At 37.6% G+C, this 230,686-nt stretch carries 191 protein-coding genes, 1 other RNA gene and 1 riboswitch (1 of these 193 cut by a window edge); of the genes, 89 read left to right on the top strand and 103 right to left on the bottom strand.

Features of this window, described 5'->3' with window-relative positions; translation table 11 throughout:
• The first annotated feature begins 836 nt into the window (after positions 1-836).
• Both J1905_RS11775 and J1905_RS11780 read left to right on the top strand, forming a co-directional pair.
• The gene (locus J1905_RS11775; protein ID WP_250318082.1) at positions 837-2,471 is read left to right on the top strand and encodes a L,D-transpeptidase family protein; all 1,635 of its coding nucleotides are present in this window, start codon (positions 837-839) and stop codon (positions 2,469-2,471) included.
• Positions 2,472-2,624: 153 nt separating this feature from the next.
• Positions 2,625-3,347 (top strand): DUF4397 domain-containing protein, encoded by a 723-nt coding sequence (locus J1905_RS11780; protein ID WP_214227445.1) that lies wholly within the window; start codon positions 2,625-2,627, stop codon positions 3,345-3,347.
• 4 nt (positions 3,348-3,351) lie between these two features.
• Here J1905_RS11780 and rpiB read toward each other — a convergent pair whose 3' ends face one another.
• Genes rpiB through J1905_RS11795 form a run of 3 tightly spaced genes read right to left on the bottom strand, consistent with a single transcriptional unit; the run spans position 3,352 to position 7,609 of the window.
• Entirely contained in the window at positions 3,352-3,801 is a 450-nt protein-coding gene (rpiB, locus tag J1905_RS11785; protein ID WP_214227446.1) for a ribose 5-phosphate isomerase B, read from the bottom strand.
• A gap of 28 nt (positions 3,802-3,829) precedes the next feature.
• Positions 3,830-6,124, bottom strand: coding sequence for a DUF7133 domain-containing protein (locus J1905_RS11790; RefSeq protein ID WP_214227447.1), 2,295 nt, complete (start codon positions 6,122-6,124; stop codon positions 3,830-3,832).
• A gap of 24 nt (positions 6,125-6,148) precedes the next feature.
• Positions 6,149-7,609 (bottom strand): aminoacyl-histidine dipeptidase, encoded by a 1,461-nt coding sequence (locus J1905_RS11795; RefSeq protein ID WP_214227448.1) that lies wholly within the window; start codon positions 7,607-7,609, stop codon positions 6,149-6,151.
• A 132-nt stretch (positions 7,610-7,741) separates the two neighbouring features.
• Here J1905_RS11795 and J1905_RS11800 point away from each other — a divergent pair, with 132 nt between their 5' ends.
• Positions 7,742-8,224 carry a TlpA family protein disulfide reductase gene (locus tag J1905_RS11800; protein ID WP_214227449.1) on the top strand — a complete coding sequence of 161 codons (483 nt, stop codon included), beginning with the start codon at positions 7,742-7,744 and terminating at the stop codon, positions 8,222-8,224.
• On the opposite strand, the gene J1905_RS11805 is transcribed toward J1905_RS11800, so the two are convergent.
• The 5 genes from J1905_RS11805 to J1905_RS11825 all read right to left on the bottom strand — a co-directional run bounded on the left by J1905_RS11805 (position 8,195) and on the right by J1905_RS11825 (position 14,797).
• Positions 8,195-8,995, bottom strand: coding sequence for a DUF3050 domain-containing protein (locus J1905_RS11805; protein ID WP_214227450.1), 801 nt, complete (start codon positions 8,993-8,995; stop codon positions 8,195-8,197). The genes J1905_RS11800 and J1905_RS11805 overlap by 30 nt on opposite strands.
• A gap of 32 nt (positions 8,996-9,027) precedes the next feature.
• Entirely contained in the window at positions 9,028-9,717 is a 690-nt protein-coding gene (locus tag J1905_RS11810) for an SIP domain-containing protein (protein ID WP_214227451.1), read from the bottom strand.
• 78 nt (positions 9,718-9,795) lie between these two features.
• On the bottom strand, positions 9,796-10,644 hold the full coding sequence (locus J1905_RS23805) for a helix-turn-helix domain-containing protein (RefSeq protein ID WP_214227452.1): 849 nt from the start codon (positions 10,642-10,644) through the stop codon (positions 9,796-9,798).
• Between the two features lie 18 nt (positions 10,645-10,662).
• A complete protein-coding gene (locus tag J1905_RS11820; protein ID WP_214227453.1) occupies positions 10,663-11,829 on the bottom strand; it encodes an MFS transporter in 1,167 nt (388 codons plus the stop codon).
• Positions 11,830-11,920: 91 nt separating this feature from the next.
• A complete protein-coding gene (locus tag J1905_RS11825) occupies positions 11,921-14,797 on the bottom strand; it encodes a tetratricopeptide repeat protein (protein WP_214227454.1) in 2,877 nt (958 codons plus the stop codon).
• A 148-nt stretch (positions 14,798-14,945) separates the two neighbouring features.
• Here J1905_RS11825 and J1905_RS11830 point away from each other — a divergent pair, with 148 nt between their 5' ends.
• Entirely contained in the window at positions 14,946-15,350 is a 405-nt protein-coding gene (locus J1905_RS11830; protein WP_214227455.1) for a YtxH domain-containing protein, read from the top strand.
• 4 nt (positions 15,351-15,354) lie between these two features.
• On the opposite strand, the gene J1905_RS11835 is transcribed toward J1905_RS11830, so the two are convergent.
• Positions 15,355-16,506 (bottom strand): MFS transporter, encoded by a 1,152-nt coding sequence (locus J1905_RS11835; protein ID WP_214227456.1) that lies wholly within the window; start codon positions 16,504-16,506, stop codon positions 15,355-15,357.
• A gap of 261 nt (positions 16,507-16,767) precedes the next feature.
• A riboswitch (TPP riboswitch) is annotated at positions 16,768-16,855 on the top strand.
• Positions 16,856-16,914: 59 nt separating this feature from the next.
• Here J1905_RS11835 and thiS point away from each other — a divergent pair.
• The 10 genes from thiS to J1905_RS11885 all read left to right on the top strand — a co-directional run bounded on the left by thiS (position 16,915) and on the right by J1905_RS11885 (position 25,299).
• Positions 16,915-17,115 carry a sulfur carrier protein ThiS gene (thiS, locus tag J1905_RS11840; protein WP_214227457.1) on the top strand — a complete coding sequence of 67 codons (201 nt, stop codon included), beginning with the start codon at positions 16,915-16,917 and terminating at the stop codon, positions 17,113-17,115.
• A gap of 49 nt (positions 17,116-17,164) precedes the next feature.
• Positions 17,165-19,048, top strand: a complete 1,884-nt coding sequence (gene thiC / locus J1905_RS11845; RefSeq protein WP_214227458.1) for a phosphomethylpyrimidine synthase ThiC — start codon at positions 17,165-17,167, stop codon at positions 19,046-19,048.
• A complete protein-coding gene (locus tag J1905_RS11850; protein WP_214227459.1) occupies positions 19,049-19,639 on the top strand; it encodes a thiamine phosphate synthase in 591 nt (196 codons plus the stop codon).
• Positions 19,633-20,379: a hydroxymethylpyrimidine/phosphomethylpyrimidine kinase gene (locus J1905_RS11855; RefSeq protein WP_214227460.1), complete on the top strand. Its 747-nt coding sequence runs from the start codon at positions 19,633-19,635 to the stop codon at positions 20,377-20,379. The genes J1905_RS11850 and J1905_RS11855 overlap by 7 nt, the downstream gene beginning before the upstream one ends.
• Complete coding sequence (locus J1905_RS11860) at positions 20,376-21,020, top strand: thiamine phosphate synthase (RefSeq protein ID WP_214227461.1); 645 nt, start codon at positions 20,376-20,378, stop codon at positions 21,018-21,020. Before J1905_RS11855 ends, J1905_RS11860 begins: the two co-directional genes overlap by 4 nt.
• Before the next feature lie 6 nt (positions 21,021-21,026).
• Positions 21,027-21,791 carry a thiazole synthase gene (locus J1905_RS11865; protein WP_214227462.1) on the top strand — a complete coding sequence of 255 codons (765 nt, stop codon included), beginning with the start codon at positions 21,027-21,029 and terminating at the stop codon, positions 21,789-21,791.
• Positions 21,784-22,902, top strand: coding sequence for a 2-iminoacetate synthase ThiH (gene thiH / locus J1905_RS11870; protein ID WP_214227463.1), 1,119 nt, complete (start codon positions 21,784-21,786; stop codon positions 22,900-22,902). Before J1905_RS11865 ends, thiH begins: the two co-directional genes overlap by 8 nt.
• 7 nt (positions 22,903-22,909) lie before the next feature.
• Positions 22,910-23,947: a HesA/MoeB/ThiF family protein gene (locus J1905_RS11875; RefSeq protein WP_214227464.1), complete on the top strand. Its 1,038-nt coding sequence runs from the start codon at positions 22,910-22,912 to the stop codon at positions 23,945-23,947.
• Between the two features lie 106 nt (positions 23,948-24,053).
• Positions 24,054-24,383, top strand: coding sequence for a hypothetical protein (locus J1905_RS11880; RefSeq protein ID WP_214227465.1), 330 nt, complete (start codon positions 24,054-24,056; stop codon positions 24,381-24,383).
• A 70-nt stretch (positions 24,384-24,453) separates the two neighbouring features.
• A complete protein-coding gene (locus J1905_RS11885; protein WP_214227466.1) occupies positions 24,454-25,299 on the top strand; it encodes a CvfB family protein in 846 nt (281 codons plus the stop codon).
• Between the two features lie 57 nt (positions 25,300-25,356).
• Here the strand turns inward: J1905_RS11885 and J1905_RS11890 are convergent, their stop codons facing one another.
• The 7 genes from J1905_RS11890 to J1905_RS11920 form a co-directional block, all read right to left on the bottom strand.
• Entirely contained in the window at positions 25,357-27,945 is a 2,589-nt protein-coding gene (locus J1905_RS11890; RefSeq protein WP_214227467.1) for a BamA/TamA family outer membrane protein, read from the bottom strand.
• Between the two features lies 1 nt (position 27,946).
• Positions 27,947-30,310: a GAF domain-containing protein gene (locus tag J1905_RS11895; RefSeq protein ID WP_214227468.1), complete on the bottom strand. Its 2,364-nt coding sequence runs from the start codon at positions 30,308-30,310 to the stop codon at positions 27,947-27,949.
• A gap of 141 nt (positions 30,311-30,451) precedes the next feature.
• Entirely contained in the window at positions 30,452-31,330 is an 879-nt protein-coding gene (locus J1905_RS11900; RefSeq protein WP_214227469.1) for an SdiA-regulated domain-containing protein, read from the bottom strand.
• Between the two features lie 13 nt (positions 31,331-31,343).
• Positions 31,344-33,311 carry a polyphosphate kinase 1 gene (gene ppk1, locus J1905_RS11905; RefSeq protein ID WP_214227470.1) on the bottom strand — a complete coding sequence of 656 codons (1,968 nt, stop codon included), beginning with the start codon at positions 33,309-33,311 and terminating at the stop codon, positions 31,344-31,346.
• A gap of 7 nt (positions 33,312-33,318) precedes the next feature.
• Complete coding sequence (locus J1905_RS11910) at positions 33,319-34,530, bottom strand: Pycsar system effector family protein (protein WP_214227471.1); 1,212 nt, start codon at positions 34,528-34,530, stop codon at positions 33,319-33,321.
• A 53-nt stretch (positions 34,531-34,583) separates the two neighbouring features.
• Complete coding sequence (locus tag J1905_RS11915) at positions 34,584-35,684, bottom strand: glycoside hydrolase family 183 protein (RefSeq protein WP_214227472.1); 1,101 nt, start codon at positions 35,682-35,684, stop codon at positions 34,584-34,586.
• A gap of 7 nt (positions 35,685-35,691) precedes the next feature.
• Entirely contained in the window at positions 35,692-38,622 is a 2,931-nt protein-coding gene (locus tag J1905_RS11920) for a DEAD/DEAH box helicase (protein WP_214227473.1), read from the bottom strand.
• Between the two features lie 114 nt (positions 38,623-38,736).
• Between J1905_RS11920 and J1905_RS11925 the strand changes: the two genes are divergently transcribed.
• Positions 38,737-39,735 carry an alpha/beta hydrolase gene (locus J1905_RS11925; RefSeq protein ID WP_214227474.1) on the top strand — a complete coding sequence of 333 codons (999 nt, stop codon included), beginning with the start codon at positions 38,737-38,739 and terminating at the stop codon, positions 39,733-39,735.
• Here J1905_RS11925 and J1905_RS11930 read toward each other — a convergent pair.
• The 3 genes from J1905_RS11930 to J1905_RS11940 form a co-directional block, all read right to left on the bottom strand.
• On the bottom strand, positions 39,732-40,595 hold the full coding sequence (locus J1905_RS11930) for an NAD(P)-dependent oxidoreductase (protein WP_214227475.1): 864 nt from the start codon (positions 40,593-40,595) through the stop codon (positions 39,732-39,734). The genes J1905_RS11925 and J1905_RS11930 overlap by 4 nt on opposite strands.
• Before the next feature lie 14 nt (positions 40,596-40,609).
• Entirely contained in the window at positions 40,610-41,248 is a 639-nt protein-coding gene (locus J1905_RS11935) for a 3-keto-disaccharide hydrolase (RefSeq protein ID WP_214227476.1), read from the bottom strand.
• A 108-nt stretch (positions 41,249-41,356) separates the two neighbouring features.
• Positions 41,357-42,778, bottom strand: coding sequence for a Gfo/Idh/MocA family protein (locus tag J1905_RS11940; protein ID WP_214227477.1), 1,422 nt, complete (start codon positions 42,776-42,778; stop codon positions 41,357-41,359).
• A 243-nt stretch (positions 42,779-43,021) separates the two neighbouring features.
• Here J1905_RS11940 and J1905_RS11945 point away from each other — a divergent pair, with 243 nt between their 5' ends.
• The 3 genes from J1905_RS11945 (at position 43,022) to J1905_RS11955 (ending at position 45,609) form a co-directional block, all read left to right on the top strand.
• Positions 43,022-44,002 carry a helix-turn-helix transcriptional regulator gene (locus tag J1905_RS11945; protein ID WP_214227478.1) on the top strand — a complete coding sequence of 327 codons (981 nt, stop codon included), beginning with the start codon at positions 43,022-43,024 and terminating at the stop codon, positions 44,000-44,002.
• A gap of 2 nt (positions 44,003-44,004) precedes the next feature.
• A complete protein-coding gene (locus J1905_RS11950) occupies positions 44,005-45,009 on the top strand; it encodes a helix-turn-helix transcriptional regulator (RefSeq protein ID WP_214227479.1) in 1,005 nt (334 codons plus the stop codon).
• A gap of 123 nt (positions 45,010-45,132) precedes the next feature.
• Positions 45,133-45,609, top strand: a complete 477-nt coding sequence (locus J1905_RS11955; protein ID WP_214227480.1) for a hypothetical protein — start codon at positions 45,133-45,135, stop codon at positions 45,607-45,609.
• Between the two features lie 89 nt (positions 45,610-45,698).
• On the opposite strand, the gene J1905_RS11960 is transcribed toward J1905_RS11955, so the two are convergent.
• From J1905_RS11960 to J1905_RS23605, 7 genes are all read right to left on the bottom strand, one after another.
• Positions 45,699-45,893 carry a hypothetical protein gene (locus J1905_RS11960; RefSeq protein WP_214227481.1) on the bottom strand — a complete coding sequence of 65 codons (195 nt, stop codon included), beginning with the start codon at positions 45,891-45,893 and terminating at the stop codon, positions 45,699-45,701.
• A 122-nt stretch (positions 45,894-46,015) separates the two neighbouring features.
• Positions 46,016-46,654 carry an SCO family protein gene (locus J1905_RS11965; RefSeq protein WP_214227482.1) on the bottom strand — a complete coding sequence of 213 codons (639 nt, stop codon included), beginning with the start codon at positions 46,652-46,654 and terminating at the stop codon, positions 46,016-46,018.
• Positions 46,654-47,100, bottom strand: coding sequence for a hypothetical protein (locus J1905_RS11970; RefSeq protein ID WP_214227483.1), 447 nt, complete (start codon positions 47,098-47,100; stop codon positions 46,654-46,656). Before J1905_RS11970 ends, J1905_RS11965 begins: the two co-directional genes overlap by 1 nt.
• Positions 47,101-47,295: 195 nt before the next feature.
• Positions 47,296-47,667 (bottom strand): hypothetical protein, encoded by a 372-nt coding sequence (locus J1905_RS11975; protein ID WP_214227484.1) that lies wholly within the window; start codon positions 47,665-47,667, stop codon positions 47,296-47,298.
• Between the two features lie 41 nt (positions 47,668-47,708).
• A complete protein-coding gene (locus J1905_RS11980; RefSeq protein ID WP_173094267.1) occupies positions 47,709-48,095 on the bottom strand; it encodes an acyl-CoA thioesterase in 387 nt (128 codons plus the stop codon).
• Positions 48,095-49,108 (bottom strand): beta-ketoacyl-ACP synthase III, encoded by a 1,014-nt coding sequence (locus J1905_RS11985; RefSeq protein WP_214227485.1) that lies wholly within the window; start codon positions 49,106-49,108, stop codon positions 48,095-48,097. The genes J1905_RS11980 and J1905_RS11985 overlap by 1 nt, the downstream gene beginning before the upstream one ends.
• A 175-nt stretch (positions 49,109-49,283) precedes the next feature.
• Entirely contained in the window at positions 49,284-49,436 is a 153-nt protein-coding gene (locus J1905_RS23605) for a hypothetical protein (protein ID WP_250318083.1), read from the bottom strand.
• Between the two features lie 229 nt (positions 49,437-49,665).
• Between J1905_RS23605 and J1905_RS11995 the strand changes: the two genes are divergently transcribed.
• Positions 49,666-50,319 (top strand): SCO family protein, encoded by a 654-nt coding sequence (locus tag J1905_RS11995; protein WP_214227486.1) that lies wholly within the window; start codon positions 49,666-49,668, stop codon positions 50,317-50,319.
• A 2-nt stretch (positions 50,320-50,321) separates the two neighbouring features.
• Entirely contained in the window at positions 50,322-50,744 is a 423-nt protein-coding gene (locus tag J1905_RS12000; protein WP_214227487.1) for a c-type cytochrome, read from the top strand.
• A gap of 73 nt (positions 50,745-50,817) precedes the next feature.
• On the opposite strand, the gene J1905_RS12005 is transcribed toward J1905_RS12000, so the two are convergent.
• From J1905_RS12005 to J1905_RS12015, 3 genes are all read right to left on the bottom strand, one after another.
• Positions 50,818-52,467, bottom strand: a complete 1,650-nt coding sequence (locus J1905_RS12005) for a glycoside hydrolase family 32 protein (RefSeq protein ID WP_214227488.1) — start codon at positions 52,465-52,467, stop codon at positions 50,818-50,820.
• A 76-nt stretch (positions 52,468-52,543) separates the two neighbouring features.
• Positions 52,544-53,461 (bottom strand): carbohydrate kinase family protein, encoded by a 918-nt coding sequence (locus tag J1905_RS12010; RefSeq protein WP_214227489.1) that lies wholly within the window; start codon positions 53,459-53,461, stop codon positions 52,544-52,546.
• 10 nt (positions 53,462-53,471) lie between these two features.
• The gene (locus tag J1905_RS12015) at positions 53,472-54,839 is read right to left on the bottom strand and encodes a sugar porter family MFS transporter (RefSeq protein WP_284445105.1); all 1,368 of its coding nucleotides are present in this window, start codon (positions 54,837-54,839) and stop codon (positions 53,472-53,474) included.
• 251 nt (positions 54,840-55,090) lie between these two features.
• Here J1905_RS12015 and J1905_RS12020 point away from each other — a divergent pair, with 251 nt between their 5' ends.
• A complete protein-coding gene (locus J1905_RS12020; protein ID WP_214227491.1) occupies positions 55,091-57,883 on the top strand; it encodes a substrate-binding domain-containing protein in 2,793 nt (930 codons plus the stop codon).
• 4 nt (positions 57,884-57,887) lie between these two features.
• Here J1905_RS12020 and J1905_RS12025 read toward each other — a convergent pair whose 3' ends face one another.
• Positions 57,888-59,234 carry a hypothetical protein gene (locus tag J1905_RS12025; RefSeq protein WP_214227492.1) on the bottom strand — a complete coding sequence of 449 codons (1,347 nt, stop codon included), beginning with the start codon at positions 59,232-59,234 and terminating at the stop codon, positions 57,888-57,890.
• A gap of 444 nt (positions 59,235-59,678) precedes the next feature.
• Positions 59,679-60,131 (bottom strand): hypothetical protein, encoded by a 453-nt coding sequence (locus J1905_RS12030; RefSeq protein ID WP_214227493.1) that lies wholly within the window; start codon positions 60,129-60,131, stop codon positions 59,679-59,681.
• A 96-nt stretch (positions 60,132-60,227) separates the two neighbouring features.
• Here J1905_RS12030 and J1905_RS12035 point away from each other — a divergent pair, with 96 nt between their 5' ends.
• Positions 60,228-61,529 carry a thioredoxin family protein gene (locus tag J1905_RS12035; RefSeq protein WP_214227494.1) on the top strand — a complete coding sequence of 434 codons (1,302 nt, stop codon included), beginning with the start codon at positions 60,228-60,230 and terminating at the stop codon, positions 61,527-61,529.
• Positions 61,530-61,543: 14 nt separating this feature from the next.
• On the opposite strand, the gene J1905_RS12040 is transcribed toward J1905_RS12035, so the two are convergent.
• A complete protein-coding gene (locus J1905_RS12040) occupies positions 61,544-63,712 on the bottom strand; it encodes a hypothetical protein (protein WP_214227495.1) in 2,169 nt (722 codons plus the stop codon).
• Positions 63,713-63,835: 123 nt separating this feature from the next.
• Between J1905_RS12040 and cls the strand changes: the two genes are divergently transcribed.
• A complete protein-coding gene (cls, locus tag J1905_RS12045) occupies positions 63,836-65,287 on the top strand; it encodes a cardiolipin synthase (protein ID WP_214227496.1) in 1,452 nt (483 codons plus the stop codon).
• Positions 65,288-65,296: 9 nt separating this feature from the next.
• On the opposite strand, the gene J1905_RS12050 is transcribed toward cls, so the two are convergent.
• The 5 genes from J1905_RS12050 to J1905_RS12070 form a co-directional block, all read right to left on the bottom strand.
• Positions 65,297-66,142: an endonuclease/exonuclease/phosphatase family protein gene (locus J1905_RS12050; protein WP_214227497.1), complete on the bottom strand. Its 846-nt coding sequence runs from the start codon at positions 66,140-66,142 to the stop codon at positions 65,297-65,299.
• Between the two features lie 30 nt (positions 66,143-66,172).
• Positions 66,173-67,969 carry a RagB/SusD family nutrient uptake outer membrane protein gene (locus J1905_RS12055; RefSeq protein WP_250318084.1) on the bottom strand — a complete coding sequence of 599 codons (1,797 nt, stop codon included), beginning with the start codon at positions 67,967-67,969 and terminating at the stop codon, positions 66,173-66,175.
• A gap of 27 nt (positions 67,970-67,996) precedes the next feature.
• Positions 67,997-71,521, bottom strand: a complete 3,525-nt coding sequence (locus tag J1905_RS12060) for a SusC/RagA family TonB-linked outer membrane protein (RefSeq protein WP_214227498.1) — start codon at positions 71,519-71,521, stop codon at positions 67,997-67,999.
• A gap of 117 nt (positions 71,522-71,638) precedes the next feature.
• A complete protein-coding gene (locus tag J1905_RS12065; protein ID WP_214227499.1) occupies positions 71,639-72,634 on the bottom strand; it encodes a FecR family protein in 996 nt (331 codons plus the stop codon).
• 68 nt (positions 72,635-72,702) lie between these two features.
• The gene (locus J1905_RS12070; RefSeq protein ID WP_214227500.1) at positions 72,703-73,269 is read right to left on the bottom strand and encodes an RNA polymerase sigma factor; all 567 of its coding nucleotides are present in this window, start codon (positions 73,267-73,269) and stop codon (positions 72,703-72,705) included.
• 142 nt (positions 73,270-73,411) lie between these two features.
• Here J1905_RS12070 and J1905_RS12075 point away from each other — a divergent pair, with 142 nt between their 5' ends.
• Complete coding sequence (locus J1905_RS12075) at positions 73,412-74,803, top strand: glycoside hydrolase family 140 protein (RefSeq protein ID WP_214227501.1); 1,392 nt, start codon at positions 73,412-73,414, stop codon at positions 74,801-74,803.
• Positions 74,804-74,816: 13 nt separating this feature from the next.
• Here J1905_RS12075 and J1905_RS12080 read toward each other — a convergent pair whose 3' ends face one another.
• Entirely contained in the window at positions 74,817-75,509 is a 693-nt protein-coding gene (locus J1905_RS12080) for a Crp/Fnr family transcriptional regulator (protein WP_214227502.1), read from the bottom strand.
• 242 nt (positions 75,510-75,751) lie between these two features.
• Between J1905_RS12080 and J1905_RS12085 the strand changes: the two genes are divergently transcribed.
• Positions 75,752-77,632, top strand: coding sequence for a chloride channel protein (locus J1905_RS12085; RefSeq protein WP_214227503.1), 1,881 nt, complete (start codon positions 75,752-75,754; stop codon positions 77,630-77,632).
• Here the strand turns inward: J1905_RS12085 and cobA are convergent.
• On the bottom strand, positions 77,629-78,399 hold the full coding sequence (gene cobA / locus J1905_RS12090) for a uroporphyrinogen-III C-methyltransferase (protein ID WP_214227504.1): 771 nt from the start codon (positions 78,397-78,399) through the stop codon (positions 77,629-77,631). The genes J1905_RS12085 and cobA overlap by 4 nt on opposite strands.
• 272 nt (positions 78,400-78,671) lie before the next feature.
• Between cobA and nirB the strand changes: the two genes are divergently transcribed.
• From nirB to J1905_RS12155, 13 genes are all read left to right on the top strand, one after another.
• The gene (gene nirB / locus J1905_RS12095) at positions 78,672-81,185 is read left to right on the top strand and encodes a nitrite reductase large subunit NirB (protein WP_214227505.1); all 2,514 of its coding nucleotides are present in this window, start codon (positions 78,672-78,674) and stop codon (positions 81,183-81,185) included.
• A 45-nt stretch (positions 81,186-81,230) separates the two neighbouring features.
• Positions 81,231-81,575, top strand: coding sequence for a nitrite reductase small subunit NirD (gene nirD, locus J1905_RS12100; protein WP_173093568.1), 345 nt, complete (start codon positions 81,231-81,233; stop codon positions 81,573-81,575).
• Between the two features lie 7 nt (positions 81,576-81,582).
• On the top strand, positions 81,583-82,491 hold the full coding sequence (gene moaCB, locus J1905_RS12105) for a bifunctional molybdenum cofactor biosynthesis protein MoaC/MoaB (protein WP_214227506.1): 909 nt from the start codon (positions 81,583-81,585) through the stop codon (positions 82,489-82,491).
• Between the two features lie 3 nt (positions 82,492-82,494).
• Complete coding sequence (locus J1905_RS12110; RefSeq protein ID WP_214227507.1) at positions 82,495-83,691, top strand: molybdopterin molybdotransferase MoeA; 1,197 nt, start codon at positions 82,495-82,497, stop codon at positions 83,689-83,691.
• Between the two features lie 92 nt (positions 83,692-83,783).
• A complete protein-coding gene (locus tag J1905_RS12115; protein ID WP_214227508.1) occupies positions 83,784-85,118 on the top strand; it encodes a NarK family nitrate/nitrite MFS transporter in 1,335 nt (444 codons plus the stop codon).
• Between the two features lie 22 nt (positions 85,119-85,140).
• Entirely contained in the window at positions 85,141-88,656 is a 3,516-nt protein-coding gene (locus tag J1905_RS12120) for a nitrate reductase (protein WP_214227509.1), read from the top strand.
• A gap of 1 nt (position 88,657) precedes the next feature.
• The gene (locus J1905_RS12125) at positions 88,658-90,142 is read left to right on the top strand and encodes a rubredoxin domain-containing protein (protein ID WP_214227510.1); all 1,485 of its coding nucleotides are present in this window, start codon (positions 88,658-88,660) and stop codon (positions 90,140-90,142) included.
• A gap of 3 nt (positions 90,143-90,145) precedes the next feature.
• Positions 90,146-90,877 carry a sulfite exporter TauE/SafE family protein gene (locus J1905_RS12130; protein ID WP_214227511.1) on the top strand — a complete coding sequence of 244 codons (732 nt, stop codon included), beginning with the start codon at positions 90,146-90,148 and terminating at the stop codon, positions 90,875-90,877.
• Entirely contained in the window at positions 90,877-91,839 is a 963-nt protein-coding gene (locus tag J1905_RS12135; RefSeq protein WP_214227512.1) for a GTP 3',8-cyclase MoaA, read from the top strand. The genes J1905_RS12130 and J1905_RS12135 overlap by 1 nt, the downstream gene beginning before the upstream one ends.
• Before the next feature lie 4 nt (positions 91,840-91,843).
• The gene (locus J1905_RS12140) at positions 91,844-92,077 is read left to right on the top strand and encodes a MoaD/ThiS family protein (RefSeq protein ID WP_214227513.1); all 234 of its coding nucleotides are present in this window, start codon (positions 91,844-91,846) and stop codon (positions 92,075-92,077) included.
• Position 92,078: 1 nt separating this feature from the next.
• Positions 92,079-92,549, top strand: coding sequence for a molybdenum cofactor biosynthesis protein MoaE (locus J1905_RS12145; protein ID WP_214227514.1), 471 nt, complete (start codon positions 92,079-92,081; stop codon positions 92,547-92,549).
• On the top strand, positions 92,546-93,127 hold the full coding sequence (mobA, locus tag J1905_RS12150; protein WP_214227515.1) for a molybdenum cofactor guanylyltransferase: 582 nt from the start codon (positions 92,546-92,548) through the stop codon (positions 93,125-93,127). Before J1905_RS12145 ends, mobA begins: the two co-directional genes overlap by 4 nt.
• Before the next feature lie 25 nt (positions 93,128-93,152).
• Positions 93,153-93,557, top strand: a complete 405-nt coding sequence (locus J1905_RS12155; protein WP_250318085.1) for a hypothetical protein — start codon at positions 93,153-93,155, stop codon at positions 93,555-93,557.
• Positions 93,558-93,566: 9 nt separating this feature from the next.
• Here J1905_RS12155 and J1905_RS12160 read toward each other — a convergent pair whose 3' ends face one another.
• Both J1905_RS12160 and J1905_RS12165 read right to left on the bottom strand, forming a co-directional pair.
• The gene (locus J1905_RS12160) at positions 93,567-94,256 is read right to left on the bottom strand and encodes a Crp/Fnr family transcriptional regulator (RefSeq protein ID WP_214227516.1); all 690 of its coding nucleotides are present in this window, start codon (positions 94,254-94,256) and stop codon (positions 93,567-93,569) included.
• A gap of 434 nt (positions 94,257-94,690) precedes the next feature.
• Positions 94,691-94,864 carry a hypothetical protein gene (locus J1905_RS12165; RefSeq protein WP_214227517.1) on the bottom strand — a complete coding sequence of 58 codons (174 nt, stop codon included), beginning with the start codon at positions 94,862-94,864 and terminating at the stop codon, positions 94,691-94,693.
• Between the two features lie 42 nt (positions 94,865-94,906).
• On the opposite strand from J1905_RS12165, the gene J1905_RS12170 reads away from it, so the two are divergent.
• Positions 94,907-95,314, top strand: coding sequence for a GreA/GreB family elongation factor (locus J1905_RS12170; protein WP_214227518.1), 408 nt, complete (start codon positions 94,907-94,909; stop codon positions 95,312-95,314).
• 146 nt (positions 95,315-95,460) lie between these two features.
• A complete protein-coding gene (locus J1905_RS12175; RefSeq protein WP_214227519.1) occupies positions 95,461-96,105 on the top strand; it encodes an RNA polymerase sigma factor in 645 nt (214 codons plus the stop codon).
• A gap of 4 nt (positions 96,106-96,109) precedes the next feature.
• On the opposite strand, the gene J1905_RS12180 is transcribed toward J1905_RS12175, so the two are convergent.
• Complete coding sequence (locus J1905_RS12180) at positions 96,110-96,790, bottom strand: DUF4377 domain-containing protein (protein WP_214227520.1); 681 nt, start codon at positions 96,788-96,790, stop codon at positions 96,110-96,112.
• A gap of 128 nt (positions 96,791-96,918) precedes the next feature.
• Between J1905_RS12180 and J1905_RS12185 the strand changes: the two genes are divergently transcribed.
• From J1905_RS12185 to J1905_RS12195, 3 genes are all read left to right on the top strand, one after another.
• Positions 96,919-97,557: a hypothetical protein gene (locus J1905_RS12185; RefSeq protein ID WP_214227521.1), complete on the top strand. Its 639-nt coding sequence runs from the start codon at positions 96,919-96,921 to the stop codon at positions 97,555-97,557.
• Between the two features lie 66 nt (positions 97,558-97,623).
• Positions 97,624-98,001, top strand: an RNA gene (gene rnpB, locus J1905_RS12190) — RNase P RNA component class A.
• Between the two features lie 102 nt (positions 98,002-98,103).
• The gene (locus J1905_RS12195) at positions 98,104-99,513 is read left to right on the top strand and encodes a sigma-54-dependent transcriptional regulator (protein ID WP_214227522.1); all 1,410 of its coding nucleotides are present in this window, start codon (positions 98,104-98,106) and stop codon (positions 99,511-99,513) included.
• A 33-nt stretch (positions 99,514-99,546) separates the two neighbouring features.
• Here the strand turns inward: J1905_RS12195 and J1905_RS12200 are convergent, their stop codons facing one another.
• The 5 genes from J1905_RS12200 to gatB form a co-directional block, all read right to left on the bottom strand.
• Positions 99,547-101,331, bottom strand: a complete 1,785-nt coding sequence (locus J1905_RS12200) for a chloride channel protein (RefSeq protein WP_214227523.1) — start codon at positions 101,329-101,331, stop codon at positions 99,547-99,549.
• Positions 101,332-101,341: 10 nt separating this feature from the next.
• Positions 101,342-102,064 (bottom strand): RluA family pseudouridine synthase, encoded by a 723-nt coding sequence (locus J1905_RS12205; protein ID WP_214227524.1) that lies wholly within the window; start codon positions 102,062-102,064, stop codon positions 101,342-101,344.
• 111 nt (positions 102,065-102,175) lie between these two features.
• Complete coding sequence (locus tag J1905_RS12210) at positions 102,176-102,865, bottom strand: response regulator transcription factor (protein WP_108205784.1); 690 nt, start codon at positions 102,863-102,865, stop codon at positions 102,176-102,178.
• Positions 102,866-102,970: 105 nt separating this feature from the next.
• A complete protein-coding gene (locus tag J1905_RS12215; RefSeq protein WP_214227525.1) occupies positions 102,971-104,080 on the bottom strand; it encodes a TlpA disulfide reductase family protein in 1,110 nt (369 codons plus the stop codon).
• An 8-nt stretch (positions 104,081-104,088) separates the two neighbouring features.
• On the bottom strand, positions 104,089-105,552 hold the full coding sequence (gene gatB, locus J1905_RS12220; RefSeq protein WP_214227526.1) for an Asp-tRNA(Asn)/Glu-tRNA(Gln) amidotransferase subunit GatB: 1,464 nt from the start codon (positions 105,550-105,552) through the stop codon (positions 104,089-104,091).
• Positions 105,553-105,700: 148 nt separating this feature from the next.
• Between gatB and J1905_RS12225 the strand changes: the two genes are divergently transcribed.
• Complete coding sequence (locus J1905_RS12225) at positions 105,701-106,228, top strand: hypothetical protein (RefSeq protein WP_214227527.1); 528 nt, start codon at positions 105,701-105,703, stop codon at positions 106,226-106,228.
• 78 nt (positions 106,229-106,306) lie between these two features.
• Here the strand turns inward: J1905_RS12225 and J1905_RS12230 are convergent, their stop codons facing one another.
• From J1905_RS12230 to J1905_RS12290, 13 genes are all read right to left on the bottom strand, one after another.
• Complete coding sequence (locus J1905_RS12230) at positions 106,307-106,633, bottom strand: DUF6686 family protein (protein ID WP_250318086.1); 327 nt, start codon at positions 106,631-106,633, stop codon at positions 106,307-106,309.
• Between the two features lie 31 nt (positions 106,634-106,664).
• Positions 106,665-107,861, bottom strand: coding sequence for a S41 family peptidase (locus tag J1905_RS12235; protein ID WP_214227528.1), 1,197 nt, complete (start codon positions 107,859-107,861; stop codon positions 106,665-106,667).
• Positions 107,862-107,883: 22 nt separating this feature from the next.
• On the bottom strand, positions 107,884-108,732 hold the full coding sequence (locus tag J1905_RS12240) for a hypothetical protein (protein ID WP_214227529.1): 849 nt from the start codon (positions 108,730-108,732) through the stop codon (positions 107,884-107,886).
• A 173-nt stretch (positions 108,733-108,905) separates the two neighbouring features.
• Complete coding sequence (locus J1905_RS12245; RefSeq protein ID WP_214227530.1) at positions 108,906-109,634, bottom strand: HmuY family protein; 729 nt, start codon at positions 109,632-109,634, stop codon at positions 108,906-108,908.
• Positions 109,635-109,646: 12 nt separating this feature from the next.
• A complete protein-coding gene (locus tag J1905_RS12250; RefSeq protein ID WP_214227531.1) occupies positions 109,647-110,477 on the bottom strand; it encodes a hypothetical protein in 831 nt (276 codons plus the stop codon).
• Between the two features lie 2 nt (positions 110,478-110,479).
• Positions 110,480-111,292, bottom strand: a complete 813-nt coding sequence (locus J1905_RS12255) for an HmuY family protein (RefSeq protein WP_214227532.1) — start codon at positions 111,290-111,292, stop codon at positions 110,480-110,482.
• A 134-nt stretch (positions 111,293-111,426) separates the two neighbouring features.
• Positions 111,427-112,083 carry an HmuY family protein gene (locus J1905_RS12260; RefSeq protein ID WP_214227533.1) on the bottom strand — a complete coding sequence of 219 codons (657 nt, stop codon included), beginning with the start codon at positions 112,081-112,083 and terminating at the stop codon, positions 111,427-111,429.
• A 31-nt stretch (positions 112,084-112,114) separates the two neighbouring features.
• On the bottom strand, positions 112,115-113,137 hold the full coding sequence (locus tag J1905_RS12265) for a helix-turn-helix transcriptional regulator (RefSeq protein WP_214227534.1): 1,023 nt from the start codon (positions 113,135-113,137) through the stop codon (positions 112,115-112,117).
• Positions 113,138-113,186: 49 nt separating this feature from the next.
• Positions 113,187-113,750, bottom strand: a complete 564-nt coding sequence (locus J1905_RS12270) for a biliverdin-producing heme oxygenase (protein ID WP_214227535.1) — start codon at positions 113,748-113,750, stop codon at positions 113,187-113,189.
• Between the two features lie 29 nt (positions 113,751-113,779).
• The gene (locus J1905_RS12275) at positions 113,780-114,733 is read right to left on the bottom strand and encodes an SGBP N-terminal domain-containing protein (protein WP_214227536.1); all 954 of its coding nucleotides are present in this window, start codon (positions 114,731-114,733) and stop codon (positions 113,780-113,782) included.
• Positions 114,734-114,735: 2 nt separating this feature from the next.
• Entirely contained in the window at positions 114,736-115,701 is a 966-nt protein-coding gene (locus tag J1905_RS12280; protein ID WP_214227537.1) for an SGBP N-terminal domain-containing protein, read from the bottom strand.
• A gap of 14 nt (positions 115,702-115,715) precedes the next feature.
• Positions 115,716-116,492, bottom strand: a complete 777-nt coding sequence (locus tag J1905_RS12285; RefSeq protein ID WP_214227538.1) for an HmuY family protein — start codon at positions 116,490-116,492, stop codon at positions 115,716-115,718.
• Between the two features lie 21 nt (positions 116,493-116,513).
• Entirely contained in the window at positions 116,514-118,811 is a 2,298-nt protein-coding gene (locus tag J1905_RS12290; RefSeq protein ID WP_214227539.1) for a TonB-dependent receptor, read from the bottom strand.
• Positions 118,812-119,234: 423 nt separating this feature from the next.
• Between J1905_RS12290 and J1905_RS12295 the strand changes: the two genes are divergently transcribed.
• From J1905_RS12295 to J1905_RS12310, 4 genes are all read left to right on the top strand, one after another.
• On the top strand, positions 119,235-120,065 hold the full coding sequence (locus tag J1905_RS12295; protein ID WP_214227540.1) for a heme/hemin ABC transporter substrate-binding protein: 831 nt from the start codon (positions 119,235-119,237) through the stop codon (positions 120,063-120,065).
• 3 nt (positions 120,066-120,068) lie between these two features.
• The gene (locus tag J1905_RS12300) at positions 120,069-121,112 is read left to right on the top strand and encodes a FecCD family ABC transporter permease (RefSeq protein WP_214227541.1); all 1,044 of its coding nucleotides are present in this window, start codon (positions 120,069-120,071) and stop codon (positions 121,110-121,112) included.
• A 4-nt stretch (positions 121,113-121,116) separates the two neighbouring features.
• Positions 121,117-121,902, top strand: a complete 786-nt coding sequence (locus tag J1905_RS12305) for a heme ABC transporter ATP-binding protein (RefSeq protein ID WP_502928730.1) — start codon at positions 121,117-121,119, stop codon at positions 121,900-121,902.
• A 98-nt stretch (positions 121,903-122,000) separates the two neighbouring features.
• Entirely contained in the window at positions 122,001-122,132 is a 132-nt protein-coding gene (locus J1905_RS12310) for an alanyl-tRNA synthetase (protein ID WP_108205890.1), read from the top strand.
• A gap of 34 nt (positions 122,133-122,166) precedes the next feature.
• Here the strand turns inward: J1905_RS12310 and J1905_RS12315 are convergent, their stop codons facing one another.
• The 4 genes from J1905_RS12315 to J1905_RS12330 are packed head-to-tail and all read right to left on the bottom strand — an operon-like array spanning position 122,167 to position 126,164.
• Entirely contained in the window at positions 122,167-123,237 is a 1,071-nt protein-coding gene (locus tag J1905_RS12315) for a dipeptidase (protein ID WP_214227543.1), read from the bottom strand.
• A gap of 3 nt (positions 123,238-123,240) precedes the next feature.
• Positions 123,241-124,353 (bottom strand): D-TA family PLP-dependent enzyme, encoded by a 1,113-nt coding sequence (locus J1905_RS12320; RefSeq protein WP_214227544.1) that lies wholly within the window; start codon positions 124,351-124,353, stop codon positions 123,241-123,243.
• Between the two features lie 11 nt (positions 124,354-124,364).
• A complete protein-coding gene (locus tag J1905_RS12325) occupies positions 124,365-124,838 on the bottom strand; it encodes a RidA family protein (RefSeq protein WP_214227545.1) in 474 nt (157 codons plus the stop codon).
• Between the two features lie 12 nt (positions 124,839-124,850).
• Positions 124,851-126,164 carry a gluconate:H+ symporter gene (locus J1905_RS12330; RefSeq protein ID WP_214227546.1) on the bottom strand — a complete coding sequence of 438 codons (1,314 nt, stop codon included), beginning with the start codon at positions 126,162-126,164 and terminating at the stop codon, positions 124,851-124,853.
• A 78-nt stretch (positions 126,165-126,242) separates the two neighbouring features.
• On the opposite strand from J1905_RS12330, the gene J1905_RS12335 reads away from it, so the two are divergent.
• Entirely contained in the window at positions 126,243-126,941 is a 699-nt protein-coding gene (locus tag J1905_RS12335) for a 3-keto-disaccharide hydrolase (protein ID WP_214227547.1), read from the top strand.
• A gap of 265 nt (positions 126,942-127,206) precedes the next feature.
• On the opposite strand, the gene alaS is transcribed toward J1905_RS12335, so the two are convergent.
• On the bottom strand, positions 127,207-129,906 hold the full coding sequence (alaS, locus tag J1905_RS12340; RefSeq protein ID WP_214227548.1) for an alanine--tRNA ligase: 2,700 nt from the start codon (positions 129,904-129,906) through the stop codon (positions 127,207-127,209).
• Between the two features lie 148 nt (positions 129,907-130,054).
• Here alaS and J1905_RS12345 point away from each other — a divergent pair, with 148 nt between their 5' ends.
• From J1905_RS12345 to J1905_RS12355, 3 genes are all read left to right on the top strand, one after another.
• Complete coding sequence (locus tag J1905_RS12345; RefSeq protein WP_108205773.1) at positions 130,055-130,390, top strand: MerR family transcriptional regulator; 336 nt, start codon at positions 130,055-130,057, stop codon at positions 130,388-130,390.
• A 303-nt stretch (positions 130,391-130,693) separates the two neighbouring features.
• On the top strand, positions 130,694-132,706 hold the full coding sequence (locus J1905_RS12350; protein ID WP_214227549.1) for a helix-hairpin-helix domain-containing protein: 2,013 nt from the start codon (positions 130,694-130,696) through the stop codon (positions 132,704-132,706).
• Positions 132,707-132,711: 5 nt separating this feature from the next.
• Entirely contained in the window at positions 132,712-134,658 is a 1,947-nt protein-coding gene (locus tag J1905_RS12355) for a ComEC/Rec2 family competence protein (protein WP_214227550.1), read from the top strand.
• A 38-nt stretch (positions 134,659-134,696) separates the two neighbouring features.
• Here the strand turns inward: J1905_RS12355 and J1905_RS12360 are convergent, their stop codons facing one another.
• Genes J1905_RS12360 through J1905_RS12370 form a run of 3 tightly spaced genes read right to left on the bottom strand, consistent with a single transcriptional unit; the run spans position 134,697 to position 139,246 of the window.
• Positions 134,697-136,385 (bottom strand): sodium/sugar symporter, encoded by a 1,689-nt coding sequence (locus J1905_RS12360; protein ID WP_214227551.1) that lies wholly within the window; start codon positions 136,383-136,385, stop codon positions 134,697-134,699.
• A 22-nt stretch (positions 136,386-136,407) separates the two neighbouring features.
• On the bottom strand, positions 136,408-137,736 hold the full coding sequence (gene xylA / locus J1905_RS12365; protein WP_214227552.1) for a xylose isomerase: 1,329 nt from the start codon (positions 137,734-137,736) through the stop codon (positions 136,408-136,410).
• Positions 137,737-137,764: 28 nt separating this feature from the next.
• Positions 137,765-139,246, bottom strand: a complete 1,482-nt coding sequence (locus J1905_RS12370; protein ID WP_214227553.1) for a xylulokinase — start codon at positions 139,244-139,246, stop codon at positions 137,765-137,767.
• Between the two features lie 367 nt (positions 139,247-139,613).
• Here J1905_RS12370 and J1905_RS12375 point away from each other — a divergent pair, with 367 nt between their 5' ends.
• Entirely contained in the window at positions 139,614-140,666 is a 1,053-nt protein-coding gene (locus J1905_RS12375; RefSeq protein WP_214227554.1) for a LacI family DNA-binding transcriptional regulator, read from the top strand.
• 25 nt (positions 140,667-140,691) lie between these two features.
• Here the strand turns inward: J1905_RS12375 and J1905_RS12380 are convergent, their stop codons facing one another.
• Positions 140,692-143,265 carry a Kelch repeat-containing protein gene (locus J1905_RS12380; RefSeq protein ID WP_214227555.1) on the bottom strand — a complete coding sequence of 858 codons (2,574 nt, stop codon included), beginning with the start codon at positions 143,263-143,265 and terminating at the stop codon, positions 140,692-140,694.
• A 328-nt stretch (positions 143,266-143,593) separates the two neighbouring features.
• Between J1905_RS12380 and J1905_RS12385 the strand changes: the two genes are divergently transcribed.
• The 9 genes from J1905_RS12385 to J1905_RS12425 all read left to right on the top strand — a co-directional run bounded on the left by J1905_RS12385 (position 143,594) and on the right by J1905_RS12425 (position 157,705).
• A complete protein-coding gene (locus J1905_RS12385) occupies positions 143,594-144,868 on the top strand; it encodes a glycoside hydrolase family 99 protein (protein ID WP_214227556.1) in 1,275 nt (424 codons plus the stop codon).
• Between the two features lie 194 nt (positions 144,869-145,062).
• Positions 145,063-148,221, top strand: coding sequence for a SusC/RagA family TonB-linked outer membrane protein (locus J1905_RS12390; RefSeq protein WP_214227557.1), 3,159 nt, complete (start codon positions 145,063-145,065; stop codon positions 148,219-148,221).
• Positions 148,222-148,233: 12 nt separating this feature from the next.
• A complete protein-coding gene (locus J1905_RS12395) occupies positions 148,234-150,051 on the top strand; it encodes a RagB/SusD family nutrient uptake outer membrane protein (RefSeq protein ID WP_214227559.1) in 1,818 nt (605 codons plus the stop codon).
• A 20-nt stretch (positions 150,052-150,071) separates the two neighbouring features.
• Positions 150,072-150,788 carry a DUF3823 domain-containing protein gene (locus J1905_RS12400; protein ID WP_214227560.1) on the top strand — a complete coding sequence of 239 codons (717 nt, stop codon included), beginning with the start codon at positions 150,072-150,074 and terminating at the stop codon, positions 150,786-150,788.
• Between the two features lie 22 nt (positions 150,789-150,810).
• The gene (locus tag J1905_RS12405; protein WP_214227562.1) at positions 150,811-152,139 is read left to right on the top strand and encodes a glycoside hydrolase family 99 protein; all 1,329 of its coding nucleotides are present in this window, start codon (positions 150,811-150,813) and stop codon (positions 152,137-152,139) included.
• Between the two features lie 36 nt (positions 152,140-152,175).
• The gene (locus J1905_RS12410) at positions 152,176-153,309 is read left to right on the top strand and encodes a hypothetical protein (protein WP_214227563.1); all 1,134 of its coding nucleotides are present in this window, start codon (positions 152,176-152,178) and stop codon (positions 153,307-153,309) included.
• Between the two features lie 2 nt (positions 153,310-153,311).
• Positions 153,312-154,580, top strand: a complete 1,269-nt coding sequence (locus J1905_RS12415; RefSeq protein ID WP_214227564.1) for a glycoside hydrolase family 99 protein — start codon at positions 153,312-153,314, stop codon at positions 154,578-154,580.
• Positions 154,581-154,684: 104 nt separating this feature from the next.
• Positions 154,685-155,446: a ThuA domain-containing protein gene (locus J1905_RS12420; RefSeq protein WP_214227565.1), complete on the top strand. Its 762-nt coding sequence runs from the start codon at positions 154,685-154,687 to the stop codon at positions 155,444-155,446.
• A gap of 39 nt (positions 155,447-155,485) precedes the next feature.
• A complete protein-coding gene (locus J1905_RS12425; protein ID WP_214227566.1) occupies positions 155,486-157,705 on the top strand; it encodes a DUF7133 domain-containing protein in 2,220 nt (739 codons plus the stop codon).
• Between the two features lie 115 nt (positions 157,706-157,820).
• Here the strand turns inward: J1905_RS12425 and J1905_RS12430 are convergent, their stop codons facing one another.
• The 3 genes from J1905_RS12430 to J1905_RS12440 form a co-directional block, all read right to left on the bottom strand.
• Positions 157,821-159,068, bottom strand: coding sequence for an MFS transporter (locus J1905_RS12430; protein WP_214227567.1), 1,248 nt, complete (start codon positions 159,066-159,068; stop codon positions 157,821-157,823).
• Between the two features lie 116 nt (positions 159,069-159,184).
• Entirely contained in the window at positions 159,185-159,826 is a 642-nt protein-coding gene (locus J1905_RS12435; RefSeq protein ID WP_214227569.1) for a GDSL-type esterase/lipase family protein, read from the bottom strand.
• Between the two features lie 8 nt (positions 159,827-159,834).
• Positions 159,835-162,309, bottom strand: a complete 2,475-nt coding sequence (locus J1905_RS12440) for a glycoside hydrolase family 95 protein (protein ID WP_214227570.1) — start codon at positions 162,307-162,309, stop codon at positions 159,835-159,837.
• A 256-nt stretch (positions 162,310-162,565) separates the two neighbouring features.
• Between J1905_RS12440 and J1905_RS12445 the strand changes: the two genes are divergently transcribed.
• The 7 genes from J1905_RS12445 to J1905_RS12475 all read left to right on the top strand — a co-directional run bounded on the left by J1905_RS12445 (position 162,566) and on the right by J1905_RS12475 (position 170,970).
• On the top strand, positions 162,566-163,345 hold the full coding sequence (locus J1905_RS12445) for an enoyl-CoA hydratase/isomerase family protein (RefSeq protein WP_214227571.1): 780 nt from the start codon (positions 162,566-162,568) through the stop codon (positions 163,343-163,345).
• Positions 163,346-163,411: 66 nt separating this feature from the next.
• Entirely contained in the window at positions 163,412-164,089 is a 678-nt protein-coding gene (locus J1905_RS12450) for a hypothetical protein (protein ID WP_214227572.1), read from the top strand.
• A gap of 176 nt (positions 164,090-164,265) precedes the next feature.
• Positions 164,266-165,963: an LTA synthase family protein gene (locus tag J1905_RS12455; protein WP_250318087.1), complete on the top strand. Its 1,698-nt coding sequence runs from the start codon at positions 164,266-164,268 to the stop codon at positions 165,961-165,963.
• A 2-nt stretch (positions 165,964-165,965) separates the two neighbouring features.
• Positions 165,966-168,128, top strand: a complete 2,163-nt coding sequence (locus J1905_RS12460; RefSeq protein ID WP_214227574.1) for a S9 family peptidase — start codon at positions 165,966-165,968, stop codon at positions 168,126-168,128.
• A gap of 277 nt (positions 168,129-168,405) precedes the next feature.
• Entirely contained in the window at positions 168,406-169,191 is a 786-nt protein-coding gene (locus tag J1905_RS12465; RefSeq protein ID WP_214227575.1) for an MlaE family ABC transporter permease, read from the top strand.
• 10 nt (positions 169,192-169,201) lie between these two features.
• Positions 169,202-169,972 (top strand): ABC transporter ATP-binding protein, encoded by a 771-nt coding sequence (locus tag J1905_RS12470; RefSeq protein ID WP_214227576.1) that lies wholly within the window; start codon positions 169,202-169,204, stop codon positions 169,970-169,972.
• A 5-nt stretch (positions 169,973-169,977) separates the two neighbouring features.
• Positions 169,978-170,970: an MlaD family protein gene (locus J1905_RS12475; RefSeq protein ID WP_214227578.1), complete on the top strand. Its 993-nt coding sequence runs from the start codon at positions 169,978-169,980 to the stop codon at positions 170,968-170,970.
• A 17-nt stretch (positions 170,971-170,987) separates the two neighbouring features.
• On the opposite strand, the gene J1905_RS12480 is transcribed toward J1905_RS12475, so the two are convergent.
• Positions 170,988-173,345, bottom strand: coding sequence for a PAS domain S-box protein (locus J1905_RS12480; RefSeq protein WP_214227579.1), 2,358 nt, complete (start codon positions 173,343-173,345; stop codon positions 170,988-170,990).
• A 159-nt stretch (positions 173,346-173,504) separates the two neighbouring features.
• Here J1905_RS12480 and J1905_RS12485 point away from each other — a divergent pair, with 159 nt between their 5' ends.
• Positions 173,505-174,371: an aldose 1-epimerase family protein gene (locus tag J1905_RS12485; RefSeq protein ID WP_214227581.1), complete on the top strand. Its 867-nt coding sequence runs from the start codon at positions 173,505-173,507 to the stop codon at positions 174,369-174,371.
• On the opposite strand, the gene J1905_RS12490 is transcribed toward J1905_RS12485, so the two are convergent.
• The 4 genes from J1905_RS12490 to J1905_RS12505 all read right to left on the bottom strand — a co-directional run bounded on the left by J1905_RS12490 (position 174,368) and on the right by J1905_RS12505 (position 181,332).
• The gene (locus J1905_RS12490; protein WP_214227582.1) at positions 174,368-175,561 is read right to left on the bottom strand and encodes a GAF domain-containing sensor histidine kinase; all 1,194 of its coding nucleotides are present in this window, start codon (positions 175,559-175,561) and stop codon (positions 174,368-174,370) included. The two genes, J1905_RS12485 and J1905_RS12490, sit on opposite strands and share 4 nt — an antisense overlap.
• 76 nt (positions 175,562-175,637) lie before the next feature.
• The gene (locus J1905_RS12495; protein ID WP_214227584.1) at positions 175,638-176,432 is read right to left on the bottom strand and encodes a DUF4249 domain-containing protein; all 795 of its coding nucleotides are present in this window, start codon (positions 176,430-176,432) and stop codon (positions 175,638-175,640) included.
• 4 nt (positions 176,433-176,436) lie between these two features.
• Entirely contained in the window at positions 176,437-178,767 is a 2,331-nt protein-coding gene (locus J1905_RS12500) for a TonB-dependent receptor (protein ID WP_214227586.1), read from the bottom strand.
• 60 nt (positions 178,768-178,827) lie between these two features.
• The gene (locus J1905_RS12505; RefSeq protein ID WP_214227587.1) at positions 178,828-181,332 is read right to left on the bottom strand and encodes a ThuA domain-containing protein; all 2,505 of its coding nucleotides are present in this window, start codon (positions 181,330-181,332) and stop codon (positions 178,828-178,830) included.
• Positions 181,333-181,621: 289 nt separating this feature from the next.
• Here J1905_RS12505 and J1905_RS12510 point away from each other — a divergent pair, with 289 nt between their 5' ends.
• Together J1905_RS12510 and pdeM are read left to right on the top strand one after the other, a co-directional pair.
• Positions 181,622-184,153 carry a ligase-associated DNA damage response DEXH box helicase gene (locus tag J1905_RS12510; RefSeq protein WP_214227588.1) on the top strand — a complete coding sequence of 844 codons (2,532 nt, stop codon included), beginning with the start codon at positions 181,622-181,624 and terminating at the stop codon, positions 184,151-184,153.
• On the top strand, positions 184,143-184,784 hold the full coding sequence (gene pdeM, locus J1905_RS12515; RefSeq protein ID WP_214227589.1) for a ligase-associated DNA damage response endonuclease PdeM: 642 nt from the start codon (positions 184,143-184,145) through the stop codon (positions 184,782-184,784). The genes J1905_RS12510 and pdeM overlap by 11 nt, the downstream gene beginning before the upstream one ends.
• Here pdeM and J1905_RS12520 read toward each other — a convergent pair.
• The 4 genes from J1905_RS12520 to J1905_RS12535 are packed head-to-tail and all read right to left on the bottom strand — an operon-like array spanning position 184,781 to position 188,025.
• Positions 184,781-185,392 carry a hypothetical protein gene (locus tag J1905_RS12520; RefSeq protein WP_214227591.1) on the bottom strand — a complete coding sequence of 204 codons (612 nt, stop codon included), beginning with the start codon at positions 185,390-185,392 and terminating at the stop codon, positions 184,781-184,783. The two genes, pdeM and J1905_RS12520, sit on opposite strands and share 4 nt — an antisense overlap.
• A gap of 7 nt (positions 185,393-185,399) precedes the next feature.
• Complete coding sequence (bioA, locus tag J1905_RS12525; RefSeq protein WP_214227592.1) at positions 185,400-186,668, bottom strand: adenosylmethionine--8-amino-7-oxononanoate transaminase; 1,269 nt, start codon at positions 186,666-186,668, stop codon at positions 185,400-185,402.
• Positions 186,665-187,105, bottom strand: a complete 441-nt coding sequence (locus J1905_RS12530; protein ID WP_214227594.1) for an NUDIX domain-containing protein — start codon at positions 187,103-187,105, stop codon at positions 186,665-186,667. Before J1905_RS12530 ends, bioA begins: the two co-directional genes overlap by 4 nt.
• A complete protein-coding gene (locus J1905_RS12535) occupies positions 187,102-188,025 on the bottom strand; it encodes a cation diffusion facilitator family transporter (protein ID WP_250318088.1) in 924 nt (307 codons plus the stop codon). The genes J1905_RS12530 and J1905_RS12535 overlap by 4 nt, the downstream gene beginning before the upstream one ends.
• Before the next feature lie 189 nt (positions 188,026-188,214).
• On the opposite strand from J1905_RS12535, the gene J1905_RS12540 reads away from it, so the two are divergent.
• Entirely contained in the window at positions 188,215-189,408 is a 1,194-nt protein-coding gene (locus tag J1905_RS12540; protein WP_214227596.1) for a pyridoxal phosphate-dependent aminotransferase, read from the top strand.
• Between the two features lie 279 nt (positions 189,409-189,687).
• Here the strand turns inward: J1905_RS12540 and J1905_RS12545 are convergent, their stop codons facing one another.
• Positions 189,688-190,929, bottom strand: coding sequence for an ABC transporter permease (locus J1905_RS12545; protein WP_173092227.1), 1,242 nt, complete (start codon positions 190,927-190,929; stop codon positions 189,688-189,690).
• A gap of 174 nt (positions 190,930-191,103) precedes the next feature.
• Between J1905_RS12545 and queA the strand changes: the two genes are divergently transcribed.
• Both queA and J1905_RS12555 read left to right on the top strand, forming a co-directional pair.
• Positions 191,104-192,153, top strand: a complete 1,050-nt coding sequence (queA, locus tag J1905_RS12550) for a tRNA preQ1(34) S-adenosylmethionine ribosyltransferase-isomerase QueA (protein ID WP_214227597.1) — start codon at positions 191,104-191,106, stop codon at positions 192,151-192,153.
• 137 nt (positions 192,154-192,290) lie between these two features.
• Positions 192,291-192,974 (top strand): 2-C-methyl-D-erythritol 4-phosphate cytidylyltransferase, encoded by a 684-nt coding sequence (locus J1905_RS12555; protein WP_214227599.1) that lies wholly within the window; start codon positions 192,291-192,293, stop codon positions 192,972-192,974.
• Between the two features lie 88 nt (positions 192,975-193,062).
• On the opposite strand, the gene J1905_RS12560 is transcribed toward J1905_RS12555, so the two are convergent.
• The 6 genes from J1905_RS12560 to J1905_RS12585 all read right to left on the bottom strand — a co-directional run bounded on the left by J1905_RS12560 (position 193,063) and on the right by J1905_RS12585 (position 195,932).
• Complete coding sequence (locus J1905_RS12560; protein ID WP_108205730.1) at positions 193,063-193,224, bottom strand: lmo0937 family membrane protein; 162 nt, start codon at positions 193,222-193,224, stop codon at positions 193,063-193,065.
• Between the two features lie 134 nt (positions 193,225-193,358).
• Positions 193,359-193,580 carry a DUF2795 domain-containing protein gene (locus J1905_RS12565; RefSeq protein ID WP_008240955.1) on the bottom strand — a complete coding sequence of 74 codons (222 nt, stop codon included), beginning with the start codon at positions 193,578-193,580 and terminating at the stop codon, positions 193,359-193,361.
• Positions 193,581-193,666: 86 nt separating this feature from the next.
• On the bottom strand, positions 193,667-194,215 hold the full coding sequence (locus J1905_RS12570) for a cob(I)yrinic acid a,c-diamide adenosyltransferase (RefSeq protein WP_214227601.1): 549 nt from the start codon (positions 194,213-194,215) through the stop codon (positions 193,667-193,669).
• Positions 194,216-194,224: 9 nt separating this feature from the next.
• Positions 194,225-194,983 (bottom strand): ABC transporter ATP-binding protein, encoded by a 759-nt coding sequence (locus J1905_RS12575; RefSeq protein WP_214227603.1) that lies wholly within the window; start codon positions 194,981-194,983, stop codon positions 194,225-194,227.
• 50 nt (positions 194,984-195,033) lie between these two features.
• The gene (gatC, locus tag J1905_RS12580; protein ID WP_214227605.1) at positions 195,034-195,324 is read right to left on the bottom strand and encodes an Asp-tRNA(Asn)/Glu-tRNA(Gln) amidotransferase subunit GatC; all 291 of its coding nucleotides are present in this window, start codon (positions 195,322-195,324) and stop codon (positions 195,034-195,036) included.
• Positions 195,321-195,932, bottom strand: a complete 612-nt coding sequence (locus tag J1905_RS12585; RefSeq protein WP_250318089.1) for a lysophospholipid acyltransferase family protein — start codon at positions 195,930-195,932, stop codon at positions 195,321-195,323. The genes gatC and J1905_RS12585 overlap by 4 nt, the downstream gene beginning before the upstream one ends.
• Before the next feature lie 259 nt (positions 195,933-196,191).
• On the opposite strand from J1905_RS12585, the gene trpS reads away from it, so the two are divergent.
• The 10 genes from trpS to J1905_RS12635 all read left to right on the top strand — a co-directional run bounded on the left by trpS (position 196,192) and on the right by J1905_RS12635 (position 210,990).
• Entirely contained in the window at positions 196,192-197,190 is a 999-nt protein-coding gene (gene trpS, locus J1905_RS12590; RefSeq protein WP_214227609.1) for a tryptophan--tRNA ligase, read from the top strand.
• Positions 197,191-197,235: 45 nt separating this feature from the next.
• Positions 197,236-197,850: a deoxynucleoside kinase gene (locus J1905_RS12595; protein ID WP_108205724.1), complete on the top strand. Its 615-nt coding sequence runs from the start codon at positions 197,236-197,238 to the stop codon at positions 197,848-197,850.
• Positions 197,851-198,585, top strand: a complete 735-nt coding sequence (gene kdsB, locus J1905_RS12600; RefSeq protein WP_214227611.1) for a 3-deoxy-manno-octulosonate cytidylyltransferase — start codon at positions 197,851-197,853, stop codon at positions 198,583-198,585.
• Positions 198,582-199,115: a hypothetical protein gene (locus J1905_RS12605; RefSeq protein ID WP_214227613.1), complete on the top strand. Its 534-nt coding sequence runs from the start codon at positions 198,582-198,584 to the stop codon at positions 199,113-199,115. The genes kdsB and J1905_RS12605 overlap by 4 nt, the downstream gene beginning before the upstream one ends.
• 321 nt (positions 199,116-199,436) lie before the next feature.
• The gene (locus tag J1905_RS12610) at positions 199,437-202,205 is read left to right on the top strand and encodes an outer membrane beta-barrel protein (RefSeq protein ID WP_214227614.1); all 2,769 of its coding nucleotides are present in this window, start codon (positions 199,437-199,439) and stop codon (positions 202,203-202,205) included.
• A gap of 7 nt (positions 202,206-202,212) precedes the next feature.
• On the top strand, positions 202,213-202,971 hold the full coding sequence (locus J1905_RS12615; protein WP_214227615.1) for a GLPGLI family protein: 759 nt from the start codon (positions 202,213-202,215) through the stop codon (positions 202,969-202,971).
• 194 nt (positions 202,972-203,165) lie between these two features.
• Positions 203,166-204,782, top strand: a complete 1,617-nt coding sequence (gene pyrG / locus J1905_RS12620) for a CTP synthase (protein WP_214227616.1) — start codon at positions 203,166-203,168, stop codon at positions 204,780-204,782.
• 20 nt (positions 204,783-204,802) lie between these two features.
• Complete coding sequence (yidC, locus tag J1905_RS12625; protein WP_214227618.1) at positions 204,803-206,608, top strand: membrane protein insertase YidC; 1,806 nt, start codon at positions 204,803-204,805, stop codon at positions 206,606-206,608.
• Between the two features lie 213 nt (positions 206,609-206,821).
• Complete coding sequence (locus J1905_RS12630; RefSeq protein ID WP_214227619.1) at positions 206,822-209,662, top strand: alpha/beta hydrolase family protein; 2,841 nt, start codon at positions 206,822-206,824, stop codon at positions 209,660-209,662.
• A gap of 56 nt (positions 209,663-209,718) precedes the next feature.
• Complete coding sequence (locus J1905_RS12635; protein ID WP_214227620.1) at positions 209,719-210,990, top strand: spore maturation protein; 1,272 nt, start codon at positions 209,719-209,721, stop codon at positions 210,988-210,990.
• A gap of 3 nt (positions 210,991-210,993) precedes the next feature.
• Here the strand turns inward: J1905_RS12635 and J1905_RS12640 are convergent, their stop codons facing one another.
• Entirely contained in the window at positions 210,994-211,230 is a 237-nt protein-coding gene (locus J1905_RS12640; RefSeq protein WP_214227621.1) for a hypothetical protein, read from the bottom strand.
• Between the two features lie 155 nt (positions 211,231-211,385).
• Between J1905_RS12640 and J1905_RS12645 the strand changes: the two genes are divergently transcribed.
• The gene (locus J1905_RS12645; protein ID WP_214227622.1) at positions 211,386-211,787 is read left to right on the top strand and encodes an OsmC family protein; all 402 of its coding nucleotides are present in this window, start codon (positions 211,386-211,388) and stop codon (positions 211,785-211,787) included.
• 67 nt (positions 211,788-211,854) lie between these two features.
• On the opposite strand, the gene J1905_RS12650 is transcribed toward J1905_RS12645, so the two are convergent.
• Positions 211,855-212,220, bottom strand: a complete 366-nt coding sequence (locus J1905_RS12650; RefSeq protein WP_173092187.1) for a response regulator transcription factor — start codon at positions 212,218-212,220, stop codon at positions 211,855-211,857.
• A 201-nt stretch (positions 212,221-212,421) separates the two neighbouring features.
• On the opposite strand from J1905_RS12650, the gene J1905_RS12655 reads away from it, so the two are divergent.
• Positions 212,422-213,792 (top strand): exonuclease domain-containing protein, encoded by a 1,371-nt coding sequence (locus J1905_RS12655; RefSeq protein WP_214227623.1) that lies wholly within the window; start codon positions 212,422-212,424, stop codon positions 213,790-213,792.
• A 1-nt stretch (position 213,793) separates the two neighbouring features.
• Here the strand turns inward: J1905_RS12655 and J1905_RS12660 are convergent, their stop codons facing one another.
• The 4 genes from J1905_RS12660 to J1905_RS12675 all read right to left on the bottom strand — a co-directional run bounded on the left by J1905_RS12660 (position 213,794) and on the right by J1905_RS12675 (position 218,586).
• Positions 213,794-214,264 (bottom strand): YciI family protein, encoded by a 471-nt coding sequence (locus J1905_RS12660; protein WP_214227624.1) that lies wholly within the window; start codon positions 214,262-214,264, stop codon positions 213,794-213,796.
• A 61-nt stretch (positions 214,265-214,325) separates the two neighbouring features.
• A complete protein-coding gene (locus J1905_RS12665) occupies positions 214,326-214,775 on the bottom strand; it encodes an META domain-containing protein (RefSeq protein ID WP_214227625.1) in 450 nt (149 codons plus the stop codon).
• A gap of 182 nt (positions 214,776-214,957) precedes the next feature.
• Positions 214,958-217,366, bottom strand: coding sequence for a TonB-dependent receptor (locus J1905_RS12670; protein ID WP_214227626.1), 2,409 nt, complete (start codon positions 217,364-217,366; stop codon positions 214,958-214,960).
• Positions 217,367-217,422: 56 nt separating this feature from the next.
• Complete coding sequence (locus J1905_RS12675; protein ID WP_214227628.1) at positions 217,423-218,586, bottom strand: oxygenase MpaB family protein; 1,164 nt, start codon at positions 218,584-218,586, stop codon at positions 217,423-217,425.
• Between the two features lie 192 nt (positions 218,587-218,778).
• Between J1905_RS12675 and J1905_RS12680 the strand changes: the two genes are divergently transcribed.
• Both J1905_RS12680 and J1905_RS12685 read left to right on the top strand, forming a co-directional pair.
• Positions 218,779-219,279, top strand: coding sequence for a BON domain-containing protein (locus J1905_RS12680; protein WP_214227630.1), 501 nt, complete (start codon positions 218,779-218,781; stop codon positions 219,277-219,279).
• Positions 219,280-219,297: 18 nt separating this feature from the next.
• Positions 219,298-219,717, top strand: a complete 420-nt coding sequence (locus J1905_RS12685) for an SH3 domain-containing protein (RefSeq protein ID WP_214227631.1) — start codon at positions 219,298-219,300, stop codon at positions 219,715-219,717.
• 50 nt (positions 219,718-219,767) lie between these two features.
• Here the strand turns inward: J1905_RS12685 and J1905_RS12690 are convergent, their stop codons facing one another.
• From J1905_RS12690 to J1905_RS12730, 9 genes are all read right to left on the bottom strand, one after another.
• Positions 219,768-220,883 carry a hypothetical protein gene (locus J1905_RS12690; protein ID WP_214227632.1) on the bottom strand — a complete coding sequence of 372 codons (1,116 nt, stop codon included), beginning with the start codon at positions 220,881-220,883 and terminating at the stop codon, positions 219,768-219,770.
• 228 nt (positions 220,884-221,111) lie between these two features.
• A complete protein-coding gene (gene dapB, locus J1905_RS12695; RefSeq protein WP_214227633.1) occupies positions 221,112-221,867 on the bottom strand; it encodes a 4-hydroxy-tetrahydrodipicolinate reductase in 756 nt (251 codons plus the stop codon).
• 14 nt (positions 221,868-221,881) lie between these two features.
• A complete protein-coding gene (locus J1905_RS12700; RefSeq protein WP_214227634.1) occupies positions 221,882-222,250 on the bottom strand; it encodes an RNA recognition motif domain-containing protein in 369 nt (122 codons plus the stop codon).
• Positions 222,251-222,351: 101 nt separating this feature from the next.
• On the bottom strand, positions 222,352-223,224 hold the full coding sequence (locus J1905_RS12705) for a pirin family protein (RefSeq protein ID WP_214227635.1): 873 nt from the start codon (positions 223,222-223,224) through the stop codon (positions 222,352-222,354).
• A 151-nt stretch (positions 223,225-223,375) separates the two neighbouring features.
• A complete protein-coding gene (locus J1905_RS12710) occupies positions 223,376-224,500 on the bottom strand; it encodes a PQQ-dependent sugar dehydrogenase (RefSeq protein ID WP_214227636.1) in 1,125 nt (374 codons plus the stop codon).
• Positions 224,501-224,593: 93 nt separating this feature from the next.
• Positions 224,594-227,020 carry a TonB-dependent receptor gene (locus J1905_RS12715; protein WP_214227638.1) on the bottom strand — a complete coding sequence of 809 codons (2,427 nt, stop codon included), beginning with the start codon at positions 227,018-227,020 and terminating at the stop codon, positions 224,594-224,596.
• A gap of 132 nt (positions 227,021-227,152) precedes the next feature.
• Entirely contained in the window at positions 227,153-227,941 is a 789-nt protein-coding gene (locus J1905_RS12720; RefSeq protein ID WP_214227640.1) for a hypothetical protein, read from the bottom strand.
• A gap of 141 nt (positions 227,942-228,082) precedes the next feature.
• Positions 228,083-229,591: a RagB/SusD family nutrient uptake outer membrane protein gene (locus J1905_RS12725; protein WP_214227642.1), complete on the bottom strand. Its 1,509-nt coding sequence runs from the start codon at positions 229,589-229,591 to the stop codon at positions 228,083-228,085.
• 11 nt (positions 229,592-229,602) lie between these two features.
• Positions 229,603-230,686 carry the end of a SusC/RagA family TonB-linked outer membrane protein gene (locus tag J1905_RS12730; protein WP_214227643.1) on the bottom strand. 1,985 nt of this gene lie beyond the right edge of the window, so the window shows 1,084 of its 3,069 coding nt (coding positions 1,986-3,069); the start codon falls outside the window, past its right edge — the gene reads right to left on this strand; its stop codon occupies positions 229,603-229,605.

The raw sequence follows: 230,686 nt of genomic DNA on the forward strand, positions 1-230,686 counted from the left end.
GGGCGGTCGAAGAAGCGAAGGAGTTGAAGAACCCAAAAAAAGTGGTAATGAAAATTATCATTACCACTTTCTATGTTTTTTCAAGACTAGGCTATCAGAACAAGACAACCCATATAGATGTATATACTTATATAGTATATATACATACTACCCAACGAAGAGCGAAATGTATATAAACAAGAAAACGGAGACTCGCTTCTTTCGATTTGAGTTCTCCGTTTCCACCTTTTTACCGCCATAGCTATAAAAAGGCACCAATTCTTCTTTTACTTTACCATTTCGTAGTATTCTTAGTTTTCACAAACTTCGAACCCCGTCTAAGTTATCTCTTTGTGAATCATCCCGTAGGCTTCTTCAGCTGAAATACGTCTGTCTTGATGCAGTCCACATACCTTTGCGCTGGGCTCCGGTAATCTTAAATCTCGTGTTCTCTGTCTCCTTTGAACTTCGAGTTTTTATTTACTGATCTTCGAAATTTCCAGAATCTTTTTGCCCTTAAGCTAAGTTTTCTTTTTGGAATTTCTTCAGACTGTCAAAGTACTTCGTAATTGATAGATCTAATTTACATACTTAAATCATTGAAAACAAGTAAAATGTGATATTTTTTATTAACAACCAGCCAACACCCTATCAACAACTTATTAACAGCAAAAACACGTCTTATCAACATGTTTTTAACATAATTACCAACAAACACCAAAACAAAACACATCTGTAATTCAGTATTTTACAAAAAAGAAAAACAATCAATGTGAACATCATCATTTTAAGTTACCATCTGCTTTTCAAATCAATTTGGAATCATGATATTTATTAAATAAAATTAAAGCATGAACATGTTACGCCCCCTCCCTATTGTATCTTTTTTGCTTTTGGGCTTACTATACTTAAGTAGTTGCAACCAATCAGAAAAAAAGGCTCCCAAAATCACAAAAGACTCATTAAAAAGACGTTCCATAAAAGAGTGGAACAAGACAATCCCCGGAAACTTCAATTCCGAACAGGAACTTTTCTTTGATACACTCCAAATAGAATCATTCATTACAGCGCATCCGCAACTGGAAGAATACGCTCCCTCCATCCGTAAATTTTACAATAGCAGGCATTTTGCCTTTGCATGGTACAACAAAAATGGATTAATAGAACAAGCTGGTAACCTCACCGATAGGGTTAAAAACCTAAAAGATGAAGGGATAAATAAAGATGTACCATATCGTGCTTCACTGGATTCGATGATTTATGCCAAACAAACTAAAAAACCAGACATTAATCTGGAACTGATGCTTACTGCCCAGTATTTTGTTTTCGCTAAATTGGCATGGGAAGGCATGGATGCTTCTATTAGTAAATCTGCCGAATGGTTTCTTCCACGTAAAAAAATTGCATACGATGTGTACTTAGATAGCATGATTAAAGCTCCTGCTAAATTCGCAGGCACAACGGTTGCTCCTGTTTACAGGCAGTATGATCTCCTGAAAAACTTCCTGATTAAATACAGAGACCTCGAACAAAAGGATAGCTGGCAACCTATTGTGGCTGATAAAAAATCATATAAACCGGGTGATTCTTCTGAGGTATTTGCAAAAATCAAAACACGACTGTTTAAACTGGAGGATTTTAAAGGAGACACCACCAATACGCACTATGATGACGAGCTTCTGGCAGCTGTGAAACAATTTCAAGAAAGAAATGGAATGAGCTCAGATGGTTCTATTGGACCAGGCACATTAACAGAACTAAATGCCTCATTAAAAAAACGAATCAGGCAGATCTTGGTAAACATGGAGCGTAGCAGATGGTTGCCTGTAAAAGTAGATTCAAGCTATCTTGCGGTAAATATCCCAGAATTTAAACTACATGTTTACCATTCAGACAGTTTGTTGTGGAGTGGAAATGTTGTGGTTGGTCAATCTCTGCATAAAACGGTTATCTTTTCGGGAAACATGAAATATGTGGTATTTAGCCCATATTGGAATGTCCCAACCAGCATAGTTCGCAATGAAATTTTACCTGCCATGCGACGCAATAAAAACTACATTAGCACACATCAAATGGAAATAACTGGCTATAGCGGTGGTTTGCCGGTAGTACGACAAAAACCAGGTCCTAAAAACTCTTTAGGACTTATAAAGTTCTTATTCCCTAATAGTTACGACATTTACCTCCATGACACTCCTGCTAAATCACTATTTGGAGAATCCTCAAGAGCATTTAGCCACGGATGTATAAGGGTAGAAAACCCCGCAAAACTCGCAGAATTTCTGCTTAAGGATAGTAAAGGTTGGGATGCTACTAAAATAAAAAAGGCTATGAACTCGGGCAAAGAGCAATATGTTACGCTTAAAAAGAAAGTTCCTGTTTATATAGCTTATTTTACGGCCTTCACAGACCGTAATAACCGCCTAAATTTCCGAAAAGATATTTATAGCAGAGATGAGCCATTGGCCAATATGCTGCTTAAAGAAGAATAATTATAATTTTTCTTAATCCTGCTGTAGCGATTTCCCAACTAGCCTCGTTTAGGTATTGAGAGCGTTAATTTAGATTCGGGGTCGGCTCATGTGAGCCGGCCTTGTTTTTTACTGAATTACGAACTCTCAATTACTAACCCTAAACCAAAACTTATGGCGACTAAATCCTTTACTAAAAGCTCTTACTCAAACTCCTTTGTAATTTGCATTATTGCTATTGTTATACTGCTTTTAACTTTACTGATGCAGTCCTGCAAAAATAATGACCCAGCTCCAGAGTCTCGTCTAACTCTACTGAGCGTTACTAACGCCTCACCAACATTAGCTACTTATAATTTCTACTTGAATAGTACTAAAGTACATAATGGAGCCCTTCCTTTTGGAGGCGGAATACCTTATATACGCTTAAATCCAGGAATATTTGCAGCTAAACTTACTACCGAAAGCAGCACTGAAAGCTTACTTTCAGAAAGTTTAACGCTTGAAAATGGCAATGCCTACTCCTTGTTCGTTATTGGAAAAGGTACGGCACTTGATTACCTTCTTATCACTGATGAGATTAAAACACCAGGAGATGATAAAGCACGTGTAAGGTTTATTAATTTATCACCAGATGCCCCTGCACTTAATATAGCAACCAAAGATGGTGTTGCTATAGCTACCGACAAAGCTTTTAAAGCTGTAAGTGAATTTGTTGAAATTCCTGCCAAGGTTTATACTTTCGAAATTAAAGATAAAGCTACAGGTGCTCTTAAAACAGAAATTAAAGATTTCGACATTAAGAAAGGTAAAATTTATACCATTATCTCAAGGGGTATGCTTACTCCAACCGGAACAGAACATCCTTTTAGCGGACAAATTACCGTAGTACAATAACACCCTACATCTCCTCCCTCTCAATGGCGGCTATTTTTTCTAATCGTTTAACATGTCGTTCCTCGTTAGAAAAAATAGCCTTGAGAAACGCCCTCACAATATCTTTGGCTAATTCGATGCCTATAACGCGCTCACCAATGCATAAAACATTAACATCATCATGCTCTACAGATTGATGCGCTGAATAGGTATCATGACAAACACCTGCCCTAATACCCTTAAATTTATTTGCAGCAATACTAACTCCTACTGAGCTACCACACACCAAAATCCCCCTATCACCTTCATTATTAAGTAATGCACGAGCTACATGTGTGGCGTGATCAGGATAGTCGCTTGGTGCATGAGTATGCGTACCCTTATCAATTACCTCATATCCCTCATCAAGCAACATTTTTACCAATATGGTTTTGTAAGTAAAACCCGCATGATCTGATCCGATTACTACTTTCATAACTTAATGTGTTTTATAAATTCAGGTTTTATTTCTTTGATTCTAATTCTTCTACGGTAAATGCTTTTTGTCTGCTTTTAAATTTCTGGCGAACACTTACTACATCTTTAACATCTACTTTCCCTGCATTGTTTTGCCACGAGCTTCTAATAAAGCTTAATAATTGCGCAATATCTTCGTCAGAAATCTCTTCGCTATGGCCTATTCCAGGCATATCACCTGCAATTTCCGGTGCCTGATAAACATGACCATTAACATTTACTGGCCCAGTTAATCCAAACAAAACAATTGACAGCAAGGTGTTTTTGTCGCCATTTACCCATTGCGACTTATTTAAAGGAGGAGCTAAAGATGCTACCCCATTTCCATCGGCTGAGTGGCAGGTCTGACAGGTTGATAAGAATAGCGCCGACCCCTTAGGATATTGCTTAGCAAGCACCTTTGGGTCACGATTCTTTTGAGCGTTATTATAGGCCGTAATTACACTTTGCAATTGCTTGTTTATTCTCAAGTTTGTATCTGGCTCAAACTTAGCTATCGTTTCTTTAAAGCTTTCCTCGCGATAGGCTAAATTGCTAATCACAGCGTCAGACACAAAGTTACTATTAGGATATTTTTCAACCAGATTTACCAATAGCTCATCAGCCGACTTTTCATTAAATGGCTTAATATACCTGGCCAGAAATGCTACATAAGGAGCTGCAAGCTCATCGTTATTTGCAACAATTTCATTTAGTGCTTTTATGTAATACCTGTAAGAACTCTGATTAATTACAGATGGAAGCACTGCTAATGTTTGCATACGTATTGGCCAATCGGTGTTTTTCAACAGCACCAATACTTCGTTAGTTTCTAAAGCATTAAGTCCTTCCAACGTCCATAAAGCATGAATTACCTGCAAAGGATTGCTTGTTTGCTTTAAAACCGATTTTAAAAGAGGAATTGCCTGTTTGTATTTTCCGTCTATCAGCGTTTGCTGAGCCATATCTCTTATAAAGCCATTTGAATTCCCCAAAAGCTCTACCAGCTTAGTAGGATCATTAGGAATATTTGTAAAAACTGTTGTTTTTCCTTTAGGAACTACCTTATAAATTCTACCACAGTTTAAAGGCTGTGTTAAGTTTCTGGTTTTAATTTGCCCCGACAGATAAGGTGTTACATAAGTTTTATGCTGTATTATACCTCGGTACATATCAATAACATATAAAGCGCCATCGGGGCCGTTATATAAACTAACCGGTCTGAACCTTTCGTCGACACTAGCCAAAAACTCCTTGCCCTTATATGCTTGCTCTCCTTTTACAACGTATCCGTTTTCGGTTAAAACATCTCTTTTAATTAAATTTGCTGATGGTTCAGCTACAAATGCATTAAAATCAAAAGCACTACCAAACAAATCTCCGCGGTATATTAGAGGGCTACATGCTGCTGTAAAGTTCACTAATTTTAAACTATCGTCTAAAATACCAGCCGAATAACCTCTGTTTACACCAGGAGTAGGCCTAATTGGGTACACTCTATTATTTGGCACTGTTCTTTCCGAAAAGCCATCTACTCCCCTTTGGTTCTTATTGGCAGAGCCGAAACCAGGAGTAAAATAATCACTTATTACATTTGATGAATTATCATTGTAGTATAACCGTCCGTAATTATCCTGACTAACACCCCATTGTCCTCTAAAATGCGTGTTTTCAATTAACCACTTATCACCTTTCTTTCTGTATCTCTTGCTTGATTTTGCGTTATAAATCCAATTATCCAATGCTCTTAACAACCCATTTGGCTGATGCTCTACATTACCTTCACCTGCATATTTATCATCTACAAGTGTTCTTTTTACTGGCTTATCGTTTTTAAGCTCATAGTACCATAAGTTTGGTGGTTCTGCAACCAGAATACCATCTTCAATTAAACAAATGGCTCTAGGCAATACCAACGAATCAATCACCAGTTTACGTTCATCAGCAACACCATCCTTATTTTTGTCTTCCAGAATAATGATTTTTCCGGTAGGCTTATCCTCACCGGTACCAAGCGTATCTGGCATATATCCATTCATTTCTACTACCCACATGCGGCCTTTATTATCAAATGACATCGCAACCGGTGTTGTTACCATTGGTTCTGCCGCTATCAATTCCACTTCAAAACCATCTTCGACCACCATTTTACTGATGGCCTCATCGGCAGGAACCACAGGCGCCAGATTAAAATCTATAGGCTTATTTGAGGTAGATGTATTGGTAGTAGCTTTCTTGTAACTCTGACATTGATATAAAGAAAAAACAATAAGTGCTAAGAATATGTATATGTAAACTTTCATAATAAGGATAAAACGCGCTGATAGTTAACTGTTTTTAGAAGGAATCTGTTGAAGTACTTTTAGTAAATAGCCCCAAAATTTCTGTACTGAAGAAATCTGTACTTTTTCATCTGGAGAATGTGCACCGTGGATTGTCGGCCCAAAAGAAATCATATCCATACCTGGAAGATGAGCGCCTAAAATACCACACTCTAAACCTGCATGGCAGGCATTAACATTAGGTTCCGAATTAAAACTTGTTCTGTACAAATCTGCCATTAGCTCTAATATTGCCGAGTCAGCATTAGGTTTCCAACCAGGATAGTCTCCACTGCGCGAAACATCACAGCCAATAATTTCAAGTGAAGCTCCAACCGCAAGCGCAACATCTCTTTTGGTGCTTTCTACACTGCTACGTTGTAGCGATTGAGTAACAAATTCTCCATTTCCAATAATAACCCTTGCCAAATTAGAAGAGGCTTCAACAAGATCTGCAATATCAGGGCTCATTCTAAAAACCCCATTAGGTAGTGCGTAAATTGCGTTAACAATCTTGGTAAAGTCAGCCTCCTCCATTACAAAGCCTGGCAGCTCTGTTTCTGTTGCAGAAATAATTAATGAAGGTTCAATGGCATGGTATTCTGCATCAATAATTGAGGCAAAGCTTTTTATAAATGAGCTAAACTTTTCTTTCTGAGTATTTTCTATAACTATTACAGCTTTTGATTCTCTCGGAATTGCATTTCTTAAACTTCCGCCATCTACAGAACTCAATTGAACACCTATTTCTTTATTAGCTTCATAAAGCAATCTGTTCATTAATTTATTCGCATTGGCTCTTCCTTTATGAATATCCATTCCGGAGTGTCCGCCAAGTAAACCCTTTATAGATATTTGGTATGCTATTTTATTGCCTGATAGCTGCTTTTGTTTATAGCTATAGATTGTATTTGTATCTATACCTCCGGCACAGCCGATAGTTAGTTCATCATCTTCTTCAGTATCCAGATTAAGTAAAATAGTGCCAGATAGGTTAGTTGGATCAAGCTCCTTTGCTCCTGTCATCCCCGTTTCTTCATCAATTGTAAACAAAGCTTCTATTGCCGGGTGAGCAATATCTGAAGAAGCAAGAACACTCATAATAGTAGCTACGCCAATGCCATTATCGGCGCCTAAAGTAGTCCCTTTTGCTTGTACCCAATCACCATCTACATACATTTCTATGCCTTGGGTATCGAAATTAAAAACGGTATCACCATTCTTTTGGTGAACCATATCAAGATGCGACTGAAGTATTATGGTTTGCTTATTTTCCATACCCGCTGTTGCCGGCTTTTTAATAACCACATTACCGATATGATCTTCTACAGTTTCCAATCCAAGGCCTTTACCGAAATCGACCATAAACTGTATTACCCTTTGTTCTTTTTTCGAAGCACGAGGTATCGCATTTAAACTGATAAAATTATTCCAAAGCGCTGCAGGCTCTAAATTTTCAACTTTCATTCCCATCTCATTTGTATGTAAACAAACTTAGAGAAAAGTTTTTACATACAAATAGCGCTAATCTTTTATCATCTTATTGTTGCACAACACCTGTATTAGTATGATATTAGCGCTTTCTATTAAGAACGCCATATGAAAAAAATACTATTCTCGTTAATACTTTGTGCATTTTCTACGATTGCTTTTTCGCAAACACTTACGCCTGGCAGCGCATTACCTGCAGCTGTTTTCTATAAAACTGATGGAAATTCCTATTCAACAAATCAGATTCCTAAAGGGAAAAAAGCTTTACTGATGTTCTTTGATGCAACTTGTGAGCACTGCCAAAGAACAGCTGCAAATATGTCGAAAAGAACCAAAGAACTAACAGGAGTTAATATTTATATGATTACTCAGGATGAGCAACGTTCTATAGATTATTTCTTTACCAAGTTCGGCAAACCATTACAGGCTTTAAAGAATGTTACAATTTTACAAGATAAAGATCGCGTATTCATTCCGTTGTTTCACCCAAAACAATACCCGTCACTATATCTTTACGACACAACTAAGAAACTTACATTTTACTCTAGCAATGAAAAGGACTTACAAAAGTTCTTCGACCTGATGAAGTAACATTATTTTATTGTAGGCACCATCCCATAGCTCAATACGTTTATTAAGCGACTCAATGGTTGCCTGCTCTGCTGCTTTCCAGTACGCTTCGCTATTGCCGCAAAGTTCTGAGGTCATTTCAAGCGCAAGGTGACTGTGATGATCTCCATCAACTTCAATATGTCTGTCTAGGTAATATTTAAATAAAGAGATCTGATCTGGGAATTTCTTATTTAGGTCGTTTACTATGGTTAAGAACATATTTGGAATCAAATCTTCCCTACCAAATGTAAACGTACTTGCCTGTAAATGCGCCTGGTTACTATTGATGATTTTAAAAGTAAAATCTACAAAGCTTTTAGCCTCCGCTGGTGTTTCAGATAATTCATAAGCCTTATTCAGGTCGCCTGTTGCTTTCAAAGCATTTACAAACTGATCAATCTGAGCAGTATCGGCTCCGCATTGATTCATTGCTTCAAGGTACATTTCAAAATGACTTTTCCTCTCGCCTTTGCTATCAACATCAGACTCTTCGCCGGCTACAATCTCATTAATCAAATACCTGTTATTTGCTGCTCCAACAGGAAACCAAGGAATAGTTGTACAAGTAAGGTTAATCTGAAGCGATTTTAACAGCGACATAAAATCCCAAACAGCATACACATGATACTGCATGAAGATTCTTAAATCTTCAAGATCATTGATAACTGAATAAACTTTATGATTGATTATCTGTTGCCTTAATGGCTCTATTTCGCTTTGGATTCTTTCCAGGGGTGTATTACTCATCATTCCTTTTTCTTACAGGCCGCAAAGGTAAAAATTTACCACCAAAAACCCTGCACTTTAACACGTCCATTAAAACCTGGCAGTGCTTTAATTATTTTTCTTAGTTCAACAACCATTGGAACATTCCCTGCTAAATAAATGGCCCCACTATCAAGGCTTTGTTCGCGTAACCATTCTTGTAGGTTATCGATATTGTTATGCATCTTTTGAGGGATTGCCTCTAGGGTCGAATCAAAGTAAGACATAAATGCTTTTCGGTGTTCTTCTTCCTTAATTACCACAGCTCCCGAGACATTTCCCTTGCCCGCCAATTGCTCTAACGCCAAAAAGTGCCCTATTGCAGAACTATCCCCAAGACAGGTTAATGAAGCAGAAGCAATCGGTTTTGTAAAAGTGCTTGAGATTCCAAGGTAAGTAATGTCATCTTTCGGCTTTAAGGTGGCTGCCCATTTGCTACCGTCTCCATCGTGTGCAGCATCAACATAAAGCGTACAGGTCTGCGTTTCTGCATCCCAATGGGCAGGTGTATAGTCTCTGTAAACGCCATTAGCAACTTTACATTTCATGTGTTGTACACTTTGCCATTTGCTCATATCAACCCCCGGCAGGTGAAGATCTATTTCGTAAAAAGTTGAAGGATTCCATGCACGTACATCAAGAACATGCCCGGTCTTACCAAATTGCTTTTCGAATATTACAAGGGCCTTCTTTTTTAGAATATTCATAATTTTCAGTTTTTATGTATTGCAAAGCAACACTAAAAACAGACAGCAAGAAATGAAGAATATAGGGTAATTATTGGACTATGCACGGTATATAGCTCTAAAGGCACCTGCAGATTTTCCGACAAACTTAGTAAACAATCTCGAGAAGTAAGTATGATCTGAGAAACCCAATTCAAAGGAGATTTCTTTTACCGTTAAATCGGTATAATACAGCAACCTCTTTGCTTCAAGAATAATCTCATTATGAATCCAGTAGCTAACCGGAAAGCCCGTAAGTCCTTTAACTACCTCATTCAAATAAGTAAGCGATATATTTAATTTCTCGGCATACTCGGCAGGACTTTTAATTGTTTTAAAACTTTCCATCAGCAAACTCCTAAACTGACTATTAATTTGAATGGGTCTGGTATTTTGCTTTTGCGCAAATTGAGTTTGTGAAAGATAAAGTTCGGCAATCATCCCTATATAAGATTGAGCAAGAGAATGTGCTATTGTCCTGCTTAACGGTTCCTCAATACGCAGAAACCTATCATATACCAATTGCACACATTGCTTAAATTTTGATGCGTTAGCTTCATCCAATGATAACGGCTCATTAATTATGATATACTGCTCAAAAACAGTTCTGTACTCTTCATTAACCAACAAAGTATCAATGGCCAGAAACCAGCCCGAAGCATTCTTATTGCCTACATTATGATGCACCTGACCAGGTGATACATACAATATTGCACAGCCATCTATGTAAAGGGTTTTAAAATCAAGCATAAAACTGCTTTCCCCCTTTTCCTGAAATATAAAAATGTAATGATCATCTCTGTGTGCACCTAAAAGCGATGCACGTTCTTTGACGTTTTCAAAGTAAATCATCTCCATGCCCGTCGAAGAACGTGCATGGAGTTTATGCACCGGAATAATTTTTTTCACGGCACTAATTTAGAATTTTTATGCGTAGTTCAGTTTAGTAACTCTTTTGGTTCTGGCAATCAGCATCCATGCAAACGCTGCACCTGTTAAAGCCATTATTGAACCCACAGAAACCGGAGAAGTATAATCAAAACCTGCTGCCAGTGGCAAACCACCTAAAAATGCGCCAAGTGCGTTACCAATGTTAAAGCTCGCCTGACTAACAGAAGCCGCAAGCATTTCTGAGCCTTTAGCAGTATTGATCATCAACATTTGAATTGGTGATGCAGCTGCAAAAGCAATTGCTCCGGTTACAAACGTCATGATGATAGCCATGACCTGATTTCCTGACACATAATGCACTATTAAAAGACTAATAGACATTGCTATCAATAACGTAAGCGTTGCCTTTGCGGGCGATATTTTATCTGCCAGTTTACCTCCGATAAAGTTACCTACTAACATCCCTAATCCGGCTACAACCAAGATATATGTGATTGAATTTGCCGCGAATCCGGAAACCTCCGTAAGTAATGGAGCAATATAGCTATACCATGAAAACAACCCACCTGTACCAATTGCAATCATTAATATGATTAACCATGATTCTGGAAGTTTAAAGAAGTTAAGCTCTTTACCTAAATCGCGATTCTTAGTAGCAGGAAGTGCAGGCATCCATGATTTTAAGCTTAATAAGGTAACTATACCTACAATAACAATGATTACGAAAGTATATCTCCAAGAGTAATTGTGGCCAATATAAGTCCCTAACGGCACTCCTATTACGTTTGCTATGGTTAATCCTGCAAACATCAGTGAAACAGATTGAGCTTCTTTACCCTTTTCTGCTATACGACTTGCAACTACAGAACCTACCCCAAAGAAAGCTCCGTGTGGTAAGCCTGCCAGTAAACGAGCAGCAAACATGGTATTATAATCTGGCGCAAATGCAGAGAAGGCATTAAAGCCTGTAAACATTAACATCAAAACCATTAGAATCTTTTTGGGAGGATAACTACCCGCAATTACAACTAATAATGGCGCACCAATTACAACTCCTAAAGCATAAGCAGAAATAAGATGCCCGGCCTGAGGTATGGTAATATTTAAATCTTTGGCGATATCTGGCAAAAGGCCCATCATCACAAATTCTGTGATCCCGATCCCAAGGCCTCCAAGGGTTAAAGCAAGCAAACTTTTCTTCATAATCTAAAGGTACTTAGTGTAAAAAGTACACAATACAAAAGTAGATAATAAAATGACTTAATTAGTCTATTTTTAGTAAAAAAGTTTTGGCTTATTTTAAGTTGTTATTTTGCATTTTTAACTCCAACTCATTGATCCTCTTGGTTTGCTTTTTCTCTTTTGCATAACCAATTAACTCCTGATATGCTGCAAAGTGATAGGAGTTTACCTCAATAGCCCTTTCGTATAATATCACACTTTCTGCTTTTTTCTGATTAATCTGTAGCAGTTTTGCTAAAGTGTACAGATAATCGGAAGTATAAATATTGTCGCCTGTAGTATTTACCCTCTTTAGTAACTCTGATGCTCTGGTTCTATATCCGGTTTCGGCCAGTAGCCTAATGTACCGCAATTGATTAAGTCCTTTAACATACAACTTGCCAACTAAAAATGGTTCCAAATATGTTTTAACGCTATCTCTATCCTTCAGTTCATTATAAAATTCAGCAATTCTCAGGCTGTAATCAGGCCTATCATTACCGGATGCCTTTAAAATTCTTTGAGCCTCTTTTATGGTAGCTATAGCCTCGCTGTACTTTTTGTTTTCGGCAAGCGCATCCGCATACATTGTTCTAAGTTCAAAGTTTTGAGGCTTTTGATCGATCAGCTTCTTTAAAATGGAAACCTGCAGTGTATCTCCAAGGGCAGCCTTTAATGATGCAGAAAAAGCAATAGCCTCATCTTTTCTGTCTCTTAAATAGGTAGATACCGTAGCTCCTGTTTCAACATATTGATCTGCAGCTTCAATGGCTTCTTTTAGTCGGGCATTTCGTCTATACATTTCACGAAGTAGCAAATTGTTCTTTGCCAACTCCTGAAAATCATCTTCTAGTTTAATAGATTGTTGCAGATAAGCCGCTTGTTGCTTAATAGATTCTTCCTGACCAATCTGTCGTGCAGTAGATTTAGCGGCCACCAAATCAGCATACACAACATAAATTGGAGCATAACCGGCATCAATGCGCTGTGCTTTTGTTAACCACTGCTCTGCGCCATTGAAATCCTTATTGTATATTTTCAGATTGGCAATGCTCAAAAAAGCAGGTAGGTACTTAGCATCGTAAGTTAAAGCCGTATCCAGATATGCTACCGCTATTTTTGAATTACCTGAACGACTAGCCAAATTAACATAAACATCCGCCCAATTGCTAGCCATGGCCTTCTTATCACCCGCTAAATAGGCTTTTTCTTTAGCAATCAATTTATCCAGAAAACTATACATATCAGGATCTTTATATTTTAGATCTGAGGTGGTATTCATAGATTTAAAATCTAGCGGATGAACCTTTACAGGTTCAAAATACGCAGGGTATGTTTGTGCAAAATACTCGCTTTCATTGTTTTGAGAATAATAATCTAGCGTACGCTTTTCTTTCATAGCATTATAGTACAATGCCCTGATCTTTCTATTTTCGGCATCCGTTAATACTGCGCCATGAAACAAGTGAACGTACTCGTGCAATACCACATTTCGCTCCATAAATGCTCCACGCTCAACATATTCTATTCCGGCAGCGCCACTCCCAACACCTCTGATATCCATCCATTGCCTGTTATCAAAGGTAGTCATGTACCTAAAAGCCGGAGCATTCATTGCTATTGCCAAATCCTGATGCAATGGTGGTATTTTAAAAGTACTACCCTGCTTAGATAGAAAAGGAAAATACGCGACAGAAGAATATAATTGATTCCAAACCATCGCCTTAGCCGTTTCTCCAGGGTAGTAACTGACATCAGGAAACACTTTAGTAAAATTCTTAATATCTGTAATTCTAGTATTAGCTAATGTTTTATTAATTGAATCATAAGCATCCAGATAAGAAATCCGTTTAGATTTAATAACGGCCGACAAGCCATTATGCGCTGGCCCGTAATGCTTTTTTCTAAGTAAAACAGCTCTAAAAATACGCTCTGCTGAATCGAGACGCATTTCCCTATTAAGATCAAATGCACTATAATAAATGGAGGCCCTATGCATCAAAGGTAAAACAGAGCCACTGTACTGTCTCTCTACAGCTCTCGTAACGGCTATTGCTCCCTCCACATCATTTTTCCTAATCAGATCGTCAGCTTTTAAAAGTGCTTTTCTAACCATGTCATCATTAGGCTCAACATAATCCACATAGGTTAAATTGGTATGGCCATTGCCCCAATGCCAGTGGGTTTGGTAATGAAGCGGATTAAGCGCCAATGCCAGCTCCCACTGAGCTGCCATAGCATTAAGCTGGGTTGCATCTACCCTTCTCCATATTGCATAACCATAGCTAAATCTTGCATCTGCATTGAAAGGATCTAGTTCAAGTGATCTAATTAATGGCTTTTCGGCCTGCTCAGGATGCTGGTCCCAAAAGTAAACATCAGCTTCAAGCAGATATGCTTTAGCACTTTTTGGATTTTTTTGCTGTATCTCTTTGGCAATTTGCAATGCACTTTTATACTCCTTTTGAAGCAACTTAACCCTACCCAACAAAAGAGATGCTTCTTCACTTTCATGATTGTTTTGAAGTACTTGCTTCGCAGTATTTTCAGCTTTTAGTATACGCCATGCCTGTATCTCTAAAAAGCCTTTTAACAGCAATGCCCTTTCGTTTTTACGTTCTTGCTTTAGTACTTGAGTTACTATAGCTTCTGCTTCTCTATACTTATTATTTAAGATTAGGTAATCAACTTTAAGTAAATGATAATCTAATGTATTATGATTAAAAGCTTCAATCAAACTATCAGCTTCCTTCCATGCACCCAACTTTAACATACTACCAATTACAGACACAGAATCAGGCATGTCCCCATACACTACAGGAAGCAGTCTCTTCACCACTGCTAACTCTGCAAAGACCTGTTGTGTACTATCAGGATTAATAGACTGAGACCTAGTTGTTGCACCGTTAAGAATAAGAAACAAAACCAAAAAAAAGCAGCATCTTTTCATATTTACACTAAATATAATAGTTTTCTCTCTACTCTTTTTTTATCTATTACACGATTTTTAAGCGCCTGCTACACAAAATGATAAAATTTCAATTTATTAAAACACTCTGGTACGGAATGTGTTACTATCTAAGTAAAAAACATCTATTATGAATTATAAAAAATTAATATCTAACCGTTTGTCCAATTTCCCGAGTGTCCCAACTGACAAAACAGGAGCAGTAATAGGACTATTAGCTGGATTAGCGGTAGGTGCTGTTATAGGGATTTTATTTGCCCCTAACAGTGGAAAAAAAACAAGAGAGAAAATATCTGACAAAGCTTTAGACCTTGCAGATAATGTAAAAGATGGTTTTCATTCCATTAAGGATAATTTCAATAACGGAAAACAAAGCCTTAGTGGATTAAAAAATCAGGTTGTAGACAATGTTAAAACCAAAGTAAACACCGTTTCGCAAGAATTTAAAGACTTTAGAGATACAGAACTAGAAAAAGCAAAATCAGCAATTAAAAACACTGCCGATGATGCTAACGATGCAATACAAAACGTCTAGTTTTTTATTTAATATCGAGAGCTATCCTTTGGTGTTTAAAAAACATTTTGGTTATCGGCACAAGCATTAAGCCACATAAACCAAAAATAACAAAGGATACTCTTAAATTAAATGCATGCGCAAGGTATCCTATTAAAGGAGGCCCTAAAAGCATGCCTGTTATCGAATAAGTAGCTATAATTGATATAGCCATACCCGGCGAATACTTTTTTGAAGCTCCTGCCAATGCATACGACATTGGTATGATTGAGGCTGTCCCAAATCCTACAAGTGAAAAGCCTACCATTGCGGTCCAGAAAGTTGGAAATATGATTGCCAATGAAATTCCCGACACAATAAATGCAGCGCTCATAATGTATGTTTTTGGCATACCAATTCTTACGATAATGAAATCGGACAGAAACCTTGAAGCAGCCATAAATGTCATAAAGATCAAGTATCCGTAAGTAAATATGGAGGCATTTAATACTTCCTGAAAGTAAATTCCGCTCCAATCGAACATCCCTCCTTCACATATTGCGCATAAAAACACAACTATACCAAGGTAAAATATATAAGGGTCTGGTTTACTTAATATCAGCTTATTACCAGTTTCTGACTTATCTCCTTTTAATAAAAACTGATATGAATATAAAGTTACAAGCAACATCAGCCCTGCAACAATAGAGAAATGTATGGCTAAGGTTACATCAAAGGTTAGCAACAGTGTAGACAACGCAATTCCAGCTATCCCACCTATGCTCCAGAACCCATGAAACGAGCCTATTATTTTTTTTTCGAACCTCTTTTGTAGTGTCAAAGTTTGTGTATTTACCGAAATATTGAATATTCTGGTCGTAAAAGCGAACACACATATAGCAAAAACAAGACTAAAAGTATTGTGTGCAATTCCTATTAAAGCAAGCGAAAGTGCATTTAAAGCATATCCTACAGCCAATGGCACGCGACTATTATATTTAGATACTAACCATCCAGAAATTGGTAAGCCGATTAAAGAACCAACCGGCATAGCCAACAGAATAGTCCCCAATTCCGCCTCATTAAACCCAAATGCGGTTTTAATCGTTGGAATTCTTGATGCCCAGGTAGCAAAGCTGAACCCTGAGATAAAGAAGAAAAGGCTTAAGAAAAACCTATGTTTACTGTTTGAAATCATTAATAAGAGATGAAAAAATAAAATTAATCACTCTAAAGTGCAGCTAGTCGTAATTAATAGGATACAAATGTAAACATTCCTTTTGGAGCTGAAAAAACTATTTAGCAAGTTAATTAGATTATTTTTTCATAGAACTTGATAAAATTGTTTATTGGATTCTGGCAGTGATTAACCAGCTTGTGGAATGCAGGGACTAAAACTTGATAACATTTGTTTTTAAACTCGACCTATTTGTTTTTCCAAAAAATAACATAGCTTTACAAAAAACTTTAGGGGTGCCTTGCGCTGAGATATACCCTTTGAACCTGATGCAGTTAGTACTGCCGAAGGGAAAAGTAGAAGCAAATCTATTGCTATCTTTTCGTCCCGCTATGGGCAATCTCTATAGTTTTTCCAATTTATTTAAAGATGGAAATAACTGTAAATCAACAAAATTACGAGTTTAACAACCCTTGTTCTGTAGAACAAATGCTGTCTGTTATTAACGTTCAAGCTAAAGGAATCGCTGTAGCCATTAATCAAACCATCATTTCTAAATCTACCTGGGCCGAGCATGAGTTAAAACATGGCGATCAGGTTATTCTCATTAAAGCCACTCAGGGCGGTTAATGACCCAATCTAGTATTAAATCAATCCTTCATTATAAATTAAAGCATTTATGAAAAGTGAAAAAACGCCAACCGAAGAAGTAATCAGTCGCAGCCCCTTCCCTGCCTCACGCAAGATTTTTGTAAAAGGACAATTGCACGATATTGAAGTTGCAATGCGCGAGATTACTTTGAGCGACACCAAGATTCACAATGGCTTCGGCTTAACAGAACCAAACCCTCCGGTAACAATTTATGATACCAGTGGCCCTTATACCGACCCAAACGCACATATTGATGTAAGGGAAGGTTTACCAAGACTAAGAGAAAAATGGATAACCGGCAGACTGGATGTAGATCAATTGGATCATATTTCTTCTGATTATGGTCAGCAACGTTTGGCCGATAGCAAATTGGATTCATTGCGTTTTGCCTATATCAATAAGCCCTACAAGGCAAAAAAAGGCGCTAATGTTTCGCAGATGCATTATGCGAAGAAAGGCATCATTACTGCCGAAATGGAATACATTGCCATTAGAGAGAACCAAAGAATAGACCTTTTAAATGAGCAATTAGGCGCTCAATACGATGTAATGAGCCACCAACACAAAGGCCATAGCTTTGGAGCAAACACACCTAAAGGCTACATTACACCCGAGTTTGTACGCGCTGAAGTAGCTTCGGGTAGAGCTGTAATTCCTTGCAACATTAACCACCCTGAGTTAGAGCCAATGATTATTGGCCGTAATTTCCTGGTTAAAATCAATGCCAACATTGGTAATTCGGCCGTAACCTCTTCTATTGAAGAAGAAGTTGAAAAAGCGGTATGGGCTTGCAGGTGGGGTGCGGATACGATAATGGACTTATCGACCGGAAAAAACATTCACGAAACCCGCGAATGGATTATTCGTAATTCACCAGTTCCTATTGGAACAGTTCCAATCTATCAGGCATTAGAAAAAGTGAATGGAAAAGCCGAAGATTTGACTTGGGAGATCTTCAGAGATACTTTAATTGAACAAGCAGAACAAGGTGTAGATTACTTCACTATACATGCAGGTGTGTTGTTGCGCTACATCCCGCTTACTGCAAAAAGAGTAACCGGTATTGTATCCAGAGGTGGATCAATTATGGCGAAATGGTGCCTTGCACATCACAAGGAAAGCTTCTTGTATACTCATTTTGAGGAGATCTGCGAGATCATGAAAGCTTATGATGTTGCCTTCTCTCTGGGTGATGGCTTAAGACCGGGTTGTATTGCCGACGCTAATGATGAAGCTCAGTTTGCTGAATTGGAAACGCTTGGTGAATTAACCAAAATTGCATGGAAGCATGATATACAGACCATCATTGAGGGGCCTGGTCACGTGCCAATGCACCTGATTAAAGAAAACATGGAGAAACAGCTGGAACATTGTTCTGAAGCTCCTTTCTACACTTTAGGTCCATTGACTACTGATATTGCTCCGGGTTATGATCACATTACTTCGGCCATTGGCGCTGCAATGATAGGTTGGTTTGGAACTGCAATGTTGTGCTATGTTACGCCAAAAGAACACCTTGGCTTACCTAACAAAAAGGATGTTAAGGATGGTGTAATTACCTATAAAATTGCTGCTCATGCTGCCGATTTAGCAAAAGGTCACCCAGGTGCACAATACAGAGACAATGCATTAAGTAAGGCCAGATTTGAGTTTAGATGGGAAGATCAGTTTAATCTTTCGCTTGATCCAGATACAGCAAAGGAATTTCATGATGAAACCTTACCTGCAGATGGTGCTAAGATCGCTCACTTTTGCTCTATGTGTGGACCAAACTTCTGCTCGATGAAAATTACACAGGATGTTAGGGAATATGCAGCAAAACAAGGCGTTGATGAGCAAGATGCATTAACCAAAGGAATGGAAGAAAAATCTAAAGAATTTGCTGAAAAAGGCAGCGAAATCTATTTGTAGATGAATGTAATTGTAATTTCTACCCCTTCTACCCTTAGTAATGAAGCTAAGATAATTAATACATTGTTTGAAAATGGATTAGATGTATTTCATTTAAGAAAAAATTCAGGTACTAGATCGTATTGCAAGCAGTTGATTTCCGAAATTGATGAAGTATATCACAACAGGATCGCCTTGCATCAGTTTCATGGCCTTACAGCCGATTTTGGGATTAACCGATTGCATTACAAGGAGCAGCAGAGAAAGCAATTACAGCAAGCTAAAACAGGGCTTAATTTTAAAGACACGGTATTAAGCACTTCCATCCATCAACTTGAAGACATCAAAGATTTGAAAGGATTTGATTATACTTTTTTTGGACCGGTATTTAACAGCATATCCAAACCGGGGTATGCTGGTGTACTTGGTGCCAATTTTAGGTTACACCTGCGCTTAAGCAACACAAAGTTGATAGCGCTCGGCGGAATTAATACATCAAACTTTGATGAAGTTAGTTTAATGGGATTTGACGGTCTTGCACTATTGGGTTTTATTTGGAATGATCCTTCGAAAGCCTTAAGCAATTTTAAAAGTATAAAGGAAAGATGTTAGCAAACAGACCATACGCAATTAGTATTGCTGGCTTTGACCCAAGTGCCGGTGCCGGTGTTTTGGCAGATGTAAAGTGCTTTGAGCAGCATCAGGTTTATGGTTTCGGTATCTGCAGTGCGTTAACCGTACAAACAGATAGTGAACTTTTACAGAACGACTGGTTAGATTCATTTCAAATCATTGCACAACTTGAGCCTTTAATGACTAAGTTTAAAGTGGTAGCTTGTAAAATAGGGCTAATCAAAGATGTTTCTGTTTTGCATGAAGTGGTTGGTTTTATCAAATCAAAAGCACCTGATATAAAAATCATTATTGACCCTGTATTAAAGTCAAGCTCCGGGTACGAGTTTCACGATTGGGCAAATGGAATACAGGCATTAGCACCTGTGCTTAAACAAATAGACCTGATTACTCCGAACTACAATGAAATGATGAGTTTAGGCGGGCAAATAGAGTCGATAAGCCTTTGGGCTGAGTACTGTCCTGTTTTATTAAAAGGAGGTCATAACCCAGCTTTGAGAGGCACTGATTATTTGTATGAGGGCGGCAACATCCATGAATTTAGTCCAAGAATTGCTGATGTTCATCAAAAACATGGCTCTGGATGTGTTTTATCCGCAGCCATTGCTGCAAATGTAGCATTGGGTTATCCCTTAAAACAAGCTTGCAGCGCCGCTAAATTATACATCGAAAAATTCTTAAACAGTAATAGCACCCTACTTGGGTACCACTCATTATGATTGATAAACTACATTATATATCGCAGGAAACTGACAATATCAGTCACCTTGAAGCTATTGATAAAACGCTTATTTCAGGTGCGAAATGGATACAATTGAGGGTTAAAAACAAGCCTGAAGAGGTTATTCTTGAATTGGCTATTAAAGCTAATGCGCTTTGTAGAGCTTATGGAGCGAGGTTAATTGTAAATGATCATCCACTAATTGCGCTAAAAGCTGAAGCTTATGGGCTGCATTTAGGTTTAACTGATATGCCAATTGCTGAGGCAAGAACCATTGTTGGTGAGCAAATGGTTATTGGCGGTACGGCTAACACCTTTGATCATGTTAAACAAAGGGTGGCTGAAGGTGCTGATTATATTGGATTAGGCCCATATCGCTTTACCAATACCAAACAGAATTTAAGCCCAATAATCGGTTTAGAGGGGTACGAGGTAATTATGGAACAGGTTTCTATATCGGGCATCACCACTCCTATTATTGCCATTGGAGGTATTGAATTGGCAGATATTCCTTTGATTATGACCACCGGGGCGCATGGCGTAGCACTATCTGGAGCATTAACAAACGCTATAGATCCTGCGGCTGAGCTTGCTCAAATATATGGTGCTTTGAAGATTTTAAACCCGGTTAACAACTAAATCATTATGTTAAAAATAGCAGATAAGATATTTAAATCCCGCCTGTTTACTGGAACCGGCAAGTTCAGCTCGGCTACTGAAATGGAAAGAGCATTACTTGCTTCGGAATCGGAACTGGTAACTGTTGCGCTAAAAAGGGTCGATTTGAAAGACAATGATGATGATATTTTAATTCACTTAAATCATCCTCATATTAACCTTTTACCGAATACTTCTGGTGTTCGCAATGCGAAAGAGGCAGTTTTTGCAGCTCAAATGGCCAGAGAATCATTAGAAACCAACTGGATTAAGTTGGAGATTCATCCAGACCCAAAATACCTAATGCCCGACCCAATTGAAACACTAAAGGCTACAGAAGAGCTGGCAAAATTAGGTTTCATTGTACTTCCCTACATACATGCAGATCCGGTTTTGTGCAAACGATTGGAAGATGCAGGTACATCGGCAGTAATGCCATTGGGCTCTCCTATTGGCAGCAATAAAGGTTTAAAAACAATAGACTTTTTAGAAATTATTATCAGTCAAAGTAATGTACCCGTAATTATTGATGCCGGAATTGGCGCTCCTTCTGATGCAGCTAAAGCTATGGAAATCGGCGCTGATGCGGTTTTAGTAAACACAGCCATCGCAGTATCTCAAAATCCTGAGCTAATGGCCAGAGCTTTTAAAATAGCCATTGAGGCAGGTAGAATGGCTTTTGAAGCCAAGCTTGGCTCTGTTAATTTACATGCTGTAGCAAGCAGCCCACTAACCTCATTCTTAGATGACTAACTTCACCGAACTCTTCAAATCCTGTAGCTGGGAAGAAACCAGCAAAAGCATTTACGCCAAAACCAGCGCGGATGTGGAGCGTGCCTTAAATTCTTCTCAAAGAACATTAGAGGATTTTAAAGCGCTCATTTCTCCGGCAGCAGCTCCTTACCTGGAGCAAATGGCGCAGCTTAGTCAGCAGCTAACCCTTAAGCGCTTCGGCAAGGCCATCCAGATGTACGTACCGCTATATCTTTCTAACGAATGCAATAACATTTGCACTTATTGCGGGTTTAGTTACGACAATAAGGTTAGGAGGAAAACGCTTACTCCAATGGAGATTATGCAGGAAGTAGCTGTTATCAAAGATATGGGCTACGACCATGTTTTATTGGTTACCGGTGAGGCAAATCAAACTGTCCATACCGAATACTTTAAAAAGGTATTGGAGCTTATCAAGCCTCATTTCTCTCATATATCAATGGAAGTTCAGCCATTGGATACTGAAGATTATGAAGAACTTACGCCTTATGGACTAAATACGGTTCTTGTTTATCAGGAAACTTACCATCAGGAAGACTATAAAAAGCACCACCCAAAGGGGAAAAAGTCTAATTTTCAATATAGATTGGAAACGCCCGACAGATTGGGTGAGGCTGGAATCCATAAAATGGGACTAGGTGTGCTGATAGGTTTGGAGGATTGGAGAACTGATTCTTTTTTTACCGCAATGCATTTAAATTACCTCGAAAAAAGGTACTGGCAGACAAAATACAGCATCTCATTTCCTCGCTTACGCCCATTTAGTGGAGGTTTGGAACCTAAAGTTGTGATGAATGACAAAGAGCTTGTTCAACTGATCTGCGCATACCGATTGTTTAATGAAGAGGTGGAATTATCAATTTCTACACGTGAATCCATCGTTTTTAGAAATAATATAGTGAAATTAGGGATCACATCTATAAGTGCAGGTTCTAAAACTAACCCTGGTGGGTATGCTGTTGAACCTCAATCATTAGAACAGTTTGAGATTTCTGATGAACGCAACGCGAAAGAGATAGCTCAAATGATCAGCTCTCAAGGTTATGAACCGGTATGGAAAGACTGGGATGTTAGCTTAACTAAAAACTAAATTGGCTATGGATAGCGCTGAACTAAAGAGATATAACAGACAAATACTACTACCGGAACTGAGCGTAGAAGGTCAGCAAAAGCTAAAAGCGGCTAAAATATTGGTTATTGGGGCTGGTGGCTTAGGTTCTCCAGTCTTACTTTATCTTGCCGCAGCAGGAATAGGAAAAATTGGTGTTGTTGATCATGATACGGTTGATGAGAGTAACTTACACAGGCAAATTCTGTTCAACAGTACTGATGTAGGTAAAAGTAAAGCCGATACCTCGGTAAGCAAGCTGAAATTACTTAATCCGCATGTTAGTTTCCTTTCTTATCCTTTTAAAATTGACTCAGCTAATGCCAATTCATTAGTTCAGGAGTATGATTTAGTTGTAGATGGCTCCGACAATTTCCCTACCCGTTACCTGGTTAATGACACCTGTGTTGCTTTAAACAAGCCACTGGTATTTGGTTCTATATTTAAGTTTGAAGGTCAGGTATCTGTGTTTAATTACAATGGAGGTGGCGATTATAGGTCGTTGTTTCCTGAGCCTCCCCCTGCCGATGAGGTCCCAAACTGTGATGAAGGCGGCGTAATTGGCACTTTGCCTGGCATAATAGGCAGCTATATGGCTAATGAAACCATTAAATTAATTTGTGGGTTTGGCGAAGTGCTATCTGGTAAATTACTTATTATTAATGCGCTGGATAATTCTTCCCTAATTCTTAATATAAGTAAAAAGGAGAAATTGGTTAAACCAGAATCCCAATCTGTTTCGGATAAAAACGCCATAAATGACTATGAGGAAATAACTCCAGAAGCATTTGAAGAATTAAAAGAGTCTTTGTTTTTAATTGATGTGAGGGAGGATTTTGAGTATGAGGAATACAACATAGGTGGATCTAATTTCCCATTGTACGAACTCAACGACCACCTTCACACCATCCCTACGGATAAGAAAATTGTGCTTTGCTGTACAAGCGGTTTAAGAAGTAGGATTGCTTATAACCTGCTAAAAGAAAAAACAGATGCTCAGATGTATATCCTAAGCCTCAATAGATAAGCTAAAATTTCTTTCAATATTTTAACCACTATATATCCTTTTCTATATAGACTTGCAGTGTAGATCTACAATCTTAAATAACTCATAAAAAACCTCAAAAATTTAGATGAAAAAACAGATTGTAAACAAAAACGGTATAAGTAAAAAAACTGAAGGCAGTACTACAGGCAAAAAAAAGCCGGGGAAAAAGGTTATAGACAAGGGCGGGGAAAAGAAATTCAAAATTCAGGAACTAATGAATAACCTAACTCATAGTGGCTATAAGTCTATGAGAAGGGAATTACCTAAGCTAATTGGCAAGTGTATAAACACATTAGACAACTATAGCAACATACCAATTGACTCAAAAGAGGACATTCCTTATCATGCTGCGCTCACGATTGAAAAGTATTTTTGCATTGAGGCAGGCTCTCTTAGCAATTTACCCACTCAGTAATGTTACCTTTGCAATTCATAAAGAAATACAGTCATTTCTGGCTTATCAGAAATGACTCAACATAGTGACCATGATAGCAATAGGACAATACAACGATTTAAGAATAATAACTAAAACAGAAGCAGGACTTATTTTAACCGAAGGGGAGAAAGAAGTATTACTTCCTTATAATGATGTTCCAAAGAATGCCGAAATCGGGGATAACATAACCGTGTTCGTTTATGTCCACAAAGATGGCAGATTAATGGGTACTACAAAAAAACCTTTGGCATGTGTTGGCGACTTTGCTTATTTAACTGTTGTTGATGACAGTGAAGATGGGGCTTTTATGGATCTGGGCCTTGATAAGGATATTTATGTTCCTAAAAGAGAACAAAAACGTCCAATGTTTAAAGGAGATCGCCATGTAGTTTATGTTTTTCTTGACGAAAGTAATGACCGTATGGTTGCTTCTTCCAGATTAACCAACTTTGTTGAAGAGGAAGACATAGATTTAGAAGAGGGTGATGAAGTGAGTCTACTTATTGTAGATCGTTCTGATCTTGGGTACAATGCCATCGTTGACAACAAATATATTGGGCTATTATATACCAACGAGTTGTTTGATGTGCTTAATCCAGGTGAAGTTAGAAAGGGTTGGATTAAAAAAATCCGTGTTGGTGGTAAGATTGATTTAAGTCTGCAACCAATGGGTTATGGCCATATCCTTGATACAAAAGATAGCGTATTGGAAGATTTAAAAGAGAGCGGTGGGGTAATCCCTCTAGGTGATAAAAGCTCTCCTGAAGAAATATATGCAAGATTTAAGATTAGCAAGAACGCATTTAAGAAGGTAATTGGGGGATTATATAAAGATCGCCTGATTACCGTTTCTGATCACGAAATAAAGATTTTGGTTGATCACGAAGCAGAGTAAATAAGAAGGCCCTTTTCATCAATATGGTAAAGGGCCTTTCTATTTACAGTCAAACTTCTAAAAGTTAAATCCTATTGAAAAATACGGCATTGTTGCTTCCCTAGAGAATCCCACTGTCGCCTGTATCAAAATTACCTCACCCGGAATCACATACAATCCACCACCATAACCATGGTGCCATCTTGAAGATGATTCTCCTTTTTCCCATACCCTACCTACATCATTAAAACCGATCATCCCAACAGTTCCGGGAACCAGATAGGAAGTGAAATTAAACAGCTTCAACCTCATATCAAGGTTATGGTAAGCCATTGTAGTCCCGGTAAATCTTTTACTGTTAAAACCTCTTAAACTATTAACGCCGCCAATCTGCATGTGCTGAAAGAAAGCCGGAGCACCGATAACAGTACCTCCTCCTATCCTATTTGCGAATACCAATCCTGATTTTCCGGGGTTAATATAGAAACGAAATTCAGAAGTTACAGCGCCATACTTATCATTGGTTTTATCAACCCTTTGTTGTGCTGTTAAAGATGTTTTCCAGTATAAACCTTTTTTAGGGTTAGTTATATTATCACGACTATCATAGGTCCATCCTGCTACAAAACCGGCATAGTATTTATCCGAAAAGATCTCTTCTGATGGATTAGCGGCATTGTAGTCAGTAAAGAAGCGCTCTTCATTTCCTGATTCTGTACTGGTATAGAACGAGCCTAACACACCACCTTCTATTCTTAGGTGTTTATTCAACTTTCTGCTTAGCCTTACATCTACATTTAAGTAGTCATAACGATTTCTGTAATAAGAGATTCCATCTTCACGATCTGACTCGTCGTTATCATCATCATGCTCATGGAGATATTGTGTATTATTTCCAATTCCGAAGAAATTACTTAAGTTATTAGGCCCCAGTAAATTTGCATGTACAATTATGTCGTTTTTGCCTACTGCCTTTTTAAAATCACCCAGATAATCCAGGATAAACGATTTCCTTCCGGTTGAATAGTTAGCCCAAAATTCATGTTTTGATGCATATGGGTCTTTTCTAAAACCTTGTTTCTCTATAATGTAGCCCAAACCAATCTGTATTCCCTGATCTATATTATAATTCAGATTAAAAAGAACCCCAGATCTGTCATATAGAAAAGAATTCTTATCAAATTTGTTTACAAGGGTATCTTTTGCAAGACGCATCTTGGCCATAGCGTTATCCGGAAATTGGTTAGACTCATCGGAACGGTCGTAGATGTAAGGCTTATTTGAAACATCTTGTGCTATTTCAAACTTATCAGCATCACCACCTCCTATCATTCTGACTTTGATTTTAGAATTTTCTTTCCCTCTAACAGAAAAGACATCTTCTCCTGCCATAGCGAATAACCTAACCTCTTTAGTTACATTAGGATCGAAAGTTCTTTTATATACCAATCGTCCGTTTTTACCTTCCTTATTGATATTATATACAGTGACCTCTACGTTTCCGTTATCGGCATAATTGACATCAAAGAACTCCTTTTTATCAGAAGTAGGTACATCAACATTTATGGATAAGAACTTATAGTATTGTAAAGCAAGTGTATCCAACTTGTCTCTTCTTGATTTAAAGTGACCAATCAGTTGATTGCCGCTAAGTTTAAATACTGTATCAGGCATCTTTCTGAAGGCAGTATTGATTAGGTCATCAGTTAACCCCTGTTGAATAAACTTAACTGCATCCTTCCAGTCCTGCTCATTAAGCTCATTTAAAAAATACCTATCGAAATACCGCTCATTGAAGTTCCAATGGTTTACATCTCTAATGTTATCACTATAAGGCTGCAAATGAGATTTTAGCCATTGGTGGTTCAATATCCATGGGAATACTCCCGATGTTTTATAAAACACTTTATCTCTATCCCTGGGAACAGGAATATAAGTGGTTTCTCCCTTTTCTTTTTGAGCCAGCCAACGCCAGTTATCTTCGTGTCTGTCCCAATCTCCTAAAACAAAATCAAGGAGTCTGGCCCTTAGTGTTAGCTTCTGATCTGACCTATGGTCATTGTCTTCTTGTATCTTGCGTTGTACTTTGGCTGTATTGTCTGTTTCTTCCTCAAAAGGAGATCTTGGTTCTAACAGATAAGCAGCATTGGCGAATTTCTCTCTGTACTCTCCAAGCCCCTGATCATCTCCCACATAAACAATTTCTGGTTTGGAATGAGGGATTTCTAGTGCATCAGTTAAAGGAGGTACAATCAAAGCTGCAAAAGGATGATTCGTAGATACCTGATCCTGGGCAATATCCTTAGCAATGGTTGGTCTTAAGCTTTCAGGCAAGCCTTGTTCAGGATATTTCTGTATAGTCCTTAAAACATACTCTCTGCCAGTTGGATCTACTAACCGCAAGGAACGGGTTTGCATACCACCACCGAGTTTAACGATTTTTAATCCACCCTTTTCTTTCTGAAGGTCAATAATCCGAATTTTTACAGGCGTTGCCCATATCTGGCGATAGCTTTCGCCAAGCCAAAACCTATGAAAGCTGCTTACGCTATTGTACTCAGGTGCTATTGCAACTGTAATTGAATCTGCAGGTTTCTGCACCTGAGCTATCACGGGGATAGACAAGGTGACTAACACAGCACTTACGAGTTTCTTTAGAGGGCGCATATTAGTTGATGATTCTTTTTAAGGTTACTCCTACCCTCAGGGCCTTTAATCCCTCTACACCTTGTAATTCTTCTATTTCTAAATGCTCAACATCGTTATTCAATAAACCACGATTTTGAAGTTTTTTAATATATCCCAGGTATTCTCTTGACTCGGAGCTGTTAAAATACACTATAGCAATCTTACCTGGTTGTGTTAACCTTTCGGAGGTATCTTTAATATGAGCCTTGTCAATTCGTTTTTTAACCATCTGATAGCGAATATTATAACTACCCTCTACATCAAATCTTTGTTCATCTATTCTAAAGCTCACATCAATAGGCTTATCATAAACAAAAATAAGCTGTGTCGTTTCCAGTGGTAATGAGAAATATGGTCCTAAATTACTTGTCGTTTGAGCAATCTCCGCCAGTACACTCAACTGTTTTAATCTGAATGTATTCAGTAAATCTTCAGGCATTGGGATTTTAGGTGCTATAGATTGTCCTACATAAATATCGAACTCTACACCATCTGTTCTGAACTTTTCGAAATAGCTTGGATAAACATTCTGAATTTCTGCATTAAACTCATCAAGATGACGTGTTACTGCCACATTTATCATTTGCATACTTTTCTCGTAACGTTCTCTGTTTTCAAAAACCTTCCCGTTTATACCTGTGAGCGTAAAATATTTATCTATTATGCTTTTTATTTCAGGATAGTTATCCCGTAAATGATTTAGGGAAGCTGGTATTTGTCGCTGTAAATAATCTTCTGTCTTTAAGATTTCACGATCAGAAAGCTCATCCAGATCTTTGTATTTCCAAATTGCTGCCTCATAAGGTATTTCACTTTTCTTACAAGCTGAAACTGTATTTCTGATGGCTGTAAGCGTTTCTTCAAGGATTTCAAAATGAACATACAGATCTTTCCTTATTGCCGAATTACGCTGTATACTTGAGTTTCTAATATCTACAGCCCCATAAAAAGGAAATACATTTCTAAAGAAAATAGGCTCAATTGGTAAATTTCTATCTCTGGCACCTGATTGTACATAATTAAATGCTGCCTCATGGAAGCGCCATTGAACTGAAGGCTGTAGTGCGGTAAACTTATCCGTAATTACATCCTGAATCTCATTATTAAAATCTATAATGATGTTATGGAATAACTGCGCTAACAGAGGAAAAGAAGCTTCTATTTTAGTAAGTGTGTTTCCATTAAATTTACTTGAGTCCTTTGTATATAGCTCCAGTGCCCCTACAAGTTTTCCATTATAATATAACGGGAACAAAGCATACGATTTGATCCCTACCTCATCTAACAAAGAAAGCATAGGATAAACTTCATGCTCTTCGTCGGTTATATCTGGAAAAATAAGCGTACGCGGATTATCAAGATAATCTTGAATTAGATGCAAATACTCAACATCATCCTTTTCCCTTGCCAACTGTACTACTTTACTCTGAAAACCTGATTGTTCATTAATCAGCAGTTTCTTATTGAGTTTAAGGTATGGAACCATACCGAAATTTATCTCATCAGATCCAACAAGCGTTTTTAAAGCCGTTGCAATATCTCTGCTGTGTTGTCCATTTTGAGATTCATTATGCTCTATAACCAGATTTTTAACGGTTTCCAAAGCATATTCAGCGGTAACATCCGTTAAAGTCACAATAGATATACCCTCAATACTAAAAATATCGGGTGGTATTATCTTGGTCAATATCTTTAATGAGTTCCGTTCATCCTTAATATAGTCTTTAACGTCCTTTAAATTATATTCTGGTAGTTTAGTTTTTGCCTTGATATCCAAAAACCGAGTATCCACATTTAAGCGGTAATACTTGAGTAAATGAGTTTTAGGATCTATAATAGACTTTACCGTAAACTTGTTGTTGCTTATAGAGAAGTTGTAAAACTTCTCCAGAATAAGATTATAAAAGGTTGATAGCAGACTTTTGTCCATCTCCTTTTTGGAAGGTAAACTCAGATCTGATTTTAAACTGCACATGGATGGCTCCATAAATACACTATAAAATGCATCTGTACCATAATGAAAACACGGAGAAATAGGTGTACCTAGCGCCCAAAATTGTTGACCTTCATCATTAATAATAGGCGACAACGAGGTGTAAATTAATTCAAAAAGCGCAGAGTACTTCTTGGCATCCTCAGGAGCTATTGGATTTCTGAGCTCCGGATAATGATTAAATTGTTCCAGAATATATTTGTAGAAATTAATCTTGGCAGTTTTTTCCTCAATCGCTCTTCTTTGAACATATTCAATAAACGGGTTTAAGGACAATTTAATATCTGCACCTATCGGATGTCTTCCTGGTTCCTTTACTGTTTGATTTAGATTTAGCGTTACTGATTGCATTGATATATTTGTTACAGCGCCTTAATAACAACATTAAAACCCTGAAATAAATTCTTTAATAAAAATAAAAAACCTGTTCAAAGGTAGCACCTGTATTTACTAAATAAGTAAAACGAGGGTAATTATTTAACCGCCATTTTACTACTCATTGGTTGGTGTATACTTAAACTTGATAATATTGCCATCCGTTAGCTCGTCTCCTTCGTTAGATATATATAGATTCAGGTCCTTATCAAATGCAATCCCTTCAGGCTGATTAAAGATAGATGAACTTAAATGGTGTGCCTCTTTTACATTCCACTTATCATCGGTTATGACCAGCAGTTTGCTTACCGATGAGATTATATACCACTCATTAGTTTTAGGGTTTTTAGCCATTGCCGAAGCCCTCAGGTCATTCTTGAATTTAGGATAAACTGCTTTAAGTTGTTTTAAATCAATCTTAAAGCTATCCAAAGGGATTAAACTATCCAGAGCTGGTTTGTAATCGAGTACGTATCCAGATACTTTTTTCGTCTTTTTATCAATCGGACAGTTTTTACACAAGATATATAGTCTGCTGGTAGCAGCATCTGCATACAAGCTTTCATATTCCGCCTTGGGCACCAAATGCTTCGTCTCCTTTACAAGATCAGCTTTTTCCTTAACTGTTTCCGAAAAAGGAAAGGAATAAAGGGCACCGCTACTTTTAAGAATAAATACCCTATCATGAAATATACTAAGATCCTCATAATCTCCTCTGGGACCAAACTTGGTATTCTCTTGATCTTTTACGTCCCATTTTTGTCTAAACACCTTACCTTCTTCATCCTGAATGCTGTAAATAGTATCGCTATTACTATCATGAAAGGTAATACCTGATATTTCAAGCAAACTTGAAGGCATATTGAATTTATCGGGTTTGGTTAGATCGTAACCTTTAGGACTGGTGTATTTTCCCAGTGGATTTTTACAGGCATAAGCTCCAAAAAGAGCGAACAAAATAACAATACAGAAACATTTAGAGTAGATTCGCTTCATAAGCAATTTGATTTTATATTGTACTGGTATCTTTCAAAAATTTGTAAATAGATTCCTGAGCATTCTCTTGTAACTGTAAGTTAACTATTTTCATTATAATTTCCTTCAATTTCGCATCATACAATGGGAAACAGACTTCAATTCGACTATAAATATTACGGTTCATCCAATCTGCAGAGCCCATGAAGATTTCCTTGTTCCCACTATTCTCAAAAATGAATATTCTTCCGTGCTCAAGATAACGGTCGACAATCCGGGTAACGGTAATGTTTTCGCTTAATCCGGGTTGTCCGGGTATTAAACAACAGATTCCTCTTACAATAAGCTGTATTTTAACTCCTGCTTGAGATGCTTCATAAAGTTTAGCTATTAGGATCTTCTCTTCGAGGTTATTTAACTTTATAGTAATTCCACTGGCTATCCCCTCTTTGGCATTGTCAATTTCTCTTTGTATAAGGCAAAGAAATCTATGCTGCAAATTAAACTGGGCTACTAGTAAATGTATAAAATCAATCTGATCCTCTAATGAAGGTGCTTTCTTACTTTTACTCAAAAAACCAAATAAAGCTTCTAGTTCTTTAAGTATCGGCTGATGGGAGGTAAGCAGAATTTGATCTGTATAAAATCTTGCCGTTGATTCATTTAAATTTCCAGTTGCCATCAAGCCAATAAACTCTTCCTGCCCACTAATAACCCGCTTTGCAAGAGCAACTTTAGCATGTACCTTTAAATCAATACTACTGTACACAATCTTTACTCCTGCAGCTTTCATTTGCTTAGCCCACTTAATGTTATTAGCCTCATCAAATCTTGCTTTTAACTCAACCAAAGCTGTTACTTTCTTGCCATTTCTTGCTGCAGTCATTAGTGCACTTACAATCCTTGAATTGTTTGCAACCCGATAAAGTGTAGTATATATCTCTTCTACATATACATCGTTTGCAGCCTCATTAAAAAACCTAAGTATTGGGTCATAGCTTTGGTAGGGAACATTTATAAGTAAGTCTTGCTTTAAAATAAGATTAAACAACGTATTCTTTTCAGAAATCGGAATGGATGATAATGATGGCCATTTGGGGTAACTAAACTCTTTGCCAGTTAATGGAAAACTATTTAGGTCCTTTAGATTATGGTATCGTCCGCCTTCAACAACGGAAGCCTTACCCAGTTTCAGTGAATAGATCAGGCGATATAAATTCCTTAAAGGAATACCAGGTTCAATTAGGAAACGCGTTGCAAAACCAAAATCACGTGTCTCCAGTTGACGTTCCAAAACAGTTGTAATATCCTCTTCAGATCCATTGTCAATTTTCAATTCCGCATCGCGGGTTACTTTAAGATTGAATACCCCCGTTATACTATCATTTGGAAATAGATATGATAGATTGTGCTTTATAATGTCTTCCAGAAATACAACATACTTATTTCCATCATGACCCAATGAGTACAGACGCTGTAAACTCTCTGAAGGAATGTTGATTAATTCAAGCCTCTCAGCGCCAACTTTATCCTTCAGTATTACCAACTGATATAGTTTATTGTTTTCCGCAAAAAAATCAGTTAGGTCTTTATCGATACAAACAGAATAAATATAGGCTAGCACTTCGTTAAAGAACAGGTTTACAACCTGATCTGTTATTTGCGGAGGAATAGGTTTGTTATAGACCCAATGAATGTCCTGTTTAGCCAGCTGAGGTAGTATTTGGCTCGCAATGATTGCTCCAAATTGCTCTTGTTGTCTATTAATTTCTGCTTTAGCAAGGGCATAGTTACCTGGTACGTCAATATCTTGTATATGCTCATCAACAGCCATTAATACCGGCATCCTCACTCTATAAAACTCATCCAGATTAGAAGAATATATAGAGAGGAACTTAATTCTTTCCAGAATCGGGACGGTATCTTTTGATGCTTCCAGAAGCACTCTTTCATTAAACCCAAGCCAGCTTAGATCCCTGTTAAAAAAAACCGTTTCAGCCATAAGGTGATTACATTGTTACCAGTGCAGACGCAACAATAAAGGCCAATACAGCGGCTATAATACCAAACATAAAAACACTGTATGCAATTCTTAGCAACCTGTATTTTCGGCCTAAAACTACGCCTTGAGCGTATACGTCTTTTATCAAACTGCCATATAAGAAATCACGATCGTCCATCATTTTAATCATGCCACTTTCGTAATCCGGCAAGCTCATGCGATAGAAATTCCCAAAGAACAGCAGATTAACTCGTTTCTCCTTAATATCATCAGGCGTAAATATCCCAGTCGGGATTGAAGGTCTTGTTGCAAGAATAGAAAACACCATAGTAACCACGCAAATAATAAGCAGTAGTAAGGTTGGGATAATCAAATGAGGGTTGTCTTCGAGCTTACGCAAAAGCACACTCAAAATAACAGAAAGGATAATAGAATTTGTAGATATCATAATATGAGCCTTATTATCAGCCATATCACTTAAACGCTGGTGGTTGGTGGAGGTTATCCTAAACATAGTTTCAATACCACGACTCGGCTTATCACCCTTATTCTTCTTACTCTCTTTTGGCTCATTCTCTTTTGAAAGGTCAATTTTAGAAATTCCGGTTGTATCCACGTTTTGTTCTGTAATGAGTTTATGTTCCAGTTCTGCCAGATTCTGTGCCTTTTTTGAATTAAGCAATTGCTGACAAAACTCTGTATGATAATGATGTGCTTTAAATAATGCTATTGTTTTGATTCTCCAGTCTGCCTTATCAATTTTATGTTTTATAAATGCTTCAGCTTCTTTACGCATTAGTCGATTCCGCTCCTTAAAACTATCGCTTCCCAGATGAAAAAGATCAGCGTCACAAACAATCTCCTGTAATAACCCTACAGGCGATTGAGGCATTTTAGTGGCCATAATACAACCTTTTACTTGCTCTATTATATCGGGAGTAACACCTTTATCCGATAAAAAATCGTTGGCTAAACTCGTTCCTTTCATTTCATGCTGACTGCAATCAAACAAGTACCCCATATCATGAAACCAACTTGACGCAACAACAATAAAAAAATCCTGATCCGATAACTGGTAATGATTAGCAATCCTAACTACGTTTTCTACAACCTGTTCGGTATGGTGTAAATTATGATAAGTGAACCTTTCGTCTTCGTGAGACTGAAACAAGCTTGCAACATGCGCTCTAAGCAGATCTAATAATTCCCGGTATTGCATTTTTCAGTAGTTAGTAGGTACGGTATTTATTGTATAAATATGGGGGTTTAAATTTAATCTGCAAACTTTAATCTTGCCTTCATCAAAAATACATTATAAGGTTTCCACATCGACATCAGAAAATACAATTCATCGCTATTCTCACTTGCAGGATGCATAAATGCACCATATAAACCTGGATACTCAGTTGCTTTTGCCAATGTTTTCTCAGTACTCCATGGCCCATTAATGTTCTCTGTATCTCTTAATACAATCTCCGCTTTCTTTTCATTTAAATAGGTAATTACCCAACGCTTAAATTTTTTATTAAAAGCCAGAGAGAGCTCACCTAAGGGTGCATCTATTATTACATCAGCACTATTTTCTTCATTTTTAACCCAACCTCTAGTATTATTCCAATATTCATATTCTTGCTGTTTTAAAATATCGGCTTCTTTGAAACGTGCTAGATGAGCAGAGCCCCAGCGTCCGGGAACAGTGCCGATCATGTACACAAAACCATCCTTTTTAGCATAGGTAACTTGCGCAAAGTTACTTAGGGCGCCAAAACCCACCTCAGTACATTTAACCCAATTCTGCCCATTATCTGTTGATTTGTACAAACCCGAATAATTTGTCGTCCAACTCCCAATACCACCCCATTTCCTTACATCCATATAATGAACATAATCTGCACCAGCTGCATGTATTGCGGCAGTTGGAATAGTGGTATGGCTACCAGTTCCATCAATAATATGTGGACTTGGAACAATTTGATGTGATACCATCCCATCAAAGGTCAATCCGTCCTTTAAATTTTTATCCGTAGATAAGCCCAGTACGTTTGAACGCCAATCACCAGCATTACCTGGCCCACCTTCATTTACTACTTTAAAGTCGGTACCATAAGTATCTCCAAAAAAGAAGCCTACTTTTCCATTCCTCATTTTCCAGGCTATCCCTAAATCTGTCCCTCCAACATTATAAAGCTCATTAGTTCTATTTGGATTCGGCAAAGTTTCTCCCGAAATGCTTTTACCTGTTACTCTGGATATGCGTTCCAAATTAAATGGGACAATATCTCTTTTTGCTGCTATAAACGCATAAAATGATACCGACAGCAAGCTTCCTGCTGCAATCAATATCCCGCTTCTGATGTACTTATTTTTTAACATATATCTTTTAACCCAATAATCCTAACAAATCCTTTTTCGTTAGCGTCTTAAATATCGACTCTTCAGTTTTGATCAGCTCTGTAGCCAAATCCTTTTTAGTGTCCTGCATCTTCATAATCTTTTCTTCAATGGTATCAGGACAAATCAACCTTACTGCAACAACATTTTTTTGTTGTCCTATCCTGTAACTCCTATCTATTGCCTGATTTTCAACAGCCGGATTCCACCAGGGATCTATAATATAAACGTAATCGGCCTGAGTTAAATTCAACCCCGTCCCTCCAGCTTTTAAACTGATTAGAAAGACTCTGATATTTGGGTTATCCTGAAAAGATCCTACTACGGACTGTCTATTCCTGGTCTGACCAGTTAAATATTCAAACCCAATATTCCTATCAATAAGCTCTTGCTTTACTAGATCAAGCATGGTAACAAACTGAGAGAACACAAGGATCTTATGATTAGGAGATTTATTTTCGATCTGTTCAATCAATACTTCTAGTTTCGATGACGTATTTCCATGCTTGCCTTCTTTTAAAATAGCGGGCGAGTTACAGATCTGTCTTAATTTCGTAATCCCCTGTAAAACATGCATACTGCTCTTGGCCAGTTCATCATCAGATCTACCTAACAAGTAGTCACGAATTTCCTCCTTGTTAGCCTCGTAAATATCGCGTTGCTCTAACCCCATTTCACAGTAGATAACCATTTCTGTTTTATCAGGCAACTCTTTAGCCACTTGCTCTTTTGTTCTTCTTAAAATAAATGGATTGATCTTTTTCTTTAAATCAAGAGCACTTCTGGTATCCTTAAACTGATCTATAGGTACCGAATAGAGCCTTTTAAACTGCTGTTTCGTTCCTAATAAACCAGGGCAGGCAAAGGACAATTGCCCATATAAGTCAAATGTATTATTCTCTATTGGAGTACCGGTAAGAACAACTTTATTTCGAGATCTCAACAAACGAACAGCCTTATAACGCTGTGATTCCGGGTTTTTAATTGTTTGCGATTCATCCAGAAAAATATAATTAAACCTATATTCTTTAAGGAATCTTATATCGGCTAATAATGTTCCGTACGAAGTTAAAATAACTTCATAATTATCAAAATCATGGACTACTTTAGCCCTATCCGAGCCATACACCGTCCTGATCTTTATGGATGGGGCAAACTTTTCTACCTCCTGTTGCCAGTTGAAAATAAGTGAAGCGGGCACTACAATCAAATTGGTATTATGATGTCCTTTTTCTCTTTGTGAAAGAATAAATGCCAACACCTGGATTGTTTTACCTAAACCCATATCATCTGCCAGACAAGCGCCAAAGTTAAAACCATCCAAAAAGTTTAACCAATTTAAACCCTCTCTTTGGTATCCACGCAGTGTGGCGTTAAGTCCGGCAGGAACAGATACTTCTTTAATAGACTCAAAATTAGATAACTTAGAACGATAAAGCTTCATTTCATCTTTAACTACTTCATCTAGTTGCTCCAACTCATAAAGCTCATCAACCGAAGCGTAATTGATTTTTGAAGTCCTTATCGTTTCTTCCACAACCTCTCCTGCACTAAAATAACCTGTGAATTTCTCAATCCATTCATCAGGCAATATGCCAAGTGTTCCATCATCCAACTGAACAAATTTACTTTTGTTACGAATTGAGCGATGCAGGTGTTTTAGAGAAACCGCTTGTTTATCAAATTTAACTTTTACAGAGGTTTCAAACCAGTCTATTCCACTAATCACATTAATGGAAATATTGGCCTTATATGGATTCAAATTATTGTTTTTTAGCTCGTTAAAACCAAGAATGGTAATCCCTTTATTTCGCCAGGCTTCAAAAGCATCCAAAAACCAATTGTTCTCAATAAATCTCCTTTTATGTAGGTAAAAACAATCCGCATGCGCCTTTTCAGGTAACTCTTGCACTTGTTCCTCAAAGAATGGATGTTCTCTTGAAATATTGGATATGAATTGAAATTCTATATCCTCATCCCTATTTAATGTAAATATATTTCCTCTTTTATCCTTTGCCTTGATTTGCTTTCTGGAAAGAATTGGGATTTCCAGACTACCATATCTAATCACCGGAGTAACCAGTACAAAATCCTCTGATTCAGATAAATAAATGATCTGTTCATTATCAAGATCAAATCCCTTTTCTTCTATCTGCTTTTTAGTGGCAGGTTTTAAATAAGAGTAATTGATCTTAATTTTATCCTCTAGCTTGGAAAGTATGTTTTCCTGAAACAATTCAAATTCCAGTTTATGTACAACTATAATATCATTATGCTGTTTAAAAAAGGCCAATACACTCAAAAAATAAGGGTTATTGATCAGATAAAGTATATTGCCCAGCTGAATAAAATAATGATACCTCACTTTCAGCATATCCAAGGCAAAAGGCTTATTTTCTAGCATCAATCTTGCAGATATCTCAAAAAAGTCTCCCTTTTCATCAACAGTCAAAGTCAAATCAACCTTTAATACCTTTAGCTGTCCTGGCACTATAGAGGTTGCCGTTATATTAGTAGAAACCTTATCATCATGAAGATAGATATCTAACCCTAGTGGGTTTTTAGCCAATGCTTTGAGCCCTTCCAAATCAGATTCTGATTTACCTGCATCATAGTTGTTTCTAAACTTAGAAATACCTGTATAAAACTTCAGTTCCTCCTGACTTTCTGTTTTCCAGATCATGTCAGTAGGGTCGATAAAGGTTAATGGATTTTTAGGTTTACCACTTACTGTAACTTCAGCTTCAGCAAGTTCTATTACTAAATGCCTGTAAAAACGATGCTGACTAAAGATCAGTATCATCTTAGTATTTCCTTTTGATTCAGATACAGACAATTTAACACTCTGCGAAGCATTTAGAATCGGCTTCAGAGTCGAGAAGTCAAAATTTTCCGGGTTGTATCCTTCTTTTTCAGTCATTCAGTATGGTAATAGCAATGCGCTAAAGATAATAATATTAAGGGTGCTACCCCATTAAATGAATAGATTCTGTACCTAAAAAAATTTATCTTTATAACCAACAACGCTTTAAACATGAAGAAAATATTAATAAGAATTTGCTTTGGCCTAGTGGCAATAGCAGTCTTAGTCTTTCTGGCTTTTAAATTCACCCCTTGGCCATCTGCACTCTTAATACGATATACTTTTGAGAAAGAAGCTGTTGTGGTAAATGAAGCATTAAGTAAACATGTACCTCCAGGCATAAATTCATTAATTGACCAGCAATATGATGTAACTGATAAGGATGCAAAACTAGATGTGTACTATCCATCAGCTACTCAAAATTCTTCGAAGAAATTACCCGTAGTTGTATGGGTTCACGGTGGCGGATGGATTTCCGGCAATAAAGGACATATCCGTAATTACTGTAAAATATTAGCTTCAAAAGGATATGTTGCTGTTTCTATTGACTATTCTATTGCTCCAGAAAAGAAGTACCCAACACCTGTTATACAAACCAATGCATCACTTACCTATTTATTAAACAATGCGGAGAAACTGCATATAGACCCCAACCACTTCATACTTGCAGGCGACTCTGGTGGCGCCCATATTGTTTCGCAATTGGCAAATGTAATTACAGATTCCAATTATGCTCATTCAATGGAAATAACCCCTTCAATCGGTAAAGACCAACTTTCAGGGCTATTATTATATTGTGGACCATACGACGCACAAAGCATTAATCAAAATGGAAGTTTCGGAATGTTTATCAAAACGGTATTATGGTCTTACAGTGGCCAAAAGGATTTTCTTGCTTCTGAAAAATTCAAACTTGCCTCAGTTATAGATTATGTTACTTCGGGCTTTCCTCCCAGCTTTATTTCAGCGGGGAATGACGATCCTTTACTTCCACAATCTCAGGCTCTTGCGAGTAAACTTGAAAGCTTAAATGTAAAAGTCGACACGCTATTCTTTAAACCTAATTACAATCCTAAATTACCACACGAATATCAATTCAATTTAGATAACAATGCTGGCAAATTAGCACTTAAACGATCTGTAGAATTTCTACAAAGTGTTACCAATTAAACTTTCTCCAAATGTTTAATAACAGCCATAAGGTCCTGATCGCCCAGGCCACTCTCATTCATCGCCGCACTAAAAGTATTCAAAAGTGGTGCGGACAGCGGAGAAGAAAGACCTGCTTCTTTTGCAAGTTTCAGATCTTTAACAATGTACTTTAAAGCAAAAGCTACAGGGTAACTGTCGTTAATAACAGAAGGGGTTTTAAGTCTGATGATTCCGTTTCCACAGGCACCCTCATTAATAATGGCTAACATGTTTTCTTTACTAATACCATTCTGCTCAGCAAAAAGAACAGTTTCAGCCAAAGCCTGTATATTAATGCCCAATAGGTAATTGATAGCTAGCTTTGCAGAACTGCCTGCGCCTGCACCTCCTAAATACAAGGAAAGCTTTCCAAGCACATCAAAAAGAGACTTGGCCTTTTCATAGCTTTCCGTAGTTCCACCAACCAGTATAATCAATGTTCCATCCTGAGCCGGTTTTACACTTCCAGAAACAGGTGCCTCAATAAAATTCATCTTGTGCTTTTCACAAAGGGCAGATAAATATTTTGACGTTTCCGGAGCCACGGTACTCATGTCTATCAGCAACTTTCCAGGGTTCTCTCCAGAAAGCAAACCATTGGTTTCATTGTAAACTTCTTTCACCGCATTATCATCAGATAACATGGTAAATACGATATCACAGCTGTGAACCAACTCTGTAAGATCTTTTACTGATTGTGCACCTGCCTCAATCAGATCCTTTTCTTTATCCTTACTTCTATTAAAAACCCTTACGTCATAGCCAGCTTTGATCAAGTTTGCTGCCATAGCAGTCCCCATATTACCAAGCCCGGCCCAGCCTATCTTCAAATTACTCATATTTTTTTACTTCATTAATTAGGCAATGGCCTAACCATAATATCTTTATAATAGATTACACTACCTGGATCGTGACCTTGTAAAGCAAAGGTACCATCAGATATAGCCCTGCCACCAACATTCTCCTTACCTACATTTTCAGGCTCAGTATATTCAACCACTGTTTTACCATTTATTTTAATGGTAACGTTTTTATCTTTCACCATAATATACTCTTCATACCATTCATTGTCTTTCACGTAAGTTTCCTTAACATCCTGAACTGCATATAAGCTTCCCGTTCTACGCCAATCGCTGTGAGAATTATTTACCTGAACTTCATAACCTTTGCCTGGAAAGCCCTCCTGTTGAAATGCGGTATGGAAGTAAATCCCAGAGTTCGCTCCTGGTTTGGTCATTACCTTAGCTTTAAATTCAAAATTCTTAAATTTATGATCACTTACCACACCATCATAAAATAAATGTGAAACAGGGCCTGCAACTTTTATGGTCCCATTCTCTATACTAAAGGTTTCAGGATTTTGATTCTTCTTCCATCCGTTAAAAGTTTTACCATCAAACAAACTCACCCAACCGTCAGATTTTTGCTGCTTTACGCTAGAGCACGACAACAAAAAAAGAGGAATAGAACAGAGTACAAGGAATTTTTTCATTGTCTTATAATTTTAGATTTAATATAGATTTATTTTTAAAATAAGGTGTCCAAAAAAAGTACTATCGTCATCCTGAAATAAACCTTTTTTAGACACCCAATGTATTTATTAAATATTAGGTAATTCCCAACCTTCTCTGCGTGGCAATTTCACAAACTGATTTGCCTCGTCAAAATTGGTTATTTTCATTGCTTTAGCATCCCAAAGGAGTCTTTTCCTTCCTGCATTACCTTCTATATTCCAGCTTCTGATTGCAAGATTACCAATCAGAATGCTTTCAGTAAATGGACCTGCATATTCAAAGTTAGAGCTGGTTTTGCTTTTACCATACCCTTCTAAACAAGCATTTACCCATTGCTGATAATGTCCTTCAGGTACACGTGCAATTGTTTGCTTAGGCATAGTGGTCGTTTTCATCAATTTCGAAGGCAACAGACGAGGATTTGCACCATAGCAATCCACAATCATTTTACTTTTTGTACCGATGAAAAGTGCACCACCATCGCTAGCTCCAAAAGCCTCTCCCGGCAACAACTCATCCGGTAATTTTGGAAGTAAACCTCCATCATACCATGATACATCTATAGTTCCTTTGTTATCCTTACGAGGGTATTTTAAATGAATGATTGAAGCTGCAGGGAACCCTTCAGGGTATTTAGCCTCTTTACCATCAGGACTCCAGCTGGTTGGAATACTACATTCTACTTCTGTAGGGAAGTCAATTGGTAAAAGGCGGAATACCGGATCCATCATATGGCAGGCCATATCTCCTAGTGCACCCGTTCCAAAAGCATTAAATCCGCGCCAGTTCCAAGGCATATAAGCGGGGTTATAATCTCTGTATTTTGCAGGACCTAACCATAAATCCCAATCCACGTCCTTAGGAGTTTCAAATTTACCCGAAGGCGTTGGTAAGCCCTGTGGCCATATAGGTCTATTTGTCCAAACCTGCACCGTGTGAACATCACCTAATAATCCGGCATTATGTATTTCCATTGCCTGACGAACCCCATCACTCGAACCACCCTGATTTCCCATCTGAGTAATCACCTTAAACCTTTTAGCAGCAGTAGCTAATAAGCGAGCCTCATGAATATCATGAGTTAACGGTTTTTGAGTATATACATGTTTACCCAATTGCATAGCAGATATTGTAGCAATTGCATGGATATGATCGGGTGTAGAAATTGAACATGCATCAATATTGTTCTTTTCTTTATCCAGCATCTCTCTAAAATCTTTATAATATTTTGCCTTAGGGAAACGTTTACGCGAGGTAGCCGCCTGTCGATCATCTACATCGCATAGACCAACAATATTAACTTTAGGATTTTTTGCAAATTCGCTGAGGTCGCTTTCACCCTTACCACCAACGCCAATGCCGGCAATATTAAGTTTATCACTTGGAGCAATAAAGCCCTTGCCAAGCACATGGCGTGGCACAATCATGAAACTTCCTGCAACTATAGAAGCGCTTTTAATAAAGTTCCTTCTGGATGCATCATTTGTGTTTGATTTTTTTACTGTCATTATATTTGGTTTGGTTTATTGCAATCTATACAAAGCATTCTATCTATTTGATAAAAAGCACTTCAATTTGTGATCGATGTTAAAACAGTAGAAATATACAAAGATCAGCCTTAAAATAACATTATGTATTTGTTACGTTACATTAAAAAACTTGCGTAGTGCTTTAGTCTTCAAGTATCTCTACACGTAAATTAATAACTATTTCTTATAAAGTTATAATTAAGGTATATTTATCAATATTGGATGAAGGAAGTTACACATGAATATGGTATAGAATTGTTCTGGAAAAACAACCTGGCAGAACAACTAGATGGCTATGTGGATGGCAATTACCTCCGCATACCTCAGGAAATCCATAGTGGAACTCGTTATGTATTACCCATTAGCCCTTTCACCACTGTCTTAATAATAGACGTAACCTACAACCAACCTGTAACCTTTCATCAACGAAATACCAAAGATGATTTTATAGGTGTTTACTTTAATCTTACCGAAGGAGAAGCATTTCATGTACTTGATGAGGTTTCAAGACCAGTAGGCCGATGGAACTACAATCTTGCCATTATGGACAGCAGTCTTGATGCCGACTACATCATTCAAGAGGGTAGCAAAACCTACATGATCTCCATTTTCATAGCCAAAACAGCATTTAAAGCTTATCTTGGAAAGCTACCTCAGTTTAAAGAAATACTTGATGAAGTTTTCGATAGCAAAAAAAACACCTTCATAAGGTATGAAAGAATGACCAATGAAGCTTGGTGGCTAATTGAAGAATTGCGCAAGATAGATATGGATGATCCTTTATATGATGTATTTCTGAAAGGCACCGTATATGCATTAATGGCAAACTACATGGATCAGATTGCCAACCAGGAAATCCTGATTGAAAAAGTTGTAAAAGAAGACCTAACTGCAATCATCAGCTCACAATCTACCTTACTCAACCTTATTACAGAACCATTTCCCGGCATATCTTCACTTGCAAATACGGCATGCATGTCCGAAACCAGATATAAAACGTTGTTTAAGAAAATAACCGGACTCAGTCCGAATGCTTTCTTCCTGATTAATAAACTATCCTCTGCAAAACAAATACTCGAAAACGGTGAAGTAACCATAGGAGAAGTTTCAGCACAGTTTAATTTTGCAACCCCATCACATTTCGCTGAGCTTTTTAAAAATGCATACGGTATAGCACCAAAAGATCACCTTAGCTATTTCTAATTATGTCAGCTCCTGTTCTTCATATCAAGCATTATTACGCGTTAGCCCCTCATTGGCAGCAACCAATGGCAAATGATTTGGGTGCCGAACTTATTGAAGAGAAATTACTGGAACTACCTAAAAACATAGGCCAGGGCGGATCTTATTTTCTAGAAATAATGCCTGGACTTTCCTTGCTTTTAGCTGATGTAACCTTCCATACCCCCATTACGTTTACTCGACTAGCTACTACAGATCATTTCTATCTGGCATATTACGACCTTAGCGATGAAATTAGTAGTCATATTGTTGAAGGCACTGATCATAAAATTGGTTACCGCTCAAAACTTGGAATGGGTTTTATGGATAGTCAAACCGAAAGCACACTCATCCCTACCCTTAATGAAAGGTATTACAGTCTTAGGCTTTTTATGAGTAAAGAACTTTTAATCTCCTTGATGGGAAATAGTAAACCTCAGAATATAATAGAAGCACTATTTGACGAGACAAAAAACACATTATTCTTTTATAGTCATATAGACAGCAGCACCCGCCTCTTGTTAAAAGAGTTAAAAGAAAGATCCTTTAACGATCCTTCTTTTGAGTTGCATGCTAAAGGAACTGCCCTCAAAATTTTAACGCACCTGATACGACGAGCAAGAAACTTTGAACCCATCATTCAAAAGCTATCATCATCAGATACCACGGCAATATTAAATACCAGTCAGTATCTACTGGATAATTTACCATTAGATTTTCCGGGTGTAACCTTCCTTGCTGAAATGGCAGGAATGTCTGAATCTAAATATAAAAAGCTTTTTACCAAGATTGTAAAAAGAAGTCCTAAGAATTTCTTTTTAGAAGAAAAACTGTTGCTTGCACAGAATTTACTCCAAAGCGGCAACTTTGATTCCATACGTGAGGTAGCCTTAGAAGTTGGCTATAGCAAACCCGGATATTTCTCTGAAGCCTATAAAAAGGCATTTGGCACACTTCCCCAAGAAGTTTTTATTAAAACGACCAATTAACCTTTCTGTCTTAATCCGTTAGCATTAAACCTTTTTCTGGCAGCCTTGCCAGCAGGGCCACTGTACCTTTGTATCAACAAAAAAAATATAAACAGTAATCAATAAAACATTAATTAGAAAGTTATGAAAATGAATGCAAAAAAAATGTTAGCCATAGTTGCTTTAGCTCTTCCGGTATTATTTACAGCTTGTAAAAAAGATAAAGATGCTACTCCTCAACCTGAAAATGCTATAACCAATGTAAAATTTGCTTATAAAAGTGATGTCTTAAGTACAAAATCTGCTGACACCAACGGCGTTGATCTAAGCAAAGCGACCAGATTAAAAATAGTGTATGGAGTAAAAGAAGGTAATATTAATCTGCCTTACTATAAAGAAGCCGAATTAATCCTTTCGTCAACAACAGGAAAAGCTACTACTATAGACCAAAAAATCTTCACATTTAAAGCAGGTACAATTTTAACTATAAAATCAGCTACCCTAATAGATGCAACAGGAAAAACAATAGCTATTGCACCTGCAGATGAATTTAAAGTAAGCAGTCCAGAGGGAACAATAGTAATGGAGCGCGAATACACTGTAACCAAACTCGAAAGATAATAAGCATAGCAATTCTTAATACGTTAGCCTGTGCTTTAAAATTAAAGCACAGGCTTTCTAAGCGATGCACATTTCTCTATAACCTCAAGCTACTTATACTTCTCAAGAATCTGCTCTAACTCTTCCAATGATTCCCGAAGTAGATCCGCGGTTGTCAATACAGTTACAACTTTACTCACATGAAGTATATTGATCTCATGAACCATTCTTAAAAGTTCTTCCTGCTTAAATTCAAGCCGGGCTTTAAACTCAATTAATTCATTTTCAAGTTCAACATTTAGCATGAGAGTCTGGTTTTAATATAAAGATAAAGAATTCTCTAATAATCTTTACCTACAAGCAACTTTATTTCTCAAAATAGTAAAGGCCCACCTATTACTGCAGGCCTTTACCAAATGAAATACCCCTATCGTTTGTATTCACTTAAAAGGATATCCATATCTCCCATAAGCTTCTCTACATCAACATCATTAGTACCATCATAAACACCTCTAATGCGCTTCTCCTTATCAACAAGTGTTAGAAAGCCCCCATGAACAAAACCACCCGGAGCTTGCTTGTCTTCCTGAGCTGCAGCTAAATAATTACGTTCAGCAAGACCATAAATTTCATCTCTCGATCCCCATAAATACTCCCATTGCGTCCCTTTAATTCCAAGTTTATCAGCATATGCTTTCATTCTTGAAGGCGTATCATATTTTACATCAATGGTATGAGAAGCAAGTTTTACTTCAGGATTTCCTTCATATTTTTTGTAAATCTTAAGCAAATTGCGGTGCATAACAGGACAAATTGTAGGACAAGAAGTAAAAAAGAAATCTGCCACATAAATTATCCCATCAAAATTCTTCTCAGTTACTACAGCACTATCCTGATTTAATAGCTTAAACGGAGGAATAGTTTTATATGTAGTATCCGCAACTGTTTTCCCGTCAACTACCTTATCGGAGATTTCCATTTGTAAAAAAGGCAATCGCTTAGTTTCATTCTTACAACCTAAGGCAAACAACCCAAATCCCAAGGCTATCAAAAGTAAATTCCTCATTACTTCTTGAATTTATTTAAGTACTCATCAGACAACTTAATTTCCTGCTTATACAAGCTATCAATAACCTCAATCTTCTTCCGCTCATCCTTAAAATACTGTACAGCTACTTCGTTTGATTTACCAGTTACATCAGGCTCAAACTTGTGCATCCAGTCATTCATTTCGTCCTCTGCCTTACTTAAATCCTTAACCATAGCCAGAATAGCTTCTTTTTCTTTTACCGTATCAAGATCAGGGAACTTAGTTTTTAACCCACTAAGGTTCTTTAGTAAAGTATCCAATTTCATTTGATTGCCCACAAGCACACTGTGATCACCCATTACTACATCATGAAACTTCATTACTTCATCACGAACAGCTTTATAATCCGTTGTGTCCTTATTTTGCTGTGTACACGCAGCAGCTATTAATGCTATAAAAGCGATAACTAGTATTCTTTTCATTTTTTAAATATTAAAATCTACAACTCACCAAAACACCTATCAACAAGGTATCAAGGACTCCTAACCTAAACCTACGCTCAAAACTGGCGCCCAATCAGTCTGCACCCAATTGTCCCGTAAATTCACCTTCTCAGAAAAGGCCTAGGAATCATTGCGCTTCTTCAGCGCATTTATTCCAGACTTTGAAGAGAACGGTTAATTTAGCTGTGGCGGATGAAATATAGAATTTTTAATATTCTGCGGTATCCCTGTAGAAAAAGGTATATGGAATTTAACTTCCGCAAATGAATACTGCTTAAAAACCAGAGGCTTCACTATCAAAGCGTCCTGTATCTGTGTTTTCTGCGACTGCCGTTCCTGCTTTTGTTCTTTGTCCTGTGCCTGCTTTAACTTTTTCATTAAATAGCACTTACCATTACAATGCATTTCCGGTTTATCTCTGTTTTCGCAGAGTTCTGTGGCAATATATTTCTGATTTACTTCAAAACCCATAAACACAAATAGATTCGAGCAATTTGCACTAAGCAAACTAAACAAAAGTAATATGGTTATGGGTTTTAATAGCATTTCGCGACAAATGTAAGCATCGTAAACGACGATTCATTTATCTACTTTAATATAGATGTCGGTTTTTTATTTTCGTCTATTGCTACAAACGAAAACTCTCCCGTTACTGCCTTTTCCCTATGATCAGAATACATCTGCTCAATAAAAATCTCGACATTAACCTTAAGGCTAGTATTACCGATATGACTTACCCTACCAACAAGTTCCACAATTGTACCTGCCGGAATTGGTTTTTTAAAGTCTATCCTATCACTACTAACCGTTACCATGATTTGTCTGCTAAAACGGGTAGCAGTAATAAAAGCTACCTCATCCATCATGTGCATAGCAGTACCACCAAATAACGTATCGTAATGATTGGTTGTATTTGGAAATACGGCTTTGAAAATTCTAGTTTCCGAAGCCGTAATTTTATCTTCTAATGTCATTAATTCGATTGTTTGTTTCTTAGGTTACCCCATTTCAAATAAGTAGCTCCCCATGAAAAACCGGCACCAAATGCGGTTAACATTAATTTGTCGCCATATTTAAAATCATCTTTAAAGTCCCATAAACACAAGGGAATAGTTGCAGCGGTTGTGTTACCGTATCTATCGATATTAACCTTAACCTGATCTTCAGATAACCCAAGATAATCACCAACAGATTGGATGATTCTTAAATTAGCCTGATGTGGGATTAAGAAATTAATTTGTGAACTTTCAAGATCGTTAGACTTCAAAACCTTATTACAAGTATCTGTCATACCTTGAATTGCCGCCTTAAATACCACACGGCCATCCTGACGAACGTAATGTAATTTATCATCAAGGGTTTGTTGCGAAGCTGGATGTTTAGATCCTCCGGCAGTAACAATTAAATTCTCTTTACCAGTACCATCTGTCCTAAAATAGCTATCCATCAAACCAACAGGCTCTTCAGTTTGTTCCAATAAAACCGCTCCGGCACCGTCTCCAAAAAGGATACAGGTATTGCGATCAGTATAATTAATTATAGAACTATTTTTATCAGCGCCAATAACAACAACTTTTTTACAGCGACCGCTTTCAATCATACTTGAACCGAGAGTTAGTGCATATAAAAAACCGCTACAAGCAGCATTGGTATCAATACCCCATGCATTCTTTAGACCCGCTTTTTCACAAACCATACTCCCTGTGGATACCATTACGTAATCTGGAGTAGAGGTGGAAACAATAACACAATCAATTTCATCTGGATCTACATTTCCATCTTCCATCAATCTTTTCAAGGCATAAGTAGCCATGTCGGATGTAGCAATATTTGGATCATTTACTATTCTTCTCTCCTTTATCCCGGTTCTGGCAACAATCCACTCGCTATTGGTATCTACCATCTTTTCAAGGTCATGGTTACTTAAAATAGTGTCCGGAACATAACCCCCAACCGCGGTAATCACCGCATTTTTCCTTATTCTCATTTATGTTTATGTAATTCTGTAAAAAGGGGCAGGCGCAAAACCTGCCTCTTTTTTCTACAAAGTTACGGCTTCTTCTACATATTCCCGCAGTACTTTTGCAGCTGCGGCCATTTCTATTAAAGCTTTTTTTTGTTTCATCCCAATGTCTGGTCTTTAAACCGCAGTCTGGATTCACTCAAAGTTGGCCTGCCGGGGTAACAGATTTCGCTTTTCCAAGCAATAAAACCATCTCATCTTTGCTCGGAACACGTGGTGAATGAATATCATAAACCCCTGATCCTATTTCATTTGGAAACTTAAAAACAGCAAAAGCATCCAATAGTTCCATTTGCGACCTTGAACATTCTAAGGGTAAAAACCTTTTGTGTTATTTACAGTTGCGCGACAGTTTGTGATTTACACAAGATTCCCTATTAATCTACAATTAAGTAAAACCTTTCCGGTTGATGAAGAATTAAAGTAAAGAACTTATAAGCTGCAGACTTACATTTTATTACCCACACATTACATATTATTTTTTGAGTAGTGTACCTTTGCACTATTCTAAAAGCACTGTTATGAAATTAAACCGATCAATTCTTTCCGCATTTTTATTTGGTACTGTAATGTTTCTGGCCTCTTGCCAGGATCAAAAAAAGCTTCCTATTTTAGGTCCAAGAGAAGCCGCAACAATTAAAAATGCAGATGGCTCAACCACGGTTGACACGGTTTATAAAACCATCCCAGCTTTCAGCTTTTTAAATCAAGATAGCACCTTAATCAACAACGATACTTTTAAAGATAAAATCTACATCGCCGACTTCTTTTTCACGTCTTGCACAACAATATGCCCTACCATGCACCGTAGCATGAAAACCATATTTGATAAATATAAAGACAATCCCGATGTAATGTTCCTTTCGCATACCATTGATTTCAAATACGATCATCCTTCAGTTTTAAAGAAATATGCACAAAAATTAGGCGTGGATGGCCCGAAATGGCAGTTTGCTTACGGTTCCAAAGACAGCATCTATAAAATTGCTGAAAAGGATTATCTAGTTGCAGTAATTGAAGATAGCACAGCTAAAGAAGGATATGTACACCAGGGCTGGCTAATTTTAATTGACAAACAAAAACGCATCCGTGGAGCTTACGATGGCACCAACCCAGAGCAAGTTGCCCAATTAACCAAAGATATTCCTGTTTTACTTGCTGAAGATAAGAAGTAACCATGCGTAAACTAATATTAAGTACATTATTTTTGGTTACAATTGCAATGATGGTTTATTCTTGCCAAAGTTCAGATCAGCTAAAGCACGATATTTACTATGCAAACGGTCGTGATCTATATATTAAGCATTGCCAAAACTGTCATGGTTCAAAAGGAGAAGGATTAAATGAATTAGCACCTCCGCTTACGGATACTGTTTTCCTAAAGGAAAACAAGCAGAAGTTAGCTTGTTTTATAAAGAACGGAGCATCAGGACCGATTACGGTAAATGGCAAGAAATATGATGGCAAAATGCCTGATTTTGCTACGTTAGCTAATATAGATATTGCACAGATAGTGGTTTACATCACCAACACTTATGGCAATAAGCAAGGCATGTACAGCCCAGAGCAAATAGCAGAAGATTTAAAGAACTGCGAATAACATACTCAAAGCAAAAGGCCCTGCAGGTAAATAATTTACCCGCAGGGCCTTTTGCTTAATAAAAAACACTAATCTACTTCCAAATAGATTTAACCGAATACACCTCTAAGTTTTTAATATCAATATTGTTCCCCCAGAAATGAAAGCCTTCTTTATTATCCGAATTAGGTTTTCTTTCCATAGAATAAGAATAGGCACCACCATCAATAAACACCTCTATAGACGTCCTATCTACATAAATATCTGCTGTTAACTCCATACTAGTCATATCTGACGGCGAATAGAAAACACCATTAATCGTGTTATTATTCATGTCGTAATCAATAACCCGCTGACCAAATAAGTTAAACCCTGCACTGGTAGCATGCGACAACTTAAATGTGGTTTTAATACGAATCTTATCAGCGTTGTAAAACTCTTTAAGCTTCTGATTCGCATCATCAGATTTCAAACCAGTCCATTGATTTGTACGATCAAACAATTGAGAAGTCTCACTTACAGGCATATTATACAACCTAATTCCGTTTTTCGTAGCATGAAGCTTAAGCTCCGTAGGCAATAACATCATGTTGTTAAAAGCCATACCAGGTTGCGCTACTCTACCCCATCCTATCTGAATGCGTCGGCCGTCACTTTCCGGGATGTTCGAATAAGTCTGAGCCGCATAAATAGATCCCGTAGTATATAAAAGCTTCCCTGTTTCAGGAGTAAAAACTTTCCCATCAAATGAACCAAGCATATAAGTACCTGATGCACCATACATCACCCATTTGGTCTTATTTTTATCCCCATCAATAGGTAATTCAAAAAGATCAGGACATTCCCAAAATCCGGTAACATGACTTTCAAACTTCCAATCCTTTAAGTTATTTGAATTGTAAATAGAATGACCATCGCGCTCATTCAAAACCATTACCCAATGCTTACCTGGCTTATACCAAAAAACCTTAGGGTCACGCGTATCCTTACTGTTCCATTTCTCTTTAGAATCTATAACAGGATTCTTTTCATATTTAGTCCATGTACGACCTTTATCTAAGCTGTAGGCAACACATTGAATCTGTTTATCCGGATTATCAGCGGTATAAAAAGCAACCATTGCAGGCGTTTTTCCTTTATTGAAACCAGCTGTGTTGTCATAATCCATCACGGCCGATCCAGAAAACATAGTACCTAACTTATCAGGATGCAAAGCTACAGGAAGCTCATCCCAATGTGTAAGATCCTTACTCACAGCATGTCCCCACGACATATTTTCCCATTCTCTCTCATAAGGATTATGCTGATAAAACAAGTGATACTCACCCTCGTAATAAATCAATCCATTTGGATCATTAACCCACCCTCTTCTTGTTGTGAAATGGAATTGAGGGCGGTTTTTCTCATGATAAAGTGAATCCTGACCAGCAATCTTATCATCCTGATAAATTTTGCTAAGCCCTGCCGCATCACCGTCATAGCTTATTTTAATGGTCTTCCCTTTAAATGCAGATACGTCGCTAAAAACCCAGTATTCAGGTTCGCCAGGCGCTAATCTTATTTTAAATGAGCGTTCTTGTTTACCTCCTATTTCAAATGTCATTGTTCCTCTTTCCTGACGTTGAGATATAGGAAAGTTCAAGTATTTCTTGGTTATCTTAATCGAGATATCAGCTGCGAAAATAGAAATACTGCAGCAAAGCATTAGCCCTGTCGTAAATACGGCCTTTAACGTTGATTTCATTATTTGGTTCTTTAGGTTAATTTGTATGTTTCTGTAATTATAATATTTTAAATTCATTACACCCTTCAAAAAAGAGCTATTTAAGGTTAAATATTTGATCTCTAAACTGAATATACTCAGCAATATCATACGGGGGGCAGCCTCCCTTTTTGGTAGCAATAAAACCACCCATTGCTATCGCTTTCATTAATATATCTTTAGGCTGATCTTTCTGGTAATGACTAGCAATAAAAGCAGCCAGAAAAGAATCACCACTGCCAATCGTGTCGGTTACTTTTATCTCGTTGCCCCAAATGTGATGCTCCTCATCTTTTTTGTAATACGACGCACCAAACTCTCCTTTAGTAACCACGATTTCTGGAACATTAAACCGGTTTTGGATAAACTTAACCATCTGTGGTTCTCCCTCAAATGAACCGCGGAACATGGTCTGTACCATACTCAACTCAGCTTCATTAAACTTTACGATATCTGCTTTAGTTAATAGTTTCTCTAACAAAGAATGATTAATAAAAGGCGGACGAATATTGATATCAAATACCTTTATCGCATCAGTATCCAATAATTCAATCAAGGTATTTCTTGATACGTCATTTCTGGAAGCCAGACTACCATAAACAAAATACTTAGCCGATTTTAATTGCTCCTTTAATTTATTTGCTTCATCAATAAAATCCCAGGCAACCGGAAAAACAATCTCATAAGTCACCTCATTTCCATTGTTCATTCTAGCCAGTACTTCGCTGGTAGCGTGTCCTTTATCAGTTTGCAAAAAGCTCTTGTTAATACCCCAGTTATCCATCAATTCTTCCAGCTTATGCCCATTGTTGTCATCACCAATCCGACTAATCAAGCCAGATGCTATACCCAATTTATTGAGGTGATAAGCCACATTTAAAGGCGCGCCACCCGGCTGAGGGCCATCAGGTAAAACGTCCCAAAGTATTTCTCCATAGCACACTGCTTCTGCTGTTAAAGATGTTTCTTGTTTCATAGTTTAGAATTTAATGTAAAACAATATTTTCGCCAATACTCTCTAATGATTTTCCTTTCGTTTCCGGCATAAAGCGCCATACAAATAACAATTGTAAAACCATCATGGCGCCAAAAAAGCTAAAAGTTGCGGCACCACCAAAAGTTTCGGCAAAATAAGGAAAGTAAAAAGCAACCAGCGCAGCCATTACCCAGTGTGTAGAGCTACCAAGGGTTTGCCCTTTGGCCCTCACCTGATTTGGGAATATTTCTGAAATAAACACCCAAATAACAGCTCCCTGAGAAAATGCAAAAAAGGCAATAAATACCATCATATAAATGGGAATGGCCATGCCACTAAAGCGCTCGGTATGAAATGTAAAGGCGACTAAAAATAAGGAAACGATAAGGCCAAAAGACCCAATCAGCATTAATACACGGCGACCAACCTTATCTATAAAATTTAAAGCCAATAATGTAAAGGCGAAATTGATTAACCCGATGCCAACTGTAGATAACAGCGAAGAATGTGCGCCAAGTCCAGCCATTTCAAATATCCTCGGTGCGTAATAAATAATGGCATTAATACCCGACACCTGATTAAAAAACGCAAACAACACCGCAAATATCACTGGTTTTGAATATTGACCAGAGAACAAGCTTTCACTACTTTTTGATGATTCCCCTAATTTTGTTTCAGATCTTTTAATTGAAGCCAACTCTTCCTCGCAGTTCAGCGGATTAATAATTCTTAATATCTCCAGCGCCTTTTCAGTAGCTCCTTTTTTAAGGATTAGCCAACGAGGACTTTCCGGAATAAACTTAATTAATATCAAGAACACTAAAGATGGAGCAGCTTGTACGCCTAACATCCAACGCCAGGATGATTCTCCGCCCTGACTGATCAGATAGTTAGAAAGGTAAGAGATCAAAATTCCCAATACCACATTAAATTGAAACAGTCCTACTAAACGACCACGTCTATCAGCCGGCGAAATCTCCGATATATAAATTGGTGCCGTAACTGAAGATGTACCTACGCCCAGGCCACCCAAAAACCTGAATACCAGAAAAACATACCAATTATCAGCCATTGCAGTTCCTAAAGAGGAAAGCAGATAAACCACAGCAACAAAATACAAAGTGTTTTTACGACCAAACTTATCGGACGGTCGGGAACCGAGCAATGAGCCTATCACAGTTCCTATTAAAGCTATTGAAATGGTTAGCCCATGTTCAAATACTGAAAGGTTCCAATATTGTTGTATTGCTTTTTCGGCACCTGATATCACTGCGGTATCAAAGCCAAATAAAAACCCGCCTAATGCTACTACTATCGACCAGGCCAGTACTGAATTCTTTTTCATGAAGTTCGATTTACAAATGGTTAAGGATTGCAAATTAGAGGCAAATGACAGGTAGGTGTTATGAATTTTACATCAAATTCATTAAAAAACAGAACACCTTTAAAACAACTGAATACCAACAAGTTAAAAACAGCAAATAAACACTTTTATTTAGATGTTAAATTTTGTTACACAATTCTTTAACTCAGGTTACACCTTACAAAGCACCCCATACTGCCAAATTTTAAAATGAGGTATATAATTTATAGCTTTAATGGCTCCCACTAATTTTTATAGCCCTTATAATGATCAATCCCTTCAGTTTTAAATACCTTTTCAAATGCCAGATTACATTGCTGCTGGTATTTGCATTGGGAGTAATTTTAACCTTACAGGGCTGCTCAGATAAAAAGGAAACAAGGGAATATAAGATTGGCTTCTCGCAATGTGTTGGCTCCGATTTGTGGCGTAAAACGATGCTCGATGAAATGAAAACAGAGCTTTCTTTACACCCTGGCACAAAACTGAGCTATGCCGATGCCGATAACAGCAGCAGCAAGCAAATAGAGCAGGTAAAGGAAATGATTAGCGAAGGTGTAGATTTGCTAGTCATTTCGCCAAACGAAGCCCTACCACTCACTAAAATCGTTGAAGAGACCTACAATAAAGGGATTCCGGTAATCGTTATCGACCGTAAAACTTCATCGCCACTTTATACAGCTTATGTTGGTGCAGAGAATTATCAGGTAGGTAAAATAGCAGGAGAATATTTGGCCAATAGCCTAAAAGGATCAGGAAATGTTGTAGAGGTAATGGGCTTGCCTGGCTCCTCTCCGGCTATTGAGCGCGACAGAGGCTTTATGGATGCGCTTAAGGAGCATCCCGAAATTAAAGTAACCGCGCAGTTTTATGGCGACTGGCTAGGGCCAAACACAGAAACACAACTACTAAAAAACCAAGATAAGCTTAAAAATATTGACGCCATATTTGCGCATAATGATGTAATGGCTACGAGTGCAAGAAAGGTGCTTAAACAACTTAACCTGAGCAATAGCATAAAGGTAATTGGGGTTGATGCCTTGCCCGGAAATGGCGGTGGCCTAAATCTGGTGAGCAACAAAACACTAACTGCCAGTGTACTTTACCCTACCGGAGGTAAAGAAGCAATTAACATTGCCATGAGAATCCTGAACAAGGAATCCTTTTCAAAAGAAAACATCCTGCAAACTGTAGTAATTGACAGCAGCAATGTGCAATTAATGAAGCTTCAGTGGGATAGAATAAACAGTCAGCAAAGCGATATAGAGCGTCAGCAGACCTTACTTGCAGATCAATTTAAAGTTTACAACAGTCAAAGGCTGGTACTTAATTTCATTGTAATCACGCTAGTATTAGCCGTAGTATTTGGAGGACTCGCCTTTCACGCTTTACTTGAAAACAGGAAAATCAATAAGAGCCTAGAGCTAAAAAATGCAGAGATCTTAAATCAGCGAAACCAGCTAATAGAGATGTCGGAAAAGGCTCAGGCAGCAACCGAAGCCAAACTCAATTTCTTCACCAACATCTCTCACGAGTTCAGAACACCACTAACGCTAATCCTATCCCCTCTTGAAGACCTACTTAAAAACGAAAAAGTAAAAGCAACGGCGGGCAATAACCTTACGCTGATCTACAAAAACGTTTACAGGCTACTGAGGTTGGTAAACCAATTGATGGACTACCGAAAAATAGAGCACAAGCAGTTTAAACTACATGCAACGGCCAATAACCTAATAGATTTTGTAAAGGAAATTCTGGATAGCTTTAAACACAGCGCCGAGAAACGCAATATAGACCTGAGGCTAGTGGTTAAAGAAAGTCCGGGAGTAGTTTGGTTTGACGTAAACATCCTTGACAAGGTGATATTTAACCTGCTAAGCAATGCCTTAAAATTTACCAGCGATAATGGCAGAATCTACATTACCATAAGCAAAACCAACAACACAGTTAATATTGAGGTAGAAGACAACGGTGTGGGCATGACAAACACCGAACTTGAACATATTTTTGAGCAGTTCTATCAATCAGACCTCAATTACAGCAGGGGTTCTGGCTTAGGCTTATCTCTTTCTAAAGAATTGATTCTGTTACATCAAGGAAACATTGCAGTAAGCAGTAAAAAATGGCAGGGAACTACATTTACCATAACATTGCAATTGGGAGATAGCCACCTTACAGAGGAAGAGAAACTAGTACAAGAGCAACAAGGTGCTATGCTGTACGATCAGATAAAAATATACACTACCGAACATGATCATGCTGCAATCAAAGAAAAGGACCGCGCATTTGAGCACATTAAAGATCAATCGGTATTAATTATAGAGGACAATCAGGACCTGCTAAATTACTTAACCGAAAAATTTGAGGCAGATTACGAAGTATTTACCGCTTCTACAGGCACCAATGGACTAGCCGAAGCTTATGAAAAAATCCCAGATCTAATTATTACCGATGTTGTAGTACCTGGCATATCGGGCAAAAACCTAACCCAGCAACTCAAATCGGATATCCGAACCTCACACATTCCAATTATACTATTAACAGCCCAAGGCAGCATAGAACAGCAGGTAAACGGTATACAGAGCATGGCAGACGTGTACATTACCAAGCCTTTTAACTTCGAATACCTGCAAGCCAACGTAGAAAACCTGATTAAGAACAGAGTTATTTTAAAAGAGCACTACACCAGCGACATCTCCTCGTCAGGCGTTAAAAAATCGACCAACCTGATTGACAAGAAGTTCTTAAACGACTTTGCCGGAATTGTAGAGCACAACCTAAGCAATGAGCATTTCAGCGTAGATGACATCGGTAAGGCCATAGGCATATCCAGAGTTCAACTATACCGTAAAGTTAAGGCGCTATTAAACTGCAGTATAACAGATTACATTTTAAACCGACGACTTAAAAAGGCTAAGTACTTACTAAGTAACGAAGAATATTCTATTTCAGAAATCACTTATATGGTCGGCATATCATCCCCTACTTATTTCTCTACCATATTTAAAAACAAGTATGGGATGACACCAACTGAATACAAAAAGACCAAAAATCAATAAGCTGTTACTCAATTAAAATATTAATAGCAGCAGGGAAAAGTCTTTCCGGATCACCAAACAAAGCAAGGCTCTCTGCCATTGTACCTACGTTAGGCTTCAATTTTTTGTTACTGATAAGCTTATCATTGTAATAAACCAAAACAGGTTCGGCGAAATTAACTCTATCAATATATAGCTTAACATTACCTTTAACCCTGCCTTTAACATTCGAAGAACTTACCTGGTAAGTATTTCCCTTTTTCTCTACATAGAATTTCCTTTCGCCAGTTTTAGAAAGCCCATCTAATCTTAAATAACCAAACCCCTTTCTATAAGTAATTGGCACGTTAGGTTCGCCACCATAAATACTGTCCACTTGTGCATAATATACCATGCTTAAGGTATCTGGATAGGGTTTTCTGCTAAACTGCTTTAACCAAGGCGCAGTTCTAAAATAATCAATTCCATGTCCACGGCCAATTTGTATTTCTACTTCATGCTTAAATTGTCCCGGATTCTTTGCTGCTGCACTATCCAAAAGTTTCTTCCAGTCTCTTCCGTTCTGTACGCGTCCGTAAGCATAGTCTTTCTCGCCAACTTCAATATGAAAAGCTGTATTTCTTAAATTCTCGATAGGCTCCTGATCTGCCCATACCGGCCCAGCCATAGGTCCTGCCCCAGCAAAGTAATCTGCGAGAAAAATCCCCATTCTGAAACTGCCATACCCTCCTTCAGAAATCCCCATTATGTAAGTCTTATTGGCATTTACATCGCCAGAAAGCACTGCAAGCTGCCAGGTTCTAATCCATGCGGCTATAGCTGCGCTATGATACCATCGCCCTCTTCTATCATCTGGCATTCGAGGGATAAAATACATGCTCGGACTATCCTGATACTTTGCACCTAAAGATTTAGCAGCCTTCCATTCAGAATCATTTGATGGTGAAGTCCACGGCCCAGATTCATCTGGAAAACAACCTCCACCGTGTAAATTGATATAAAGCGGATAGCCACCATTTGGCTTATTGCCTTTCTTACTCATTGCGAAAAGCATTTTTTTTTGATCTGGTAATTGCCAGATTAAGGAATCTTTAGTAGAGTTGTCGCTTAGATTAGCCCATGTTTTGAGACGTTCAGCATTGGCCTTTTTCCACGAACTCCATAAGAGTGCTTGGTATTTAATGATCTCATTTGCTGGTATTGTCCTTTTATAGTACTCGCTTGGCGGATTGATGAGGCTATCTTTTTCTATTGTAGAAGAAAGGTACTTAGTAAGGTCATTTTCGTATCCGCTGGTTGTTTCTTTTTTAACTGATTTACAGGCGCCAAATAGGCAAATTAAGGCAAGAGCTGCTAATATTTTTTGATTCATTTAGTTGATTTTACTTTTTAGATCGGTTTTTATTGTCAGGTTGTTCAAAAACGTATAATCGCCATCATAGATACTAATCACCATCCTGTCCTACACACTTTTATACAACTAAATAAAAAAAGCATAAACAACCAAATTTCAGGAACAATATTTAATCTGGTTTGTTAAGTTGAATACATTAATCCAAATTACAATGGAAAAATTTAGAATTGAAGTAGCCGGTAGTCGGCACTTTGGACAGTTTTTTGAGATTAAGGCCCTCGATAATGAACGATTCCAAATCTTTAATGATCGACACGAAAGAATCGGGACAATTGAAATAGACAACGATGATCGAGATCATTACCGACAAAGCATGGATTGCAAAGTAGATCTTCCCTTACTTAATTCAATTAGAGACAGTATACTTCTTCATCAAGAACTGCTTACAAAATAATTATCGGCTTAATGATTTGATTTTATCGCATTTTGCAGATGCATAATCTCATCAAACTCCACTTTTGCAACAGGATAACCTTTCAAACTTTGCTGAACCTGATAAACTTTATTAGACTGTTCATTTAAAGCTGCCAACTTCCCATAATTTTTTAAGAAAATAATACAATTTTCTCTTAAAATTTCCAGCTCTTCAAATTTTTTCATATTGGTATAAAATGCAGGATCTTTAATTCCGGGCAATAGGGCTCTTTGTGCTAATATCCTCCAATACAGGATAGAAGAATTGACCTTGCCGACTACTTTTTCGGCTTGTTCCAGCTTTGTTAACGCACTATTATACTGACCTGCATGATAGCTCTTTTCGGCTTCCTTTATTCTGGTTTTAGCAGATATGGATTGCCCCATACTGGCGATTGTAAGACAAGTAAAAATCACTAGTAAGTTTAGAAACTGTTTCATTAAATTATTTTTCCAAATGTATAACCAGATTTTTCATTCTACCATAGAATAGAAAAATTTAATACCTTGCAAACATCCTAAATTATTTAACGCTCCATGAAAAAGATTATCCTATTATCATTTATATTTTTTAATGTACACTTATCTTTTTCTCAGATTAAGTTCCAAAAAAGCCTATCTGATGCTGTAAAACAGGCATCAAGTACCAAAAAGTCTATTTGTATTCACATCACAATTCCGGTATATGCTAAGGGCACTAAAAGTATTATGGATCAAGTCAGTGTATCCAGTTTCTACAATAAAAACTTTATCAATTATAAGGTTGAAATGATGGATAGTGTGGGTCGTGAATTGATTAACAAATATGGGGTAACCGTATTTCCGGCCAGTGTTTTTATTGATTATAAACAAAACCTGATTCTTAAAACATCAACAGGCAACAATGCAGAAAACGCCCTTAATAATGGAAAAACAGCACTTATACGTAAAAATTCAGGAATAATGCTTTCCACTCATGAGGAAAAGTATGCAAATGAGAAGCACAACGCCAAATTGATAAAGAACTATATTAACCTAAGAATGGAGGCCGGAATATTCGATAACGCAAAGCTAATTGACGAGTATGTGGACTATAAAACCATAGGTGAGCTTAATGACCCAAATGAAATCATACTCATTCTTAGGTCTGGTGCATACGCTTTCGGAAAGGCTTTTAACATCAATGGTTTAAACAAAACAAAAACTGATAGTGTATTCATGACGCTTCCTCTGCAAGAGCGAATAGACATTAATGACAGAATTATTAACAACACTCAAAACGAGGCTATCAGAACCAAAAACATTGCAATGGCGCCAGCAGCAATGAATTTCACCAGAAACACCTGGAGTCATAATTACAATGAAGGCAGCAAACAGTCTCAACTAAAGATCCTTAATTATTACAAGGCAGTAAAAGATACAGCTAATTACTACCCACAAACATCGTATTTTGTGGATCAATATTACATGAGGGTAAACGCAGATTCCATTAGATTTCAAGATCCATCAATATTGGGAAAAATGCAAAGTAAAGTACCCACATTTAATCAGCCATCTCCTTCAAATGCCAACATCCCAGATTTGCTTAATAATGCTGCATGGGATTTTTATGTATTAGGAACTCGCAATAAATTGTATTTAAGCAAAGCCTTTTTATGGGTAAAAAGGGCGATTGATTTAAAACAGAATTTTCAATATTATGATACTTTAGCGCAAATATTCTACCGCATGGAATTCTATGATGAAGCGCTTATCAATCAGAATAAAGCTATTGATATGGCAATAGAGGTTGGCACTTCCCTAAGCCTCATAGAATCTTTAAAATCTACAGGGCAAAAAATAAAAGAAAGAAAACTGTAGCTGATTTAATCATATTACCAGCTACAGTTTACTTTTATTCCATCCGGACTATTATCAAAACCAAGATAAAGTGTTTTTGAGCTTTCATCCCAGGATGAATTTACATTAGCTAATTCTTCTCCTGTATTGCTCGTAACACTACTCTTTAAAGGTTTAGCAGGCAACAAAATACGCATGCTGTTTTCTGTTTTAGCTGGGCTTTTACATACAAAAGAATAGGTTCTACCATTTCTTGTTTCATCATATACTCTTGATGCTGAAGCTAAAACCATCGGTTTGGATTTATCCTTTATGCGTTTTACATTATACAATAATGCCTGCTCTCCCGGATTAATAACTTTCTCAGAAAGTACCGGAAGTTTTGGATCGAACAGATCAATTACAGGCCCTCTAATTTTATATGGTTCTTTACTTACCGATTCATCCATTACAGAAACTATATCATATGCTCCTCTTTGTAAATAAAGATTGTTTTTAAATGATAGCGCGCCTGCTTTTGCGTCATGTTCATAAGCATGTTTAACCAACTCCAGATAGCTATTTGCTGAGTTTGCATTTAGCACAAATTCTTTAGGGTTTTGTTTAATTAAATAAACAGCTCCCTTACCTACCGACAGTTTTTTACCCTCTTGAGGCTGTATATTCATTAGGCTAAATAAATGATCTGAAGGAACTTTAAACTGATTACCTTTAGTATTCCACCACTCCATTACCGACTGATAAGGATCATCATCGCGTCCGCAATAAACCAGAACACCACCATTTTTGACCCATTCCCCAATGTATTTATGTACATCTGCAGAAACAGGTTTCATGTTAGCATAGCTCACCACCAACACCTTTATATCTTTAAGGGTTCCTTTAAACGACAGGTTTTCCATATGGACAGTTTGTACTGGAACGCCATTTTTTAACAAAGGCAATGTTTGACCGTAGAAATTAGAAAACTGCGGATCATCGTATCCTTTATGGTCTGGAAAGCGCTGAAACATTAGGCTATTACTCATCAACACACCAACACCATTTTTACCGGTAACCTGATTATCTGATAACGGCATATCATTTAAAGCATTAACCATCACCTGCATCTGAGTGGAATAATACTTAGGAATTAGCACAGCTTCGGTACTGTTGGCCAGTTTATAAGGTCTGGTGTAAATACGTTCTGGCCATGGCATTACTTCGTAATTATTTACCATCGGATACAATAATTTGGCTGTAAACGTAGCCTGATAGTTAAGCTTATAATCGCTCCAATCACGTGGCCAATCCTCAATAGGATCAGTTAAAAAGAACATTTTACGGCCTGTAGGCGCAGTCATAGATACCATTGAGCCATATTCTAGAAAGGCATTTTCGAATACGCGTTCCTTTTTTTGCCCATCAAAATATGTAGGCTCCCGGGAGGTTCCTGTCCAAACCTGAGCGATGTACCCATCAATTCCGGGTAATGATGCTAAACTTGCTTCAGGACTTACTATTTGCCACGACGAATAATTAACTAATGAGTGGGTAGCTATGTAAACTTTTATAGACAGCCCTTTAGTTTTTCCATATGATTTGGCGTATGAAGACACGTCTTTAATGGCCTCATAATACAAATGATATTTGAGCTTGCTTGACAAATAGGTATTCTCGGCCGATTCATGTTGAGGTCGCCAATCAAAACCATAATATTTTTTCCACTCTTGTTTAAATACTTCGCTATAACCTGCTCTTGCCCAAAACTCTGGCTCTTCCAGGTAAATTGAGGTTATACCGGCATCAATTACCTTTTTAATGATGGCCGTTTTCATATACTCCAGAAACGACTGAACGGGTACGATATAAGGAACACCTCCCCCATGCCAAATCACGTTTCCGTTTCTTTCCATCTGCCCAATATCCTGATGGTTTTTACCATCCCATTTACCTAAAAAATAGTCCTGATATTCGCCCCATGCTATTCCTGTCATAAAATGGGTTTGATAACCATGGTTCCTCCAAGAATCAACACGTTGTTGAAATGTCATGCCTGGTCTATCGTTTGCACCATAAACTATCGCTATATCAGATCGTACGTCTATTTCGGGCTTCCAGGCGCTTCCAGTTTGGAAAGCCGTTTTTTCTTTAGTTTTTAATTGAGCACTTACAGGTATAGTAATTGCGAAAGAAAATAACGCAAAAAGGGCTAGTCTTTTCATTAATTTGGTTCTTAGGTTTGGTTCTTGTGTGTTGTTACGGTAAATATAAATTATTCATCTGTTTATTGGTCAGGAATTATTAACTTACTGTATATCTATTTGTTTTAACTGCTTATCGCTATTATGGACTGGCTACTGATTTCGGAAATCGTTTACGTTGTTCTTTTAGTCTTTGTTTGTCTACGTATTATATACGACACCAGGAGCACAACTAAAACCCTCGCCTATTTGCTATTTGCCATATTTGTTCCATTTTTTGGGATGCTTTTCTATTTCTTTTTCGGCATTAATTACCTACACAGAAAAATGTACAGCAAGAAGCTTTATGAGAATGATGATCTGGCAAATAAATTCAGACACGAGATTCTTAAATATTCGGAACGCACGCTTAAAGAAAATGGCCATGCTGTTATTGGCAACAAAGAGCTGGCATTTATGATATTGAAGGATTCCATGAGTCCTTTAACTGCTAAAAACTCTTTAAAACTCTTGATAAATGGGGAGCAAAAGTTCCCTGAGGTATTAACAGCCATTAAAAATGCGAAACAACACATCCATATTGAATATTACATTTATGAGGATGATGAAATTGGACAGGCAATTGAACAGGCATTGATTGAAAAAGCCAAAGAAGGGATTACTGTCCGTTTTATTTACGATGATTTTGGCAGCCGCAGCATTCGTAAAAAACTAGTACCCAGATTAATAGAAAACGGCATAACAGCTGTGCCTTTTTTAAAGGTGCATTTTATGCTTTTAGCCAACCGACTTAACTATCGTAATCACCGCAAAATAATTGTAATTGATGGTGTTACAGCTTTTGTGGGTGGCATTAATGTGAGTGATAGATACATTAATCGTAAACCTAATCAGCTTTACTGGCGCGATACTCACCTGCGTATTGATGGCCCTGGTGCGCAGTATTTGCAATATCTGTTTTTGTGCGACTGGAATTTTTGCGCTGAAGAGTTATTGCAACCGAATAAGGAATTTTTCCCTCCAAATCCGCCGCAAGCGGGCGAAGACAATAAGATTGTTCAGATTGCTGCTAGTGGTCCGGATTCGGAATCACCAACTATTTTATTTTCTATTCTTCAGGCCATTAATCTGGCAACTGAAGAAATATTGATTACCAGTCCTTATTTTATTCCGGGCGAGAGTTTACTCGATGCATTAGTTATTGCTTCGTTGAGTGGGATTTCCGTTAGGCTTTTGGTGCCTGGCGTTTCGGATTCTATACTTGTAAACTCAGCAGCGAGATCGTATTACGATGATTTACTTAAAGCTGGTGTAGAGATTTATCAATATCAGAAGGGTTTTGTACATGCTAAAACAATGGTTACCGATAAGAAAATAGCAATAGTGGGTACTGCGAATATGGATTTCAGGAGCTTTGACCTCAATTTTGAGGTTAATGCAATTGTGTATGATAGCGCGATTGCAACTGAGCTAACTGATATTTTTTATGAGGACATTAAAGATGCACTAAGGATTGATCCGGTGTTATGGGATGAGAGGCCTATGTATAGGAAGTTACTTGAAAAAGCAGCGAGGTTACTATCCCCGCTGCTTTAAGTTGTTTTATTATTTTGTCAACGTTACATTTACCAAAATTGGGAAATGGTCTGAAACGAATTTACCGTGGTAAGTATCGGTTAGTATGCCCCATTTATCAGCTTTAAAGCCTTTGGTAACAAATACATGGTCGATAATTTCGTAACCATCTACACTTTTACCCCATGCATTAAATGATGAATTATTAGCATAAGGATATTTAACCTGAGTATAAGTATCAGTTAATAAGCCTGAATTTGCCAATGTTAAATACCATTCGCTTTTTTGGCCACCATTTAAATCCCCTGTGAAAATAGCCGGAGAATTACCTGCAATTTCGCTGATCTTTTTAACTATCAGTTTTCCGCTTTCTACACGTGCAATTTTACCCTGGTGATCAAAATGTGCATTAAAGAAGTAAAACTTTTTACCGCTCTTAATGTCTTGAAGATGTACCCAAGTACAGATGCGGTTACAGCAAGTAGCATCCCATCCTTTTCCCGGTTTATCAGGAGTTTCTGACAACCAGAAATCACCTTTAGCAAGTAACTTAAACTTGTCCTGACGATAGAAAATTGAAGAGTGCTCACCAGCGTCTTTACCATCATCACGACCTAAACCATAATGTGCGTATTCTGGTAATAGCTTACTCAAATCGTCTATCTGATTTTTTAATCCTTCCTGAATACCGAAAACATCGAAATCATGAAAACGTAATAGATTTGCAGCCACAGGAGCCCTTTGAGCCCATCTGTTTCCTTCATCTCCGGCGTTATCATAACGAACGTTAAAGGATCCAACAGTAAATTTTTGAGCAAATGCACTCATGCTTATAATGACAAGAAATGCGGATAATAGAAGATGTTTTGTTTTCATTATATAATTTTAAAATGATCAATATACGATTTATTTACCTACCCAATCCGGGTGTTGTTTGAGATTTGTATTAAACAACAAGTCGGCTTCCGGTGTAGGATAAACGTAATGACGCTGTTCAAATATTCGTTTTGTATTGATAAGCCAGGTTAATTCTCCTGAAGTGTCTTTCGATAAGCGTAATGGATTTACCTGTCCGTTAACGGTTTGTGCAACGTTAATATAATTCACTTTTGCAACGGGATTGGCTGGCATTACCTGATAAAAACATACATCAAGTACACCATCGCCATTCAAATCCATTGGTACGTTAAGTTCTGGAACATAAAAGCCATTCCAGGTTTTTGTCATCAGATCACCTTTCTTCCATCTAACAATATCATCAAAACGCAAACCTTCAAGCGAAAGCTCAATACTACGCTCTCTACGGATTTCTAATAACGAAGGATCACTGATTAGAGGAAAATAATTGTCTTTAAGATATGAATCGGCAACAGTCGGTTTAGCGGTTAAGCCACCTGTTATTCCTGCCCTTTGGCGTAATGCACCGATTGTTTTGATCCAATCTGCATCATTAAATGAGTTAAGTTCAGCTTTTGCTTCAGCATAGTTTAATAATACCTCTGCATAACGCATTAAGGAAATAGAATTGATATTCTGACCACCACCGTCATACTTAACATCATCAAGAACCCATTTAATTGGCTGATAACCTGTATATGTATATGAGAATATTGGAGGAGCAGCCTCAGGAGTACCACCGTTTATTCGTTTATAATCGCCCATACGGATGGTTTGTTGTAGTCTTTTATCTCTTCCTTGAACTTCATCTTTAAACACCATCGTTTGGTAATCGGCTTTATCTGTAAATGGCGTTCCATCAATGTTTAAGTAAGTGTTTACAAACATTCGTGTAAAGCTGATCCTTGAACCATAGGTAGCACTTGTCCACCACCAGTTTGCATCATTGTAAATTGCAAGGTTGGCATCTGTAACAGAGGCTAACATTACCTCTGTAGCTACCGGAGCAGTACTGATAAATAGGTTTCTGTAGGCTAAATCTACACCGCCAGCTGTATTTAATGCAAAGCCACCTTGTTTCATTACTTTGTCTGCCGCATCCACAGCTTGCTCAAGCCATTGGTTCGAAGTACTGGCCATACCTGCTTCGGTATGGTATTTTCTCCAGGTTCCTTCGTAAAGACAAATTCTTGATTTGAACCCTAATGCTACATACTTAGTAATTAATGAACGTGAATTATCACTTGTTCTGCTGATGTTTTCGCAAGCAAAGTTTAAATCTGCTAAAACTGAATCCATTACTAAACTACGGGTATCTTTTCCTTTGTAAAGATCAGGATCATCAATCTTAAAGGTTTTGTTAATCCATGGTACATCTCCAAACCTTCTTACTTTTGCATAGTAAAAATAAGCTCTAAAGAACCTGGCTAAAGCGGTGTATTGCAACCTTACAGAAGGAGACAATGCCGGGCCTTTATTGTTTTCAAGAAAATAGTTGATGTTTCTAAGGTCTTTCCAGTCCCATCCGTTACTTTGACGTGGTCCAAAAGCACCTTCAATTAAAAAATCAGGAGCCTGGCTACGCGCTGCATAATCCGACATGGCATCGCCTTTATGTGCATCTGATGCACTTGGCAACATTTTATAAAATGAATTTGCATAAAGCTCTAACCCTTTTTCATTGCTAAATACAGCTTCATTGGTTGCTGTATCTACAGGCGTCTGATCGAGTTTTTTACATCCCGCAAAAATGAATGCAGTGGAAGCAAACCATAAAAAGAATTTCTTCATATTGATATTTTTCATAATACTGTTGTATTGTTCTTATCCTGATTAAAAAGTTGCTGATAAACCTAAACTGAAACTTTTAAGTATCGGATAATTGTTCCCGTTACCGGAATTGCTATCGCCATTAAGTACTGAGTCAGATTTACCAATACTCTCTATATCAAGATCTTTAGTAATCTTATATAAAGGCGACCATGACCATAAGTTTTCTCCGGTCAGGAACACCCTTACATTACTTAATCCAGCTTTTTTTACAAATGTTTGAGGGATATTATAACCGATTTGAAGGTTTTTAAGTCTGATATAGGCAGCGTTTTGTAGGTACTTAGTTTGAACCTGAGCCAAAGTTGCTGAACCATTTTGAGCTATATATCCTCTGTATCTTGGGAAATAAGCATCCGGATTTTCTTCTGACCAGATGTTACCAATCTGTGATTTTGGAACCTTATTGTATGGACGGTTGTATTGTCCCCAGAAAGTACCGTTTTCGGTTCCCGGATACCAATCCATTTTACCTACACCCTGGAAGAATGAGCTAAAGAAGAACCCTTTCCAGTCGGCACCTAGTGAAATACCATAAGTATAGCGAGGAGTAGAGTTTCCAATCACCTTTCTATCACCTGGATTACCAACGGTTTTACCTCCGTCATTGATTTCATTATTGCCATCTAAATCTTTAAATTTAATATCACCAGGCAGGCTCTTTCCGGTATTTGATGATTTATACAATACCTGCTTTGGAGAATTAAGAATATCTTCGGCAGAAGTATAATAACCATCGGTTACAAAACCCCAGATTTCGCCAACAGTTTGTCCTGCGTAGTAATCAGATAATTTTTGTTCAGGGTTATTGAATTTAAGAATTTTAGCCGTGTAATCAGAAAGCGTTAAACGAACTGAATAGCTAAAAGGTTCAGCATCCAATTCAAATCTGTCATTCCAGGATACTGTTGCTTCCCATCCTTTTGTTTTCAAATCTGCATAGTTTCCTTTAGGAACATCTGTACCGTAAACTGCCGGTAAAGTCATACCTGTAGTAAACATATCTGTAGTTTTGCGGATATATGCATCACCACTAAAGTTTAAACGGTTGTTTAAGAATGCGATATCCAAACCAAAGTTTTGTGTGGTTGAAGTTTCCCAGGTTAAACCATCAGGTATTACTCCTGGTTGACCTGTATATTGTGGACGAACACCACTTAACACTCTGTCTAATTGCGAAATACCAAATTTCTCCATAAAGGCGTACGAAGCAATGTTACCATTACCCAATGAGCCATAAGAAGCTCTGAATTTCACATCTGTGATTGCTGCAGGGCTGATATTCCAGAATGGCTCTTTACTTAATCTCCATCCTGCTGAAACTGAAGGAAAGAATGCGTAACGCTGACTGGCAGGAAACTTTGATGATCCATCGTAACGACCATTAAATTCGAAAAGGTAACGATCTTTAAATGCATAGTTCACACGGTAAAAACCGCCTAAAACAGCCCACTGATCGTAACCACCACCAGTTGTAATAGACTGGCCTAAAGCAAGGTTAATATCTTTAGCATCTTCAAAGATTAACCCATTACGTACAGCTTCTAAACGTTTGTAGTTAGATTGTTCATAGTTGTAACCTGCAAGAACTTTCACATAATGATCTTTACTAAACTGAGGCTCGTACTCTCCATAAATATTGGTAGCCAGATATTCTGTAGTACGGTAAAGTTGTTGTAGATCGTTGTAGTTAGAGCCTACATATTCAATTACCCCCGGTTTTCTGCTATATGGTACCGGAACACGGATTCTGCTTTCGTTATTATTGGTATTCTGGAAAGTAAAATCACCTTTTACTCTAAACTTGTCGTTAAAGAATTTACTACTGAAACCTGTGGTGTTACGGAACACTTTTTTGTTCATATCAATTCCATTCTTTCCATAGTAGAAATCACCAACGGTATAGGCAGCCGATGGAGATAAAGTACCATCAGGATTAAACATTGGCGCTACGGTGTGGCCTTCATCAGCTATGTTTCTCCAAATACCGCCACCTTCACCAACGTTAACCGGATTGTGGTATTTTGAAGAAGAGTAATCTGCGTTATTGTACATTTTTAACCATGGGTACAGTTCGATAGATCCCTTAGCTCTGATGTTATACATCTGATAATCATCGGTATTGTACCGAAATAATCCACCTTGTTTGAATGATCTTCCAGACACATAAAAATCAGTTTTCCCACTACCGCCTGATAATGAGATATTTTGATCTGTAGCTGAGTTATGGCTTTTATACAATTCGCGATACCAATCTGTATTGTCGTAATAAACATATTCTCCGTTACCATTTACTTCGTATTTTGGTAAACTTGGATCTTCTGATCTGCGCTTAAGTTCTGCTAAATAATCCTGAGAAAACTTAACTGTTTTATTGATGTTTTGAGGAGTTTGCGAGTAATCATTCCAAGCAGACCATGCCTCATTAAACATACTTGCAAAAGTATAACCGTTGGTTACATAGTCTGGAACAGTAGTTGGTGTTTTAACAGACTGAGTAATACTGTAATTAATGGATGTTCTTTCTTTTGCAGGATTCTTAGTGGTAATTAACACTACACCAAAGGCACCTCTTGCACCATAAATTGAAGCAGAAGCAGCATCTTTTAGCACAGTAACACTGGCAACATCATTTGGGTTTATTCTCGAAGGATCACCTTCTACTCCATCAATTAGAACCAATGCATTACCACCCTGACCAATTGAAGTTGTACCCCTAACATTATAGGCCGGTGATTGAATTGGCTTACCATCAGCAATGTTAAGGTTTAAGTTAGGGATCATACCTTGTAAACCTTGTGCAAGATTAGGTACCGAACGGTTTTCTAATTGCTTAGAAGTGATTTGATCAACCGCACCTGTTGCGTTTTCTCTTTTTTGTGTACCATAACCTACAACTAATACTTCATTTAAAGTACCGATTTCTGCAGTTAATGAAATATTTAAATTGGTAGTTTCTCCTGCCTTTACTACTACTTTGGTCTGTGTAGAAGGACTATAAGAGATAAAACTAACGTTTAAGGTATAAACACCAGGAGCAACGCTAATACTATAAGTACCATCAGGATTGCTTTGTGTACCGGTGTTTAATTCAAGAACTTTGATGTTAGCCCCAGGAAGTGGTTCACCTTTTTCATCAACAATCTTCCCGCTAATTTTTCCTGGGTTCTCGTTTTTAATTAAGGTAATAGTTCCTTTAACTTCTTCTCTGAAAGTAAGACCGGTTTCATCAAAAATAGACTTTAAGATCTCTTCTATTTTTTCATTACTAAAATCTTTCTCGCGGGTTCTGAAACTTTTAAGTTTTAGGTACGCCGGATCGTAGGCAAAATCGACTCCACTTTTGATTTGCAGTTTTTCTATTGCACTGAGTAGGTTCTCATTTTTAAAGGCAATATTGACTCTTTTATTTAAGACCTGGCCAGTGGAATTGTTTGCAAATATTATTTGTGTACTGGCGATTACAAAGGTGTAAATGAGCAATGTATAACGCATAATTTTCTGCATTAGCAGTAAATGTTTTTTCATATATTTGATATATTATTGATAAATAAGACTCTACATGATCCAACAGACAGAGGGTCGCAAACTACTTCCTGTTGAATTTATCAATCCGGGTCTGCTTCAGATCCGGTTTTTTTATTTCTAGTATAACACTACTTCATTTCCTATCCTCCTATATCTATTTTGGTGTACTGAACAGATTATTTTCATTGTCTGATCCAGAGAACGAGTAGATCGTATTTGTAGATTATATTGATAATTTGCAGTGGCGCTTTTATTACCTCTTAGAACTACGCCATAGTGAACTCTCATCACTTTGGCTACCTCAGTAAATGAAGCATGGTTCAGGTCGGTAACCTGCACATACCAGGCATTATGTTCGCGTGTAGCAAAATCTGCTGTTTTCCACTTATTTGTTTTGGAATTATAGCTTAATCGTTTACCTGGGAGTAAACGACCGAATACCTTTTTACTATCGCTCACCTCTACCTTACCTTCACTTACACTAACCTCAGTGATGGCCTTTGGTTGAGTACTTACGGCAAACTTGGTTCCGAGTACACGTGTTATAATTTGTGTGGTATGAACTACAAATGGGTGCTTTGGATCCTTAGTCACTTCAAAAAAGGCCTCTCCCTGATCTAAGAAAACAGACCTATCTGAATAAATTGGTTCACCTGAAGCTTTTAATGCATATTCAGCTGGGATACGCAGTTTTGTATTCGGATTCATTTGAATTACCGACTGATCAGCCAAAACTACTTTCTTATATTCTCCTGCTTTTGTTTCTACAATATTAAAGCTTTCGCTTTCTACACCTTTCTTAAAATCATTCGATGGTCTAAAGAATTTCTTACCAATAAGTAGTGCCGGTAAAATTAATGCCAGTACTGCCGCATACTTATAGTACTGCTTAAACAATGAAATCTTTTTACCTTTTGTGTGGTCCCTGCTATTTAAAATGGCAGTTTCCATTTCGGCTCTGATCGTTTCCTCTTTTCTGGAATCAGAAAATTCCTGCATTGCAAGTTCATCATCGTATGAAGCATACCAATTCTCGACGATTTGTTTTTCGTCTTCATTTGCCACTCCATTGACATAACGCTCTAATATTTTTTTGAACTGCTCTGATTCCAAACTAGTGTCTCTTTCCTATAAGTAGTTTGAAACACCTCAATCTACTTTTAGAAATTGTTAAGTTTGTATTAACTAATCTGTCGCTCGGGGAATTTTTCGCTTAATCTCTTCCTGATCCTTCTCATAGCTTCACTAATATGATTTGAAACCGTTTGCTCAGCAAGGTTTAGCTTCTCCGCTATTTCTGATGTAGAATGATGTGCGTGCTTAAGCAGGTATGCATGGCGCATTTTTTCGGGAAGGCTTTTTACTTCTACCTCAATAAGCTTTTCTAAATCCAGATAATCGGATAGTTCATTAATAGAAAATGATGCCTCTTCGAACTTTTTTAGGGTATAGTCAAAAACACGTTCTTCTATTTTTTCTGACCGGAAGTACCCCAGTACCTGCAATTTAACCGCCCCCATTAAAAACTGTTCGAGGGTAGTATTAATTGTTATTGTTTCTTTTCGTTCCCAGATATTGATAAAAACATTCTGAACGATGTCTTTTGCAGCCTCTTCATCCTTAATACGATTTAGCACATGCACATAAAGCTTTTTCCAATATAGATCATACAACAGGTCATAAGCTGAAGTATCACCCAGCTTAAGTTGTCGAACTATTTCCTCATCTTTTCTTTCTACCTGAAGCATGCCCAAAATTAGAGTTCCAATATGAACAGTATGTTAACTCCTCCATTTCCTTAATGATTTAAGTATGCCAATCGCGAATGCTATTATAGTGGCTTATTTTAGTATCATTAATACTTATATTGTATCGACCAAATAGAACAATATGAAAAAAGTACACTGGTATCTTCTTTTATTATTCATTTCAACAAACTCTTCCGTAGCTTACAGCCAAAAAGCAAGTCCCGGGAATACAAAAATGCAGCGACTTCGTGTATCTGACAATCATCGATTCCTTGTGTATGCTGATGGAAAGCCTTTCTTTTATCTTGGAGATACTGCCTGGGAAATGCTACATAGACTAACGCTTAAAGATGCAGAAATCTATATGGACAACCGAAAATCCAAAGGCTTTACTGTACTTCAAACGGTGGTACTAGCCGAACTGGATGGTATTAATGAACCAAATGCAATGGGACACAAACCACTAAAAAACAATGACATTTCAGAGCTTAATGAAGATTACTTTAAAGACGTAGATGCATTTATTCAATTGGCTGCCACTAAAGGTCTGTACATAGGTTTGTTACCACTTTGGGGTGATAAAATATTTAAAAGTACCTGGGGAACGGGGCCTGAAATTTTTAATGTCCAAAATGCAAGGGAATACGGAAAATTTTTGGGTAATAGATATAAAAACCAACCCAATATTATATGGATATTGGGTGGCGATCGTAATCCACGCAACGATAAGGATATAGCTATTTGGCGCGCATTAGCCGAAGGTATTGCTGCCGGGGCAGGTGGTAATGATAAAACATTAATGACTTTTCACCCTCAGCCAAAAGAAAACGGTGGTTCATCAACTTGGTTTCATAATGATGAATGGTTGGATTTTAACATGTTGCAAACAGGGCATTGCAGGGATGGAAATAATTACGATAAAATCACTTATGATTATAATTTGAAACCTACAAAACCAGTAGTTGATGGAGAACCTCTTTATGAGGATCATCCGGTATGTTTTGATGCAAAAAAGAACGGCTTTTCAACAGCAGATGATATTCGGAAACTAGCCTATTGGCAAGTGTTTGCTGGTGCTCTTGGGCATACGTATGGATGTCATGATATATGGCAGTTTTATGCTCCTGGTCGCGAACCAATAAATTTAGCCAGACATTATTGGAAAGAAGCAATGGATTTACCCGGTGCACAGCAAATGGGATATGTGAAAAAGCTAATACAATCTCAATCGATGCTGGACCGTATCCCTGATCAAAGTCTAATTTCAGGTGATAACCCTAAAGACGGTACGCATTGCAGTGCTACCCGGGCAAATGACGGACATTACGCCTTCATTTACACTCCTACCGGACGCAAATTAACCGTAAACACGAGCAACTTGAAAGTAAAGCGTGCATTTAAAGCCAAATGGTTTAATCCGAGAACTGGAGTATTTAGCTCAGCTTTTAGAATCGATAGAAAGCCGGAACTTACCTTTACTCCTCCAACCAGTGGAGAAGCTTTAGATTGGGTGTTGGTATTAGAAAATGGTTAGTAGTACTTTACTCTTAGTCGGTAACGCCTACAATCTCCGAGAGTCGTTTTTCATTTAGTACACGGATGTTTCTGCCAGAAACCTCAATAATCTGATCTTTTACGAAATCGTTACTTACTTTAAATAGGGTTTCGTAGGTTGTTCCAGAATATGAAGCTATGTCCTGTCTGGCCAGCGCCAAAGCAATATAGCCGTTATCATCAACACCAAATTTATGTAACAACGCCAAAATAGATTGCGCTATCCTAGCTTTAACAGACATATGTGCCAAATCGCGCATTGCCCTATGCGAATCCTGAAGTTCATTTGCAAAAAACTGCATTAATTTATAGGTTAATTCGCCGTTTACCTTTAATGTTGTTTCAAAGAAATCTCTCTCCAGATAGCATACCACTGTATTTTCTAATGCTGTAGCTGAAACAGGGTATAAAGGCATTTTCCCTAGTCCCAAATGTCCGATGATATCTTCCGGGCCTGCAAAACGAATGATAAGCTCTTTTTCATTGTCCCATCTTTTATGAACCTTAACAGATCCATGGTACACAAAGTAAATTCCTTTTACCGGATCTCCTTCTTTAAAGAGCGCCTCTCCTTTTTTTACTTCGAAGTTCTTTTTTTGAATTTCAAGTGCAGGTAACCATTCTGGTAAACAGAGTTTACACAGGAAGCAACTTTTAAGATCACATAGATTATTACACTCCTTCATTTTTTAAACCAGTATTTGATGTGCAATAATACCATATAAATATCAAAAGTAAAGAATTAGCGTAATAAAACTGAATTATATTAATATTGCTAAAACAACATAAATATTAAATTATCATACATTATAAAAATAAAAACATTGCATAAACAATATAATTAACTTTTATAACCTATAAAATAACCATACCTTTGTGCCCGTAAATAAAATCATTTACAGTTTATTACTAAAAACTCGTCAGCTAAATGAAAAGACCGTTGCATAAAAACGGGATTCCAATATCCCCCTCCTTAGATTATTTAAACCAACCAACAAATGGTACAAAGAAGGGCTATCTCCAGAAAAAACGTTTACTACAAATCTCTTTACTCTCCATTGGTGTTGCCATTGCCATTAGTCTAATCGCGAAAGTTCTAATCTCTCTGATAGATCTTGTAACCAACATTGCTTTTAACGGAAGCTTTGATTTAAAGTTTAATAGTCCTGCAAACAATCATTTGGGGTTATGGGTGATTATTATTCCTGCAATTGGCGGGGTTCTAGTAGGACTTATGGCGTTATATGGCTCTAAAGCCATAAGAGGGCACGGTATTCCTGAGGCAATGGAGCAGATTTTGGTTAATCAAAGCAAGATTAAACCCTCTATTGCACTTTTAAAGCCCTTATCTTCTGCAATAGCAATTGGAACCGGAGGGCCTTTTGGTGCTGAAGGACCAATAATCGCGACAGGCGGAGCGTTAGGATCTACATTAGGGCAATTGTTTAAAATCACACCTAACGAGCGTAAAATTATACTTGCTGCAGGAGCAACTGCAGGTATGTCAGCCATATTTGGCACACCGATAGCGGCTATTTTCTTAGCGATCGAGCTGTTACTATTTGAATTTTCACCAAAAGCCATCCTACCTGTTGCATTAGCCTGCATAACAGGCGCCGCAGGCCATCAGTTTCTGTTTGAATCTGGCCCCGTATTTCACATGCCTGAACTTAGTTCTCCTTCCAATATGGCTTTGGGCATTTACAGCTTTATGGGCATAATAATTGGTTTTATTTCATTAGGCTTAACTAAAATTGTGTACCACATTGAGGATGCTTTTGAGAAACTACCTATCCACTGGATGTGGTGGCCTGCAATTGGCGGTTTAGCCGTAGGCGTAATTGGATATTTTGCGCCACACACTTTAGGTGTAGGCTACGACAATATCATTAGTGTTTTATCAGGAAAAATACCACTGGCATTATTACTAAGTCTTTGTTTCTTTAAATTTCTCTCCTGGGCAATTGCACTTGGAAGCGGAACATCCGGAGGTACGCTTGCGCCTTTATTAACTATAGGCGGTGCTGCCGGAGCCATACTTGGCTCAATCACACTACTGTTATTTCCAAACTCAGGCATCAGTATTCCTATGGCTGCTTTAGTTGGTATGTCGGCTATGTTTGCAGGGGCTTCAAGAGCTTACCTAACCAGCATAACCTTTGCACTTGAAGCTACCATGCAATCTCATGCGTTATTACCTCTGCTTGGGGCTTGTACAGCATCGTACCTCATTTCCTTCTTTTTTATGGAAAACACCATCATGACCGAGAAAATTGCCAGAAGAGGAATATATACTCCTGACTCTTACGAGCCTGATATCCTACGAAAAATGACTGTTGCCGATGTACTAAAAGCCAATAGTATGGTTGTAAGCACCAAAAACCGCATCAATGAAATAAGGGCGTTCTTTGACCTTAATCCTCCTTTAGAAAATCACTTTATGGTGATGGACGAGGAAGATAACTTTAAAGGAGTGATTACGCTTTCTAGCATATACAATAAAAACCATGATGCGGATGGCCCTATTTCGGAAATTATGGAACAAAGTATACCCGCAATAAAAAGCAACGACAATCTGGCTACGGCCGTAGAGTTAATGTCTAAATGCGATGAAGAGTTTTTGCCTGTTCTATCTACCAAAGAGAAAAACAGAGTAATTGGCTTACTTACATATAAAGATGTACTTACCGCATATAAAATACACCTAAAGGAAAATCAGGAGGCAGGAATTAACCTCTCTTTAAAGCGTCAGCGCATTAAAATACTAGTTAAAGGACGTCAGCTGATCCATAAAGTAAAAGAAAACTAAGCGTACTTATGTACTTCTTGAGCGGCAACGAATTCTGCGGCTTTTACAACATCTCCAATTATTATAATTGCGGGGTTGGTAAGTCCAGAGTTCATTGCAGCCTGAGATAGATCCTGAACCTCACAAATCACCTGTTTCTGATGAGGTAAGGAAGCATTTTGAATTATCGACGCAGGGACAGATCCTCTTCCAGACATTATATAAGCTGCAGAAATCTCCGTCAGCTTTTTCATTCCCATATATATAACTACAGTCGCCTTACTTTTAATTGCAAGTTGGAGGTCTGATGACAAAGAGCCATCCTTTTTTGTACCTGTTACAATCCAGATGCTTTCACTTATCCCACGATGGGTTAATGGTATATCATTTAAGCCGCTAGCCTGCATACTACTAATACCCGGCACATAATGAGATTCAATACCGTGCTCTCGAGCAAATAGTATCTCTTCAAAGCCTCTTCCGAAAATAAAAGGATCACCCCCCTTTAAACGAACAACGTTTCCTCTTGTAAATGCATAATGCTTTATAAGCTGATGAATTGTTTCCTGCGAAGTGCAAAGCCCATATGGTTTTTTACCTACATAAATCCTTTCGCAATCATCAGGCGCTATATCTAACAGCTCTTTGTTCGCTAAATTATCATAAAGTATCACTTTCGCTGATTCTAAAACCTTAAAACCTCTAATTGTCAGCAAATCTGGATCACCAGGGCCAGAACCAACTACATAAAACGTAGGATTGTCTATTTTTTTCTTAAAAACACTCATAAAAACAACAATTAACATTACAAAACCAATTAATAAAATAAATATAGCACATAAATAAATACATTAACACAAAATAACTCATTTAAACACAAAATAATCACAAATAAAACATCATAAAATATAATAAAACCAAAAATAATACAAAATAAACAACATTAATCATGATTTAAATCACATAATTATTATAATAATATAAATTATTGTATATATTTGACTTAAACAAACCACAATTATTAGTCAAACGGAATAAATAACCCAACAAAATCTAAATTATGAATCAAAAAACAGTAGTCGTAATAGGAAATGGAATGGTTGGACATAAATTTTGTGAAAAATTAGCCGCTAAATCAGATAAATTCAGAATTATTGTATTTGGAGAAGAACCACGGAGGGCATACGACAGAGTTCATCTAAGCGAATACTTCAATGGGAAAACCGCAGAAGATCTTTCCTTATCTCACGAGAACTGGTACAATGAACAAAATATCATTCTTCATCTTGGCGATCCGGTAAAAGAAATTGACAGAGAGAACAAAACCATACACTCAAGCAAAGGGCTTATTTTAAACTATGACTACCTGATTCTGGCGACAGGGTCGTCGGCTTTTGTTCCTGATATACCCGGTGTAGATAAAGATGGGGTTTTCGTTTATCGCACCATCGAAGATCTTGAGCTCATTAAAAACTATGCTTTAAACGCAAAAATAGGTTCCGTATTAGGAGGTGGCTTATTAGGCTTAGAAGCTGCAAAAGCATTAATAGACTTAAACCTTAAGGAAACACATGTAATTGAATTTGCACCAAGGCTAATGCCAAGGCAGATAGATAGTGCCGGAAGTCAAATGTTACAGACTAAACTTAGCACACTGGGCTTATCTATATATACAAACAAAGGAACCAGCAGCATAGAAGGTGAAAACCGCATCGAGTATCTAAAGTTTAATGACGGAAGCGAGTTAAAAACAGACATACTTGTAATTTCTGCCGGAATCCGTCCTAGAGATGAGTTAGCTAAACTCTGCGGAATTGAAGTAGGCACCAGAGGTGGAATTCTGGTGAATGAAGCTATGCAAACCAGCGACCCCTCTGTTTTTGCAATCGGAGAATGTGCTTTGTTTAATCATAATATTTATGGGTTAATTGCTCCTGGGTATGAAATGGCAGAAGTAGTTGCTGCTAATCTGTGTGAAGGCGACAAAACATTCAACGGATTTGACATGAGCACCAAGCTAAAGCTTATTGGTGTAGATGTAGCGAGTTTTGGAGATCCATTTATAACTGAACCAGATTCAAGAAGCATCCTATTTGAAGACACTCATAAAGGAATCTACAAACGCATAAACATAAGTAATGATGGAAAATATTTACTTGGAGGTATATTAATTGGTGAAGCAGAAGCCTACAATATGCTACTGCAAACTGTAAACAACAAAATAGCACTCCCTCCTAACCCTGAGGATTTAATATTAGGCTCGCGCGGTGGCAGCTCACAAACCGAAAATGCAGGATTAGCCGGACTTCCGGACGACGCATTGATTTGTAGCTGTGAGGGAGTATCTAAAGGTAGCATCTGCAATGCAGTCTCTTTAGAGGGATGCGAATCGGTAGACGCCATTAAGAAATGTACTAAAGCAGGAACAGGATGTGGAGGATGTATCCCTATGGTAAAAGACCTAATGGTACACACCATGAAAGAAAATGGTAAATACATCAGAAATGTGGTATGTGAGCATTTTCAACTGAGCAGACAAGAATTATATGATCTTATAAAAATACACAACCTTAAAAGTTACGAGCAAGTACTGGACAATGTAGGCAAAGGCGATGGCTGCGAAATATGTAAACCTTTGGTGTCATCACTTCTGGCAAGTATATGGAATGACATGATCCTAAAAAGAGGTAATGATACCGCCCAGGATAGTAACGACAGGTTTTTGGCAAATATCCAAAAAGGCGGCACCTACTCTGTAGTTCCGAGAATTCCGGGAGGAGAAATCAAGCCAGAAAAGCTAGTTATTATTGGAGAGGTTGCCGAAAAATACGGCCTGTATACAAAAATCACAGGTGGACAGCGCATAGATATGTTTGGCGCACACTTAAGTGACCTGCCTTTAATATGGGAAGAGCTGATTGCTGCAGGTTTTGAAAGTGGCCATGCTTACGGAAAAGCACTGCGTACAGTTAAAAGCTGTGTCGGCAGCACCTGGTGTCGCTTTGGTTTACATGATAGCGTAAGCTATGCAATCAGAATAGAAGAACGCTACAGAGGATTAAGGGCTCCGCACAAATTAAAGTCTGCCGTTAGTGGATGTATTCGTGAATGCGCAGAGGCTCAAAGTAAAGATTTTGGAATTATAGCAACAGAAAAAGGCTGGAACCTATACGTATGTGGCAATGGAGGCAGCAAACCTCAGCACGCACTACTTCTGGCTTCGGATGTAGATAGCGATACATGCATCAAATACATAGATCGTTTCTTAATGTTTTACATCCGCACTGCGGATCCACTAACGCGTACCGCTCCTTGGTTAAACAAAATGGAGGGAGGAATTGAATACCTGAGAAATGTAGTTGTAAATGACAGCCTGGGAATGGCAGCGCAATGGGAAATTGAAATGCAAAACATCGTAAACAGCTATCAATGTGAGTGGAAAACAGCAATTGAAGATCCGGAAATAAGAAAAAGGTTCAATCACTTTGTGAATGCTCCTGAAGAAAAGGATCCAAGTATAAAATTTGATGAAATGCGCGGTCAGAAAAAGGCGGCAAACTGGACAACAGCATAACCTAAAACAAACAAACCTATTTATACACTAACAAAACAGAAAATCATGGTAGAAACAACGACAAACTGGTTTGAAGCATGCCGCGTTGAAGACGCAGTACAAAACGGAGGAGTATGTGTTAAGTGCGGAGAGGAACAAATTGCATTATTTTATTTTACCCGCAGAAATGAATGGTATGCCACACAAAATTTATGCCCTCACCGCAGGCAAATGGCACTTAGCCGTGGCATGATCGGTTCGGTAGGCGAAGATCCTAAAATTGCCTGTCCTTTCCATAAAAAGACGTTTTCACTGTCTACAGGAGAATGTTTGAGTGGAGATGAATGTGCAATACAAACCTACCCTGTTAAGGTTGAAGATGGATTTGTATACATAGGCTTACAAAATTAAATTAAATATGCGCGACATAACCGGCAAACAAATCACATTAAGAACAGCCAAGGCAGTAGCTAACATCTTTTGTTCAACTGAAACAATTTCAAAGATCAAAGGCAATGAACTACCAAAAGGCAATCTTTTTGATGTGGCCAGAGCAGCTGGTTTTTTAGGAGCTAAATTAACTCCTCAACTACTACCCCATTGTCATCCGGTAAATATCGATAGCATGGACATTTCCTTCAGTTTCCTTCCTGAAGGCGGCATTCAGATATTAGGTGAAGCAAAATCAATTGGTCGTACAGGCATAGAGATGGAGATACTCACAGCAGTTTCAATTGCTGCCCTGGAGATTTACGACATGCTAAAACCGGTAGATACCGACCTTGAAATAGGCAACATCAAGCTGTTGCAAAAAACAGGTGGCAAAAGCGACCGGAAGAAATACTTCTCAACCTCTCCTACCTGTGCAGTTCTGGTATGTTCAGATTCAACCGCAGCAGGAAAACGTGAAGACAAAAGTGGACTAGCCATCAAAAGCATACTTGAACAAGCAAAAGCAAAGGTGGTAGCCTATGAAATAGTTGCAGACGATAAAGCGCAAATACAAAAGCAGTTATTACAATGGGTTTCAGAAGACATCCATTTCATCTTCACTACAGGTGGAACTGGTCTTGGTCCTCGCGACAATACAGTAAGCGCTGTAAGTGAAATATTGGAACGCGATGCTGATGGAATTACTGAAGCAATGCGAAACTTCGGCCAAATGCGGACTCCAATGGCCATGATGAGCAGAGCCGTTGCCGGATCCATCGCTCATTCATTAATAGTTACACTGCCCGGAAGTACAGACGGAGCAAGAGAATCACTGGAGGCCATAGTGCCCGGTGTTTTCCATGCCCGAAAAATGATGAAAGGAGGAGGGCATTAGCGTATGATAAGTTTTGAAGAAGCCATAACCACAATATCCACTCTTTCGCAACCCTTCGAAACGGAATACATCAACCTGGAGGATGCCGACAATAGAATATTAGCCGAAGACATTTATGCTGACCGCGACTACCCTCCCTTTAACAGAGCCGCCATGGATGGTTATGCAATTATGCTTAGCGATTGGGAAAGTGGCTTAAGAAAATACACAATAACCGAAATCATTTACGCAGGACAGGTTTCAAAACAAGTGCTAACTTCTGGAAATTGCTATAAGATTATGACTGGGGCAGCTACCCCAAAAACGGCAAACGTAATCATCCGAAAAGAGGATACTCATGAAATCAATAATGAAGTAACTATAGAAATTGAAACAGCTAAATACCTTCAAAACATAGCCACACAAGGACAAGACTTAAAATACCAGGCTTTAATATTAACTGCTCCTTGCAAATGCACACCACAAACTATCAGCCTGCTTGCTTCTGTCGGAAAAGCCACACTAAAAGTATACAAGCTACCTACAGTTGCAGTAATAACAACCGGAGATGAAGTTATAACACCCGGCAAACCAACAGCCAGCCATCAAATCCGCAACAGCAATCAATATCTGCTAAAAGCACTTTTAAAGAAATGGAATATTACTCCATCGCTGTGCGAACACGTTCAAGACAACAAAGAACTGCTCACCAAAGCATTTAAAGAGTCCATTAAAAACCAACTTACTATTATTAACGGAGGCGTATCTGCCGGAGATGCTGATTATGTGCCCGCTGTATTAAAGTCACTGGGAGTTGAAATGGTATTTCATAAAGTTAAAATACGCCCTGGAAAACCGTTATGGATAGGAAAAACTCCGCTCGGCGGGATCGTTTTTGCCCTTCCCGGAAACCCATTATCCTGCCTTACTACTTTCACAATATTCGTAGAAGATTATCTATACAAATGCTTTGGCTACGCAAATCGTCCAGTATACAGATTCCCGATACAAGAGAGTAGGATTAAAAAACATCCGTTAACAGAGTTTTTTCCGGTTCAAATAAGCCAGTCGCAACAAGGCTTAAACCTTATCTCTTTCAACGGATCCGGAGATATTACCGCAGGCCTCAATGCCAGTGGCTTAGCTCTACAACCAGATTTAACAGAAGAATTGAAAAAAGAAGATATAATTAGTTTTTATCCATTTAACAACAGCCTATAAGAACAACAACATCCATATAAAAAAACACCCCATCAGAAGGTCGGATTTCTGACAGGGTAAAATAGTTTCATCGTTTAAATAAAACTTATCAAATGTATCAAAAAGAATCTACTCTTCCCAAAGAAGGCCTTAAGCCACTAAAAAAACTTAACATTTTCTCTACGAAAGGCATTCAAATGAAAACCTTTCACATTACATGGATAACCTTCTTTTTCTGCTTTTTTGGATGGTTCGGTGTTGCACCACTCATGCCTTTAATACGAGAACAACTACATTTAAGTAAAGATCAAATTGGCAACATCATCATCGCCTCAGTCTCTGCAACAATTATTGCAAGGCTAATAGTTGGCAAACTATGCGACACCCTCGGCCCAAGACTATCCTACACCATTCTGCTCGCACTAGGCTCAATACCCGTTATGTGTATAGGACTAAGCAATAGTTATGAAAGCTTTCTCTTATTCCGCTTTGTAATTGGAATTATAGGTGCTTCGTTTGTGATCACCCAATTCCACACCTCAATGATGTTTGCTCCAAATGTAATAGGAACCGCAAATGCCGTTACAGGAGGCTGGGGAAATCTTGGCGGTGGAGTTACACAACTGATAATGCCACTTATTGCCGCAGGTTTTGCGGGTTTAGGTTTTGTTAGTCAGGCTAATTCATGGAGAGTTGCCATGATCGTACCGGGTGTAATGCTATTAATTATGGCCTTTATTTACTACAAGTACACAAAAGATACTCCAGCCGGAAACTTCAAAGATCTGGAAGTGGTTAAAGTTAAAGCAGCTCAAAAGGGCTCTTTTATGGCTGCACTAAAAGATTACAGAACCTGGGTGTTGGCATTGGCTTACGCTGCCTGTTTCGGAATAGAAATAACCGTCGACAATGTGGCTGCTACCTTTTTTACGGATCAATTTGGCGCATCAATGATTATGGCAGGTGCCATGGCGAGCATATTTGGCGGCATGAATATTTTTGCAAGAGCACTTGGTGGTTTTGTGAGCGATAAAGTCGGAAAATCTTACGGCCTTAGAGGCAAAGGAATTCTACTTGGAGGGCTGCTTGTTTTAGAAGGAATTGGCATCAGCTTATTCGCCCAATCACAAACACTCGGCCTTGCAATAGCGTCAATGCTTTTATTCGCACTGTTTCTAAAAATGGCTAATGGCGGCACTTACGGCATTGTTCCTTTCATCAATAAAGATGCAATTGGCTCTGTAAGCGGCATTGTAGGCGCAGGTGGAAATATAGGCGCCATGCTGGTAGGCTTTCTTTTTAAATCGGAGCACCTAACCTACGCTGATGCATTTCATTATATCGGTATTGGTGTGGCCGTTATTGGTCTGCTGGTATTCATTACAAAATTTCAATTAAAGAGATCCGAAAATACGGAAACAATAAAACAAGAGTTTCAACAGGCTTAATTCTAACAAAGAGGGAACATATATGTCTGGAGATAAGAACAAAATTTTTAAAAGTACCTGCTGCTACTGTGGCGTTGGCTGTGGCGTAAACGTTACTTTAGAAAAAAACAAGACCATTACAATACAAGGTGATAAAGATCATCCTGTAAACCATGGCATGCTTTGTAGCAAAGGTCTTAACCTCCAGTACACCGTAAACGACAAAAGCGATCGTCTGCTTTACCCTCAAATGAGGTATAATAAAAATATGCCACTGCAAAGAGTTAGCTGGGACGATGCCTTAAATCGAACAGCTGCCGTTTTCAAGACTTTTATTGATAAGTACGGTCCTGATTCCGTAGCTTTTTATGCCTCCGGCCAATGCCTTACTGAAGAGTACTATGTAATCAATAAACTAATAAAAGGTTTTATAGGCAGTAACAATATCGACACCAACTCTCGCCTGTGCATGAGTAGTGCGGTTACTGCTTATAAAATGGCCTTGGGCGAAGATAGTGTTCCGATATGCTATGACGACATTGAGCTTGCCGATTGCTTTTTTATTACCGGCGCTAATCCCGCGTGGTGCCATCCAATACTTTGGCGTAGAGTTGAAGCACATAAAGCCGCGAACCCAGACATAAAAATTATCGTTACAGACCCAAGAGTTACCGACTCCTGCTCACTTGCTGATCTTCACTTACAAATTAACCCGGGAACTGATGTAACCCTAAACCATGCTATTGGCCGCGCACTTATTGAAGCCGAAAATATAGACAGTGAATTTATAGCTAACCATACCGAAGGTTTTGATGCTTATCAGCAAAAGGTATTCGAAAGAACCTTAAAAGAATCAGCCCAAATCTGCGGAATTACGGTATCAGAAATAGAACTTGCAGCTACATACATTGGTGAGGCCAAAGGGTTTTTAAGCATGTGGACAATGGGGCTTAATCAAAGTTCTATTGGTGTAAACAAAAACCTGAGTCTAATTAACCTAAACCTCATTACTGGTCATATTGGAAAGCCAGGTTCAGGCCCCTTCTCTCTTACCGGGCAACCCAATGCAATGGGCGGGCGTGAAGTGGGTGGACTAGCAAATCTTCTTCCTGCACACCGTGATTTATCAAATGAGCAACATCGTTTGGAAGTACAAAAATTCTGGGGAGGAACAACCATTTCAGGGAAAACAGGACTTACAGCTACCGAAATGTTTGAGGCCCTACATGATGGTCGACTTAAAGCAATCTGGATATTATGTACAAATCCATTAACAAGTTTACCCAATGCCCGATTTGCTGAAGAAGCTTTAAAGAAAGCAAAATTTGTAGTGATACAAGAAATCACAGACAAGGCAGAAACCCTTGCTTACGCGGATGTGATTTTACCCGCTGCTGGATGGACTGAAAAAGAAGGTACCATGACCAATTCTGAAAGAAGAATAAGTCACCTGAACAAAATCATTGATGCACCGGGCGAAGCGCTTCCTGATGCCGAGATCATTTGTCGCTTTGCAAAAAAGATGGGCTACAAGGGGTTTGAGTACAATAGCATGGAGGACATTTATAAGGAACATGCAAAACTCACTTACAGAACCAGCATCAATATACACGGACTTGATTACAAACAAATTGACAAGAGCAATACCGTACAATGGCCTTTCAACAAAAGATCAGAAAGTGGCACAAAACGTCTGTTTACCAATCACTTATTCCATACAAGCTCAAAGAGAGCTATTATACATAGCCCTTCAGATCAGTTAAACAGCGAACTTCCCGATGAGGATTTCCCTTTTATCCTAACTACCGGCAGAGTTCGTGACCACTGGCACACCATGTCTAAAACAGGCAAAGTGAGCAAGCTTAAGCAGCACATTAAAGATGCCTTTATGGAAATTAATCCTGCAGATGCAGATTTCTTATCCATTGAGGACAATCAGGTTATAGTTGTGCGATCGAGACGAGGAGAAGTTCAGGTTAAAGCAAAAATATCTGCTGCTATAAAGCAAGGCGTAGTGTTTCTACCTATGCATTGGGGCAAAATACTGGGCAGTGATTTAAATAGAGCAAACAACATTACAAGTACCATCGTAGATCCGCTATCTAAAGAACCTGATTTTAAGTACTGCGCTGTAAGCGTTGAGAAGTTCAAAAAGGACTTCCAAAGGATTGTAATTATAGGTGCCGGCGCAGGTGCATATGGCTTTGTTAAATCTTACAGGGAAATCAATAAGGAAGATCAGATCACCATTTTTAGCAAAGAGAACTTCCCGTTTTATAACCGCGTAATGCTCCCTGATTACATAAGCGGAGAGCAAAAGTGGGAACAACTGGTAAAAATGAAGGACGAGGAAGAGCCTGAATATAACATTAAACTGCTAAGGGGTGTAAGCGTAGAAAAAGTAAACCGGGAACAGAAGTATGTAATAGATTCAACTGGTAAAAAAACTTCATACGACTTACTGATAATGGCCACCGGAAGTCGCTCTACCCTACCTAAAAACGCACCATCCTTACCGGGTATATTTACCATGCGCAGCCGAACTGATGCTGACAATTTCAAAAAGCACATCCCCAAAAACGCACATGTAGTAGTTGTTGGTGGCGGACTGCTTGGATTGGAAATGGCCGCATCATTACGCGAAATAGGCGTAAAAATTACGGTTATCCATAGGGTATCCAGATTTTTAAACAGACAGCTAGATCCACTCGGAAGCCAGTTGCTACATGAGGAAATGGTAGATCAGGGCTGCGACATTTACTACAATGATGAAGTGCAGCTTTACTATGGCCGATCTAAACTAACTGGTATAGAGCTAAAAAGTGGCCGCAGGATAAATTGCGATGCAATTATACTGGCCATTGGTACTACCCCAAACATTGAACTGGCAAGAGAATCGGGATTAGAATGTAAACGTGGTGTATTGGTTAATGAGCGCTTACAAACAAACGACCCTTCCATTTACGCAATTGGCGAAATTGCAGAATTTGAAGGCACATTATACGGAATAACTGCCGCTGCTGAACAACAAGCAGAAGTGGTTGCTAAGTTTCAGAATGGCGACATCAGTAGTTATTACAAAGGCAGCCTGTTCATGAACATTATAAAAATTCATGGATTTGACCTTTGCAGCATCGGGCTTTCCGAATGTCCGGACGACAAGAACTACGAGGAGATCGTTTTCATCGACAAAGCAAAACGCTACTATAAAAAATGTATCATCCATCAGGACAGGCTAGTTGGAACCATCTTAATTGGTGACAAAACTGAGTTTCTTGAGTTTAGAGAATTAATAGCCAACAAAATAGAGCTCAGCGACAAAAGACTGCAACTACTTAGAAGCGGTAAAAAAACTGAGCCTGTATCTGGGAAACTGGTATGTAGTTGCAATAATGTCGGAGCTGGAAATATCCTTAAAAAGATATCCTCAGGATGCGCTGACTTTAAAGAGCTATGTGAATCGACAGGAGCTGGAATGGGTTGCGGATCCTGCAAACCAGAGGTTAAACTTATCCTGGAGGGAGCATTAAAGAAAGAAGTCTTAGAAAAAGTAAACTGATATGGAAAACAAGGTCGTTAAAAAGCATCAGATTAAAGTGAACCTACCGGGGGGTATAGTATCTATTGGTGACCTTTTACAAATCCTTAATATTCTAGAGGAATCAGAAATAGAAAACGTAAGATTTGGCACAAGACAACAGCTTTATTTTTCTGTTGATGAAGATAAGCTTGAAGACATAGAGCATAGTTTCCTAATAGCTGACACAGAGTTTGAGATAGACACAGACAAGCAGCCAAACATCATTAGCTCTTATGTAACTGAAGATATTTTTAACAACTCTAACTGGTTACGCGAAGGAGTTTACAGGGATGTATTGGACGCTTTTAATTACACTCCAAGATTAAAAATCAATCTGGTAGACAACAGCCAAACCTTAATTCCCTTTTTTACCGGTAATTTAAACTTTATATCATCAGACATTGGCAATTATTGGTATTTGTACGTGCGTTTCCCAAGAACAAATATCATTTACTGCTTGTCGTCTTTAATTTACTCTGAAGACATTGGCACACTTAGTAAATTGGTTGAGGATGCAATATTAAGCAACAAAAACCTGTTTTATGATCAAATCAGCATTGATGGACAAGAGCTGGAGAACAGGGTAAAACTTGCTGGGAGCATCCTTCATCAACCCCACTCCGCTCCTTTAAAACTACCTGAATTTCAACTACCTTACTACGAGGGATTCAACAAATACAACGACAAATACTGGCTAGGGATCTATCGCAGAAACGAGTTGTTTCCAGTCTCCTTTCTTAAAGACCTTTGTGCTATTTGCGCAAAAACACGCATCGGCCAATTGTATACCACTCCCTGGAAATCGATTATTGTAAAAGGCGTAGAAACAGGTGACAAAAAACTATGGAATACGGTACTGGATAAAAATCGCATAAATGTACGTCACGCATCCAACGAACTGAACTGGCAAAGCGAAGACCTTTGCGAATATGGCCTTAGCTTAAAACGCGAACTCATAACCGAGTTTAACAAAGTAGACCTAAGAACTTTTAAGCTTTGTTTTGCTATTAAAACCAATCCAAAGAGCGGCTTGTTTGGCTCTGTAATTATTAGAAAGCAGGCCAGCAACCTGGATGAAGACTACAAGTTCGACATTCTTCATACCACTGATTTCAACCCCAATTCTAAAAATTTCACGCTTTATAAAGAGAACATTAGTAAAGCATCATTAGCAGAAGCATTAGTACAGCTTTGCGACAATTACTATCAGCTTCAAACACTATCAGAAAGCGCTTCTGAGCATAATTACTACGAACCAGAAGTTAGTAAAGAAAACGAACAAACACTTGTTCACCAGTGCAGTTACTGTTTAACCATTTACGATGAAACCTGGGGAGACGAAGCAAACGGAATACCATCCGGAACTAACTTCTCAGATTTAAAAGAGGATTACAGCTGTGCAATTTGCGGAGCTGCTAAATCTGATATCATTCCAATTCTTAAAGAATCAGTATTAACCGTTTAAATTATGGCATTAGACATTAGCATAGCATTATCCTTATTCCTTGTAGGCTTTTTATATTCTTCAGTTGGTCATGGCGGGGCAAGCGGCTACATAGCTGTACTTTCTTTATTCGCTATTCCAGTTGCTACTTATAAACCGTTGATACTTATCTTAAACATTATTGTAGCAGGAATGGCCTTTTATCAGTTTTGGAGATCGGGGTATTTTAGATGGAAACTATGCAGGACCTTTTTAATTACCTCTATCCCCTGTGCATTTATTGGGTCTAAATTTCCAATTCACGGAAACATTTACAACATTTTACTGGGCTTGGCATTAGTACTACCCATGATCAAATTACTTGGCGTTACACCAGAAGTAAAAGGAGAAAAAAAGGAAGTAGCCATAATGCCGGCACTCATTATTGGAGCAGTAATAGGTGCTCTTTCTGGAATGTTAAACATTGGAGGAGGCATATTTCTGAGTCCGGTTTTAATATTATTATCCTGGGCAAATGCCAAAGAAGCAGCCGCAACATCAGCGTTATTTATTGTTTTAAATTCCTTTGGTGGACTATTAGGTAGTTCCGCCAAAATCAACATAACTTCATCTTCAGCCCTATGGTTTTTAATGGCAGCAGCAGGTGGCTTTATGGGTTCGTACTGGGGTAGCTGGCGCTTTCCTCAAATCACCGTTCGCTACCTGCTCACCGCCGTTCTTGCAATAGCGTCCTGTAAACTAATATTTTTCATGTAATGGCAGCAATTAGAGATCATCTAGGAAGAACTTTCAAAACGCTTAGGATTAGCCTGATAAACACTTGCAATCTGGCTTGCACGTATTGCACTTACGGCAACGAAGAAAGTAAAGAAAACTACGCTGAACATAAAGCCAAGGCATTATCCGTTCAGGAATTGCTGAATCTAATTAAACGACTCCATAGCAGATTGGATTTAACTGCAATACGTTTCACCGGAGGTGAACCCTTGCTTTATAAAGAACTTACAACCCTGATAAAGGGAGCTAGTGATCTTGGCATTAACGACCTGAATTTAACCACTAACGGTCTTTTACTACAAAGAATGGCGCCTGCATTAAAAGCTGCAGGTTTACACTCCATTAATATATCTCTGGATGCTATAGATCATTTAACCTTCTTTAAAATGAGCAGAAGGCATGGCCTTGACCAAACACTTAGCGGAATTGAAGCTGCAATAAGTGCAGGTATCGAGGTAAAACTAAATACGGTGATTATGAAAGGAATGAACGACAATCAGGTAATTCCTCTCTTAAAATATGCCTTTAGCAGAAACATTAAGATACGCTTTCTGGAAATCATGGCTATGGGTCATCTGCATGGAAAAACAGATGAGTACTTTTTCTCACAAAAGGACTTACTTGCACTGATCGGCAGGCACTATAACTTTAGCTCTGTAAACAGATCAAACAGTGCCACAGCCAATTATTGGCAAACAGAGGAAGGTCATCATTTTGGGATAATAGCCAATGAGAGCCAGCCCTTTTGCACCGACTGCAATCGCTTAAGGCTAGATGCTTATGGAAACATCTATGGTTGCCTGAGCAGCAATAACCCGGTTTCGCTAATTGAAACAACAGATGCCGCCAGTCTCGACTTCAAATTAGAAGCAGCGCTGGCACAAAAACAATCACTAAAATTTACTGGAAGCAAATTAAGCATGCTTCATATAGGAGGATAGACATATGAAAATCGAAGTTTTTGCAATTCTAAAGGAGTATTTCGACAAAGAGTTTGAAATAAAAGATCCACTAAAAACCGTTGAAGAGCTTAGAGCACACCTGGCATTACTAAATCCGGCATCTTCTAATGTCCTTAAAATATGTCGTTTTGCAGTGCACGATGAATTTGTAGCAGATCATTATCAATTAACAGGAAATGACAGCGTGGTTGTTATCCCACCAAGCAGCGGAGGTTAATATGGAGTATATAACAAGTAAAGATCTGGATCTTGTTGCGCTGTTACAGCAATCGCACCACCCTTCCGCTGGTGCTGTAGTATTATTTAGTGGAGATGTAAGGAACAACAACGTTGGCAAAATGGTCGACTATCTGGAGTATGAAGCCCATACTTCTATGGCTTCAAAAATGATCGAGAGCATTCTAAGTGATGCGAGAAAGCGTTGGAGCCTCAATATTGCTATCGCTCAGCACAGAACAGGAAAAGTGAGAATCACCGAATCAGCGGTTGTTGTAATCACAGCCTCGGCCCACAGAGCCGAAGCCTATGCCGCGAACCGTTACATTATTGATAGAATTAAGCACGAAGCTCCTATATGGAAATGTGAATTCTTTACAGACGGAACCAAAGAATGGGGCGGCAATTGTAATTGCCACAAGGATACAGGCAATATTAACAAACACATTTACGAATTTGAGGAAATATTATGATAGGTGTAGTTTTATGCGGAGGAGAAAGTAAACGAATGGGATCAGATAAAGGTCTTTTAACTGTTGGCTCCATTACATGGGCGCAACATGCAGAGGCAAAGCTTGCAGAGCTGGATATTCCAGTTGTAATATCAATTAATCAAACCCAATTACCAAGTTACAATCATCTTTACAGTACTGAAAAACTGATAACAGATACTGTAGATGTAAAAGGCCCACTAAAGGGTTTATTAAGTGTACATCAATATTTTCCTGATGATGACTTAATGCTACTGGCCTGCGATATGACCGATATGGACGTTGATACACTACAACAATTAAAGCAGCATTACCATACAAATCCTGCTTTCGATTACTATTTATATGAATGTGATGGCTTTATGGAACCTCTTTGCGCTGTTTACCCCGCCGACACTCTAAAATCACTCCTAAAAATTGTTGATTCTTCTGAACTGACACGTTTTTCAATGCACAGAATAATTAAAGAATCGAACTATAAAACTATCGAAATAAAAGACAGGGAGAAATTTTCTAATTATAATACCGCCAACTATTTACGAGCAAAAACAAACAGTTAAGGTTTAACAATTAAATTATCATTTCATGAAGACACCATTACAACTTGCCATTTATGGCGGACTGGCACTTTGCATGCTAAATTTTAAAGCAAAATCGCAAACAAATCACGTCAAGGCAACTCTCTTTGAAGGAGCTGTTGTTTTAAGTTACATTGACCACGGAGCAGCAGTAAACTGCACGGGCCCAGGGCTTAAATACACATGCAAACCATTCAGTTTACTGGTGGGCTTACTACCCAGTTTAAAAATCAAAGAAGATAAGTCTCCTGGAAATGCGCCTAAAAACGCCACGATCATACCTTCTTTAGGATGTGGCGTAACGGCTATTTATAAGCATATCGTTTTGCAGATGCCTATGCTTTATACGGCAAAAACCAGTAGCAAAGATGGAAAATGGAATGTTGGAGTAGGTTTGGGATATAAATTTTAAGCTGAATTATTAGGCAATAAGTGTTAATGCCCTTAAACCGATGGGGTCTTTAACGCTTATTGCTTTTCCAGTTGCAGAAATCAAATCTTCTTTAATAAGTTCGTTCATCATCCGAAAAACAGTTTCGTATGTAGTACCAGTAAATGCAGCAAGATCTTGCCTGCTTAACTCTATATTAATATGCCCCTTATCATTTGTACCAAATTGATCTTTAAGCTGAATAATTGACAAGGCCAAACGGCCTTTAACTGACATATGTGCAAGGTTTCGCATTTTACGTTCCGACTCCTGGAGCTCATCAGCATAAAACATCATCAATTCAAGTGTAAGGTCAGAATTTACTCTGAGGGTCGACATAAAAAAATCTAGATCAATAAAACATACTGATGTGGATTCAAGTGCAGTAGCAGATATTGGAAAAATTGCACTTTTAGTGCTCAAGCCACGATGCCCAATAATTGCTCCATTACCTGCAAAACGAATAATCAGTTCCTTATCGCCCCATGTTTTATGGACTTTAACTTTCCCTTTATTAACAAAATAAATACCATTAACAGGATCACCTTCCTTAATAATCACCGCTCCCTTTTTTACAAGAAAGTTTTTACGATGACTTTCAATTGGTAATTTCCATTCCTTTAAAACCAACCGGCACATTAAGCAGCTTTGCAAATCACAAGCCTTCGTATTTTTCTTCATAAGGATATTGATGCTAAAAGGATTTCGTGTTATCTAACAAAGAAACAATAAATCAATTAAATTAAGATATCATAATTTCAAAACGACAATTATATATGGCATAATTATGTAATAATCACAATTCCGCCCCCGGTATAATTTTTATATCAAAGCATTTGGGCTATCTTTGAATCAATGTATCTCTTTAAGCAATTTTATAAAACATTGAACAATCAGCTTGCAACATTATTGCGAACTGCTATTGCCATGTTTTTAAGATTTCTTTCCTTACAATACGGTTTGGGAGATTCTTATCTTAAAAGCAGCAAAGACTTTATTAAATAAACCCCTCCCTTTTCTTAGGGTCAGGGGTCTCCACATTTAATTCTTTCCTTTCACCTTCTTGCTTTTCAAATAATGAAATTATTTAGCGCTAAATACTTTTTTAGAGCCATTTATATATTACTACTTATATCAGCACTGGTAGCTTTGCTATTGGCTATTTTACTGCTTAAACCCTTGCTGGTTTTAGTTTCTGCAGGCGTATTTCTCTTTTTAACAAATTGGTATAACAACAAGGACTTCGATGGCTCTGCCTCAGTCAAATAATACTGACTGAGGCTATTCATACAACTCAAATATTAAGTCATTTACTCAATACATAAAAAATTATGAATACTGCATCAATAAAAATAAACGATACCCCAATAGTACTATCAACCGGAATTTACGATCTTCTTAAAGATCATTTAAGAAGAAGAAAGCTTAGCAAATACAATGAGGCTAAATTAGAACTTGAATTAAAACATGCAAAACAGGTTTTAAGAAATGATTTACCCGCAGATGTGGTAACTGTTGATACCAATGTGAAGGTTAAAGAACTGGAATCGGGAGAAGAGTTTACTTACAAACTTGTTGCCCCGGCAAAGGCGAGAAGAAAGAACAATACCCTTTCTATTCTTTCTCCAATTGGTGTAGCAATCCTTGGCTACACTCAGGGAGCTGTAGTACAATGGGAAATGCCAGAAGGCATAAAGCAGTATCAAATAGAAGAGGTTATTAAATTATCATCTAATTAATTTATTCCCATCTTTATATTGGCTTGTTTTCTAACTAGAAACAGCCGAAAACAAAAGGGTTACAAAATAATATCTTCCATTTTTTGTAACCCTTTTGTTTCTCAATACTCTTTAATATAGCAATCAGTTAAATAAGCGGATATCCGATGAATTCAGCAAGCCATACCAGCACACCTACATTAAGCGACGAAGAAATTATAAAACGTGTAACACAGGGAGAAAAACACTTGTACGAGAACCTGATACGTAAGTATAATTTACGCCTCTATAGGATAGGCATGTCTATTATTAATGACGATGCTGAAGTAGAAGATATTATGCAGACTACTTATCTGAATGCGTACTCACAACTGGCAAACTTCCAAAATAAGTCGAGCTTTAACACCTGGCTTACTAGAATACTAATCAATGAAAGCCTGCTGCACAAGAAGAAATGCATAAAACGTAATCAACTGGCAATGGCGTCCGAGAAAGAAGATCTTCACAATGACACTCCATTAAAAAACCTTATGAATAAAGAATTAAAGGCGATACTTGAAAAAGCCGTTTCCAATCTTCCGGAGAAATATAGACTGGTATTTGTGATGCGCGAAATTGAAGAAATGAGCACGCAGGAAACAATGGATGTTCTTGATTTGGGTGAGTCGAATGTAAAAATCAGACTAACACGCGCTAAAGAAATGCTAAGAAATGAGCTGAGCGATTACTATAAAACCACCCAGCTCTTCGAATTTAACCTTATTCGTTGTGATAAAGTTGCCGATTTTGTAATGGCTAAGATAAATCCTTAATAAATTACGGAGTATCTAACGGAGCCATACCAAACATTAAAACCAAACGGTTATTCTCGTAAAAATTTAATGTTTGCTCAGCAACGTCATATTTAAAAGTTTTATCACTAATCAGTTTTAAAAAGTCGTTTTCCAACTTAGTTCTTTCTTCATCGGCACATGCCATTAAAGTACTGCCCATTTGCTTAAATGTAAGCTTACCATCGCCTTTCTCATACGAACCGAAGAAAGAATTACATCCAGCAAAGCCATTAACTCTTCCCTTTTCCTTATCAAGGATAATAAATGCAGGTGATTGTTCCTGAGTTACGCCATTCATCTGGATCAGTTTCCACTTATGCTTAACAACAAAACCCCAATCAGAGGTTACCACAGACATCTTTTGTTTCTTTAATACTTTTTTTAGTTTATAAGTATAGATTGATGCATCAGCAGGAACATTTGCTCTCTTAGTACGGGTAACCAATATTACATAACGATAACCAGGCTTATAATTAAAACCGGAGATATTGCTATAAAACAGCTCCCAACTTTTACTATTTTTATATTTTACCTGAAAGCAGGTTTGTGGAGCTACACCAGTACAACTGGCACGATCTTCTTTAACTACAAGTCTTATTACATCGGCTGCATTTGCATAAGCAGAAATTCCAAACAGCATTAAAATAATTAGTATTCTTTTCATTTTGTTGTGTATTAATATTTAGTACAAAGATGCAACCAATAGACCGTTTCCATAAATATAAGATTTTCTTGTGTGATGATTCCTAAGAATTTTCTACATTAGGAAACACACTCAAATGAAAAACTACTATGAAAAGCAAGCCTATCCTTATGCTTGGTTTATTACTATGCTTTAGTTTAATAGCCAAATCGCAAACCATTACCAGTGCCCATTTTAGGATCTCAGATACAGAAAAAGGAATCAGATCTGTTGAACTTACTATAAACAATATCTTTACTGTCGGCTTAAGTGCAAATGGTAATATCTCCTACGTTCATGAAGCAGAGGGAGCCCTCCCCGATTATATTAGCGATTTAGAATATGATGACGATAGCGATTTAAAGCAAGTTGCAAACCAAAAAATAGAATATTATGATCATTTAGACAATTCTAAATCAGGAAAAATAAAATGGATTGGAGCTGTCAAAATTGACTACTATGACAACTTTGACTTACAAGCCCCACTAGGGAAAATAAAATCTATCGGCAATATTAAGTTTGTCTACAACAATGATTACAATATCCATGATAAGTTCGGAACACTAAAATCAATAGGTGATATTCAAATTGCTTACAATAATGCTTTCGACATACATGATCCTGAAGACAAAGTTAAGTCAATAGGAAATGTAAAAATAGCTTATTTCAATTCCTTTGATGCGCAAAGACTGTTTGGCAAGGTAAAATCAATTAAAGGGAACAGCAAAAAAGTTTACGTTACAAAATAACTGATGTTAGTATTATAAGGTGATAACAGAATAAATTTATGCCTTGCATATTGTATCTTTGGCGCAAATGCAAGCCGTTCTATCGCTGCGATTTTATATCGGAGAGGAAAGTCCGGGCAACACAGAGCATCTCGCTTCCTAACGGGAAGAGGTTTGGGGGTGAACACCCGAATTATGGAAAGTGCCGCAGAAAGCATACCGCCGATGGCTTTTAAGCACAGGTAAGGTTGAAAACGTGAGGTAAGAGCTCACGATTTTTCCGGGTGATCGGAGAACTGGTAAACCCCGGGAGTTGAAAGACCAAATAGGCTAACGCATGTAGGGCTGCTCGTCCGATGTTAGTGGGTAGGTCGTTAGAGATAAATGGCAACATTTATACTGGATTAATGATAGAAGTCATGAGTAATCATGTTACAGAACCCGGCTTACAGGCTTGCATTTTATTTTTTTATTGGACATGTATCAGTTTCGTAACTTTAAAAAAATACTTTTTAAGCTGAAAAATAATATATTAGCACTGAATAATAAGAAGATTTAGCATACTATATGGCAAAATTGTTGATAATTGATGATGAGAGAGCGATAAGAAGTACTTTACGTGAAATCTTAGAATACGAAAACTATGAAGTTGACGATATTGACAATGGTGTAGATGGGTTAGAACTCATAAAAAAGAAGAAATACGACCTTGTTCTGTGCGATATCAAAATGAACAAAATGGATGGTATGGAGGTGCTAGAACAAGCACTGGCTTACAGCCCAGATCTTCCTTTCATTATGATTTCGGGACATGGCACCGTTGAAACTGCAATAGAAGCGAGCAAAAAAGGAGCGTTTGATTTTATATCAAAACCACCTGATTTAAACAGGCTACTAATTACAGTTAGAAATGCGCTAGACAGGGGTACTTTAGTTACTGAAACCAAAGTATTAAAGAGAAAGGTTAGTAAAACAAGAGACATTTTAGGTAGCTCCGAAAATATCAATAAGATAAAGGAAACTATTGAACGCGTTGCCCCTACTGAAGCAAGGGTATTAATTACCGGAGCAAACGGAAGTGGAAAAGAACTCGTTGCACGTTGGTTACACGAAAAATCTAATCGTGCTGATAGTCCGCTTATTGAAGTTAACTGTGCCGCAATCCCATCTGAACTTATTGAAAGTGAATTGTTCGGTCACGAAAAAGGTTCATTTACTTCAGCTGTAAAACAACGTATTGGTAAGTTTGAACTGGCCAATGGTGGTACACTATTTTTAGATGAAATTGGTGACATGAGTCTTTCTGCTCAGGCAAAAGTTTTACGCGCACTACAAGAGCACAAAATTACTCGTGTAGGTGGCGAAAAAGAGCTTGAAGTTAACGTTCGTGTACTTGCTGCAACAAACAAAAACCTCCTAAAAGAAATAGAAGATGGTAATTTCCGTTTGGACTTATACCACCGTTTAAATGTAATAAACATTCACGTTCCTCATTTAAGTGAGCGCGTTGATGATATCCCTGAAATTGCGCAGAATTTCCTTGAAGAAATTTGTAAAGAATATGGCATGCCGGTTAAAAAGATCAGCGAGAGTGCCATGTCTGCATTACAAGCGCTACCATGGACAGGTAATGTTAGGGAATTACACAATATGATTGAACGTTTGATCATTCTAAGTGATAAGACCATTACAGATTATGATGTAACTGCATTTGCTAATCCAGGTGGAGGAACAAATATAGGTGCAGCAGGCAGTACGCCAAATGGGTCTGCTCAAAGTACCGCTTCTCCGGCCATAGCTTACGATAAATTCACCAACTTTCAGGATTATAAAGACTATGCTGAAAAGGAATTCATCAAGTTTAAATTAGAAAAGAACAACTGGAATGTTTCTAAAACTGCAGATGACATAGATATCCAACGCAGTCACTTGTATAGTAAGATTGAGAAATTCGGATTAAAAAGATCCGCAGAATAAAAAAAAGCTCCTGACAAAATCAGGAGCTTTTTTTTATTCCATATAATCCGCTTGCCTACTTAGCAAAGCCCTGTACTTATTAAAAATTGCAGTTTTAGATACAAAGCCTAAGTACGCTCCGCTTTCATCCAATACAGGCAACAACCAGGCATTTTCCTTTTCCATTTTCTCCAACACCTTCTTTAGAGGATCAGAAACCTTTACCGTATCAGGTGCGGATTGCATCAAGTCATTTACAGAAGGATTATCTTCTTCTGTAATCTTCCTTTTCAAAACATCTTCAACAAAAACCAGTCCTTTAAAACTCCTGTCAGTGCTTACCACAGGAAATAGATTTCTCTTAGAATGCAAAATCTCGGGCATTCTTGCAGAAACCAAATCATCTTCATTTAACTCCAGATAATCACGTTCAACAAGATATCTAAGTTTCATCATGTTAAGAACAGTCGTATCCTTATCTTCATGCGACATCAACTCCCCTTTCTCTGCCAATGGTTTAGTATAGATTGAGTATTTATTTGCACTGCGATTAATCAAATAAGAGATCGCAGAAGTAATCATCAATGGAACCATTAAAACGTAACCACCTGTAATCTCGGCAATCAAAAATATCCCGGTAAGTGGCGCATGCATAATAGCACTTAATGATGCTGCCATACCTGCTACTATGAAATTGGCAACATTCAAATGAGCAATACCCAAAGTGTTTGCAGAATGTGCCACTACAAAACCTATTAACCCGCCTATCACCAAACTAGGAGCAAAAATACCCCCATTTCCACCTGCTCCTAAAGTAATTAGGGTGGCGCAAGATTTAGCAAAAATGGTGATTACCGTAAAAAGTATAACCAGCCATGGCAAACTGCTATACTCAGAGAATATACTGTTAGTCATCACTGAAGTATAATTCCCGCCAATCAAATTCTTAATAGTAATATATCCCTCCCCGTATAATGTCGGAAATAAAAACACCATTAAACCCAACATCAAGCCGCCAACAACTACACGTTTATACGGATGATTAATCTTATAAAAGAATGATTTAATGAATGAATTTGCCTTAGTAAAATAGATAGAGAAAAGGCCAATAAGTACCGCTAACAATACATAGTACCCCAATGCATTCATCCTCCAGCCTTCAGTTACCAAATAGAAAAGTTGCTCATTAAAGAAGAACCTTGCTACTACAGCAGCTGTTGCCGAAGCAAGCAATAAAGGAATAAAAGCAGGAATGGTAAACTCGGGAAGCAATATCTCTATGGCAAATACAATACCTGCAATAGGACTGTTAAAAGCAGCAGATATTCCGGCTGCTGCACCGCATGCCAGCAACATAGTGGTTTCGCGGTAAGACAACCCTAAAAACCTACCTACTACAGAACCAATACCCGAACCACTGGTCACAATTGGAGCCTCCAAACCCGTAGAACCACCAAAACCTACCGTTAAAGCCGCTGTAATAATCTGCGAATAGATATTATGAGGCTCAACCTTACTGGATTTTTTAGAGATTGTATAAAGCAAAGGAGTTAAACCCGTTTCAAACTTCCCCTTCCTTATAAACCTCCTGACATACATTACCGAAAGAAGTATCCCTATAAAAGGGAAAAAGAAGTATAGGTAATATTTGTACTGCCAGTGAAAACCGGTTTGTAAAAAATCCTCTATATGATGGGTTAACGTTTTTAAAAGTGCAGCAGCAAGACCCGCAAGAACGCCAACAATCAATGCAGCAATAACCAGAAAATTACGGTTAGAAATTTTAGTTTTCCGGTATTGGTTAATTGAATCTACATAATTTACCAGCCGTACATACATAACTTAACTTTTATGCGTCAAATTTATCCAGTAGTTTGATCAGCGTAGCAAAATCCTTAGGATATGGTGCATCAATTACGATATCCTTATCATCAAGTCCTTTAAACACCAAGTGACGGGCATGCAAAGCAAAACGCTTCATGATGGGTTGCTCCTCATCGTCTTTAGCTATACGATATCCCTTTTTCATTGTCGATAAGTATACAGGCTTACCTTTATACATATGATCTCCAACAATAGCTGCACGTTGCGTTGCCAGGTGAATACGGATCTGGTGCATACGACCAGTTATTGGCTTACACTCTACTAAAGTATAGTGACGATAGTTTTTGATAGAATTAAAATACGTTTCAGCGCGTTTTCCTTCTTTACGATCTATGGTTACACTCTTGTTCCCATCATTTAAAATAGGAAGATCGATAAACAAGTCTTTGAACATAAACTGCCCATCAACAACAGCATGATATACCTTATTAACTTTACGCTTTTCGAATTGCATTGCTACAGAACGATAAGCTTCAGGAGTTTTTGCAATGATGATTGCACCTGAGGTTTCCTTGTCTAAACGGTGACAAACCTGGGCATCAGGACTATATTGCTTAGCAAGACGTAAGATATTTACTTCACCAGAACCGCCGCGCTCATCTAAAGAGGCAACAAAAGGTGGTTTATTTACAACGATATAATCATCGTTTTCGAAGAGGATAATGTCTTTAAATGAAGGATATTTCAATTCAGTGTTTTTTTCAGAAGTAACTAGTGCATTCCAGCCTGTAAAGATACCATTGAGCTCATTAACTACAGTGTAGCAAAAAGCTCAATGATCTTCCAGAATGCAAAAGTACTAAGAAAGTTCGAATTTATACCCCACTCCTTTTACAGTTGCAACATAAGTTTCGCCTAATTTCTCACGTAACTTTCGAATGTGTACATCAATTGTACGATTAGTAACCACGACAGAGTCTTCCCAAATGTTCTTTAAGATAGATTCTCTGGTATATACTTTACCTGGTTTAGAGGCTAATAGATATAATAATTCAAATTCTTTTTTAGCCAAAACTACCTTTTTACCAGCCTGATAAACAAGATAAGCTTCTCTGTCAATTACCAGATCACCGATTTCAACCTTGTTATCAGAAACCTCATCACCACTTGAATTTCTTCTTAATATTGCGTTTATACGACTTACCAATGCACGAGGTTTAATAGGTTTAGCGATATAATCATCTGCACCAACATTAAACCCGGCTATTTCCGAATACTCCTCACTACGCGCTGTTAAAAACACCATAAAGGTATTTTTAAACTCAGGGATAGCCCTCATTAACCTACATGCCTCAATACCATCCATCTTTGGCATCATGATATCCAGGATAATTAAATCGGGGTGTACCTTCTTTGCAATCGTAATGCCTTCCTGACCATTATTGGCTAAGAAAACCTGATATCCTTCTTTTTTTAAGTTGTACTCTATTAACTCTAAAATATCTGGTTCGTCATCAACAATAAGTATCTTCTGTTTTACGGTGCTCATAGCTTTAATTATTTGTTACGAAATTAGGTAATCAATTATAATATACCGTTAAACTCATGTTAACAAATTGTTAATACCACCATGTATATTAACATGAATTTAGGGTTAGCGTAAAGTTTTATTTAAAAACGTCTCAAGCTCCTCTCCACGAAGGTTTTTTGCAATAATTGTTCCTTTTGGATCTATAATAAATGAGCTTGGAATAGCCTCTATTTGATACAGTCTAACCGTTGAACCTTCAAAATCACTTAATTCACTAGCATGACTCCATGTTAATTTATCATCAGCAATAGCTTTTTTCCATGCCGCAGGATCTTTATCTAACGAAATACCCAATATGGTAAAGTTTTTATCTTTATAAGTATTATAAGCTTTAACTACATTTGGATTCTCTTTTCTGCATGGCATACACCATGAAGCCCAAAAATCAAGCAATACATACTTTCCTTTAAAGTCAGCCAATTTAATTGGCTTTCCATCAATACCTGTTATAGTAAATTCTGGTGCCGGCTGACCAACCTGAACTGCTTTTAAGCTCGACATTCTTTTTAAAAATTCAGTTACCGCAGCATTGTCATTAAAGTTACCTTTAATTTTTTCAGAGTAAGCCACCATTTCTTTCTCATACTCTGCCGGATTTAACAGGTTCATTGCATAAAAACCAGCTAAAGACGCCGTGTTATCCTGAGCAAATTTCAATACCGCTTTATTCAATCCATCAATTTCAGCAGTATATTGAGGCCTCATCTGCTCCATAATAACTTCTCTATTATCTGGTTGAGCAGATACTGCTTGATCAAATTGAGATTGTATAGCAGCAATTTTAGTCATATATTGATGCTTAACTGTATTTAATTCTTGTAATTTATCAGCTTCAGCAGCACCTGATGTATTATATGCTAATGATTTGTCGGCCAGATCAGCAGTGATTTTAATTTCATCACCATTCTTTGCAATAATCATGTATTCATTACTTCCTGCAGAAATTCTAAAGAAATCTGCTCCTGGTGTAGCATGAGTAAACTTAAACTCGCCTTTTTCAGAAAGCACAGTTGAATCTAATGGCAATGCATTGTCTTTTTGCAACCCAAATAAATACACTTTGCTTTTTGGAGCAGCATTTTTGAACTCTCCATTAATTACAAACTTACTTTTATCCTTACATGCTGCAAAAGCCACACACAATACCAATATATATCCAATACGTTTCATCATAATATTTACTATTTTAATTTATTTTGTAATACTTCATTAATTTTTTGAGGATCTGCTTTACCTTTTGCCAGTTTCATTACCTCACCAACAAAAAGTCCTAAAACACCTTTCTTTCCTTTTTTATAGGCTTGTACCTGTGCATCATATTTCGACAGCACTTCATCTACAAAACCGGCCAACTCATCACTGTTTTCCTCTATTAGCAAGTTATGATCAGCTGCAAGTTTATTTACATCCGCTCCCTCATTACTAACGATCAAAGGCAATAACTGTTGTAAAGCAATTTGCTGAGTGATCTTTTTATTGTCAACCAGGTTAATTACATCCGCAAGTTGTTCCGGACTAACCTTAAACGCCGATATGGTTATATCCTGCTCACTTAACAGGGCTCTTACAGAACCTGTAAGCCAGTTCACCAGGCTCTTTTTATTTTTAACTATAGGCAATGCCGAATTGAAATAGGCTAGCAATTCAATATCTTCAGCAAGCAATGTTGCTTCTGAGGCACTAACACCATAATCCTTTACCAATCTTTTAGAAATCTCAGCAGGCAATTCGGGCATCGAAGCTTTTATTTCCGCTAGCCACTCATCAGAAATATGTATAGGTGGCAAATCAGGATCAGGGAAATATCGGTAATCATTAGCCTCTTCCTTACTACGCATTGGCGATGTTGTACCTTCCTCAGCATCAAAGTTTAATGTACTCTGTATAATTCTGCCTCCAGTTGTAATAACTTCCTTTTGCCTGTTAAATTCAAAATCCATGGCCCTGCGGACGTTCCTTATCGAATTCAGGTTTTTCACCTCACAACGTGTTCCAAATTCAGTAGTTCCAGCTTCACGGATAGAGATATTTGCATCACAACGCAAACTTCCTTCTTCCATATTACCATCGCTAACATTTAAATGGCGTACCAGTTTCCTCATCTCAGTTAAAAGAGCAGATGCTTCCTCTGAACTGCGGATATCCGGTTCTGTTACAATCTCTATTAATGGAACCCCTGCCCTGTTTAAATCAACGTAAGAGTATTGATCGTTTTGATCGTGCATACTTTTACCGGCATCCTCTTCAAGGTGTATTCTATTAATTCCAATTCTTTTTTCTTCACCACTGCTCAGTGTTACATTCAGATAACCATTTTGACAAATTGGTTTGTTATCCTGAGTAATCTGATATCCTTTAGGCAAATCAGCATAAAAATAATTCTTTCTATCAAAAAAGTTAAGCTGATTAATGGTGCAATTTAACGCTAAGCCCATTCTAACGGCTTTAGCAACCACCTCCTTATTTAATTTAGGCAATGCACCAGGTAAAGCCAACGAAACAGCAGAGATATGTTCATTAGGTTTTGCACCAAAAGAAGCACTATCTGATGAGAATATTTTTGTTTGTGTATTTAATTGTACGTGGATTTCTAAACCAGATACCAATTCGAACTCTGATGCAGAAACTGAAGTTTTCGTACTCATTTATAGGCAATAATTAACTTAAATCAATATACGTTTGAGATACAAACATAACTATTTATGCGTTATTAATGCAGGTTTGTAGCCATAATTATACTTATGGCATAAACTTTGGTTTTAATATAACACACACAAATAACAAATCATTTCTATGAAAAAACTATTTCTATTTGCGATGCTTGGATTTGCATCAATAATGGCCGTTAATGCACCGGCAAAAGCACAGGTAAATATTAGTGTCAATATTGGCTCACAGCCAAACTGGGGACCAAGGGGCTATGATTATGTAGATTATTACTACATGCCTGATATTGAAAGCTATTACTATGTCCCTACTCGTCAGTTTGTTTACTTTAGTGGAAACCGTTGGATCCATTCTCGCTCACTACCAAGTAGATATAGAGGTTACAACTTATATAGTGGCAGAAAATATGTGATCAATTCGCCTAGGCCATACCATAACCACAATGTTTATAGAGCTAAATATGGCAGACATGATAATTGGAAAGGTAATAAAAAACATTACTCTGAAAGGTACCGTGAAGATAGACATCATGATAAAGGCAGAAAACAATACAGAGAAAGAGATAACAATAGAAATCGTGACAATAGACATTACGAAAACAAAAGAGAAAGAAGAGATCCCGGAATTGAAAGAATAATAAGGCCAAGAGGCTAGGCGCTTCATCACTCGCCATCCTTAAAGATACACCCGTCATCCTGACGGGTGTATCCAAACAATTTGAACTTAGAGTTCTTAATTTGCCTTACTCATTAACACATAAACCTCATTCATATAAAGTGCTTCCTCAATTGCATCTTTAAAAAGTTGGAATTCTTCATACTCAAAAGCGAAACACATGTCATCATTAGGTGTATGTAAAATCACCCTTTCTTCATCATCTGGAAAAGGCAAACTATTGTTATGAAAGGGCAAAGCCTGCACAACATCTCTGAACGAATTAAAGGCCTCTGTGGTAAAATTTAGCAGCAGGTTATTGTGCCATATATAATACATTCCGCATCCAATACAGCTGCTGATTACAGTTTGGCGTTTAGTACTTAGGATTCTTGTTTTACACATATCTATCTTATTTATTAATCTTTTATATCGATTACCTTAATTTTAGCTTTTCCTTAATCATTTCTGGTTTTACAAACTCCGTTTTACCGGATGAAAAACTTACTACAGGCACCATTACCTCTTTTGCATTTGGTTTACTTATCAGCACCAATGTGCTGGCAAATGCAAAATCAGGTGCGTCACCGATCTTTTCATCTGTAGCTATTATTTCCGGAGATAAGCCATTGAAATAATCGCCCTCCCCTTTTGCATTCTTAATTTGAAAACTCACTGCATACAAAGTATAGTTATCGATCTTGATTCCAAAAGAGCCTACAGGCTTGCCATAGGTCTGCTCTCCTATTAATAAAACATTGAAGTAAGGTTTTAAAGCATTAATCAGGAGTTCGCTTGCCGATGCAGTTCCGCCATTAACCAGAAAGTAAAGGTTGGTTATGGTGTTCAGTTGCCCTGCATTTTTAAACAAAAAGGTATTACCTACAACTGAAAAATCTACATCGGCATAAGTTGCCCTACGACCATTGATAAATACCGGTTGATTATTTTCATCGAGATAAGGTTGTTTTTTTAAGATACTGACATTACCTGCCTGCATCTCACTATTAAAATGCTCGGTATACATCACTTTGTCATTCATAGCTGGCACAGCGATCAGATTGGCCAGATATTGAGCTGTTTCTACGTAGCCACCAGGATTATTACGCAAATCAACGATCAAAGAAGTAATTCCGGAAGAGGAGAACGCAGAAAAGGCTTCATTCAGAGGAACTGAAAGTTCACTTAAATGCGGAAACTGACTGATTTTCAAGTACCCAAAACTCCCAGACACCAATGCTGAAACTGTGGTTGACTCACTGTAATTTAATGCAGCCTTAAGTCCGATACCATTACTTTCATCCGCTAAATAACTATACTTAGACAACCCCGACAAAGCTGTTTTTTCGTAAGGATGAAGCGTAAGAGGGTTTATTTTGTACTGACTAATATCATAAAGTTCTTTCTTAAAATTCAGTAGTTCTGAATTTGCAGTGATGTATTTGCGTGGATTGAAAACATCGTACTTAGGCAGTACATCATTCCACAAATAAGTGTGTTTGGTATAAAGATAAATTGAATCCAATATCAGTTGTTCGCGTGTGCCATCTCTTGGTGTTTCGTTTTTTTCATCATCAGATAAAGCGGATTTCTTACACGCAACAAGGCTGCCGGCAAATATTGCCAGCAGCATGTAAATAAAATAGAAATGGTGTTTATAAAGCCCCAAGTTTCTTATACTCAAATTTCAACCATGAATAATCAGCAGGAGGATTTGCTGTGTTATCTCCAGGTTCATAAGGAGCTCCATTTTTGTATACATTGATCATATGTAAAGCATAAACATCGCCCGTTGCATCCAACACGAGAATAGTACGGTTTGTGGTAGCCAAAACTTCATGATTGGTGAAATAATAATTAAACCATCCGGTTGTAGCTCCTGTTGCAGAATAATCATATGATGTTACCATGCGGTTATAGCCAAATGGAAATGCAGCTATTGTTTTTGCCTTAGTACCATCGTTCCATACAGATGCAGCATAACCTTTAACAGTCGAGAAAGCTTCATCTACATATTTAACTTCTGAACCTTGCAAGCTGTTCGTATTTCTATTAATATAGGCATTACCTGTACTTGAGAAAGATATATCCCATACGTTATTTGATGGAGGAGTATCTTTTGTTGCCCCCTTTTTATTATCATTGTCACTAAGGTCAAAATAATAAGTTCCATTAGGGATATGGTTACCTACACCATCATAAATACCCTGAGACACAAAATAGTTCTTAATCGTATAAATATTACCCGTTGAACTAAGTTCAACCGTTCCGGTTGCATTAGTTAAATTCAGTGCTGATCCTCCTGCTGTAGGTGCAAGTGCTTTTTCAGAGTTCAATTTTAACTCCGGAGAAGCAGTTTCGCTGCCTTCTTTTTTACAAGAGGTTAATACCGAACTAACGGCTATGCTCGTCATTACTCCAAAAAGGATTATTTTTTTACTAAATTTGCTGCCTGATAGCAGGGAATTGCCTTGACGTACTACGTCTGATTTGTAATTGTTCATCTTAAAAGAATGATTTTTAGGATTAAATGATTAATTAATTGAAAGCAATACCGCTTTGGTATCACAGGTCATAAAGCTGGGGTAGTTAATTCTGCGAAAATTGATTATCCCACCTTTACGGCATTTCGGCTTATTCAAAGCCTGTTTCAGACCGGGCCCTGGCCTAAAATTTCTTATTTAGTTTTCAAATCTTTACTGCCAGCCTTACTAATGAAATAACGGAAGCTGAGATAACCTTTACTCGAATTAGGGCTATTCTTTTCAGGTGCGTTATTATAAGTGTTAATCATCTGAAACTTAACATAACGACCATCGGTAAGTTTAAAAATCGAATAGTTATTGGTATAAGGGACAAGATGTGTCGGTTCCTTATCAACATTAAGACTATAATAAGCCCAGTAGAATGGAAATTGATTATAATCCTTTATGTTTTCTCCAGCTGTACCTATTACATTATAATCATCATAATCAGTATCGAAGTTCAAAGCAGCCGGAGCCTCAGTCACCTCCTCAAATTTTCCGAAAAAAGATTTCAAATATACTCTGGCAGGGCTTTCATGGAATGGAGATTCCTCATCAGACGTAATACCATTATTTGCAGATATTACACTTACTTCTCTTGCTTGAAATCCGAAATCCCAGTCTCCGGTTTTTACTTTACCTACGTCCACAAAATCCATTTTGTCAAAAGAAAATAAGGTCCATTTTCTTCTGTTTGCCGCTGTAGTATCTGGAATAGGTAATTGGGTAACTTCAATTACTCCGTTATTGTACTTTTTAATATATTTTGATACTTGTGTAAAATCAGCTACTTTTTCTGGTTCAGTAGCTTTATCTTTTTTACATGCACTAAAAGCTATTCCTAAAACTGTTAATGCTAAAATGGTTTGTTTAAAGTTCATTTTTCTTTTTAATTATCTTGTTTTTATTATTCTGTTATTGGGAGTTTCTTGTATGTAGTATCTAAAATTGTAATAGGGAGCCTGGAATTCGTATTTATCATTTACAACCAGAGGGTTAGTCCTATAAAGATTTACCAATTGGAACTTAACATAACGGCCGTCTTTTAGTCGAAACACAATACTCCTATCTTTATAAGGCCTCAGAATATGATCACTCAGCCTATAAATCCCCCAACCATCTACACTTGGGTTCTCTTCCATCTCTATTTCAACTGCAGTGCGAAGCATTGTTTTATCTAGCGCCTCGTCAAGCTCATCAAATGGGGTGCGATAAACACGAAGCTTACCCAGATCACCTTCAGAGTCTATATCACCATCAGTGATTACATAAGCGCTGTAGATGTCATAAAATTTGATGTGCCATGGAGCAGTCCCGACCTGAGTAGCTTCCTTTTTAACATTATGACGCTTATCAAAATTAAAGTAGAAGGGTTCAAAACCTGCTGCACCTTCTGCAGCATTACCTTGGGTACCAGGCCAGTCCACCACGTAAACTACTTTAAATTTCTCATCGTAATAAACATAGCCCTTGCCTTGTTTCGTTTGAAAGTTAGCTTTATCGTAGATAAGTTTTCCGTTGGCATCTTTGTAAGGAATGACCTGACTATAACTATAAGTAGTATCCTGTATTTTTACCGCACGTGCCGGAACCCAATTGGTTCCTGCCACTTTAGCAGTATCGGTACCAGCAGGTACATCTGGTGTTTCAGGCTTATCTTTTGAGCAGCCTATAACTACAGCACTGCACACTAAAACTGCCAGCATTATTTTTTTTTGTTTCATTTTCAGTTAATTGCTTTGGTAAAATCTTTTGATCCGTTTTTCAGGATGGTATATTTAAAGGAGATATAGGGTGCTTCTGATTTCAGTGTAGGACTTAAAGGACTATCTTTATAAAAGCTGTAAATGATAAGCTTAGCATAATTTCCTTTAGCAGTTTTAACAACAATAGGTCTTGGCAGATTATACACAATATGTGCTCTTTCTTTATCTCCCGGAAACATGGCCCCATAAAAGTCATAAAACGCATAGCCCACTCCACTACCAAGAAAATAATCAAGCGTTAAAAATCCTTTTGAAAGTAGTTGATTATCATTGATGGAAACCGTTTTAACATTGCTGTAAGCTTCGTCAAGTAGGGTTTTAGAAATAGGTACCTGTAGGGGTCTTTGCTTTTCTGAGTCGTAATATTTCGTTTCAACAGTAGGATCGGTAACCAAAAATAATCCGCCACGAGCCGGACTGCCATAACCCGGTCCCTTGTTACCATTATCAAACACTATTTCACCGTGATTGGCCCAAATACTGCTATTGTATATCCCGGTAAAAGCAATATCCCATTTATCTGTATTGGCATATTCGGCAGGTATAACCCGTCCATCTTCAAGACTATAAAATACAGGCTTAAAGTTGCCATCGCCAGTTGTCATTTTTGCTTCAGTATCTCCTTTAAGGATAACATTGTACTCCCCACTTGCAACTACTGTAATAGCTGACAAAGCTGGCAGTTCCTTTTCAGGAACAACATCATTGCTTTTAGAGCAACCTAGCAACAAACCGATTGCAAGTGCACTGAGGGCTGAGAGGTGATTTTTCATTAACATTAGTTATTTAGAATGATTTTAAATAATAGCAAATATGACAACAATCTTCCAGAGTAGAGCGTACAATCTCTTACCATTTCGGGATAAAAATTACGTTAATGGGATTTTAAGCTGGAGGCTAATTTGATTTAATTAGTACTCAAATTTCTGCTGCCATCTGCCTGCAAATAGTATCTGAAGGTAAAATAAGGGGCTGGCCAGTTTAAATCGCTCACTGTTGCAGGTGCGCCTTTATACATACTAACCATTTCCAGTTTAGCATACTTGCCCTCAGCTGTTCTGATTACAAAAGTTCTGTTCTTTACGGGTACCGCGATGTGAGTTTTAAGGTCATAAAAGAACCAGCCAACACCGTTTCCTGCATCCCAACCGAAATTCGGGATACCGTTTGCGATAAACTCGTTATCGGATGGAGCCTGTGTTACTTTATCATAGGCTTTTTCTACAATAATGATCCGACCTGCACCTGTGCCTCCATATCCCGGACTTACAGTTACCTGTCCATTATTAGCAACTATCAGCGAATTATATTCCTTGGTAAATGCAATGTCCCATTCGGTGGTTAGCTTTTTAGAGGGATCTATTTTAGTTCCTGTGTTCAGACTGAAGTAAAATGTTTCAAACTCTTTTCCACTCCCCACGGTATTGCCAACATCTCCGGCCAAGTCTTTAACTACTGTACTTTTATTATCATTTAGATCTGGTTTTACTTCCTCTTTGGTGCATGAGACAAAAGTGATCAGCGGAATAAACAGCATTATTAATTGATATTTTATAGTTTTCATAGATTCAGTATTAACAGTTTTAGGTAGTTATTTATTTAGCGTTTAGTGCCAAAGGCTGTTCTTCGTCAGATTTGATTTCACTGGGCAAAATGCCGAAGTAACGTTTAAAGGCATCAGTAAGGTGGCTTTGATGATTAAACCCTACAGCCGCAGCTACCTGACCTATACTTTTCTTTTCATCCAGAATCAATCTTCTCGCTTCCTCCATTCTTAGCCTTGTTACATAACCATAAATGGTGGTACCGAAATACTCTTTAAAGCCCCGCTTAAGCTTAAACTCATTTAGTGCAATTTGTTTCGCTAACTCAATAATTGTCGGTGGATAGGTATACTCAGCGTCCAGTATATCTCTGGCATGTTCAATCTTTTTAAGATCGTCTTGTTTGATCATATACTTGTCAACCTCCGCCATGCCCGATTGCATCTGCTCCAGCTGAAGCATTAGCAATTCCAGAATCTTGGATTCGGTATGAAGTCTTTTAAGTTCCCCGTTCCTTTTACATTCACAGATATCATTAATTACCCGTTTCATTTCCGTAGTTACAGGCAAATCCTTGGCAGCATAAGAGGTATATCGTCCTTTTAATATCTCTCTAACAAAGTTGCTATGTAGTAAAGAATGCTGATCAATGAGGTGAAAATAGTATTCTCTTGAAAGCACCAGCAAAAAATACTTGTACTCTATATCCGGCATCATCGGGTACTTACCCTTTATAGAAGGAATGTACCTGATATTATGCCTGCTACCCGTTCTCCTTCCTTCTTTATCAATAGTTTTTTCATTGGACGGATGTGTACCATAAAAAATAAATTGAGAGGTAATCGCTTCTCCTTCAATTTCAGAAAGAACCTTAACATGTTCTGAAAACTGCATAGTAGAATGAACAAGAAAAAGCCCGCCTGCACTAAGCTGGTAATTAACCAGCTTCTGCGCCGGCAGACTCTTGATGTTGACATTCTTCTCAGAAAGAGGTGTATTTGGAGAATAGAGTTCAGGAATTTCTTCAATGAACAACCAGTCGTCTGCCCCTTCTATTTTTGATTTTATCTTCATCAGCTTGTTTAATTGTTTTTCATAAGGATGATTATTGTCTTACTTCTGATTAAGAAGCGACTGGAACTTCACCAAATACATCGCCGAAACGAAGAAAAGTTTCGTCTGCCGTTTTTATAGCTGCCTCCTGTTCCAATTGAGTTTCTCCTTTTTCATTCAATACAGCTACAAATTTCCCCCACATCTGCCCCGTGGCTTCTCCATAGCCAGAAAAGAAGGAAACTCCCTTTGTTACACCGTACTTGGCAAGCATCTGCACAATGATCGGTCCGCCCATGATGGAGCCTTCCATAACATACATAGCACCAAGTGCTTCCAAAATATTTTCAATTTTAGGGATCGTTACTTCAGGCAGTTTATTGATGTCACTTCCAAGTTCTTCGATATCAGCTTTTAAATAAGATGAATTGCGGCGTTCCGCATGATCAGGCAAAATATCTGTAGTTATATAGGGTTGTATTGCTTTTTCTACTTCCTTAAAGTAGGCGTAGAAATGTTTTAATACATCTGCATAATCTGCATTGCTTCTTATTGCTTTTAGCTTTAAGATTACTTTTTTCTCTAGTTGCTGGTGGCCTTCTTTAGTAGCCTCCTTGATTTTAGTACTTAGCATGGTATTTTATTTATTGGTGTAAAATGTGTTTACTTCGCTATAACAGTAATAGGTAAAGCTATAAAGCTTACGCTAGCTGCTGATTCATCGTAATATTCGCTGCCTGGATACCAATACCTTAATCTGATATAATTCGCTAATGGAAAATCTTCAGGTATTTTCAGCGTAATACTGCCCGTTTTGGCTTCGTTGATTGTAACACTTATGTAAGCTCTCGTAGTATTATTGTACAGTTCTACATTGTTGATATTTTGTAGGTTTACTCCTTCATTGATAGTCAAAAGATCTCCTTGTTTTAAAGTCATCGTCTCTTTAAAGAAAGTGCTTGGAATATTTGGCTTGGTATTCTCAACAATAGCAAAGTCCTGAAGGTAGGATACACTTTTTCCATTAACTACCACCTTTATTGCTTTGTAATTACCAACTGGTATTTCGGGCAATGCATTTATACTAATCTCATTTATTGCTGTTATTCTTGCTTCCGACTCCTGATTGTTGGTATTAACCAGTATAACCTTCGTATTTCCGGGTGTTGCATCAAAATAATCACCTATAATGCTGATTTGATCCACTGGTGTCATAAATGCCTTATCGTTAAAATTGAGCACACCATAAACACCGCCCAACAGTGGGATAGGCGTATTCATAACAATCTTAAGTTTAAAGGTAGCTTTAGTACCATTTTCAGCAGTTATGGTATAGGTAGTATTGTTTGAGAATGGCACCGCAGCACCAGTTGCAGGTGATGCAGTTGCTTTATCTGCAATCGTAAACTGAGGGGTAACAGTAGCAGGAACAGCCTGTCCTGGTGGCCAGTATATAATGATCTGTCCATTTTCTACGGCAGCTTTTAGTGCTTCTCCGTTCGCATCCTTAATAGAAAAACTAAGGATATCAGTATAAGGTAAATTAGGATATTCCTTTTTACAGGCGTTGAATACCAATAATGGAATAATAAAAAGATATAGATATTTTAATTTCATAATTATTTAGCAATTACAGTAATGTTCCAGAAAGTAGAGGTTAATTTAGGGAAGCCTTCAAAAATGATAGATGGCGCATATACACCGGGCGGAACGGTGGCAGGAATACGTACATTAGCAGTGTTGATAGTCTGACCTTCGATACCTAGTTCAACCTTTTCTCCATTTACCATGATACTGAATGATTCAAACTTAGTGAATACAGGGCCGCTGCTTTTGATAGCAAATGCTTCACCTTGCTTCACAGTTGGTGTTACATAGTCAACCTGTGGGGTGACGTACTCAAGCTTAACCGGATATTTCATTTCAGTAGTGAGAGAAAGTACTTTCACGCGCACCTTATAAAGACCAGGCAAAACAGTTTGTGGCACCCCCATATAGCTGATATTGTAAGTTTTTTTGCCATCTGCACCATTAAGAGGCCTTACAGCGGCTGCTCCAAACCCCGTTGTATGAGAAAACTCACTTTCTTTGCCGGTAGCATCTACCAGAAACACCCTTACTTTATTGGCATCATTGGTATTAAAGTTACCATCAAAACTAGCCATCTGAAATCCAATCCCAATTGACGCAGTAGTGGTTTCAGAAGATAACTCTTTAATTAACAAAGGTGTAACTTGCTGCAACTTAATGATCAATTTGTAGGTTGAATTACTCTTGTCTGCTCCTGTTACAGTATAGGTCATTGTATTATTTAATACTTCAACCGGAAGTATTTCTTCTTTTAACTTAGCTCCTTTCGCCAGTTTGATTTCCGGATCTATCACATCCAGTTGATAATAGAAAGGAACATAAACTGTGATAGTTTTATCTGTTTCGTCAATGACGCCACTAATGACACCATCTGATACCGGAACTTTGTATTCAAGTATTTTACTGTCAGACTGGACTGGTAAATCCATCGTCTTTTTACACGAAGAGAAACTGATGAATACCAGTGTCGTATATATTATTAATTTTAGTTTCATTGGAGATTTAGATATTATTTGATTTCAAATTTGGTACTGCCTTTTGGTACGATTACATATTCGAATGTGAAAAACATGTGGGGCGTTGTTCTGAACCACTTATCCGGTGTAAATGCATCTTTATAGCAACTGATCATTTTTATTTTTGCATAGTTCCCTTTTGCTGTTCTTACAATCAGCGTTCTGGCTTTTAACTGCGTGCCATTCTTCATAGTCATAGGATCGCTTAGTGCATAAGCAACATGCATTTTATCATAACTGCCATCGCCAATAATGTTACCGCCATAATCATACAGGTACCAGCCGATACCCTGGCCAAAGTCTCCCTTTCCATCAGTTCCTACGGCTGCCACTTTAGTATTAAACTCCGCATCTGTAGGTACATCCGTCACTTCATTGAATGGCTTCTCAACAATCATAATTCCGCCAACACCGGCTCCTCCGTATCCTAAATTATTTCCCTCATTACCATTATTTCCAGATATAAAACTGTTATACAACCCATTAAAACCCATATCCCATCTGGCAGTTTTAGCATAATTAGCTGGTGTCTCTTTTTTAGTTTCCAAACTAAAAAAGGCGGCTGACTTAGTTTCAGTTGGGTTCTTATCATCAGTCTCTACAGCAAAATTCTCTACCCTGTGCAGTTTGTTGTAAGAAACATAGCCTGTTTCAGCAGGTATTTCCGGCTCTGCTTCAGCAGTTTCATCTTTTGAGCAGGACATTGTAAAAGTCCCTGTCAATAGCAGAAGGATTATCCACCTGCTGGTTTTTATAAATTGTGTGTTCATGTGGTGATATATTTCAATTGTTTATTCATTCTTAAAAAATCTCCAGCTAATCCCTCCCAATATGGCTCGCCCCTGCTGTCCGGGTATCAACTGATCCCGATAATTCATCAGATTATCTGCAGTAATCTGCAACTGTAAATGTTTGTTATACAAAGTTTTTTGAACTGCCAGGTTCAGCAAAAAAAAGCTCTTCACAAATTTGTCCCAGGGATCCAGAAAGTTATTTGCCCTGTTGTCTTCCATAAAGCCATACTTGCTTCTGTAGTTCACACGGAATGACCCTGTTAATCCCAGCCGATCATAAGTATAACTGGCTTTTATATTAGCCATGTGTCTCGATCTGTTATTCATCCCCAGATAATCACTACGTCTGGAACGTCGTGTTTCATTTACATCAGTATCATAAACCACTGAATACAAACCAGTTTCATTCTTTATAGAATCCAAAACACCTTTATCTATCGCATAAAGCAATTGATAACCGACCGAGAGATGGATTGATTTCGAAACTTTATAATTGATCCCTATTTCTGCCCCTGTAGTACAGGCTTTGGCAATATTCATATAAGAATAAATTTGCTGACCGCTTGTTTTAAATGCCACCTGTTCAGAATTAATGAAATTCTTCATGTCATTATAGAATATGTTTACATCCAGATCCAATGCACCGAGCGGTTTATAGGCAAATCCACCACTGTAAGAAACAGAGCGCTCCGGTTTAAGTGTTCCAATGCGCTTAGCTGGAAAAATACTCATGATCTGCCCCGCATCCTGAAGGATCCGTATTTCGCGCCAAAATTCCTCAGCCCCAAATACAGAATACCCTGTTTGCACATTGGTGAAATTCATATACAACTGTTGAAAATTCGGCGTTTTAAATCCTGTTCCAATTGCAGCCCTCAATATTAAATTTTTCAATGCGCTGTAGCGCAACCCAATACTCGGATTTAATTTAGCGCCGTATTTATCATGATAATCGAACCTGGCACCCCCGGTAAATGAAAGCTTGTCGGTCGCTTGCCAATCAAACTGACCATACATAAAATAATTGGCCATGCTTTTACTACTTCTATAGGAAGTATTATCCAGCAATTCATAAGCTCCTCCTGTCCCTCCGGTTAGCTCAACAGAAGATCCCATATTTTTAGATGCCTGTATTTCTACACGATGCAGATATTGCTTAAAACCGCTCCCCTGCATGACAAAACCACTTTCCAGATCGGTAACATCCTGGTCATTCTGATACCTGGTCAGGTAATATTGTGATTTCAGTTTCAGCCCATTCCTAAAATTATTGTTTAAGGCCAAAGAACCATTAAGGTCATATTCATCCAGCACATCCATACTCGGACTAAGATTTTGATAGGCAATCTTATTTTCCGAATGCCGTGTTACAAACCTGCCATTAAAACTCAACGTACTGATGTCATTCAATAAATACCGACCCCGTCCCTGAAAAGCATAACTATTAAAGGGAGGGGCAGTTTTTCCGTCTGATAAGTAAGGATTTGAATTAAAGCCATCTGTCCGGTAGTAATTACCCGATAAATAGGCCGATCCCTTTTTACCCGCAAAAGGCGTTTCTCCCTCAAGAGTAGCATCAACCATGTTAAAACTTCCATACCTCAGTGCGGCAAGGCCCTGCGGTTGACTTATATTTTTACGCGTTACAATATTTACAACACCTGCTAACGCTTCGCTACCAAACAAGCAAGAAGATGCACCCTTAATGATTTCTATACGTTCAATATTGGAGACTGTAATTCTGGAAAGATCAAAATTACCATTGTTCCGACCCACCATTGGCTGTCCATCAATCATGATCATGGTGTATCCACTATCAAAACCCTGCATTTGCAAACCTACTGCCCTATTTCCAGAGCCGATATCATTTACAATTGCAAGCCCTGTCTGCTCTTTCAACACTTCATCCAATCTCCGACTACCCATCATTTCAATTTCTTGCCTTGTAATCACCTTACTTGGCATCGCAGTGCGGGTCATGTCAATAAAGTTATCAGGATTGCTATGTACTCCGGTTACATTAACCTCGTTCAACTCCTTGTTTCCTACCTTAAGTTGAATAGAAATCGTACTTACCTTCCCTGTTTTTATTTCAACTTCATTTGTCTCGTTCTCAAACCCTATTGCAGAAACATGCAATATATAAGTACCTTCATAAAGACCACTGATCTTAAACTTACCCTTCGAGTCGCTAAGTGCTTTTTTATGATCTGGCTGAAGTGTTACTGCAATACCTTGCAACAGCTTCCCTTTCTCGTCGGTAATTACCCCCTCCAAACTGCCCAGTTTATCCATGCTAAAAGCAGACAAACCCTGCAGGGTAAACAAGAAAATCAAACACCTTTTAATGATAGGAAAGCGATACATGAAATACAATTAGTTATTTTTAATCAGTCTAAATAAGATGACAAATATGCTTACATTTGTCAGAAATAAAGCAACGCAAAGAGGATTATTTTTAACCATTTCGGGATTGTTTTTACGGATTCAGGATGATTTACGGTAAAAACAGAGCAAAAATGCAACTAGAACATATTCTAAAAAACAAGCATAAACAACTAACAAACAACAAAATACAGTCTGCAAAACCATAAGGAAACAAAAACAACAGTACCCACAAAAAATATATACCAATACCGTTAACCCCGATCAAATTATTTGGAATGATTTTAATTAAGTCGTCCTTTGCCTACGAAAACAAATAACAAAAACATAAAAATGATCAGATCCTTCTACATTCTTTTTACAATCCTTCTGAGCTATAATGCCTCGTTTGCAAATGCCCAAAAGCGTATTATTACCCTAAGTGGTGCACTTACCGAAACTGTAGATGCATTAGGGTTCGGCCCACAAATTGTTGCTGTAGACGTAACAAGCACTTACCCTGCTTACGTAAATAAAATAGAAAAAGTAAGCCAGAACCGTAGTATATCTGCAGAAGGAGTTATCTCCTTTTCTCCTGATCTTGTCCTAGCGCCGGAAGGTGCACTTTCCAATGCTATAGAGTTTCAGCTAAAATCGGCGGGCATCAAGGTGGTTGTAGTAAAACAAGAGTTCTCTGTAAAAGGAGCTAATACCTTTATCCGACAGGTAGCAAGTGCATTAGATAATGTTGCAAAGGGAGAAGAATTGGTTAAACAAACCACTTTAAACGTAAACAAGGCACTTGAAACAGTAAAGAAAAATCCGAAATCCCCTAAAGTACTTTTCCTATATGCCAGAGGTGCAGGCACTATGATGGTAGCCGGAAAAGACACCAATCTGGACGCAATCATTAAGCTTGCAGGTGGTAAAAATGCTGCGCAAGGCTTTTCAAACTTTAAACCTTACACTACTGAATCTTTGGTAAACGCAAATCCTGATCTGATATTAATGTTTGATTTCGGCTATAAAAGCCTCGGCGGAATAAACAGCATTCTTAAAATGCCAGGTGTATCGCTAACCAATGCCGGAAAAAACAAAAGAATAGTACAAATGGATGGTGAGTTATTAGTAAACTTTTCTGTTCGTCTGGCTCAGGCAATCACACAATTAAATGCTAATTGGTAAGTAGTGAGTAAGAAAACAGGTTTATACATTTTGCTAATTCTGGCATTATTAATTAGCGCAGGACTCTCTATGGGGCTTGGTGCAGTACAGATCCCTTTAAAAGAGGTTATTGTAATTTTAGGAAAAAAAATCGGATTATTTAGTGAAATGCCCATATCCATACAACATGAAGGGGTACTGAACATTGTACGAATTCCGCGTGTAATACTCGGATTATTGGTAGGCGCCGCCCTGGGAATTTCGGGTACAGCCGTACAAGGCATTTTCAGAAACCCTTTGGCAGAACCGGGATTAATTGGAATCTCTGCAGGTGCTTCTTTGATGGCCGTAATCATTATTGTACTCGAAGCAACCTTGCTGGCTAGCTTAAGCAATATTATGGGCTACTACATTATGGCCTTTGGTGCTTTTGCAGGCGCAGGTATAGCGGCTTTAATTGTGTATCAAATTTCCAGAACCGACGGAAAATCTAATGTTGCTACAATGCTATTAGCAGGGATTGCAATTAATGCCCTTGCAGGTGCTTTAACCGGACTCATCACCTATGCTGCCGATGATCAGCAATTACGTAACATCACGTTCTGGATGCTTGGAAGTCTCGCTGGAGCAACCTGGGAAACCGTAATTTCCTTACTACCGTTTGTTTTAGTCCCACTGTTATTACTTCCACGAATGGGAAAAGCACTAAATGCATTCTCTTTGGGCGAAATACAGGCAGCGCAGCTTGGCCTTAAAGTAAATGTGGTAAAAAGAAACGTTGTTATATTGGCCACTATGGCAGTGGGTGCGGCCGTTTCTGTATCAGGTATCATTGGTTTCATTGGTTTGCTTGTTCCCCACACAATTCGTTTAGTTATTGGAGTAGACAACAAGCATGTTTTACCCGCATCGGCTCTTTTTGGTGCTTTAATGCTTACCATATCAGATATGATTTGTCGTGTCATTATTGCTCCTATAGAACTCCCAATTGGTGTAATAACAGCATTAATGGGCACTCCATTATTTCTATATATTTTAGTTAAGGACAAGAAAAAACTGGTAATATAAAATGTTGATAGCAGACTCATTAACTTTCGAAGCAGGTAGAAGATCCTTAGTTAAGAATGTTTCCTTTAGCATCCGCCCTGGCGAACTATTATTGATCCTAGGCGCCAATGGTGCAGGGAAATCAACCCTATTAAAAATGCTTAGTGGTGAAAAGAAACCTACCAGAGGCCTGGTAAAACTACACAATAAAGAAATCAGTAACTACAGTCCTTCCCTGCTCGCATTAAACCGCGGAGTAATGAACCAGCAAAATGTAATCAATATGGCCTTTAGCGTATCAGAAATTGTAACAATGGGTCGATACCCACATTATAAAAATAACCCCTCAGTAAATGATACGAACATAATACTGCAAGTAATGGAACTTACAGGCGTAAAAGATTTTTCAGAACGATCCTATCTTACCTTATCCGGTGGAGAACAACAAAGGGTTCAGCTAGCACGGGTTTTAGCCCAAATATGGGATGTGCCTAATGCCCTACTGCTTATGGATGAGCCTGTGGCCAGTCTTGACCTCCAATACCAGCAGCAAACACTGGCAATCGCTAAAATGCTTACCAAACGTGGCTTTATGGTTATCAGCATTTTACACGACATCAACCTTGCTGCACAATACGGAGACCGGATACTGCTCCTGAAAAATGGAAGAAAATGGTATGATGGCGCACCTGCAGAAGTACTGAGCAGTAAAAACATTTACGAAGTATTTGAAATTGACTCGGATGTTTACACCAATCCGCGAACACTAAAGCATTTCTTCATCCCTAAGGATGTTAAAATAACAAGTTAGTTACCAATTATATATTACAAATAACTTAATAATTATGAGTAAATATTTAGATTTGCTTAAGTCTAAATCTCATTCTCAGTAAACATAAATTAAAGAGTATGACTACTAAAACTTCGGAGAAAAAAGCAGCAATGCTAAAATGGCTCAAAAAAGTTGGCGTTTGGGGATTCCTGTTTTTCCTCGTAAAAGGATTAATCTGGCTTGCTGTTGGATATTGGGCATTAAAATAACCTCACCCAAAAAAGCTAAAAACCAACAACAACCCTACTTCCAAGCCTTACGTAAAAACCTTAACCAGTTAACACTCATTAGGTTTTCTATATCTACATCAGTATATCCTTTAGCCCTAAACAAGGCTGGTATCTTTTGAAGATCAGCAATAGTTTCCAAATCATATGGACACTGCTCCTTCCCGAAAGCACCATCAAGATCAGAACCAATACCAACATGATGCGTATTCCCTGCCAATTGACAAATATGATCTATGTGGTCAATCATTACACCTAAATTGCAATTCGTACCCTCTGGAGTAGATTGGCCACGAACCCAGTTTCGCACCATCATCCAGGCATCTAAAGCAGCACCAATAACAGCACCTCTTTCAATTAGAGCTTTAATCTGATCATCACTAAACTGGCGATTGTGATTTACCAAAGCCCTACAGTTATTATGCGAAGCCCATACATTTCCATTAAAATGATCCAATGCTTCCCAAAAACTATCATCACATAGGTGCGTAGCATCTAAAATAATATTCAGACGCTCCATTTCCTTAAGCAATTCATGACCTTTTGGTCCCATCAACCCTGTTGCATCAGTACCCTGAGCATATCTTCCCGGGCCATAATGTGCAGGCCCAACAGCCCTTAAACCATTGCGATAAGCTTTTTCTAAATGCCTAATGGTTACAATAGAATCAGCACCTTCTAAACTTAAAATATAGCCAATCGGCTTTTCGGCATCAGGAGTATCAGCGGCCCATAAAGCAAGGTGCTTTTCCAAACCATCCAGATTATTAATCTGAACCATTTCTCCTGCATCCTCCATAGCCCTATACCATGCCAACTGACCCTGAGTTTGCGCCCATGCCTGTGCTGGTGAGTGCCAGCCCGGCAAAGTATTTCCTGGAGCTACAAAGCGCGCAATTTGAGTAGCCACAACTAATCCAATACCTCCCTTTCTAAGTTCAGGCAACGAAACGACCGCCTTTGCCCTATCTGGTTTATCCCTTAAGCCCTCTTCTCTTTCATTTATAGAAGCAACAGGCAAAGTCAAATCACGATTCCACTCCAGGGCATTCATACTTAAATCCAAATGCGCATCAACTGTAAACATAGGCTATATATTAATCTTTCTATTTCTCGAAGTAATGTTCCATTCTCCCGTAAAATGGCGCTCAGTAATAGTTGCCGCACGATCATACAAGGCTACTGTTGGACAAATATGAATTGGTACTCCATACAAAACACCCCCTACTTTAAACCCATGACCCTGAGCCAATTCCAATACCAGATGCTCTTCGCTCTGACTTACTATTTTGGCCTCAGGAGCATTCATAAAAGATACCCTTTTTGTGAGTTCATTCTCTGCAGCAACAGACTTATGTCCCAAATCCAGACATAACTTAGTTTCATCCAATATAGAAATCACTCTGGTTACCAGAACTGCCGCTACATCATACTTTTGATCTTCAAAACGCTGATATCCGCTATCCCAAAGCACAAACGTACCCGGACTACACTCTACATCAACCTGTTCCGCATAAAATGGATAAGTAGGTGAACCACCACCTACAATAACCGGCTTAGGCAAGCCCTTAGCCAAAATACTATCTTTTAAACTGTTAATAGCACTCCAACCGACAAGCCATTTCTCTCTTCTTAAAGACAAGGAAGTATCATGAATCTGACCATCATAACCATGTAAACCAACAGCATTTACACCTTCAGTCGAACTCATTTTCTCATAAAGAACCAAGGCTCTTTCATCTGGCAAAATACCCGTTCTGTTCATGCCTATATTCAAATCCAGAAACAAATTAATCTCCAAACCTGACTCAGTAGCCGAAACAGAAAGCTCATTTAAAGAACTTAAGTTATCTACTAAACACGAAAAACGTGTTAAAGGAAAAGCTTTTACAAGTGATACGTACCTTTTAACTTTAGGCCCTACAGGCTGATAAGCCAACAGCACATCAACTGCACCACAAGCGCCCAACATCTCCGCCTCCGCAATTGTAGCACATTTATATTTAGTGATTCCGGCATCGATCATTAGCCTGGTAACCTCCGCCGACTTATGCGTTTTCACATGAGGACGCAATCTATCAACCGAATCAATGCTGGCCTTTAGCTTTGCAATATTCCCCTTAATCCGATCCGGATAAAAAGCCAGAGCCGGAGAATCCAGCTCATCTACATTATCAATGATATACCAATCTTGCTCAGCCATAACCTTAAAATTTAATCATGAAGTTCAAATAAAGCTTCAATCTCTACAGGGATATTATCAGGCAACGAGCCAAAACCTACAGCGCTTCTGGTACCGATACCGTTTTCTTCTCCCCAAACTTGAGCAAAAAGCTCACTGCAACCGTTAATTACAAAGGGATGCCTTTCAAAGTCAGGTGTACAGTTTACCATACCCAAAACCTTGATTACCCTTTTCACACGGTTTAAACTACCCAGATTCGTTTTTATAGTCGACAACATGGTTAATCCAACCTGTCTGGCAGCAAGCTTCCCTTCTTCTTTGTCAAACTCAACACCCACACGCCCAATGATCAAGCTTTTATCATATCTAACAGGCCCATGTCCTGATAAATAAAGATACTTGCCATCAATCAAAAAAGGCTTATACACACCCAAAGGAGTTGGTGCTGGCGGCAACATTAATCCCAATTTCTCAAACTGCTCATCTGCATTAAAAGTTTCCATATCTATATTTAATTAAATAATTTGATTTAATAAAAGTACACCTATCAGTCCCACAATTCCTACTATAGATTCCATTACGGCCCACGACTTAAAAGTATCTTTCATAGTTAAGTTGAAGTACTCTTTAAACATCCAGAATCCAGAATCGTTTACGTGTGAGAACATTAAACTTCCTGCACCAATAGCCAAAACCATCAAGTTCGGATCTGTGTTCGACGATACCATCAAAGGTAAAATAATCCCGGCAGTAGTCAAACCTGCAACCGTGGCCGACCCTACACAAAAACGAATAATTGCGGCTATTAACCAACCTAAAAACAAAGGCTGCATATCCATATCTTTTAAAAGCAAAGCGATTTGTCCGCTCACCCCACTATCCACTAAAACCTGTTTTAAAGCACCTGAGCCACCAATGATTAACAATATCATGGCTACGTCTTTAATCGCTTCACCATAGATATTCATAATGTCTACCATTTTCTTACCCTGAAAAACACCCAGCGAAAATGTAGCCACAAACAACGCAACAAGCATCGCAATTGTCGGACTTCCTGCAAAAGCAAAGAAGTTTGCAACTGATGGATTCTGATTCTCTGAAAGTGTAAACACAGTAGCCCCAATCAACAGTAAAACCGGCAGCAGGGCCGTAAAGAAGCTATTAAACGCGCCCGGGAGTTCCTCTTCCGGCATATCTGCAGGCACAAAAGACGCCAAAGGTTTTGAAGGTATGGCCTTCAGTGTCCTCGAAAACAGCGGCCCTCCTATTATAATTGCAGGCACAGCTACTATCAAGCCATACAGCAATGTTAGTCCCATATTGGCTTTAAACTGAACAACCAGAGCCGAAGGTGATGGATGTGGCGGTAAAAAACCGTGTGTAACTGACAGAGCGGCCAGCATGGGCAAACCTATATAAATAACAGGCAGTTTATACTTGTAAACTATCGAAAATATCAAGGGAACCATCAACACAAAACCTATCCCATAAAACAATGGAATACCCACCAGAAACCCGGTAGTTACCACTCCCCATTGAATATATTTCTCTCCGCAAAGGTTCATCATAGATGATGCTATTCTTTGTGCTGCGCCACTTTGAGCTACAAGCTTACCTAACATCGCTCCTACGGTGATAATTACCACCAGAGAGCCCAATACATCACCAATCCCCTTTTCTACAGAGGCGGTGACCTTATTAAGCGGAATGCCTAGTAAAATACCAGCAGTTATAGATACGATAAGAAAGGCAATAAATGCGTTGACCCGGAATGCTGAAACTAAAATAATCAGGAATAGGATACACAATAAAACAATAAGGATGGTCATACTTTTTTTATTTGGTTACACAAAATAGAAAAAAAAGCGAGTTGCTAAAAGTATTTATATCTTAGTATTAACAAAAACATGAAAAGAAACCTAACCAAATCACTCATTGCACTGGCTTTAATTTTAAGTTCAGCTGCCTCATTTGCTCAATCGAAGAGCTTGTTTAATGGTAAAGACCTAACAGGATGGCATGCCGATGTTCCTGAAATGGATAAAGACCCAAATGCCAGAATGCCTTTTATAATCCGCAATGGTTTATTGGTTAGTTTGGGTACTCCCGGAGGTCACCTGATTACCGATGCTACATATAAGAACTACCGCTTAGAAGTACAGTATCGCTTTGCTGCTCAACCGGGTAACTGTGGCGTACTGGTACATGCCTCTACGTCAAGAGCACTTTATGATATGTTCCCAAAATCTATAGAAGTTCAAATGCAGCACACCATGGCCGGCGATTTCTGGTGTATCCAGGAAGACATTACCGTACCTGATATGGAGACTCGTCGTGGCCCTAAAGAAAACTGGGGCGTTAATGGCGATAAGCTTAGAAGAATAAAAAGACTTGTACAGGATGTTGAAAAACCTGTAGGTGAATGGAATAAAATGGTGATCGAGTGTTTAGGTGATCAGGTAAAAGTTTGGGTTAACGACGTTTTTGTTAACCATGGAACTAACTGCACAGTATCAAGTGGCAATATCGCTTTGCAAGCCGAAGGCTCGGAAGTTGAGTTTAGAAAAGTGGTGATTGCACCTATAAAAAAATTAACAGTAAAATAGCTATTCTACTCTAAGGCTGGAATCTTTTGCCCGCTTCGCTAAATGGGCAAAATTTCCTAGGTCTTTTCGCAGAAAGTCAATTTTATGTAAAGCATGGTGGCTAAGCATCCGAAATATAATGATTGAACAGGTGCACATCCTGATTTTTCATACTGTTAACTGTTTATTAGTCAACTATTTTCAGGACGTGACAATCAGCACAAAAAGCCCCAAAAAGTTAAATACTTTTTGGGGCTTTTTCAATATTGCTAACTATCTAATCTTCCTAACCAATCAACGATTCAGCTTTAGTTAGAACAGCTGCTAAGCCATCCTTGTTCTTCCCACCTGCCGTAGCATAGAAAGGCTGGCCACCGCCACCGCCTTGAATATCCTTAGCTAATTCTCTAACAATATTAGATGCATTCAGTCCTTTATCTTTAACCAAATTCTCTGATACCATTACTGTAATTCCAGGTTTATCATCAATTAAGGTAGTAAACACAAGGAACAGATCATCAACCAGATCCTTAACAGAAAACGCTAAGTTTTTAACTGCATCAGCGTTTGGTAAATCAACATGTGTAGCGATCAAATTAACCCCATTAATGGTTTTAAGGTGATGTACAATTTCATGTTTAAGATTAGCCGCTTGTTCGCCTACAGCCTTTTCAGCATCCTTTTTAAGTTTGGCATTCTCATCAATAAGCGCAGCGACAGCAGCTTTAAGGTCTTTATTTCCTTTTAACAACGCCCTTAAATCATTCAATTCTCGGTTCTGATCCAAAACAAATGCCTCAGCCTTATCAGCCGTAATTGCCTCTATCCTTCTTACACCTGCAGCGACAGCACTTTCAGAAGTAATTTTGAAATAACCAATCTGACCTGTCGCCTGTACGTGAGTACCACCGCAAAGCTCTTTAGAATAATGATCGTCAAAAGTGATAATGCGTACTAAATCTCCATACTTCTCACCAAATAAAGCAGTTACACCACTAGAAATTGCCTGATCATATGGAACATATCTTTGTTCCTTTAAAGGAATATTCTCTCTTACTTTCTGATTAACCAAATGCTCTATCTGAGCCAACTCTTCGTCAGTAACCTTTGCGAAATGCGAAAAGTCGAAACGAAGATAATCAGGGTTTACCAATGAACCCTTTTGGTTCACGTGCGATCCCAATACCTTTTTCAATGCAGCATGCAACAAGTGTGTAGCCGAGTGGTTATCCTGAGAAAGCAAACGCTTATCTTCATCAATAACAGCCCAGAAACGACCATCAACATCCTCTGGTAAAGTATCAGCATAATGTACAATTACACCATTTTCTTTCTTAGTATCAGTTATCTCTACAAAGAAAAGACGACTATGATCTTCTAAACGACCTGTATCACCTACCTGACCACCGCTTTCAGCATAAAAAGGAGTTTTGCTCAGCACAATCTGATATTGATCTTTACCCTTTGCACTTACCTTACGGTACTTTATGATTTCGGTTTCAGCTTCAAAATCATCATATCCAACAAATTCAACTTCAAGATCAGGATTAACAATAACCCAGTCACCTGTGTCAACTGCCGTAGCTGCACGAGAACGCTCTTTTTGTTTCAAAAGCGCCTTATTGTATTCTTCCATATCAACAGTCCAGCGTTGTTCTCTGGCCATCAATTCAGTTAAATCTATTGGGAAACCATAGGTATCATTAAGCTCAAAAGCAAACTCTCCTGAAATCACCATCTGGTCTTTCAATATGCTATAAACCCATGGATCATCAAATTTTTTCTCGAGCTCAATAGCATTCTCAGCCATCAATACTTCGCCTTGCTTTTTAGTATAATTATCAAAGCGTTGGATACCCGTAGCTAAAGTTCTTAAGAAAGAGATTTCCTCTTCCAAAACAACCTTTTGCACAAAATCCTGTTGCATCGAAAGCTCATCAAACACGCCTTTAAACTGCTCAGCCAAAACCGGCACAAGCTGATTTAAAAACGGATCTTTAAGGTTTAAGAAAGTATATGCGTACCTTACAGCACGGCGTAAAATACGACGGATCACATACCCTGCTTTATTATTAGAAGGTAACTGCCCATCAGCAATTACAAATGAAATGGCACGAATATGATCAGCCATAACACGCATAGCGATATCCGTTTTCTCATCCACACCATATTCAATACCTGCATGTTTAGCAATAAATTGAATTAACGGTTGGAAAACATCAGTATCATAATTTGAAGATTTCTCTTGCAATACGCGAACTAAACGCTCAAAACCCATTCCTGTATCCACATGTTGTGCAGGAAGTGGCTGTAAAGAACCGTCTTTTAAACGGTTAAACTGCATAAATACGTTGTTCCAAATCTCAATAACCTGAGGATGGTCGGCATTTACAAGCGATTTACCTTCAACAGCTTTGCGCTCATCATCAGGACGGCAATCTACATGGATTTCAGAACATGGACCACATGGCCCGGTATCACCCATTTCCCAGAAATTATCCTTTTTATTACCTAAAATAATACGGTCTTCAGGCACATATTGTTTCCAAAGCTCATAAGCCTCAGTATCCCTTGGCAAGCCCTCTTTTTCGTCCCCTTCAAAAATGGAAACATATAATTTATCTTTCGGAATTTTATAAACCTCAGTTAATAGCTCCCAGCTCCAGGCAATGGCTTCTTTCTTAAAATAGTCGCCAAAACTCCAGTTACCAAGCATTTCAAACATGGTATGGTGGTAGGTGTCAATTCCTACTTCCTCCAAATCGTTATGCTTTCCGGATACACGCAAACAACGTTGGGTATCAGTTACTCTTGGATATTTTATTGGGGCCTCTCCTAAAAACAAATCTTTAAACTGATTCATCCCCGCATTGGTAAACATTAACGTAGGGTCGTTTTTAACTACAATAGGTGCCGATGAAACAATGTGATGTTGTTTTGATTCGAAAAATTTTAAGTATGCCTGTCTGATTTCCTTAGCTGTCATCCTTCTCTTGATTAGTGGAACAAACTTAGATAAAAAAATAACCTCTATCGAGGAAAATTGAAATTTTATTGCGGATTTGTACTAAAATCGCACTACATTTGAATACTTTAAATAAAAGCTATAAACCACTAATAATCAACACTAAAGTATGCCTTACAAGGAACGGGATATCAATAAAATGTACTATACGATGGGTGAGGTAACCGAAATGTTTGGTGTAAACGCTTCGCAAATCCGATTTTACGAAAAGGAATTTGACGTATTACAACCTAAAAAAAACAAAAAGGGAAACCGATTATTCACACCTGAAGACATTGAAAATTTAAAGATCATTTTTCATCTGGTAGAGGATAAAGGTTTTACCTTGAAAGGTGCTAAAGACCATTTAAAAAACAATACTTCGGAGGTTAAAGAAAATCAAAAGATCATTGCTTCGCTTGAAAAGCTGAAGGATTTCTTACTTAAATTAAACGACGAGATTTAAGTTTATTTTTTCTCTTAATGATTAACAGCCTAAAACTAGACTGAAAGTGATACATGTCTTATCAGTGCTTTGTCTAAGTCCATGTTGAGTCCATGGTAAGTCCATGGTGAGTCCATGTTTTTCCAGACAAAAGGTGGACTTAATGCAGAATAAATCTTTACTCACTGTTGATTCACTTACCAACACATTCCGCTGACTGTTTTAACCTGTAAGAAAAGCTTTATTTTCACTTATCCGGTTAATTACTTTTTATATCCAAAATAATTATAGTGGTTAGGCTAATTTATGCCAGCCACAACAAAAATGCTCTGCACATTTGTGCTTGCCCTGTTCTTTTTTAAAGTAAAAGCGCAGGGGGATTCTTTTATTAAGGATATCATAGAAAGTGTTGCCGAAAACTTATCGGAAGACTATGATCTTTCCGAATTGACAGAACGCCTGACCAATTACAGAAGGCATCCAATCAATTTAAATCAAACAAATCCAGAAGAGCTTAAGAGTCTGGTCTTTTTATCGCCACTCCAAATTAGCAACTTTTTCAATCATATAAAAGTCAATGGAAAACTATTAAACATCCTTGAAATTCAGTCAATTGACGGGTTCGACCTACAGACAATAAATCGGTTAATCCCATTTGTAACACTAAAAGCACCTCCCTTAATTTCAAACATGAGCTATAAGGATCTGGCTAAAAATGGAAACAATGATCTGATTTTTAGGTATGGTAGGTTATTTCAGACCCAAAAGGGCTTTAAGAGCCTACCAGGAAGCAAATACTTAGGCACCCCAGACAAACTACTCATGAGGTACCGATATACCTACAAAGCGCTTCTTTCAGCCTCCATTGTTGCAGAGAAAGACGCCGGAGAATACTTTATTAATAACAAAACAGGTCTTGATCATTTATCGGGAAATATTGCCATCAACAAAGTTGGTTTCTTTAAAAAAATTGTACTTGGAGATTACAGTCTTCAATTCGGTCAGGGTTTAGCACTTTGGTCAGGATTTGCTTTTGGAAAAGGGCCCGATGTAACCAGTGTAGCCAGTAAGGATATTGGACTTCGACCTTACTCCTCTTCAAATGAAGCATCATTTTTTAGGGGAATTGCAACTACAGTTAATTTAACGCAAAACATTGATCTCAGCACTTTTATATCTTCCAGAAAGCGAGATGCAAGTTTAAAAGACAATGACGGTTTTGTTACAATTCAAAATATTGGAATTACAGGATTACACCGTACAGCAACTGAGCTTAAAAACCAACGCAGCCTTGGTCAATTCGTTTACGGAGGAGCTTTACAATACTTAAGCAGCAACTTAAACCTTGGTTTTACGGCATACCAATCCAGCTATCAGCATGAATTTACTACGGGATCTTCTCTTTACAACAAGTACGCTTTTACAGGAAAAAACCTCGTTAACACTGGTTTTCATTACAGCTATACTTTTAAAAACATCTACTTTTATGGCGAAACTGCCCATAGCTTAAATGGCGGCTGGGCTATTGTAAATGGGGCTATGGCTAGTTTATCGAAACAGGTGTCGGCAGTGTTGTTGCACCGTAGCTACGATAGGGATTACCATAGCTTTTTTAGTAATGGCGTTGGTGAAGGCACAGAAATCAGTAATGAAAAGGGTTGGTATGTAGGCTTAAACTACACTCCGTCTAAACGCTGGACCTTTTCTACCTATGGTGATTACTTTAAATTTCCATGGCTAAGATATAGAGTAGATTCTGCTTCTTCAGGATATGAAGTATTGGGTCAGGCGACCTACACTCCTAGCAAAACCTTCAAGATTTTAGCTCGATACAAGAGAGAAATAAAGCAACAGAACGCAGATGCAAGCAGTAATTACCTTTATTTGCAGGGTGTAAACAAACAAAATTACAGAATTGAGGGCAATTGGCAGTTGAATAAAAACATCGGCTTTCAGCAGCGTATAGAGGTTACTCATTATAAAAAAGGAAGTGTAAATGAATTCGGTTATCTGGCTTATCAGGATATGAATTTTCAATTACTATCTTTTAAAGTCATAGGTAATATCCGATTAGCGTATTTCAATACGCCATCGTACAACAGCAGACTTTACGCCTACGAAGATGATGTTTTGTATGGCTCTAGCTTTGGCAGTTATTACGGCAAAGGGTTCAGAACTTTTATCAATTTGAGGTATCGGGTATTAAAAGATATGGATGTTTGGGGTAGATATGCAATTTACGTCTACAATGATGTTGAAAAGATTGGGTCGGGGTTAGATGAAATAGAGGGCAACAAGAAATCTGATTTTAAGATACAGGTTCGTTATCAGTTTTAGCAAGCATGGAATCACAAGTTTTTAAAGCTGAGGTGGTATTTTTAAGAATCTTACTGCCTTTTTCAATGGGTATAATCGCCTTTTACCATACCACTAGTGCTTCACTTGTTTACTGGATTGGTTTGTTATGCCTAATCAGCTTTACCATTTTGATCATTATAAACCTGTTCTACAAAAAGCTAAAAGCATATAACTTTAAAAGCTGGACGGCCGTTTTAATATACATCCTGCTATTTTTACTTGGCGCATTTACCTGCATTGCTAACAAACAACGCTTAAACAAGGATTACTTTGGCGTTAAAAAACAGGCCTATTTAAGGGTTTGGGTTAATGATGAGCCGCAGCTAAAATCAGGCATTTTAAGGTTCAGAGCAAGTGTTACCAAATCTTACTTACCCAAAAAAAGCGATCCTATTGAATCTATTAAAGCTATAGGTAAATTAATGGTATCCGTAAAAACCGACAGTTTAAATTCTATACGGTTATCCTATGGCGATGAGTTGATTATCCCTGCAAGGATTACAGAAATTGCACCTCCATATAATCCAGCAGAATTTGACTATAAATCGTGGTTGGCTAGCCAAAACATTTATCATCAAGTGTATTTAAAACAGGCGCAGCTTACAAAAACAAATACAAGTCAAGGTAACCCGATAATTGCCTATGCCTTAGCTTTAAGAACCAAACAGGTGCAATACTACAGAAAACGGATAAAAGATGATGATGCATTTGCGATGGCTGCTACCCTTATTTTGGGTTACAGAGCTGATTTGAGTCAAGAAACCTTAAGTACCTACTCTAAAACAGGCACCATCCACGCGCTTTCTGTTTCCGGAATGCATGTCGGTTTGATTTATCTGGTGCTGAATTGGATGCTGCAATATCTGAATCGAAACAGCCTTTTGAAACTCCTTAAGGTAGGAACTATCATTATTCTCGTCTGGCTCTATGCACTATTAACAGGTTTTTCGCCATCAGTTTTGCGGTCGGCAATAATGCTTTCGGCATTTATTATTGCCAAATCCTTTAACAGGCAAAGCAACAGCTACAACATTATAGCATTTGCCGCCTTTTGCTTACTGGTTTATAATCCCTTTTTGATTTGGGATGTTGGCTTTCAACTATCATTTCTTGCCGTATTGGGCCTGATATATTTACAACCTAAAATACAAAACTGGTGGCATCCGCAAAACAAATGGATTAATAAGCTATGGGGAATAATCGCCATGTCATTAGCTGCACAGCTAATAACTTTCCCTTTCAGTATCTATTATTTCCATCAGTTTCCGATTTACTTTTTGATAAGCAATCTGTTCATAATGGTCCCTATTGCCTTACTAATGTACTTGGGTATTGTCATTTTACTAGGCAGGTTCGAGTTTTTAGCGCCAATATTTGAATGGCTAATTAAATTCACAAACTCAGGATTGAAATGGATTGCTGACTTGCCCCTCTCCAGCCTTTCTGCAATATGGATTAGCAGAACTGAACTATTACTGCTTTCTGTTGCACTGTATTGTATTGCGGTAGCCTTAGCCGGCTTTAAAAAGCGAATGTTGCTCTTCTCCTTAACATGTTTTATGGTTTTTCAATCCTTTGCTGTTTACGACAAGGTAGAGGCAATTTATCAGAAGAAGATTATTGTATTTAATATCCGTAAAAACTATGCAACTGCTTTTATCTCCAAACAAAAGGCCATTGTATTTACCAACCTGCTACCCGAAAACAAAGGCTTTAAATACTTTATCCAACCTGCTTTGGATCAGCATAAAATTAAAGAAATAGTATGTATTAAAGGCAATAAGGATACTACAATTGCTGATTTCAAGTTAAAAAATCAGGATGTAGCCTTTTATAATTACCGGATAAACAGATTCCATCTTAAGCATTACGACTTAAAAACCTCGAAGGCTCATGAGGAAAATCTGGACAAAAAAAAGGACGGCAGGTAACCAGCCCGCCGTCCTAACCTAAACTGGCTAAAACCTAACTACCAGTATATCGTGTATAAAGCAACAATTAGTCCACAAACTATAAGGGCGCCAACTGTAAATGCTCTATTTGTTTTAAACATTTCTCTCTCTATTTCAAGTCCGTTTGTTACTACACCTCTTCTGGTTTCAATAATGCTTATTACATACATCACCACAAGACAAATAATAAAAACAAATCCCATTCTATCTAGAAATGGTATTTCATGTAACATAGTTCCATCACGCTGCTCTACAAGTTTTGAGAAACCCGATGAGCTAAGGAATTCCAAATTTACAAAATTTGGAAGGAACTTGAACACAACCGACAATACAAAACCACCAATGGTTGCAAAAAGCGCTGCGTTTGAGGTTGTCTTTTTCCAAAAGAACCCTAGAATAAACATAGCAAAAATTCCTGGAGAAAAAAAGCCTGTATACTCCTGAATAAATTGAAAACCACCTTTTTTATCTATCCCAAGTAAAGGAGATATAATAATGGCCACTAGCATTGCAAGAACAACAGTAATTCGTCCAACAACTACCTGTTTGTCTTCGTTTGCTGTCTTGTTAATTACCTTTTTATAAATATCAAGCGTAAAGATGGTTGCAATACTATTTGCTTTACCCGCAAGAGAAGCCACTACCGCAGCTGTTAAAGCTGCAAACGACAATCCTTTTAGTCCGGTTGGCAAAAGATTTAAAAGCACGGGATATGCACTATCAGGCGAAACCTCTCCCCCTTTTAACATATCTGTTTTAAAATCTCCGTACCCTTCTTTATAAAGCACAAATGCTGCAATACCTGGAAGTACAACAATAACCGGCATCAGTAATTTTAAGAAAGAAGCAAACAGAATTCCATTTCTGGCTGTCTTAAGGTCAGCACCAAGCGCTCTCTGAGTGATGTATTGATTACAACCCCAATAGTTAAGGTTTACAATCCACATACCACCAATCAACACGGTTAAGCCCGGCAAATCAAGGTAATTCTCATTGTCTTTTTTAAAGATCATATGAAAATGCTCTTCGGCATGTACTTTTAACAGACTAAAGCCTTGCATTACACCACTTGAACCGAAATGTGTAGCCACAAGTTCCAGTGCTAAATAAGTAGTTGCCAAGCCACCCAGAATTAAGAAAAACACCTGAATTACATCAGTATAACCAATTACCTTCATCCCCCCAAGAGTAATGATGATAGAGAAGATAGCGAGCAAATACATACAGCCAGTCAGGTTAATCCCTGAAATACTGTTTATTGCCAGTGCACCGAGATAAAGTATAGAGGTTAAGTTCACTACTACATACAATAACAGCCAGAAAATGGCCATAATCATTGCCACAGTACTATTGTATCGCTGATTTAAAAACTGAGGCATGGTGTATATCTTATTTTTAAGATATACCGGTATAAAAAATACTGCCACGATTAGCAGTGTAATAGCAGCCATCCATTCATAGGTAGCAATTGCCAAACCCATTTTAAAACCAGAACCACTCATTCCAATAAACTGCTCTGCAGAAATATTGGAGGCAATAAGGGAAGCCCCTATTGCCCACCAAGTAAGTGAATCTTTAGCTAGGAAAAAATCTTTCGAATTTTCCTTATGAGTATTTTTTTGCCTGTAAACCCACCATCCGTACAGCGCAACAATCAGAAAATAAGTGAGGAAAACTGCATAGTCTAATATTCCCAGTGTTTTCATAAATTCCGATTAATAGCTGGGATTAAATATATCTGTTGATCAAGTTCTCTAAGAATTCTTGTCTGCCGCTTAAAGTTTGAGGCTCGCCATTTTGTATTGCATAATCACGCAAATCTTCAAGGCTTAAAATACCATTTTCAAACTCTTTTCCTTTACCGTTATCAAATGATGCATATCTGTCTGTTCTGATTTTCTTGTAATCAGAGTTTTGAAGAATGTCATCAGCAACGATAAGCGCACGCGCAAACATATCCATACCGCCGATGTGTGCATAGAATAAATCAGCCTGATCGGTTGAGTTTCTACGGATTTTAGCGTCAAAGTTTATACCACCGCGACTAAAGCCACCGCCTTCAAGAATGATTAACATCGATTCAACCAGTTCATTGATGTTATTTGGGAATTGATCTGTATCCCAACCATTTTGGTAGTCACCTCTGTTTGCATCGATAGATCCAAGTAAACCTGCATCAACAGCAACTTGTAATTCATGTTGGAAAGTATGACCTGCAAGTGTTGCATGGTTTACCTCAAGGTTCAATTTAAAATCGCCAAGAAGGTCGTATTTCTGAAGGAAACCAAGTACCGTTGCAGCATCATAATCATACTGGTGCTTAGTTGGTTCACATGGTTTTGGTTCGATTAGGAATGTACCTTTAAATCCGTTCTTTCTTGCATAGTCTTTTGCAGTATGAAGGAAACGGGCAAGATGCTCCTGCTCTCTCTTCATATCTGTGTTTAATAGCGACATATATCCTTCGCGACCACCCCAGAACACATAATTCTCTCCACCTAATGCAATAGTTGCATCAAGAGCAGCTTTTACCTGTGCAGCACCATGAGTTAACACATGAAAATCAGGGTTTGTAGCAGCACCGTTCATATATCTTCTATGAGAAAATAGATTTGCAGTACCCCATAACAATTTTACACCTGTTTCGTCTTGTTTCTGACGGGCATAATCTACTAATGCTTGTAATCTTCTTTCGTTTTCTTTGATGTCGTTACCATAGTCAACCATATCAACATCATGGAAACAGTAGTATGGAATGCTCAGCTTGGTTAAAAACTCAAAAGCTGCATCCATTTTATCTTTTGCACGTTCTACAGGATCGCTTTTTTCATTCCATGGGAAAATATGGCTTGCTTCGCCAAAAGGATCTGCACCGTTACCACAGAATGAGTGCCAGTAAGCGCCGGCAAAACGAAGATGATCTTTAAGTGTTTTTCCAGCTACAATCCTTTCAGGATCATACCATTTAAATGCCAATGGGTTATCGCTTTCACGTCCCTCGAAGTTAACCTGACTGATATTTTTAAAAAATTCCTTGTTCAAAGTGTTTACGCTCATACTTGATTTTTATTTATTGAAATACTATTTATTTACCGTTTAATTGTTGTTGAAGAAGCTTTTTCCAGGTTTGGTATTCATCTTCTAATGTTTCGTTTGTTGGCTCTATAAGCTTAACAGGCTTTTTATTACTGAATGCTTCGCTTACAGTTTTAAAAATGTTGGCTCCAATACCTGCTCCCACTGCTGCACCGTAACTACCGTCGTTTTCATAAAGCTCTACCGGTACTCCTGTTACATTTACAAAAGTTTGAGAGAAAATATCACTCATAAAAAGGTTAGAGCGGCCGGCTCTGATTACCGAAGGCTTTACCCCACTTTCTCTTAGAATATCTAATCCGTAACGGAATGAGAAGGCAATACCTTCTTGTACTGCGCGGAAAATATGCGCCTGAGTATGAAGATTAAGGTCTATTTGTTGTAAATGTGCACCAACAATTTTATTATTCAGCATACGCTCGGCACCGTTTCCAAAAGGAAGAACATATAGTCCGTTGCTTCCTTTGGCAACTTTGCTTGCTGCATTATTCATTGCTACGTAATCTGTTGATGAGCCGATTACGTTTTTTGTCCAACGGTTCATGCTTCCAGTACCATTGATGCATAGCAAAACACCTAAACGCTTGTCCTTAGCTGTATGGTTTACGTGTGCAAATGTGTTTACACGTGATTGTTTATCGTATAGTAGCTGATCTGTAACGCCATAGATAACACCTGATGTACCTGCTGTTGCTGCTACTTCTCCAGGTTGAGTAACGTTTAATGAAAGTGCATTATTTGGCTGATCACCTGCTTTATAAGCAACAGGAATTCCAGCCTTTAAACCTAGCTTTTCAGCAATCGATTTCTTTACTTGTCCGTGTTCCGAGAACACCGGTTTAATCTCCGGAATAACACTTGATGAGAATCCGAACTGCCCCATGATATCAGTAGATATCGCATTGGCTTTAAAATCCCAAAGAATCCCTTCTGATAAAGCAGAATTACTTGTTGTAATGTCTCCGGTAAGTTTCATTGCAATGAAATCTCCGGGCAGCATCATCTTTGCTACTTTACTATATGTTTCGGGCTCGTTCTTTTTTACCCATGCAAGTTTTGAGGCAGTAAAATTACCTGGCGAATTAAGCATACGACTTAATACATGCTCTTTTCCTAAAGCATTAAATGCCTCTTCTCCCGTCTCTACGGCTCTACTATCACACCATATAATACTGTTTCTCAGACTATTTTGAGCTTCATCTACAATAACTAGTCCGTGCATTTGGTAAGCTATACCGATAGCCTCTATGTTTAATGGGTTGTATTTTCCTTTTGCATTACAGTTGAGTATGGCTTGTTGAACATGTTCCCACCACATATCTGGCGACTGCTCTGCCCAGCCCGACTGAAGGGCAATAATCTCCGATTCATTATCGGGATATTGGGCACTTGAAAGAATGTCACCGGATGCAACATCAACTACCGAAACTTTGACAGATGATGTTCCTACATCAATACCTAATAGCAGCATGTTTTCTTTATATATTTGGGTTGAAATAAATTATTAATATTTGGTTTAACGAAAATAGTAAAATATTTAATTTAAGCAATCGATTGCAATAAAAATATTTTATGATATTTATCCGATTAATAAATTGTACTATTACTAAATACTGTTACAGTGTAGTTATAGTGTGTTAATTGCTTCGTTATAGCGTCGTATGATAGAGTCCAGCCTAGTGTCGTACCGCCTCGTGATGGTGTGGTATCACCCCGTCATCCTGAATTTATTTCAGGACCTCTCAAGAGAAGGGCAAAGCCGGGATGACGCGGTTGATAAAGCATGATAAAAAACAGCCAATAAAAATAACTAACCAAATAAAAAACAATATATACTGATGAAAAATCAGAAAAGGACAACGATTTATGATATTGCGAAGAAACTAAACTTAAATGCTTCTTCGGTTTCAAGAGCTTTAAGTAATAACAGCAATGTTAGTGAGGCCACGCGGAAACTTATTTTAGATACGGCCAAAGAATTAAATTACAAACAGAATAGTCTGGCATCTAACCTAAGAAAAGGTCATAATCAAACTATTGGGGTTATCGTTCCACGCATCAACCAAAACTACTTTGCTGATGTGATTGCAGGTATAGAAGAGGTTACTTATCAAAAAGGTTATAATCTTGTGATTTGTCAGTCTAATGAGTCTTCTTCAAGAGAGGTTAAGTGTGTAGATACCTTAATTAATCAACATGTAAGCTGTATTGTGATTTCACTTAGTGCTGATTTTGAGGATGACAAACACCTTCAAACTATTAGAGAGCATGGCATTCCACTTATACAATTTGACAGGGTGGCCGAACATCTCGACACCTTTAAAGTATTGAACGATAATGAGCAAGCTTCTATAGATGCAGTTACTCATTTAATTGAGCAGGGTTATAAAAGAATTGCACTTCTAGAAGGACCACAAAACCTAAATATTTTTAGACAACGGAAAGCAGGCTATCTTGCTGCATTAGAAAAACACAACTTCCCTATCCTACCAGAGCTCATTAAGGAAAATGCATGGACTAAGGAGCTTGGAGCGGCTTCAACAAAAGAATTACTAAGTCTTCCGGAACCACCTGATGCCATATTTGCTTCTACTTCCGATTTCTCTGCTTTAGGAGTTCTGGAAGTAGCTACCAAAATGGGATTAAAAGTTCCCGAGGAATTGGGTATTTGCGGCTATTCGAATGAAGCATTTACTGAAATAACAAGTCCTTCTATTACCACAATAGATCAATACAGTGTTAGCATGGGTAAAACAATTGCAAACTTATATTTTCAGGAGATAGAATCGTCAGATAAAGACAACACTCCTAAGATTGTAAGTATAAAACCAAAGCTGATTATTCGCTCATCGACACTCAAAAATAACCCTGAAGATTTAACTACAGATTAGAATACTTAAAAACAGCTACTAAGATTTACTCCAGTATCTCTTGGAAGCTGTGCTTAAATTCTTCACCATATATAGCTTTATATTCCTTGTTAAAGGTCTCGAATTTAGTTTTGGCTAGTGAGTGCTTTCCTAAATGAACCAAAGCCTTGCACTTAATAATCATCGCTTCTTCATTTACCGGATCGAAATAGAATACATAATTAGCAAGATTGATCATAAATTCGGGATCATCGGTTATTTTAATTGTTGCCGCATAGTGTAAATACGCATCTATGATTTCGTTTGAGAGATCAGATTTAAAGGTATCTAACCAATCGTACTCTACGTTTGACAGGAAGCTTCCGCGGTGGATGATTTTGGTAAGTTCATTCACCCTTCGTTTATCCATTTCTCCTTTACTGCTTACGATGTTCAGATACTGGCTATAGTCTATTTTCACTTTAGTATCGTCGAAATCTATCTTCCAATATCCAGTCTGTTTAGAGATCTGACAGCCAGCCATTTTTTCCAATATCACCTTTAGCTTTACAATATTCACAGATCTGTTGTTCCTTGCGCTATCTGCTGTCTTATCAAACCACAGGATCTCAGTTAGTTTTTCGGAACTTATACCTCTTCCCCATTTAATGGTATAAACTAAAACTACCAAAAACAACTCTCTTAGTAATGGAGAGAAATACTTAGTAATATCTTCGCCTTCTTTATCAAAGAGCTGAAGATCGCCAAACAAGAAAATAGCATTTTTAACGAGCTCTCTTTCCTCCGATATATACTGTTCAACGTTCTCATATTGCTCAGACACAGCTTCATCAACAGGTTGTCCCTGAACAGGCGCCTGTACCTTAACTGATTCTTTTCTTTTCCGACTCTTCCGACGAAATAATACAAAGCCAATTAGTGCAAGCAATGGTACAAGAATCAGTAAATACTTACTTTTTAACCAGAATAGTCCTTTTTGTGCATCAGCCAAAGCAGCTTCAGGTGGACCAGACAATGTATATACCTTAACCGAAGTCATGTTGGTTTTCTCTTCATGAAATAGCACAACAGCTACGAACTTCTTGTTTTCCGGACAGTAAAATAAGTCAGCAAATGAATAGATATCATGAAAAGGATAAGGAATTGAATTGCCTACAAGTTTATATGTTGGCAAATGTAACGAGCCTTCAATAAGCTGCAAAGATGAATTGAAGCTATTATTTGGAAATGTTAAAGCGAAATAAGTGCCTTCTTTTTCATTAATCACCATTGAATTTGCAAAAACAAATTCTTCGGCCGGAGGCGCTAGTTCAAATAGCTTTTTAAATGTTTTATGCTTAACATTATAAAAATTGAGGTCATAAATATTTTTAGGGTTTAGTATCTGCTGACCGGTTGCGCTTCCATATCCACCAAGTATATAAGCTCCATCTTTTACCGTCCCCAAAGCTGATAAGTATCTTGGAGTAAATTCACCTGCTGCTTTAATAGTAGTCCATTTTTTATCTGGAAAATGATAACGTTCAATACTTCGTCTGTAGGTATACTGTCCATACCCTCCTATCATATACAATGACGAGTCGATTGCAGAATAAAACTTATTGGGATGCCAGTAATTGGTAATCACATCCGGTGTAGTATAGTTTTTATCCCATGTTTTATTGGTAAAATTGAAATTGGCTACAAGTTTCTGATCTATATAAAAATTGAACAGCTTATCTGTATTTGCATCATAAATAGATTGATTTCCAGCATACAAATGCTGCTTTCCTGAAGAATAGCTCAAGAAAGATAACTTATTTGAAATCACATTATAGGTTATCAATGAATCTTCAGTAACAACATATAAGCTTTCTTTTTTAGGATTTAAAGCCACACTAGCCAGACCTTTAATATTAAGGGTTTTAACCAATTCCCAGTCGTGGTGCATCTTCTTTATCCAGATAGGGTTTACTACTGTCCCATCCTTCCCTTTTATCTTTTCAACAACTCTTGTACCGCCGTTTCCATCAAGGGTCCAATGGAAGCTAAGTTTATCATTCTCAGTAATTTTTACATCTTTTATGTTCATTGGAGGAACATCCTTTACACTAAAATCTTTATAACTATTAGCTCCAAAAAAAACTTTATAACAATTACTTTTTAAACTCACCTTTTGTTTGTAAGATTTGCCATCTGCAGTCATAACAAGCTCCTGATGTTCGGTATTAAATTTAAGCTTCAGATTATGCCAGTTCTTATATAATCTATTGGTATCAATATCAAAAGCTATATCTGTTATTTTATCGCCAACGATAAGTTTGAAATGCTTGTTTTCTAAGAACCTCATATCATAAATAAGGTCTATGTTGCGTTTATCCTGATCAATTAATCTGAAAACATAACCGAAGTAATCTGCATAGCCAGGCATAAACGAAAGGTCGAACGATAACTCGAAACTACGGTCAAAACATAAAGGCTGTTCCGGGCTAAGATCAAGGGCTGTCCTTTTATCCTGAACTACTTCATGGCCGGCAAAACCAAGCCCGTACGACTGGCTGTAAGCAGGTACTGATATAATAAGTAGAAGGAGTAAAAAAGCAGTGCCTATTAAACTTGTTTTCAATTGCAGAAAAATCATAAGGTGAAGCTAGTCAAAGACTAACATTTTTAAGGTCTATTTTATTAGCTATCTGGAACACCAAGATAACTTTTTTGATTAATATTCTTGCCAAGATCACTACAATTATACAATAATTCATGTATTAATATTGTTTCTATTTTCTTTTTTACAGGCCATTTTTACCTATGTAACCATGGTTTTTGAAATTATTTGATGCATTAATTCAATATTAAGTATTTATTAATCGCACAAGAATAAGTTTATCAATAAATACGAAGGATACTCAATAAGGGCTATTCAGCAATAGCTAATTCTTCGGGAGCAAAACAACCAAATTTAACCAAGTATGAATTTTAAAAAGATTATCCTTTTATCTCTGTCCTGCATGTTAATGTATAAAACGCAGGGGCAAACAAAACACAGCAAGCAAACACTTTTTCCAACTTACAAAGGGTTGGTTATGGCGGGCTATCAGGGCTGGTTTAGAGCTGAAGGTGATGGCACCGATTCTAAAAGGTATGCCTATGGAGATGAAAAAAGGAGCAGTATTGATATGTGGCCCGATGTGAGCGAATATGAAGTAACCTATAATACGCCTTTTAAATTAAGCAGTGGGCAACCCGCAAAGTTTTTTAGCTCACACGATAAGAGTACAGTAGATCTTCATTTTAAATGGATGCAGCAATATGGCGTTGACGGGGTATTTATGCAAAGGTTTTTTGGCAATGCAAAGCACAAGGATAAAGCAGCATTAACCATATTAAAGAATGCTTTTGAAGCCGCCTCAAAATACGAACGCGCTGTAGCTGTAATGTATGATTTATCGGGCTTAAGTGCCTCTGGCGAAGATTGCTCTGCAATAATTGAGGATTGGAAATACCTTGTAGATGAATTAAAGGTAACAAACCAGGCAGGTAAGAAAACATATTTACACCATAACGGAAAACCTTTGGTTACAATTTGGGGTGTAGGCTTTCCTGATCGCCCATACAATATCCGAAATATCGGTTTAGAGAAACTAATTGATTTCTTAAAAAATGATCCTGTATATGGCAACTGTTCAGTTATGCTTGGTGTGCCTACTTCGTGGCGCACTTTAAATGCAGATTGTATTAATGACCCTTATTTACATGAATTAATTAAAAAGAGTGATATCGTATTGCCATGGACGGTACAGCGCTACAGTGGTTTGCTTCATAATGACATGGACAGATTACGTGACAATACCATAGATGATATTAAATGGTGTAAAGACAATCATGTAGACTATGTGCCTTGTGTTTATCCTGGTTTTAGCTGGCACAATTTAAGCAAACAGGAATTTCCTGATGATGTAAAACCAGTAGGCTCTATACCAAGACAAGGTGGGCGATTTTTCTGGCAGCAAATAGCTACCACACTTAATGCCGGTGCATCTATGCTATACGTAGCTATGTTTGATGAGGTTAATGAGGGAACTGCAATTTTCAAAGGCTCGGATAACCCTCCCGTAAGTGCATCTACCTCATTCATCAATATGGATGGAAAACCATCAGATCACTACCTGTGGCTAACCGGAGAAGCCGCTAAAATGCTAAGGAACCAAAAGCCCCTTAGTTTAAAAATGCCCGAACTTAAATAACATATAAACCGGAAGTATTTGCGCTTCCGGTATTTTTCACGAGATAATCGCAATCGATTGCTTTAACTCATTAAACCAAATAAACATGACCAATTACAAATCCCTTCCTCCGTAAACATCGTCTATCTTAAGCAAGTCACTTGCTTTAATCAGGCAATAATCAAACAATAAATTAAACCAAAAAGATAAACAGTATGAAAAAATTTAAATACCTGCTTACACTATTTTTTCTATTCCCACTCGTTTTGCTAGCCCAACAAGCGATTACGATAAGCGGAAAAGTAACAGATGCAGCCGGAGGTGCCGGAATACCTGGTGTAAGTATTAAGGTTAAGGGCACAAACACAGGTGCCATTACAGATAGCGATGGTAAATTCTCCATTAGTGTTCCCGGTGCCGACTCATATATCCAAATTTCATTTGTAGGATTTATACAACAGGAAATACAGGTAAAGAATAAAAGAGATTTTCAAATCACTTTGTTAGAAGACAACAAAAACCTGGAAGAATTGGTTGTAGTTGGTTATGGAACACAGAAAAAAGCGACTGTAACAGGATCCGTTTCGACATTAAAGGGGGACGAAATTGTCGTTACAAAAAACGAAAGTGTTGTGAACATGCTAACTGGAAAAGTACCAGGGATACGCGTATTACAAAAAACTGCTGAACCGGGTTCTTATGCCAATAATTTAAACATCAGAGGATTTAAAAGTAATCCTTTAATTGTAATTGATGGGGTAATTGGTGGAGATCAATCGACTCTGGGCAGAATGGATCCAAATGAGATAGAGAATGTTTCTGTACTAAAGGATGCTGCTGCATCAATATATGGTATCAGGGCTGCCGGTGGTGTAATTTTAGTAACAACGAAAAAGGGCAACAAAAGTGGAAAAGTAGACATAAACTATTCATTTAACCAATCGTTTCAAACATTTTTAGGTATGCCTGAAGGTGTTGGTGCTGTTGATTACATGTTGCTAACCAATGAGAAGAGCAAACATGATTTTGACGCAAATTACATTAGCAACCAGCCTCCTAAGTTCTCATACGCTGATATTAAGCCATGGCTTGATGGAACTTACAAATCAACTGATTGGATAGACCTTGCGTTTAAAAACACAGCGCCTCAGTTAATGCATAATTTAAACGTTAATGGTGGATCTGATAAAATCAGTTATTTCTTCAATCTCGGTTATCAAAAGCAGGATGGTGTATTTAAAAGCGGAGACCTTAACTATAATAAATATAACTTTCGCTCGAATGTAACGGTAGACATCACTAAAGGTTTAAAGGCACAGGTGCTAGCCTCTGGTATGATGGATGAAAAAAACCAACCATACACAGATCTGTGGACAATCTACAAATATGCCTGGAACCAGATTCCAACAAAACAGGTATTTGCCAATGACAACCCTTTATATCCAAGTGTTATTGATGATAACATGAACCCTGCAATCATTACTAATGCAGACAAAGTGGGCTTAAAAAAGTTCAAACAAAAAAACTTTGTCGGCCAGTTAAACTTACAATATGATATACCTGGCATTAAAGGTTTAAATGCAAAAGCATTATACAATGTAGATTATAACGTTAGCGACAATAACGAAATTAGAAGAGAGTATACTTTATATACTTACAAAGCAGATAACGATACCTATTTACCAAGTAAAGTACAAAGCCCTTCGCGCGTACGTCGCTCCTACTATACAAGGTTTAATACCTTAAGCTCATTATCATTAAACTATGCTAATACATTTTTTAATGATCATAATATTGCTGCAACGCTTGTATATGAGCAAAGTCATCAAACAGGAGATAACTTTTATGCTCAAAGAGATACTGAAATCCCTGTAGACTATTTATTTGGCGGTTTAGCCAACAGCCAAATGCAAGGTGGAATGGACATAGGCGGATTAACAGATATTGCTTTTCAGAGTATTATAGGAAGGCTAAACTATGATTACAAGGGAAAATATCTTGCAGAGTTCATTTTCCGTAGAGATGGTTCTAATAAATATCAGCCTGGAACCAGTGATCAGTTTGGATTTTTCCCTGGAGTATCTGTAGGTTGGGTTGTAACGAAAGAGAACTTTTTCCGCAATCTTATCTCTGAGAATATCCTTAGCAGCTTAAAATTCAGAGCTTCGTATGGTCAACAGGGTGATGAAGAAGGAAGAGCCTTTAACTATATTAACGGATACAACTACCCTGTAAACTCCTACATATTTGGTACAGGTTCGGTTAATGGGTCTACACAAAAATTGGGTAACCCAGGATTAAGCTGGGCAGTAAATACGAAGAAAAATATAGCTATGGATTTTAGCTTATTTGGTGGAAAATTAGATGGTACTGCTGAAATTTTCAGAAGTGATAGAAAAGGTTTAGCAGCCAGACCAGGCACAGCTTTACCGGGTACTGTTGGAGCCGATGTACCTGACATCAACATTAACAGTGACAGAGTACAAGGTTTAGACCTTATCTTATCTCATAGAGGGAAAATTGGCAATGTAGACATCAATGTTAGTGGTAATATTGGTACTACAAGGGCAACTACATTATTCAATCTTCGTGGTCCATCGGGTAATGAGTATTCTAACTGGAAAGAAAACCCAATAAACAGATATCAAAACATTTGGTGGGGACCCGAATATGCTGGCCAGTTCACCAGTTATCAGCAGATATACAATTATGGTGTTAACATGGGTGGTGGTAATAATGGTGTAATACCTGGAGATTACTACTACAAAGACTGGAATGAAGATGGTGAGATCAATGATAAGGACAATCACCCTATTGCAACCAATGATATGCCACTAGTAAACTATGGTATGACCATAGGTGTGGCTTACAAAGGAATTGATGTAAATGTACTTTTACAAGGAGCATCGGGTGTTTATGTACAATATGATGAATTGTTTGCTGAACCACTTGCTTTTAATAGAAGTTCATTAACGCGTTTTCTAGACAGTTGGCATACTACAGATCCTACTGCTAATATTTATGACCCAAATACACAATGGACACCGGGCTTCTATCCTGCTATGGGGTCGCCAAGGGCGCAAGGAACAAAAGCCGTACAAAATGCAAGTTATCTACGTATAAAAACCTTAGAACTTGGCTACACCATTCCGGCAATTGCGCTACAGAAAATTGGGGTTAAAAAGTTAAGAGTATATGTAAACAGCTACAATTTGGCAACGTTTACAGGGCTTAAAAATTATGATCCTGAACATCAAGGACCAAAGCCAAATGATAGGGATATAAATCCCGGCGATCCTTTCTCTATAGCCTTGGGAGGATACACGTATCCTATGAATAGAACTTTTAATATAGGAGCGAACATCACCTTTTAAACTTATTGAAATATGAAAAGTATACATAAACTAATAATAGCAATATCTATAAGCGCAGGAGCATTAGTAACCTCCTGTCAAAAGTTAGATATTCCGCCTACTAATATTTTCACACCCGATATCATATTTGGCAGTGAGGCTGGCGTAAAGTCCTTCTTAGCTACCATTTATAAAGGATTACCGATCGAGGATTTTAAATACAGACCTGATCAAGGTTTTAAAACCGGCGGTAACGATTGGGAAAATTTCTTTAATTCAGCCTCGGTTACCGGAGAAGAGGTTGGCCCTTTTGGAGGTATGGATATTGGTACCGGATTCGGCTACTGGCCATATGGCGACATCAGGAATGTTAATATCCTGATTGATGAATTACCAAAGCATGCAGATAAATTGGGACAAGCTAATGTAAATGCATTATTAGGAGAAGCTCACTTTTTAAGAGCTTACTACTATTTCGGTTTGGCCAAACGTTACGGTGGTGTCCCTATCGTTACCACAGTTCAGGATCCTGGTTCACCAGTTTCAGAATTACAGGTACATCGTGATAAAGAAGAAGCTACATGGGATTTCATTGGAGCTGAACTTGATCTGGGTTATCAGATGATGAATGAAACTAATGAAACAGGAAGAGCGAACAAATATGCAGCTGCCGCATTAAAATCGAGAGCGATGCTGTATGCAGGCTCTATTGCAAAATATGGTTCTGCAAACTTTGTTGATGGTCCTGCCAGAGCTGAAGGATTTGCCGGTATACCTGCAGCCAAAGCCAATGACTACTTTACCAAAGCTGTTGAAGCTGCTAAATTACTTGAAGGACATTATTCCCTTTATGAAAAAAATGCAGATAAAGTACAGAACTATGTTGATCTTTTCCTTAAAAGTGAGAGTCCTGAAAACATCTTCATCAAACAATACTCTATAATTTCAAATACAGCTCATAGCTGGGATGCCACCATGTCTCCACGTTACATGACAGCTAATGCACTTACCAGGTCATACCCTACTCTGGAACTGGTGCAGCGTTGGGGTGCCTTACAGGTAACTAATTCTGATGGAACACCAAAGCGCTTTAATGATCGTGCAGAAATAATGCAGGGACTTGAACCAAGGTTACTTGCTACAGTATATTTCCCGGGAGCAACCTTAAGAGGTCTTACATTTGATATGCAAAGAGGGATCTATCCTTCATTTAGTGGAACAGCAGCGGCAGAAGTTGCAAAACAATCTAATTCTCGCAGTTACATACTTTCAGGAGATACAAAAACCTTATATCAAGGTAAAATGATTATCGGTTTTACCGGTCCTTGGACAGGTGGTGATGAGCTAACTCGTACAGGTTTTTATGTTAGAAAATATATAGATGCAGCTAAACCAATCTCTACTGTAGATTTGAACAGAAGTGAGCAGCCATGGCTTGACCTTCGTTATGCTGAAATCTTATTAAATAGAGCAGAAGCGGCTATGGAACTTGGAAATGCCGGAGATGCTTTAACCTTAATTAATATGATTAGGTCGAGAGCCGGTGCTACACCATATACTTCTATCGATATAGATAAAGTACGCAATGAGAGAGGTATGGAGCTTGCTTTTGAAAACCACTACTATTGGGATTTAAAAAGATGGAGAATTGCAGATGTAGTATTAAACAATGCAAGGTTTAAAGGCCTTATGCCTTACTATGTGTTTAACGAAAACAAATATATCTTCTTAGCAGAGCCTGAACTATTTCAGCGTAATTACAATTTCGACAAGAAATTCTATTATGAGCCAATTCCGAGTGGGGAGCTAGGAAAAAATCCTAACCTATACCCTAATAATCCTAATTACTAAGAATATAAAATTTAAAAGATATGAAAAACCTGATTAGTAGAATGTTGTTAGGAATAACTATACTGGCAAGTTCTGCGTGTACAAAAATAGATAACTACGATGGTCCAAATGCTTCATTCGAAGGAAACCTTGTTTCGTCGGAAGGTGGCAATTTGCTTACCTCACAGGGTAGTACCCAAATCAGATTGGAACAGATTAGCTGGAGTGCTACACCTTCGCCTCAGGAGATTCCAAGTAAATTTGATGGTACCTTTAAGGATAGCAAATTGTTTAAAGGCACTTACAAAGTGATCCCAAAAGGTGGCGCTTTCTGGCCTCTTTACGATACTGTTACAGTTGATATTAACAAGGGCACAAAACGCGACTTCACGGTTACCCCGTATATTATCATCAAGAATTTCACTGCAACGCTGAATGGCAAAACGTTAACATTAAAATATTTAATGGAAGCACCAATTGGCGCAGGTTTACCAACAATTATAGAAACTCAGCCATATGTTAACAATACCAAACTGGTAGGTGCAGGTGCATCCATCAGAGATTTTTCTGACCTCTATAAAAAATCGATTAATAAAGAGTGGACGGATATGACCGATGCAGATAAGTCTGTTACCATCGATATTCCTGATATGTTGCCTGGCAGAAAGTTCTTTGTAAGAGTAGGAGTTCGCTTAAACGATAGTTTCAAGAGCTCTAATTTCTCTGACATCATTGAAATAGATGTGCCAGCTAATTAATTGAACATAACAAAATATATTGATGAAGAAGTTTAGGATATTGTTTTTCTCTTTTGCAATCATGGCTTGCATTGCATCGTGCTCTAAAAGCGATAAGATAAAAGATTCCGATCCGGAAGTAAAGCCATCTGTAACATCTCAGGATAAAGTCTATGACATGACTGGCGTAGTTTACAAATCTTATACCGGCTTAGTGATGGCCGGTTATCAAGGTTGGTTTGCCGCTGAAGGAGATGGTTCGCAACGTGGTTGGTATCATTATCAGGGTAATGGTGGCTTTTTCCCTGGAAATACCAATGTAGATTTCTGGCCGGATATTACTGAATATACCAAAAGGTATAAGTCGCCTTTTAAATTTGCTAATGGGTCTGATGCTTACTTATATAGTCCTTACGACGAAGAAAGTGTTGATCTTCATTTTAAATGGATGAAGGACTATGGTATTGACGGTGTACATATGCAGAGATTTGTGGGTGAGATTAAATCTTCAAATGCTTCCGGAAAAAGGCACTTCAATAAGGTCTTAGCAAATGCACTAAAAGCAGCTAAAAAATATGGCAGGGCAATTAGTGTAATGTACGATCTGAGCGGTTGCTCAAGTGCCGACGTTGCTTATCTGGAGCAGGACTGGAATGAATTGCAAAGCCTCTTTAAACTTTTTGACAGCAAAGAGAACCCCACCTATTTATATCACAATGGCAGACCTTTGGTAACTATTTGGGGTGTAGGTTTTAATGACAACAGAAAATATACCATTTCTGATGTAACCACGCTGGTAGGAAAACTGAAAGGGCCTAATAATAAAGTGGCAGTTATGCTTGGGGTTCCATATTACTGGAGAACACTAGGTGATGACACCGAAAAATCGCCATTGCTGCATACTCTTATAAAAAAAGTGGATATAGTTATGCCATGGGCAGTGGGAAGATACGGCTCAGGAAATTACAACGAACGAATAACTTATGATGATATTCAGTGGTGTAAAGCTAACAAGGTAGATTATGTTCCATTAGTATTTCCAGGTTTTACCTGGGGCAATATGCACAAGGATGCCAGTCTTTACTATCAAATACCACGTTTAAAAGGCGATTTCTTATGGCAACAAATTGCCGGCGCCAAAAACGTTGGTGCAAAATCATTATACGTAGCGATGTTCGATGAAATTGATGAGGGTACAGCCATATTTAAGGCAGCCCGAGAAGCAGATACGCCCTTAAACGGAGATGAGGGACTTAAATTCGTTGGAATTGAAAACGACCTGCCTTCTGATTATTACCTGTGGTTAACAGGAAAAGGAGCGAGTTGGTTCCACGGCGACCCTGGCTTTACCAGGGTTAAACCAGCTAGATAATGAAGAAATTAATGTTAAACTTTTAAAATAAAGGAAATGAGATTAATAAAAAATATGATGGTATGTTCCATCGCCTTAATCGGGCTTACAGTAACCAGCTGTAAAAAGGAAAAATACACTTCCAGAGACACAAGTCATGTAGTGCCTTTACCAGAGGAGCCGGGAGAACCAGTTGACCCAACTCTTGTGGTATTTGACAATGTTGACGCTAAAGATGGGTGGCAAACTGTTGGTGATCCTGTTATTGAAACTTCGGGAGCAAAAGAAGGCAGCGGATACCTGAAGAACACTATAAAAAGTGGAGATGACTTTATGCAATTTATAAAGCATTTAGCTACCCCCTTAGATTCTAAACTGACAACGGCGAATGGTCAATTCTCATTCTGGTGGTATATATCTGATGTATCTGCTATAAAAGAAGATGGACAAATTGAAATTACCAGTGGTGGAGATGCGGATAAGGATGAGTATGGATGGTCTGTAGCTAAATTATTGCCTACATTGAAAAATGGATGGAATCAGGTAAACCTTAATTTAAGAGATGCAGATCTATCTGGTACACCAAACCCTGCAGCACTTAACTTTTTCAGAGTATTTTTCTGGACAAAAACAAAAGACCATTCTGATGTAATTACCGGTGTTGATGGCTTGGTATTAAGGGCTGTGCCACCGGCTCCTGCCGTTTCATTTGATAATGCAGATAAACCGGATGGATGGGAAACTGTGGGTGCTCCTACTATTGAAACATCAGGTAAAAAAGAAGGAACAGGATACCTTAAGAATACCATAGCTAACGGTGGAGACTTTATGCAGTTTATAAGGAAATTTGAAACACCTGTTAATTCGACTTTCAACAAAGACAACGGTCAGTTTAAATTCTGGTGGTATATATCTGATGTTTCCAATATTAAAAAAGATGGTTCTATAGAGCTGACCAGTTCAGGCAAGGCCGATGATCATGAATCTGCCTGGGATGTAGCACCATTGGTAGATAACTTAAAGAATGGCTGGAATGAAATCACGCTTGACTTTGACAAAGCTATCAATACCGGAGATGGTGGTGCAGACTTCAAGTCCATTAACTATTTCAGGGTATTCTTTTTTACCAATAGTAAAGATCATCCGGATGTAGCTGTGGGTATAGATGATCTTCGCTTTACAGGAAAATAACCATGATCATACAAAAAAATAATATCGCCTTCCTGATGGCCTTATTTGCTTTATTGAGTAGTTGCTCAAAAAAGAGTTCTAATGAAATCACTTCTCCCGACAAACCGGGAGAAGTGATTGACACAACCCCCTCTCCTGTTGGTGACGTGGTTGGTAAAATTACTGTTGGCTATCAGGGCTGGTTTGCAGCAAAAGGTGATGGCTCTCCAATTGATGCCTGGTGGCATTATACTCAGGACTGGGGGAAGATTCCTTCCCCTACAAACCTGGGGATAAAATCATGGCCGGATGTTAGGGAGTATACGGAAACCTTTCAAACTGGCTTTGAAGATCTTGGTAATGGACAAGCAGCAAAATTATTTTCATCGTTTACAACTCAAACTGTAAATACACAGTTTCTTTGGATGCAACAGAATGGCATTGATGCCGCAGCTTTGCAACGTTTTAATCCAAATGGCATTGAAGGTCCGGTACGTGACGCCATAACTGCAAAGGTAAAAACCGCAGCAGAGGCTTATGGTCGTAAATTCTACATCATGTATGATGTTAGTGGGTGGACAAATATGCAATCAGAGATTAAAAACGACTGGACCAATAAAATGTCGGCCTACATCACATCTTCTGCTTATGCTAAACAAAATGGGAAACCGGTAGTATGTATTTGGGGATTTGGATTTAACGACAATAACCATCCTTGGCCTGCCTCAGTTTGTCTTGATGTAATTAATTGGTTTAAAAGCAAAGGATGCTATGTTATTGGTGGTGTACCTACCCATTGGCGTAAGCAGGAAAGTGATTCAAGACCTAATTTCATTAGCGCTTATAAAGCTTTTGACATGCTTTCGCCATGGATGGTAGGTAGAATTGGGAATGCAAATGAATCAGATGGATTTTTTATGAATGTAAATAAACCTGACCAGGCTTATTGTAATGCTAATGGAATTGATTATCAGCCTTGTGTATTGCCAGGTGATTTACAGGAGCGCCAGCGTGCTCATGGAGATTTTATGTGGCGACAGTTTTATAACATGAAAAGAGTGGGTTGTCAGGGAATTTATATTTCTATGTTTGATGAGTATAATGAAGGAAATCAGATCGCAAAAACTGCGGAAAATTCATCCTTTATACCTAAAGGCTCTTCATTTGTTACGTTGGATGAGGATGGAACAGCATGTTCATCAGACTATTACCTGAGACTTACAGATGACGGGGGGAAAATGTTTAAAGGTCAGATTGCGCTCACAGCTGTGCGTCCAACTAAACCGATGTAAGTGTATTAATGCTTTAGTAAAACTTGTCTCTTAAATAATACATTTTATCCGTTACTTAGACAGGTAAAAATCTTTTACCTTTAATACCACTAAAATAAAAACAAATGAAAACCTTAACAAGAAACAACTCTTTAGTCAAAGCATTCGCAATGCTGTCATTAATCGTGATCATGTTCAGTGCCTCAACGGCATCGGCAAAGAAAAACCCAAAAATCCTTGTGTTCTGTAAAACAGCCGGATTTCACCATGATGCAATTGAATTTGGTGTGCCCGTTATCCTTAAATTAGGAGCTGAAAACAACTTTGATGTTGATACCACTACCAATTCAGAAAAATTTACGACCGAGAATTTAAAACAATATAAAGCTGTAATGTTTTTCAATACCACAGGTGATGTTTTAAATGACACACAGCAAGCTGTATTTGAAAAATACATTAAAGGTGGTGGTAACTTTATTGGTGTGCACGCTGCTACCGATACGGAATATGAGTGGCCTTGGTATGGAAAACTTGTAGGTGCTTATTTTGTAAGCCATCCAAGTCAGCAGGAAGCTTCATTAAATGTAGTTAACCGTAACCACATCTCTACAAAACATCTTCCTGAAGTATGGAAAAGAAAAGATGAATGGTATAATTTTAAATGGGTAGCTGATGGCTTAAACGTATTAATATATATTGATGAGAACAGCTATGATCCAGGTAATGGTAAAATGGGTGCTAAACACCCTATGGCATGGTACCATGAATATGATGGCGGTCGTGCTTTTTATACTGAACTTGGTCATACCCGTGAATCTTATGCAGATCCACTTTACCTTAATCACCTTGTAGGAGGGATAAAATATGCGCTGGGTGTGAAGAAATAAACACCCCTGCAAACCCCAAAACACACAAAACCAAATATAATGAGACAAAAAAAACAATGGGTAATGGGCATGCTTTGCATGTCCACACTCGTTTTTACCTGTAAAGTATCACAAAATACTTTAAAACGAGATGCCAATGGTAAGGTAATCGTTAACACCAACCCCACTCCTGCTTATTTAACTCCTCAGGAGAGTTTAAAAACCATTCACCTTCCAAAAGGTTATCACCTCGAGCTTGTTGCTTCTGAACCAATGATTCACGAACCGGTAGCAATCGCCTGGGATGCCAACGGACGCTTATATGTAGCAGAAATGAATACTTATATGCAGGATGCTGAAGGTACAGGTGAGATGAAACCCGTTTGTACTATTAAAAGGCTGGAAGATACCAATGGCGATGGTAAAATGGATAAATCAGTAGTTTTTCTTGATAAACTATTATTGCCAAGGATGATTTTGCCACTTGATGACCGCCTTTTGGTTGCCGAAACTTTTGACAATAGTATTTATAGTTACCGAGATACCAATGGTGATGGTGTTGCTGATGAAAAGAAAATGGTTTTCAAAAATGAATCTGAAAACACAAGTAATCTGGAACATCAACGAAGTGGCCTGGTATGGAATCTTGACAATAAAATTTATGTAACTGTAGAAAACGTTCGTTATAAGTTTGACAATGGGTTATTAAAATCTGAACAACAGCATGAAGGTTCAGGCGGTCAGTGGGGTCTTGCAAATGACAACTACGGCAGATTGTATTTTTCATCAGCAGGTGGAGAGGCTCCTGCAGTAAACTTCCAACAAAATCCATTCTTTGGATATTTGGACCTTAACGGCCAGTACAATGATGAATTTCAGGCGGTATGGCCTCTAATTTCTACCCCTGATGTACAGGGAGGTTTAGGCCGATTACGTCCAGACAGTACGTTAAATCATTTTACTGCTTCTACAGGACAATCTGTTTTTAGAGGTAACTCACTACCTGATGACTTGAAAGGAGATTTATTGATTTGCGAACCAGTAGGCAGATTGATCAGAAGAGCTAAGGTTACAGATACTGATGGTAAAATAACCTTAAAGAATGCATATGATCACGAAGAGTTCATTTCATCTACAGACATGAATTTTAGACCGGTAAACAGTGTAACAGGCCCAGATGGATGTTTATACATAGTAGATATGTACCGTGGAATTATTCAGGAAGGTAACTGGACCAGAAAAGGAACTTACCTGCGCAATCAGATTGATCAAAAGCAATTGGATAAAAACATTGGTAGAGGACGTATCTATAGATTGGTTCATGATGGTATTAAGCCGGATAAAACCATTCCAAATATGCTAAATCTTACTAGTGACAAACTTGTTCCATATCTTTCTCATCCTAATGGCTGGTGGAGAGATAATGCCCAAAAACTTATCGTTGTTCGTGGAGACAAATCTGTAGTACCAGCGTTAAAGGAACTTGCACTAAACTCTCCTATTCAACTAGCTCGTATCCATGCGCTTTGGACAATGAATGGTTTAGATGCCTTAGACAGGCCTACTTTACTGGCAGCACTTAAAGATAAGGATGCAGAAGTAAGAAAAACTGCAGTATGGATTAGTGAAGAACCTATACGTAAAGGTGATGAAAGCTTAGTTATGGCAGTTGAACCATTAAAAAATGACCCAAGTGCTGATGTTCGTTTGCAATTGGGACTTTCATTAAGGTTCAATAATTCTGACAAAGCACAACAAATTATAGCGGACATTATAGCCAATCATCCTAATGACATAGTACTTGCTGAGTCTCATAAAAAATATCAAAGACAAATAGAGGCAAAAGCTACTGCTGAAAGGAATTCGAAATTAATGGCCGCAGCTGATCAGAAATTAATAAATGATGGTGCAATTATATTTAAACAGCTTTGTGTTACTTGTCATGGTTCAGATGGCAAAGGCGTAATCAACGGTGGTAAAGATATGCCTGCTCCACCGTTGGCAGCAAACAAAGATATAAATGGAGATCCTGAAAAAATAATCCGCATTTTACTTCATGGCTTATCGGGCCCCGTTAATGGCAAAGCGTATGCAGATGTGATGCCTGCTCTTGGGGCTAACAATGATGAATATATTGCATCAGTAATTAGCTACATCCGTAATGATATTGGAAACAAAGCATCTACAGTGAAGGCTGCTGACGTTAAGAAAGTACGTGAGCAAACTGCAGGAAGAACCAAGAACTGGACTTGGCAAGAATTGAATGATTTAAAGAAATAGATTACAATTCTTGGTAATAGCAATTATTAACAAGAAAGGGTGCAGTTCAATTGAACTGCACCCTTTCTTGTTTTATCTTATTGTCATCCTGACCTCGAAGAAGCTGGAAGTAAATTTAATGCACTACTACTGGTACAGGTTCATCAGATTCAGATTCAGGTTTTGCCTTTTTTTGCCAAAAGAAGAATATGGTAAATAGAACAATCAGTATTAGTGGAAAAGCAAGCATCTTAACCAATGTATCCTGACCTGCTGCAAGCTGTAATGCTTCTCCAGTAAGACCCGCAGCTGTGTGCGTAGCTGTTGAAGAATCAATCCAGCTTCCAATAAAGGGTTGGAAAATCGAAGTAGAAAACATACCTACACCGCCCACAATCGACATCCCCAAAGCACCGCTCACGGGAACACGCTGAGCCACTGCACCAATCATCACAGGCCAATTGAAACATACACCTAGACCGAAGATCACAGCTGCCAAATAGGCCATTGGACCAGTAACGGTACTAAACATATAAATTCCTATTGCTGCCAAAAATGCACCTCCTAACAAAACACCCGTTTGTCCCAATTTGGCAACAACCGGCCCAGTGAAAAGCCTTCCTAATGTCATCACGCCAAAAGTTAATGCTAACACAAGCATAGCATCCGCTCCACTGCTACTCAAAACAACAGTCACCCATTGATTAGGCCCAAATTCTGTAATCGCAGTCATTGCCATACAGAAGAATAGAAAGATATAAAGCGGGCTAAGCATTGCCTTGAAATTCTTTGAAATGGAAGTTACGCCTTCCACATGTGCCTTTGGAAACGCTTTTCCATAGAACAGGATTGCATAAGCCACAGTTGGGATCATCAGAATCCAGATCTGAGTCTGCCAGGTTGAACCGGCATCGGTCATGAATTTAGAAATCAAACTACCCAACACAATTCCTCCAGGGAACCACATGTGGAACCTGCCAAGCATTTTATTTATTTTTTTGTCGTCATACATGTCAGCGATCATCGGATTACAAGCAGCTTCCGTACAACCGTTCCCAAAACCAATGAAAAAAGTAGATATTAACAAACCTGTATATCCGCCAGCATAAATGGTAAGCAGAATACCCAATGTGTGAGTAATAACCGCTACCTGCATAATAATTTTAGGCCCCACAGTGTGGTAAACGAGTCCCCCAATAATCATGGAAATAGGGAATCCGAAAAAGAACATTGAATTGATAAAGCCTAACTGTTCGGCCGACAGGCCAAATTCTGCTCCTAACTGAGGAAGAATACCTGCCCTGATACTGAAGGAAAAAGCCGTCGTAATGATAGCGAGGCAACTTCCGTTAAATAAAGCACTTTTGTTAATGTTTTCGTTCATAATATAATGGTTATTTGGTTAGCAAAATCTTCTTAAGAGATAGATTAAGGGTTTTGAAATATACAACTTATTTGCTTTTTTTAAAAATACTGTGTTTTTCAATTGTGATAAAAATACTATTTATTAAACTTGATCTTTCTATAGATACGTTTTGCCATAATACGGGCCCCTTCTACATCAGGATGGATTTTATCGGGCATAAGCTCGGGTTTGTTTACCAACAATACATGCATATCTAATACCTCAACTTTATTCTCGTACGCTACATTTTTTATTTTTGGTATTATATTCTTTACAATAACAGCATCCCAAATCCCTGTGGTATCTGTTACAAAAGACACTACAGGTAACAATAATATAACACGAGGATGTGAAGGCAGATCTTTAAATGATTTAATCATGGCGCGATAATCATCCTCATACTCATTTAATCGAGATCTGTTGATCAACTTACTATCATTGCCCCCAAGGTCAATAATTACGATATCAGGATTGCTATGTAAAGCTTTTTGATACTCATTGGTTTTATGATATGGGGCATCCCCGTTTCGTAAAAGTGTACATCCGCTTACTCCGTAATTCTCTACAGCGTAAGTGCTCCCCAAATATTTTTGAAGTTGAGCTGGGAATGAGTTCTGCTCTCTATTCTTTACAGTTGCCCCATAAGTAATACTTGCTCCAATGCAGGCTACTTTAGTAACCGCATTAGAAGTAGTGTAGATACATAGTACCAGCAAGAAACTAAATAACGTTTTCATCTTTCAATTTACTCGCTGATGAATGTATAAGTTTTACCTGCAACCGTATCGAAATCATAAAGAATAGTTTCATTAATAACTGGTTTGTTCAGATTAGCTTTATCAGATATAACTGGCGTAGCTATTTTGTCGATTTGATAAAACTCATTAGGGTTATCGCCTTTTGCCTGTTTAAGTGAATTTCCTTTTATACTATTAGGTACACGCAGGCGACAATTACCACCTAGCTTTGATTTAATGGTAATCTTGCTCAATTTTCCATCTTTCCAGGTGATATTTTCAATTTCGAAACCTCCCGGGGCTCTTAAGCCACTAACACTTCCGTCCTTCCATTCATCTGGCATTGCAGGAAGTAATTGAATAGAACCATCATGAACTTGTAATAACATCTCAGTAATGCCGGCAGTACAGCCAAAATTTCCATCTATCTGGAAAGGAGGGTGTGCATCAAATAGATTAGGATAAGTTCCACCGCCGCTGTTTTCGCCACCTTTATTTAATCCTGTTGGAGTAAGCTGATTTCTGATCAGTTTGTAAGCATGATTACCATCTAGTAATCTAGCCCATAAGTTTACTTTCCATCCCATTGACCACCCGGTAGAAACATCTCCCCTTTGAATCAGAGAAGTATGTGCTGCATCAAACAATTCAGGGGTACGTAAAGGAGATATCTGATTTGCAGGATACAAACCAAACAAGTGAGATACGTGTCTGTGTTTATCATTAGGATCATCCAGATCCTGCATCCATTCCTGTAATTGCCCATGCTGCCCCACTTGCATTGGTGCAAGTCGTTTACGCATGGTTTTAATTTTCACAACAAGATCCTTATCCATATTTAATACCTCTGCAGCTCTTATTGTATTAGAGAAAAGATCAAACAAAATTTGATTATCCATAGTAGCACCGGCAGCAATAGATTTACCTTTGTGGGCACGAGGTGCATTTTCTGGCGACATAGAGGGTGATACCACCATCCATTTGTGAACTGGTTCTTCTACCAGAAAATCTAAATAAAACTCTGCTGCTCCTTTTAATGCCGGATAAACTGTGGCAAGGTATTTTTTATCTCCATTATACAGATATTTTTCCCAAACATGGCGACTTAACCATGCACCTCCCATAGGCCACATTGCAGAAAAAATACCATCAACGGGTCCTGTAATTCTCCAAAGATCTGTATTATGGTGTGTAACCCAGCCACCTGAGCCATACATTACTCTTGCAGTCTCACGGCCCGTCTGTGAAAGATCTTTTACCATTTCTATCAATGGGTTATGCATTTCAGTCAGGTTACTTCCCTCTGCAGGCCAATAATTCATTTCAGTATTGATATTGATAGTGTACTTACTTCCCCATGGTGGATCCATTTTATTGTTCCATATTCCTTGTAGGTTGGCAGGCTGCCCACCTGGCTGAGATGAAGAAATAAGCAAATAACGTCCAAACTGATAATACAAAGCTGCCAATTGAGGATCGTTACCACTAGCAAAATCCATTAATCTAACATCTGTTGGATTCTTTATAGAATCTGTTTTACCAAGATCTATTTTTACACGGTTAAAATATTTCTGATAAGCTGAGATGTGATCCTTTAATAATTGTGCATAGTTTTTCTTTAACGCATTATTCAAATAGGTTACTGAACGCGCGTTCTCATCCGCACTGATATCTTTATAATTTACAAAATTGGTTGCAATAGAAACATAAATAGTAACACTATTTGCTCCCTTTACATTAATCTGCTTATCAGATGATGAAAGCTGCCCACCTTCATTTTTAACTTTTGCTATGGCATTAAACTTAACCTTGCCAGGAACATTCTCTCTATCGCTGCTAATTCCCGACAAATGTATTTCATTCATATTTTGAATTTTAACCACGCCTTTGTGTTCACTTGCCATAGCTGCATTAAATGTAATGCTGTTTGGTTTGCTCGCAGTTAACTTGATCACAATTGCCTGATCAGGTATTGAAGAAAAAACTGTGCGGGTATAAGTAACACCATTAACTGTATAACTGCTTTTTACTACAGCATCAGCAAGATTAAGCTCACGATAATAGTTTGAAAAGTTATCATGGCCAGGAAAGTTAAGGTTTAAATCGCCAACGGGCTGATACTTCATTCCATTGTTCTTTTTCGACTGAATAGCCTTTTCGGCCAAAGCATTTGCTTCTACATATTTATCTTCGAAAAGCAGCTTCCTAACTTCTGGCAAAGCAGCCAAAGCATCAGGATTATCATTTCGGTTTGGGCTTCCGCTCCATACTGTTGATTCATTTAAACTGATTTTCTCGTGTTCGGCATTTCCATAAATCATGGCGGCTAGCCTCCCATTTCCGATAGGAAGAGCCGCTTCCCATACAGATCCTGCAGCAGATTTATACCATAATTTCAGATCTTTTTCCTGAGAAAATGCAGATGTAGATATGCCTATAAATAAAGCATAAACCACGATAATTGTTTTTAGGTTAGTAAACATTGGTTGTTTGATATTTGGTTTGTGTGTAATCGTTTTACTAATTAATGCATAAGCATTAAAAAAAGATTAATATAGGATTAATTCGAGTATGCTTTATGCAATTGAGTGAGTTTTCATGTTCAAACACATAATATCATTTAAGTTTATCAATTATGTTACGTTCCATTTTCTCATTATCTTTATTGACTTTCGATTTCTATTCTAATTATCTTTTTTAGATTGCAGCAGTTTGAAAGCAGTTAAACATAAAAAATGCATGGCAGAACCCTTGGTTTTATATTCAGTAAGTCAGCGTATAGCAAGTATTTCTATTAATCGTCCTGAAAAACGCAATGCCTTGAACCCAGAGCTTGTGCAAGAACTAACTAATTCGTTCATTAGGGCTTCGGAAGATGATGAAGTAAAGGTTGTTGTTTTAAAGGCCAATGGTGCTGTTTTTAGCGCTGGTGCTGATTTAGCTTATTTGCAGCAGTTACAGCTAAACACTTACGAAGAAAATCTTGCGGACTCTGAAAATCTAAAGTGCTTGTTTACCACTATATATTATTTACCTAAAATAGTTATAGCACAGGTAGAAGGCCATGCGATTGCAGGTGGCTGCGGACTTGCTACGGTTTGCGACATTACATTTGCTGTTCCTGAAGCCAACTTCGGTTATACAGAAGTAAAACTAGGCTTTGTTCCAGCTATCGTATCCTGCTTTTTATTACGAAAAACCAGTGAAACTATTGCTAAAAGGATACTACTAACAGGAAGTCTTTTTTCTGCTGAGGAGGCCTTGAATTACGGATTAATAACATTTGTAACAAACAAAGAAGAGATTAGTCATAAAGTGATAGATTTTGCATTAAATTTGTGTAATGAAGCTTCAGCAAATTCGTTAATGGTAACCAAACAATTGATTGGACAAACTACAAACCCTGAACTGGAGAAGAGCTTGTCTTTAGCAGTTCAGATTAATGCCAGAGTAAGAGATACTGAAGATTTCAAAAAAGGTGTTGCCTCATTTCTTAATAAAGAAAAAATAGAATGGTAATGGCCATTGATTGTTACAAATTGGGAATAAAACTATACTAATACATAAAAAACTAAAAACCAGAAAATGTTTAAATCAATTAAAACCGGTGTTGTAGCAGCCCTGCTTATTGGTACTGCACTTTATGCTCAAGCACAAAAAAAAGTAACTGAAGGTGCACTTACTTATGGTATGGAATATGCGCTTACTGATGACCAGCAACCTATGGCTGCCTTTTTACCAAAAGAAACTGTAGTTAAGTTTAAGAATGAGCTCTCTACCATTAAAATGGAACAAGGCCCGGCGATGATCACCATCATCATGAATGGCGTTGCTAAAGATGGCTTGTTATTGCTTGACATTCCTATTGCTCAAAAACAATTTGCAGTGAAAATGGGCAAAGCTGACTTCGACAAAAGAAAAGAAGGATCACCTAAATTCCTTGATTTCAAACCTACTGGAGAAAAGCAAATGATAGGTGCTTTTAATGCAGAGAAATACAGCTACAAAGATGATAAAGGTGCTGCATACGAGCTTTGGACCACTTCAGATCTTGAACTTCCTGCAGGTCATAAAGAAGATGATTTTACAGATATAAAAGGAACACCAGTAAAATATACTGTGTTTCAGAATGGTGTAAAAACTACGATGACCTTAAAAAGTTATAAAGAAGAAAAAATCCCTGAAATGTCACTAACCCCACCAAGTGGCTATGAGCTTAAAACAATGGAAGATTTAAAAGCAATGCAAGGTGGTGGCCAATAACATAATATAAAATGTTAAAAAGCTTCCTGTTCTTTGCCCGATTCTTTTTGTTTTGGCTGTTATTTTTTTTAGTTGACCGTCTTACATTTATAATTATAAATTCAAAAAAAGTTGCCACTGTTCCATTCTCGGAAATCATGGCAACTTTTTATCATGCACTAAAACTTGATCTATCAATGACAGCTTACATAGTTGTCATCCCACTATTAAGCTATACCTATTGGCTCTTAAATGGCCGAAAAGTAATAGAGTTAAGATGGCTTACCATCTACAATAAGATACTCATTGTTTTATTTAGCATTATTTCTGTAGTAAACTTTAACATTTATAGGGAATGGGGCAGCAAAATAAACGCAAAGGCATTAGGCTTTGCTATTTCAACACCCAATGAAGCCCTGGCATCAAGCGCATCCTCTCCTATTGCATTGACATTATCTCTACTTGTTCTACTGATTGTGATCGGTTTCGTTCTACAGCGTTACATTTTCCTTAGGAAACTAGAATTTAAGGCAAGTCCAATTTGGTTAAGAGGAATTGCTGTAGTTGTACTGATTTGCCTAGATTTTATATTAATAAGAGGTGGATTAAAGGGTTCTCCAATTACTCAAAGCATGGCTTACTTTTCTAAAGAACAAGTATTGAATCATGCAGCAGTAAACACGGAATGGAACTTGATATCAAGCATCCTTTCTGCTAGAATGACAAAATCAAACCCATATGCTTACTTAAGTAAGGATGAAGCTGATGCAAACATCAAAGCACTTTATACTCCAGCTAAGGATACGACCATTAATATATTAAAAACCAAAAGGCCAAACGTAGTTTTGGTGATTATTGAAAGCTTTACAGCCGATCTAACCAAAACCCTTGGTAACGAAGATGGTATTACCCCTAATTTTGACACACTAATTCATAAGGGAGTATTGTTTAGTAACATTTATTCTTCTGGCAGTCGTACCGACAAGGGGCTTGTCGCCACACTTGCAGGTTTCCCTACCCTTGCAGCTGGCAGTATTGTAAAGTGGCCTGAAAAAATGCAAAAGATTCCGGCGCTATCTCAGCCATTATTTAAAAATGGTTATCAAACCTCATTTTTTTATGGAGGTGAGTCGGAATTTGATAACTACAAAGCCTTTATTTTAAGTCATAATTACCAGAAGCTTATTGACAAGAATGACTTTAAAGGTGGTAATGTAACCAAGTGGGGGCAATTTGACGAAGCAGTTTTCGGAAGACAACTTGAGGATCTTAATAAAGAAAAACAGCCTTTCTTCTCCACTTTACTTACCCTTACCAACCATGAGCCTTACACTCTTCCAGGCAATTACAAGTTTGGACAAGCAGATAATGTTGCAAAATTCAAAAGCACAGCATATTACACAGACTCTTGCATCAATGCCTACTTAAATAATGCAAAAAAACAAGGTTGGTATAAAAATACCCTATTTGTATTTATAGCAGACCATGGGCATCTTTTACCTAAAAATCGTCAGGATATTTATGTTCCTCAGCGTTATCATGTACCATTATTATTCTATGGAGATGTTATTAAAGATGAATATAAAGGGAAGAAATTTGAAAATGTAGGTAGCCAGGCTGATGTAGCAGCAACAATACTTGGCCAGCTAGACATTAATGCAAAGGAATTTATATGGAGTAAAAACCTGTTAAACCCATATGCAAAACATTTTGCATTTTTTAGCTGGGATAATGGAATGGGATTTATTGATAACCAACAATGTGTTACTTTTGATAATGTAGGAAAGATGATATTGTACAACAGTAATGCTAAAGACAAAGAACTAACTTCAAAAACCTTAACCTCCGCTAAATCGTACCTACAAAACGTATATCAGCAATTTATAGAACTATAAAAATGAACTTTAAACACATCTTTTTTAAACTGGCTCTGGTCTTAATTATAGGACTTATTGGAAAAGTCAACGCTCAGGATATCAAATGGTCTAAAGATGGCAATTCATATTATGAAGTTAATGAGGGTGAGATTGTATCCATCAGCCTTCCTCAGAATGAACGAAAGACTATTGTAAGTCGTAACTTACTTTATTCAAGCGGCAACAGCGGATTGGGTGAGGTAAAAAGCTTTGAACTATCGGAAGATGGATCTAAAGTTTTAATTTATACTAACAGCAAAAAAGTTTGGCGCTACGAAACGAGAGGCGACTATTATGTAGCTGATTTAAAAACCAACCAGGTTACTCAGGTTGGAAAAGATAAACCGGCATCTTCATTAATGTTTGCAAAGTTTTCTCCTGACGGAAACAAAGTCGCCTATGTAAGCAAACATAACCTTTATGTTGATGATCTTGCCAGCAAAACGAGCAAAGCACTAACAACTGATGGTACCGACAGATTAATTAACGGTACTTTCGATTGGGTATATGAAGAGGAATTTGATTGCAGAGACGGATTTAGATGGAGCCCAGACGGTCAATCTATTGCCTACTGGCAACTTGATGCTACCAAAATCAAAAATTTTTTGATGATAGATAATACGGATTCAATTTATTCTTTCACAATTCCAGTTGAATATCCTAAAGTTGGAGAAAATCCGTCATCTTGCAAAGTTGGTATCGTTAATATTGCGACTGCAAAAACCAATTGGCTTCAGGTGCCTGGTGATCAGATACAAAACTATATTCCAAGAATGGATTGGATTCCTGCGAGTAATGAAGTGATTTTACAACAACTTAACAGAGAACAAAATGTGAGTAAGCTATTTGTTGCTGATGCAAATTCTGGTGAGGTAAAAAACATTTATACTGAAACCGACAAAGCATGGATTGACGTATCTCAGGGTTGGGAATGGATAAACAGCGGTAAGGAATTTATCTGGATGAGCGAAAGTGATGGATGGCGTCATCTTTACCGCATTAGCAAGGATGGTAAAAAACATACTCTAATTACCCAAGGCAATTATGATGTTATCGAGAAATCATTAATAGATGAGAAAAATGGTCAGATTTACTTTATTGCCTCTCCTACTAACGCTACTCAGAAGTATTTGTTTAAAACCAAACTTAGTGGTGGAAAGGCAGAAATGGTTACGCCTTCAATTTTAAAAGGTACCCACTCTTATGAAATATCTCCAAATGGAGTATTTGCCCGTCACACTTACCAAAGTGCAGTTGTACCGCCAATTACTGAATGGATGAAACTTACTACATTAAATCCATTAACTATGGAAGGAAGTATCACCAATCAACTTGGCAGAATGAAACCACCAAAGAACAAAGTAGAGTTCTTTAAGGTGACTACTGAAGATGGAATTGAATTAGACGGTTGGATAAAAAAACCTGACAATTTTGACCAGACAAAAAAATACCCCGTTGTATTTTATGTTTATGGCGAACCTGCTTCACAAACGGTAACCGATACTTACGGTGCTGGTCGTAATTGGCTTTATGCCGGTGATATGCCGAAGGATGGATACGTTTATATTTCTATCGAAAATAGAGGTGCTCCTGCTCCAAAAGGCAGAGAGTGGCGCAAAAGCATTTTCCAAAAGATAGGTACACTAAATATCCGTGATCAAGCCATGGCTGCAAAAAAGATTATGGAATGGTCTTTTATTGATAAAAATAGAGTAGCAGTTTGGGGATGGAGCGGAGGTGGTTCATCAACCTTAAACCTAATGTTCCAATATCCGGATATATACAAGACCGGTATCGCCATCGCCGCTGTTGGGAATCAGCTAACTTACGACAATGTGTATCAGGAACGTTATATGGGTTCGCCCTTAAAAACTAAAGAGGCTTATATTAAAGGCTCTCCTATTACTTATGCTAAAAATCTGCAAGGGAAGCTTTTGTACATTCACGGAACCGGAGACGATAACGTGCATTATCAGAACGCTGAAATGCTGATTAATGAACTGATAAAAAACGGAAAAGTATTTCAATTGATGTCTTATCCTAACAGAACACACAGCATTAATGAGGGTGAAGGCACCTCTGAGCATCTTGCCTTAACTTATACCGAATTCCTACAAAGAAATTGCCCTCCCGGAGGCAAATAATTACCAAAAGGCAAGTAGTTCAACTATTTGCCTTTTTTTCGAACTTTTTGGATTGTATTTCGTTTATATATTTGGACATTTAGAAGACAATTGCACCCAAAAAATACTGCATATTTGCCGAAATTCATGTAAAAAAGAAGATAGCATACATTTTTTTGTACTTGCAAATGCTAGTTTTACGTAATTATGGCTCATAATTTGATAGTGTGTGTTCGCTATCAAGAACCTGACAGTAGCAACATTCTAAAATCGAACAATAAGACATTAAGGTATATACATGGAGATAAAAGATGAAGTAAAAAGTCCTGGAAAAATATCCAGAACATTTATAACGCTTTATGACGTTTTTCAATTCATGGGACGCTTTTTTAAAGAAGGCTTCTTACCTCCTTATGAAGGAAAAGAGTTGATGAAGCAATGTTACGACATTGGATATCGTTCATTAGCGCTTATCTCTTTAACAGGATTTATTACCGGTATAGTTTTCACAAAACAATCAAGACCTTCCCTTGCTGAATTTGGCGCCACATCATGGCTTCCATCATTAGTAGGTATTGCATTATTAAGAACATTAGCTCCACTATTAACTTCTCTAATTGCAGCCGGAAAAGTAGGATCAAGTATTGGTGCAGAACTTGGATCTATGAGAGTTACTGAGCAGATAGATGCAATGGAAGTATCTGCTACCAATCCATTTAAATTTCTGGTAACGACAAGAGTACTTGCATCAACAATTACCATCCCTATTCTTACCTTTTATACTGCTATGGTAGGAATGTTGGGTGCTTTACTAAACGTTTCTTTAAGTGAAGGCACAAGTGCGAAGGCATTCTTTCAATCTTCTCTGGAATCGATCACGTTTTTAGATATCACAGCCTCTACTATTAAAGCCGTAATATTCGGTTTTACAATTGGTATGGTTGGTTGCTATCAGGGATATAACTCATCAAAAGGAACTGAAGGCGTGGGTAAAGCCGCCAATTCTGCAGTGGTAATTGGTATGTTTCTGATATTTATTGAAGAAGTAGTTTCAGTTCAGTTTTTCGGTCTATTCAGGACTTAATTTTTAAATTATGGAAGAAAGAAAGCCCTTATCTGAACAAGAAAAAGTAATAGAAATCAATGGACTATATAAGTCTTTTGGTAACTACCATGTGCTTAGAGGAGTTGATTTAGAACTTTATAAGCGTGAAAACCTGGTAGTGCTTGGTAAATCTGGAACAGGTAAATCTGTATTGATAAAAATTGTTGTAGGCTTACTTACCCCAGATCGTGGTGAAGTAAAGGTTCTTAACCAGCATGTTGATCAGATTACCTATAAAGAACTACTGGCATTAAGGCTAAAAGTGGGATTCTCATTCCAAAATAGTGCTTTATACGATAGTATGACGGTTAGAGAAAACCTGATCTTCCCATTAGTAAGAAATCAAAGAAAACTAACAAAAAGTGAAATAACAAGTGCTGTAGAGGAGATGCTGGATGCAGTTGGCCTGCTCCATACCATTAACCAAATGCCATCTGAATTATCCGGTGGGCAAAGAAAAAGAATAGGTATAGCAAGAACACTGATATTAAGGCCCGAAATAATGCTTTATGATGAACCAACAGCCGGACTTGATCCTATAACCTGTTTGGAGATCAATAACCTTATTAATGAGGTCCAGGAACGCTTTCACACAAGTTCTATTATAATTACCCATGATTTAACTTGTGCAAAAGCAGTTGGTAATAGAGTTGCCATGTTATTAGATGGCAAGTTTGAACGTCAAGGCACTTTCGAAGACGTGTTTAATACAAGTGATGACCGAGTAAAACCATTTTACGATTACAATTTTATTCAATAGAAATTATGCAGGCAACAGACACACGCCGTAAGATTATAGTAGGAGCGTTTATTCTCCTGGGCATAGCGATATTTATTTTAGGGGTTTTTACCTTAGGCAGTCAGAAAAAAGCCTTCGTAAAAAGCTTTACTGTTGATGTGGTTTTCAACGATATTCAGGGCCTTAAAACAGGCAATAATGTTTGGTTTTCCGGTGTAAAAATAGGCACCATTAAAAAGATTCAATTTTTCGGAACCTCGCAGGTACAAGTGTTTCTTAACATCGAAGAAGAAGCACATAAATACATTCACAAAGATGCATCGGCCAGTATCAGTTCTGATGGATTGATTGGGAATAAGATAATTGTAATTACAGGTGGCACACCAAAATTCCCATTTGTTGAGGATGGAGACAGACTTCGCGTTAACACTACCCTGTCGACTGATGACATCATGAAAACCTTCCAGGTAAATAACAAAAACCTGGTAGATGTAACCTCTGACTTTAAAATTCTGGCCAAAAGCCTTGTTGAAGGAAAAGGAACCGTAGGTGCATTACTTACCGATGAGCAGATCGCTTCCGACTTCAAAGCAATTGTTGTGAATTTAAAAACTACTACAGCTTCTGCAAATAAAATGGCAGCGGAATTAGATAAATTCACCAAAACTTTAAATACAAAAGGCGGCTTAACTGATAAATTACTAACTGATACAGCAGTTTTTGCCAAGCTTCAGGCGTCTGTAAATGAACTACAGAAAACCGCTAACTCTGCATCAGAACTTACCGAAAATCTGAATAAGGCTTCTTCAAAATTAACACAAACAGATAATGCGGTTGGCGTATTGTTGAATGATCAAAAAACGGCAGAACAGGTAAAAGCAATTATGCTAAACATGGAAACCAGTAGTAAAAAACTTGATGAAAATCTGGAAGCCCTGCAACACAATTTCCTTTTAAGGGGTTTCTTTAAAAAGAAAGCTAAAGCAGAAGCTGCAGCAACCGATACAAAAAAAGAATAGCGTTAAGCGCAAACACGCTATTTAAAATATATTTTAAAAGTAGTCCCTTGATTTACGACACTACTTACTATCACCTTGCCTCCCATAGCATCAATCTGATTTTTGGTAATAAAAAGCCCTACTCCCTTAGAGTCGGGCTTTTTATTAAAGGTCTTATACAAGCCGTAAAGTTCCTCTCCATGTTTTTCCAGATCTATCCCAATTCCATTATCGGAAATCTGTAAAACAGTTTGCGAATCTTCAATAAAAGAAACCAATTCTACTACCGGATTTCTTTCAGGATGACTATATCTAATTGCATTAAAAATAAAATTCAATAGAATACTTTCCAGATATGCTGGATTATAGTTAACAATTATATCGATAGGAACATTGTTGTTAATACTAGCATTCTTTAAAACGATTTGGTCGTTTAATATGTCAATAGTTTTATTGATATAATTATTTAAGCTTAAAGGTTCCTTTATCACATCAATACTTGTCTGGATATTAACCACCTTATTCAAATTTAACATGGTCTCATTTAAGAGTCCCGAAACTGTTTTCAATACTTCAATCAATTCTGTCCTTTCTTCTTCAGAGTTGGCGTACCCTATTAGATTGGTAATTGCCTGAATATTACTGGTATGAGATCTTAGGTTGTGAGAAACGATATATGAAAAATTCAGCAGTCTTTTATTTTGTTCAGTAACCAGATCAAATGAGTTTTTAAGGGCGTCTTGGGCTTCTTTATTTTCCCCTACATCAATCATAATACCTCTTAATAAAATAGGCTTACCATCTTCAGAAATTACATTAACAATATCTCTAAGCCATATTACTGACCCATCCTTAGCAATCATCCTATACTCAAAATCATGTTGTATATTTTTTCTGGTCGAAACAGCGCAATAATCGACAGCCCAATCCTTATCTTCAGGGTAAATATGATCAGCCCAAAAAGTTGGACATGATAACCATTCTTCAACCGAATAGCCTAAGATATCCTCAACTTTTTTACTGATAAATGTAAATTCAAAAGTATTAGGGTTTGCTTCCCAAACAATACCATCGATGGTATTTATTAAAGATTCAATCCTCACTTGAGAATCCAAAACAATTTTTTCCGCAGCCTTCCGATCGGTTACATCTTCTATAATTACGATATGGTTAGATAATGTTCCGTCATCATTCCACAATGGGGTCTCTACAAGATTACACCATTTTACGTGCCCTTCTTTATGCACATATTTTCTTTGAACTCTGTATTCTTCAATAATCCCTTCGCTTATTTTTTTAATATTATTATCAACTCCTAGCTGATCGGGAAAAGTTATATCCTGAATACCTAACTCAAGGAGTTCTGATTCCTCGTATCCAAGTATATCAGACAATTTCTTGTTCACCTTTAAAAATCTACCCTCCGCAGGGGTTACCAAAGCTATACCTATTGCTGCTTGATCAAAAATTGTCTTAAACTTTGTTTCTGTATTTATCAATTCAGACTTCTGATTATAAACCTGGGTCTGCAGTTTAGTCGTTTTTTTAACCACCTGAACAACTAATAAGCTAGATAGGAGCGCCAATCCAAGAGCAAAAAACAATGGATATATAGATTGAAAAGGGATTTTCCCCTCATGAGCAGGAACGATATAAAGCTTCCAATTGGTGCTTGGAAATAAAGTATATTGGTAACTTCGATCAAAAAAATTCGTATCCCCCTCTAAAAAAAACTCCTCTTTTCCGGTAGATGCATCTAACTTAGAAAACTGAAAATAAAAATCATTGCCTTTACCCTTGTAAACGCCAATACTGTTAAAGAACGCATCCTGCTTAATTACAACAGCAGAAAACCCCCAGAACTTATTATCACGATATACAGGCAACCTCCCTATAACTCCCATCCCCCCTTGCTGTAATTCGTAAGGACCGGCATAATACATCGCTTTTGATAATTTTGATTTAGTAGCCATCAATCTCGATTCTTCTGATATTTTAAAAAGATCAAGGTTTAGTGCCAATTCATTACCCTTTAGTGGATAGAGGTATTTTATAACACCCTGAGGTAACAATTCCAACACCTGATAATCAGGATTAGACTCCATTAATTTAGCGCCAACAGCTTCAAAATCATCGGGAATACCCTTTTCATTTAAAGTTAGGGCAAGAGTTAATGCCGTAGCATAACCATTATTCAGTGTTAATTGAACGTTCTGTTTTACCACATTAAGTGCATTGGCCATTTCCAGGCGTCTGCCCTCTTTGATAATCTGGTACCTCTGAATGACAAGCAAGCTTATCAGCAACAGCAAAAAAAGGAAAACACATAAGCCAATAACTTTCGGTTTGCCTAGCAGCCATCCCGTAAACACTGCTAACTTTTCTTTAAGATTCATAGCTTCTTATTAAAACAAATATAACTCTTTACAAACAAAAAAACACAGCTATTTATTTTAAAATTAACTAAATTAACCAGATAATTACTTCTCAATATTGTTATTGGTTGACAGGAAAAGACATTCAAATTTTACCTTATTTTATTTAATTTAGCATTTATGATTTTCCTCGAAAACGAATACATAAAAGCATCTTTTGCAACAAAAGGTGCAGAACTTCAAAATCTGACAAGTAAAGAAACCGGTAAGGATTACCTATGGAATGGAAACCCTGATTATTGGGGTAAATTTAGTCCTGTACTTTTCCCTATTGTAGGTGCATTAAAAAACAACACTTACTACTGCAAGGACAAAGAATATAAACTACCAAGACACGGCTTTGCCAGAGACAATGAATTTAGCATGGAATTAATTAGTCATACTGAAGCCCTGTTTACATTAACCCAAAACGAAGAAACGTTAAAAGTCTATCCTTTTAATTTCACCTTACAACTTCACTATAAAATTATAGGAACAAGCCTATTTTGCACCTATATAGTTTTAAATCCAAACGATAAGGACCTCTTGTTTTCAGTTGGTGGTCATCCGGCGTTTGCAGTATCAACCAATGAGCATGTTTGCTACAATGATTATTTTTTAGAATTCAATAAAGACGAGAGCCTTGTTTATCATAAAATCAATGGTGATTTAATTGATGACGAGACAGAAATTATAAGTCTTAAGAACCGTTCCTTACCCCTTACACACAATCTTTTCTATAAAGACGCACTGGTATTTAAAACGTTGGAAAGTGATCGCATATCGCTTAAAAACCATAAGAATTCACATGGTTTACATTTCAACTTTAAAAATTTCCCATTCTTTGGAATTTGGGCTGCTAAAGATGCAGATTTTGTATGTCTAGAGCCATGGTGTGGAATTGCTGACGGAACAAACCACAATCAGAATCTTAGAGATAAAGAAGGAATGATAGCACTGCCTCCAAAAGGTAACTGGGAGCGTACCTGGTCAATTGAATGTTTCTAATCCTGTAAAGGCAATTCAACAATAAAAGTTGATCCTCTATCGTGCCCTTCACTTTCCGCCCATATCCTACCTTCGTGTGCTTCAACCAACACCCTAACTATAGAGAGACCTAAACCTGTTGAATTTTCGCCACCGGTTGGCTGTGCACTTAACCTGGTAAAGCGCTGATACAATCTATTTTTATCATCGTCAGTAAGACCCTGTCCTTCATCTTTTACCATTATAAGCACTTTGCCTTCGAGCTTCTTTACACTCACTTCTATATTGGTATTTACAGGCGAATATTTGATTGCATTGTTGATCAGATTATCTAATACTTCTGATAGTTTCCCCTCATCTCCGGTTATTACAACATCTACTTCAGGTATAAAATTTATCGTTTGATTTTTTCGCTCTGCGAGTGGCAAATTCATTGAAATCACGTTACTAACCAACGATGATAGATTTAACTTAATATATAGCAATTGGACCTTACCTGCCTCTGCAGTACCGGAGAGCAATAATTCATCAATAATTCGAACCATATTCAAACTAGCAGTTTTAATTTGTTCGCACATCTTATCTACCATTTCTGGATCACTCTTCCTAAGCTTTATCAAGTCAGCTCGAACAGGTATGGTTGTAAGTGGGTTTTTCAGATCATGAGCTGTAGTATTTAAGATTTGATTGTGCTGTATCGCAATAAGCCTTGATGCTAACTTCAGTTCAATCTGATCCATAACCAGATCTCTTAAATCACTCAAAATCGCTTCATCTTCAGATCCAAACTTTCTTGGTTCCTTATCAATAAGACAAAAAGCTCCAAGGTTAAAATTATCTATTGTTTTTAGTGGAAGTGCGGCATAAAATCTTAAATCTACATCACCTAATCTTATTGGATTTAATGCAATTTCCGGGTCTATAAATGTATCCTCAACTTTGTAAAGTCCATCAGACAATACTGCCTGAGCGCAAAGTCCAATATCACGACTTACTTCCTGAACATCTACACCATATTTAGATTTAAACCAGATCCTGTCCTTATCAACAATACTAATAATAGCTATTGGTACATTAAATAATTTTGCAGCCAACCTGGTCAACTTATCAAATGACCCATCAGGCGGCGTATCCAGAACCTCATACCTATTTAAGGCTTTTATCCGCTCCTCTTCAATTGAAAATTGCTTTTGACTTAATTCTGTAAGCATAGATAATAAGTTAGAAGTCCAAAATTTGGCTGTCAGTGCAATATAATACAATTCCACATTATACTGAAAGCTTAAATTATTTAATTACAACGGTTTTTCGACTTATCGAATATGCATTAAAAACTCCTAGTGCCTTATTGTTAAAATTAGATGGTGGATTGGCCGGGGCTACTGGAGGTCCACCTCCACCGGAATTTTGCCCCAAACTATAAAAGTATTTATAAACATTTCTATCTATACATTGAAACTCAACATCAATTGTATCTCCACGAACCAGATCGTTCAACTCATAAAAAATAACATTTGCCACCTTGTTACCATCATCAAATCGGTCTTCACTTACCACATCATCTTCTACTTTACCTTTAACAGTCAAAATATACCTGTACTGATTTTGAATGTCTTTTGGATCAACATAATTGGCAGCAACATAGGTATTGGTTTTACCAAAAAAACTAAAATCTTTAAAAGTAAGCGAATCCAATGGCACTTTACCGGGCATTGTAGAAGTGGCTGAATAAATTTTTCCGTCATAAGTTACATCAAGCTTATATTTTTTTCCCGACTGGCCTCTAAATTTAGGGCTTTGGTATAAACCATTAGAAACCTCCACATATTCCATTGTAATTCCCTCTTCATTACTCACCACCACTTTTGCTCCAGAAACTGGATTAAATCTATTCGGGTCTGTAAAATCATATGTTTTAGAGATTATTACCAAATGATTGTCAATTTTATCACTAAGGCCCCCGTATATTACTAGTTGTGGTTCCGCATTATCCAATTTCAGGTCAATTACCTTTTCACATCCAGAAAGCCAAACCAAAACAATCAAAGCTCCAACTATACAAAATATACCTCTCTTTTTCATCTTATTAAAATTTGAAATTCCATGTAACCGAAGGAATTATGCCAAACAAAGTTGTACGTACAACCTGAGTCTTCGATGCATCATCAGGATTATCTTTAAAATCAATTGAAAACGCATTCTGACGATTGTACAAATTGTAAATACCAAATGACCAACTCGACTGAAGTTTCTTTCCAGGTTTCCCTTCCAATGTAGCAGAAACATCCAAACGGTGATAATCTGGCGTACGATATCCGTTCTTTTCTGTATAATAAAATGTAGTACGACCATTTATCTGATACTTACCACTTGGATAAGTAACCGCATTTCCGGTATTATAAACAAAAACAGAAGAGAAAGTCCAGCGCGGTCCTGCCTTATAAATTCCAACTAATGATACATCATGAGTTCTGTCTTGTTTAGCATAAAACCACTTAGCTTCGTTAATGGCATCAAACTGCCGTTGTGTTCTCGACCAGGTATACCCAATCCATCCGTTAAACTTACCAAACCTTTTCTTTAAGAAAAGTTCAATACCATAAGCCATGCCATCACCATATAACAAATCAGCTTCAACATTGCCATTTCCTCTTAAATCGGTTCCACTTCTATACTCGATCTGGTTTTGCATCCATTTATAATACACTTCAGCAGAAAACTCATAATTATTGTCGTTAAAATTTCTAAAATACCCTGCGGCAATCTGATCCGCAATTTCCGGTTTTACATTATTGCTATTCATTATGTAAAGATCTGTTGGGGAAGTTGATGTAGAATTAGACATCAAATGGATGTTTTGAATATTTCTGGTATATGCCGCTTTCAAAGAACTTAAAGGTGTGATCTGATAACTAGCAGAAAATCTTGGCTCAAGATTAAAGTAGTTTTTAACTACCTCCCCCGCTTTATAGTTTTTTGTGCTAATGGTATTCCCATCCGCATCATATGCTTTGAAGTTACCTGGCCCCAATAAAGAAAAACCACTTACTCTTAGTCCATAAACTAGATTCAAATGATCACTTATTGCCCACTCATCAGATACATACGCCGCAAGCTCAAACCCCTTGCGATTTTCATAAGTGGTCTGATTCACACTGGATGAATCACTTGCAGTAAGCTTGCCTGGGGCAATAGTATGATGAATGGCATTTACTCCAAATTTCAAACTATGTCTATTACTTAAACTATACTCAAAATCCTGTTTTAAATTGAAATCTTTTATAGAAGAATTAACTTCAAAGTCATTGTCCTCCATAAAATTCTGAATCACATAATTGTAATTGCTATAAATTAAAGAAGTATTTGAAAACAAACGATCACTATAAAGATGGTTCCAGCGCAGTGTAACTGTTGAATTACCCCAATTAAAACCAAAGGCCTCCGATATGCCTAGCTTATCCCTGCCGAAATAACCGGACAAGAACAACGTATTTTTATCATCCAATTGATAGTTTGCTTTCGCATTTACATCATAAAAATAAAGCGTATTTCCACTTACTGAACTATCTGGAGATAATGCTAAAAATGCATCGAGATAGGTTCTACGGGCACTAACCATAAACGAACCTTTGTCCTTAACAATTGGTCCTTCTACCTTTAATCTTGATGAGATCAAACCTATACCACCTTCAGCAGTGTAATCTTTACGATTTCCATCGTTCATCTTTATATCCAATACTGAGGCTAGTCTACCTCCGTATTGAGCAGGCATACCGCCTTTATAAACGCTTACATCCTTAATCGCATCAGAATTGAAAGTAGAAAAGAAACCTAGCAAGTGAGAGGCATTATACACTGGTGCTTCATCCAACAGAATCAAATTCTGATCAGTAGAACCACCCCTTACATAAAAACCGCTATTGCCTTCTCCTGCTGATTTAATTCCAGGTAATAATTGCAAGGTTTTAAGCACATCACGCTCTCCAAGTAATACAGGCACATTATTAATCTCTCTGACATTGATTTTTTGAAGTCCCATTTGTGGACTACTCACATTCTCATCCCTTTTTTCAGCCGAAATAACGACCTCATTTAGCTGATTATCTTCTAAAAGAACAAAGTTTTGTCGCAAGTTCTTTGAAATAGTAATTGATTGCTCAATGGTTTTATAACCGATAAAACTTATCGAAATTTTGTACGCCCCTTCTGGTGCGCTCAATGAGTAAAACCCGTAGGCATTAGTTACAGTTCCGCTGGTAACAGAGCCTACCAATTTAACACTTGCACCTATTAATGTCTCCCCAGTTCCAGAATCAGTAACTGCACCACTGACCGTAAATTTATTCTGCGCAAAAGAAAACCGACAAAAACATAAGATTATTAAAAGTAATGGTACTAGTCTCTTGGCTGTTGGCATATAAATACTTAGTCTGTCGTAAAAATAGAAAAGAAAATCTACTTCGACACTACTGCTGCACTAATTACCTTGGCCTGTTGCCCATATTATCGAATTGCTAACCAACCTCTTCCAATCCTTATTAAGAAGTAAATCCGGCGAATGTCCCATAAAAATATAAACATTTCTTGCCTCAACTTTAGGGTTTATCCAAACTACTGGATGATCGCCCATTTTTAACTTAGAATCAGGCTGATAGCTAGATTCATCTACGTTAGCCAGTACTTTCACATTTAATCTTGGACTTTTATTGTATGTATACCATTCTTCCTTGTCTACTTTAAAGGATGGCGACACTCCTTTCATCACAGGATGCAGCTTATCCTCTACCCTCACATTAGCCGAGGCAAAATCTGCTATGTAATTATCAAATCTGATGTTGCCCATAAAACGAGAAAACCAATTCCACATTGGGTAGCCATCAAACTCACCAAGCAATGTTGCATGATGTAATCCTACCCATCCTCCTTTTCCATTATTAATATAATCTTCAAAAGCTTTAACTGCCTTTGGATTCCATGCATATGGAGGATAATCCAATTGAATAACAACCTTATATTGCTTCAAAAATACTTCATCAATTTTGTCTGTATTTTCAATATAATCAATTGCAAAACGATTCTTTTTCGCGAATTCATCCAACCAGGGGCGTGCGGCTTTGGTAAAAGCAATGTGGTGGCCGCCATTCTCTGCCAAAGCTAAAACCCTAAACAAAGGCTTTTCTTTTGTCACAATTGCTTCTGGTTCATTCACTGTTTCTATTGCTGTTAATGCCTGCAAAAACCATGCTGCATGAGGTATCCATTGTTCTGTCCACCGCCATTCATTTCCTCCTGCTTCAGTTTTAAAATCTATACCACTGCCATCGGGATTACCATCTTTTCCGGTAACACCATTAGAAATTCCACCTTTTTGAGACCCGTGACCAAACAGACTAGCCATATAAGGCACATTTTTTTCTCCAAAACCATACATAAAACACATAGAATAAGGATTGCTACCCAAAATCCACGATAGTTGTTGCTCTGCATAAAGAGCAATATCTTTTCTTACTCCCCAGCCACTATTTTCGGGATAAACAAGTCGACCACCAAGCAGTGATGCTGTAGCTAAAGAGCTAAGGCGTGCATTTTCACCTTGCCACCACCAACCTGTTTCATTTTCATGAGGAATAAAAAAGCCATCCCGTACTTTCCCATTAAACTTAAAATACTGTCTTGCATATCCAAAGGGATTATTAACCAACTGGGCAACCTTCAAATTACCATCTATTGCTTTCTTTATTACAGCCAGGGTCTGTGTTCTATAATCGTTTTCCTTTTCCTTATCCAGATAACGAACCAACGCTACTACAGGCAGGCCTGCGTCTGCAGCATGCCAAAATGGTCTATCCTTATCATCCGAAATAAAGTATCCCTTATCAGTCATTCTGCCTCTCAAATTTGAGGCTCTTTTGCGTGCTTCATCTCTATAATATGTGCTGTCTGTAGCTATCCACAGCTCTGTAGCTGCCATTAATGCGCAATAATCATCAATGATATTCTCTTTTCCATCATCAGCATACTTCAAATTATTTACCACCAAATGAGCATACGCTTTTTCTGCAGCCTTCAAATATTGCTTAGCTTGATAATCACCATTTTTACCCCATGAAGAAATACGAGCTAGTGAAGCAATTCCCATACCTCCTCCTTCTCGAAAAGCACATTGGTAATCTGATGTAGTAACACTATTTGCCTCCAATCCTACGATTCTTCTTGCACTTGCATCTGGTTTGAAATAACTAAATACAGTCATATAAAAGTACCCTTCATCGGATAAAGAACGCATAATGTAATCGGCTCCCCATAAAGCTTCTGCTTTCAATTCTTCCTTAATTTTAAGTTCATCTAGCAATCCTGGTATCTTCTCTGTTGCATTTACCATTGACCATGTAACCATGGGGATTTGCTGTGGCGACATAAAATTAGCATAGGCCAGATGAGAGAAGTATTTACTTATATCTCCAGAAGCATCCCCCCAGCCACCATGTACATCAACTCTCTTATCACTACCATAAAGCAACATCTTTTTATCAGCCTCTAATTCCTGAGCAGTATTTGCACGTTGCTTTTTATAATAATCAAGAATGCTTGGCAAGGTATTCACAGCAAGTGCCTGCGAGGCAATTTCAAAGCTTACTGAAGTATAATGTTTTCCTTTAAACAACACATCAACCTTATATTTCCCAGGCTTATTAAACGATGAAAAATCTGCAGTATAAAACTGGCGACCAGGAAACCATTCTTCAACAGAGCCATTTGTTTTAAGGGTCGAGCTGAAACTGATCTTTTGATTAGAAGCATTAATCAATGTAAACTTTTTAACTCCCGAAAAATCCCCTTCAAAACTAACGATAGCTTGTTTTGGACCTAATAAATCAAATGCGATCTGGTTAACATGAATTACAGGTTGTGCCTGAATGGCAATAGTGGAGGCAAACAGCAGTATTAAACTTATACTAACAAATTTCAAGCGTTTAATCATATTTAAGAGAGGAAGTTTTAAGGCGTCAGCAAAATTGCATAGAGGCAATTTCAAAATTAACATAATTTTGTTCCCTTAAAATAGCTCACTAATAAGCATCTAACTCAAAACACTAAACAACAACAACTTACAATGCAATTGTAGTATTATTGTAGTGGCAAAATACAAACACATCCATTTTACATGGAAAGCTATTATCCAGTTGAGATGCACCAAAACTTTACTTATCTTGATATTGTTATTAATCAAATGCCTTTAATCAAATTTACCTGCAGAGATTATTTATTCTATGAAACTTGAAAATAGCTATGGGTATAAACAGATTATAAGTTGGTTAAAACTTAATAAAAAAAAGCCATTTAAGTTTCAAACTGATGCATGGCAGTATTATGCCGAAGGCTATAGTGGATTAGTAAACGCCCCTACAGGTTTCGGAAAAACCTTTTCTATTTTTTTGGCCGTTGTAATTGATGAACTTAATAAAAGAGCTGAACAGGAAAACACAGACCTTAAAGGTAAACAAAGGAAAAATACTACCGGACTAAAGCTAATCTGGATAACACCTTTACGATCTTTAGCTAAGGATCTGGCACGAGCAATGCGAGAGGCTTGTGATGAACTTCAATTGGACTGGGTAGTTGGGGTAAGAAATGGCGACACTCCCCAAAGTGAAAAGCTTAAACAGAAAAAACAAATGCCTGAAGTGCTTATTATCACACCTGAAAGTATGCACTTACTGCTCGCTCAAAAAAGTACCTTCAATTACTTCGATCAATTACAATGTATAGTTGCCGATGAGTGGCATGAATTGTTAGGCAGTAAACGAGGCGTGATGGCTGAACTCGCTATTTCAAGAATAAAAGGTTTGCTAATGGAGCAACGTCCGGAAAGGCTCTTAAGGATATGGGGAATATCTGCAACTATAGGTAATATGGAACAGGCCATGCAGGTACTAGTGCCTTATACAGATCTCCTGAAAACCATAATAAAATCCGATATAAGAAAGAAGATAGTTATCAATTCAATATTACCGGATCATATAGATATGCTGCCCTGGGCCGGCCATTTAGGCCATAAGCTGGCAAGCAAGCTAATTCCTATTATTAATAAAAGTAAAACCACGTTAATATTTACCAATACACGCGGACAGGCTGAACTCTGGTATCAAACCCTGCTTGCTCAGGATGAAAACCTTGCAGGACTTTTAGCCATACATCATGGCTCAATAGATTATGAATTAAGAAACTGGATTGAAGATGCTTTGCACTCTGGAGTACTTAAAGCTGTAGTTTGCACTTCTTCTTTAGACCTGGGGGTTGATTTCAAACCCGTAGATACAGTAGTTCAAATTGGCTCTCCAAAAGGTGTTGCCCGATTTTTACAACGTGCCGGGCGCAGTGGCCACTCACCGCACGAAACCTCCAAAATTTACTTTCTGCCTACTCATGCATTAGAACTTGTAGAAGCCGCGGCAATAAAAGAAGCCGCAAAAACTCAAGACATTGAATGCAGGGAACCTATTGTAATGTCATTTGACACCCTCATTCAATACCTCGTTACTTTAGCGGTTGGCGATGGATTTGATGATGAAAAGATTTTTTTCGAGATTAAGCAAACTCATGCATTTAGGGAGCTCCTTCCTCAGGAATGGAATTGGATCATGCAATTCATCACTACAGGTGGTGACAGTTTAACAGCTTATGATGAATTCAGTAAAGTAAACAAAACTACTGCTGGACTTTGGAAAGTAGAAAACAGGCAAATTGCTATGCGTCACAGATTACACATCGGAACAATTGTTAGTGATGCCATGCTTAAAGTAAAATATCTGACAGGAGGTTACATTGGCATGATAGAGGAATCTTTCATATCTCGGATGAAACCCGGAAGCAGTTTTACACTTGCAGGCAGGGTGTTGGAATTTGTAATGGTTAAAGAAATGATGATTTTAGTTAGAAAAAGTAAACTTAAGCGAGCCAATAGCCCTAGCTGGATGGGTGGCCGTATATCGTTAACAGCAAACCTAGGTAACCTGCTCAGAAAGAAGTACAATGAAACATTAGATAAACAACATGGAGATGAGGAACTTGATTTTATACTTCCCTTATTTGAACAACAGGCCAAGGTTTCTCATGTACCTAGAAGCGATGAATTTCTAATCGAACTGATTAATACCAAGGATGGTTATCATTTCTTTGCCTATCCATTCGAAGGCAGGCAGGTCCATGAGATCATGGCTGCATTAATAGCTTACCGACTTGCTCGCCTCCAGCCAATTAGCTTCTCTATTGCGATGAACGATTATGGTTTTGAACTGCTTAGTGAACAACCAATCCCTCTCGAAGAAAGCAATATAAAAGAGCTATTTAGCCCCTCAAACCTTACAGATGATATTGTAGCTAGCATCAATGCAACGGAAATGGCAAGACGTAAATTCAGAGATATTGCCTGTATTTCTGGACTTGTATTTCAGGGGTATCCAGGCAAATATGTAGCTAACAAACATTTACAATCTTCATCATCCTTATTTTTCAACGTGTTTAGCGATTATGATAAACATAACTTATTATTGCGACAGTCATATGATGAAGCATTTTATCAGCAGATAGAAGAACCCAGATTAGCTGCTGCCCTACATCGTATACAAGCTAGCAAGATCATCATTGTAAAAACCGAAAGCTATACTCCATTATGCTTCCCAATAAAAGTTGATAGCTTAAGGGATAATATGAGCAGTGAAGAGTTAAGTCAAAGAATTGAGAGAATGACAGCAGAATCGGAGAAGAAGACTACAAGTAAAAAGAAAAAAAATGACCATTGAATGTAAAGGGGAACAACTTATATTAAGTAGCGACAAGGCTATATACTGGCAAGCCAGAAAGATGCTCATCATTAGTGATCTTCACATTGGTAAGTCCGCTCATTTCAGAAAATCAGGCATCCCGGTCCCCGACTCCATAAACCTGACAGACCTACAGCGGTTAACGGCCTTGATATCTGAATTTAATCCTGAAACACTGCTTGTTACAGGAGATATGTTCCATAACAACATTAACAGTGATACCAATACATTTATGCATTGGCGAAAAAGCTTTGCCCATCTTAAAGTTGTATTGATAAAAGGGAACCACGACAATTTAAAAAATGAAGATTATGATGCTTTAGGAATAAATGTACATCAGAAAGAGCTTTTGGCAGCACCCTTTAGGTTTATACACGATAAACCTGATCAAGTTGATGAATACTATAATATCTCGGGTCATATACACCCAGGCGTAATCATCTATGGAAAAGCTAAGCAACAACTCAAGTTTCCTTGTTTCTATTTTGGGAGCGATTATGCCATATTGCCGGCCTTCAGTGTTTTTACCGGACTAAAAGTATTAAATCCAAAACAGGGTGATCGCTTTTACGCCATCACTCCTGCAAAGGTTATAGCTATTAAAGCTTAATTAAGTAATTGATTCCCCAGATTTTTCATCCATGAATCAAACATATCCTGTTCAATTCTTATGACCAGCTCAGCATGTTTCTCCCAATCAGCAGAAAACGACTTAAGTTGGTTTAACATTTCCTCAAGGTGCCCCTCTTCTTCAAGAATGATCGACTTAACTGTCACTTTGCTTCCAGCAGAGGTTAAAACATCCTGATAAACAGGATATAATTCGTCTGCACGAACTTCAATCGCATAGGTTACAAAAAGATAAGCAGCAAACTTTAACTCATAACCACTTAAATTAAAATGCTGTTTTAAATAGCGGCACACAGCTACATCCAAAGCATTCAAATAGAATTTAGTATCGTTAGGAGCCAGAAGCTCATCATTAGTATAAGTTCTGCAAAGGTTGCCATCCAGTTTATCCAATTGCTTTTTCAAATAATAAGCATGACGGTGTTCCTCTGCTGCATGTTTAAGGATGATAAGATTCACGTTTTCTTTATGCTCCGATGCAGAGATTTTCTTTGCACCTGCATTTTCCATGTACGACAAGGTATTTAACCATTTGGCATGCAAAACATTATCGCTCACTATATTCTCTAAAATCGCCTTAATTTCCATTATTATATTATATATCGTTTAGTGCTTTAGTAATAGTTTGGTAAATATAGTCCAGATCATCATTACTGATGACATAAGGAGCTAAAATGTAAATAATATTACCTAATGGCCTCAAGATGATGCCACGTTCCAAAAAGTAATTGTACAGTTTATTTCTCAATCCGCTTAAATAAGAAGTATCAGTTCCAGTCTCCCACTCCAATACCAATATAGTCCCAGCCTGCCTAACATCCTTAAGCTTAGGATGATCTTTAATTTGCAAAGCAAAAGCCTCATGCTTTGCTACTACTCTATGAATATTTTCTAAAGTTTCGGGTTTTAACAGGATATCCAGACTAGCCAAAGATGCTGCACAACTTATAGGATTTGCAGTAAATGAGTGACCATGATATAAGGTCTTAAGCTTATCTTCACTTAAAAAGGCATCAAATATTTTCTCGTTACAAGTAGTAATCCCCATTGGCATAGTGCCGCCAGTAAGCCCCTTAGACAGACAGAAAATATCAGGACTAGTAGTTAATGCTTCACAAGAGAAATACTTACCTGTGCGCCCAAAACCGGTCATAACTTCATCAGCAATGGTTAATATTCCATGTTTCTGACAGGTTTCAATAAGTTGATCCAGGTAATGAGGCTCATACATTTTCATACCAGCCACTCCCAAAACCATAGGTTCAAATATAAAGCAGGCAACCTCATTAGAAAGATAATTGATCTTCGATTTAAGCTGCTCTATATTTTTTTCATTTGGCAGATCAATAAACTCTACATCAAATAACAATGAGGCAAAAGGATCAGTAAAAATACTACGACCACTTACTGACATTGCACCAAAAGTATCACCATGATAGGCTTCTTTAAATGCAATGATTTTTGTGCGCGGCTGCTTACTTGTATTAACCCAATATTGCAGGCACATTTTTATTGCCACCTCTATTGCGGTAGAACCGTTATCACTATAAAATACCTTTTCCTGTTTCCCGGGTAGCAATGGAAGCAAGCGCTCCGCAAGTTGTACAGCGGGCTCATGCGTAAAACCTGCAAATATTACGTGTTCTAAAGTCTTTAACTGCTCGGCAACTTTAGCCGCAATATGTGGATGAGCGTGTCCATGAATGGTTACCCACCAGCTAGAGACAGCATCAATATATTTTTTACCATACTCATCAAATAAATAAACACCCTCTCCACGTACAATCGGGATATGAGGTAAAGCATTTTTCATCTGGGTATAAGGATGCCATATTACTTTTTTATCCCTTTCGGCTAAACTCATTGGTTTCTTTCGTTAATTAATAGTTCTACTACGGTTTTGTCTGTCTTAAAAGTTACATCGTCAGTTTTAATATCGTCTAAACTAACCCATCTAAACGATTGTAAAGTGTTTTCATCGAAATCAAACACATCAGTTTTAAAATTAAGGGCTAAAGGATATAAGGCCTTTACCGCATAATAAATACTTAAAATTTGGCTATCATTAAAAGATGATTGCTCATAGAAATCAGTAGTATAAAGATGTTTCAATACTTCAATCTCGGCATTACACTCCTCCATAAACTCTCGTTTAAGTGCGTCTATCAGCCCCTCCCCTAACTCCAATCCTCCACCGGGGAATTTACTAAAGGTTCTGCCGCCTGATTGTTCATCACTAATCAGAACCTGGTTTTCAGCATTAATTAGTAAGCCATATACCCTTACATTAAAATAACTCATTGATCGAAGTGTTTTTGATTTTTAGTTGCATTTTCGATTGTCCACTCAATTTCACCTCTAAAGGCCTCTTCTCGCACAGGACAATCCTTCATTTCACAATAATTGCAGCAAGCAGGTAAACAAGGATCTGCATGAATAAATAATTCTGTTTTACGATGTGCATTCCCATTTATCAGCTTATCAATGCTTGATATCTCCTGATGAACACGATTGAGATCGAAATAGTAAGGAAGTGTAAAGTGACAGTCAATATGCAGATCGGCACCATATTGCTGTGCCCTAAGGTTATGAACGTCTATCCATGGTTCTTTACGGTTTTCCTGCAAAATACCTATAATGTCTTTTACCAGATCGATATTACTTTCGTCCATTAAACCACCTACAGATTGCCGGGTAAGCTTATAGCCGTTATAAATAATGTATAATCCCAATAAAATAGAGATCACACCATCCAACCAGTAAATTTCAGTAAGCTGTATTAAAACCACACCAATCACCAATCCGGCACTGGTTATGGCATCGGTAAGCAGGTGTTTGCCATCAGCTTCCAGTGTAATTGAATTATGCCTCTTCCCAGTATTAATGAGATAAAAACCTATTATTAAATTTACTAATCCTGTCGCCCCAATTATACTTGCTCCTTCAAAAAGTTGATAAATTGGTTTAGGATATATTAAATCGTAAGTAGATTTAAAGATGATAATTAATCCCGCTATGGTAATCAGCGCACCTTCCAGAAAAGCAGAGAAGAACTCAACTTTACCATGACCATAAGGATGATTTTTATCTTTAGGGATAGTTGCCAGATAGATACTATAAAATGCAAAACTAGTGGCAAGTACATTTACAATACTCTCTAAAGCATCAGTTAAAATTGCATTAGATTGAGTGATGAAATAGGCAACAAATTTTGCCAACATAAGCACTATACTGATGCATAAAGAAAGAAGTATCGCCTTTTTTTTAGGTTGCACTTTATAGAGATTAGTCACCAAAAATACAGTTTCACTATCGAATTACATTAAAAAGTATTTTTTTTAGTTTATAATTCAGTGAGGTTCATATATTTGTCATTGCACAAAATTAAATTTGCCCACGCACAAATTATTATGACATTTTTATCCAAAAGAATCAATAACCTATCTGAGTCACAAACAATTAAAATGGCTAAGTTAGGCAGAGAGCTATCCGCAAAAGGAATAGACGTTATCAACCTAAGTTTTGGTGAGCCAGACTTCTTTACACCAAAATTTGTTAAGGAAGCTGCAAATACCGCTGTAGATGAGAATTATTCATACTATACTCCGGTTTCTGGTTACCCTGAACTACGTAAGGCAGTTGCAGAAAAGTTATTGAGAGAAAATGGATTGAGCTACAGCTTTGATCAGATTGTAGTTTCAACAGGCGCAAAACAATCACTTGCCAACGCAGTAATGTGTATTGTAGATCCGGGAGACGAAGTTATCGTTCCAACTCCTTACTGGGTATCTTATTCAGAAATGATTAAACTTGGTGAAGGAGAAACTGTATTCATCAATGCTACAGTTGAAAACAACTTTAAAATCACAGGAGCTCAATTAGAAGCAGCAATTACTCCTAAAACCAAATTGTTTATGTTCTCTTCGCCATGCAACCCTACGGGATCTGTATACAGCAAGGAAGAATTAGCTGATTTGGTAGCCGTTTTTGAAAAACATCCAAATATCTATATCATATCTGATGAGATTTACGAGCATATCAACTTTGTTGGTAAACATGCTTCTATCGCCGAATTTGATTCTATCAAAGACAGAGTGATCTTGATCAATGGTTTCTCTAAATCTTATGCCATGACAGGCTGGAGAGTTGGTTATATGGCAGCAAATAAAGAAATTGCAAATGCTTGCGATAAATTACAAGGTCAAATCACTTCGGGTAGTTCTTCTATCGCTCAACGTGCAGCTTTAGCAGCTTATCAAGGTGGATTAGACAGCGTAACCGAAATGGTTGATGAATTTAAAAAACGTAGAGACATCGTTTACGCTTTATTAAAAGAAATCCCAGGCGTTAATGTAAATCTTCCAGATGGAGCTTTCTATTTCTTCCCTGAGATAAAATCTTACTTCGGTAAAACTGACGGTACTCAAACCATCAATAGCGCTGAAGATTTAAGCTTATTCTTATTGAACGAAGCTCATGTATCTACCGTAACCGGAGAAGCGTTCGGAAACAGCGATTGTATCAGAATTTCTTATGCCGCTGCTGAAGATAAACTTAGAGATGCAGTTTCAAGAATAAAAGCTGCTTTAGCTAAATTAAGCTAGTTAGTATTTAGATACCAGTTTTAGTACTTAGACATTAGTACTAATATCTTGAATTCAAACATAATACAAAGGCCTGTTCCAAATAATGGAACAGGCCTTTGTATTATGTTTCTTAGCATTACTCCATGCATATTGGACTAGTGAGTTTATGCTAAGGCGCCATAACTTAAAACCTGAGCGTTCTAGGAAAAGGCATAGGAAATTTTGTCCTTCTTCAGGGCAAAAGATTCCAGCCTTTGAGTAGTAATGGTCAGGTTTTAAGCAAAAAGCGAAGCCATATTACGAGCGAATCGCTTCGACAGGATCCAACCTAGACGCTGCATACGCCGGCCAAAATCCCGATATTGTTCCAATAACAAGAGACACACCTATCCCTAGAATTATATTCTTCATAAACAAGACCATTTCAAAACCGGCTGCACTGGCGCCCAATGTTGCCAAATAAACTAGAAACAGTCCTAAAAACCCTCCAAGCAAACACAATGCTATTGCTTCAAACAGAAACTGGAGCATAATAAAATAATTTTTAGCCCCCAGAGACTTCTGAATACCAATAATATTAGTACGTTCCTTTACAGAAACAAACATAATATTTGCAATACCAAACCCTCCTACAAGAATTGAGAAACCACCAATAACCCAACCAGCAATGTCAACCATATTAAACATCTTATCCAGCTGATTAGAAGCAATAGTACTTTTATTCAAAGAGAAATCATCCTCCACACCAGGTTTCAACCTTCTTATGGAACGCATCGTTCCTTTTATTTCACTTTCAATTTCTTCAAGAGAAATGTGTTCAAACCCCCTTACAGTAATCGATGGATCATACCTATCGCTTTCAATATCCATAATGCCTTTTGCAAAATTTAAAGGCATAACAAGATTTTTATCCTGAGACATACCTAGAATATCTTCACCTTCTTTTTTGAAAACACCAACTACATTCAACTTACGGCCCATCACTATTATAGATTTTCCAATTGCAGGCTCGCCGTTAAACAACCCTTCGGCTACAAGAGCACCAATAAGAACAACAGGAGAACCCGACTTGCCTTCATTCTCTGTAAAATACCTACCCTCCTGAAAATCCAGAGTCCATGTTTTATTAAAATCCTGTGAAGCTGCCCTTACGCCTACTCCCTCCACAGAATTACTTCTATGTTTAATAGTACGTTCATTTGCCCATATCTCATAAGAAAGACCTTCAGCATGTTCCAAACGTGCCCTTAACAACTCATAATCTCTCAATGAGGGAACAGGTCTGTTCATATATTTCCACCACGGATAATCACCAAAGCCTCCCCATGGCCATTTTTGAATAAATATCGTTTTAGAACCCAATTTATCTATACTTGCCTGCAGTTTCCCTCTAAAAGTATCAGCAGCAGAAAACACGAATATGATTGCAAAAATCCCAATGGTTATCCCCAGTAAGGAAAGCATTGTGCGAAGTTTATTTTGGCGTAGTGCATCAAATGCAAATCGAAAACTTTCGCCTATTAGTTTGAAAATAATCATAATTAACGTTTAGACCAAAACTAACCAAAAAGGTTACAGAAAAATATTATATAATATAAAAAATACAATTATGTTTATAAATAAAATCTATCTTGTTTATCAGGACGTAAGTTAATTGCAAAAAAGAAGATTATATTTTGTAAATTTGCGCCCTTAATTATCACATCGAAAAATATGAAGTTATCTCAATTTAAGTTTAATCTACCTGAATCATTAGTTGCCAATAATCCTTCAGAACAAAGGGACGAAGCCCGTTTAATGGTTCTACACAAGGATAGTGGCAAAATTGAACATAAAATATTTAAGGATGTCCTAGGTTATTTTGATGATAAGGATGTAATGATATTGAACAACACCAAAGTTTTCCCTGCCCGTTTATACGGAAATAAAGAAAAAACAGGTGCTACAATTGAAGTTTTCTTATTGCGTGAACTGAACAAAGAATTACGTTTATGGGATGTTTTAGTGGATCCCGCTCGTAAAATCCGTGTTGGAAACAAATTATACTTTGGTGATGACGATTTATTAGTTGCTGAGGTTGTTGACAACACTACATCACGTGGACGTACCATCCGTTTCTTATTTGATGGAACTGATGAAGAGTTCAGAAAGAACATCGAAATACTTGGTGAAACTCCACTTCCTAAATATATCAAGCGTAAAGCTACTGCTCAAGATAAAGAACGTTACCAAACTATATTTGCAAAACATGAAGGAGCTGTTGCTGCCCCTACAGCAGGTTTGCACTTTAGCAGAGAACTAATGAAACGCCTGGAATTAAAAGGTGTTAACTTTGCAGAAGTTACTTTACACGTAGGCCTAGGTACTTTCAGATCTGTAGAGGTTGAAGACTTAACTAAACACAAAATGGACTCAGAACAGTTCATTATTGAGCAAAAAGATGCAGACATTGTAAATAAAGCTATTGAAGACAAAAGAAAAATCTGTGCAGTTGGAACAACTTCTATGCGTGCAATAGAATCAGCTGTATCTTCAAACAGAACACTTAAGGCTGCTAACGACTGGACTAGTAAGTTCATCTTCCCTCCTTATGATTTCAGCATCGCTAATTCAATGATTACTAATTTCCACACTCCAGAATCAACCTTATTGATGATGGTAAGTGCATTTGGTGGTTACGATTATGTTAGAAATGCATACGAAGTAGCTTTAAAAGAAAAGTATCGTTTCTATAGCTATGGCGATGCCATGCTGATTATATAGTTTCAGTAGTTAGATATCTTCGAGTACTTAGATATTAGTACTTAGTATTTAGACAGGATGCAAATAATTCATTAACTATGCGATTTATCTAAATACTAAATACTAAATACTAATATCTACCTACTAAATCCCCACTTATGAAATACTACGCCATTTTAGTTGCAGGTGGATCAGGTAGCAGGATGCAAAATGCGATAGCGAAGCAATTTTTATTACTCGATGGCAAACCTGTCTTAATGCATACACTTGAGGCTTTTCATCAATGTGTACTAAATCCTGAAATACTAATAGTATTAAACATACACCAACATACCTATTGGGAAGAGCTATGCAGCGCTTACAGCTGCTCGATCCCTCATCAGGTCATAAAAGGTGGGGAACAAAGATTTCATTCCGTAAAAAACGGCCTAAAAGCCATTAAAGGCAAAGGCATTGTCGCAGTGCATGATGCTGTAAGGCCGCTAGTATCTCCAAAGCTTATCGAAAAGTCATTTCAAGTAGCAGAAGAGAAGGGCAACAGCATTGTTGGCATTACACCAACCGATTCAATCAGAAGAATTTTAGGAAGTAATAAAAATGAGGCTTTAAATAGAAACGAAGTTACCTTAGTACAAACCCCGCAAACATTCAATCTCGATGTATTAAGAAAATCTTACGAAAAACCTTTCAGAAATGAATTTACTGATGATGCCTCAGTTGCAGAATATTCAGGATTTGAAATAAATATGATTGAAGGGGAAAGAGAAAACATTAAGATTACCTATCCTGAAGATCTCGAAATAGCCTCAATCTTTCTTAGAAAAAGAAGAGCTAATTCCTAAATGCTAGATATCGAAAAATAATTACTCACGCCATTCTAACCTCAAAGAAGCTAAAGAGCAAATCGAATTCAGAACGACGTGAATACTATTATGCTGCCCTATTAATAACTTTTAGAATAATTGCGATAACAGCAATAACTAATAAAATATGGATTAAGCCCCCAACACTTGGACCAAATCCATTAAAAAAGAATCCTATAATCCATAGTATCACTAATACTACTGCAACTAGATAAAGTAAATTTCCCATAACGTTTAATTTTAGGTATATGTTTTAGATAGATTTCAGGTTGTGTTAAACACTTCCATGACAAAACATAAACAATCATCGTTCCAAAAAAGAAAGGCCCCGATAATCGGGGCCTTTCTTTTTATGAGATATGGTTAATATTCGTCTTCGTTAAAGAAGAAATCATCCTTAGTTGGATAATCTGGCCAAATCTCTTCGATGGTTTCATATGGTTCCCCATCATCTTCCAAAGCTTGTAAATTTTCTATCACCTCAACAGGTGCACCAGAACGTATACCATAATCTATCAATTCATCTTTTGTTGCAGGCCATGGAGCGTCTTCCAAATGCGATGCGAGTTCTAAAGTCCAATACATATTTCTTTACTATTAAGTTATTCTAAATTTATCCGCAAAAGTATAATAAAAAACCTGAGCAAAACAAACTTTTTTTTCCACTTTTTTTATAGCCTCGGAAGCCATATATTTTCTTCCGTTCCAGCATCTAAATTCAGTTTTCGTGCCAAAACAAACAAATAATCGCTTAAACGGTTCAAATAAATGGTCATTTTTTCGTCAACAAAGCTTTCGGCCGCTAAATGTACCGTTAAACGCTCTGCACGGCGGCAAATACATCTCGCTACATGACAGTAAGAAACTACCGTATTTCCCCCTGGCAACACAAAATGCTTCAATTCCGGCAATATTTCATTCATACGATCCATCTCCTCCTCCAGCAATGAAATATCGCTTCCATGAAGATCAGGAATCTTCATCCTTGATTTTTCAGGATCTGCGGCCAACGAAGCGCCAACCGTAAATAACCTATCCTGAATCTCTTTTAGTATTTTTTGATGATGGTTGTCAATATCCTGACACATAATTAACCCAATATAAGAATTGAGCTCATCAACTGTTCCGTAACATTCAATACGTAAATGGAATTTTGGAACACGGGTACCTCCGATCAATGAGGTTAATCCCTTATCTCCTGTTTTGGTATATATCTTCATTAAGAAATATTATACTATTTTCTCAAAGTCACTACCTATTTTCTCCAGGTTAGAAAGACGTGGAGATACCATTTTGATGTCTTCGTTCTTGTAGTCTTTTTCAACCAAGCCATCACGCATACGTACAATACGATGCGCATGTTGTGCTATGTCCTCTTCGTGAGTAACCAGAATAATGGTATTTCCTTTACTGTGAATTTCTTCAAGCAAGCCCATAATTTCTATTGAGGTTTTGGTATCAAGGTTACCTGTTGGCTCATCAGCCAATATAATTGAAGGATTATTTATTAATGCTCTAGCAACAGCTACACGCTGACGCTGACCACCCGAAAGCTCATTAGGTTTATGGGTTACCCTATTACCTAGGCCAACATTCTCTAAAGCTTTTTGAGCGCGCTCATCACGCTCCTTCTTAGAGGCACCTGCATAAATTAATGGCAAAGCAACATTATCTAAAGATGTAGAACGGGGTAAAAGGTTAAAAGTTTGGAAAACAAACCCGATCTCTTTATTCCTAACTTCAGCAAGCTCATTATCAGTCATATGGCTCACATTAATCCCATTAAGAATATATGTACCCTTACTAGGGGTATCCAAACAACCAAGAATATTCATTAAAGTTGATTTTCCTGAACCAGAAGGTCCCATCAAGGCAACAAATTCTCCCTTATGAATATCAAGAGTAACCGATTTTATAGCATGAATAACTTCTGAACCTATGACGTATTTACGACCTATATCGCTAATTTGTATTAATGCTTTTTCCATTACTTTTTCTTTTTTAGACGACCCTTAACACCTCAATGTTACACCTGCGTTTATTTTTCTATAATTTTAGGAACAAAGAAGAAACTCTCGTTATGCTTTGCCGCATTTTTCAATCCATCTTCTACTGAAATTTCCTGCTTCACTACATCCTCTCTCCAGATATTCTCCTCAAGGTTCATATAAACCAAAGGCGCTACACCGGTAGTATCCAACTCATTCAACTTCTCCATAAAAGTAAGTATCTTATTCATGTCGGGAATCAATGTATCAACTTCTTTATCTTCAATAGCTATTCTGGCTAAATCTGCAACTTTATTTATGGTTTGCTTATCTATAATCATTTATGAGCAAGTTTACTATTTATTAAATCAAAAACCCGATCCTTCAATAAATCTGAATCATCAACACTCAAATCTAGAGTTGTAATCGGTTTGTGGATGTAAATATCGCAAATTCCCGGACTTGTTCCATATTTTGAACCATCATCCCACATTCTTTTCCAAATATTAACCATACTTACAGGAACAATGGCTACATTTTTTTCAATAGCCAGCCTAAAGGGCCCATTCTTAAAAGGAATTGTTTTTGGCGGGTATTGATCCTCTATCTTACCTTCCGGAAAAATAATAAGACTCATCCCTTTTTCCAGATTATCTCCTGCTTTTTTAAACGCCCTAAATGCCGAAATCTTACTTTCACGCTTTACAGGAACGTCAATAGTATTAAAAAACAACTTCAAAACCGGATTAGCCAACAATTCCTCTTTACCCATAAAATGAAAACGCCCTTTTGCAATTACACAAAGTGTCATAATATCAAAATTAGAGGTATGATTAGCACAATATATATAGGTTTGATCGCTTTTCAGTTCTTCTTCAAATTTAATGCGATAAACCAGACCAATAAAAAAGCTGCAAATAAAGCTATTCCATTTTCGCAGTTTATTCATCAGATCGTAATACCTTGGATGCGTAGATGCAAAATAATAAAATGGATAAAATAAGGTCGAAAAAACCAAAAGAACAAATAAAGAATATATACGGTGCAGGTGCCTTAGAAATTTAACCATCAAATTCAAACATACAAAATTTTAGAATTCAAACCATTAAAGTATAAGAGCTGTGAAAATATTTAATCATTTATAGAATGGGCATAAAAAAAGAAATTATAAGCAGATCGAATTAGGGTTTTTTATTAATTTCGGCCTTATGAAAGAAACGGTAGTTAGCGGCATTCGTCCAACAGGAAAATTACACTTAGGAAATTATTTTGGTGCGGTCACCAACTTTGTAAAAATGCAGTATGATTATAACTGCTATTTTTTTATCGCTGATCTTCATTCTTTAACAACTCACCCTACTCCTGGTGATTTACATGGATACGTTAGACACGTTTTGGTAGAATATCTTGCTTGTGGCATAAATCCAGAAGAAACAACGATTTACATTCAGTCTGATGTTCCAGAGGTTGCCGAACTCTATTTATATCTTAATATGAATGCATACATGGGCGAATTGGAAAGAAGTACATCATTTAAAGATAAAGTAAGATCTCAACCAGACAATGTAAATGCAGGCTTATTAACTTATCCAACCTTAATGGCTGCAGACATTCTGATCCATAAAGCTACAAAAGTGCCCGTAGGTAAAGATCAGGAACAACACCTTGAATTTACACGTACTTTTGGAAACCGCTTTAACAGATTATACAATTCAGAATACTTCCCTGAAGCATTTGCTTTTAACTATTCTCAAAACCTGGTTAAAATACCTGGTTTAGATGGAAATGGCAAAATGAGCAAGTCAAGTGGTGAAGGTAACTGTATTTATTTAGCAGATAGCCCGGAAATTATCCGTAAAAAAGTATCACGCGCCGTAACAGATAGTGGCCCTTCAGAAGAAAACCAAGCTAAACCTGAAGCAATTCAAAACCTGTTTGATTTAATGAAAATAGTTTCTCCAGCTGATACTTTGGAGCATTTTGATGGACTGTATAATAAAATGGCCATACGCTATGGTGATTTCAAAAAACAATTGGCCGAAGATATGATTGTATTTAACACACCTATTCGTGAACGTATTGAAGAACTTTCGAAAGACAGTTCATACTTGCGTCAGGTAGCCAAACACGGTGCATCAAAAGCAAGAGAAAGTGCTCAAAAAACCATTAGAGAAGTAAGAGAATTAATAGGTTTCAAATCATTTTAACATTAAGGGTAAAATAACTACCTTACTAATCTTCAAGAAAAGTATATGCATATAGCCATAGTAGGAAATATAGGAGCTGGAAAAACCACCTTAACTGGTTTGCTGGCAAAGAATTATGGGTGGGAAGCTCTATATGAAGCGGTAGACAACAATCCTTATCTTGAGGATTTTTACAGCGACATGAAAAGATGGAGTTTTAATCTTCAAATCTACTTTCTTAATAGTCGTTTCCAACAGATTGTAGATATACAGAACTTTAACAGAAATGTAATACAAGATAGAACCATATATGAGGATGCTCATATATTTGCTGATAACTTGCACGACATGGGCTTGATGACCACAAGGGATCATCAAAACTATAAGGCCATTTTTGCTAATGTTACACAATTTATTAAACCACCTGATTTGCTGGTTTACCTTCGTGCATCAGTACCTACCCTTGTAAACAATATTCAACGCAGAGGGAGAGAATATGAGGCTAGCATCCGTATAGATTACTTATCTAAGCTAAACGAAAAATACGAAGCATGGATTAAGGATTATAAATTAGGTAATCTGCTTATCCTTGACAAAGACAAGCTAGACTTTACGAATAATCCTGAAGATCTGGGAACTATAATACAAGCAATTGAGGCTGAAATAAACGGATTATTTTAAATGAAGATACTGGGAATCATACCCGCAAGATATGCATCAACCCGTTTTCCGGGAAAACCTTTAGTACAAATTAAGGGTAAGAGTATGATTCAGCGTGTTTACGAGCAGGCTGGCAAAGCTAAAACCCTGTCGGACGTAATTGTAGCTACCGATGATGAACGTATTGCTGCCGAAGTAAAACAATTTGGCGGCAAGTTTATTTTAACGGGGAGTAACCATCTAAGTGGAACCGACAGGTGTGCTGAAGTAGCAACCAATGTTTCAGGATATGATGCCATCATAAACATACAGGGCGATGAACCTTATATAGACCCTGAACAAATCAATCTTTTAGCATCATGTTTTAATGAAAAAGATGTTCAATTGGCTACATTAATTAAAGAGATACATACTGAAACCGAGCTTTTCAATGTCAATATCCCTAAAGTTGTAATCAATTTAAAAGGTGAAGCCATTTATTTCAGTAGGCAAACCATCCCTTATATCAGAAATCAGGAAAAAGAAAACTGGTTAAATTCAAATCAGTTCTATAAACACATAGGTATTTACGGCTACACCTACCCTGCCCTTTTAGAAATCACCAAACTACCACCATCCTCTTTAGAGCTTACCGAAAGCTTGGAGCAATTAAGATGGATAGAAAACGGGTACAAAATTAAAACCAAGGTAACGGAAATTGAAACTATTGCAATTGACACACCTGAAGATTTAAATAAAATAAATGATAGTGTATGAAACAACTGTTAGCCTGCCTTTTACTCTGCACCATTCTTTTAGTTGCATGTAATAATGCAAGTGATACAGCTGTTGGAGAACTTTCAAAAACTATTACCAAACCATTTAGTGACTCACTAAAAGTAGATACCTTTAAAGTACAAGTATTGGGTGATAAGCCGGATAACATGCACCTCGCATTCTCCATCACCTCTTTTAATGGTAAACAGATTTACGATATAGATATTAAAGCTACTGATCTGTTTAAAAATTATATCGCTACAATAGACCTTAGTAAGAAAAAAAATCAAATTGAATTTCTGAAAGAAGAAGTTAATCGTTTTTTTGACGATGAGAACTTCATGGAGCCTGCCGTTGATGAAGAAGACAAGCCTGATGAAAACGTACCGGATAAATTATTTTTCGATGAGCTAAAGAAAACCAAATTAAATGGATTCATCTACCGCTTAGGAAAAGAAAACAAAAACTACGTAGCCTGGTCTGCCAAAGAAGGAAAGGTAAAAACCTATTATAGCTGCTGTACCAAGTAAAATATTTTATTTCTATAAAAAAGCATATCAACACAATAAATGTGTATTTGACACGTTTAGGGGCATTCTGTTAAAATTGTTGAAAATTATTTAAAAAAAATATTATGATATTTTCAAATTTAACACTATGTTTATATAACGAAACAAAAAGAACCACGTAAAAGACTATAAATAAACAACCTAGAATATTCTAACCAAATATACTTTAAAGAAAGTGCCCGAAATATTTCGGGCCTTTTTTTTTGATACCTACTCCATAAAAACCTCAAGTTGTCAAAAAACATTATTTTAGCTTTCTTAATAAATGTTACACGGTAATTTATGCTGAAAAGGTTATCCATTTTCATTTTCCTTACAATATCGTTTCTTGCCGTAAAAGCACAAAAAGCTAATATCAGCGGTCGGGTTATTGATACATTGGAAAAAAGGAATCTAGAGCATAGTTCAGTACTGCTCTTAAGAGCCACCGATTCAGTAATGATTAAAGCAACCAGAACTAATGCAACCGGACAGTTTGAGCTCAGAAATATTACCAAAGGTGACTACAAATTATTGATTACCTTCCCTAAAATGGCCGACTACATTACTAATCTAAGACTTACTGAGACTTCTTCTATAAACCTTGGTGACGTTAAAATGGAGCTTAAATCAAAACTCTTAAGTGAGGTAATTATACAAGCAAAAAGTGCCGTTCGTATGAAAGGTGACACATTGGTATTTCAAGCCGACAGTTTTGCTGTGCGCACCAATGCTAACGTACAAGAGTTGCTAAAACGCTTACCCGGCATTGTTATAGATAAAAATGGCAATATCAAAGCTCAGGGCAAAAATGTAAAGACCGTTTTGGTTGATGGGGATGAATTTTTTGGCGACGACCCGCTCCTGGCTACTAAATATTTAAAAGCTAATGCTGTAGAAGAAGTCCAAGTTTTTGATAAAAAAAGCAAAGCCGCAGAACTCACAGGTATAGATGATGGGGTAAAAAACAAAACCATCAATATTAAACTTAAAGAAAATGCGAAGAACGGCTACCTAGCCTCTTTAGATGCAAACAGGGGCTCTGATAATTTCCGAGACTACGGCGCCATGCTCGGTATTTTTAAGAGCAAACTCAAAGCGGCCGCTTACGGAACACGTTCTAATCTTACCAACGACTCCAAGATTAACCGCTCTATGCGTAAACTTAAGGGCGAGGATTATGATGTAATTGAAGTTGGCGATGATGGTAGTTCAGTAATGTACTCATCGGGAGGAGATGATGATGATGACTACAGCTCCCCTACCAGCGGTTTACCTAACAATACTAATATGGGTGGGCATTTTTCCGATCGGTTTGAAGAAAATAAGATGGGCATAAAGCTTAATTTTAAAGGATTCGATTATAAAAATAAAAACATAAGAACTTCAAAATCTGAAGAACTTCTACCTAATGGCTCCTTATTTTCTAGTTCGGGCAGAAGTGAAGACAGATCAAAAAATACTGGAGAAAGTATGCGAGGTAGCTATAGCTATAATATAGATTCACTTTCTACCTTAAAAATAGCCTTTGGAGCCAAGCAAAACCGAAATCAACTTAACTCTACCAGCGATGATTTCACCCAAGATCAACGAGGTCTATTTATTAGTACAAATAGCCAAACCAATACAGGATCCGGTCATAGTGAGGCCTTTAATGGAAACATCAATTGGTCGAGACGATTTAATAAAAAAGGAAGGACATTATCAATTGATATTCAACCGGAAAACCTCTCCAGCAGAAACACAGAAAACAGCATAAACCGAACAAAGTATTACGACGATAGCGGTCATGAAAATCGTGTTGAAAACACCAACCTAAACAAGAACAACACAAACAAGCAAAATTCAATAGGCACAAGAGTCAGTTACACAGAGCCCTTATCAAAAAGATGGGTATTAGAGGCCGGCTATAGCTTTAAAACCATATCATCAAGTAGTTACAGATTAGTTTCAGACAATAGCACAAACAAAATAGACTCTTTAAGTAATAACTTTAAATTCATCAACTTCTCCAATATCGGCAAAATAGTAACACAATATAAGGTCAAAAACTTCTCCATTTCTACAGGACTGGAGGCAACTCAAACTAATTTTGAGCTTAAAGATTTGGATCAAAAAAGCAACTTTGACCGCAACTATTTAAACCTTGCGCCAAGTACCAATATATTTTATAAAATCGACAACAATAGTAATTTATCAGTCAACTATAACGGCTACATGCAGCAACCCAGTATCAATCAGATACAACCGGTACGTCAGCTCAACAACCCTCTATTTCAAATAGTAGGAAACTCATCATTAAGACCTTCTTTTACCAACAACTTTGGGCTTTCTTACAATAGCTTCCAATTTTCTACTGACCAGTACATATCAGGTTATTTTAGCTATGGATTCACCACCAATGCAATAGTTGATACAGAGATAGTCGATGATTTTAATAAAAGGATATCCAGCTATACCAACCTTAATGGCAATAATTCAATAGCCGGAAATGTATATTATTCAAAAGGCTTTCCTAAAATAAACTTCCGCTACGGAATAGATTTAGGCTTTAACACATCAAACAATCAGACTATTTTAAATTTTACACGAAACAAAACCCGTAACACACAATTTAATTTAAGAACATCCTTCAATTATTACACCCATACACTTGATGTTAGCTATACACCATCTGCCAGTTTTATGTATGGAAAATCATCTATCGGTAGTATTAATGACGGTAAAAGCTTAATACATGACCATGAGTTTTCGGCTACCGTACAACTTCCCTACAAATTTGAGTTTAATACAAGTATGTCACTATCCTTCCGTCCTGCAAACTCATCTTTTAATAAAGATCTAAATGTAGCCATCCTAAATGGCTACCTGGCCACCAAAGTATTAAAAAATGAAGCACTAGAAATTAAACTATCTATAACCGACGCGCTTAATCAAAAAATTGGCTACAATAGATATGTGGGTGGAAACATTAAAAGTGAAAACACGTTTAGCTATATCCCCAGATATATATTATTTGGAATAAACTGGAATTTAAGTGGTAATTTTATTAAGAAATCCAGCGTTAAATAGCTAATAGATGAACAGGCCTATATTTTTTCTTATTTTCTGTATGCTGCCATTTAAGCTGCTTGCCCAACAACTTTTTATTCCCAATGGAAAAATCACATTCGAGAAAAAAGTAAACATGGCCCGTACCTTGGCTAACCTAGGCATTTCTGAAGAAGTTAAAGGAACCATGGCCAAGTACAAAACAAGCAATTGGGATCTCTGTTTTGACCGTACAAGATCTATTTATAAAGCACAAAAAAGAGACGACACTGATGATGATCTAATGTATTTCATCTCGCCCGGCGAATCTACCAACGAGCTATATGCCGATTACGCAAATAAAAACCGCGTATTAAAGAAAAGCATTATGGGTGAAGACTATCTCTTAAAAGATTCGATACCAAATGTAGATTGGAAAATCATGCATGAAGTGCGTACTATTTCAGGATATGAATGCCGAAAAGCTATTGGTCGTATTAATGATACCGTATATGTAATTGCTTTTTATACTGATGAGATCCTTTTAAGAGGTGGCCCTGAAGGATTCAGTGGCTTACCCGGCATGATACTCGGACTTGCCATTCCCCGACTAAACACCACCTGGTTTGCCACAAAAATTGAAGCTTTCACTAATTTCAATAATGAAATTCAACCACCCACAAAAGGAAAAAAAGCGGAAACAGACAAAGAATTAAAGAAATTAATGGAGCTATTTACTCGCTACACTGGCAGCAAAGACCAGAAACCAGAAGAAATCCGTAAAAAGATCTATGGTTTTACCCTTTAATTAGACCGTCTTATATAATTGTTATTCAGCAATTACAAGGCCTATTGTCTATAGAATTTCATTAAAACATTTTTTCCTTTACGAATATTTAAAAAAAGAGCCTTAAAGCTTCGGTTTATTTGCTAACTTTGTATCCCGTACAAAAACAATAAAAACAGCGTCAAAAACTGCTTTTATATCAGAAATTCACAAACATGACTAAGTATATTTTTGTTACGGGCGGTGTTACTTCCTCTTTGGGTAAGGGCATCATCTCCGCTTCATTAGCCAAACTATTACAAGCACGCGGCTACAGTGTAACCATTCAAAAGTTTGACCCGTATATCAACATCGATCCGGGAACTCTAAACCCTTACGAACATGGCGAATGCTATGTTACTGAAGATGGTGCAGAAACAGACCTTGACCTTGGCCACTATGAGCGTTTCTTAAACGTTCCAACCACTCAGGCTAACAACATTACTACTGGTCGTATTTATCAGAATGTAATTAACAAAGAAAGACAAGGTGAGTACCTTGGTAAAACTGTGCAGGTTGTACCTCATATCACAGATGAGATCAAAAAAAACATGCGCATTTTAGGCGAGACCGGTAAATATGATATCGTTATCACTGAATTGGGTGGTACTGTAGGCGATATCGAATCACTTCCATTCATTGAGGCTGTACGTCAGTTTAAATGGGAAGAAGGCGCTAACAACGCCATCGTTATTCACTTGACTCTGGTTCCATTCCTTGCAGCAGCCGGCGAGTTAAAAACCAAGCCTACGCAACACTCTGTTAAAGCTTTATTGGAATACGGAATACAACCAGATATTTTGGTTTGCCGTACCGAGCATCACATTAATCAGGACATCCGTAAAAAAATTGCCTTGTTCTGTAACGTAAATGTTAATGCAGTAATCGAATCTATTGATGCATCATCAATCTATTCAGTTCCTTTGTTAATGATGAAAGAGCAGCTTGACAAAACAGTTTTAACTAAATTAAAACTGGCTCATAAAAACGAACCGGATATGGAAAGCTGGAAAGATTTCCTTGGTCGTTTAAAAAACCCTACTTCAGAAGTAACTATTGGTGTTGTTGGTAAATATGTAGAATTACCAGATGCTTATAAATCTATAACTGAATCTTTTGTTCATGCAGGTGCTAAGAACGAATGTAAAGTTCGTGTTCAATACATCCACTCAGAAGGTGTTTATCCTGATAATGCCAAAGAAAAACTTGGTCATTTAGATGGTTTACTTGTTGCTCCAGGTTTCGGAAGCAGAGGTATTGAAGGGAAAATTGACGCTATTAAATATGTAAGAGAAAACAATGTTCCTTTCTTTGGAATTTGTTTAGGTATGCAATGTTCTGTTATTGAGTACGGTAGGAACGTACTTGGATTACAAAACGCAAACACTACCGAAATTGATGAAAACACTGAGCATCCAGTAATCAATATGATGGAAGATCAGAAAAACATCACTAACAAAGGTGGTACCATGCGTTTAGGTTCATATCCATGTGATCTTAAAAAAGGCACTAAGGCTTTTGCTGCTTACGGAAAACAACACATTACCGAACGTCACAGACATCGTTATGAGTTCAATAACGCTTATTTAAGTCAGTTTGAAGAAGCAGGAATGATTGCTTCAGGTATCAATCCTGACAGTAATCTGGTAGAAATTGTTGAGCTTAAAAACCACCCTTTCTTTGTTGGCGGACAGTTTCACCCGGAATTAAAATCAACAGTTGCTAATCCTCACCCACTTTTTGTTAAATTTGTCGCCGCTGCGATGGAGTTTGCGAAGAAGAAAACAAAATAATACGCGTTTAATTAACAATAATGGATAGAAATACGTTTACAGGATTATTCCTGATCATGATTGTTCTGGCAGGTTCTTTTTACTTTTTCAAGCCAAGTGAGGCTGAAATGAAGAAAGAAAATGAAAGAATTGCTGCTGATTCTATAAAGAAAGCAACAGCTAATAGCACTGCTACTCCTGCTGCAGCTACCGTTGCAGCAATACCAGCTGTTGATTCGGCTGCATTAAAAGGTCCTTTTGGTGGTAACATCGCAGGCACAGTGCAAACCAGCGTTTTAGAAAATGAGAATTTAAAATTAACACTTACCAACAAAGGTGGTAAAATCCTTTCTGCAGAGGTTAAAGGACAAAAAACTTATGCTGGTAAACCGGTAATATTATTTGATGGTGACCAAAACAAATTTGGTTTAAACCTTAACATAGGCGGCAAAATTGTAAGCACCAACGATTTGTACTTTACTGCTTCTAAAAATGGCAACAGCATTAACATGCGTGCTAATTACTCAGGCGATAAATACATTGAGTATGTTTATGATTTAAAACCAAACAGCAATAAAGTTGGTTTCAATATTAACCTAAATGGTTTAAATCAGGTTATTCAAAACAACACAATTACCTTAAACTGGGAAGCTACTTTACTTGAGCAAGAAAAATCAGGTAAAAAAGAGCAGGAACATTCGGCTCCATATTACAAATATGCCGACGAAAATCCTAACCATTTAAGTGTTGCTAAAGATGAGAAAGAAGAATTAAAAGAAGGAAAAATCGAATGGTTCTCTTTCAAACAACACTTCTTCTCGGCAGTACTAATTCCAACAGTGCCTTTTGATAAAGGTGATCTTGAAGTTAAAGTAAGTACACAGCTAGGCCAAATTAAATGGTATGGTGCTAATATGCAACTTACGTTTAACCAATTAGCTGCTCAAAACTATTCAATGGAGTTCTATTTTGGAACCAACAAGTTTTCTACTTTAAAAGCTCAAGGGCATGAATTAGAGAAACAAGTTGATATGGGATACTGGCCATTAAAATACATCAACAGATTTATTGTATTACCTGTATTTAACTTCCTTGAAGGATTTGGCTGGCGCTATGGTTTAATCATCCTTGTGCTTACCATTCTGTTAAAGGTGGCAATGTCTCCGCTAACCTACAAATCATATCTTTCAATGGCTAAGATGAGAATCTTAAAACCTGAAATGGATGAAATTAAAGCAAAAGTAGGTGATGATAATCCAACATTATTACAACAGGAATATTTGAAACTTTACAAACAAGTGGGTGTAAATCCATTAGGTGGCTGTTTACCAATGTTACTGCAGTTACCATTTGTAATGGCGTTCTTCTTCTTCTTCCCTAACTTATTTGAGTTAAGAGGCGAGAGCTTTTTATGGATGAAGGACCTTTCAACATATGATGATTTCATCAAGTTTGGTGTAGACATCCCTATTCTTGGTAATCACTTAAGTTTAATGTGTATCCTGATGACGATTTCTACATTAATCTATACTTACTTTAACAATCAGATTTCTGGTGCAACCGGCCAAATGAAATACATTGGTTACATTATGCCAATCATATTCTTAGGTGTATTAAATAGCTACCCTTCAGGTTTGAACTATTACTACTTCCTAGCCAACATGCTAACTTTTGCTCAACAGTTCATGATTAAATCTATGGTAGATGATGAAAAAATCCATAGAACACTTCAGGAGAATAAAACAAAACCTGTAGCAGAGAAAAAGAAATCAAGATTCAGTGCAAAGTTAGAAGACTACATGCGTCAACAACAACAAGCTCAAATTCAGCAGAAAAAGAACAAATAGTTCTTAACTATATTTTCCAGAAAAAGCCTGCATCAATAATATTGATGCAGGCTTTTTTCATGTAGGTGTTTTCAGAATAGCTCTAAACTCCATAAATTCAAGTCAAAAACACGCTTATTTATGTAAAATTTGATATACAATAGTGATATGTCTTAAAATTTTCTAATTTTTAGGGTTCCAGAACTAAACAGGGATAAAACAACCATTTATATTATGCAGAAATATCTAATTCTCTCTCTCCTATTTTTTACTACAATCAGTTTTGCGCAGAAGAAACCGCTAGACCATTCCGTGTATGATACATGGGAATCTATTGCTTCAAGAAAATTATCAAACAATGGGAACTGGGCAGCACACGGAATCGCTGTTCAAGAGGGGGACGCAAATTTATACCTAACCAACTTACTTACTAATGCAAAAACCAAGGTAAACAGAGCAGAAAGCGCACAGTTTAGTGCCGATTCGAAATTTGCTGCTTTTGCAATTAAACCGTTTTACTCTGCCATAAGACAAGCCAAAATTAAAAAGAAAAAACCCGAAGAGATGCCTAAGGACTCACTGGGAATAGCCAACTTAACCAATCTGGCAATTGTGAAAGTTGCTCGTGTAAAATCGTTCAAACTACCTGAAAATGGTTTAGCCCTACTCGCCTATCAATTAGAAAAACCAGTAGATACCTCTAAAAAAGCTACTGTTACCGGCAACGACAAAAAGGATAACGATTCGGGATTCTTTGCGGATGAGGACTCCACAAAAAAAGATGATAAAGAAGGATCTGATCTTGTTTTCAGAAACCTGACAACCGGCACAGAGCGTACTTTTAAATATGTAAGTGAATATATTTTTAGTAAAGATGGCAAACAGCTTGTTTTCGCTTGTACAGGTTCAAAAAAAGATAAATCTGCACAAACAGGAGTTTTCTTGTTAAACACAGATAAAGGCACACTTAAAACATTAGTTAGCGGAAAAGGAAGCTTCAAAAACTTTGTTTTTGATGATGAAAGTGAATCTCTAGCATTTCTTGGTGAAAGAAGTCCTGAAAAAGCTGAAATTAAAGATTATTTCATTTACTATAATTCGCCATCATTAGATACTGCTCAAATTTTGGTAGACAATGAAATACCGGGCATCCCTGCAAAATGGGCCGTTAGTGGCGATGGAAAATTGAACTTTAACAAAGAGGGCACAAAACTATTTTTCGGTATTGCTCCTATCAAAAAACCAAAAGACACCACACTTATCGATTTTGAACATGCAAAACTTGATGTATGGAGCTATAAAGATGATTACTTACAGCCAATGCAGCTAAAAAATGCTGACAAAGAATCTAAGAGAACTTATTTAACCTCTATTGAGATATTTAACAGCGATGTAAAAGTAGTGCCTTTAACAGATACAAAACTTCCCGAAGCGAAGTTGATTGATGAAGGTAACTCGAACTTTGTATTGGCATCAACAGATTTTGGGAATAGAATCCAGGCTCAGTGGTCTGGAAACGCGATAAAGGATTATTACTTGGTTGATACAAAAACGGGAACCAGGAAAAAGATCATTGCTGGCTTGATGGGTAACGCAACAGCATCTCCATCAGGGAAATATGTACTTTATTTCGACAAAAAGGCATCTAACTGGTACACTTATAACATTTTAACAACCAAAGTTACGCATTTAAATAACGGTCTTAATGTGAAATTAGTTGATGAGGAAAATGATGTACCAGATCAACCCGATGCATACGGCGTTGCTGCTTGGACTGAGGAGGACAAAGCTGTTCTATTGTACGACAGATATGATATTTGGGAATTTTCTCCAGATGGAAAAGGTGCACCGCAAAACATTACCAATGGTTATGGTAGACAAAACAACATTACTTTCCGCTATCAAAAATTAGATTCTAACAGTCGTTTTTTAAGTAAAAGAGAAGTAGTCCTTCTTGATGCTTTTAATAACACAACTAAAGAAAATGGCTATTACAGAAAAAATATTGGCGACAATAAAAGTCCTGAACTTGTTGTAATGGCTAAATTTAAACATTCAAACTTAAGTAAAGCCAGAGGCGAAGAGCGCTATATTTACGACAAAGCGAACTATACCAACTCTCCTAATGTGTTTGTGTCAACTGATATGAAAACGGAGGTTAAATTAAGTAATACCAATCCACAGCAACAAAACTACAACTGGGGAACTGCAGAGCTGGTTAACTGGACAACGCCTAAGGGTTTCAAATCTGATGGAATCTTGTATAAACCAGAAGATTTTGACCCTGCTAAGAAATATCCTATGATCGTATATTTCTACGAGAAATTATCAGATGGATTATATACCTATCAAGCACCTGCTCCAACTCCATCGAGATTAAATATCTCTTATTTTGTAAGTAATGGCTACCTGGTTTTTGCACCCGATATTAGCTATGAAAATGGTTATCCTGGTAAATCTGCCGAAGAGTTTATCAATTCAGGTGTAGAGTTTTTAAAGAAAAATTCTTGGGTAGATGGTAGTAAAATTGGAATTCAGGGACAAAGTTGGGGTGGCTATCAAGTTGCTCACCTAATTACAAAAACCAATATGTATGCTGCCGCATGGGCAGGTGCTCCTGTAGTAAATATGACTTCGGCTTACGGTGGTATGCGTTGGGAAAGTGGTATGAACAGACAGTTCCAGTACGAAAAAACTCAAAGCAGAATTGGCGCTACTTTATGGGAAAAACCAGAATTATACATCGAAAACTCTCCTTTATTTGCCTTACCTAAAGTAACTACTCCTGTAGTAATTATGGCCAACGATGCCGATGGAGCCGTGCCATGGTACCAAGGAATTGAAATGTTTACAGGTCTAAGAAGATTGGGCAAACCAGTATGGATGTTAAATTACAATAACGAAGCACACAATCTGGTAAAGCGTCAGAATAGAAAAGACATCCAAATACGTGAACAACAGTTTTTTGATTACTATTTAAAAGGTGCTAAAGCTCCTGCATGGATGACTCAAGGTATACCTGCAACCGAAAAGGGTAAAACATGGGGTTTTGAACTTACTGATGAAAAGCCTTAGGGATATATTATTTTAAATCCATACATTAACATCGTTAAACAAACTATCCCTAATTAATGGCATTAAGCAGAATCTGGTCAGGCTTTATTATTGTAGCTATTGTTGTAGCCTCTATAAAATGTTTCTTTTTTGGACAATCTGATATATTTAACTGGATGGTCATTGGCAAAGCCAGTGACCCTGCAAACCCCTTAAAGCTAGATGGCATTATCGAAACTTGTTGGGTTTCGGTAGAGTTATGTCTTAAATTGATTGGTATTCTGGCTTTATTTATCGGACTTATGAGCATTGCTGAAAAAGCCGGGGGTATTCGTTTGTTATCGCGTATAGTTGGGCCTTTCTTTTCCAAGCTATTTCCGGATATACCAAAAGGACACCCATCTATGGGTCATATGATCATGAACTTTTCAGCTAATTTATTAGGATTAGATAATGCAGCTACTCCTTTTGGCCTAAAAGCTATGGAAAGTTTGCAGGAACTAAACCCAAGTAAAGACACGGCCTCGAATGCACAGATCATGTTTTTATGTCTACATGCGGCAGGTTTAAACTTAATTCCGGTTAGTGTTATTGCTATAAGAGCTTCTCAAAATGCATCTAATCCTACAGATATTTTTATCCCTTGTCTTATTGTAACCTTTGTGGGTACAATAGCTGCAATGTTAATTGTTTCTTTCAAACAAAAAATCAACCTTTTACAACCGGTAGTAATCGGATGGATTTTGAGTCTTTCTTTCATCATTTCCTTGTTGGTTTTATACATCACCTCACTTAACGCTGAGGGTATAAAATCATTTTCAGGTATTTTGAGCAATGGGTTAATACTATTGGTCTTTCTACTGATCGTACTTGGAGGGATATATAAAAAGATTGATGTTTTCGATGCCTTTGTTGAGGGTGCAAAAAATGGTTTTGATACCGCTGTAAAAATCATTCCTTACCTTGTTGGGATGCTGGTTGCCATAAGCCTGCTTCGTACCAGTGGCACATTTGACGTTGTAATTGGCGGAATCAAAAGCTTTTTTGCTTTTTTAGGGGCTGATACTAGATTTGTTGAAGGCTTACCTACAGCTTTGATAAGACCTTTAAGTGGTGGCGCCGCAAGAGGGATGATGGTAAGCACTATGGAAACATATGGCCCAGATTCATTTGCCAGCAGGCTTTCTGGAATATTCCAGGGTGCATCCGACACTACATTCTATGTAATTGCAGTTTATTTTGGCTCTGTGAGCATTAAAAACACTCGTTATGCCATTGGCGCTATGCTATTGGCAGATCTAGTTGGTGTATGTACGGCAATTGGCTTAGCCTATTTGTTTTTTGGATAAATTCTAAGTAGGCTCAACTGAGGTTATTCTACTGATGATCTGCTCTAATACTGTGGGTTCAACACTAGTATGCTTAGATGACCTCCAAGTTGAGGTTGAATCTAACCATACGCAAAACGAATGATAGCCATCTACAATTACAGCGTAGGTTTCGTGGAAATCATCCTGTATACGCATACAGAATCCATTGATTGGCTTGCCCTGAACATCGAATCTGAAATTTAAATAGCTACTTAACATACTGTTATTTGGTTAGTTACACATATAACAAATTAAGTTATAATATGTTTCTCCTATTTTAAGTCCCTGCTATATTATTGTTAAATCTGTATGTTTATTTTAGGAATGTGAATACTTAAATTTAATTGTAGCTTTATCCGCACAACACATAAAACATGGCAGATACTCAAATTACCGCAATTACAGAGCTAGACAGATCTCATTATAAAACTAAAGTTTACGCAGGAGGCCATTTCATCTATTCTGACGAGCCTGAAAGCATTGGCGGAACAGATGAAGGCATGACACCAGGTGCGTTGCTCTTGGCTAGCCTAGGCAGCTGTACAGCCATTACAGTCAGAATGTATGCCGATCGTAAACAATACAACCTTGATGGAATAAAAGTAGAACTGGCAATTTGTGATGAAAAGGACATGAATAAAGAAACTACCATCACTAGAAAAATTGAACTGATTGGTTCGTTAACAGACGAAGAGCGCCAGCGTTTGATGCAGATTGCAGATAAATGCCCTATTCATAAAATCCTGAGTAATCCGATAAAAATTGAAACACACTAATTTGGTATAACGATACTATATAGAATTTAGTACTATCTATACATTAATTAGTACAGTAAAGAAATAGTTAAGCTGCAAATTGTGCTTTTACTTTTTTAACTAAACTATCAATATCAAATGGCTTCGAAAGGAAGTCATTTGGTGAATCCGGTAATTTTAAAACACTCTGAAGATTGTGGCTTGCAGAGATCATAACAACCGGAATACTTTTAAATAAAGAGTGGTTTTTTATGGCTTTACAAATATCTCTGCCATCTATTCCGCCTAGCATTACGTCTAACAATATCAGATCAGGTCTCATTGATGAGATTACGTTTAATACATTTCTTCCACTCGTTAAAGTAGAAACTTCAAAACCTTCACTTTCCAATACAATCTTAATAATTTCAACTATATCGCTATCGTCGTCAACTGCTAGTATCTTTCTTGACATTACATTAACTGTTTTAGGTTAATTATAAGCTATTTATATGCCATACTTTTCATTCTTATTAATTAACTGTTAAAAGAGTGATATGAGACACTTTTTGTTGGCACTTATTTATACCAACAAAATTTTTCACTAAATACCAATAGTTTTATTTATTACTAATTTTTTTAGCATATTTACATTTTATAAAAGTTCATAAAAATCATGCTTTACGCTGTAGTAGATATAGAAACAACTGGAGGTTTTGCCTCAGGAAATGGAATCACCGAGATTTCAATTCTTATTCATGATGGGGTTTCTGTGGTAGATACTTTTGAAACGCTAATTAAACCCGCGCAGGAGATTCCTGAATATATTCAGGCACTAACCGGTATCAGCAATGAGATGGTGATGGATGCGCCTTTATTTGAGGATGTAGCGGAAAAAATATATGAACTACTGCACGATAAAACATTTGTAGCGCATAATGTAAATTTCGATTATTCTTTTGTTAAGCATCAACTATCGCTTGCAGGTTATGAGCTGCTGTGCAATAAACTTTGTACCGTAAGGCTTAGTCGTAAATTGTTGCCAGGGCACCGCTCCTATAGCCTAGGTAAATTATGTAGTGCTTTAGGAATTGAGCTAAACAACAGGCACCGTGCAGGTGGAGATGCTGCTGCTACCGCAATTTTACTGGGTATATTGTTAGAAGCTGATTCAGAAGGCATCATCAAACAATCACTTAGTAAAATTTCAAAAGAGCAGGCCTTACCTCCTAATTTACCCAAATCAGAAGTAGATAAACTGCCATTGAGTCCTGGTGTGTACTATTTTAAGGATCAAAAAGGAAAGGTTATATATATTGGGAAAGCTAAAAGCTTGAAAAAACGGGTTTGCTCTCATTTTACAGGTAATAGCACAACCAAACAACGTCAGGATTTTCTTAAAGATATTTACAGCGTCGACTTTGAGATTTGCGGTACCGAACTGATGGCTTTTATACTGGAGGCTTCTGAAATCAAAAAGTTATGGCCAGAAAATAACAGGGCATTAAAGCGTTTTGAACAGAAGTATAGCTTATTTGCTTTCGAGGATCAGAAGGGATATATAAGATTAGGTATCGATAAGTTTAAAAAGAATACGCCTGTTTTATATAGTTTCAATACCATTTTAGAAGGTCATAATCTCTTAAAAGCATTAATAAAAGAGCATTTATTGTGCGAAAAACTATGTTTTATTCAGAAAAACAGGCAATGCTGCACCGCTCATGAAGAGGGCAAATGCGCAGGAGCTTGTTTAGGTAAAGAGTCAGCAGCGGCTTATAATGTGCGGGTTAAATATGCAATAGATGATTTGAAGTTGATGTTACCCACTTTTGCAGTTATTGATAAAGGCAGAACAGAAGATGAGCAAAGCTGTCTGCTTGTAGAACAGGGCAAATTTTATGGTATGGGATACATTTCCCACTATACCGATATTAATGAACCTGAGCAGCTCAAATCGGCGTTACAGCCATATCCATCTAATGATTATATACTCCATATGATAATGGCTCATACCGAACAGTTCCCTCAAAAGAAAATAGCCATTTAAGCTAGTGGCTTTTCTTTTCTATTTTACCATGAATTTTAACGGTTTCCTTTAATGCTGCAGAGCCATACCATGGGTAGTATTCGGCAGTCATCACTTTTCTGAAAATAACAGGATCTGTTTCTACGAGTTTTTGCGCTTCTTCGGTAGTTTCAACATCGAAAATAAAAATACCACGATAGGCATTCTCATTTTTACCCAAAGGACCGGCAACAATCAGCTTCCCTTCTTTAACAAGTCGACCTATATTAGCCATATGGCCTTTAAAAATAGTATCCAACGATACTTTTGGTAAATCTTTAGCTGCCCCTGTTTTTAAAATCACAAGAACGTATTTCTTCATTCCATAATCATCAGCACCGAGTTCTTTAGCGAGTTTCTCGTCGTAATTTTTATTTACTTCCTGAGCCTTGGTATGATAAGAAATAAACAGGGCACAGATAAGCGCAACGATGATTGTAGATTTCCTTTTCATATTGATGTGATTTGTATTTTTTTGGGAAGGTTATAAACCCATATAGCCTTCCCAAAAAATGTTATTTCTTTGTAAAACGCATTAAAGCAAGATCACCTTGTGATAAAGTTAAAACGTTGTCCTTCACTTCGTAACTATCTACTTTTTTAAGCATATCTAAAAAGCGCTTTTCTCCTTCGCCTTCGCAAAATCTCATTGTCATAGCACCTGGTTCAGAAATACTTAATTTATTTCCACTAATGGTTACTTTACTGCCAAATACATTACAGCTTGTATTACCATTCATTTCGCCCGCAACTTTACCAAAACTAATGCTTGGTTTTGTATCAGGGTATAAACCATTAAAGGCTATTCTTACTCCTGTAATATAGTTTAGTTCCCAAGAACCCGTTAGCTGAGCAGCTGACTTATCCACTGATGTTTTTTCTGTGTTTTTTTTCATCATGTTACAAGATGACAATGCTCCTAAAGAGGAAAGCGCAATTAGCGCAATAAAGATTGGCTTATTCATAAAGCTAGAATTAAATGTTTTTTATATGTAGTTAGTAATTCCATAAATTAATATGGTTAAGCGCAAAAGTATACATTGAATTTAACGATTTTAAATTAAATTCAAGAAAATTTAAACGCTTAAACATTAAGTATTTTACTACGAAATAAACCGCTCACCACCATTACTTTACTAGCCCTATCTTAAAACTTGTAGCTATAACCAAGTCTAAAAACCTGCGTTTCAAAATAGTCTGTACTGATCAATTTAAATCCATTCCCTGCTATTTCCCTTGTAGGATTTAAGGTATTAAACAAATCTGTACCATTCAAAAACAGCTCTCCTCTCCCATTTTGGATTTGTTTCTTTGCCCCCATATCTACCGAAAACCTTGATCCAATCTTTCCCTGAGGAATAATATCAGGAGCAAAATAAATAGCTGAGACCTGCAATTCTGTCTTTTTAGGTAATTTGAATATTCCGTTTAATTTTGAATTCCACGAAGTAATACTTTCCTTTCCCATAGTATACACCGTAGGGACTGGATATTTGTTGCTTACCGTAAATTCATCGATAGTATTTTTATACAAAGTAGCGCTGGCATTAAAAGAAACCCATGAGGCAAGCTCTTGATTGTAAGTCACCTCAGTGCCGGTATTACGACTTTTACCTGCGTTTTGAAAAATGTTGTAAATAAGTGAACTTCCCGGAACTACAGTGGCAATCCTGGTAATAGTGGCATTTATCATCTTATGGTAAACAGCAGAATAAACACTTCCTTTATTCCAGGTTAATCTATAGCCCGTTTCTATATTTCTGGTAAATTGAGGTCGTAGTGTCGGATTACCAACTTTAATTACCTCAGGTTCATCATACTTTGGAAATATTCGTATGTCCACTTCATTTGGTCTATCAACCCTTTCATTATAAAACACAGAAACTTTGTTTTTCTCATTAAATTTATAAGCTAAACGAAGGTTTGGAAATGGACGCGTATAGTCATAGCCATCACTTTTATAGGTGTTATGATTAGGATTCACATCATAGTTTACCTTTACATACTCTAGCCTTAAACCTGCCTCCAACTCAAAGCTATTGTTCTCAAAAACATAGTTACCATACACTGCCGGAATAGTTTCCTTGTAATCAGCCCAACCACCGGCATTCACATCCAAAGGAGAGTTAAGCCCCGGAAAAAACTGCATATTGGTGGGTATTGTTCTTCTTCTGAATTTTACCCCACCTTCCAATCTACCATGCTTTAATGGCTTAACGTAATCAAGGTTCAGATCAGCCACATGCTCATCAGAAAGCAGCTTAAATGAGTCTTCTCCTGTAAATTCGGGCATAATGTTGGTGAAAAAATATTTCTCATCTTCCCTGTGAAAAGTGTAATTGAAACTAACATTCAGTAAATGGCCAGGTTGTTTAAATTTATGCTGGAAAAGTGCCGCCCCTGTGGCTGTATATTTAACTTCATCCTCCAAAAACTGCCACAAACGACTGCGCTCAGTAAAGTCTTCATTAAAATAGGGGATATCACCTCTGTCAAGAATCTTTTCTCTGTTGAGATAAGCCGAAACTGTAAAGGTGTTTTGATCATCTGGATTCCAGTCCATCCCCGTTTTTACAGTTGAAAATGTTGTGGTTCTGTTCCGTTTTACCTGCTGATTGATTACAGTTCCGTCACCATAAATTCTTTGGGCAAAATCATTCCTGTTTAACGTTTGGGTATACAACCAATCGGCTTGTAGAAATGTGTTTACTTTGTTTTTTCTGTAATTAAGTGACAAGGATGGATTTAATTTAGGGGTTGCCTGATATTGCGGCCTTATAGTCGGCAGGTTCTCTTTTCTAATCCATAGCGCACCAAGTCCGCTTGTTAGACCAATTTTACCGTTTAGCCCCTCCTGTCTGTTCTTTTTATAAATAATGTTAATGATACCTGCATTGCCGTTTGCGTCAAATTTAGCTGAAGGATTATTTATGATCTCTATACGCTCTATTGCTGATGAAGGGATATTATCTAACCCACTCTGACTACCAAATCCGGTAATAGCATTCTGTTTTCCATCAATTAGGACAGCTACTTTATTGTTACCGCGAAGCTGAACTTTACCATCCTGAATGGTAACTCCCGGCAGATTTTGCATAGCCTGTAATATCGAACCTCCTGTTTGAGTGGCATTATTGGCCAATGTAAAAGTTTTCTTATCCATTTTATCGGAAACCCCATCTTTGGCAGTAGTGCCAACAACTGTGATTTCGTTCAACATCTTGCTATCTTCCTGAAGTTCAAAATGTCCCAAATCCAAAAATGCGCTCAATGTCCCTATACTAAACGGTTGCTTTATCGTTTTAAACCCGAGCATTGAAATTTCTATAATGTAATTACCGTTTTTTACATTGGCTAATGTAAACCTGCCCTCATCGTTGGTTATCGTCCCGACAACGAAACTACTGTCAATTGGTATTTTTAGTACAATGTTTGTGTAAGGCAGAGCACCTTTTTTAATGTCTCTCACTATTCCGGAAACGGTAACAGTGGAATTACTTTGCGCAGCAACAAATAGTGGCAGCATTAAAAGAAGAATGGAAATAAGTCTGTGCATAAGAATCGTTTTGCACTAAAGTTACCGACCAAATTGGGAGAAAATTTGAAGATGAACTAACTATCTGCCTTTAAGTATTCCTGCGAGATTTTAGTTTGAAAAATATCCCCCATAGTTACAGCCCGCTGATAGTTTTTACTACTCATCCCGATTATTTTTTGTAGAATTTGATTGCGAAATTTCCTAAACCTTGGAAAAAGGTAGTACATTCTTATTTTAGAAATATGAAGTCTGTTGCATGTTTCTTCATCTATTAAAAACCTGACATAACAAGAATGCAGGTACTTAAGGAAATTCTTTTGATAAGCCTTTTTAAAAATATTTGATGCAAAAGCTTCATTTTCCAAAGCCTGAGCCAGCATTACCGAATCCTCATCTGCAGAGACCTGCCCATCAGTCCATAAATAAAATAATTCAGTTGCTTCTTTTTTGTTATTAGGCAAGTGTTTTTCAGGAATCCCAAGCAAATGACCAACATATTTCCAGAGGTGAAAAACCCCCAGCTCTTCCTTTTCAGAAATATGCATGCCCAGTTTGTGCAAACCATGAAGATAAAACAAACTGAACCCGATATTGGTAGCAACCATATCGCCGAAATTAATGGGCTCACCCCATTTTTCATGATCCCAGTCTGCATATTTCTCCTTTATCATCAACCGAGAAAAGGAGTGCATCATTCTTGTACGGGCAATATATTGATATCCTAGTGCATTAATTCCCAAAGCGTTATTGCGTGTGACATGAATCCAAAAATCAAGTGTATCGGTGATTCTTTTTGCAGGACCTTTCTTAAGTGCTCCAGTATAAATAAGCGCCTTGTTTAAATATGCGTAATCATATCCACTCATCAGGCTATAATCCCTTAAAGAAATAAGCGCATTGGTACCACTCCTCATACATAAATTACAGCCCATCTGTATTAGGTCATCATCTACCCAGGCTGGCTTTTGTTGCATGGCTAAAAACATACTTTTTATGTTTTCTGGTAAATCGTCATTTTCAGAGATTATAGTTTTTGATAACTGAGTAACATAAGCGTATGCTTCTCCAAAATTTCTGCCTTTAAATATCTCCTGAACAGCTTCATCTCCCGGTACATCATATTCTTTGGCTAACAGTGTAAAAACATTAGGGTTATCCAAACTAATCTGAGCTCCAGACCACTCTACTAACTGATTTCCGCTTCCTTCCTCCCAAAATCTTTTTAAGTATAAATCCATAGACGTACAGATGATTAGTTTAGCCAATATACCTTAAAACTGTATATAATATTTCTCATTTATTCATTTAATTATCCATGTAAAAACAATTTGTTCCCATCATTGTTCTCTTAGAAATTTTGGTATGCTATTGTTCTTTTAATAAAGCAATTAGACATACCTCTTAAACTTAAAACCAAAATAAAAAACCGTATGAAAAATCTGACAATGAAAACAACTGCATTTTTGGTTGCCCTCGTTATGATGGCAGCTGCATTTACTGGTTGCAAAAGTGAACCCAAAGATGATGCTGTTAAAGCTGCCGTCGAGACTGCACTGTTAGCAAATCCGCATATTGCTGGTGCTTCGGTCATGGTAGAAAAAGGAGTAGCAACGTTATCTGGGCAAGTTCCTGATGATGCAACCAAAGCCGACATTGATAAAACTGTTGCAGCCATTCCAGGCGTTAAATCTATAGTAAATAACATTGCAGTTGTTGCCGATACACCAAGTGTTGCGGTAGCTGCTACAGACATGCTTAGCAATGCGGTTAAAGATGCTACTAAGGACTTTCCCACCGTAACTGCAACTGTTAATGATGGTGTGATTACCTTAAAAGGTGAAATTCAAAAAACAAATCTCCAAAAGTTGATGATGGCTTTGAATGCACTAAAACCTAAAAAAATCGACAATTCTCAACTGGTTATTAAATAGTTAAAGAAGAAACACAACATGGCTTTACAAGAAAAATATAAAGAATTAATAGATACTGCTACTGCACAAGGAGTAAACAACCTAAATGTACGTGAACAGGACGGTATACTATACATTGATGGCGACGCCGGTGGTTCTGTTAAACAACAACTCTGGGATACTTACGAACGCCTTGACCCTAACTATTCCTCGGGCGATTTGGTAATGAATATCAATAGCATAGCCGGTGTTACCGAAGGTTCTAAATTAAAGGTAACCACCAACAGCTCTAATTTGAATATCCGCAGTGGGCCAAGCACTGATGCTGATATTGTAGGCAAAGCTGCCAGGCATGAAGTAGTTACATTGGTAAGCAAAGCAAACGACCAATGGTGGGAAATTAAAACCGATGATGGAGAGGCAGGATATTCTTATACTCAGTATCTTACCCCTCTATAACTAAACTCTTTATTTAGAATAAGCAATACCGTTAATGGAACTAAGTTCCATTAACGGTAAATATCTCTCATCTTAAAGTTAAACCGAGTCATGATCTGGCGCGTAAGCTCACGATACAAATCATTATAATCCGGTCTGTTATTATAACTACCACGAACAATATCCCAATCCTTTGCACTCAATGCTCTCGAATCACCGGTATATTTACCAGTAATACTCTGCCAGGTGTATTCTGCAGGAATCCTGTCGGACGCAATCAGTTTTCTTGATTCCGCATCCGTAATTCTATAGTACATACTCGCTCTCGAGTTGATGATTCTTCTTACGGCATTTATAGTGGCTGTAACAGTAATTGTACTTACGCTACCATTCACTTTGTCGCTTTTAACAGGAATCTTTTTAGATACACGGTATGAGTAATTGTTTGTAGCAAGATTACTGAACCAGATGTCATTCATAGAAATCTCCAGGTACTGATCAATTCTTCGGCCCTGCCCTTCGCTTCCACTGTAAAATTCATAATAATTGGAGTTACCTATTGAATTAAGATTCCATAGAATATCTCTTTCAAAAAAGGCTCCGTCAATTGAATAATAACCAAAACGCTGATCTAACTTTGTAACTAACACATTGGTTACGGCCGCTTCTTCAGCTTCCTGCTTCTTCTCTATTACATCTTTATAACCAGGCACATAATTGTCTGCAAGTTTTAAATTGTTATATGCCTTACGGGCACTTACCCTATCGTTACGGTTTAATAGTGCAACTCCCCAACTGTAGTGTGCTTCGGCAGCATTTAAAGCCGCCTGATTTAATTGACGGTCGTAATTTTGTGGACTAAAACCATTTATTTTTACATCTGCATTAGCAAAAGCATCATACATATTTTGCAAAGACAAATATCCATTATAAATCTCGGCAAGCTGTTCTGATTTTTTACCCCGGCCACCTTTTGCTAACAGGATATCTTGTTCAAATTTAGCTGAGGCTTCTTTATAGGCATCCGGCAGAATTTTTAACGCATGAGCATTTGATGAATTCTTTTTAAGATCACCAATTGCAGCGTAATAGGCTTTGTCATACTCTCCCTTTTCGTACAATTTCTGGGTAGAAACACAAGATAAAAGAAACAACAAGAGCAAACTCAATTTAGATAAGTTTTTCATAGGGACGCGAATTTATCAATACTCAATTTACGAGAATTCTTTCGAAAATTTGGAAACTTTTTGGGTTCTGCCGCTGGCACACTAATAAATCGTACTTCGTTCGTACCTCGTTCGACCAGGGGCGAACGAGGTCCCTATTAGGTACGAGCAAAAGTGCCATTTGATACGACATACTTATTCGCCGCAACATTAAACTGAAACGAATTTGATTAAACTGTTGGGAGCGGCTTACGCCATATCGAAATTAAACATATCCTTTTCCGAATAGAATCCCTTTTTACCTTGTACCCACTCTGCGGCTAGTACAGTACCAAGGGCAAAACCATCTCGGTTAAGCGCTGTATGTTTAAATTCTATACAATCGACCTCGCTGGTATATTGTATAGTGTGAGTTCCCGGCACATCTTCTATGCGTTTAGATGCGATCAGTAACTGATTGTTTTGCATTACTTTATCCGAAGTTTCTGTTTGCTCAACATTCAAGGTATTTACCCATTCTTGCTTGTTGTTCAATCCTTCAATAATTCCTTCGGCAATAGTTATTGCCGTACCACTTGGCGAATCCATCTTGCGCGTATGGTGAATTTCCTCAGTATGCACTTCGTAATTCGGGTAGTTATTCATCAGTTTGGCTAACAGCCTATTCGCATGAAAGAACACATTTACCCCAATACTGAAGTTAGAAGCGTACAGCAATGTATTGCCGGTTTCCTTACATTGGTTTTCAATTGCCTGTAGGTATTCGTACCATCCGGTAGTTCCAACAATAATAGGCACCTTAGCCTTAAAACATTCCTGAATGTGGTGTAATACTACATCAGGTGTACTGAATTCTATCACTACATCGGCTTTTTTAAGTGCCTCCGTAGTTAATTCATTCTGATTACTGCTGCCAATCTTCAGAATGATCTCATGGTTACGGTCTTCTGCAACTTTCTCAATAATACGGCCCATTTTACCGTAGCCTAATATTGCAATTTTCATTTCAGGATATGGCTCTATTTATCAGATACCAGTTTACGAGGGCGTTTGCTTTTAAACGGCTGCTCATTAGCACGTGGCGCACTGTTTCCTTCTTCAGACTGGAATCTATTGCCTTTAAAAGTTCTAGGTTTTTCGGCTCTGTCTTCATCTGCTTTTTTTACAGTGATTTTTCTGCCTTTTATAACCTTTCCATTTAGTGCAGCGATAGCCCTCTCCGCTCCTGCCTCATCTACCATTTCAATAAACCCAAAGCCTTTATGCTTGTGTGTAAATTTATCGGTAATCAATTCAATACTATGAACCAACCCCTGGATGCTGAACATTTCTATCAGTTCAGAATCTTGAATATCCAGTGGATAGCCCACCACAAATAACTTAACCATTAATTTTATTTAAGGCTTCAAATTTACGTTTAATAATTCAATAAAGAAACCCCTAGGATTAGGGGTTTCTTTATTATAAAATACGAAAGGGTGGTAATTTATTAATCTTCTAACACACCGAATTTACCCATATTAAAATCAGTAATTGCCTGATGGATTTCTTCTTCTGTATTCATTACAAAAGGTCCGTAGCTTGCAATTGGCTCATTAAGCGACTCACCACTTAACAATAAAATCACGCTTTTCTGATTTGCTTTAATATGTATTTCCTCGCCTTCATTTGCAAACAACACAAAATTGTGTTCTGTTGCTATCTCTCCATTCACCTCTACACTTCCGTTTACAACCAATAAAGCTGTATTGTGTCCGGCTGAGATTGAAGTGTTTATTTCAGCTCCTTCGTTCAATTTAAGGTCTATTAAATTTACCGGACTATATGTTTCTGCAGGACCAGCCGTACCATTAAACGTTCCAGCAATCACATTTACTTCACCAGCACCACCAGGTAATTCAATTTTACCCATTCCGGCAGCAGTTAACTCCTGATAATGTGGGGTTACTGATTTATGCTTTTTAGGTAAGTTTACCCATAATTGCACCATTTCAAAAGGTCCTCCTTTTTTAGAGAATGCTTCTTCGTGGTATTCTTTGTGCAAAATCCCATCACCAGCTGTCATCCATTGTACATCGCCAGAATTAATTATACCATGGCTACCGGTACTGTCATGATGCGCTACTGAACCTTTGTAAGCAATGGTTACAGTTTCGAAACCTTTATGTGGGTGAACTCCAACACCGCGAAGATGATTTGAAGGACCGAAATCATATTCAGGATTAAAGTCCAATAGTAAAAACGGACTTATTCTCTCCTGAGGAATACCTGCTCCGGGAATGTAATTAAACACTCTAAATCCGTCGCCAACCATATGTGGTTTACCAGAATTTGTCACAATTTTTTCAATTAACTTTTTCATGTTTTTTCTCCTTTTTGGTAATATTAAAACAACCTTTCTTGTTTCATTTAAGCTTGTTAAACTTGACAATAGTTAGTTGTTTTAATTATTGTATCACAAAGGTATTCATGTTTTACCACCCAGATATTGATGTAGGATAAGAAGTGCTATCTTATTTTTTTGGAACCAGCTTTAATAATGTACCCGGGCCTTCAGTAATTGCATAAATAAAACCATCAGGACTTTCAGCAACGTATCTGAAACGTCCTTTACCTTGTAGCATTCTATCTTCTGATACATAGTTAGTACCATCAAGTACCACTCTGTTTAGGTGAGTAAAAGCTAGTGCACCTATCAACAAATTGCCTTTCCACTCAGGATATTTACTGCTCGTGACGATAGTCATACCGCATGGGCCAATTGATGGAACCCAATAATGCTTAGGATTTTCTATCCCAGGAAGTTCTTTATTTGGGGTTAATACTGTGCCATCATAATTAATTCCATATGAAGTTTTTGGCCAGCCATAGTTTTTGCCTTTTTCAATGAGGTTAAGTTCATCTCCCCCTTTAGGGCCGTGCTCAACTTCCCAAATGCGGTTAGTAATTGCATCATAAACCATACCTTGTTGGTTGCGGTGACCATATGTCCAGATAGAACCGTGAGCATCACCTTGTCCAACAAAAGGGTTATCGGTAGGTACACGACCATCATCAAATAACCTGTGTACTTTACCATGATCGTTATTCAATTCAAGAACTTTCGGTTGGGTACCTCTTTCTCCAACACTTACAAACAGGTATTTATCTTTATCAAATACAACTCTGCTACCGAAGTGAAAATCAGCTTTCAAAGCTGGTTTAGCTTCAAATATATCTTCTTTATCTACAATCTCATTTCCCTTTAATTTAAAGCGCACTACTGCGGTTGAAGCAAGATCACCTACCGGCTTTGAAAAAGTGATATAGATCCAACCGTTCTTTTTATAATCAGGGTGCAATTTAATATCCATAAGACCACCTTGCCCATTGCTAAATACAGCCGGAACTCCGGTAAGCTTAACACCTGTATACTTATCGTTTTTGAAAACTAAAATTTCACCACTGCGCTCTGTTACTAACAAGCGACCATCTGGCAACCATGCCATTCCCCATGGATTTTTCAATCCATCATAGATTTTCACCGGTGTTATTTTAGCATCTCCAGGGCTGGAAGCGCTTTTATTGCCCCCTTGAGCTAAAGCTGAAAAGCCTATAAAACCAGATAAGAGTAGTAAAAGAAGATTCTTTTTTTTCATAACAAATTTCATGTGTTTAGATTTCAAATTACGTGTACAACGAAAGCTAAATATACATAAAAGTTGTTTACGCTAAAGATTAGAGACTAATGACTAAAATTTATAGGCAAAACTCGCAGCAAAATTCGCTGGTTTTTGAGGATTGACAGACCAATAACCAATGTAATACTCTTGATTAGTTAAATTGTTCATATTAAAAGTAAACCTGTACTTGTTCGAATAGTAAAACAGACTTGCATTAAGCAATGTATAGCTAGGAAGGTAAAAATCGCCCGTTACACTATTGTCAATTACTTTATATTGACCCGCATAATTTCCTCCTATTCCAAAACCAAAATCCTTTAATTTCCCAACTGCAAATTTATAAGCTGCCCATAGGTTAGCAAGATTCTGCGGACCTTGTCCACCCGGACTTCTACCCACCTCATTATAAAAATCTGTAGGGTTTCCTTTATTACCTTCGAGCACTTGAATTTTAGTATGACTAACTCCTGCGATCAAATTTAAGCCTGGAAAGGGATTGGCATTCAAATCTATCTCAAAGCCTTTACTTCCTGTCTTTCCTCCTTGTACCGCAGTGATTTCAGTATAATAAACCCTGTTGGCTACCTTAATATCATAAATAGAAACCGTTGCAAATAGTTTATCTGAGAACAAATTAGTTTTAACTCCAAACTCCCATTGGTTGGCATGCTCCGGTTTAAATGATTTCACTCCCAAACTAACTTTACTACCATCAAATACTTCCTGAGGTGCAACATTAAAAAACGCATTCATATAATTTGCAAAAAGAGACACTTTATCTAAAATCGGCTGATAAACTAAACCGAATTTAGGAGACATTACCAGCTGATGGTAATCATCCTTAAGATCGCTAATGGCACCTTTTGAATCAAAATAATCTAACCTTAAGCTGGCCATTGCCATCAATCCTGAGGTCAAATTAATTACGTTAGAAGCATAAGCACTGTAAGAACTGTTCTTAATATTAGCACTGCTACCACCTGCTCCAGCTATTGCATTATCAACCAAAGCCTGACTTAAAAACAAAGGGTCAATCGCTTTTCCGTCCTTATCAACCGTTACTTCACTATTTTGAGGAGTTACTTGTCTAACCATTGCCCAACCAGACCCATGACTAATTACATTGCGACTAAAATAATCCAGGCCAACTAAAACACGATTCCTAAGTCCTCCAATTTTAAAATCTCCATTAAAATTCTGTTGGATATTTGTTGTATTTGTAGTTTGTTGCTCTTTATGAAACCACTGATCGAAATAATTATCTCTATTTGCGCCCTCAAATGCATCGTCCCAAATGTAAGTATAATAGCCATCAGATTTTACATTCCCTCTTGAAATTACAGTTTGCGAAGTCCATTGATCTGACAACTTATATAACATCTGCGCTTGCAGGTTATATCTTGGATTTTTTATCGTTAAATCGTTACTTGTAAAGGAAAGTTTTCTATTCAAATTTAATTCCTTTAAGTTCTTAAAAATGAGCGGTTCATCACGGTTAGAGTTAAAAAATACTGGAGGTACAGCCCTTTCTTCTTCAAGTATTTCAGTCATCATATGAAAAGATAAACGATCATTTACCTCATAAGATAAGGAAGGAGCTATGTAAAATGACTTTTTAAACCCTGCATCCTGAAAGCTATTTTCGGAATGATAGGCAGTATTAACTCGCATTGCAATCTTTTCCGTTTTGCTTAACGGCGTATTGATATCGGCAGTTATCCTGTTCAGGCCAAAACTTCCTAGATTATAAACTATTTCGCCACCAAAAGTATCATATGGCTTTTTTGTAATGGTGTTGATTATACCACCGTAGCCATAGAAGCTACTGCCAAACAAAGTTCCTGAAGGACCTTTCATTACCTGAATTTCTTCAACACCCGCAGGATCTAGGTTGCCACTAGTTAGGCCGGGTAATCCATTAATTAAACTCGGTTGCGCTTCAAAACCCCGCAAGGCAAAATAAGAGGCCCCATCACCTGCCCTACCTGTAGATTCCCATGTTCTCGATATTCCTGGTACATTTCTTAAAGCATCGTCGTAATTGGTAATACCTTGTTGTTTTAAGATCTCTAAAGGAACAGAGCTGTATACCTGTGAATTTTCCAGATTCTTTAAAGGCATTTTGGCCACTGCAGAAGTTAACTTATTTGAATTTCGTGAGGATATGATAACTTCCTGCAACTGGTCTGAGTTTTCTTTTAACACGAAATCAGCTGATGTGGTTTCGCCTGATTTCACTTCAACAGTTTGCTCCTGCTTTTCGAGGCCAATGAAGGTTGCCACCAACGTATAACTTCCGATTTTTATGTTCTTGAGCACATAACTTCCTTTTTTATCAGTTAAGGCTGTTTTTCCGGTTCCTTTAATGTTAATAGTTACAAAGTCGGCTGGTTTTCCATCAGATGTTTGTACCGAACCGCTAATATTTCCTGTTTGCGCAAATGAATTTATAGCGAATAAGAATAAAAGAACACAAGTAGTAATGCTTTTTATCATAGTTTGTTGATTTTAATTTCGACAAACCTACTATTTATATTAATTCTAAACAATACTATTTAAAATTAATCTAAATAAATTAAAGATACCTAAAGCTATGACTCTTAATAAGATGAGAACTAACCCATCTTATTAATGAAGCTCCATTTTAAAACATTGCCCTTCAGAAATGGTTACAGAAGTTGGCCCCCACTTGTACTTACTACATGATGCAGTAAACGTATAATTTCCTGCAGGCAAACTAAAGTTTGCAGCACCACTGGTACCACAAGCTGGTGAAGCATTAAAATACTTATTGATCACTCCCGACTGATTATTAATAGTTACAGATATACTTCCACACCCAAGATCTGTCTTTGTCCAGAAAATTATGCTTCCTTTGCCTCCGGTACTGCCACCCCCACCGCCAGATACTGTAGCGCATTTACCGACAGATTTTAAATCAAAGCCGTACCATTGTTTAGTGGATTGCTTAAAGCTTAATAGTGCAATTTGAGGATCAATTGACCCCTCAAGACTTTCATGGGCAATGTAAATAGTTCCTACGTTTGAAAGCAAGAGATCTCCGTTACTTTTCACCATAGCCCCCCATTTGATTCGTTGAGTAGAACCGGGGGAAAGTCCGCTAGGCTTGTAAGTAATCAAACCTGTTCCATCTGAATTGTATTTTACGCAAAAATCAAAATCATCAGAATCCCAACACCCAATAAGCTCAGGTATTTTGGTAGTTGCAACTGTTGATTTTCCTGAAGTGGATATGCATTGGAAAGGCATTGATAAAGATTCCCCACAGGTTAATACTTTATCCTCTTCCGAGTTGGCAGCATCATTTTTTTCACATCCGCCTATTAAGAGTAAAACCAAAAATAGAAAGACAAGATTACGTTTAATGCTAAGAGTATTAATGATAAGATTTTTCATTACTGAGCGAGTTAAGATTTGACTAAACCAAAGGTAGATTAGCCCTCAAGCCAAATCAATACCCATTTCTGGGTATTTTAAATAAATAAGGCGAATGGAAAACACCATTCGCCTTATTTATTAATTTAGCAACCTATTAAGTTAAAAACCGGTATTATTTGGTAACAAATTAGGATTAACATTAATTTCTTGTCTAGGCACTGGGAATAACAATTGTTTTTCGGAGAATGTAGCCCCAAAAACAGTTTTGTGACCAACAAAATTATCCCAATTTCCAGTTACATCATTATGCACCTTTCTTGTTCTGATCATATCAAACCACATTTTGTTTTCAAAACAAAGTTCGAAATTGCGCTGTAGCCATACCTCTTCCTCAAATTCAGTTTGAGATAAAGCACCTATAGGACCAAGTTTTGCTCTGCCTCTAATGGCATTTACATACCCAATGGCTTTAGAATTTGGAGCTCCCTCAGCTCTATTAGAAGCTTCGGCGTACATTAATTGTACATCTGGCAAGCGATACAATGTAAAGTTAAGGTCGGATTTCACAGTGCTGGCAACTGCTACAGAATCAAACCACTTATAAATATAAGCCTGCCTGAAAGTAACCTTTTGTCCAGTTTTGATACTTGGATAACTCGTGTAAAAAAACTGTCTCTCTGCAGCTCTTTTATCTCCTGCAGCAAACGATGCAATAAACTGAGGTGTAGGGTAAACAGAACCATATTCATCAGAATATTTAGAAATACCCGAAAAGTTAGGAATTGTTAACGGTGTAAGTGGATTTACTGAAGGAACAGTTGCAGCATACTGTACCTGAAAAATAAACTCGCCCGTATTTTTATTAGCTGGCTTGTTCATATCCGTATATTGAGGAAACAAAGTAAAACCACCTTTTTCAACTACATCAAGGGACCTTTTAGCCGATTCCGCATAATACTGATTTCCACCATTTATTGCTGCACCGGCATAAGTTAAATATACGTCGGCCAAAATTGATTTTACAGCTCCCATAGATACCTGACCGGTGGAATTCTTCCAGTCAAGCGTCGATTTTTCAGCTTCTAGTAAGTCGGGAATAATAATACCATCGTATATTTCTTTTGCAGATGTACGTGGGAAATTCAAGTTAAGATCCTTAGGAGTTTCTGTTACTTTTGGAACTGCACCATACATGCGCACCAAATAAAAGTAATACAGCGCCCTTAAAGTATGTACTTCGGCCAACATATTTGTTTTCTCTTCATCAGTTAAACCAGGAGCATTAATTGTTGGTATTTTTTGAAGAGCCAGATTACATGCACCAATTCCGAGATAAAGTTGTCTCCACCAGGTATCAAAATAGAATGATGTAGAATTATAGGAAAGATTAGAAAAATTAACAAAACCGGTTTGGCCCAGATCACTATTTGCTTTACCTGTTACAAATTCCATTAGATTCCATGTATTACCACCATAAGATGAAGGTTGTCCTGCCAGAAGTCCCTGCAAGTTTTGGTAACCGGCGTTTGCAAATCCTCTTGCTACTTTTTCACTAGACAAGTCGGATTCCGGCGTTAGAAAATAGGTAGGCTTTTCTTCTAAAAACTTTTTGCATGAGCATGTAAGCAATATACAAGCTACCAATATTATATTTTTTATCGTTTTCATATGAGTAAATTTTAAAATGATGCCTGTAAGCCAAGATTCCATACACGTGGGCGAGGATTAGAAAAGAAATCCAAATTCTGAGAAAATGCTGAATTAGAACCATATCCAGAATTAAACGTATCTACCTCAGGATCATATCCAGTATATTTCGTTATAAGGAACAGATTCTGAACACTTGCATAAATCCTCAGGCGGCTTAGATGTAATTTACTTATTGCAGTTTGAGGCAAACTATAACCTAACATAAAGTTTTGTCCACGTATAAATGAACCATCCTCAACCCACCAGGTATCAAAATGAGAATCCTGAGCAAATCGGTAATTACGAACCTGGGAAACATAAGTGTTTTGATTTGTTGGAGTCCATGCATTTAGCACTGTTGCAAGACTATTGGAAAGCGTTTGTCGGTCTTCAACTGAGTGCTTAAAATTAGCGGCAGTATTTACACCTTGAACAAAACGGATATCAAATGCAAAATCCCAGTTTTTATATTTAAAATTACTACTGAAATTTCCTGTCCATTTTGGATAGGCACGACCAATGATACTGTAATGATTACTACCATCCTCATTATAGATATATTTTCTGTCGCCTGGTTTTAAATTGTGTTTGGCTGCTTCAGCACTTTCAGAATCACTGTAAGTTCCAAGGCGTGTCATTCCGTAAAAAGAACCGATCGGTTCACCAACTCTAATTACAAAATTATCACCGAGGAAGTTTGGTCCTGGAAAAATATCAGCGTTACCATCGTTTAGTTTCAACACTTTATTTTTATTGCTTGAGAATAGGAAAGTAGTTGACCACTCAAAATCTTCATTTCTAACATTCACAGTATTCAAACTCAACTCAATTCCTGAATTTCGTACCGAGCCCACATTTTTGTAAACGTTAGAATTTACCTGACCAGCCGACCATGGGATTGGCGCCTGAAGTAAAAGATCCTTTGTTACCCTATTGTAATAATCAAAAGTCAGATTAATGCGGTCATCAAACAAACCCATTTCCAATCCACCATCAGCTTGTATGGATCTTTCCCATTTCAAATCAGGGTTACCAATGTAACTAGGGAGCAATGTAGATTGAGCTGCACCATTT

This window comes from Pedobacter sp. B4-66, from assembly GCF_018492665.1.
Classification (GTDB): Bacteria; Bacteroidota; Bacteroidia; order Sphingobacteriales; family Sphingobacteriaceae; genus Pedobacter.

What these genes read in the sequence shown, in the direction of transcription:
- J1905_RS12530 (WP_214227594.1), bottom strand. Translation starts at nt 187,105, where the DNA reads ATGAGTTATTTTAATGTAAGGGTATATGGCTTACTAATTAATGCTGAA.
- J1905_RS12010 (WP_214227489.1), bottom strand. Translation starts at nt 53,461, where the DNA reads ATGAAACAAGAAACATCTTTAACAGCAGAAGCAGTGTGCTATGGAGAA.
- J1905_RS12245 (WP_214227530.1), bottom strand. Translation starts at nt 109,634, where the DNA reads ATGAACTTTAAACAAACCATTTTAGCATTAACAGTTTTAGGAATAGCT.
- nirB (WP_214227505.1), top strand. Translation starts at nt 78,672, where the DNA reads ATGAATCAAAAAACAGTAGTCGTAATAGGAAATGGAATGGTTGGACAT.
- J1905_RS12565 (WP_008240955.1), bottom strand. Translation starts at nt 193,580, where the DNA reads ATGTATTGGACTTTAGAACTCGCATCGCATTTGGAAGACGCTCCATGG.
- J1905_RS12475 (WP_214227578.1), top strand. Translation starts at nt 169,978, where the DNA reads ATGCAGGCAACAGACACACGCCGTAAGATTATAGTAGGAGCGTTTATT.
- J1905_RS12235 (WP_214227528.1), bottom strand. Translation starts at nt 107,861, where the DNA reads ATGCTGCTGGCAATATTTGCCGGCAGCCTTGTTGCGTGTAAGAAATCC.
- J1905_RS12080 (WP_214227502.1), bottom strand. Translation starts at nt 75,509, where the DNA reads ATGAAGGAGTGTAATAATCTATGTGATCTTAAAAGTTGCTTCCTGTGT.
- J1905_RS12720 (WP_214227640.1), bottom strand. Translation starts at nt 227,941, where the DNA reads ATGAAAAATCTTATCATTAATACTCTTAGCATTAAACGTAATCTTGTC.
- J1905_RS12020 (WP_214227491.1), top strand. Translation starts at nt 55,091, where the DNA reads ATGATCAATCCCTTCAGTTTTAAATACCTTTTCAAATGCCAGATTACA.
- xylA (WP_214227552.1), bottom strand. Translation starts at nt 137,736, where the DNA reads ATGAGCGTAAACACTTTGAACAAGGAATTTTTTAAAAATATCAGTCAG.
- J1905_RS12285 (WP_214227538.1), bottom strand. Translation starts at nt 116,492, where the DNA reads ATGAACACACAATTTATAAAAACCAGCAGGTGGATAATCCTTCTGCTA.
- J1905_RS12385 (WP_214227556.1), top strand. Translation starts at nt 143,594, where the DNA reads ATGAATTTTAAAAAGATTATCCTTTTATCTCTGTCCTGCATGTTAATG.
- J1905_RS12485 (WP_214227581.1), top strand. Translation starts at nt 173,505, where the DNA reads ATGATTTTCCTCGAAAACGAATACATAAAAGCATCTTTTGCAACAAAA.
- J1905_RS11920 (WP_214227473.1), bottom strand. Translation starts at nt 38,622, where the DNA reads ATGACTGAAAAAGAAGGATACAACCCGGAAAATTTTGACTTCTCGACT.
- J1905_RS11975 (WP_214227484.1), bottom strand. Translation starts at nt 47,667, where the DNA reads ATGCTATTAAAACCCATAACCATATTACTTTTGTTTAGTTTGCTTAGT.
- J1905_RS12290 (WP_214227539.1), bottom strand. Translation starts at nt 118,811, where the DNA reads ATGGATAAACTGGGCAGTTTGGAGGGGGTAATTACCGACGAGAAAGGG.
- J1905_RS12545 (WP_173092227.1), bottom strand. Translation starts at nt 190,929, where the DNA reads ATGATTATTTTCAAACTAATAGGCGAAAGTTTTCGATTTGCATTTGAT.
- J1905_RS11930 (WP_214227475.1), bottom strand. Translation starts at nt 40,595, where the DNA reads ATGAGTAATTTGAAGATAGGCTGGGCCGGGCTTGGTAATATGGGGACT.
- gatC (WP_214227605.1), bottom strand. Translation starts at nt 195,324, where the DNA reads ATGATTATAGATAAGCAAACCATAAATAAAGTTGCAGATTTAGCCAGA.
- J1905_RS12440 (WP_214227570.1), bottom strand. Translation starts at nt 162,309, where the DNA reads ATGTTTACTAACCTAAAAACAATTATCGTGGTTTATGCTTTATTTATA.
- J1905_RS12255 (WP_214227532.1), bottom strand. Translation starts at nt 111,292, where the DNA reads ATGAAAAATCACCTCTCAGCCCTCAGTGCACTTGCAATCGGTTTGTTG.
- J1905_RS11855 (WP_214227460.1), top strand. Translation starts at nt 19,633, where the DNA reads ATGTTAGCAAACAGACCATACGCAATTAGTATTGCTGGCTTTGACCCA.
- J1905_RS11880 (WP_214227465.1), top strand. Translation starts at nt 24,054, where the DNA reads ATGAAAAAACAGATTGTAAACAAAAACGGTATAAGTAAAAAAACTGAA.
- J1905_RS12710 (WP_214227636.1), bottom strand. Translation starts at nt 224,500, where the DNA reads ATGAAAAAAAAGAATCTTCTTTTACTACTCTTATCTGGTTTTATAGGC.
- J1905_RS12240 (WP_214227529.1), bottom strand. Translation starts at nt 108,732, where the DNA reads ATGAACAATTACAAATCAGACGTAGTACGTCAAGGCAATTCCCTGCTA.
- J1905_RS11790 (WP_214227447.1), bottom strand. Translation starts at nt 6,124, where the DNA reads ATGAAAGTTTACATATACATATTCTTAGCACTTATTGTTTTTTCTTTA.
- J1905_RS12725 (WP_214227642.1), bottom strand. Translation starts at nt 229,591, where the DNA reads ATGAAAACGATAAAAAATATAATATTGGTAGCTTGTATATTGCTTACA.
- J1905_RS12470 (WP_214227576.1), top strand. Translation starts at nt 169,202, where the DNA reads ATGGAAGAAAGAAAGCCCTTATCTGAACAAGAAAAAGTAATAGAAATC.
- J1905_RS12125 (WP_214227510.1), top strand. Translation starts at nt 88,658, where the DNA reads ATGGAAAACAAGGTCGTTAAAAAGCATCAGATTAAAGTGAACCTACCG.
- J1905_RS11985 (WP_214227485.1), bottom strand. Translation starts at nt 49,108, where the DNA reads ATGAGAATAAGGAAAAATGCGGTGATTACCGCGGTTGGGGGTTATGTT.
- J1905_RS12135 (WP_214227512.1), top strand. Translation starts at nt 90,877, where the DNA reads ATGGCAGCAATTAGAGATCATCTAGGAAGAACTTTCAAAACGCTTAGG.
- J1905_RS12450 (WP_214227572.1), top strand. Translation starts at nt 163,412, where the DNA reads ATGTTTAAATCAATTAAAACCGGTGTTGTAGCAGCCCTGCTTATTGGT.
- J1905_RS11835 (WP_214227456.1), bottom strand. Translation starts at nt 16,506, where the DNA reads ATGATTTCAAACAGTAAACATAGGTTTTTCTTAAGCCTTTTCTTCTTT.
- J1905_RS12560 (WP_108205730.1), bottom strand. Translation starts at nt 193,224, where the DNA reads ATGGGAAATTTACTTTATCTAGTTGCAGTAGTATTAGTGATACTATGG.
- J1905_RS11885 (WP_214227466.1), top strand. Translation starts at nt 24,454, where the DNA reads ATGATAGCAATAGGACAATACAACGATTTAAGAATAATAACTAAAACA.
- J1905_RS12355 (WP_214227550.1), top strand. Translation starts at nt 132,712, where the DNA reads ATGGAATCACAAGTTTTTAAAGCTGAGGTGGTATTTTTAAGAATCTTA.
- trpS (WP_214227609.1), top strand. Translation starts at nt 196,192, where the DNA reads ATGAAAGAAACGGTAGTTAGCGGCATTCGTCCAACAGGAAAATTACAC.
- J1905_RS12425 (WP_214227566.1), top strand. Translation starts at nt 155,486, where the DNA reads ATGAGACAAAAAAAACAATGGGTAATGGGCATGCTTTGCATGTCCACA.
- J1905_RS12120 (WP_214227509.1), top strand. Translation starts at nt 85,141, where the DNA reads ATGTCTGGAGATAAGAACAAAATTTTTAAAAGTACCTGCTGCTACTGT.
- J1905_RS11825 (WP_214227454.1), bottom strand. Translation starts at nt 14,797, where the DNA reads ATGAAAAGATGCTGCTTTTTTTTGGTTTTGTTTCTTATTCTTAACGGT.
- J1905_RS12375 (WP_214227554.1), top strand. Translation starts at nt 139,614, where the DNA reads ATGAAAAATCAGAAAAGGACAACGATTTATGATATTGCGAAGAAACTA.
- J1905_RS12225 (WP_214227527.1), top strand. Translation starts at nt 105,701, where the DNA reads ATGAAAAAACTATTTCTATTTGCGATGCTTGGATTTGCATCAATAATG.
- J1905_RS12055 (WP_250318084.1), bottom strand. Translation starts at nt 67,969, where the DNA reads ATGAAAAATATCAATATGAAGAAATTCTTTTTATGGTTTGCTTCCACT.
- J1905_RS12295 (WP_214227540.1), top strand. Translation starts at nt 119,235, where the DNA reads ATGATCAGATCCTTCTACATTCTTTTTACAATCCTTCTGAGCTATAAT.
- J1905_RS12175 (WP_214227519.1), top strand. Translation starts at nt 95,461, where the DNA reads ATGAATTCAGCAAGCCATACCAGCACACCTACATTAAGCGACGAAGAA.
- J1905_RS12115 (WP_214227508.1), top strand. Translation starts at nt 83,784, where the DNA reads ATGTATCAAAAAGAATCTACTCTTCCCAAAGAAGGCCTTAAGCCACTA.
- J1905_RS12615 (WP_214227615.1), top strand. Translation starts at nt 202,213, where the DNA reads ATGAACAGGCCTATATTTTTTCTTATTTTCTGTATGCTGCCATTTAAG.
- alaS (WP_214227548.1), bottom strand. Translation starts at nt 129,906, where the DNA reads ATGACAGCTAAGGAAATCAGACAGGCATACTTAAAATTTTTCGAATCA.
- J1905_RS11875 (WP_214227464.1), top strand. Translation starts at nt 22,910, where the DNA reads ATGGATAGCGCTGAACTAAAGAGATATAACAGACAAATACTACTACCG.
- J1905_RS12670 (WP_214227626.1), bottom strand. Translation starts at nt 217,366, where the DNA reads ATGCACAGACTTATTTCCATTCTTCTTTTAATGCTGCCACTATTTGTT.
- J1905_RS12445 (WP_214227571.1), top strand. Translation starts at nt 162,566, where the DNA reads ATGGCAGAACCCTTGGTTTTATATTCAGTAAGTCAGCGTATAGCAAGT.
- J1905_RS11810 (WP_214227451.1), bottom strand. Translation starts at nt 9,717, where the DNA reads ATGAATATTCTAAAAAAGAAGGCCCTTGTAATATTCGAAAAGCAATTT.
- J1905_RS12270 (WP_214227535.1), bottom strand. Translation starts at nt 113,750, where the DNA reads ATGCTAAGTACTAAAATCAAGGAGGCTACTAAAGAAGGCCACCAGCAA.
- J1905_RS11965 (WP_214227482.1), bottom strand. Translation starts at nt 46,654, where the DNA reads ATGAGGAATTTACTTTTGATAGCCTTGGGATTTGGGTTGTTTGCCTTA.
- J1905_RS12145 (WP_214227514.1), top strand. Translation starts at nt 92,079, where the DNA reads ATGGAGTATATAACAAGTAAAGATCTGGATCTTGTTGCGCTGTTACAG.
- J1905_RS12480 (WP_214227579.1), bottom strand. Translation starts at nt 173,345, where the DNA reads ATGAATCTTAAAGAAAAGTTAGCAGTGTTTACGGGATGGCTGCTAGGC.
- J1905_RS12585 (WP_250318089.1), bottom strand. Translation starts at nt 195,932, where the DNA reads ATGAATAAACTGCGAAAATGGAATAGCTTTATTTGCAGCTTTTTTATT.
- J1905_RS12675 (WP_214227628.1), bottom strand. Translation starts at nt 218,586, where the DNA reads ATGGATTTATACTTAAAAAGATTTTGGGAGGAAGGAAGCGGAAATCAG.
- J1905_RS12410 (WP_214227563.1), top strand. Translation starts at nt 152,176, where the DNA reads ATGAGATTAATAAAAAATATGATGGTATGTTCCATCGCCTTAATCGGG.
- cobA (WP_214227504.1), bottom strand. Translation starts at nt 78,399, where the DNA reads ATGAGTGTTTTTAAGAAAAAAATAGACAATCCTACGTTTTATGTAGTT.
- J1905_RS12050 (WP_214227497.1), bottom strand. Translation starts at nt 66,142, where the DNA reads ATGAAAACAAAACATCTTCTATTATCCGCATTTCTTGTCATTATAAGC.
- J1905_RS12275 (WP_214227536.1), bottom strand. Translation starts at nt 114,733, where the DNA reads ATGAAATTAAAATATCTATATCTTTTTATTATTCCATTATTGGTATTC.
- J1905_RS12570 (WP_214227601.1), bottom strand. Translation starts at nt 194,215, where the DNA reads ATGAAGATATATACCAAAACAGGAGATAAGGGATTAACCTCATTGATC.
- J1905_RS12040 (WP_214227495.1), bottom strand. Translation starts at nt 63,712, where the DNA reads ATGAAAAGACTAGCCCTTTTTGCGTTATTTTCTTTCGCAATTACTATA.
- J1905_RS12210 (WP_108205784.1), bottom strand. Translation starts at nt 102,865, where the DNA reads ATGAGCACCGTAAAACAGAAGATACTTATTGTTGATGACGAACCAGAT.
- cls (WP_214227496.1), top strand. Translation starts at nt 63,836, where the DNA reads ATGGACTGGCTACTGATTTCGGAAATCGTTTACGTTGTTCTTTTAGTC.
- J1905_RS12360 (WP_214227551.1), bottom strand. Translation starts at nt 136,385, where the DNA reads ATGAAAACACTGGGAATATTAGACTATGCAGTTTTCCTCACTTATTTT.
- J1905_RS12170 (WP_214227518.1), top strand. Translation starts at nt 94,907, where the DNA reads ATGAATACTGCATCAATAAAAATAAACGATACCCCAATAGTACTATCA.
- J1905_RS12650 (WP_173092187.1), bottom strand. Translation starts at nt 212,220, where the DNA reads ATGTCAAGAAAGATACTAGCAGTTGACGACGATAGCGATATAGTTGAA.
- J1905_RS12060 (WP_214227498.1), bottom strand. Translation starts at nt 71,521, where the DNA reads ATGAAAAAACATTTACTGCTAATGCAGAAAATTATGCGTTATACATTG.
- J1905_RS12555 (WP_214227599.1), top strand. Translation starts at nt 192,291, where the DNA reads ATGAAATACTACGCCATTTTAGTTGCAGGTGGATCAGGTAGCAGGATG.
- J1905_RS12495 (WP_214227584.1), bottom strand. Translation starts at nt 176,432, where the DNA reads ATGAAAAAGAGAGGTATATTTTGTATAGTTGGAGCTTTGATTGTTTTG.
- J1905_RS12660 (WP_214227624.1), bottom strand. Translation starts at nt 214,264, where the DNA reads ATGAAAAGGAAATCTACAATCATCGTTGCGCTTATCTGTGCCCTGTTT.
- dapB (WP_214227633.1), bottom strand. Translation starts at nt 221,867, where the DNA reads ATGAAAATTGCAATATTAGGCTACGGTAAAATGGGCCGTATTATTGAG.
- J1905_RS12405 (WP_214227562.1), top strand. Translation starts at nt 150,811, where the DNA reads ATGAAGAAGTTTAGGATATTGTTTTTCTCTTTTGCAATCATGGCTTGC.
- J1905_RS12520 (WP_214227591.1), bottom strand. Translation starts at nt 185,392, where the DNA reads ATGGAAATTAAGGCGATTTTAGAGAATATAGTGAGCGATAATGTTTTG.
- J1905_RS12510 (WP_214227588.1), top strand. Translation starts at nt 181,622, where the DNA reads ATGAAACTTGAAAATAGCTATGGGTATAAACAGATTATAAGTTGGTTA.
- J1905_RS11935 (WP_214227476.1), bottom strand. Translation starts at nt 41,248, where the DNA reads ATGAAAAAATTCCTTGTACTCTGTTCTATTCCTCTTTTTTTGTTGTCG.
- J1905_RS11900 (WP_214227469.1), bottom strand. Translation starts at nt 31,330, where the DNA reads ATGAAGCGAATCTACTCTAAATGTTTCTGTATTGTTATTTTGTTCGCT.
- J1905_RS12320 (WP_214227544.1), bottom strand. Translation starts at nt 124,353, where the DNA reads ATGGCTGAGCAAGATTGGTATATCATTGATAATGTAGATGAGCTGGAT.
- J1905_RS12400 (WP_214227560.1), top strand. Translation starts at nt 150,072, where the DNA reads ATGAAAAACCTGATTAGTAGAATGTTGTTAGGAATAACTATACTGGCA.
- J1905_RS11980 (WP_173094267.1), bottom strand. Translation starts at nt 48,095, where the DNA reads ATGACATTAGAAGATAAAATTACGGCTTCGGAAACTAGAATTTTCAAA.
- J1905_RS12005 (WP_214227488.1), bottom strand. Translation starts at nt 52,467, where the DNA reads ATGAAATCAACGTTAAAGGCCGTATTTACGACAGGGCTAATGCTTTGC.
- J1905_RS12325 (WP_214227545.1), bottom strand. Translation starts at nt 124,838, where the DNA reads ATGGAAACTTTTAATGCAGATGAGCAGTTTGAGAAATTGGGATTAATG.
- J1905_RS12610 (WP_214227614.1), top strand. Translation starts at nt 199,437, where the DNA reads ATGCTGAAAAGGTTATCCATTTTCATTTTCCTTACAATATCGTTTCTT.
- J1905_RS11960 (WP_214227481.1), bottom strand. Translation starts at nt 45,893, where the DNA reads ATGCTAAATGTTGAACTTGAAAATGAATTAATTGAGTTTAAAGCCCGG.
- J1905_RS12595 (WP_108205724.1), top strand. Translation starts at nt 197,236, where the DNA reads ATGCATATAGCCATAGTAGGAAATATAGGAGCTGGAAAAACCACCTTA.
- J1905_RS12345 (WP_108205773.1), top strand. Translation starts at nt 130,055, where the DNA reads ATGCCTTACAAGGAACGGGATATCAATAAAATGTACTATACGATGGGT.
- J1905_RS12070 (WP_214227500.1), bottom strand. Translation starts at nt 73,269, where the DNA reads ATGCTTCAGGTAGAAAGAAAAGATGAGGAAATAGTTCGACAACTTAAG.
- J1905_RS12200 (WP_214227523.1), bottom strand. Translation starts at nt 101,331, where the DNA reads ATGTATGTACGGCTGGTAAATTATGTAGATTCAATTAACCAATACCGG.
- J1905_RS12535 (WP_250318088.1), bottom strand. Translation starts at nt 188,025, where the DNA reads ATGTTGGCAAAATTTGTTGCCTATTTCATCACTCAATCTAATGCAATT.
- J1905_RS11865 (WP_214227462.1), top strand. Translation starts at nt 21,027, where the DNA reads ATGTTAAAAATAGCAGATAAGATATTTAAATCCCGCCTGTTTACTGGA.
- J1905_RS12630 (WP_214227619.1), top strand. Translation starts at nt 206,822, where the DNA reads ATGCAGAAATATCTAATTCTCTCTCTCCTATTTTTTACTACAATCAGT.
- J1905_RS12500 (WP_214227586.1), bottom strand. Translation starts at nt 178,767, where the DNA reads ATGCCAACAGCCAAGAGACTAGTACCATTACTTTTAATAATCTTATGT.
- thiH (WP_214227463.1), top strand. Translation starts at nt 21,784, where the DNA reads ATGACTAACTTCACCGAACTCTTCAAATCCTGTAGCTGGGAAGAAACC.
- J1905_RS12260 (WP_214227533.1), bottom strand. Translation starts at nt 112,083, where the DNA reads ATGAAAACTATAAAATATCAATTAATAATGCTGTTTATTCCGCTGATC.
- J1905_RS12430 (WP_214227567.1), bottom strand. Translation starts at nt 159,068, where the DNA reads ATGAACGAAAACATTAACAAAAGTGCTTTATTTAACGGAAGTTGCCTC.
- J1905_RS12700 (WP_214227634.1), bottom strand. Translation starts at nt 222,250, where the DNA reads ATGGTTAAGTTATTTGTGGTGGGCTATCCACTGGATATTCAAGATTCT.
- J1905_RS12180 (WP_214227520.1), bottom strand. Translation starts at nt 96,790, where the DNA reads ATGAAAAGAATACTAATTATTTTAATGCTGTTTGGAATTTCTGCTTAT.
- J1905_RS12705 (WP_214227635.1), bottom strand. Translation starts at nt 223,224, where the DNA reads ATGAAAAAGTTAATTGAAAAAATTGTGACAAATTCTGGTAAACCACAT.
- J1905_RS11940 (WP_214227477.1), bottom strand. Translation starts at nt 42,778, where the DNA reads ATGACAGTAAAAAAATCAAACACAAATGATGCATCCAGAAGGAACTTT.
- J1905_RS12250 (WP_214227531.1), bottom strand. Translation starts at nt 110,477, where the DNA reads ATGAAACAAAAAAAAATAATGCTGGCAGTTTTAGTGTGCAGTGCTGTA.
- J1905_RS12380 (WP_214227555.1), bottom strand. Translation starts at nt 143,265, where the DNA reads ATGATTTTTCTGCAATTGAAAACAAGTTTAATAGGCACTGCTTTTTTA.
- J1905_RS23605 (WP_250318083.1), bottom strand. Translation starts at nt 49,436, where the DNA reads ATGGAACTATTGGATGCTTTTGCTGTTTTTAAGTTTCCAAATGAAATA.
- J1905_RS12690 (WP_214227632.1), bottom strand. Translation starts at nt 220,883, where the DNA reads ATGAAAAACTTATCTAAATTGAGTTTGCTCTTGTTGTTTCTTTTATCT.
- J1905_RS12575 (WP_214227603.1), bottom strand. Translation starts at nt 194,983, where the DNA reads ATGGAAAAAGCATTAATACAAATTAGCGATATAGGTCGTAAATACGTC.
- J1905_RS11970 (WP_214227483.1), bottom strand. Translation starts at nt 47,100, where the DNA reads ATGAAAAGAATACTAGTTATCGCTTTTATAGCATTAATAGCTGCTGCG.
- thiC (WP_214227458.1), top strand. Translation starts at nt 17,165, where the DNA reads ATGAAAAGTGAAAAAACGCCAACCGAAGAAGTAATCAGTCGCAGCCCC.
- yidC (WP_214227618.1), top strand. Translation starts at nt 204,803, where the DNA reads ATGGATAGAAATACGTTTACAGGATTATTCCTGATCATGATTGTTCTG.
- J1905_RS12160 (WP_214227516.1), bottom strand. Translation starts at nt 94,256, where the DNA reads ATGAAGAAAAATACGAAGGCTTGTGATTTGCAAAGCTGCTTAATGTGC.
- J1905_RS12265 (WP_214227534.1), bottom strand. Translation starts at nt 113,137, where the DNA reads ATGAAGATAAAATCAAAAATAGAAGGGGCAGACGACTGGTTGTTCATT.
- J1905_RS12350 (WP_214227549.1), top strand. Translation starts at nt 130,694, where the DNA reads ATGCTCTGCACATTTGTGCTTGCCCTGTTCTTTTTTAAAGTAAAAGCG.
- J1905_RS12140 (WP_214227513.1), top strand. Translation starts at nt 91,844, where the DNA reads ATGAAAATCGAAGTTTTTGCAATTCTAAAGGAGTATTTCGACAAAGAG.
- J1905_RS12540 (WP_214227596.1), top strand. Translation starts at nt 188,215, where the DNA reads ATGACATTTTTATCCAAAAGAATCAATAACCTATCTGAGTCACAAACA.
- J1905_RS12025 (WP_214227492.1), bottom strand. Translation starts at nt 59,234, where the DNA reads ATGAATCAAAAAATATTAGCAGCTCTTGCCTTAATTTGCCTATTTGGC.
- J1905_RS12685 (WP_214227631.1), top strand. Translation starts at nt 219,298, where the DNA reads ATGGCTTTACAAGAAAAATATAAAGAATTAATAGATACTGCTACTGCA.
- J1905_RS11850 (WP_214227459.1), top strand. Translation starts at nt 19,049, where the DNA reads ATGAATGTAATTGTAATTTCTACCCCTTCTACCCTTAGTAATGAAGCT.
- J1905_RS12455 (WP_250318087.1), top strand. Translation starts at nt 164,266, where the DNA reads ATGACAGCTTACATAGTTGTCATCCCACTATTAAGCTATACCTATTGG.
- J1905_RS12165 (WP_214227517.1), bottom strand. Translation starts at nt 94,864, where the DNA reads ATGAATAGCCTCAGTCAGTATTATTTGACTGAGGCAGAGCCATCGAAG.
- J1905_RS11775 (WP_250318082.1), top strand. Translation starts at nt 837, where the DNA reads ATGTTACGCCCCCTCCCTATTGTATCTTTTTTGCTTTTGGGCTTACTA.
- rpiB (WP_214227446.1), bottom strand. Translation starts at nt 3,801, where the DNA reads ATGAAAGTAGTAATCGGATCAGATCATGCGGGTTTTACTTACAAAACC.
- J1905_RS11915 (WP_214227472.1), bottom strand. Translation starts at nt 35,684, where the DNA reads ATGTTAAAAAATAAGTACATCAGAAGCGGGATATTGATTGCAGCAGGA.
- J1905_RS12655 (WP_214227623.1), top strand. Translation starts at nt 212,422, where the DNA reads ATGCTTTACGCTGTAGTAGATATAGAAACAACTGGAGGTTTTGCCTCA.
- kdsB (WP_214227611.1), top strand. Translation starts at nt 197,851, where the DNA reads ATGAAGATACTGGGAATCATACCCGCAAGATATGCATCAACCCGTTTT.
- J1905_RS12085 (WP_214227503.1), top strand. Translation starts at nt 75,752, where the DNA reads ATGAAAAGACCGTTGCATAAAAACGGGATTCCAATATCCCCCTCCTTA.
- J1905_RS12415 (WP_214227564.1), top strand. Translation starts at nt 153,312, where the DNA reads ATGATCATACAAAAAAATAATATCGCCTTCCTGATGGCCTTATTTGCT.
- J1905_RS12030 (WP_214227493.1), bottom strand. Translation starts at nt 60,131, where the DNA reads ATGAAACAGTTTCTAAACTTACTAGTGATTTTTACTTGTCTTACAATC.
- J1905_RS11950 (WP_214227479.1), top strand. Translation starts at nt 44,005, where the DNA reads ATGTCAGCTCCTGTTCTTCATATCAAGCATTATTACGCGTTAGCCCCT.
- J1905_RS11780 (WP_214227445.1), top strand. Translation starts at nt 2,625, where the DNA reads ATGGCGACTAAATCCTTTACTAAAAGCTCTTACTCAAACTCCTTTGTA.
- J1905_RS12490 (WP_214227582.1), bottom strand. Translation starts at nt 175,561, where the DNA reads ATGCTTACAGAATTAAGTCAAAAGCAATTTTCAATTGAAGAGGAGCGG.
- J1905_RS11910 (WP_214227471.1), bottom strand. Translation starts at nt 34,530, where the DNA reads ATGCAATACCGGGAATTATTAGATCTGCTTAGAGCGCATGTTGCAAGC.
- J1905_RS12665 (WP_214227625.1), bottom strand. Translation starts at nt 214,775, where the DNA reads ATGAATAAGCCAATCTTTATTGCGCTAATTGCGCTTTCCTCTTTAGGA.
- J1905_RS12505 (WP_214227587.1), bottom strand. Translation starts at nt 181,332, where the DNA reads ATGATTAAACGCTTGAAATTTGTTAGTATAAGTTTAATACTGCTGTTT.
- J1905_RS11820 (WP_214227453.1), bottom strand. Translation starts at nt 11,829, where the DNA reads ATGAAGAAAAGTTTGCTTGCTTTAACCCTTGGAGGCCTTGGGATCGGG.
- J1905_RS11895 (WP_214227468.1), bottom strand. Translation starts at nt 30,310, where the DNA reads ATGCAATCAGTAACGCTAAATCTAAATCAAACAGTAAAGGAACCAGGA.
- J1905_RS12280 (WP_214227537.1), bottom strand. Translation starts at nt 115,701, where the DNA reads ATGAAACTAAAATTAATAATATATACGACACTGGTATTCATCAGTTTC.
- J1905_RS12230 (WP_250318086.1), bottom strand. Translation starts at nt 106,633, where the DNA reads ATGTGTAAAACAAGAATCCTAAGTACTAAACGCCAAACTGTAATCAGC.
- queA (WP_214227597.1), top strand. Translation starts at nt 191,104, where the DNA reads ATGAAGTTATCTCAATTTAAGTTTAATCTACCTGAATCATTAGTTGCC.
- J1905_RS12715 (WP_214227638.1), bottom strand. Translation starts at nt 227,020, where the DNA reads ATGATAAAAAGCATTACTACTTGTGTTCTTTTATTCTTATTCGCTATA.
- J1905_RS12640 (WP_214227621.1), bottom strand. Translation starts at nt 211,230, where the DNA reads ATGTTAAGTAGCTATTTAAATTTCAGATTCGATGTTCAGGGCAAGCCA.
- J1905_RS12420 (WP_214227565.1), top strand. Translation starts at nt 154,685, where the DNA reads ATGAAAACCTTAACAAGAAACAACTCTTTAGTCAAAGCATTCGCAATG.
- J1905_RS12185 (WP_214227521.1), top strand. Translation starts at nt 96,919, where the DNA reads ATGAAAAGCAAGCCTATCCTTATGCTTGGTTTATTACTATGCTTTAGT.
- J1905_RS12460 (WP_214227574.1), top strand. Translation starts at nt 165,966, where the DNA reads ATGAACTTTAAACACATCTTTTTTAAACTGGCTCTGGTCTTAATTATA.
- gatB (WP_214227526.1), bottom strand. Translation starts at nt 105,552, where the DNA reads ATGAGTACGAAAACTTCAGTTTCTGCATCAGAGTTCGAATTGGTATCT.
- J1905_RS12605 (WP_214227613.1), top strand. Translation starts at nt 198,582, where the DNA reads ATGAAACAACTGTTAGCCTGCCTTTTACTCTGCACCATTCTTTTAGTT.
- moaCB (WP_214227506.1), top strand. Translation starts at nt 81,583, where the DNA reads ATGCGCGACATAACCGGCAAACAAATCACATTAAGAACAGCCAAGGCA.
- J1905_RS12390 (WP_214227557.1), top strand. Translation starts at nt 145,063, where the DNA reads ATGAAAAAATTTAAATACCTGCTTACACTATTTTTTCTATTCCCACTC.
- J1905_RS11805 (WP_214227450.1), bottom strand. Translation starts at nt 8,995, where the DNA reads ATGATGAGTAATACACCCCTGGAAAGAATCCAAAGCGAAATAGAGCCA.
- J1905_RS12130 (WP_214227511.1), top strand. Translation starts at nt 90,146, where the DNA reads ATGGCATTAGACATTAGCATAGCATTATCCTTATTCCTTGTAGGCTTT.
- J1905_RS12075 (WP_214227501.1), top strand. Translation starts at nt 73,412, where the DNA reads ATGAAAAAAGTACACTGGTATCTTCTTTTATTATTCATTTCAACAAAC.
- J1905_RS12000 (WP_214227487.1), top strand. Translation starts at nt 50,322, where the DNA reads ATGCGTAAACTAATATTAAGTACATTATTTTTGGTTACAATTGCAATG.
- bioA (WP_214227592.1), bottom strand. Translation starts at nt 186,668, where the DNA reads ATGAGTTTAGCCGAAAGGGATAAAAAAGTAATATGGCATCCTTATACC.
- J1905_RS11890 (WP_214227467.1), bottom strand. Translation starts at nt 27,945, where the DNA reads ATGCGCCCTCTAAAGAAACTCGTAAGTGCTGTGTTAGTCACCTTGTCT.
- J1905_RS12645 (WP_214227622.1), top strand. Translation starts at nt 211,386, where the DNA reads ATGGCAGATACTCAAATTACCGCAATTACAGAGCTAGACAGATCTCAT.
- J1905_RS11830 (WP_214227455.1), top strand. Translation starts at nt 14,946, where the DNA reads ATGAATTATAAAAAATTAATATCTAACCGTTTGTCCAATTTCCCGAGT.
- pyrG (WP_214227616.1), top strand. Translation starts at nt 203,166, where the DNA reads ATGACTAAGTATATTTTTGTTACGGGCGGTGTTACTTCCTCTTTGGGT.
- thiS (WP_214227457.1), top strand. Translation starts at nt 16,915, where the DNA reads ATGGAAATAACTGTAAATCAACAAAATTACGAGTTTAACAACCCTTGT.
- J1905_RS12310 (WP_108205890.1), top strand. Translation starts at nt 122,001, where the DNA reads ATGACTACTAAAACTTCGGAGAAAAAAGCAGCAATGCTAAAATGGCTC.
- J1905_RS11945 (WP_214227478.1), top strand. Translation starts at nt 43,022, where the DNA reads ATGAAGGAAGTTACACATGAATATGGTATAGAATTGTTCTGGAAAAAC.
- J1905_RS11995 (WP_214227486.1), top strand. Translation starts at nt 49,666, where the DNA reads ATGAAATTAAACCGATCAATTCTTTCCGCATTTTTATTTGGTACTGTA.
- J1905_RS11925 (WP_214227474.1), top strand. Translation starts at nt 38,737, where the DNA reads ATGAAGAAAATATTAATAAGAATTTGCTTTGGCCTAGTGGCAATAGCA.
- J1905_RS12195 (WP_214227522.1), top strand. Translation starts at nt 98,104, where the DNA reads ATGGCAAAATTGTTGATAATTGATGATGAGAGAGCGATAAGAAGTACT.
- J1905_RS12435 (WP_214227569.1), bottom strand. Translation starts at nt 159,826, where the DNA reads ATGAAAACGTTATTTAGTTTCTTGCTGGTACTATGTATCTACACTACT.
- ppk1 (WP_214227470.1), bottom strand. Translation starts at nt 33,311, where the DNA reads ATGGCTGAAACGGTTTTTTTTAACAGGGATCTAAGCTGGCTTGGGTTT.
- J1905_RS12635 (WP_214227620.1), top strand. Translation starts at nt 209,719, where the DNA reads ATGGCATTAAGCAGAATCTGGTCAGGCTTTATTATTGTAGCTATTGTT.
- J1905_RS12215 (WP_214227525.1), bottom strand. Translation starts at nt 104,080, where the DNA reads ATGATGAAACGTATTGGATATATATTGGTATTGTGTGTGGCTTTTGCA.
- J1905_RS11800 (WP_214227449.1), top strand. Translation starts at nt 7,742, where the DNA reads ATGAAAAAAATACTATTCTCGTTAATACTTTGTGCATTTTCTACGATT.
- J1905_RS12110 (WP_214227507.1), top strand. Translation starts at nt 82,495, where the DNA reads ATGATAAGTTTTGAAGAAGCCATAACCACAATATCCACTCTTTCGCAA.
- J1905_RS11860 (WP_214227461.1), top strand. Translation starts at nt 20,376, where the DNA reads ATGATTGATAAACTACATTATATATCGCAGGAAACTGACAATATCAGT.
- J1905_RS12330 (WP_214227546.1), bottom strand. Translation starts at nt 126,164, where the DNA reads ATGACCATCCTTATTGTTTTATTGTGTATCCTATTCCTGATTATTTTA.
- J1905_RS12370 (WP_214227553.1), bottom strand. Translation starts at nt 139,246, where the DNA reads ATGCTGCTATTAGGTATTGATGTAGGAACATCATCTGTCAAAGTTTCG.
- J1905_RS12335 (WP_214227547.1), top strand. Translation starts at nt 126,243, where the DNA reads ATGAAAAGAAACCTAACCAAATCACTCATTGCACTGGCTTTAATTTTA.
- J1905_RS12155 (WP_250318085.1), top strand. Translation starts at nt 93,153, where the DNA reads ATGAAGACACCATTACAACTTGCCATTTATGGCGGACTGGCACTTTGC.
- J1905_RS12395 (WP_214227559.1), top strand. Translation starts at nt 148,234, where the DNA reads ATGAAAAGTATACATAAACTAATAATAGCAATATCTATAAGCGCAGGA.
- mobA (WP_214227515.1), top strand. Translation starts at nt 92,546, where the DNA reads ATGATAGGTGTAGTTTTATGCGGAGGAGAAAGTAAACGAATGGGATCA.
- J1905_RS12465 (WP_214227575.1), top strand. Translation starts at nt 168,406, where the DNA reads ATGGAGATAAAAGATGAAGTAAAAAGTCCTGGAAAAATATCCAGAACA.
- J1905_RS12035 (WP_214227494.1), top strand. Translation starts at nt 60,228, where the DNA reads ATGAAAAAGATTATCCTATTATCATTTATATTTTTTAATGTACACTTA.
- nirD (WP_173093568.1), top strand. Translation starts at nt 81,231, where the DNA reads ATGGTAGAAACAACGACAAACTGGTTTGAAGCATGCCGCGTTGAAGAC.
- J1905_RS11955 (WP_214227480.1), top strand. Translation starts at nt 45,133, where the DNA reads ATGAAAATGAATGCAAAAAAAATGTTAGCCATAGTTGCTTTAGCTCTT.
- J1905_RS11795 (WP_214227448.1), bottom strand. Translation starts at nt 7,609, where the DNA reads ATGAAAGTTGAAAATTTAGAGCCTGCAGCGCTTTGGAATAATTTTATC.
- J1905_RS12680 (WP_214227630.1), top strand. Translation starts at nt 218,779, where the DNA reads ATGAAAAATCTGACAATGAAAACAACTGCATTTTTGGTTGCCCTCGTT.
- pdeM (WP_214227589.1), top strand. Translation starts at nt 184,143, where the DNA reads ATGACCATTGAATGTAAAGGGGAACAACTTATATTAAGTAGCGACAAG.
- J1905_RS12315 (WP_214227543.1), bottom strand. Translation starts at nt 123,237, where the DNA reads ATGTTTACAGTTGATGCGCATTTGGATTTAAGTATGAATGCCCTGGAG.